Source organism: Pseudomonas sp. LFM046, from assembly GCF_000949385.2.
Taxonomy (GTDB): Bacteria; Pseudomonadota; Gammaproteobacteria; order Pseudomonadales; family Pseudomonadaceae; genus Metapseudomonas.
The window spans coordinates 5502873-5728786 of sequence record NZ_JYKO02000001.1; the positions used below are offsets into that span (position 1 = coordinate 5502873).

Consider the following 225914-nt stretch of genomic DNA (forward strand, 5'->3'; position numbering starts at 1 on the left):
CGAAACCCGCTACGCCGCCGAAATCCTCGACGCCACCCTGGTGCGCCGCATCGGCAAGCAGCACCTGGATGTGGATGCCGCCCACTGGCAGAAGAACCTCACCGTCTCCGCCGCTGACAGCCAGGCCCTCAGCTTCACTACCTCGCGCAAGCAGCTGCCCGAGCCGATCCCGGCTTCCTGGGAAGTGGAAGCCCTGGACAACGGCGACGTGCGCGTCACCATCAACGGCACCTGCGACTTCAAGGTGGACAGCTACCGCGAGCTGCCCGTGAAGTCCGCCGGTCAGCTGCCCACCGGCTTCGAGCCGGGCGAGCTGTACAACTCCCGCTTCCACCCCCGCGGCCTGCAGATGTCCGTGGTCGCCGCCACCGATGCCATCCGCTCCATCGGCCTGCCGTGGAAGGACATCGTCGACCGCGTGCAGCCTGACGAGATCGCCGTGTTCTCCGGCAGCATCATGAGCCAGCTGGACGAGAACGGCTTCGGCGGCATGATGCAATCGCGGCTCAAGGGCGGTCGTGTCACCGCCAAGCAGTGCCCGCTTGGCCTCAACACCATGCCCGCCGACTTCATCAATGCCTACGTGCTGGGCAGCGTCGGCACCACCGGCAGCGTCACTGGCGCCTGCGCCACCTTCCTCTACAACCTGCAGAAGGGCATCGATCTCATCACCTCCGGCCATGCCCGCGTGGCCCTGGTGGGCAACGCCGAGGCGCCGATCAACCAGGAATGCATCGACGGCTACGGCGCCATGGGCGCCCTGGCCACCGAGGAAGGCCTGCGCCAGGTGGGCGGTCGTGAAGACGTGGACTTCAGTCGCGCCAGCCGTCCCTTCGGCGAGAACTGCGGCTTCACCCTCGCCGAATCCAGCCAGTACGTGGTGCTGATGGACGACGAGCTGGCCCTGGAACTGGGTGCCGATATCCACGGCGCGGTGACTGACGTGTTCATCAACGCCGACGGCTTCAAGAAATCCATCTCCGCACCCGGCCCGGGCAACTACCTGACCCTGGCCAAGGCCGTGGCCGCCGCCGCGCAGCTGATCGGTGTCGATGGCGTGCGTGAGCGCAGCTTCGTCCACGCCCACGGCTCCAGCACCCCGGCCAACCGCGTCACCGAATCCGAGCTGCTGGACCGCGTTGCCGGCGCCTTCGGCATCGAGGCGTGGCCGGTCGCCGCTGTGAAGGCCTACGTTGGCCACTCGCTGGCCACCGCCAGCGGCGACCAGGTGATCGCCGCCCTCGGCACCTTCAAGTACGGCATCCTGCCGGGCATCAAGACCATCGACCGGGTGGCCGACGACGTGCACCGCCAGCACCTGTCCATCGAAACCCGCGACCGCGTCCTGGGTGACCGCCACCTGGACGTCTGCTTCATCAACTCCAAGGGCTTCGGCGGCAACAACGCCACCGGCGTGGTGATTTCCCCGCGTCTGGCCGAGAAGATGCTGAAGAAGCGCCACGGCGAAGCCGCCTTCGCCGCCTACAGCGCCAAGCGCGAGCAGACCCGCGCCAATGCCGAGGAATACGACCGCCGCGCTCGCCTGGGCGAGCTCGATATCATCTACAACTTCGGCAACGACCTGATCGACGAGCAGCAGATCGAACTGAGCGAACAAGGCATCCAGGTGCCCGGCTTCGCCCGGACCCTGCGCTACAAGAAGGACGAGCGCTTCGCCGATATGCTGGATTGAGTAGCGCCGCCCAGTCCCGTGGGATCAGGCGGAATCGTAGGGTGCGCCGTGCGCACCAGAGCCTTCGCGCGATGGTTTCGGTGCGCGCAGCGCACCCTACCGAATCAAGCTGAGCCAAAAAAGAAAGGGCCCCTCGGGGCCCTTTTTCGTTGCTCAGTCCAGCGCGCGCGCCAGCTGGATCAGCTCCGCCCGCCACTCGGCGGCCACCGGCAGGGCCAGGAAAGACGGATTGAGGAAGCCCTCGCGGGCCTCGTAGGTCAGCGCCTCACCGGCAAGATTCAACACCTCTCCACCGGCGCCTTCGAGCACGCCCTGGGCCGCTGCGGTGTCCCACTGGGACGTCGGCGCCAGGCGCGGATAGCAATCTGCGCTGCCTTCGGCCAGCAGGCAGAACTTCAGGGAGCTGCCGACATTGGCCAGCTGCAGATCACCAAAGCGCTCGCCCAGGCCGGCCAGCAGACGCTCCTGGGCCGGGCTCGAATGGCGCTTGCTGGCGACCACGGTAAAGGCCTCGTCCGGAGCGATACGCACGCTGATTTCCCGCGCCTCGCCATCGGTCTCGGCGCACCAGGCCCCCAGGCCGGCACCGCCGTAGTAGCAACGCCCGTTCACGGGCATGCCAACCACGCCGAACACCACCCGGCCGTCCTCCACCAGCGCCACATTGACGGTGAACTCTTCGCTGCCGGCGATGAATTCCTTGGTGCCATCCAGCGGGTCCACCAACCACCAGCGCTGCCAGCCGGCGCGCTCGGTCAGGGGGATATCGGCGGCTTCCTCGGAGAGCACCGGGATGCGGGGGTCCAGCGCAGCCAGGCCGGCATCGAGCACCTTGTGGGCGGCCAGGTCGGCGGCAGTGACGGGAGAGGCGTCGGCCTTCTCCATCACGGAGAGCTCGCCGCGCCAGAACGGCAGGATCACCTCGCCCGCCTGGCGCACCAGATCGATCACGGCGGGCAGCAGGGGGTGGCTCACGGCTGGAACTCCCCACGCTGGGTCAGCAGGTCGCGGGCCAGGTAGAGGGCCGCCAGGGCGCGGCCTTCACTGAACTGCTGGTGCTGGGCCAGGCTGGACAGCTCGCGCAGGCTGATGCGGTCGACCCGCAGGGGCTCGGGCTCGTCACCCGGCAGGCTTTCCTCATAGAGATCGCGGGCCAGGACCACCTGGATCTTCTGGCTCATGTAGCCGGGGGACAGCGACAGCTCGGTGAGATGCTCCAACTGGCGCGCGCCGAACCCGGCCTCTTCCTTGAGCTCGCGGTTGGCGGCGGCAAGCACATCCTCGCCCGGCTCGATCAGGCCCTTGGGCAGGGACAGCTGATAATCGTCGGTGCCGGCGCAGTATTCCTCCACCAGCAGCACATGTTCGGCGTCGGCCATGGCCACCACCATCACCGCGCCGTAGCCGGTGCCTTTGCTCACCAAGCGCTCGTAGGTGCGCTCGACGCCATTGGCGAAGCGCAACTGCAGCTCTTCGACACGGAACAGACGGCTGCTGGCGACAATTTCGCGAGCGAGCACCGTGGGCTTCTGACGCATAACGGACTCCTTGGCATGACCGGCGGGTTATCATACCCCGCCTTTGCCCAATGTCCCCGCTGGAGATTGCATGCCAGCGACGGCCAGCAACCCATCGGCGACAGCCCCTCCAGATGACCGATAGCGCCATGCCCCAACTGCCCTGGACCGAGATCGACACCGTGCTGCTCGACATGGACGGCACCCTGCTCGACCTGCATTTCGACAATCACTTCTGGTTGGAATACCTGCCCCAGCGCTATGCCGAGCATCACCGCATCAGCCGCGAAATGGCCGACGCCGAACTGCTGCCGCTGTTCCGCGACAACGCCGGGCAGCTGAACTGGTACTGCACGGACTTCTGGAGCCGTGAGCTGAGCCTGTCGATCCGCGACTTGAAGCGCGAAGTGGCGCACCTGATCGCCCTGCGCCCCGATGCCGACCTCTTCCTCGCCGCCCTGCGCCGATCCGGCAAGCGCGTGGCGCTGATCACCAACGCCCACCGCGACTCGCTGTCCCTGAAGATGGAGCGGGTCCAGCTAGCGCCCTGGTTCGATCGCCTGATCAGCTCCCACGACTATGGTTACCCCAAGGAAGACCAGCAGTTCTGGCAGGCCCTGCAGGACGACTTCGGCTTCGACCCGGCCAGCAGCCTGTTCATCGACGACAGCCTGCCGATCCTGCGCAGCGCCCGGCACTACGGCATCGCCCAATTGCTGGCAGTGCGCGAGCCGGACAGCCGCAAGGGCCCGAAGGACACCGAGGAATTCGCCGCGGTGGACAGCTACCGCACCCTGATCCAGGGACTCTGACCTCCCTCGCAGAGGAACCGGCATGGACATCAAGCAACTCAAGTTCCTCATCGCCCTCGAAGAAACCCGCCACTTCGGCCAGGCCGCCGCGCGCTGCCATGTCACCCAGCCCACCCTGTCCATGCGCCTGCGCAGCCTGGAAGAGGAACTCGGCCTGGAGCTGGTGATCCGTGGCCAGCGCTTCGAGGGGTTCACCGATGCCGGCCTGCGCGTCCTGGCCTGGGCACGCACCCTGCTGGCGGCCCACGATGGCCTCTACGCCGAGGCAGCAGCCTGCCGGGGTCAACTGGTGGGCACCCTGCGCCTGGGCGTGGTGCCTCTGGCGGGCTTCGATCCCATGCGCCTGGTGGAAACCTTTTCCGGCCCGCACCCGAGCCTGCGCTTCCAGCTGTTCTCGATGAGCTCCGAGCAGATCCTCGAAGGCCTGGCCCGCAACCAGCTGGACCTGGGCCTGTCCTACCTGGACCGCCTCGACCGCGAGCACTTCGAAAGCCTCGAATTGGCGCAGACCCGCATGGGGCTGCTGCACGACCGCCGCCACTTCAACTTCGACACCCCGGCGTTGTCCTGGGAACGCCTGATCGACCTGCCTCTGGGTCTGCTGTCCGGCGGCATGCACTTCCGCCAGTCCATCGACCACGGCTTCCGCAGCCGTGGCCTGTCGCCCCAGCCACGGCTGGAAACCGATGCCGTACACCAGCTATTGCAAGCCGTCAGCGCCGGCCTGTGCTGCGCCATCATGCCCCTGGACAGCGGCCTCGACGACTTCACCGAGCACCTGGCACTGACCCCCATCGAGGATGCCCGCACCCTGGCCCCCCTGGGCCTGATCCTGCGCCGGGGCGCACCCCGCTCGGCGCTGGCGGACGCCTGCTTCTCCGAAGCGAGGGCCCTGCTGGGGCTTGATCCAGCGTCTTGATAAACGCGCTCGATCACCGAATCGGGAATAGCGATTAGACGCCCGTGCCAGACGGGCCTAGGATGGCTGAGTCATTCCGTCGCAGGGGCAGATCCATGCCACGCCCAGACGCCAAGCGCCCTCTCACCGCAGTAGATAATCCGCCCGCACCCACCGGCTATCGTTACGCCGAGCTGGACGAAGGCGCGCGCGTCGAAGACGCCGCGCTTGCCGAGGAATGTGCCCTGGCCATTTCCTACAACGGCATCAGCTACGCGGTGATGATGGTTTCCCCCAGCGCCCTGGAGGATTTCGTCGCCGGTTTCAGCCTTAGCAGCGCGGTGGTGCAGTCCATCGACGAGCTCTATGACATCCAGATCGAGGGCGAAGGCATCGCCCTGCATGCCGAAGTGGATATCGGCAACCGCGCCTTCTGGTCGTTCAAGGAACAGCGCCGCAACCTGGCCGGCACCACCGGCTGCGGCCTCTGTGGTGTGGAAGCGCTGGAACAGGCGCTGCCCGAACTGCGCTCGCTGACCCCGGCGCCGCTGCCGCCCGCCGAGCATTTCGTCGACCTGCGCCAGCGCATCAACGAAGCCCAGGAACTGGCCCGGCGCAGCGGCGCGCTGCACGCCGCGCTCTTCGTCGACGACAAGGGCGAACTGCGCCTGTGCCGTGAAGACATCGGCCGGCACAACGCCCTCGACAAGTTGATTGGCGCCCTGCTGCGCCAGGGCCTGAACCCGCGCGAAGGTTTCGCCGTGGTCACCAGCCGCTGCAGCCTGGAACTTATCCACAAGGCGGTTCGCGCCGGCCTGTCCACCCTGGTCAGCCTCTCCGCGCCCACCACCCTGACCGTGGAATGGGCCCGCCGGCACCACCTCAACCTCATCCACCTGCCCCACCACAGCGCCCCAAGGGTCTACAGCCCGGCGCCGAAAAGCGAAGCCCCGAACGAATGAGTCTGCAACCCGTAGAACCCCGCTACAAACCCTACAAAGGCGCCGCGGCTGGCTGGGGTGCGCTGAAGAGCGTCACCCGCTTCTGGCTGGACAGCAAACAGCCGTTCAAGAACCTCCGTGCCCTGCTCAAGACCAACCAGAACGGCGGCTTCGACTGCCCCGGCTGCGCCTGGGGCGATTCCCCCGAGGACGGCCGCATCAAGTTCTGCGAGAACGGCGCCAAGGCGGTGAACTGGGAGGCCACCAAACGCCGGGTGGATGCCACATTCTTCGCCCGCTACAGCGTCAGCCAGCTGCGCGAGCAGAGCGATTACTGGCTCGAGTACCAGGGCCGGCTGACCCAGCCCATGCGCTACGACAGGCAGACCGACCACTACGTACCGATCAGTTGGGACGATGCCTTCGCCCTCGCGGCCCGCCATCTGCAAAACCTGGAAAGCCCCCACCAGGCCGAGTTCTACACGTCCGGCCGGGCCAGCAACGAGGCGGCTTACCTCTACCAGCTATTCGTCCGCGCCTTCGGGACCAACAACTTCCCCGACTGCTCCAACATGTGCCACGAGGCCAGCGGCGTGGCCCTCGGCCAAAGCGTCGGTGTGGGCAAGGGCACCGTCACCTTCCACGACTTCGAGCACGCCGACGCCATTTTCGTGCTGGGCCAGAACCCCGGCACCAACCACCCACGCATGCTCGAACCCCTGCGCGAAGCGGTGAAACGCGGCGCCCAGGTGGTCTGCTTCAACCCGCTGAAAGAGCGGGGCCTGGAACGTTTCCAGCATCCGCAGCATGCCCTGGAGATGCTCAGCAACGGCTCGCGGCCGCTGAACACTGCGTTCTTCCGTCCGGCGCTGGGTGGCGACATGGCCGCCATTCGCGGCATCGCCAAGTTCCTCCTGCAGTGGGAGCGGGAGGCCCAGGCCAAGGGCGAGACGCCCGTGTTCGATCACGCCTTCATCGCCGAACACACCGACGGCGTCGAGGCCTACCTGAAGGCAGTGGACGCCACGCCCTGGGCGCAGATCGAGCAGCAGTCAGGTCTCACCCTGGATGAAATCGAAACGTCGGCGCGCATTTACCGTGACGCCGGCAGCGTGATCATCTGCTGGGCCATGGGCATCACCCAGCACCGCCACTCGGTGCCAACCATCCAGGAAATCGTCAACCTGCAGCTCCTGCGCGGCAACGTCGGCCGCCCCGGCGCCGGCCTCTGCCCGGTGCGCGGTCACAGCAACGTGCAGGGCGACCGCACCATGGGCATCAACGACCGCCCGCCGGCAGCGCTGCTGGATGCGCTGGAGCGACGCTTCGCCTTCAAGGTGCCTCGGGAGAACGGCCACAACACGGTGGAAGCCATCAACGCCATGCTCAATGGCGAGGCCAAGGTCTTCATCGGGCTTGGCGGCAACTTTGCCCAGGCGACGCCGGACAGCGCGCGAACCCATGCGGCACTGCAGAACTGCGAACTGACGGTGCAGATCAGCACCAAGCTCAACCGCAGCCACCTGACCGTGGGCCGCGATGCGTTGATCCTGCCGTGCCTTGGCCGTACCGATATCGATCGCCAGGCCGAAGGGCCCCAGGCGGTGACGGTGGAAGACTCCTTCAGCATGATCCACGCGTCCTACGGTCAGCTGGAGCCTTCCTCCCGCGAGATGCGTTCGGAGCCGGCCATCATCGCCGGCATCGCCAAGGCCACCCTGGGCAACCAGCCGGTGGACTGGGATGCGCTGATCGCTCATTACGACCGCATCCGCGAACTGATCGCCGACACCATTCCCGGCTTCCAGGACTTCAATACTCGCGTCCAGCACCCCGGCGGTTTCTACCTGGGCAATACCGCCAATGCCCGGAGTTGGAGCACCGCCAGCGGCCGCGCCAACTTCAGCGCCACGCCGCTGCCGGCAGACCTGCTCCACGAAAAGATCCGCAGCACCGGCGAAACGCCGCATCTGATCCTCCAGACCCTGCGCTCCCACGACCAGTACAACACCACCATCTACGGCCTGGACGACCGCTATCGCGGCGTGCGCGGCCAGCGCGAGGTGGTGTTCGCCAACGAGGCGGACATCCGTCGCCTGGGCTTCGAGCCGGGGCAGAAGGTGGACATGGTGACGCTCTGGGATGACGGCGTGGAACGCCGGGTGTCCGGCTTCAGCCTGCTGGCCTTCGATATCCCCACCGGCCAGGCCGCCGCCTATTACCCGGAAACCAACCCCCTGGTGCCGTTGGAAAGTTACGGCGACGGCAGCTACACCCCCACCTCCAAGTTCGTGGCGATCCGCCTTGAAGCCTCACGCGACAACGACCGCATCCTCTGAGGGAGCGGCCCGCCGCTGTAGGGTGCGCTGCGCGCACCGGGAATCCTGCGCGGAGTATTTGGTGCGCACAGCGCACCCTACATAGGTGCAATGAAGGCAATTAACTTTTAATGGAAATAAGAGAACTTTGTTTCGAGCAACTTTATTACCACGAAACAATTTGAAACATCGCTTTTAACGCTATATAAAGTGCCAACGAAAACGAAACTTTCACGGCACTTTGCTAGCATGCAAAAAGCCCGAAATGCAGGGCTTGAGAGGGCTGGAACAGAGCTCAGACTGTGAAGCAAAAAAAAAGTTCCGCCTTTAAAGTCGGAAGTGAAAAAAATGTGAAAAGTTGGTGTTTTTCGTCGCCTGACACTTGCGTAAGTAAATTCCCACAGTAAATATCGCCTCACCAAAACCACTGAGGCGATCCTCACCATGAAGTACACCTCGATCCTTCTTCTGTCTCTCGGCCTGGCCAGCGGCAGCGTCTTTGCGGGCGGCAATACCGATGCCGGTATTGGTGGCGCGCTGGGCGGGGTCCTGGGGTCCGCTGTCGGCAACGCAGTTGGCGGCAGCACCGGTGCAGCCATCGGCGCTGGCGTGGGCGGTGCAGCGGGCGGTGCAGTCGCTGCCCCGCGCCATAACCGTACTGAAGCCGCCATCGGCGGTGGCCTGGGCGCTGCTGGCGGCCAAGTCCTCGGCCGGCAGATGGGCGGCACCACGGGCGGCCTGATTGGTGCGGCCCTGGGTGGTGGCGCGGGCGGTGCCCTGGGCAACCACTACGCCAACGAGAGCCGCGAAGACGACTACTACGATGACGGCCACCGCCATTATCGTCGTGCCTACTACGACCACCCCGGTCGCGGCCATGCCTGGGGCCATCGCAAGCACAAGCACCGCTGGCATGACGACGACGACGATTGATCAACGCCATCCACTGAAAAAGCCCGCTCCCAGCGGGCTTTTTCTACAGGCCTGAGGCCTGGTCGAGCGACATCCGCCCCCCTTTCGAATCCATAATCCGACCTGCGTCATGATGCCCCGGAGAAACCGCGGGACCATGGACTTCCTCTTTGAAATGGAGACTTAGCAAGATGCGCAAAGCAGTAACCGCCCTCGCCCTCAGCCTGCTGGCAACCCAGGCCGTAGTGGCCGGCGAGACCACCAACAACGCGATCGGCGGCGGCATTGGCGGCGCTCTGGGCAACGTCGTCGGCAACGCCATCGGCGGCGGCACTGGCGCGGCCATCGGCGCCGGCCTGGGTGGTGCGGCCGGTAGTGCCATGACCGCCAAGAGCGGCCGCAAGACCGAAGCCGCCATCGGCGGTGGTCTGGGTGCCGCAGGCGGCTCGGTAGCCGGCCGCGCACTGGGCGGCTCCACCGGTTCGGCCATCGGCGCCGGCCTGGGCGGCGCGGCTGGTGGTGCCATTGCCACCGAGCTGAGCAAGGACAATGACCACGACGGTCACCACCACAAGCATCGCAAGCATCGCCACGACTAAGCGTGCGCCCATGAAAAAGCCCGGCATCTGCCGGGCTTTTTCATTACAGGCGGAACATCAGACGAGCTGTTCGGCGCGTGCCTCATCCACATCACCGCTGGCCATGCAGGCAGCTGCGGTGAAGAGCACGTCGGTGGAGGAGTTCAGCGCGGTCTCGGCGGCATCCTGGAGGATGCCGATGATGAAGCCCACGGCCACCACCTGCATGGCCACCTCGCTGGGGATGCCGAACAGGCTGCAGGCCAACGGGATCAGCAGCAGCGAGCCACCGGCCACGCCGGACGCGCCGCAGGCGCAGATGGAAGCCACCACGCTGAGGAGGATGGCGGTGGGGATATCCACCGCGATGCCGAGGGTCTTCACCGCCGCCAGGGTCAGCACGGTGATGGTGATGGCCGCACCGGCCATGTTGATGGTGGCACCCAGGGGAATGGAGACCGAGTAGGTGTCCTCATGCAGGCCGAGCTTCTCGGACAGCTGCAGGTTCACCGGGATGTTCGCCGCCGAGCTGCGGGTGAAGAAGGCGGTGATGCCGCTTTCGCGCAGGCAGGTCAGTACCAGCGGATAGGGGTTGCGGCGAATCTTCCAGAACACGATCAGCGGGTTGACCACGAAGGCCACGAACAGCATGCAGCCCAGCAGCACCGCCAGCAGGTGGGCGTAGTCGGCCAGCACACCGATGCCGTTCTCCGCCAGGGTGGACGCCACCAGGCCGAAGATGCCCAGCGGGGCGAAGCTGATCACCACGCGGACGATCAGCGACACGCCATGGGACAGGTCGCTGAACACATTGCGGGTGGTTTCGCTGCCCTGGCGGATGGCGATGCCCAGGCCCACGGCCCAGACCAGGATGCCGATGAAGTTGGCTTCCATCAGCGCAGTCACCGGGTTGGCCACGGCGCTGCCCAGCAGGCTCAGCAAGACCTCGGAGATATTGCCGGGCGGCGCCAGGTCAGCGGCGCCGCTGGACAGGGTGAGGGTGGACGGGAAGATGCTGGAGGCCAGCACCGCCACCACGGCGGCGGAGAAGGTGCCGATCAGGTAGAGGAACAGGATCGGGCGGATATGGGTGCGCTCGCCCGGCTTGTGGTTGGCGATGGCGGCGATCACCAGGACGAACACCAGCACCGGCGCCACGGCCTTCAGGGCCATGACGAAGAGCTTGCCGAGCAGGCCGACGGCGCTGGCGTATTCGGGCGAGGTCAGGGACAGGGCGATGCCGGCGATCAGGCCGATGATGATACGGGTCACCAGGCTGGTGCGTTTCAGGCGTTGCAGGATGGAGCCGTTTGCAGGGGTCATGGCAGGTACCGCTGAACGTCGGGCCGCGCAGGGCAGCCCGGAGTGGACATTGAATCCCGAGGACGTCCCGCATTCACTGCCGCAAATCAAGCGAAAAAGAAAAAGCCGCGCCGCGTGGTGTTCACCTCGCAGCCGGACGGGACGTATCGGGTTTGGCGCGCATTGTGCTGATTCACGCCTGGGATGGGTAGCCCGGACGGCCAAATGATCGACGGGATGTCGCCATTCCGGCCGTTTCGGGTCGATTGGGTGAAAGTTGTCTGTAGGGGCGAATTCATTCGCCATGCAGGCCGCAGGTCTGCCTCTCGGCCTATCAGGGGGCAGCTACGCTGCCCTTGGCGAATGAATTCGCCCCTACAACGAAGGGAGTTCAGCCCTGCACCACCAACTCCGCCAACGACGCGCGCAGGCCGTCGGGAATCGCCACCGGCCGATTGCTCTCGCGGTCGACGAACACATGCACGAAGCGCCCCGCCGCGCAGGCCTCATCCTCGCCCTGCTTGAAGATCGCCAGTTCGTACTGCACCGAGCTGTTGCCCAGCTTGCCCACCCGCAGCCCAACCTCGATACGGTCGGGAAAGGCGATGGAGGCGAAATAATCGCAGGAGGAGCTGACCACGAAGCCCACCACTCCACCCTCGTGGATATCCAGGCCGCCCCGCTCGATCAGGTAGGTGTTCACTGCACTGTCGAAGTAGCCGTAATAGACCACGTTGTTCACATGGCCGTAGAGGTCGTTGTCGTGCCAGCGCGTGGTGATGGGCTGGAAGTGGCGGTAGTCGCCGCGCAAGTGCTGGGGTTCGCTCATCTCGGTTCCTTGTCGTGACCGGCGCCCACTCAATAGGCCGCCTGGTAGATGGCCAGGGCATCGTGCTCGCTGACCTCGCGGGGATTATTCACCAGCAGGCGTTGCTGCAACATGGCGTCGCTGGCCAGTGTCGGCAGCATGGCCTCGGGCACGCCCGCATCACGCAGGCGGGTGGGCAGGCCGCTGCGCTGGCTGAAGTCCGCCAGTTCGACGATCAGTTGCTCGGCGAGGCACGCCTCGCTGCCCGGCTTGAGCTTGTGCCCGAGCACCAGCGGCGCCAGCTCGGCGTAGAGCGGCGCCGCTACCTCGGCGTTGAAGCCCAGCACATGGGGCAGCACCAACGCATTCGACAGGCCATGGGGAATGTGGAAATGCCCACCCAGCGGGTAGGCCAGGGCATGCACCGCCGCCACCGGGGCGTTGGCGAAGGCCTGCCCGGCGAGACAAGCGCCCAGCAACATGGCTTGGCGGGCCTCGCGGTTTTTCCCGTCGTGCACCACCGCGTCCAGATTGCCGGCCAGCAGACGCAGGGCCTCGCGGGCCAGCAGGTCGGACAGCGGATTCTTCTTCAGGCGGCTGGTGTAGGCTTCGATGGCGTGGACCATGGCATCGATACCGGTCGCCGCCGTGACCGCCGCCGGGAGGCCGAGGGTGAGGTCGGCGTCCAGCAGGGCCAGATCCGGCAGCAACAGGGGTGACACCACGCCCATCTTGGAGGTCGCGCCGGTGGTGACGATGGCGATGGGCGTCACCTCGGAGCCGGTGCCAGCGGTGGTCGGCACCTGCACCAGCGACAGTCGCCGGCCTCTGGCATTGCCAACACCGTAGATCTCCGCCATCTCCTGGCGACACTCCGGGTGCGCCAGCAGGGCCACCAGCTTGGCCACGTCCATGGAACTGCCGCCACCGAAGCCCACCACCAGCTCGACCCCCAGGGTCCGCGCCAGTTCCACGGCCTCCAGCACCACGGACTCCGGCGGGTCGGCCTGGACCCGGTCGTAGATCGCCACGGTCAGGCCCGCGCCAGCGAAGCCAGGGAGGATGTCGTCCAGCATGCCGAGACGGGTGATGCCGGGGTCGGTGATCAGCAGCACGCGGCGGGCGCCGCGTTCACGGCAGAGGTCGGCCAGGCGCAGGGCCGAGCCGAACTCGCAGAGGATCTGTGCGGTGGTCGCGAAACTGAAGGGCTGCATCGGGGCGTCCTCCTTTGTTGTTTTCGGGGTGCGCCGCACTGGGGCGGCGCACCGGCTCGCAGCGTCAGAAGGCGAAATGGTCTTCCGGCAGTGCCATCAGGCAATCCGCGCCGCCCAGCAGGGCCTCGCGGTGGCCGCTGGCCCGTGGCAATACGCGGCGCAGGTAGAAACGCGCGCTGTGCAGCTTGGCCTGGTAGAAATCCCCCTCCGAAGTACCGGCCTCCAGGGCGTCCCGTGCCCGTGCCGCCGCCTGCAACCAGAAGCCCGCCAGCAGCACATAGGCCGAGTACTGGAGGAAATCCACCGAGGCGGCGCCGATTTCCTCGGGGTTGTCCCGCACCCGGTCCAACAGGGTGGCGGTCAGGGCACGCCACTCCTGCAGGCGCGCCAGCACCGCACCGGCCAGCTCTGCCAGTTCGGTGCGTCCGGCCTGGGCATCGGCCAGGGCGGCGAACTCGTCCTGCAGGGCGGCCAGCTCGGCGCCGCCATCGCCCATCAGCTTGCGGCGGATCAGGTCCAGGGCCTGGATGCCGTTGGTGCCCTCGTAGATCTGGGTGATGCGGCTGTCGCGCATCAGTTGCTCCATGCCCCACTCGCGGATGAAGCCGTGGCCGCCGTATATCTGCACGCCGAGACTGGCCACTTCCTGCCCCATGTCGGTGAGGAAGGCTTTGACGATGGGAATCAGCAGCGCCGCGCGGCGGCCAGCGGCCTTGCGCTGGGCGGCGTCCGGGTGGCCGTGTTCCAGGTCCAGCTGGCGGGCGCAGTACGCGGCCAGCATGCGGCTACCCTCCACCAGGGTTTTCTGGGTCAGCAGCATGCGCCGTACATCCGGGTGGTGGATGATCGGGTCAGCCGGTTTGTCCGGCGCCGCCGGGCCGCTCAGGGCGCGGGATTGCAGACGCTCGCGGGCGTAGCTCAGCGCCCCCTGGAAAGCCTGCTCACCGATGCCGAGGCCCTGCAGGCCAACCTGGAAGCGCGCGTCGTTCATCATGGTGAACATGCAGGCCAGGCCCTGGTTGGCTTCGCCGATCAGCCAGCCGGTGGCGCCGTCGAAGTTCATCACGCAGGTGGCGGCGCCCTTGATGCCCATCTTGTGCTCGATGGCACCGCAGGACAGGGCGTTCTTCGCCCCCGGCGTGCCGTCAGGATTGGCGACGAACTTGGGCACCAGCAGCAGGCTGATGCCCTTCACCCCGGCCGGGGCATCCGGCAGACGCGCCAGCACCAGGTGGACGATGTTCTCGGAAAGATCCTGCTCACCGCCGCTGATGAAAATCTTGCTGCCGCTGACCCTGTAGCTGCCGTCCGCCTGGGGCTCGGCGCGGGTGCGCAGCAGGGCCAGGTCGGTGCCGGCCTGGGGTTCGGTGAGGCACATGGTGCCGGTCCACTGGCCACTCACCAGCTTGCTCAGGTAGGCCTGTTTCAGTTCGTCGCTGCCGTGCTTGTGCAGCGCCAGCACGGCACCTTCGGTCAGGCCCGAGTAGACGCGGAAGGACAGGCTGGCGCCCATCAGCATCTCGTGGAAGTTGCACGCAACCATCTGCGGGAAGCCCTGGCCGCCGAACTCCAGCGGGCCAGTCATGCTCGCCCAGCCGTTGTCGCAATACTGCCGGTAAGCCTCGCGGAAGCCCCTGGGCGTGGTCACCTCGCCGTTTTCCAGGCGCACGCCCTCCTCGTCGCCATTGCGGTTCAGCGGCGAAACCACTTCCCCGGCGTAACGCGCGCCCTCTTCCAGCACGCCGTCGACCAACTCGCGGTCCAGGCCGTTGCCCAACAGTTCGCAATGGGCGGCAACATCGAAGAGTTCGTGAAGCACGAAGCGCATGTCGCGCAGGGGTGCCTGGTAGGTCATGGAGGGCCCTCTTGTCGTTCTGATGGGGAGACAAAAACGCCAATCACCTTAAGGAAGCCGCTACTATTTTTGAAATTTAGTCTTGTGATAGATGGCATTCCTCGCGTGAATATCTCCAACTTCGACCTCAACCTGCTGCGGGTGCTCGATGCCCTGCTGCGTGAGCGCAACGTTTCCCGCGCGGCGGAGCGCCTGTCCCTCAGCCAGCCAGCGGTGAGCAACGCCCTGAACCGCCTGCGGGAGCTGCTCGGCGATCCCCTGCTGGTGCGGGTGGGCCGCGCCATGCAGCCGACGCCGCGAGCCCTGGCCCTGGAAACGCCGATCCGTTCCGCGCTCAAGCAGATCGAGCAGAGCCTGGTGATCGGCGAAGGCTTCGACCCGGCGCGCAGCCGCCAGCGCTTCACCATCGCCCTCACCGACTATGTGGAACTCATCTGCATGCCGCGCCTGCTGCAGCAACTGGCGGAGGAGGCACCGGGGGTGACGATCGCTATCCGCCACCTGTCCCCCAGCCTGCCCGCCGCCGCACTGGACCAGGGGGAACTGGACCTGGTGCTGGGGCGCTTCGAGAGCATTCCCTCGCGCTTCGCCAGCCGCCGCTGGATGAGCGAGACCCTGCGCCTGGTGGCCCGTCGTGATCACCCGCACCTGCAGGAGGCGCCCGACCTGGCGGCCTTCCTCAGGCTACGCCACCTCTGGGTGCACGGTGGCCAGACCAAAGGCATGGTGGATCAGTGGCTGGGGGAACAAGGGCTGGCGCGGGACATCGTCTACACCACGCCGAACTACCTGCAGGCGGCCCATATCGTGGCCGACACCGACCTGACCGTGGTGCTGCCGACCCGGCTGGCCCACCACTTCGCCAGCCTGCTGCCCTTGCAGGTGCAGCCCCTGCCCTTCGCCCTCGGCAGCTTCCACCTGGACCTGGTGAGCGTGGCGCAACGTGAGGAGGACGAGGCCCTGCAATGGCTGATCGAGCGGTTGATGGCCATCGGGCGCAATTGAAGGGATCGCGTAGGGTGTGCTGTGCGCACCGAAACGTATGCACAAGCCCCTTGGTGCGCACGGTGCACCCTACCCACTGATATCGCAGATATGAAAACGCCGCCGCTGCGCAGAGGCAGCGGCGGCGATTCGTGGGGTTTGTAGGAGCGATTTCATTCGCGATTGAAATCGCACCCACAGCCCGGCGTCAGAACCGGTCGCGGATCACCGCTTCGTCGAAGGCCAGCTTGCCGATGCGCGGCTTGGGTTCGACGGCCTGCTTGCCCACAGCCACCATCAGGCCGATTGCGTGGTTTTCCGGCAGGCGGATCAGGTCGGCCACGGCGTCGAAGTCGAAGCCGTCCATGGGGCAGCTGTCCAGGCCCTTGCCACGGGCAGCGAGCATCAGGGTCTGGGCTACCAGGCCGCAGCTGCGCATCACTTCATCGCGCTGCACCCGGGGCTTGTCGCGGTAGTAGGTGTCGATGGCGCCGGCCATGAAGTCCTGTACCGGCTGCGGCGCTTCAGCCCAGACGCGGGCGGCGTCCTTTTCCCAGGCGTCGAGGCGGGCGCAGACGATCACCAGCATCGAGGCCTCGGTCACCTGGGCCTGGTCCCAGGCCACGTCGCGGATGCGCTGGCGCAGGGCCGGATCGCTGACTTCCACCAGGCGCACGTGCTGCAGGTTGAAGGCGGTGGGCGCCAGCAGGGCCAGTTGCAGGAGTTCGTCCTTCTCCTCGCGGCTCAGGCTGTGGCTGGTGTCGTAGCCCTTGATCGCACGGCGGCTGCGGATGGCTTCATCAATGTGCATGGAAAGCTCCTGGGTTTGGCGAGGTGAAAAGTGGCGCCATCCTAAGTAGCCGACGCCCCTTCTACCAACACTGATTAACGATGGAACCGATCGAAAAATCGGGATGCCGCCCGGACCTCAGCCCAGGTGGCGGTTCACCCAGTCGCGCACCTCGGCGTAGGGGTAGGCTTCCAGCGCGGCGAACCCCGTCAGGCTGCGCGCCTTGAGGCGGGTGAAGAGCGGGGCGGTGATGCCGCAGAGCAGCCGGGTCAGGCACTCGGCGCCGGGCGGAGCACCCTTCAGGTCCTCGAAGCGACGGATGAACGTGCCGCACAGGGCCTGGAAGTCCTGCCCGTCCAGCGATGGTAGTGCCGGCGGCTCCGGCAGGCGCGCCACCCGGCCCTGGCAGACGGAGCAGTGACCACAACGCTCCGGCACGTCGTGGTCACCGAAGTAATGGGCCAGCCGCGCACTCAGGCACTGCTCGCTGGCGAAGAGCTGCAACATCGCCTGGATGCGGGCGATCTCGCTGTCCTCCTGCTGGCGGAAGTAGCGGTGCAGCTCCCCGGCCAGGGACTCGGCCTCGAAGTCGGCCTTCAGCACCGCATAGACCTCGGTCATCTGCTTGCTTTCCAGTTCGATCCAGCCGCGTTCCTGAAAGTAGTCCAGGGCTTTCACCACCCGGGCGCGCTCGGCGCTGTGGTCGCCGTAAAGACGGTCGAAATCCACCGTGCACCAGGTGCGGGCGCGGGTGGAGGTCGTCACCAGGGCTTCGACGAACTGGCGACGCTCACCCTCGAACTGCTGCACCAGGGCTTCGGGTTCCAGCAGGTACTTGAAGCGGTATTCGGCGAAGTAGGCGAACAGCGGCGCAATGATGCCCCGCAGCTCCAACTGCACCAGCAGGGTCTTGAGCGGCAGCTGGCGGATATTGCTCTGGTCGGAGAGCGCGCCCAGCATCAGTTCCCAGCGGTCACCGCCCTGCCCCGCCGCTTTCAGTTCCTCCAGTACCTGACGGATGCCGGCCAACTCCGGGGTATCGCCGTAGACGAAGTTTTCCAGGACGTTGAGGCTGTCGCGGTTGGCCAGCACCAGGCAGTCCGACGGCAAGCCATCGCGGCCGGCGCGGCCGATCTCCTGGCTGTAGTTCTCCACCGATTTGGGCAGGTCGAAATGCACCACCTGGCGGATGTCGCTCTTGTCGATGCCCATGCCGAAGGCGATGGTGGCGACCATCACGTTGACCCCACCGGCCATGAACCGGCGCTGCAGGGCCTCGCGCTCCTCATGGGGCATGCCGGCGTGGTAGGCGCTGGCCGCGATACCGCGCGCGGTGAGGCGTTCGGCGACTGCTTCGGCGGTCTTCTGCAGGGTCACGTAGACGATGGTCGGCCGCCCGTTGCGGGGCGCCAGCCAGTCCACCAGCCGGCTCAGCTTGTCGGCACCGGCCACCGGCTCCACCAGCAGGTTGAGGTTGGGGCGGTAGAAGCCGGTGGTGATCACATCGGCATCGGCGATGACGAACTTGCGCTGCATGTCGGCGATCACGGCCGGGGTTGCGGTGGCGGTCAGCAGCAGCACCTGGGGAATGCCGAACTGGCGCTGGTATTCGGGCAACTTGAGGTAGTCGGGGCGGAAGTTGTGGCCCCACTCGGAGATGCAGTGGGCCTCGTCCACCACCAGCAGGGAGATCGGCACCTGCTGGATGAAGCTGCGGAAGCGCTCGTTCTTCAGGCGCTCCACCGAGATCATCAGGATCTTCAGTTCACCGGAACGCGCCCGGGCCATCACCTCGGCCGCCTCCTCACGGCTCTGCGCCGAGTCGATGCTGGCGGCGGCGATGCCGTGGCGATGGAGAAAGGCCAACTGGTCCTGCATCAGCGCCAGCAGTGGCGACACCACCAGGGTCAGGTGCGGCAGGTGCAGGGCCGGCAACTGGTAGCACAACGACTTGCCGGAACCGGTGGGAAAGATGGCCGCGGCCGAGCGGCCGGCCAGCACGGCAGAGATGGCGGCTTCCTGGCCGGGGCGGAAGTGGTCGTAACCGAAGACCTGGGCGAGGCTGGTTTTGGGCATGGGGCTCACTCCATTGACGGGGCCTTGAGCATGGACCGGGGCGAACCGGATGCGATCCTTAAACCGGGTATGACTTTTCCCAGACTACGGCGAAATCCGGGAGGCGCCGGAAATGAAAAAGCCGCCCGGAGGCGGCTTTTTTCATACAACGGGTCCCTTACAGCTTCGGACCGGCGTTGCGGATGGCATCGGAGACGTCGAACTTCTTGAAGTTCTCGACGAACTGGTTGGCCAGGGCCTTCGCAGCTTCGTCGTAGGCAGCCTTGTCAGCCCAGGTGTTGCGCGGGTTGAGCAGGTTGGTGTCGACGCCCGGAACGGCCTTCGGCACGTCCAGGTTGATGATGTCCAGGTGCTCGGTTTCGGCGCCGATCAGAGCACCGCTCTGGATGGCGGCGATCACGCCACGGGTGGTCGGGATGTTGAAGCGCTTGCCGACGCCGTAGCCACCGCCAGTCCAGCCAGTGTTGACCAGGTACACCTTGGAGCCGAAGCCCTGGATGCGCTTGATCAGCAGTTCAGCGTACTCGCCAGCCGGACGCGGGAAGAACGGCGCGCCGAAGCAGGTGGAGAAGGTGGACTTGATGCCACCGCCGGAACCCATCTCGGTGGAGCCTACCAGCGCGGTGTAGCCGGACAGGAAGTGGTAGGCAGCCTGCTCGTTGTTCAGGATGGACACGGGCGGCAACACGCCGGTCAGGTCGCAGGTCAGGAAGATCACTGCGTTCGGCTCGCCGGCACGGTTGGCCTCGACGCGCTTCTCCACCAGGTGCAGCGGGTAGGCGGCACGGGTGTTCTGGGTCAGGCTGTCGTCGCTGTAGTCGGGCAGGCGGGTTTCCGGGTTCAGCACCACGTTTTCCAGAACGGCGCCGAACTGGATGGCTTTCCAGATCACCGGCTCGTTCTTCTCGGACAGGTCGATGCACTTGGCATAGCAACCGCCTTCGATGTTGAAGACGGTACCCACGCCCCAGCCGTGCTCGTCGTCACCGATCAGGTAACGGGCCGGGTCGGCGGACAGGGTAGTCTTGCCGGTGCCGGACAGGCCGAAGAACAGGGTGGTGTCGCCCTCTTCGCCCACGTTGGCGGCGCAGTGCATCGGCAGCACGTCTTTTTCCGGCAGCAGGAAGTTCTGCACGGAGAACATGGCCTTCTTCATTTCACCGGCGTAGCGCATGCCGGCGATCAGGACTTTCTTGGCGGCGAAGTTGAGGATCACGCAACCGTCGGAGTTGGTGCCATCACGCTCCGGCTCGCAGACGAAGTTCGGTGCGTTGAGGATCTGCCACTCCTGGCGGGCCTGCGGGTTGTACTGTTCCGGGTTGATGAACAGGCAACGGCCGAACAGGTTGTGCCAGGCGGTTTCGGTGGTCATCTTGACGGCCAGGTAGTGCTCGGGATCGGAGCCTACGTGCACGTGGGAGACGAAACGCTCACGTTCGGTCAGATAAGCTTCGACACGGGCCCACAGTGCATCAAATTTGTCCGCCTGGAAGGGGCGGTTGATGTTGCCCCAGGCAATCTTGGCGTCGGTGCTCGACTCTTGAACGATGAAACGATCTGCCGGAGAACGACCGGTGCGGTGGCCGGTTTTCACTACCAACGAACCGTTGGCGGCCAGTTCACCCTCACCACGGCGAATGGCCTCTTCGACCAGTTGCGCGGCGCTGATATCGGTGTACACGGCGTTATTGGCTTGCGTCATGTGGTTCCCCGTCGGCGAAAAGCCGAGTCCTCCAAACGATTTGTAGTGGGTACTGCGACCCCCTACCGCGAAAAAAGTGCGCGCGATTATGCCAGAAAAGCCCGCTTTGGGTAGAAACCTCCTGTCAGCCGGGCATATTCCTGACCGATTATCGCACTACGGTCACGCAGCGACCCTGCGGGCACACTACATACCTCAGTGGCGCGTTTCCGAGGGCGCCGCACTGCCGCCACCGGCGAACAGCTGGGCGATATCCGCCGCGTCGAAGCTGTAGCGCTGGTTGCAGAACTGGCAGTCGATCACCACGGTGCCGCCGCTTTCCTGCAGCAGGGCTTCAGCGTCTTCCTTGCCCAGGCTGACCAGGGCGTTGGCCGAGCGCTGGCGCGAGCAACTGCAACGGAAGTGGATGACCTGGGGATCGAACAGGCGCACGGTCTCTTCATGATAGAGGCGGTGCAGCACGGTTTCGTTGTCCAGGCCGAGCAGTTCTTCGGCGGTCAGGGTGTCGGCCAGTGTGGTCAGGTGCTGCCAGCTGGCCTCGCGGGCCTCGGGGTCCTTCAGGCGGTCGGCCGGCAGGGCCTGGAGCAGCATGCCGCGGGCGTTGCGGCCGTCGGCATTGAGCCAGAACCGGGTGGGCAGCTGCTGGGAGTTGTCGAAGTAGCCGGACAGGCATTCGGCCAGGGTCGTGCCGTCGAGGGCGACGATGCCCTGGTAGCGCTGGCCCTGCTTCGGGTCGACGGTCAGGGTCAGCGAACCTTCGGGCATCAGTTCGCGCAGACCGGCGCCGGGGGTGACCTGGCTCGCGTGATAACGGGCGATGCCACGCACTTCGCGGTCGCTGGAGCATTCCACCATCAGCAGCGGAACCGCGCCGGAGGAACGCGCCTGCAGCACCAGCAGGCCATCGAACTTGAGGGTGCCGACCAGCAGGGAAGCGGCGGCGAGCATTTCACCGAGCAGTTGGGCAACCGGTTCCGGGTAGGGATGCTTGGCCAGGACATGGGCGTAGCTCTCGCCGAGGGAAACCAGTTCGCCGCGCACGTCGGTGTCGTCGAACAGAAAACGTTGGGTGAAATCGGACATGCCGGACTCGCTGCATTTGGGCCAATTTGGCCGAAAGGCTGGCGATTTTATGCGCAAATCCGCTGCGTGACCAAGGGCCGGTTGTCTATCGGCGGCGCGGGCGTTTTCTATCGATCCGGAAGGCCCCTATTCGGAGCCACCCCGGAGGAAATGAATCTGCCGCCGCTGCTTCTTGGTCGGCCGGCCATCGGTCTGAATGCCCAATGCGCCAGCCTTGCGCAGGGCGGCGGCCTCTTCGCGCTTTGCCAGACTCTCGGCGGTTTCCTCATAAAGAAGCTGGGCCTCGGGCGCGCCGCGACGCACCGCACAGAGGGCGCGGACGATCACGGTGCGTTCGTCGAAGCCGGCGCGGATCACGTATTCGTCACCCACTCTCGGCTCCTTTGACGGTTTGCAGCGCTCGCCGTGATGATGGACCTTGCCGCCTTCGATGGCTTCCTTGGCCAGGGCGCGGGTCTTGTAGAAGCGCGCCGCCCACAGCCACTTGTCGAGGCGAACCTTGTCGTCGTCTTTATCGTCTTTTCCACGCATGACTCGTTTCCACTCCGTCCGGACTGCCTCATTCGCCAGCCCGGTCTAAGCTCAGCCAGGGCCTGATGCAGTTGTCACATCGGCCCACTAGAATGCGCCAACTTTACCGGAAAGCCTGTATTGAAGACTTTCGACCATCTCTCCGTGATCGGACTCCGTGAATGGATCGCCCTGCCGGAACTCGGCATGGTCGGACTGCGTGCGAAGATCGATACCGGCGCCAGCACCTCCACCCTGCACGCCAGCGACATCGCCCCCTTCGACAAGAACGGCGAGAGCTGGGTGCGGTTCACCGCGCACCTCGGCACCCTGGTGCAGCGGCGTCACCGGTGTGAGGCGCAGGTGGTTTCGGTGAAAACGATAAGAAGCTCCAACGGCCAGGCACAGGCCCGCTACGTCATCCGCACCCTGGTGGCACTGGGTGACCGGGTCTGGCCCATCGAGTTCACCCTGGCCTGCCGCAAGACCATGCGCTACCGCGTGCTGCTGGGCTCCAAGGCCCTGGTACAGGCGCAGCTGGTGGTCAATCCGGCCCTCACCTACGTTCAGGAAAAACCGACTCTTTCCCTCCCGGGTGCCCAATGAAGATCGCTGTTTTATCGCGCAATCCGCGCCTGTATTCGACCCGCCGACTGGTGGAGGCTGGCCAGCAGCGTGGCCATGAGATGGTGGTGATAGACACCCTGCGTGCCTACATGAACATCGCCAGCCACAAGCCGCAGATCCACTATCGCGGCCGGCCGCTGGAAGGCTTCGACGCGGTGATCCCGCGTATCGGCGCTTCGGTCACCTTCTATGGCTGCGCCGTGTTGCGCCAGTTCGAAATGATGGGGGTGTTCCCGCTCAACGAATCGGTGGCCATCAGCCGTTCGCGGGACAAACTGCGCTCGCTGCAACTGCTGTCGCGCAAGGGCATCGGCCTGCCGGTGACCGGCTTCGCCCACTCCCCGGACGATATCCCCGACCTGATCCGCATGGTCAACGGCGCCCCGCTGGTGATCAAGGTGCTGGAAGGCACCCAGGGCATCGGCGTGGTGCTGTGCGAAACCGAGAAAGCGGCGGAATCGGTGATCGAGGCCTTCATGGGCCTGAAGCAGAACATCATGGTCCAGGAGTACATCCGCGAGGCCGGTGGCGCCGACATCCGCTGCTTCGTCGTAGGTGACAAGGTGATCGCCGCGATGAAGCGCCAGGCCAAGCCCGGCGAATTCCGCTCCAACCTGCACCGTGGAGGCAGCGCCAGCCTGATCAAGATCACCCCCGAAGAGCGCTCCACCGCCATCCGCGCCGCCAAGGTGATGGGCCTGTCGGTGGCCGGTGTGGACATCCTGCGCTCCAACCACGGCCCCCTGGTCATGGAGGTGAACTCCTCTCCCGGCCTGGAAGGCATCGAGACCACCACCGGGCAGGATGTGGCCGGGATCATCATCCAGTACCTGGAGAAGAATGCCTGCCCCAACTCGACCAGGACGAAAGGCAAGGGGTGAGTCTGTAGGGGCGAATTCATTCGCCCCTACAAGGTTGCCGGCCTACACACTCCCCGCTATCAACTGCTGACCTTCGCGCTCGCAGATCCAACGCTGGAAGCCTTCCCGATCCAGCGGCCGACTGAAGAGGTAGCCCTGGCCCAGCTCGCAACCACGCTGGTGCAGCATGGCCCGTTGCTCCTCGCTCTCGATGCCTTCGGCGATGCACTCCAGGCCCAGGTTGCGGCCGATGGCCAGAATGGTTTCCACCAGGGCCAGGTCGCTGGCATCACCGGCCAGGCCATCGACGAAGCTGCGGTCGATTTTCAGGCGATCCAGGGGCAGGCGCTTGAGGTAGGCGAGGGATGAATAGCCGGTACCGAAGTCGTCGATGGCGAATCGCACCCCCAGCGTCTTGAGCGCCTGCATGGCGGAAATGCACTGTTCCACTTCCTCCAGCAGGCTGCCTTCGGTGATCTCCAGCTCCAGGCGACCGGGCGGCACGCCGTGGCGCTGCAGGGCGCTGCTGATGCGTTCGACGAAACCGGGCTTGCGCAGCTCGCGGGGGCTGACGTTGATCGCCAACACCAGCCAGGGCCAGTCGGCCTGCCAGTTGGCCAGGCAAGTGCAGGCAGTTTCCAGCATCCAGTCCGAGAGTTCGAGAATCAGCCCGGTCTCTTCCGCTAGGGGAATGAACTGTGACGGCGGCACCTCGCCCCGGGTGGGGTGACGCCAGCGCATCAGCGCCTCGGCGCCCAGCACCCGGCCGTCGGCCAGGGCCAGCTGCGGTTGGAACTCCAGGCTCAATTGGCCGCGATCGATGGCCTGGCGCAGCTCGCTCTGCAATTGCAGGCGCTGGTCGATGGCCGCCTGCATTTCCGGCGCGAAGAAATGCAGCGCGTTGCGCCCGGACTGCTTGGCCCGGTACATGGCGGTATCGGCCTGCTTGAGCACATCCGACGCAACCTGCGCGGCGAAGGGGTGCAGGGCGATGCCAATGCTCGCGCTCACCACCAGGTCGTGCTCGCCGATGCTGTAGCTGCCGTGCAGGCTCTGCAGCAGCTTTTCGCCCACCTCGGCGGCCAGTTTGGCGGCGTGCTCCGGCGTGTCGGACAGGGCTTCCAGCAGCACCACGAATTCGTCGCCTCCCAGTCGCGCCAGGGTGTCCTCGTTGCGCAGGCAACCTGCCAGGCGTGCGGTGACTTCCCGTAGCAGCGCATCGCCCACCGGATGGCCGAGGCTGTCATTGACCGTCTTGAAGTGGTCCAGGTCGATGAACAGCAGCGCACCGTAGCGGCTGTCGCGCTGCTCGCGGGCCATGGCGTGCTGCAGGCGGTCCAGCAGCAGGCGGCGATTGGGCAGCCCGGTGAGTTCGTCGCTGTAGGCCAGGCGTTCGATTTCGCGCTGATAGCGCTGGCGCTCGGAGATGTCGGTGATGCTCAGGCGGATCAGCGGCCGCCCCTCGCCAGGCAGGCGCACCAGGCGGACCTCGCAGGGTCGCACGCGGCCGTTCACATCGCGCATCAGCCAGTCGAAGGTCGGCGTCTCCCCTTTGAGCGCCGCCCGGGTGTACGCATTGCCCAGCTCCCGCGACGACTGGCCATCAGCCTGCAAGGGCGGGCTGAAGCTGGTGGGAATGTGACCGTGCAGCTTCTGGCGGGACATGCCGAACAGGCGCGCGGCATTTTCGTTGGCTTCGACGATGCCATGCTGCGGGTCGAAGACCAGGATGGCCTCGGGCGCATGCTCCACCAGGGTGCGATAACGCGCCTCCGCCTCGCGCCGGGCGCTGATGTCCTCCACCAGCGCCAGCAGAGCATAGAGCTTGCCATCCAGGTCACGCACGCCACGCACGTTGACCCGCGTGTGCACCGTGCCGCCGGACCCTTTCATGAAGCGCTTGTCCAGCTCGTAGCCATCGCGCTCGCCTTTGCGCACTTCTTCCAGCAGGGCCTCTTCGGCAGCGCGGTCAGAGACCACCGTCATGCTCATCCAGTCGACACCCCGCAGTTGATCACGGGAGCGGCCGAGGATGCTGCACAGCTTGTAGTTCACCTCTTCCCAGCGCTGGTCCGGCGTGCACAGGGCCATGCCGATCAGCGGCGCCTCGAAGAACAGGTGCAGGTGTTTGTCACGCTCGTGCTGCAGGCGCTCGGCGCGCTTCTGGCTGGTCAGATCGAGCATCGCGCCGTAGATGCGGATCACCTGGTCGCCGTCGTGCTCGGCCAGCCCCTTGATCCGCACCCAGCGCGGGGCACCCCGCGCGCCCTGCATGCGCAATTCGACGTCGAAAGGTTCGGCGGTGCGCAGGCATTGCTCCAGGGTGTCTTCCAGCAGGGCGCGGCTGGCCGGATCGAAGAAGCTCAGCATCTGCCCGAGGGTCGGGGCGCCGACGCCGGGGTCCAGCTCATAGATGCGGAAGCTGCCCTCACTCCAGGCCATTTTCAGGGTGGTGACCTCCAGCACCCAGCTGCCGATGTCGGCGATGGCTTCGGTCTGGTTCAGCAGGTGGGTCTGGCGCAGCAGTTCGTCGCGGCGGGTCTCCAGTTCCTCGGCCAGCATCTCGCGGTTGCTGACGTCGTGTTGCAGGGCGACGAAGTGGCTGATGCCTTGGGCATCGTGCATGGGCGCCACGGTGATTTCGTTCCAGAACAGGCTGCCGTCCTTGCGGTAGTTGCGCAGGACCAGGTGGCACTGCTCCCCCCGATCCAGGGCGTCCTGCAGGCGCGGCAGCTCGGACTGGTTGCGGTCGTGGTGCAGCAGGAAGCGCCAGTTGTTGCCCAGGGCTTCCTCCCGCGAGTAGCCGCTCATCTGCTCGAAGGCGGGGTTGCAGTAGATCAGCGGCTGGTCCGGCTGGCGCGCATCAGCGATGGTCACCCCCAGCGGGCTGGCCTGCAGGGCCAGGTTGCTCAGGGCCAGCTCCGTCTGCATCTCGTTGCGGCGGCCAAGGGCCAGGCGCAGGTCGCTGAGGCTGCGCCCCACCAGCAGGGCGGACATGGTCAGCAGCAGGATGCTGAACGAGAGTTCGAGCCCCCACTGGGAATCGAACAGGTGCGTGTCTTCCCCCAGATGGCGCAGCACCGGCAGGACCAGCAGGGTCAGGGCGGTGAGTCCGGCGCCGCACAGGGCTCCCGGGAAGCCCCAGGCCAGTGCCAGGCCGAGCATCATCAGGCCGATGGGCGGCAGGGTGAGGATCAGCGGCACCACGGTCAGCAGCAGGGGAAGCAGCAGTGCCAGGGCCAGCAGCAGTGGCCAGGGCGGCAGGCGGTGCAGGCTGTCCGGCAGCGCATCCACCGGTTCGCGCACCCAGCCGCGGCGGCTGAACAGCGGTGTCAGGTAGGTCAGCAGCGGCAGGCTCACGGCCAGAGTGGCGAGGCAGGCGCCGGGCCAGACGGACAGGGCGGCGGTGCCCCAGTTTTGCGGAGCGGCGCCGCCACTCAGCACCATTGCCGCCTGGTCGCCGTAGATCAGCAGGCTGACCGGCAGCAGCACGCCATAGAACATGAAGCGCAGCAGCTCGGGAAAGTCCCTCAGGTCGGCGTGGCAGCCGGCCCACCTGAGCGTCCAATACCCCGCGGCAACACTGAGGGTGCCCGGCACGGCGTAGAGCGGCGCCCAATACCAGTCGAGCCCCCAGAGAGGCACGCTGAACAGGGCGTTGAGATAGATGACGGGCAGCACCCGCGCGCCCCACCAGAGGCTGAACACCAGGCCCAGGGCGAACGGCAGGTACCAGACAGCGACGCCGCTGGAGGACTGAGTTGCGACGGACACCCAGGTAGCCAGATGCAGCAGCGGCAGCGGCAACCACCATGTCCATTGGGGTAGTCGGAAAAGAGCAGCTGGCATACTGACCTCATGTCGGCGCGCAAGCTGAGGATAGCCCAGCAGCAGTGGAGCGTACCCTGAAAGAGGGCGCCGCGACATCACCGCCGATGGCAGGTCCGAATCAGTGACCAAAGGGCTTGCGGGAGTTTGCGCCCGCAGTCGGGGCGCTTTTGGTATTCCGTTGCGAAAACGGCCTGCGCTTGCAGGCCGCTTTCGCCGGAACGCTATACGGCGTCGCGGGGCAACATCAGTCCCAGTGGCAGACAGACCCGCGCTTCCAGGCCGCCGCCCGAGCGGTTGCGCAACTCCACGCTACCGCCGTGCTGGGCCGCGATGCGCTTGACGATGGCCAGGCCCAGGCCAGTGCCTTTGCCGCCACGGGCGCGGTCGCCACGGATGAAGGGATTGAAGATGTCCTGCAGCTCGGCGGGGTCGATGCCCTGGCCACGGTCGAGCACGCTCAGCACCACGTAGGGCGCCGCATTGTCGCCCGCGAGGAAAGCCGCCACTTCGACGCCGTTACCGCCATATCGCAGCGCATTCTCGATCAGGTTAACCAGCAGGCGCTTGATCGACACCCGCCGCAACGGGAACGGCGGCAGCGGTTCCAGGCACAGGAGAACCCGCTCTTCCTGCTGGTTGTAGGGCGCCGCCACCTCGCGCGCCAGTTCGCTCAAGTCCAGCTCTTCCACCCGCTCGTCGCGGCCATCGCGGATAAAGGCGAGGAACTGGTCGAGGATGGCATCCATGTCCTCGATGTCGCGGATCATGTCGTCGGTCAGCTCGGAGTCGTTGCTCATCAGCTCCAGGGACAGGCGCAGGCGGGTCAGCGGCGTGCGCAGGTCATGGGAAACGCCAGCCAGCATCAGCTCGCGCTCCCGGGCGCCGCGCTCGACGTCCTCGGCCATCTGGTTGAAGGCGCGGTACACCTCGGCCATCTCGCTCGGCGTGTCGCTTACCGGCAGGCGCACGCTGCGGCCCTGGCCCACCTGGCGGGCAGCGAAGACCAGACGCTTCAAAGGCGCGTTGAGCTGGCGCACGAAGATCCAGGCTGCTGCGGTGGAGAGCAGGCCGATACCGAGGAACCAACCCAGCACGCTCCAGATGCGCTGGCCGCGCAGGGGATGTGGATAAAGCGGGATGCGCACCCAGTCCGGGCCCAGCTCCGGGGCGTGGACCCAGAGCGCCGGCGGGCTCTGGGCGCGCAGGCGCACTTCGGTGCCCGGGCCGAGCTCGGACTGCATCTGGCGCTCGAATATCTCGCTGTAGGGCCAGTGTTGCTCACTGGCTGGCACCGCATCGCGGGTGACCCGCTTGAGGCCGGCGGCCTTGGCCAGGTCATGGCGTTCTTCTTCGCTGGCGGCCCAGTAGGCGCGCAGGGTCAGGGCGGCACCGTGGCTGTACTGGCGGTCCACCAGCACGTCCTCGTTCATCATCAGGTAGACCAGGGTCAGCGCCTTGGAAAACAGCACGACGATGAGCACCAGCCAGAGGGTGCGAGAGAAGAAGCTTTGCGGGAACCAGTAGGGGGTACGCATCACCACCCTGGGTTGCCCGGCGGCGGGAATCCCCGCCGCGCGATCACTTGTTGCCATCGGGTACGAACACGTAGCCGACGCCCCAGACGGTCTGGATATAGCGCGGCTTGGAGGGGTCCGGCTCGATCAGCCGGCGCAGGCGGGAAATCTGCACGTCGATGGAGCGCTCCAGGGCGTCCCATTCGCGGCCACGGGCCAGGTTCATCAGCTTGTCCCGGGTCAGCGGCTCGCGGGCGTGCTGGACCAGGGCCTTGAGCACGGCGAACTCACCGGTGGTGAGCATCTGCACGTCGTCGCCCTTCTTCAGCTCGCGGGTGGCCAGGGACAGCTCGTACTCGCCGAAGCTGACGCTCTCGTCCTCGCTGGCCGGGGCCCCCGGGACCTGGGGCGCCTGGCGACGCAGCACGGCCTTGATCCGCGCCAGCAGCTCGCGGGGGTTGAAGGGCTTGGCCAGGTAATCGTCGGCGCCCAGCTCCAGGCCCTGGATGCGGCTGGACTCATCGCCCTTGGCGGTGAGCATGATGATCGGCACCTGGTTGTTGGAGGCACGCAGCCGGCGGCAGGCGGACAGACCGTCCTCACCGGGCAGCATCAGGTCCAGCACCACCAGGTTGAAGAGCTCGCGCGCCAGCAGGCGGTCCATCTGCTCGACATTTTCCACCGCGCGGACACGGAAGCCCTGCTCGTCGAGGAAGCGTTCGAGAAGGCGCCGCAGACGGGCGTCGTCGTCGACAATGAGGATCTTTTCGCCTTCAGCGGTCGGGTTGCTGCTCATGATTTCTCCTGTATGCAAGCCGCGCATTATCGCTTGCTGGCAGTGCGCAGCGGCTTGCCCATTGTTAGCAGATTTTTCCCCGAACGGTTCCCTACCCTTCGGAACTCGATGTTTATAATGCGGCGCCTTTCATCACCGGCGAGCCCTGGCTCGCCGGTCTGTTTTTCCGCGGTAGCCGCTGTGGCACGGCCCGGGCTGCCGCCCTTGCAGGTGTTTTCAATGGATAGCATCAACAACCGCATTGCCGAAGAACTGGGCGTGCGCCCGCAACAGGTCGCCGCCGCCGTGGAACTGCTGGACGAAGGGTCTACCGTGCCTTTCATCGCCCGTTACCGGAAGGAAGTCACCGGCAGCCTCGATGACACCCAGCTGCGCACCCTGGAAGAACGCCTGCGCTACCTCCGCGAGATGGAAGACCGCCGCACCGCGATCCTCGCCAGCATCACCGAACAGGGCAAACTGACCCCGGAGTTGGAGCGCGAAATCAAGCTGGCCGACACCAAGACCCGCCTGGAAGACCTCTACCTCCCCTACAAGCAGAAACGCCGCACCAAGGGCCAGATCGCCCTGGAAGCCGGCCTCGGTGAACTGGCCGACGCGCTGTTCAACGACCCGAGCCTGACTCCGGAAACCGAAGCCGAGCGTTTCATCGACGCCGAGAAAGGCTTCGCCGACGTCAAGGCCGTGCTCGAAGGCGCCAAGTACATCCTCATGGAACGCTTCGCCGAAGACGCCACCCTGCTGGCCAGCCTGCGCGGTTTCCTCAAGGACAACGCCACCCTCTCCGCGCGCCTCGTGGCCGGCAAGGAACAGGAAGGCGCCAAGTTCAGCGACTACTTCGAGCATGACGAAAACCTCAAGGGCGTTCCGTCCCACCGCGCCCTGGCGATCTTCCGTGGCCGCAACGAAGGCGTGCTGAGCATCGCCCTGAAAGTCGGCGAAGAACTGCCGGGCACGATGCACCCGTGCGAACTGATGATCGGCGAGCGCTTCGGCCTCTCCAACCAGGGCCGCGCCGCCGACAAGTGGCTGTCCGAGGTGGTGCGCTGGACCTGGAAGGTCAAGCTCTACACCCACCTGGAAACCGACCTGCTGGGCGAGCTGCGCGAAGCCGCCGAAGGCGAGGCGATCAACGTCTTCGCCCGCAACCTGCACGACCTGCTGCTGGCCGCTCCGGCCGGCCCGCGCGCGACCCTGGGCCTCGACCCGGGCCTGCGTACCGGCTGCAAGGTGGCCGTGGTCGATGCCACCGGCAAGCTGCTGGACACCGCCACCGTCTACCCCCACGTTCCCCACAACAAGTGGGACGAGACCCTGGCGATCCTCGGCAAGCTCTGCGCCAAGCACGGCGTCGACCTGATTGCCATCGGCAACGGCACCGCCAGCCGCGAGACCGACAAGCTCGCCATCGAACTGATCAAGAAATACCCCGCGCTGAAGATGACCAAGATCATGGTCAGCGAGGCCGGCGCTTCGGTGTATTCCGCGTCCGAACTGGCCGCCAAGGAATTCCCTGACCTGGACGTTTCCCTGCGTGGCGCCGTCTCCATCGCCCGCCGCCTGCAGGACCCGCTGGCCGAACTGGTGAAGATCGACCCGAAGTCCATCGGCGTCGGCCAGTACCAGCACGACGTGTCCCAGCTGCAACTGGCCCGCAGCCTGGACGCGGTGGTGGAAGACTGCGTGAACGCCGTGGGCGTGGACGTGAACACCGCTTCCGCGGCCCTGCTGGCACGCATCTCCGGCCTCAACGCCACCCTGGCGCAGAACATCGTCAGCTACCGCGACGCCAACGGCGCCTTCAAGACCCGTGATGAGCTGAAGAAAGTCAGCCGCCTGGGCGAGAAGACCTTCGAGCAGGCCGCCGGCTTCCTCCGCGTGATGAACGGCGACAACCCGCTGGACGCCTCCGCCGTGCACCCGGAAACCTATCCGCTGGTGCAGCGCATCGCCGCCGATACCGGCCGCGATATCCGCACGCTGATCGGCGACTCCGGCTTCCTCAAGCGCCTGGACCCGGCCAAGTTCACCGACGAGACCTTCGGCCTGCCGACCGTCACCGACATCCTCAAGGAACTGGACAAACCCGGCCGCGACCCGCGCCCCGAGTTCAAGACCGCCGAGTTCCAGGAAGGTGTCGAGAGCCTCAAGGACCTCAAGCCCGGCATGGTGCTGGAGGGCGTGGTGACCAACGTCACCAACTTCGGCGCTTTCGTCGACATCGGCGTCCACCAGGACGGCCTGGTGCACATCTCCTCGCTGTCGGAGAAGTTCGTCAAGGACCCGTACGAAGTGGTCAAGGCCGGCGACATCGTCCGCGTAAAGGTCATGGAAGTGGACATCCCGCGTAACCGCGTCGGCCTGTCCATGCGCATGGGCGACACCCCCGGCGAGAAGGTGGATGGCCCGCGCGGCGGCAACCGTCAGAGCGGCCAGCCGCGTCAGCAGCAGAGCGCCCCGCGCCACAGCGCACCGCCGGCTACCGGCGCCATGGCCTCGCTGTTCGCCAACGCCAAGCAGATCAAGAAGAAGTGACCATGGACCTGTCCGACCTGCAGACCGGCAGCAACTACAGCAAGCTGCTCGGCATCGAAGCGGTGAGCCTGGGCGACGGCGTCGCCGAGGCCCGCCTGCCCATGGGCGAGCACCTGCGAAATCGCGGCCAGGTCATGCATGGCGGGGCCATCTTCTCGCTGCTGGACATCGCCATGGGGCTGGCCTGCTCCAGCACCCATGGCTTCGACCGGCGCAGTGCCACCCTGGAATGCAAGATCAACTACATCCGCCCGGTGGCGGAGGGCGAAGTGATCTGCAAGGCGCGGGTGCTGCACGCCGGCAAACGCACCCTGGTGGTGGAAGCGGATGTGCTGCAAGGCGACAAGTTGGTCGCCAAGGGACAAGGCACCTTCGCTCAGCTGTAACAGCGGGGCAGTGACAAAGCTCTATTCTGGACGAAGCGACAACGCGAGCCGCCGGCGGGAAAAGTATTTCTGCCGGTGGCGAAGTCCGCCTCTTGTAGACAGCTTGGTCCACCCCCATATTGGGGCGACCGACGCGTGAAGGATTCCAAATTGAGCGATCTTCTTTCCCGCCGCCTGGCCTTGCTCGGCGAGCGCGCCAACCTGCCCCTGCTCACCCAGTGCCTGCACGGCATCGAGCGTGAATGCCTGCGGGTCGACAGCAATGGCCAACTGGCGCTGACGCCGCACTCCCCTGCCCTGGGCTCGGCCCTGACCCATGCGCAGATCACCACCGACTACTCGGAATCCCTGCTGGAGTTCATCACCCCGGCCGAAACCGACCCGGCGGTAACCCTGGCGGACCTGGAGAAGGTCCATCGTTTCACTCTCGGCAAGCTCGACGGTGAATTCCTCTGGAGTCCGTCCATGCCCGGCCCGCTGCCGGCGGAGGAAGACATCCCGATCGCCCGCTACGGCAGTTCGCCCATCGGCCGCCTGAAGTATGTCTACCGCCTCGGCCTGGCCGTGCGCTACGGCAGGACCATGCAGTGCATCGCCGGGATCCATTACAACTACTCCCTGCCGGAGGCCCTCTGGCCCCTGCTGAAGGAAGTCGAAGGCGATCCGCAGAGCGACCGCGACTACCAGTCGGCGCGCTACATCGCGATGATCCGCAACTTCCGCCGCTACAGCTGGCTGCTGATGTACCTCTTCGGCGCCGCCCCGGCCCTGGACAAGAGCTTCCTGCGTGGCCGTCCCCACGACCTGGAAACCCTGGACGCGGACACCCTCTACCTGCCGTACGCGACCAGCCTGCGGATGAGCGACCTGGGCTACCAGAACAATGCCCAGGCTGGCCTCACGCCCTGTTACAACAGCCTCGACAGCTACCTGGGAAGCCTGCGCCAGGCGGTCTCGACGCCTTACCCGCCCTATGCCGAAATCGGCACCAAGCAGAATGGCGAGTGGGTCCAGCTGAACACCAACGTGATCCAGATCGAAAACGAGTACTACTCGTCGATCCGCCCCAAGCGCATCACCTACACCGGCGAGCGTCCGATCCAGGCGCTGATGGCCCGTGGCGTGCAGTACGTGGAAGTGCGCTGCCTGGACATCAACCCCTTCCTGCCGCTGGGTATCGACCTGACCGAAGCGCGCTTCCTCGATGCCTTCCTGCTGTTCTGCGCAATGCAGGACAGCCCGCCCATGGCCGGCGACGAATGCCGCTGCGCCACCGACAACTTCCAGCGCGTGGTGAAGGAAGGTCGCCGCCCCGGCTTGCAACTGCAGCGCCATGGCCAGGCCGCCAGCCTCACCGAGTGGGCCAACGAGCTGCTCGACCGCATCGCCCGCACCGCCGAGTTGCTCGACGCCGCCCACGGTGGCCAGGAACACGCCCAAGCCCTGGCCGCCCAGCGTGCCAAGGTGGCTGATCCGGCGCTGACCCCGTCGGCGCGGGTGCTGGCCGAGATGCGCGAACGGGGCGAAAGCTTCAGCCAGTTCGCCCTGCGCTACAGCCGCCAGCACGCCGACTACTTCCGCAGCCAGCCGCTCAGCGCAATTGAACAGGCCCGCTTTGAAAATCTGGCCCGTGAATCGCTGGACGAACAGGCCCGGCTGGAAGCCGAGCCGGACGTGGATTTCGACACCTTCGTCGCCGCCTATCAGGCGAGCATCCTGGGCTTGATCAGCAACTGATCACCGAATCGCCCCTGCCCGTTTTTTGTGGGGGGGCGATTTCAATCGCCAAGCAGACCGCAGGTCTGCCCTTCGGCCTTGCAGGGGCGTGGTCACCTCGGCCCCCGTAGGTTGGCGCCGAGCGCAGCGAGGCCCAACACCCCGCACATCGCTGAGCTTGGCAGGCTCAGCGCCAGCCTACGACATGATGTCTTAGAACACGGCGCGGACTTCCGGGCTGGCATGTTCATATTCGATCAAGTGTTTCGACGACATCGCTGGACGCTCCTCGAGTTTTGAGCCAGACCAGTACTGGCACCTGCCCAAACCGCCCCGCCCTCAACCAAGGAGAAGGTCATATGTCGAAGCACCCGCTGGGCCGCCTGGTCCTCGCCCTCCCCCTGTTGCTGCCGCTGCTGGTCCAGGCCGCGCAACCCGGCCTCTGGGATACCTACGCCACCCTCAAGTCCAGGAACTGGGTGGACCTGACCCACACCTACGACGAGCAGATTCCACACTGGAAGGGCTTCGAGAATGCCCAGCGCAAGACGCTCTACACCCACGACAAGGACGGATTCCACGTGGATCTCTACACCCACGTAGGCCAGTGGGGCACTCATATCGACCCACCGGTGCACTTCCACAAGGGCCTGCGCAGCGTCGACCAGATCGACGTCAAGGAGCAGCTGCTACCGCTGGTGGTGCTGGATGTGCATGAGAAGGTGGCGAAGAACCCCGACTACGTGCTCAGCCTGGATGACGTGAAGGCCTGGGAGGCCAAGCATGGCCCGGTCCCGGAAGGGGCATTCGTGGCCATGCGAACCGACTGGTCCAAGCGCTGGCCGAGCCAGGAGAAGATGCAGAACGCAGATGCCCAGGGCGTGGCCCATTATCCGGGCTGGAGCAAGGAGGTGCTGGTCTACCTGTATGAGACCCGCAAGATCACGGCCTCGGGCCACGAAACCACCGATACCGACCCGGGGCTGGCCACCAGCAAGGACGATTACTCGCTGGAGTCCTACATCCTCGGCAAGGACCACTACCAGATCGAGCTGCTGACCAACCTCGACCAGGTACCCGAAGCGGGTGCGCTGGTCGTGGTCAGTTTCCCGAAGATCGCCCGGGGCAGCGGCTTCCCGGCACGGGTGTTCGCCATCCTGCCCTGATCCACCGTCGACGACCCGGGGCAAATCCCGGGTCGCTCGTCAGAGCGCCTTCTCGAACACCTGCGAATTGCGCTGGAAGTTGTACAGCGACGCACGCGCCGCCGGCAGGCGTTCGACACCGCTGGGCTGGAAGCCACGCTCGCGGAACCAGTGGGCGGTACGGGTGGTGAGGACGAAGAGGGTTTTCAGGCCCAGGGCACGGGCGCGCTCCTCGATGCGTTCAAGCAGCTCGTCGCCACGGCCGCCATGGCGGTACTCCGGGTTCACCGCGAGGCACGCCAGTTCGCCGGTGTCGGAATCGGCGATGGGATAGAGCGCGGCGCAGGCGATGATCAGGCCATCGCGCTCGACGATGGTGAACTGCTCGATCTCCCGCTCCAGCACTTCCCGCGAACGGCGCACCAGGATGCCCTGGTCCTCCAGCGGGGTGATCAGGTCGATCAGGCCGCCCACATCGTCGATGGTGGCTTCACGCAGGGACTCGAACTGCTCCTGGTCCACCAGGGTGCCGCCACCGTCGCGGGTGAACAGCTCGGTGAGCAGGCAACCGTTCTCGGCGTAACTGACCATGTGGCTGCGCTTGACCCCGCCACGACAGGCCTGGGCGGCGGCGTCCAGCAGTTCGGCCTGGTAGTTGTTGCCGAGCCGCACCAGGTGCGGCGGCACCTGCTGCGGGCGCAGTTCGCGAACCAGCTTGCCGGATTCATCGATCAGGCCGCGCTCGCTGCCGAAGAGGATCAGCTTGTCCGCCCCCAGGTCGATGGCGACGCGGGTGGCCACGTCCTCGCAAGCGAGGTTGAAGATTTCCCCGGTAGGCGAATAGCCCAGCGGCGAGAGCAGCACCATAGTGCGCTCGTCCAGCAACCGGCCGATGCCCTTGCGGTCCACCCGGCGCACTTCGCCGGTGTGGTGGTAGTCGACGCCGTCGACCACGCCGATGGGCCGCGCGGTGACGAAATTGCCGGTGCTCACCCGCAGCCGCGAACCCTGCATGGGCGAGGCGGCCATGTCCATCGACAAGCGTGCCTCGATGGCGATGCGCAGTTGGCCCACGGCGTCGATCACGCACTCCAGGGTGGGGCCGTCGGTGATCCGCAGGTCACGGTGGAAGTGCGGGGTCAGGCCACGGGCGGCCAGGCGCGCCTCGATCTGCGGGCGCGAGCCGTGCACCAGCACCAGACGAACCCCCAGGCTGTGGAGCAGCACCAGGTCGTGGATGATATTGCCGAAATTCGAGTGGGCGACGCCTTCGCCGGGCAGCATGACCACGAAGGTGCAGTCCCGGTGGGCGTTGATATAGGGAGAAGCGTGACGCAGCCAGTTGACGTAATCGGGCATGGTTCCGTGAGCCTGTTGTTAAGCGAGATGACGAGTGCGGCTCCCAACTGATGTGGGAAGGAAACGAGGCGGCGCTTTATCGTCGTCGCATGAGCATCAACGGAAACCCTCCCGATCAGGACGTGGTGGCGGATTGCAGGCAGTAATGCTGGATGAGCTGGCGCAATAGCGCAACGGTAGGCTCGATCCGTGACAGTTCGAGGTGCTCGTCCGGCTGGTGGGCGCAGGCGATGTCGCCGGGGCCGAGCACCAGCGTCTCGCAACCGAGCTGCTGAAGATAAGGCGCTTCGGTGCCAAACGCCACAGACTGCGCAGCATGGCCGGTAAGACGTTCGGCCAGGCGCACCAGATCACTTTCCGGCGACTGTTCGAAAGGCGGCACCGCCGGGAACAGCGGCTTGAAGTCGATCTTCACCTGATAGTGCTCGGCCACCGGGCGCAGGCGCTGGCGGATCACCGCCCGCAGGGTGTCCGGGTTCATCCCCGGCAGCGGACGCAGATCGAACTCCAGGCTGCACTGGCCGCAGATGCGATTGGGGTTATCGCCACCGTGGATGCAGCCGAGGTTGAGGGTGGGCTGCGGCACGGTGAATTGCGGGTTGCGGAACTCCTGTTGCCACTCCGCGCGCAGAGCGATCAGGTCACTCATCACCGCATGCATGGCTTCCAGGGCGCTGTGGCCCAGGCTGGGATCGGAGGAATGGCCACTCTGCCCGAGGATGTCGATGCGTTCCATCATCACCCCTTTGTGCAGGCGGATCGGCTTCAGCCCCGTCGGCTCACCGATCACCGCCGCGCGCCCCAGGGGCCGCCCTGCTTCGGCCAGGGCGCGGGCGCCGGCCATGGAACTTTCCTCGTCGCAGGTGGCGAGGATGATCAGCGGCTGGCGGAACGGCTGGTCCAGCAGGCCGCGCACGGCTTCGATCGCCAGGGGAAAGAAGCCCTTCATGTCGCAACTGCCCAGGCCGTACCAGCGATTGTCCGCCTCATTGAGCTTCAACGGGTCGGCCTTCCACAGGGCGGCATCGAAGGGCACGGTGTCGCTGTGGCCAGCCAGCACCAGGCCGCCGGGGCCTGTGCCGTAGGTCGCCACCAGATTGGCCTTGCCCGGCCCCACCTGCTGGATTTCGCAGCGGAAGCCGAGGTCGCCAAGCCAGGCGGCCAAGAGTTCGATCACAGCCTGGTTCGACTGATCCCAGCGGGGCTGGGTGCAGCTCACCGAAGGCGTGGCGATCAGCTCGGCAAACTGGGATTTCAGGTCTGGAACGCGCATCGGGGACCTCCACGGACGAGGGCCCATCATAGGCCCAAGGCGTACCCGGCGAAACCGCTGCGGCAAGGCGCCGACCGGTCCTGTAGACTTCACCGCCTTGGCAGCCACCCCCTGGCTGCGTCCGACAGATCCCGGCGATGAACAAAGAGACCGAAATCAAGCTTCGCGCCAGCCGCGAGACCCTGGAAGCCCTGCGCGACCACCCGCTGCTGAAGAAGCGCAACAAGTCCGGCTGGGAACGCCGCGAACTCTTCAACCAGTACTTCGACACCCCCGACCGGGACCTGGCCCAGGCCCGCGTGGCCCTGCGCCTGCGCCGCGACGGCGAGCAGTACATCCAGACCCTCAAGACCCGTGGCCAGAGCGTGGCCGGGCTGTCCGAGCGCAACGAATGGGACTGGTTCCTGGACAAGGCCAAGCTGGACCCGAAGAAACTCACCGACGACTGCTGGCCCGCCAGCCTCGCCGAGCTGGACAAGAAGCAGCTCAAGCCCATCTTCACCACCGACTTCCACCGCGACCGCGCCGAGATCGCCTGGGGCCGCGGCAAGTCCAAGGTCGTCATCGAAGCCGCCCTGGACCTGGGCAAGGTGATCGTCGGCAAGCAGGAAGAAGAGATCTGCGAGCTGGAGCTGGAACTGCGCCAGGGCGAGCCCGAAGCCCTGCTGGAACTGGCCGCCGAACTGGCCGCCGACCTGCCGCTGATGCCCTGCGACATCAGCAAGGCCGAGCGCGGTTACCGCCTCTACGACGCCAACAGCTACCACCTCAGCCTGCCAGCCCCGGCCCTGTCGGCGGAACTCCCGCTGGACGACGCCTTCACCGCCCTCGCCTGGCACCTGCTGGGCGCCAGCCAGCGCCTGGCCGAGCAATACCGCTTCAACGGCCACTGGAAGCTGCTGGTGGACTGGCTGCAGCAGCTGGTCGACCTGCGCGCCCTGATCGGCAGCCTCGGCCAGGCCGCGCCGCGTGCCAGCAGCCATGACCTGCGCGAAGCGCTGGACGCCCTGCTCAATGACTGGCGCCCGCGCGTCCAGGCCGGTGAGCTGGACGAGACCGTGCGCCATGCCGCGCCGCAGCAGTTCGCCGGCGAACTCCAGGGCACCCGCTGGGGCCTGTTCTCCCTCAACGCCTCCCGCTGGCTGCTCGCCCGCGCCTGGACCGTCGAACGCAACGCCCGTGGCACCCGCCAGGGCCAGGCGACCCTCGGCAACTGGCTGTCGCGCCTGCTGGGCGAAGAAGGCGTGGCGCTGAAGCCGGAGCTCTACAAGCGCCAGCCGGAAGACCTGGCCGAGCAGCTGCCGCGCCTGGAGCGCCTGCTGGTCTGGCTGCGCCTGGCACGCCAGGTGCTGGAAGTGGTGGAGATCGACCGCTGCTACGGCGAGCTGGCCAAGTTCGCCGAACTGGCCGTCCAGCCGCTGGACGCGGAAGTACTGGCCGCCCGCAGCGAACAGGCGCAGACCCTGATCAGCCTGCGTAGCTGGAAGGCGCTGACCCGCTGATGCGCCGGAGCCGAGGAGCCACGCGATGATCAGGCAAAGCTTCCGCTCGGTGGTCACCACCTGGCTGACTGGCCTGCTGGCTCTGTTGCCGCTGGTCCTGACCCTGGCCCTGATGGCCTGGCTGGTCAGCCTGCTGAACCGGCTGGTGGGGCCTTCCACCGTGATCGGCCAACTCCTCGGCGCCCTCGGCCAACCCTTTGCCAGCAACCCGGTGCTGGCCTATGTCGTCGGCACCCTGGTCCTGCTGGCTAGCCTCTATCCCCTGGGCCTGGCGGTGCAGCTCGGCCTGCGCCGGCCCCTGGCCTGGCTGCTGGACATGACCCTGCGCCGCGCGCCGCTGGTGGGCAGCCTGTACAGCCTCGCGGACCGCTTCGTCGGCCTGCTGGACCGCAGCCAGAACGCCGACATCGCCGCCATGAGCCCGGTCTGGTGCCTGTTCGGCGGCAACGGCGCGGCGGTGCTGGCCCTGCAGCCGAACCCGGAAACCTTCGAGCTGGACGGCCGCCAGTACTGCGCCATCCTGGTCCCGACTGCGCCCATTCCGGTGGGTGGCGGACTGATCTACGTCCCCGTGGAATGGCTGCGCCCGGCGGAGATGGGCGTGGACGGGCTCACCAGCGTCTACCTGTCCATGGGCCTTACGCCCCCGCATCAGGCGGGCAGGATGGCGAAGGAGCCGGTGGCACTTCCCGCAGCGGACGGCAAAACGTCGTAGGTTGGTGCTGAGCGAAGCGAAGCCCAACATGGCGCGCGTAGCGGGCCCCGCCTCGTTGGGCCTCGCAGGCCCGGCACCCACCTACTCGACGGGCAGGCAGGTGGTGGACTTGATCTCCGACAGCGCCACGATGGAGTTCACCTCCTGAATCCCCGGCACCAGCGACAGCTTCTCGAAGAAGAAGCGCTCGTAGGCCTCGATGTCCCGGGTGACGATGCGCAGCATGAAATCCACCGCGCCCATCAGCACATGGCACTCCAGCACCTCGGGGAACTGGCGCATGGCCTCGGCGAACTCGGTGAGGTTGGAACGGCCGTGGGCGTTCAGCTTCACCTGGGCGAAGATCTGCGCGTTGAGACCCACCTTGCGGCGGTCCAGCAGGGTCACCTGGCGACGGATCACGCCTTCGTCCTTGAGGCGCTGGATGCGCCGCCAGCAGGGCGACTGGGACAGCCCTACCCGTTCGGCGATTTCGGCGGTGGGCAGGCTGGCGTCCTCCTGCAGCAGTTCGAGGATGCGCTTGTCGTAACTATCCAGGGTGACGGGCATAAAAAATCCGGATTTGGCTGATCACCAGAAAAGTCTATCCAAAGAATTCGCCATTACCCGCAATTCAGGCAGAAAAATCCTCCGCCAGACTGGAAAACTATCGGCATTCCCACCGAGGATTTTCCAATGCTCAGCCTCCAGCAAGCCCCCGCCTTCCGCGAAGACCACTGGCACCCCCGCAACGTCCAGCTCAAGGCCTGCGAGATGCAGTTCGCCATCGTCGCCGAGGCCGATGCGGACGTGCTCGGCCGGCTGCTCGCCTTCTTCGCCCAATTGCAGCTGGTGCCGCGCTGGCTGGAGGTCAACCGCCTGGGGGACGACCTGCTGGTGCAGCTCCGCCAGCCGGGCCTGACGCCGCACCGGGCGCAGGTCATCGCGGAGAAGATGCGTTCGCTGGTCAGCGTGTCGTCGGTGGAGCTGGAGCCCTCCGCCGCCTGAAGCCGGTTCCTTGAACCGGCTCTTAGCTGAATGCTGGCATTTCGGGCATGCTTGCCGTCCCCCGGGAAGAGCGATTGACTACTCTTCCAGACTGAGCAGCGTGACCGAGGAGCTTGCATGTCCGCCTTTGCCTCACCGGCCCAGGATCGTTGGCTGGACCTCAACGATCTGATGCGTGAACTGGTGGCCCAGGGCCGTCTGAGCCAGGACCAGGCCGAGCACTGCCTGGCCATTCGCCGCAGCGCGGTGAACAACCAGCAGCACCCCCTGGAATTTCTCGCCAGCCAGCAGGTGGACGACCTCCAGCGCCCCGGCAAAAAGCTCGACCTGGAAACCCTCAGCCACTGGCTGGCCGAATTCGCCGGCCAGCCCTACCTGCGCATCGACCCGCTGAAGATCGACGTTGCCGCCATCACCCCGCTGATGTCCTACGCCTTCGCCCAGCGCCACAAGATCCTCGCCGTGGCGGTCAACAGCGAGGCGGTGACCATCGCCAGCGCCCAGCCCTTCGTGCAGAGTTGGGAAAGCAACCTGACCCACGTGCTCAAGCGGCCGATCAAGCGGGTGGTGGCCAACCCGGTCGATATCCAGAAGTTCACCCTGGAGTTCTACCGGCTGGCCAAGTCGGTCAGCGGCGCCAGCGCGACGGACCAGAAGATCAGCGGCGTCGGCAACTTCGAGCAGTTGCTCAAGCTCGGCTCCAACGACCAGGAGCCGGATGCCAACGACGCCCACATCGTCAACATCGTCGACTGGCTGTTCCAGTACGCCTACCAGCAGCGCGCCAGCGACATCCACATCGAACCCCGGCGCGAGCAGGGCACGGTGCGCTTCCGCATCGACGGCGTGCTGCACACCGTCTACCAATTCCCGCCCCAGGTCACCATGGCCGTGGTCAGCCGCCTGAAGAGCCTCGGCCGGATGAACGTGGCGGAGAAGCGCAAGCCCCAGGACGGCCGGGTCAAGACCAAGACCCCGGACGGCGGCGAAGTGGAACTGCGTCTGTCCACCTTGCCCACCGCCTTCGGCGAGAAGATGGTGATGCGGATCTTCGACCCCGAGGTGCTGCTGAAAAGCTTCGACCAGTTGGGCTTCTCCCAGGACGACCTGCGTCGCTGGCAGAGCATGACCAACCAGCCCAACGGCATCATCCTGGTCACCGGCCCCACCGGCTCGGGCAAGACCACGACGCTGTACACCACGCTCAAGCAGCTGGCCACCAGCGAAGTGAACGTCTGCACCATCGAGGACCCCATCGAGATGATCGAGGGCGCCTTCAACCAGATGCAGGTGCAGCACAACATCGACCTGACCTTCGCCAGCGGCGTGCGCGCGCTGATGCGGCAGGACCCGGACATCATCATGGTGGGCGAGATCCGCGACCTGGAAACCGCCGAGATGGCCATCCAGGCGGCGCTCACCGGCCACCTGGTGCTCTCCACCCTGCACACCAACGACGCCCCCAGCGCCATCACCCGCCTGCTGGAACTGGGCGTGCCCTACTACCTGCTGCGCGCCACCCTTCTCGGGGTCATGGCCCAACGCCTGGTGCGCACCCTCTGCCCACACTGCAAGGCGCCCATGGAGCTGCGCGAGGACGACTGGAGCAACCTCACCAAGCCCTGGAGCGCGCCGCTGCCCACCAACGCCCACCGCGCCGTCGGCTGCCTGGAATGCCGCGACACCGGCTACCGGGGCCGCGCCGGGGTGTACGAGATCATGCTGCTTTCCGACGGCATCAAGCCGCTGATCACCGCCGACACCGACCTGATCGCCCTGCGCCGCGCCGCCTTCAAGGAAGGCATGCGCAGCCTGCGCCTGTCCGGGGCGCAGAAGGTCGCGTCCGGCATGACAACCATCGAAGAAGTGCTACGGGTCACGCCACAGAGCGAACAGAAATGAAATGCTAGGCGGCTAGCTTCAACAGCCGCGAGACAGACCGTCAACAAATGGAGTCTTCCCCATGGAAATCGGCAGTGTTGTCATCCTCTTCGTCGCCCTGGCGATCGCCCTCGTCTTCATGGGCTTCAAGGTGGTGCCCCAGGGCTTCGAGTGGACGGTGGAGCGCTTCGGCCGCTACACCAACACGCTGAAACCGGGCCTGAACATCATCGTCCCGGTGATGGACCGCATCGGCCGCAAGCTCAGCGTCATGGAAAGCGTGCTGGACATCCCGCCGCAGGAAGCCATCAGCGCCGACAACGCCATCGTCACCATCGACGCCGTGTGCTTCTTCCAGGTGGTGAATGCGGCCCAGGCGGCCTATGAGGTCAACGACCTGGAGCACGCCATCCGCAACCTGGTGATGACCAATATCCGCACCGTGCTCGGTTCCATGGAACTGGACGCCATGCTCAGCCAGCGCGACGCCATCAACGAGCGCCTGCTGCGCACCGTGGACGAAGCCACCGCCCCCTGGGGCATCAAGGTCACCCGCATCGAGATCAAGGACATCACCCCGCCCGCCGACCTGGTGGAAGCCATGGCCAGCCAGATGAAGGCCGAGCGTCTGAAGCGCGCGCAGATCCTCGAAGCCGAAGGCCGCCGCCAGGCCGAAATCCTCACCGCCGAGGGCGAGAAGCAGGCGCAGATCCTCAAGGCCGAAGGCCAGCGCCAGGCCGCCTTCCTCGAAGCCGAAGCCCGCGAGCGCGCCGCCCAGGCCGAAGCCCAGGCGACCCGCGTGGTGTCCGAGGCCATCGCCCAGGGCAACGTCCAGGCGGTGAACTACTTCGTCGCGCAGAAGTACGTGGAAGCGCTGGGCCAGCTGGCCAGCGCCAACAACAGCAAGGTGGTGCTGATGCCCCTGGAAGCCAGCCAGGTGATCGGCGCCGTGGGCGGCATCGGCGAGATCGTCCGCGCCACCTTCGACGGCAAGAAGGGCTGAGGCCATGTGGAACTATCTACAGCACCTGACCTACTGGGACTGGCTGGCCCTCGGCACCCTGCTGCTGATCCTGGAAGTCTTCGGCGCCGGTGGCTACCTGCTGTGGATAGGCCTGGCCGCCGCCTGCGTCGGCGTGATCACCTTCATCGCCCCGGAGCTGCACTGGGCCCTCCAGTTCCTGCTCTTCGGGGTGCTCTCCATCCTCACCGCCGTGTACTGGTGGCGTCGCCAGCGCAGCGCCGCCAGCCCGTCGGACCAGCCCGGCCTGAACCAGCGCGGACAGGAATTCGTCGGACGCCAGTTCGCCCTGCATGAAGCCATCAGCGGCGGCCGGGGCAAGATTCGCGCCGGCGACACCCTCTGGCTGGTGTCGGGCCCCGACCTGCCCGTCGGCAGCCAGGTCCGCGTCGTCGGGCGGGACGGCGTCCTGCTCAAGGTCGAGCCGGCCTGAGGCCGCGCCTCTCCGCGATCCCCGGCCAGCCTTGCCGGGTCGAGACCGGCACTGTCGCTGGACACCGGATCGCCCTGCAGCCTTGACGGCCTCCGGGGCATTCACGGAACCTGCACGCCACCGTGAAGCACGCTTGCCCGTACAGCGGACGTCTGCATGTCGAAGCACCCGAAGATCGCCCCGTCCCGGCCCACCCGGCGCCCCGTCTATCCCGTCCTGGCGGGGCTCCTGCTGCTGGCCGGCCTGGGCATCTGGCTGTTCCTCAAGGGCGGTGGCCTGCCCGGCCGGCAACCACACGCCCCCGCCGTCGCCCAGGTCGCCAGCCTGGTCGACGAGGGCCAATGCGCCGGCTGCCATGCCGGGCAGGTCAAGGACTGGCAAGGCAGCCACCATCGGCTGGCGATGCAGGAAGCCAGCGATACCAGCGTGCTCGGCGACTTCAATGACGCCAGCTTCCAGGGCGAGACGGAAGTCACCCGCTTCTTCCGCAAGGACGGCGGCTTCTGGGTCAACACCCCCGGCGCCGATGGCAAGCCGGCCGACTTCCGCGTGGCCTACGCCTTCGGCGTCGCGCCGCTGCAGCAGTACCTGATCGAAGTCGGCGGCGGCCGCCTGCAGGCCCTGGGTGTGGCCTGGGATGTGGAGAAACGCGCCTGGTTCCACCTCTACCCGGGCCAGGGTGTGGACTTCAGGAATCCGCTGCACTGGAGCCGTCCGCAGCAGAACGCCAACGCCATGTGCATGGAATGCCACACCACCGGCTTCACGCGTAACTACGACCCCGCCGAAGACCGCTTCGCCAGCCACTGGAACAACCTCGGCGTCGGCTGCCAGGCCTGCCATGGCCCGGCTTCGCGGCATCTGGAATGGACAGACAAGAAACGGGGCGCCGAGAACGCCGGTTTCGCCTTCGACCTGGCCAAGGCGGACCGGATCAAGGACGTGGAAACCTGCGGCCGCTGCCATTCCCGCCGCGTACCACTGGACGACGGCTACCACAGCGACCAGCGGCTGATGGACGACTACCTGCCCAGCGCCCTGACCCGCGAGCTCTACGAGCTGGACGGCAAGATCAAGGACGAAGTCTTCGAGTACGGCGCCTTCACCCAGAGCACGATGTTCGCCAAGGGCGTGCGCTGCAGCACCTGCCACAACCCCCACAGCACGACCCTCAGGGCGCCGGGCAACGGCGTCTGCCTGCAGTGCCACAACCCTTCCGGCAAGGCCGGGGTGGAAGGCATCGACGACAAGGGGCTCAAGGCGGCGAACTATGACAGCCCCGAGCACCATCACCATACTCAGGGCCAGGCGGGCTCCCAGTGCGTGGACTGCCACATGCCCGGCAAATTCTTCCGGGGCAACGACTACCGCCACGACCACGGTTTCAGCCTGCCCAACCCGGCCCGCGCCCTGCGCCTGGGCACGTCGGATGCCTGCCTCGGCTGCCACCGCGATCAGCCGGGAGACAAGGTGGCCGAGCAGTTCCGCCTCTGGTACGGCGACAGCAAGGCCGACGCCCCTCGTTACGACGAGAGCCTGTGGCTGGTCCGCAACGGTCGACCCGGTGCCTCGCGGGCGCTGTTCCAGCAGTTGGAATCCCGTGAGCTGCCGGCCATCCGCCGTGCCACGCTGCTGGCCGAGCTGCCCACCTACCCCAGCGAGCGAGCCCTCAAGGCCGCCGCCCGCGACCTGAACCACCCCGCGCCACAGGTACGCGAAGCGGCAGTGAAGGCCGTGGCCGCGCTGGTCCCGCCTGAGCAGCGCCGTAACCTGTTGGCGCCCCTGCTCAACGACCCGGTACGGGCCGTACGCATCGCCGCCGCCCACGCGCTCCTGAGCCTGCGCGCCACAGGTCTCGGCAACTACGAAAAGAGCTGGGACAAGGCCATCAGCGAATACGAAGCCACGCAGCTCAGCCAGCAGGATCGCGCCGAGGCCAACCTCAACCTGGCGCTGCTCTACCAGGCCAACGGCCGCGCCGACGCCGTGGAGCCGCACCTGCGCACCGCCATGCAGCGTGACCCAGACTACCTGCCGGCGCTGGTTGGCCTGGTGCAGTGGCTGGATAGCAACTTCCGCTGGGAAGAAGGCCGCGCCTTGCTGGACCAGGGCCTGATGGATCACCCGCAGTCGGCCCGGCTGCACCATGCCAACGGCTTGCTGCTGGTGCGCAAGGGGGACCTGCCAGCCGCCCTCAAGGCCTTCGCCGAGTCGGTGCGGCTGGAGCCGCAGAACGACGTCTACGACTACGCCTATGCCGTGGCCCTCCACGACAGTGGGCAACTGGAAGCGGCCTGCCACCGGCTGGAGAACCTGCTGGAACGCGACCCCACCCATCGCGAAGCCCGCCTGGCGCTGATCGACTACTGGCGCGAGGCCGGGCAGATCCAGAAGGTCCAGGCGCTGCTGGCCGAACTCGAACAACAGAACCCGGACGATCCCGCGCTGCGGCGCGAATGACTGGCCGTGGCCAGCCAGCGGGCAGGAGGAACTCCGCCCTGAGCGGCTGAATCTGATGTTTCAGATCCACCCGCGAAACGGAGTATCCCTATGCGTATTCGTCCGTATGCACTCGTGATTGCCGTCTTCTTCCTGCCCGTCGGGTCGGCCATGGCAGACAGTGATTTCTGGCGCGACATCATTTCCTCCGGCGCCACCACTGCTTCCACCTACCTCACCTTCAAGGACGACAAGCTGATCGTCGCGGCCCGCGACGACGCCAGCGCCTTCGTCGCCAGCGGCGGTGAGATCCGTGGCCCGTACCTGGAAGCCGCACTGCAGCGCATCCGCGGCGAACACCCGGACCTCAAGGCCAGCGACGCCGAACTGGCCAGGGCCATCCTCACCAGCAACCCGTGATGCCCCACGACGCCCCGCCCGGCCCAACGCCGTGCGGGGCATTCCCGTCAGATCCGTATCTGCGCCCGCGATTGCATCACCGCCCGGGGTTTGGGCTGGCACTCACTGACCAACGCACGCAAAATACATAGCACTGTTAACTAATTGCCCCAGGCGCAGGTGCGATGGCCAAGCGTGAACAATCTCCGGCAGCGGAACTGATCGACTCCCCCTCCGAAACGGTACTGGACACTTCCCTCGATGAACTGATCGGCTATGCCCTGCGCCGGGCGCAGCTGAAGGTGTTCCAGCACCTGATCAACAGGCTGTCGGCCCATGACCTGCGGCCGGCGCAGTTTTCCGCCATGGCCATCATCGACCAGAACCCCGGCCTGATGCAGGCGGACCTGGCCCGTGCCCTGGCCATCGAGCCGCCGCAACTGGTGCCTCTGCTGAACAAACTGGAAGCCCGGGCACTGGCGGTGCGGGTGCGCTGCAAGCCGGACAAGCGCTCCTACGGCATCTTCCTCAGCAAGACCGGGGAACAACTGCTCAAGGAGCTGAAAGCCGTGGCTTTCGAGAGTGACAACGAATCCACCGGCGCGCTTACCGACGCCGAGCGCGGCGAATTGCTGCGGCTGCTGCGCAAGGTCTATCGCGACGCTTGATGCGTCCGATGGAGACGGCTGCGATGCCGTATCGGGCGCCACGGGCTTCCACCTGGCCGCTCATGCCTCCACCTCGGCCTGCACGCAGAGGGGATGCGTCTGGTGGTACAGGGCATCGATCAAGGCGTCACGCCGCGTCAGCACCGCACGCTGGTTGAGCGAACCCTTGTCGGTGATCTCGCCGACATCCAGGCTTGGCGCCTCGGCCATCAGGCAGGCCCAGGCAATGTGTGAGGCCAGGCCGGTGGCTTCACGATTGAGGTCATGCAGCAATCCGCGCAGCCAGTTCAGCACCGCCGGGGCGGCCAGCACCTCTTCCACCGTCGCGGACGTCGGCAGCCGTGCCAGCTCGCGGCAGGCAGCCACGTTGGGGAACACCAGAAGCCCGATGCGCTGGCGGTCCGGGCCGGTGATGACCACGTCCTGCACATAGGGCGCGCCTTGCAGGATCACCCGCGTGCGCAGCGGACCCACGCTGACGAAGACGCCGGTGCTGAGCTTGAAGTCCTCGGCAATGCGGCCGTCGAACATCAGCCCCCATTCGGGGTGCTCCGGGTCAGCGAAGCGCAGGGCGTCGCCGGAGCGGTAGAAGCCCTCGTCGTCGAAGGCCTGCCCATTGAGGTCCGCCTGGCGCCAGTAGCCGGGCATCACGTGCGGCCCACGGAAACGCGCCTCCAGCTTGCCGTCCACGGGCGCCAGCCTGACCTCGCAGCCAGGCGCCGGCAGCCCGACGTAGCCGGCCATGGACAAGGGCCCGGTGGTGAAAGTGCAGGACGGCGCGGTCTCGGTCATGCCCAGGCCCGCCATCATGCGGATGCGTTCGCCGCAATGCTGTTCGGCCACCCGGTCCAGGCGGTCCCAGATGGCCTGGCCAAGGCCTGCGCCGGCGAAGAAGAACAATTTGATGCGGGCAAAGAAGGTCTCGCGCAGCTCCGCGTCCTGCTCCAGCGCCTCGACCAGTTCCTCCCAACCCTTGGGTACGGTGAGGTAGGCCGTGGGGGAGATTTCCTTCAGGTTGCGCAGGGTTTCATGGAACATCTGCGGGGTCGGCCGGCCGTCATCCAGGTACAGGGTGCCGCCGTTGTACAGGACGATGCCGACGTTGTGGCTGCCACCAAAGGTGTGGTTCCAGGGCAGCCAGTCCACCAGCACCGGCACCTCCCGGCCGAACTCGGGAAAGGTCTGCAGGAGCATCTGCTGGTTGGCGCAGAGCATGCGCTGGGTGGTGACCACCGCCTTGGGCAAGCGGGTGGAGCCGCTGGTGAAGAGGAACTTGGCGATGGTGTCCGGCCCGGTTCGGCGGAACGCGGCGTCGGCGGCGGCACAGTCCATGGGTTCCAGCAAACGGGCGAAACGCCGGCTCGCGCGGCCCTCGACCTCCCCCTGCAGCAACAGCAACGGCGTCTCGGCCGGCACCACGGCCCGGATGGCGCGGGTGAAGGCGTTGCCATCAGCCGCCATCACCAGTCCCGGCTGCAGCAGGTCGAAGATGTGCCGCAACTTGCCGTAGTCCTTCGCCACCAGCGAATAGGCCGGCGACACCGGGCAATAAGGCACGCCGATGTAGAGCGCGGCAAGGGCCAGTTGCAGATGTTCCAGATCGTTGCCGGAAAGGATCACCAACGGCCGTTCCGGACTCAGGTCGTAGTGCAGCAGGTGCGCGGCCAGCAGGCGCACGCGGTGCAGCATCTCGCGGTAGCTGATGCGCTGCCACTGGCCATCGGCGCCACGACGAGCAACAAAGGTCTGCTCGCCTCGCGCGCGAGCCCAATGCAGCAGGCGGTCCAGCAACCGTGCCGGCAACGGCGCCAGTGGCTCCCGGGCCTCCAGGTAGAAACTGCCATCGCGCTCACTGATGCGCACATCCGGCATGCCCAGGGCCACCTCGCGGTAGGCCATGCCGGCAGGTCGAATGGAGGATTCGTTGTTCACTGATATCACCTCCGGCCGCGCCACCGATAAGGCCGGGCGCGGCACTGCGCCGGGTCCGTGGCCCGGCCTCTCATGGTTTTGGGTAGCCGCTCGGACGGTTCAGATCGGATAGTGCCGGGGACCGTTCTGCACCGTGACCCACCGCAGCTGGGTGAAGTGGTCGATGCTGGCGCTGGAGCCGAAGCTGCCGTAGCCGCTGGACTTCACCCCGCCGAACGGCATGGGCGCCTCGTCGTGCACGGTCGGGCCGTTGATATGACAGATGCCCGACTCCACGCGCTGGGCCAGGGCCAGGGCGCGGGAGACATCGCGACTGAAGATGGCCGATGACAGGCCGAACTCGGAGTCGTTGGCGAGATTCAGCAGCGCCCCATCGCCCTGCCCGCGCAACAGCACCGCCACCGGGCCGAAGGACTCTTCCCGGTACAAGCGCATCGCCGGAGTTACCCGGTCCAGCAGCACCGGCTGCATCACGCTGCCGTCGATCTCGCCACCGGCCAGCAGGACCGCCCCCTTGTCCAGCGCGTCCTGCACCAAGGTCATGATGCGCTCGCCGGCACGGGCGTCGATCAGCGAACCCAGCACCGCCTCGCCCGGCAGGCCGGCGCGCAGGGTGGACACCTTCCGCGCCAGGCGCGCGGCGAAGTCGTCGGCGATGCGCTCGTCGACGATCAGCCGCTCGGTGGACATGCAGATCTGCCCCTGGTTGAAGTAGGCGCCGAAGGCGGAGGCCGCCACGGCCTGGTCCAGGTCGGCGTCGTCCAGCACCAGCAGCGGGGCCTTGCCGCCCAGCTCGAGGATCGCCGGTTTCAGGTGGCGCGCGGCGAGCTGGCCGATGATGCGGCCGACATGGGTGGAGCCGGTGAAGTTGACGCGACGCACCGCCGGATTGGCGATCAGCCGCTCGACGATGGCCGGCGCGTCGTCCGGTGCGTTGCTGATGACGTTGACCACGCCGTCGCCGAGGCCGGACTCCTGCAGCACTTCGCCGATCAGCGCATGCACCGCCGGGCTGTTCTCCGACGCCTTGAGCACCACGGTGTTGCCGCAGGCGAGCGGCATCGCCAGGGCGCGGGTGGCGAGGATGATCGGCGCGTTCCAGGGGGCGATGCCCAGCACCACGCCGCAAGGCTGCCGCAGCGCCATGGCGAAGCTGCCCGGCACGTCCGAGGGGATCACCTCGCCCTTGATCTGCGTGGTCATGCCGGCGGCATCGCGCAGCATGTTCGCCGCCAGCTTCACGTTGAAGCCATACCAGTCGGCCGTAGCGCCGGTTTCCGCCGCCATGGCCATGAAGCGGTCGCTGCGTGCCTCCATCAGCCGCGCGGCTTCCAGCAGGCGCGAACGGCGCTCGGCCGGGCCCAGGGCGGCCCAGGCCGGGAAGGCCCGCTGCGCGGCGGCCACGGCGGCATCGGCGTCTTCCAGGGTGGCGGCGGCTACGCGAGTGACGGTCTCACCGGTGAAAGGGCTGTGGCGCTCGAACACCGCGCCGTTGGAGGCGGGGCGGGTGACGCCGCCGATCAGCAGAGGCACTTCAAACATTCCGGCATTCCTCATTCTTGTTCTGGGTTCGGCACCGGGGCCGGGCAGGTCCGGCCGCCGGTATCCGGTGGTTCAGCGGCGGTAGGCTTGCAGACCCGGCTTGATGCTCTTGTCATCGAGGAACTGTTTCAAGCCCTGGGCGCGGCCGCCTTCGGGGTCGCGCAGCTGGGCCTGGTCGAGCTTGGCGTAGAGGTAGTCTTCGCCCTGCTCCCAGGTCAGTTCACGGGCGCGCTTGAAGCCGTGCTTCGCCGCACGCAGGACCACGGGGTTCTTGTCCAGCAGGTTGTTCGCCAGCTCGATGACCGCATCGCGCAATTCCGCCAACGGCACGCTGCTGTTGACCAGGCCCATCTGCGCAGCCTTGGGGCCGTCGAAGGTCTTGCCGGTCATGATGTAGTACAGCGACTCGCGATGACCCACGGTGTCGGCCATGGCCTTGCTCACCAGATTGCCCGGCGGAATGCCCCAGTTGATCTCGGACAGGCCGAAGGTGGCCTCATCGGCGCAGATGGCCAGGTCGCACGCCACCAGCGGGCTGAAGCCGCCGCCGAAGCACCAGCCGTTGACCATGGCGATGGTGGGCTTGCTGTACATGCGCAGGCGCTTCCACTGCCATTCGGAGGCCTCGCGGCGAATCTTCTCCTGGAAGACTTCCGGTGCTGCGTCCACTTCACGGAAGTATTCCTTCAGGTCCATGCCGGCGGTCCAGGCGGTGCCGGCACCGGTCAGCACCAGTACACCGGCCTCCGGGTCCTGCTCGACCACGTCGAGGATCTCGATCATCTCGCGGTTGAGCGTGGGGCTCATGGCGTTGCGCTTTTCCGGGCGGTTGAGGGTGACCCAGGCGATGCCCTGCTCGACGTTGAGGGTTACGGTCTGCCAGCGGTTTTCGTACTTGTTCATGTCACACACCTGCTTGTTGTGGTTGGGCTCAACGGTATGCGGCCCATATAGTTATGTCAATTAACTAATAATCCGTAATGTTCGCTAATCGGACCTTTATTTCTGGCCATGACGATTAGAACGGTTACTCGGGATAAGTTGATGGGGCAGCGGCCAGGGAGCGGTTGGCCCCTGCATTCAGGGCCAGGATGACCGCTGTCGCCACCAGCAGCCCCGGAGCCGCCGCCGTGAGCACGCCAGCCGTACCGGCCCCGGCGGCGAGGATCTTGCCAGCCACCAGCGGGCCGCTCACCGAGCCCAGGCGACCGATGGCCACCGCCGCGCCGACGCCCGTGACACGCACCACCGTGGGGTAGAAAGCCGGTGCCAGCGCATAGAGCACCAGTTGCGCGGCCATGACGAAGCCACCGGCGGCAAAGCCCGCGCCAATCATGGCCGGCAGGTTCCCGGCCAGACCGATGCCCGCCAGCGCCAGCAGCAGGCCGCCGTAGATGGACAGCACCACGGGCCGGCGGCTGTAACGGTCCAGGAGCACACCGCCCGCCAGCGAGCCGATCGCCCCGCCAATGTTGAACGCCATCTGCACCACGCCGGCCTGGGGTTTGCTGAAGCCCAGGTCCAGCAGCAGCGACGGCAGCCAGTTGAGCAGCATGTACATCACCGTCAGGGTGAAGAAGTAGCTGACCCAGAGGGACAGGGTGACGCGGGTGCGCCCTTCCCCGCACAAGGCGGTCAAGGTGGAGGGGCGCGCGACGGCGACGTCTTCCTGCTGGCGGCTGAAGGCGGTGGATTCCGGGAGCATGCCGAGCATCAGCGGCACGATGGCCAGGGGCGCTACACCGCCGACGATGAACACCCACTGCCAGGCTTCACCGGCAGCCATGGCCACCAGGGCCGCGGTAGCCCCGCCCAGGGGTACACCGCAATACATGATGCTGATGGCGGTGCTGCGCTGGCGCTCTTCCACGGCCTCGGCGCACAGCGCAATCAGGTTGGGCAGCGCCGCACCAAGCCCGAGCCCGGTGAGAAAGCGCGCCATCAGCAGGCTGTTCAGGCTGCTTGCGTATGCCGTCCACAGGGAGAAGAGGCCGAACAGGATCACCGCCGCCACCAGCACCTTCTTGCGGCCAATGCGGTCGGCGAGGCAGCCGCCGAGGAAGGCGCCAGGCAGGAGGCCGATGATGCTGGCACTGAACATCCAGCCCATCATCGCCGGGTCAAGGTTGAAGGCAGCGCGGATGCCGGCGGCGGCGATGCCGGCGGATTGCAGGTCGAGACCTTCGATCAGGGCGACGATGAAGCACAGCAGGATGGTGCGCCGCGATCGGGAGGAAGCAGTCTCCATGGGGAACCTCGCGTTTATTGTTGTTGTACCGGGCGCCTGCACATGAAGGCTGCGCTCGGGCAAAAGATTAACAAACACAACTAAAAACGCATCCACCAATACGCATCGCCACGCCTAATATATTGTCTTTAATTATCAACAACTTATTTTTGTTTACCGTCAAAAACCAGCAACTTGCCAATGTTTTAGTGTTCGTTTATCGGCCACCTTTATTGATAAAAGAGATAATCAGTCCAGAACGACCGGTGTCCGGGCCCTGGGTTGCTTCGAGGACAGCCTCGGCACGTTGCCCCGGCGCAACGACTACCTGAACGCCAGGGAACGGGAGCTGCAATGGGAAATGGGCTACGTGATCCAGAGTGGCCCGCTGCGCAAGGTGGGCCTGCGGGTGCGCCAGTCGTTCTACCGCAATGACTTCCCCACCGGCGCCGCCTTCAGGGACGAGAACCAGACGCGGGTGCTGGTCACCTACAACCTGCCGATCTGGCAGGAAAGACGCGGCCCGGGATTCCGGGCCGCTTCGTGGACGAACTGACTCGCTCTTGCGGACAGTCGGTGACTACTCCCGGTAGTCCTCGATCGGCACACAGGCGCAGAACAGGTTGCGATCGCCGAAGACGTTGTCCACCCGGTTCACCGTTGGCCAGTACTTGTGGGCGCGGGTGTGGTCGGTGGGGGTCACCGCCTCCTCGATGCTGTAGGGCCGCTCCCAGTGGCCGGTCACATCCGCCAGGGTATGGGGGGCGCGCTTGAGCGGGTTGTCCTCGGCCGGCCAGTCACCGGCCTGCACCTTGGCGATTTCCGCGCGGATGCTCAGCATCGCCTCGATGAAGCGATCCAGCTCGTGCTTGTTCTCGCTCTCGGTGGGTTCCACCATCAGCGTGCCCGGCACCGGGAAGCTCATGGTCGGGGCATGGAAGCCGTAATCCATCAGGCGCTTGGCCACGTCCTCCTCGGTGATGCCGGTTTCCGCCTTGATCGGCCGCAGGTCGAGGATGCACTCGTGGGCCACGTGGCCGTTGCGACCGCTGTAGAGCACCGGGTAGGCGTCGCCCAGCTGCCGGGCCAGGTAGTTGGCGCTGAGGATGGCCACTTCAGTGGCGTCCGCCAGGTCCGGGCCCATCATGGCGATGTACATCCAGCTGATCGGGAGAATGCTCGCGCTACCCCAGGGCGCCGCACTGACGGCACCGTTCTCCGGGTTCGGCCCCTTGAGTTCGATCACCGGGTGGTTGGCGACGAAGGGCGCCAGGTGGGCGCGCACGCCAATGGGCCCCATGCCCGGCCCGCCGCCACCGTGGGGGATGCAGAAGGTCTTGTGCAGGTTCATGTGGGAGACGTCGGCGCCGATGTCCGCCGGCCGCGCCAGTCCCACCTGGGCATTGAGGTTGGCGCCGTCCATGTAGACCTGGCCGCCGTGGCTGTGGATAACCTCGCAGATCTCGCGGATACCTTCCTCGTACACGCCGTGGGTCGAGGGATAGGTGGCCATCAGGCAGGACAGTTGGCTGCCGGCTTCGGCGGCCTTGCGCTTGAGGTCCTCCAGGTCGACGTTGCCATCCTGGTCGCACTCGACGATGACCACGCGCATGCTCGCCATCTGCGCCGACGCCGGGTTGGTGCCGTGGGCTGACGCAGGGATCAGGCAGATATTGCGGTGCCCCTCGCCGCGGCTTTCGTGATAGCGGCGGATGGCGAGCAGGCCGGCGTATTCGCCCTGGGCGCCGGAATTGGGCTGCATGCAGATGGCGTCGAAACCGGTAATGGCGCAGAGCCAGGCTTCCAGCTCGTCGATCATCAGCTTGTAGCCGAGGGCCTGCTCACGGGGCGCGAAGGGATGCAGATTGGCGAATTCCGGCCAGGTGATGGGGATCATCTCGCTGGTGGCGTTGAGCTTCATGGTGCAGGAGCCGAGGGGGATCATCGCCTGGTTCAGGGCCAGGTCCTTGTTCTCCAGCTGCTTGAGGTAACGCAGCATCTCGGTTTCGCTGTGGTGCGCATTGAACACCGGGTGGCTGAGGTAGCCGCTGCTGCGCAAGAGCTCCGCCGGAATCCCCGGAAGCAGTACCGACTGATCCAGTTCATCGACGGACAGACCGTGGTCGGCGCCGAGGAAGATGCAGAACAACTGGTCCACGGTTTCCGCCGTGCAGGTCTCGTCGAGGCTGACCCCCAGCTTGCCGCGGCCGAGGATGCGCAGGTTGATGCGCGCCGCCTTGGCCGATTCGATCACGGCGGTCTGGCTGCCCCCCACATCCAGGGTCAGGGTGTCGAAGAAGTATTGGTTGTCTCGCTGGATGCCCCGCCGTGCCAGCCCTTCGGCGAGGATGGCGGTGAGCCGGTGGACCCGTTGGGCAATGCGCCGCAATCCCTCGGGACCGTGGTAGACGGCGTAGCAGCTGGCGATGTTGGCCAGCAGCACCTGGGCCGTGCAGATGTTGGAGTTGGCCTTCTCGCGGCGGATGTGTTGCTCACGGGTCTGCAGGGCCATGCGCAGGGCGACGTTGCCACGGGCGTCCTTGGAGACACCGATGATCCGCCCCGGCATGGCGCGCTTGAAGTCGTCACGGGTGGCGAAGAAGGCCGCATGGGGGCCGCCGTAGCCCATGGGCACGCCGAAGCGCTGGGCCGAGCCGAACACCACGTCCGCGCCCAGCTCGCCGGGCGGGGTGAGCAACAGCAGGCTGAGCAGGTCGGCGCCGACGCAGGCCAGGGCCTGCTGGCCGTGCAGGTGCTCGATCAGGGGGCGCAGGTCGCGGATTTCGCCGTGGGTGTCGGGGTACTGCAGCACGGCGCCGAAGACCTGGTGCTGCGCCAGGTTATCCACATGGTCCACCACCACGTCGAAGCCGAAGGCCTGGGCGCGGGTCTGCACCACGGAGATGGTCTGCGGGTGGCAGTCCTCGTCGACGAAGAACAGGTTGCTCTTCGACTTGGCCACGCGCTTGGCAAGGGCCATGGCTTCGGCGGCGGCTGTGGCCTCGTCCAGCAGGGAAGCACTCGCGAGGTCGAGGCCGGTGAGGTCGATGGTCAACTGCTGGAAATTCAGCAGCGCCTCCAGCCGGCCCTGGGCGATTTCCGGCTGGTAGGGGGTGTAGGCGGTGTACCAGCCAGGGTTTTCCAGCACGTTGCGCAGGATCACCGTGGGCGTGAGGGTGCCGTAGTAGCCCATGCCGATCAGGCTCGTCCACAGCTGGTTCTGCTCGGCGTAGCCACGCAGCTTCGCCAGGGCCTGCTGCTCATCCAGCGCCGCCGGCAGGTCCAGCGGCCGGTTGAGACGGATCGCCGGAGGCACCGTCTGCACGATCAGCTCGTCGCGGCTGGCGAGCCCCAGGGTTTCCAACATGGCCTGTTGCTCGGTGTCGTCCGGCCCCAGGTGGCGGCGGAGGAAGGCGTCGGGCTGTTGGAGCTGGGACAGCGAGGGCATCTGGGACATGGGCAGAACCTCGTTTGGCCTCATCGAAAAACAAAAAGCCTCGACTAGCGAGGCTTTTTGAAAGGATAGCGGGTGAATCAGCTATCGGCGTCGGCGGCTGCCTTGTAGGCGGCGGCATCGAGCAGTTTTTCCAGCTCGGCCACATCGCTGGGCTTGAGCTTGAAGAACCAGGAGCCGTACGGATCGCTGTTGACGCTTTCGGGGGCATCGCTGACGGCTTCGTTTACCGCGACCACTTCGCCGCTGATCGGCGAGTAGATGTCGGAGGCGGCCTTCACCGACTCCACCACGCCGGCTTCCTGACCTGCGGCCAGGGTCTTGCCGACTTCCGGCAGTTCGACGAAGACCACGTCACCCAGGGCTTCCTGGGCATGGTCGGTGATGCCCACGGTAACGGTGCCATCGGCTTCCAGACGGGCCCACTCGTGGCTGGGGGCGTAACGCAGTTCAGCGGGGATGTTGCTCATGTCGAGTTCCTCAGAGACTGTGGCGGATGGCCCGCCTGCAAATTTAGATCAAGGCTTTGCCATTGCGCACGAAGTTCGGTCGGACGACGCGAACCGGGAACCACTTGCCGCGGATTTCCACTTCGGCGCGCTCGCCCGTCGCCATGGGCACGCGGGCCATGGCGATGGATTTGTTCAGGGTCGGCGAGAAACTGCCGCTGGTGATCTCGCCTTCACCCACGCCTTCCACCCGCACCACCTGGTGGGCACGCAGCACACCACGTTCTTCCAGCACCAGGCCGACCAGCTTGCTGGCCACGCCGGCAGACCGTTCAGCTTCGAGGGCCTTGCGACCGATGAAGTCACGCGACTCCGGTTCCCAGGCCACGGTCCAGGCCATGTTGGACACCAGCGGGGAGGCGTCTTCGGTCATGTCCTGGCCGTAGAGGTTCATCCCGGCTTCCAGGCGCAGGGTGTCGCGGGCGCCGAGGCCGATGGGGGCGATGCCGGCACCGACCAGCTCGTTGAAGAAGCCGGCGGCCTGGTCGGCGGGGAGCATGATTTCCAGGCCGTCTTCACCGGTGTAGCCGGTGCGGGCGATGAACCAGTCATCGTCGGGCAGGCCCTGGAAAGGCTTGAGTTCGTGGATCAGCGCGGCGCGCTCGGTGCTCACCAGCTCGGCCACCTTGGCGCGGGCGCTGGGGCCCTGGATGGCGAGGATGGCGAGGTCGGAGCGCTCGGTCATCTGGACGTCGAAGCCCTGGCTGCGCACCAGCATCCAGGCGAGGTCCTTGTCACGGGTGGCGGCATTGACCACCAGGCGGTAGCCGGTGGCGGTAAGGTAGACGATCAGATCGTCGACCACCCCGCCGCGCTCGTTGAGCATGGCGCTATAGAGCGCCTTGCCGGGGGATTGCAGGCGCTCGACGTCGTTGGCCAGGAGTTGCTGGAGCCAGGCCTTGGCCTGGGTGCCGGCGATGTCCACCACCGTCATGTGGGAAACGTCGAAGACGCCGCAGTCGCGGCGCACCTGGTGATGTTCCTCGACCTGGGAGCCGTAGTGCAGCGGCATGTCCCAGCCGCCGAAATCGACCATCTTGGCTCCCAGTGCCAGGTGCTGGTCATGCAGTGGAGTGCGCTGTCCCATGGGTTTCTCCTTCCGGGCTTGGCGTAGGTGCGACGGGCCGGCGGTGCGGGATCATCCGCTGCCGCTGCGGGACGCGCCGCAACGAATGGCGCGCATTGTAGCTGCAAGGTAGGAGACTGGACACTCCGGCTGGCAACCAATGCTGCGGCGGCGAAAAGCCCTGTCCAGTCGGCCCGCGAGTCCCTCGGTCGGCGCCGCTAGTGGCCGATTCGCCGTGCCGAACGGCGGATCAGGCCGATGACCGGCAGCAGGCCGGCCAGCACCAGAGTGAGGGCGGGCAGCGCCGCGCGGGCCCATTCGCCTTCACTGGTCATTTCGAAGATGCGCACCGCCAGGGTGTCCCAGCCGAAGGGACGCATCAGCAGGGTGGCGGGCATTTCCTTGAGCACATCGACGAACACCAGCAACGCGGCGCTGAGGGTGCCGGGCACCAGCAGCGGCAGGTAGACCCGGAAGAACAACGCCGGGCCACCCACGCCCAGGCTGCGGGAGGCTTCAGGCAACGACGGGCGGATGCGCGACAGGCCGTTTTCCAGCGGCCCGTAGGCCACCGCCATGAAGCGCACCAGATAGGCCAGCAGCAAGGCGCCGAGGCTGCCCAGCAGCAGCGGCTTGCCGGCGCCGCCGAGCCAGCCGGAAAGCGGGATCACCAGGCGGCTGTCGAGGTAGCTGAAGGCGAGCATGATCGACACCGCCAGCACCGAGCCCGGCAGCGCGTAGCCCAGGTTGGCCAGGGCCACCGCGGCGCGCACTGGCCGGGTCGGCGCCAGTCGCCGGGAGAACGCCAGGAGCAGGGCCACGCAGACGGTGAGCAGCGCAGCCATGCCGCCGAGGTACAGCGTGTGCAGGATCATGCCGGCGTAGCGCTCGTCCAGATCGAAGCGGCCCCGCTGCCAGAACCAGACCAGCAGCTGCAGCATGGGAATGACGAAGGCACAGGCGAACACCAGCGAGCACCAGAACGTGGCGGCCAGCGCCTTGATGCCGTGCAGGTGATAGAGCGCCTTGCCCCTCGGCCGCTCGCTGACCGGGCGGCTCGCACCACGGGCACGGCGTTCGCCGTAGAGCACCAGGCAGACGCCGAGCAGCAGCAGGCTGGCCAGCTGGGCCGCGCTGGAAAGGCTGAAGAAGCCGTACCAGGTCTTGTAGATGGCGGTGGTGAAGGTGTCGAAGTTGAACACCGCCACTGCGCCGAAGTCCGCCAGGGTTTCCATGACCGCCAGGGCCAGGCCGGCGCCAATGGCCGGTCGCGCCATGGGCAGGGCGACGTGCCAGAAGGCGCGCCAGGGCGACTGGCCAAGCACCCGCGCGGCTTCCATCAGCCCTTTGCCCTGGGCCAGGAAGGCTGCGCGCGCCAGCAGGTAGACGTAGGGGTAGAACACCAGCACCAGTACGAGGATCACCCCGCCGGTGGAGCGCACCCGGGGTAGCCTCAGGCCGCTGCCGAACCATTCGCGGAGCAGGGTCTGCACGGGGCCGGAGAAATCGAACAAGCCGATGAAAACGAAGGCCAGCACATAGGCCGGAACGGCGAAGGGCAGCATCAGCGCCCAGTCCAGCCAGCGCCGCCCGGGGAATTCACAGAGGCTGGTGAGCCACGCCAGGCTGACGCCGATCAGGGTCACCCCCACCGAGACGCCGGACACCAGCACCAGCGTATTGCCCAGCAACCGCGGCATCTGGGTCGCCCACAGGTGGGACCAGATTTCGCCATCCACCTCGCCCCAGGACAGCAGCAGCACGCTGAGGGGCAGCAGGACCAGGACGGCGACGGCAAAGCTGATGGGGTACCAACGGCGCTGGGCGGGATGGGCCACGCAAACCTCTCGGGGATCGAAATGGAACGCCCCGGACTGGCCGGGGCGTCGAGTATAGCGGCAGAGCGGCGGATCAGTTCCAGCCGACCCGGTCCATCATCTTGATGGCTTCGGCCTGGCGCTTGCCGGCCACTTCCACCGGGATGGTATCGGCCTTGAAGCTGCCCCAGGCCGCCACTTCGGCAGACGGCTTGACCTTCGGGTTGGCCGGGAATTCCTGGTTGATGTCGGCGAACAGGCTCTGCGCTTCGTCGGTGGTCATCCACTCCACCAGGGCCTTGGCGGCCTCGGGGTGCGGCGCGTGCCTGGTCAGGCCAACGCCCGAGAGGTTGACGTGGACACCACGGTCGGCCTGGTTCGGCCAGAAGATCTTCACCCGCAGCTCCGGGTTCTGCTTGTGCAGGCGGCCGTAGTAGTAGGTGTTGACGATGCCCACGTCGCACTGGCCGGCGTCCACGGCCAGGATCACGGCGTTGTCGTCAGCGAACACGTCGGTGGCGAGGTTGTTCACCCAACCCTTGAGGATTTCCTCGGCCTTGGCGGCGCCGTGGGTCTCGATCAGGGTGGCGGTCAGGGACTGGTTGTAGACCTTCTTCGCGGTACGCAGGCAGAGGCGGCCTTCCCAGTTCTTGTCCGCCAGGGCTTCGTAGGTGGACAGCTCTTGCGGCTTCACCCGCTCGGTGGAGTAGACGATGGTCCGGGCGCGCAGGGACAGGCCGGTCCAGGCGTGGCTGCTGGAGCGGTACTGGGACGGAATGTTGGCGTCGATCAGCGGCGAGGTGAAAGGCTGGAGGATGCCCATCTGCTCGGCCTGCCAGAGGTTGCCGGCATCAACGGTGAGCAGCAGGTCGGCCACGCCGTTCTCGCCCTCGGCCTTGATCCGCTGCATCAGCGGCGCTTCCTTGTCGGTGATGAACTTGATCGGCACACCGGTCTTGGCGGTGTAGGCGTCGAATACCGGCTTGATCAGCTCATCGATACGCGAGGAATAGACCACCACTTCATCGGCGGCCTGGACCGAAGTGGTGACTGCGGACAGCGCAAGGAGCGCGAAAAGGGACTTGCGTACCCACATTGCTGGAGCCTCTTGATGGGAACAAAGGCTGAATGATAGTCAACCTCAGTTGTGATCTGTAGCGCTATTTATGTCGGGGTATGTAACGGCGCCGTCAGGGATTCAGTCGCGCGCAGGGTGGGCGTGGGCCCACCCCGAATGTGGAACGTCACGCGCGCGCCAGGTCCGGCAGATCCCCGGAAAGCCCGAGGGCCTGGCGCACGAACAGCGCCTTGGCTTCGGGCATGCCGTCCACCCACTTCAGGCCGCTGTTGCGCAGCCAGCGCAGGGGCAGCGGGTTGGCCTGGAACAGCCGCTCGAAGCCTTCCATAGCGGCCATCATCGCCAGGTTGTGGGGCATGCGCCGGCGCTCGAAGCGGCCCAGCACGCGCTCGTCGGCCAGGCGCTCGCCGCGGCCGAGGGCGTGGAGCAGCACTTCGGCCAGCACCGCCGCGTCGAGGAAGCCGAGGTTGACCCCCTGCCCCGCCAGCGGGTGGATGGTGTGGGCGGCATCGCCGATCAGCGCCAGCCCCTCTTCGACATAGCGCTTGGCGTGGCGCTGGCGCAGCGGGATGCACAGGCGCGGGTCGGCGGCCAGCACCTCGCCCAGGCGCCACTCGAAGGCTCGGCCGAGCTCGCTGCAGAAGCCGGCATCGTCCAGGGCCATCAGGCGTTCGGCCTCGGCCGGGGTCACCGACCAGACGATGGAGCACCAGTGCTCGCCGTCACGCTCCAGGGGCAGGAAGGCCAGCGGGCCGTCGTCGGTGAAGCGTTGCCAGGCGGTGCGCTGGTGCGGCTCGGTGCAACGCACGCTGGTGACGATGGCGTGGTGCAGGTAATCCCATTCGCGGGTGGCGCAGCCGGCGAGGCGGCGCACTGCGGAGTTGGCGCCATCGGCGGCCACCACCAGAGGAGCGCGCAACTCGCGGCCGTCCACCAGGGTCAGCAGCCAGTCGTCGCCGGAGCGGCGCAGGCGCTCCAGGCGCGCGCCGGGCATCAGGCCGATGCCGCTGTCATGCAGGGGCTCCATCAGCGCATCCTGCACCACGCGGTTCTCAACGATGTGGCCGAGCACGTCGGCATGCACGCTGGATGCGGAGAAGTGAATCTGTCCGGTGCCGGAGCCATCCCAGACGTGCATGTCGGAATAAGGACTGCTGCGCCGCGCGACGACGCCCGGCCAGGCGCCGAGGCGCAGGAGGATGCGCTGGCTGGCGGCCGAGAGGGCACTGACCCGCGGCTCGAAGGCCGCCGCCGGGTCGAAGGGTTTGACGCTGAGAGGGCTGCCGTCGATCAGCAGGATATCCAGGCCACTGTCCTTCAGTGCCAGGGCCAGGGCACTGCCGACCATGCCGGCACCCACGATGATCAGATCCGCGCGCAATTCCATATCAGGCCTTGAGGCTCCCTGTGTTCGAGTGAGGCGCGCCCGGTCAGTCCGGGCGAGTCCCCAGGCCCATGGCCTGGCGGGCGAACCAGCGCTTGGCGGGCGGCAGCAGGTCGAGGCCGAGCAGGCCCAGGTTGCGCCCGGCGGCCAGCAGCGGCTCGGCGTTGGAGAAGAGGCGGGTCACCTGGTCGGAGAAGCCCACCGTGAGGTTCTGGTCCATTCGCTGGCGCTGCAGGTAGCCCTGCAGGGTGGCGAAGTCGCCCGGTGTCTTGTCGCTGGCCAACAGTGCCTCGGCCAGGGCCTGGGCATCCCGCAGGGAAAGGTTGTAACCCTGCCCGGCGATGGGGTGCAGGCTGTGGGCGGCGTTGCCCAGCACCACCAGGTTGGAACGCACCTGCTCTTCAGCCTCCACCAGCTCCAGCGGGTAGAGGTGTCGCGCACCCACTTGCTGGAAGGCGCCGAGGCGGTAGCCGAAGGTTTGCTGAAGTTCGTCGAGGAAGCGCCGCTCGTCGAGCCGGGCAAGGCGCTCGGCGTCGTCTCCCGGACGGCTCCAGACCAGTGCGCAACGGTTATCCGGCAGCGGCAGCAGGGCCATCGGGCCGTCGTCGGTGAAGCGCTCGAACGCCTGGCCGCGATGGGCTTCCAAAGGGCTGACGTTGGCGATCAGCGCGGTCTGCCGGTAAGCGGTGCGGTGCACGCCGATGCCCAGCATTTCGCGCAAGCCGGAACGTCCGCCGTCGGCCAGCACAGCCAGGTCGCAGTCGAGCTGGGTCTCGTCATTGAGGGTCAGGCGGTAGCCGCCTTCCAGCGCCTGCATGCTCGCCACTTCGGCCGGGCAATGCCAGATCACCACGTCCTCGTCCAGGGCCTGCCACAGGCACTGGCCGAGCCAGGCGTTCTCCACTACGTAGCCCAGGGCCGGTACACCCTCTTCCATGGCGGCGAGGCGAGCGGCGCCGAAGCGACCACGGTCGGACACGTGGATCTGCAGGATGGGCTCGGCGCGCTGGGAAATGGTCTGCCAGATGCCGAGGCGTTCGTAGATCTGCCGGCTGCCAAAGGACAGCGCGGAGGAGCGTGCGTCGTAGCTGGGCTGGAAGCTATTGCCGGGGGCGAAGGGCTCGATCATGACGATCTTCCAGCCCCGCGCCCTGGCACCTTCCTGCAGCGCCAGGGCAAGGCTGGCGCCGACGAGGCCACCGCCGATGATCGCGACTTGGCTGTGATGCATGTCAGGCGGCCTGGGTCCGCGCGGCAGCCATCAGCGCCTCGATTTCGTCCACCGTCTTGGGCACGCCGCCGGTGAGGATTTCGCAGCCGGTCTTGGTCACCACCACGTCGTCTTCGATCCGCACGCCGATGCCGCGCCACTTCTTCGGCACGTCCTGGTTGTCGGCGCCAATGTAGATGCCGGGCTCGACAGTCATTGCCATGCCCGGCTCCAGCACGCGCCATTCGCCGCCGACCTTGTAATCGCCGACGTCGTGCACATCCATGCCCAGCCAGTGGCCGGCGCGGTGCATGTAGAAGGCCTTGTAGGCTTCGGATGCGATCAGTTCATCCACATCGCCCTTGAGCAGGCCGAGTTCCACCAGGCCGGCGGTGATGACCTGCACGGTGGCTTCGTGGGCTTCGTTCCAGTGCTTGCCGGGGGCGATCTGCAGGAAGGCGGCTTCCTGGGATTTCAGCACCAGTTCGTAGATGGCCTTCTGCTCGGGGCTGAAACGGCCGCTGACGGGGAAGGTGCGGGTGATGTCGCTGGCGTAGCAGTCCAGCTCGCACGCGGCGTCGATCAGCACCAGGTCGCCGTCCTTCAGCGGGGCGTCGTTCTCCCGGTAGTGCAGGATGCAGGCGTTCTTGCCCGCTGCGACGATGGAGCCGTAGGCCGGCATCTTCGCGCCGCCCTTGCGGAATTCGTATTCCAGTTCGGCTTCCAGGTGGTACTCGTAGAGCCCGGCGCGGGAGGCCTGCATGGCGCGGACGTGGGCGCGGGCGGAGACCTCGGCGGCCTCGCGCATGACCTTCACTTCCGCCGCCGACTTGTACAGGCGCATGTCGTGCAGCAGGTGGTCCAGGGCGACGAACTCGTTCGGCGGCTGGGCGCCCTGGCGGGCCTTGGAGCGGATCACATTGATCCACTCCATCAGGTGCTGGTCGAACTCGGTGTTGGTGCCGATGGAGTAGTAGACGCGGCTGCGTCCCTCGATCAGGCCCGGGAGGATGTCGTCGATATCGCCGATGGGGAACGCGTCGTCCGCGCCGAAGTCGCGGATGGCGCCATCCTGGCCGGCGCGCAGGCCGTCCCAGAGTTCACGCTCCGGATCGCGCTCGCGGCAGAACAGTACGTACTCGCCATGCTCGCGGCCGGGGATCAGCACCAGCACCGCTTCCGGCTCGGGGAAGCCGCTGAGGTACTGGAAGTCGCTGTCCTGGCGATAGACGTGCTCGACATCGCGGTTGCGGATGTGCACAGGCGCGGCGGGCAGGATGGCGATGCTGTTGGCTTCCATCTGCGCCATCAGCGCCTTGCGCCGGCGGGCGTATTCGGCCTTCGGGATACGGGTCATGCGCGCTCCTACTGGGCGGGCATCAGCGCCCGCCACTCGGGTTCAATGCAACGAGGGTTTGGCGGCCGGCGCGGCGGGCTTGGCGCACTCGGCGAAAAGCAGCAGAGGCGCGACGCGCAGGTACTCCATCACTTCCATATAGTCGCTCTCGCCATCGTCGGAATCTTCCAGGGCGCTCTGCACCTGGGCGATGGAGGCGAGGTCCTGGAGCACTTCGACCGCGTCGCTGGACAGCGCGCCCTCGCGCGCGGTCAGGCCGAAGCCGCCGAGGAAGCCCTGGCACCACTGGCCGAGGGCGGCGGCGCGTTCGCCCAGCGGCGCTTCGTCGCTGGGCAGCAGCAGGACCACGGCCATTTCACTGCCGGTCAGCTCGTTCTTGACCATTTCCTGCAGGCCGATCAGGGCCTGGCGCAAGTTGTCCTGGGGCGCACTGCCGAGCAGCTCGGCGGCATCTTCCAGCCAGGGCTCGGGCTCGAAACCGGCGCCGGCGCAGCTACGGCCCAGCAGCAGGCCGTGCAATTCGGCAGGAGAAACCGGCTGGCCGGTGGTGGCGAGGAGCGCGGCGAACGCGTTGTACGGGGAATTCGGACTGGACATAAGGGTGGCTAGGCGCCAGAGGGCGCAATCACTAGAATGACGGCCTCGTATCCTAGCAGCCTGGCGCGGTGAAGGCAGCATGGGCCGCCGGTCACCAGACCACCGAGGGCGTGCGACGAATCGTCCCGACGCCTGTGGGTTTGACCCTTGCACGCGCCGGTCCTATATAGTCCCGGTCACTCCCTACCAAGTGGACAGCCCATGGAAGATGCCGAACTGCATGCACTGACAGCCAAGCTGGAACTGTTGATCCAGCGTGTCGAGCAGCTCAAGGCCCAGAACCGGCTCCTGCTTGCCAGCGAGAAGGCCTGGCGCGAAGAACGCGCTCATCTGATTGAAAAGAACGAAATGGCCCGGCTCAAGGTCGAAGCGATGATTTCGCGCCTGAAAGCCCTGGAGCAGGATTCATGACCCAGTCCAACACCGTCACCGTCCAAATCCTCGATAAGGAATACTGCATCGCTTGCCCTGCGGACGAGCGCGCCAATCTGGAAAGCGCCGCCCGTTACCTGGACGGCAAGATGCGCGAGATACGTTCCAGCGGGAAAGTCATCGGCGCCGACCGTATCGCCGTGATGGCCGCCCTGAACATCACCCACGACCTGCTGCACAAGCAGGAGCGCCTGGACAAGGAAGCCAATTCCACCCGCGAGCGGGTACGCGATCTGCTGGAGCGTGTCGACCACGCCCTGGCCGCCGACCCGGACGCCCAGCAGGCCTGAACCACGCACGGCTGCGGCCAACTGACGCTTCGCGGCGATTTTTGACGCAGCCGGGCCGACACACAGCAGTTTCCACAGCGGTTCTTGGGGTATACTCGCCGCCAGCTCCCTGGTGTGTTGGCCAGTCGGTGATGTCCCTGAGCCGATATATGCAACCACGGGGGTTGCAAGTTGGGGCCGGTGTGCATGTCCGCCTGACGGAAAGCCTTAACGCCTCCTGCATCCTCCACCTTGAACTTTCGGGTTCAAGGGCTAACCCGACAGCGGCACGACCGGGGAGTCTACTTTCTTCATGATCTGCGCCGGTTCCCACTCCCGCCAGACTCTGCGCCGCCTGCTACGCCAGGCCCGCCGCGCCCTTACCCCCCTCCAGCAGAAAAAAGCCGCCAGGGCCCTCTACCGCCAGCTTGCGCAGGATCCGCTGTTCCGCCGCGCGCGGCATGTTGCGCTCTACTTGCCGACCAACGGCGAGATCGACCCGCGCCCGCTGCTGCGCGAGGCCCAGAGCCGGGGCAAGCGCGCCTACCTGCCGGTGCTCAATGCGTGGCCACGGGAGAAGATGGTGTTCCAGCGCCTGCTGCCGGGCGAGAAGCTGCTCAAGAATCGCTTTCGGATTCTCGAACCGCGCGCCAATCCGGCGCAGCAGCGCAAGGTCTGGGCACTGGATCTGGTCATGCTGCCGCTTGTCGGCTTCGATGAATCCGGTGGCCGCCTGGGAATGGGCGGCGGCTTCTACGACCGCAGCCTGGCCTACCTCGCGCGCCGCCGCCAATGGCGCAAGCCAACGTTGCTGGGCCTGGCGCACGAATGCCAGAAGGTGGACAGGCTGGAACTGGCCGACTGGGACGTTGCCTTGCAGGCGACGGTAACGGACAGGGGCTGGTACGTGGGACGCTGACGACGGCACCGCGATCCTTGCGGTGCCAGCCGGATCGGGGTCAGGGCTGTTGAGTCAGGTTTGTGGGCGCACCGCTCTGGCGTTCCCAAAGGCTTTGGGTGTAACCGGTGGTAACCACACCCAGACCGAAAATAATGACCAATACCCAGAGGATGTCTGGCTTGCGTTTCATCGATTGCCTCCCCCTTGCAGGCAAACTTCGCGCGATGACCGATGGCGAGTTGTTGTTTTGATTGGACCGTACGGCGGCGTGCAGCTTAAAGCGCGGCATTTTCCGGCAACGTGAGCGAACACGCAATTTATGACGCCAACCGGCTGTCGGCCCGCCCCAAGGCTTCGATGCCCCGATTTAGGACGAACGCACAGGAGCAAAGTTCATGCCTTTCTGGCTGATGAAATCCGAACCCGACGAGCTTTCCATTCTCGACCTGAAACGGCTGGGCAAGGCCCGCTGGGACGGCGTTCGCAATTACCAGGCGCGCAACTTCATGCGCGCGATGCGTCCCGGCGAGCTGTTCTTCTTCTATCACTCCAGCTGCCCCGAGCCGGGCATCGCCGGCATCGCGCGGATCGCCGGCGAGACCTACCCGGACCCCACCGCGCTGGACCCGCAAAGCCACTACCACGACCCCAAGGCCAGTCCCGAGAAGAATCCCTGGAGCGCACTGGACGTGGAGTTCGTCGAGGCCTTCCCCCAGGTCATCCCCCTTGCCGACTTGCGGCAGCAGGCCGTGCTTTCGGGCATGCCCCTCGTGCAGAAAGGCAGCCGCCTGTCGGTGATGCCCGTGACCGAGGAAGAATGGGCCGGCGTACTCGCCCTGCGTTGAGTCGCAGATGGCCCTGTGCTATGACGGAGGAGAATCTCCCGGGGCGCACCCATGCCGCACTCTCATCCCGCCTGGCTGGTCCGTACGACACTCGCCCTGCTGCTGTTGGCGCTGTGTGGCACCAGCCTGTTGCTCTGGAGCCAGTTGGAAGATGCCCAGCAGGAGCGCATTCGCGACCGTGTTGGCTACCAGGCGCGGGCCCTGGCCACCAAGCTGGAAAGCAACCTGATCGATGAGGTCGAGGACCTGCGCCGCATAAGCGTGCTGTGGAACCATCGCGGCCGGCTCCCTCAGGATGAGTGGGCCCTGGAAGCCAACTTCGCCCTGGAACACTTCCCCGGCTACCAGTCCATCCAGTGGATGGGCGCCGACCTGCGCATGCGCTGGGTGCTGCCGGAAAAAGGCAACGAGGCCGCACACAGCTTCCGCCTGACCCGCAATCACCCCAACTTCAACCTCGCCATGCAGGCCAAGGCCAGCGGCGAGGCGCAGATGTCCAACAGCTTCGCCCTGGTCCAGGGCGGGCGCGGTTTCATCCTCTATACCCCGCTCTACATCAGGGACGAGCAGAGCGACCGGACCTTCGACGGCTTCCTCCAGGGCGTGTTTCGCGTCGAGCCCCTGATGGACAAACTCCTGGCCGATCTCGACAACCAGGACTTCAGCGTATTGCTGCTGGAGTCCGACCGGCCCATCTACCGCCAGCGGCAGCCGGAAAGCCTGGACAACCTGAGCCAGCGCGTGCCCCTGCACCTGCTCAACAACAGCAACTTCGCCCTGCAGCTCTCCCCCACCCGCAAGCTGGTGGAAGAACTCAGCTCGCCGCTACCCCAGGTGGTCCTCGGCGCCAGCCTGCTCTCCAGCCTGTTGCTGGTGGCGGCCCTGGCCCTGGCCCTGGACAACGCACGCCGGGCCAGCGCCCTGCACGCCGGCTATCAACGCCTGAACGAAGAAGTCAGCCAGCGCGAGCATGCCGAACAGGACCTGCGCGAGAGCCGCGAACGCCTGCAGCTGGTGCTCGACCTGACTGATTCCAGCGAAGACGGCCTGTTCATCTTCGACCTCGCCAGCCGCGAGGTCCTGCACATGAACCAGGCCACCTACGCCGGCCTGGGCTACAGCGCCGAAACCTTCCGCCAACTGCTGAAGGAAGATCCGGAGCAGTTGCTGCCCGGCTTCCACACCTGGCTGGAACTGGTGCGCCAGGCACACCGGGACGGTGAATCGAGCATCTTCCAGCGCGAAATGCGCCGGGCCGACGACAGCCTCCAGGCGGCGGAGATCAGCGCCCAACTGGTGCGCCTGAACGACCGCGACTACCTGATCGGCGTCTCCCGCGACAATCGCGAGCGGCTGGAACTGGAGGCGCGCCTGCAGCGACTCTCCCAGCAGGACGGGCTGACCGGGCTCTACAACCGGCGCTACTTCGACCGCCAGCTCACGGGTGAATGGCGGCGCCTGCGCCGGCTCGGCGCGCCCCTGGCGCTGCTGATGCTGGACGTGGATCACTTCAAGGCGTTCAACGACAGGCTCGGCCACCAGGCCGGTGACGATGCGCTGCGCCGGGTTGCGCAAGCACTGCAGCGGAGCCTGCAGCGGGAAGGCGATGTGGCGTGCCGCTACGGCGGAGAGGAATTCGCCATCATCCTCGCCAACACCGCAGAGGACGGTGCGCGGCACGTGGCGGACCGGGTGATGGCGGAAATCGCGGCACTCGACATCGACCATCCGACCAGCCCCGAGGGGCGCCTGACCCTCAGCATCGGCATCGCCATTTCCGACCCGGCCCGCGAGGACCAGCCCGACAGCCTGGTATCACGCAGCGATGCCGCGCTCTACCGGGCCAAGCACGAGGGGCGCAATCGCACCTGCCTGTGGGAGAAGGCTCAGGGCTGAACGATCAGGTTGTTGAATAGCAGATCGTCCACCAGGGGCTGCCCTTCTTCGGTGTTCAACACCTGCTGCACCTGCTTGAGGGCTTCCTGGCGGAGCTTTTCCTTGGCGTCGGAAGAGTTCAGGGTGTCGTCGGTCTGCTGGGAGAAGAGCATCACCAGCTGATTGCGGATCAGCGGCTCATGGCGGGTGACCTTCTCTTCGGCCTCAGGACCGGTGACCCGCAGCGAAATGTCGGCCTTGTAGTACTTCAGACGCGGGCCGGCGCCGTAGTTGCCCACCAGGGCAGGCACCAGATCGATATAGGCCACCTTGGGCGCCTCACCTTCCTTGGCTTCCTCCTCCTGGGCCATGGCCAGCAGGGGAAGGGTCAGGGCCAGCAGCAACGCAGTCAGTCTTTTCACCAGGGTCATCCTCAGCACGAATGGCGCCTAGCATAGCTACAGCCGAAGCCGGCCCCAAGACCTCCGTTTATGCAGGTCCATCAGGCTCAGCCATGCTGATTGACCGCCCCTGCCCCCCACCTACACTGCAAGGCCACATGCCCGGGGCCAGCGCCCCACGCCTAGGAGCTCCGTGATGAAAGCCGTCCTGTGCAAAGCCTTCGGTCCCGCCGATACCCTGGTGCTGGAGGAAGTCGCCAGCCCCGAACCCAAGAAGAATGAGGTGCTGATCGATGTACACGCCGCGGCGGTCAATTTCCCCGACACCCTGATCATCGAGGGCAAGTACCAGTTCAAACCGCCCTTCCCGTTCTCCCCGGGCGGTGAAGCGGCCGGCGTGGTCGCCGCGGTGGGCGAGAAGATCAGCCACCTCAAGCCCGGTGACCGGGTGATGGCACTGACCGGCTGGGGCAGCTTCGCCGAACAGGTGGCGGTGCCGTCCTACAACGTGATGCCGATTCCGAAAGGCATCGACTTCAATTCCGCCGCCGCCTTCGGCATGACCTATGGCACCTCGATGCACGCCCTGAAGCAGCGGGCCCATCTGCAGCCCGGCGAAACCCTGCTGGTGCTCGGTGCCTCCGGCGGCGTCGGCCTGGCAGCGGTGGAGATCGGCAAGGCCATGGGCGCGCGGGTTATCGCCGCCGCCAGCAGCGCGGAAAAGCTGGAAGTGGCCAAGGCCGCCGGCGCCGACGCGCTGATCAATTACAGCGAGGAGAACCTCAAGGACCGGGTCAAGGAACTCACCGGCGGCCAGGGTGCCGACGTGATCTACGACCCGGTGGGTGGCGACCTGTTCGACGCCGCGGTGCGCGCGATCAACTGGAACGGCCGTCTGCTGGTGGTGGGTTTCGCCAGCGGTCGCATCCCGGAGCTGCCGGTGAACCTCGCCCTGCTCAAGGGTGCCTCGGTGGTCGGCGTCTTCTGGGGCTCCTTCGCCCAGCGCCAGCCGCAGGACAACCTGGCCAACTTCCAGCAGCTGTTCGCCTGGTACGCCGAAGGCAAGCTGAAGCCGCTGGTGTCCCAGACTTTCCCCCTGGAGCGCGCAGCCGATGCCATCAACGCCCTGGCCACGCGTCAAGCGGTGGGCAAGGTGGTGGTCGAAGTCCGCTGATTGCCTGGCGGCTACCGAAGCGCAAAAAAAGCCCCGCTCTGGCGGGGCTTTTCTGTGCGCGTACGCTGGCGGCTCAGATGCTCAAGCCGACCGCATGGGTTTCGCTCCGCTCGCGGAGCGCCGCCCGACCCACCCTACGAATCGGCGCAATATTTCGGAATGGCGTGATCCTTACTTTTCGACGTTTCCGGCGAGCGCCTATCGCCCACCTGACTCGGAACAGTCCCCTCTCCCTTCAGGGAGAGGGAACGGATTCGCGCCTCAGCTGTAAAGCGACTTGAACCGCTCCCGCAGCACATTCTTCTGCACCTTGCCCATCACATTGCGCGGCAGGGCGTCGACCACCACCACGCGCTTGGGCTGCTTGAAGCGCGCCAGCTTGCCGTCGAGGCCGGCGAGGATTTCCGCCTCGCTCGGGGTGTGGTCCTTGGTCGCCACCAGCACAGCGGTGACACCCTCGCCGAAGTCCGGGTGCGGCACGCCGATCACCGCCGATTCGGCCACGCCCGGCAGGGTGTCGAGGATCTGCTCCAGCTCCTTCGGGTACACGTTGTAGCCGCCGCTGATGATCATGTCCTTGCTGCGGCCGACGATCTGCACGTAGCCCTTGTCGTCGATGAAGCCGATGTCACCGGTCATGAAGTAGCCGTCCGCGCGCAGCTCCTCGGCGGTCTTCTCCGGCATCCGCCAGTAGCCCTGGAACACGTTGGGCCCACGTACTTCGATCATCCCCGGCTCGCCCTTGGGCAGCAGGGTCGGCTCGGCCACGCCGGGGTCGGTGATGCGCAGCTCGACGCCCGGCAGCGGAAAGCCGACGGTGCCGGCGATGCGCTCGCCATCCAGCGGGTTGGAGGTGTTCATGCCGGTCTCGGTCATGCCGTAGCGTTCGAGGATGTCCATGCCGGTGCGCTCGAAGAAGGCCTTGTGGGTCTCGGCGGTCAGCGGCGCGGAGCCGGAGATGAACAGGCGCATGTGCGCCACCGCCTCGTGGGTCAGGCCGGCCTGGTCGAGCAGGCGGGTATAGAACGTCGGCACGCCCATCAGCAGGTTCACCTGCGGCAACAGGCGGAGGATTTCCGCGGCGTCGAATTTGCTCAGGAACAGCATCGAACCGCCGGCCATCAGCAGGCTGTTGCAGGCCACGAACAGGCCGTGGATATGGAAGATCGGCAGCGCGTGGAGCAGCCAGTCGCTGGGGCTGATCTTCCAGTAGTCCACCAGCGCGCGGGCGTTGGAAACCAGGTTGCCGTGACTGATCATCGCGCCCTTGGAGCGCCCGGTGGTGCCGGAGGTGTAGAGGATCGCGGCGAGGTCGGAGGCGGCGCGCGGCACGTCGGCGAAGCGCCCCGGCTTGCCCTCCACCGCGTCCATCAGCGAGCCGTCACCGGCATCCCCCAGGGTCGCCACCTTCGCTACGCCACTGGCCTGCGCCAGCTCGCGGGCCTGGGCTTCGAAGGCCGGCGCGCAGACGAACAGCGAGGGCTCGGCATCGTCGAGGAAGTAGCGCAGCTCCTCGCCGGTGTAGCCGCTGTTGAGCGGCAGGTAGACCGCGCCGACGCGCAGGACGGCGAGGTAGAGCATCACCGTCTCGGGGCTCTTGTCGACCTGCACGGCGACGCGGTCGCCCGGCTGCACGCCGAGTTCCACCAGCGCGTGGGCGAACTGCGAGGTGCTGCGCAGCATCTCGGCGTAGCTGTAACCGCCGCCGTCCGGGATACGGATAAAGGGTTTGGAAAGGTCGCTGGGCAGGTGATTGCTGACTTCGGCGAAAAGGCTCTGGTTCATGGGTGAGTCCTAGCGTTTTGTTTTGGCCGACAGGGTCGCCAGCTTGCGGACTTCCGCAGAGGCCGTGACCGCGCCCTGGTTGGCGTAGGCTTCGTGGTTCTTTTCGATCTGGCGCAGCTCGTAGCGGTAATTGACCATCAGCCCGGCAGCCTGGCGCAGGCCGCTGGCCGAGAGATCGCCGCGCCAGTTGAGGCGTTCCAGGCGGGCACCGTTGCCGAGGTGGAAGCGCGCCACCGGGTCCAGCGGCTGGCCGGCGCCGTTCTTCGCATGCAGGAAGTACTCGGCGGCCAACGCCAGCAGCGGCTCTTCCAGACGCGGCGGTGGCGGTGCGTCCGGCTTGAGCGCTTTCAGGCATTCGGCGGCGGCCGCGCCCAGTTGCGCGTCGTCACCCAGGCCATTGATCCAGCGCCGGAAGCCGGGCACCGGTGAGAGGGTGACGAACTGGCGCAGGCCCGGGACTTCCCGCGCCAGCTCCTCCACCACCTGCTTGATCAGGAAGTTGCCGAACGAGATGCCGCGCAGGCCGTCCTGGCAGTTGCTGATGGAATAGAACACCGCCGTGTCCGGTGCCTCGGCGGGCTGCGCCTCCGGGGGCTGCTCCAGAATGTCGGCAATGGCGCCGGGCATGCTTCGGGTCAGCGCCACCTCGACGAAGATCAGCGGCTCGTCGGCCAGCGCCGGGTGGAAGAAGGCGAAACAGCGGCGGTCGGCCGGCTGCAGGCGGCTGCGCAGGTCGTCCCAGTCCTTGATCGCGTGGACCGCCTCGTAGCGGATGATCTTTTCCAGGATCGACGCCGGGGTCGACCAGTCGATCCGCCGCAGCACCAGGAAGCCCCGATTGAACCAGGAGGCCAGCAGGTGCTGCAGGTCGTGGTCCACCGCTGCCAGTTCGGGCCGGCCCTTGAGTTCCTGCAGCAGCAGGCGGCGCATGGCGATCAGCTCGGCGGTACCGCCCGGCGCCTGGTTGAGGCGGCGGAACAGCTCCTGGCGCGGTGGTTCGCTGGCCTGGAACAGCGCGGTGGTGTTGCTCGCGGATGGATCGTCGAGATAGCGCTGGCAGGCTTCGGCCAGCGTCTCGTGGGGCGGTGCGAAGTCACTCAGCAGGGTGTCGAAGAAAGCCTTCTGCACCGCCTCCGGGCAGTCGCGGTAGGCGCACAGTACCTGCCGCGCCAGCGCCACGCCCGAGGCCTCGCCATGGCTGGAGATCAGCTTGCGGCTGGCCTCGGCCAGCGCCTGGGCGTTGCCCGGCGCCGGGTCGCGCGATTCCAGCAATTGCCGGCCGCGCTCGGTGATGCTTTGCAGCAGTTCCTGGAAGAAGCTGATGTTCATGCGTCCCCCTTTCTAGCGAATGTTCAGCCCCGCGCCAGCAGCGGCGGCGGGCAGCGCTGGTACCAGCGACTGGCCTGTTCGTAGGCGTGCGCCAATTGCAGCACGGCGAGGTCAGCCTGGTGCCGGCCGATGATCTGCACGCCCATGGGCAGGCCTTGTTCATTGAAGCCGACCGGCACATTGGCCACCGGGCAACCCGACAGCGTGGCGGGAATCACCACCTCCATCCAGCGGTGGTAGGTGTCCATCGATTTACCGGCGATTTCCTTCGGCCAGTCCCAGGTCTTGTCGAACGGGAACACCTGGGCGCTGGGCAACAGCAGGTAATCGTAGCGCTCGAACAGCTGGCTGATCGCACGGTACCAGTCGCTACGCGCCACCGAAGCGCGGAACACGTCCATGGCCGACAGCTTCAGGCCGTTCTCCACTTCCCAGATGGCTTCGGGCTTGAGCAGCTCGCGTTTGGCCGAGTCGGAGTACGTCGCACCCAGCGAACCGGCGACCATCCAGTGGCGCAGCGTGCGCCAGGTGTCCCAGAGACGCTCGGCGGAAAAGCCCAGCGCAGTGTCTTCGACCTGGCAGCCGATGGCCTCGAAGTCGGCGAAGGATTTGCGGCACAGCTCCAGCACGCCGCGCTCCATCGGCAGGTGACCGCCAAGATCGCCCAGCCAGCCGAGGCGCGCGCCCTTGAAGTCGCGCTCCAGGTTGCCGGCAAACTGTTCGCCGGTTTCAGCAATGGACAGCGGCGCACGGGCATCGCCACCGGCTTGCACCGACAACAGCAGCGCCACATCGCGCACGCTGCGGCCCATGGGGCCTTCGTAGCCGAGCTGGTCGATGAACAGGTCGGCGCTGTCGTCGAACGGCACCCGGCCCTGGGACGGACGGAAGCCGACGATGTTGTTGTAGGCGGCCGGGTTGCGCAGCGAGCCCATCATGTCGCTGCCGTCGGCCACCGGGACCATCTGCAGCGCCAGGGCCGCCGCCGCCCCGCCACTGCTGCCACCGGCGGTGCGCTCCGGCGCGTAGGCGCAGCCGGTGACACCGAAGATCGGGTTGTAGCTGTGGGAGCCGAGGCCGAATTCGGGGGTATTGGTCTTGCCGATCAGGATCGCGCCGGCGGCGCGAATGCGCTCGACCATGATGCCATCGCGCTCAGGCACGTAGTCGCGGTACAGCGGTGAGCCAAGGGTGGTGCGGATGCCCTTGGTCAGCGAGAGGTCCTTGATCGCGTGCGGCAGGCCATGCATCCAGCCTCGGTATTGGCCGCGCGCCAGCTCGGCGTCGCGCTGGTCCGCCTCGGCCAGCAGGGTTTCCGCCGGCTGCAGGCTGACGATGGCGTTGACCGCCGGGTTGTAGCGCTCGATCTGCTCAAGATGCGCCTGCATCACTTCGCGGCAGGACACCTGGCGCCGGCGGATGCGCTCGGCCAGTTCGTGGGCCTGGAGCTGGACGAGTTCGCGGTTGTGGTTGTTCTGGCTCATGGAACGAGGCCTTTTTCATCAGGGCTTCCCGCAGGCGGGAAGATTCGGTCGGGTTCAGCGGCCCCACCTGCGTGGCGGGGCTTTTCTGCAGTCGGTCCGGCTTTCCCCGGGCCGAGCGATGCCACCGCGCCTGTGTGCGGACGCGTGCATCGCTGGTCCCTGGGGTCCCCTGGGCGGGGATCAGCGCATCAGGTTGGTCCAGATCCGGTCGGCCAGGCGGATCGCGCCTTCGCCGCAGGTCTTGCTGAACACCACTTTGGTGCCTTCGGGGATGTGCAGTTCCGGCGCATCCTTCAGGCTGGCATCGAGGAAAGGCTCCACACCCTTGATCGGGCTCTGGTGCTTGAGGAAGTTCTGGGTCATCGCCGCGTTTTCCGGCTGGCTGAGGAAGGCGATGAACTTCTTGGCGTTCTCCGGGTTCTTTGCGCCGGCGGGGATCACCAGGTTGTCCACCCAGGCCATCACGCCCTCTTTCGGGTAGAGGTACTTCAGGCTCGGCTTCATCTCACGCGCACGCATCGACGAGCCGCCCCAGAACATCGACATGTCGATCTCGCCCGAGGCCAGGTTCTCGCGGATCGAGCCGGCCTTGGAGCTGTAGGTCTTCACAAAGGGCTTCTGGTTCTTCAGCAGGGTCAGGACCTGTTGCATCTGCTTGGGGTCCTCGCTGCACAGCGGGATGCCCAGGTAGAGGCTGGCGGTGTCGATCACCTCGCTGGCCGAGTCGAACATGTTGATCCGGCCCTGCAGTTCCGACGACGGAGTGAACAGCACCGAGTAGCTGTCCGCCGGTCCGCTGTATTTGGCGCTATCGAGCACCACGCTGGTGGTGCCCCAGATGAAGGGCACCGAGTAGGCGCCTTCCGGGTCCCAGGTGGGCTTCTTCAGGTTGTCTTCGACATTGGCGTAGTAGGGCTGGCTGACCGGATCGAAGCGCTCCAGCAGTTTTTCCTGCACCAGGATCGGCACGAACTGGTGCGAGGGGATGGCCACGTCGTAGCCGGTGCCGCCCTGTTTCAACTTGGCCAGCAGGGTCTCGTTGGAATCGTAGGAATCCACCGTGACCGTGATGCCGGTTTCCTTCTGGAACTTCTCCAGGATCTGCGGCGAGAAGTAGCCGCTCCAGCTCACCACGTTCAGTTGTTCGGCGGCGTGCGCGTTAGCCACCAGGCCCAGCGTCAGTGTGGCCCCTACAGCAGCGATCAGTTTGCTCATCTTATTCTCCGGAAGTGGCTCAGGCTTTCTTCTTGCCAAGCAGGTAGGACAGCGTTACGAACAGCACGGAAACACCGAGGATCAAGGTCGAGACCGCATTCACGTCGGGCGTCACGCCCATCCGCAGCAGACCGAAGATGAAGATCGGCAAGGTGGTGGTGCCGGCCTGGGAGACCATCATCGAGATCACGAAGTTATCCAGCGACACGATGAAGGCCAGCATCAGCCCGGAAACGATCCCCGGCGTCAGCAGCGGCAGGGTGACCTTGCGGAAGGTCCGCCAGGGGCCGGCGTAGAGGTCAGAGGCGGCCTGTTCCAGGGACAGGTCCATGTCGTTCAGCCGGGCACGGATCGGCAGGTAGGCGAACGGGATGCAGAACACCGTGTGGGCGATGATCAAGTTGCCGTAGCCCAGCGACAGGCCGAGGGTGGAGAACAGCGCCAGGGTGGCGACGCCGACCACGATCTCCGGCAGCACCAGCGGCAGCATGATCGCCCCCATGGACAGGCGCAGGCCCTTGAACTTGGCCCCACGCGAGGTGCCGAGCGCGGCCAGGGTGGCGATCGCGGTGGCGACCACGCTGGCGCACACGGCGATCAGCAGGCTGTTGCCGGCGGCCTGGCGCAGCGCCTGGTTGGCGAAGGCGGCGCGGTACCAGTCGAGGCTGAAGCCGGTCCACACGGTGGCGGACTGGTTGGCGTTGAACGAGAGCACCACCAGCACCACGATGGGCGCGTAGAGGTACAGGTAGAACAGGAAGCTCAGCCCGCCGAAGCCGGGGAAGTCCTGCACGCCGAGACGGCGGTTGCGCAGCAGCGAAAGCATCATTCACCTCCCCGGGCGATACGCAGGCGCTCGGCGCGCATCGCATAGAACATCAGCACCAGCATCACCGCAGCCATCAGCACCAGCGACAGGGCGGCGCCGAAGGGCCAGTTCCGCGCATCGCTGAACTGCCGGAAGATCAGGTTGCCGAGCATCATCTTGGTGCCGCCGCCGAGCAGCTCGGGGGCGATCATCGCGCCCAGGCAGGGCACGAAGGTGAGGATGGCGCCGGCCAGAATCCCCGGTCGGGCGATCGGCAGGACCACCTTGCGCAGGGTGCGCAGGCGCCCGGCGTAGAGGTCCTGGGCGGCTTCGAGCAGGCGCATGTCCATCTTCTCCAGGGTGGAGTAGATCGGCAGCACCACGAAGGGCGCATAGGTGTAGACCAGCCCGAGCAGCACCGCGCCGTCGGTGTACAGCAGATTCAGCGGCTGATGGATCAACCCCAGGCTCATCAGCGTGCCGTTGACGACACCGGTGCCGCGCAGCAACAGGATCCAGGCGTAGGTGCGGATCAGCAGGTTGGCCCAGAACGGCACGGTGATCAGGAAGATCAGCAGGCCACGGCGGTGCGCCGGCTGCATCGCCAGCCAGACCGCCACCGGAAAGCCGACCAGCAAGGTGATGAGCGTGGTCGCGGCGGCGATGCCGATGGAGCGCAGGGCGATCACCAGGTAGGAATCGGCGAAGGCCAGGCTGTCGTCCAGTTGGCGCTCGAACAGCAATGAGATGTAGGCGTCGATGCTGAAGTGTTGGTTCACTCCACCGTAAGGGTTGGCCTGCATCAGCGAGTAGGCGATCACGATGAAGATCGGCACGATCAGGAACAGCCCGATGGAGACCAGCGCGGGCGACACGCCGAGGAAGCTCCTCAGCGCCTTGCGCCGCTCCAGCGAGCCGGCGGCAATGTGGGTCATCTGGTTCATGCTCACCCCCGCTCAGTCCAGCAGGACGCTGGCGCTGCCTTGCTCGAACAGCAGACCGGCCCGCTGCCCGGGCACCAGGCGCTGCCGCTGGCCCGCGCTGTTGGGTGCGCGCACGGTAAGGCGGGTGCCGTCGGCCAGGATCACCTGATACTGCAGGTCGGTGCCCAGGTAGATCTGCGCGGCGACGCTGCACGGCGTGGCGGCCGGCGTGCCTTCGGCCACCAGTTGCAGGCGCTCCGGACGGATCGACAGGGTCACCTCGGCGCCGGCAGTCAGGCCTTCGCGGATGCCGGCATCGATCAACTGGCCGCCGGGGATGCGGTACTGCGCCTGCTCGCCCGTGAGGGTCTCGACGCGGGCCGGGAGGAAGTTGGTCTCGCCGATGAAGTCCGCGACGAAGCGGTTGCGCGGATGCTCGTAGATGTCATCCGGCCGGCCGACCTGCTGCACCTCGCCGTCGGAGAGCACGGCGATGCGGTCGGACATGGTCAGGGCTTCTTCCTGGTCGTGGGTGACGAAGATGAAAGTGATGCCGGTCTTCGCCTGGATCGCCTTCAGCTCCTCGCGCATGGCCTGGCGCAGCTTGAGGTCGAGCGCCGACAGCGGCTCGTCGAGCAGCAGCACCTTGGGATGCGGCGCCAGCGCACGGGCCAGGGCGACGCGCTGCTGCTGACCGCCAGACAACTGGGTCGGCTTGCGCTGGGCGAAGCGCTCCATCTGCACCAGGGCGAGCATCTCGCGGACGCGCTCGGCGACTTCCGCCTTGCCCATGCGCTTGCCCATCGGATGGGATTCCAGGCCGAAGGCCAGGTTCTCGGCGATGGTCATGTGCGGGAACAGCGCATAGTGCTGGAACACGGTGTTCACCGGACGCTCGAAGGGCGGGCGATCGGCGATGTTCTCGCCGTACAGCCGGATCTCCCCGGAGGTGGGAAATTCGAAGCCGGCGATCATGCGCAGGAGGGTGGTCTTGCCGCAGCCGGACGGGCCGAGCAGGGTGAAGAATTCGTTGTCGCGGATGTCCAGGTCGACGCATTTCAGCGCAACGGGACCGCTGGCCGGATCGCCGTAGACCTTGCGCACGGAGCGGATCGAGACCGCTACCGTCTGCAGGCTGTGCAGGGCACTCATGTGAAACCTCCGGTTCCTTCCCCACTGATGGGTGGGGGGTCTTGTATTTGTTCTGGCAGGACTAGAGAAACGCCGGATGCAGCGTTGGCCGTGTTATCGGCCCCGATTGTCGTGGTGCTGCTGGGAGGGATATTCGAAGAAAGGCAGTTGAGCGAAAAGCTCAATTTTCTTACATTCGGTATTAAAAAAACTAACAGCTCTCACCGAGGTTCCGGCCCATGTCCATCCAGCGCCTTCCCCCGCTCAATGCCGTCCGCGCCTTCGAGGCGGCCGCCCGGCTGGGCAGTTATGTCGCGGCCTCCAAGGTGCTGCATGTGACACAGCCGGCCATCGGCCGCCACGTGAAGCTGCTGGAGGACTGGCTGGGCGTTCAGCTGTTCGAGCGCACCCCGCGCGGCGTCAGCCTGACCCCGGCCGGGCAGCGTTACTACGCGAAGATATCCACAGCCCTGCAGCAGATCGCCGACGCCGGCCACGAGCTCGCCCCCGGCGGCACGGCGCGCTGGCTGAAGATCATGGTGGTGCCGGCCTTCGCCAAGCGCTGGCTGATGCCGCGCCTGGAAAGCCTGCGTCAGCAGCGGCCGGGGCTGAAGGTCGCGGTCGAGCCCAACCCGACCTTCACCGAGGTGGACGGCAAGATTGCCGACCTGGGCATCGTCTACGGGCTGCCGGGGGTCTATCCGCAGTGCCACAGCACCCTGGTGCGCCCGGCGGTGTTCCCGGTCTGCTCACCGTCCTACCTGGCCGAGCACGGCGCGCTCGCCAGCGTGGGCGACCTGGCACGGCACAAGCTGATCCACGTGGACGACGGCGAATGGTGGAACCTCTGGTTGTCCACCGTCGGCCTCGCGCTTCGGGTGAGTTCGGATGTGCTCTACGTCAGCAATGACCACGCCCTGTCGATGGCCGAGTCCGGCCACGGCATCGCCCTGGCCAACGCGGTGCTGGTGAAGCACCAGTTGGCAGCCGGCACCCTGGTGCGCCCCCTGGCAGAGGAAGTGCAGCTGGAGAGCTATCAGCTGCTGCTGCCCCCGGGACCGGTGAGCGCCGACGTGGAGTGGTTCGAAGGCTGGATTCGCGCGGCGCTGCAGGAGGAGTTTTCAACCAGCACGGGCCGCGTGACCGAGTCGACTGAATAACTAGGCGAGGCGTCCCAACAACTTTCCGCGGTTGAATCAGCCGCGCGGGGCGTAGGCGAAGACGTCGGCGCGCATCTGATGGGAGTCCATCCCGGCTGCCACCAGGGCATCCAGAGTGGCGTAGACCATGGCGGGCGAACCGCTGGCGTAGACGTGCAGGTTGCGCAGGTCGGGGAAGTCTTCACACACCACTTCGTGCAGCATCCCGCAACGGCCCTGCCATCCGCACTGGTCGCTGACCACCTTGTGCAAGACCAGGTTGTCCAGGCGCTGCCAGTCCTCCCAGTGGGCCAGCTGGTAGAAGTCTTCCGGCTGGCGCACGCCCCAGTAGAGGTGAACCGGGTGCTTGAAGCCGGTAGCGCGGCAGTGCTCGATCAGGCTGTGCATCTGGCCCATGCCGGTGCCGGCGGCGATCAGCACCAGCGGGCCGTCGGGCAGCTCCGCCAGGTGGGTATCACCGAAGGGCATCTTCACCCGCGCGAAGCGGGTGCGCTGCAGTTGTTCCAGCAAGGCGACGGCGCTGTTCTCGCGGCCGAGGATGTGCAGTTCGATGTCGCGTCCGGCGCTGGGCGCCGAGGCCATGGAGAAGGCCGAAGACTCGCCGTCCTCACGTTCGATCAGCAGGTACTGCCCGGCGTGGTAGCGCAGCGGTTTGCCGGCCGGGGCACGCAGGCGCACGCGCCAGACATCGCCCCCCACCGGCACGCATTCGCTGAGCTGGCAGCTCAGCGAGCGCACCGGCAGTTCGCCCAGGGCCAGCACGCCGTCCCAGTGCAGCACGCAGTCTTCCAGGGGTTCGGCCAGGCAGGTGAAGAGTTCGCCCTGGGTCAGCTCGGCGCCGTTCTGGCGCACCCGCCCCTCCACCAGCAGGGCCGCGCAGATATGGCAGTTGCCATTGCGGCAGCTTTGCGGGCAGTCGTAGCCGAGCCGGCGCGCCGCATCCAGGATGCGCTCGTTGGGAGCGGTCTGGATGACCGCGCCGGAGGGTTGCAGGGTGACGCGCATCAATCGATTCCCAGAGAAGACCACAGCTCATCGACGCGGCGCTTGACCGCTTCGTCCTGGACGATCACCCGGCCCCATTCGCGATTGGTCTCGCCGGGCCACTTGTGGGTGGCGTCCAGTCCCATCTTCGAACCGAGGCCGGAGATGGGCGAGGCGAAGTCCAGGTAATCGATCGGTGTGTTGTCGATCATCACCGTGTCGCGCTTGGGGTCCATTCGCGTGGTGATGGCCCAGATCACGTCGTTCCAGTCCCGCGCATTGACGTCGTCGTCGGTGACTATGACGAACTTGGTGTACATGAACTGTCGCAGGAACGACCAGACACCCAGCATTACGCGCTTGGCGTGGCCCGGGTACTGCTTCTTCATGGTCACCACCGCCATGCGGTAGGAGCAGCCTTCCGGCGGCAGGTAGAAGTCGACAATCTCGGGGAACTGCTTCTGCAGTATGGGCACGAAGACTTCATTCAGCGCCACGCCGAGGATGGCCGGCTCATCCGGCGGCCGACCGGTATAGGTGCTGTGGTAGATCGGCTTCTGTCGACGGGTGATGCGCTCGACGGTGAACACCGGGAAGCTGTCCACCTCGTTGTAGTAGCCGGTGTGGTCGCCATAGGGCCCCTCGTCAGCCATCTCGCCGGGATGGATCACCCCTTCGAGGACGATCTCGGCACTGGCCGGCACCTGCAGGTCGCTGCCACGGCATTTCACCAGTTCGGTGCGGTTGTCCCGCAGCAGGCCGGCGAAGGCGTATTCGGAAAGGGTGTCCGGCACCGGGGTGACGGCACCGAGGATGGTGGCCGGGTCGGCACCCAGCGCCACGGCGACGGGGAATGGCTGGCCGGGGTGCTTCGCGCACCACTCGCGGTAATCCAGCGCGCCGCCCCGGTGGCTCAGCCAGCGCATGATCACCTTGTTGCGGCCGATCACTTGCTGGCGGTAGATGCCGAGGTTCTGCCGCTCCTTGTTCGGGCCACGGGTGACGGTCAGGCCCCAGGTGATCAGCGGCGCGACGTCGCCGGGCCAGCAGGTCTGCACCGGCAGCTTCGAGAGGTCGACGTCATCGCCCTCCTCCACCACTTCCTGGCAGGGGCCATCCTTCAGCACCTTGGGCGCCATGGCGATGACCTTCTTGAAGATCGGCAGCTTGGACCAGGCGTCCTTCAGCCCCTTGGGCGGCTCGGGCTCCTTGAGGAACGCCAGCAACTTGCCGATTTCCCGCAGCTCACCGACGTCCTCGGCACCCATGCCGAGCGCCACGCGGCCAGGCGTACCGAACAGGTTGCCGAGCACCGGGATATCGAAACCGGTGGGCTTTTCGAAGAGCAGCGCCGGGCCTTGCTTGCGCAGGGTGCGGTCGCAGATTTCGGTCATTTCGAGGACCGGGGAAACCGGGGTAGCGATGCGTTTGAGCTCGCCACGCTGTTCCAGGCCGCTGATGAATTCGCGCAGATCGCGATACTGCATGCTTGAGCCTCTTGGGGCGTGCAGGTCGGGGCGCAAAGTTTAGCGCCGAACAAGGTTATTCAGAAGGACGAATGGCCAGTACAGAAACGCAAAGGCCGGGTTTCCCCGGCCCTTGTGGCACATCCAAGACTTACTTGCGCTTCATCGACAGGAAGAATTCGTCGTTGGTCTTGGTGTCTTTCAGCTTGTCGATCAGGAACTCGATGGCGGCGATCTCGTCCATCGGGTGCAGCAGCTTGCGCAGGATCCACATGCGCTGCAGTTCGTCCTCGGCAGTCAACAGCTCTTCGCGGCGGGTACCGGACTTGTTGATGTTGATGGCCGGGAACACGCGCTTCTCGGCGATGCGGCGGTCCAGCGGCAGTTCCATGTTGCCGGTGCCCTTGAACTCTTCGTAGATGACTTCATCCATCTTCGAGCCGGTTTCGACCAGCGCGGTGGCGAGGATGGTCAGCGAGCCGCCTTCCTCGATGTTGCGCGCGGCGCCGAAGAAACGCTTGGGCTTCTCCAGGGCGTGGGCGTCGACACCACCGGTGAGCACCTTGCCGGAGCTCGGGATCACGGTGTTGTAGGCACGGGCCAGACGGGTGATGGAGTCCAGCAGGATGACCACGTCCTTCTTGTGCTCGACCAGGCGCTTGGCCTTCTCGATCACCATCTCGGCAACCTGCACGTGGCGGGTCGGCGGCTCGTCGAAGGTGGAGGCGACCACTTCGCCGCGCACAGTGCGCTGCATCTCGGTCACTTCTTCCGGACGCTCGTCGATCAGCAGGACGATCAGGTGGCACTCGGGGTTGTTGCGGGTGATGTTGGCCGCGATGTTCTGCAGCATGATGGTCTTGCCCGCTTTCGGCGGTGCCACGATCAAGCCGCGCTGGCCTTTGCCGATCGGAGCGCAGAGATCGATCACGCGGCCGGTGATGTCTTCGGTGGAGCCGTTGCCGGCTTCCATCTTCAGACGCTCATTGGGGAACAGGGGCGTGAGGTTCTCGAACAGAATCTTGTTCTTGGCGTTCTCGGGGCGGTCGTAGTTGATGGAATCGACCTTGAGCAACGCGAAGTAACGCTCGCCTTCCTTCGGAGGACGAATCTTGCCGACTATGGTGTCGCCGGTACGCAGGTTGAAGCGACGGATCTGGCTCGGGGAAACATAGATGTCGTCCGGGCCGGCCAGATAGGAAGAGTCGGCGGAGCGCAGGAAGCCGAAGCCGTCCTGCAGAATCTCCAGCACGCCGTCACCGGAGATCTCCTCGCCGCTTTTTGCGTGCTTTTTCAGCAGGGCGAAGATGATGTCCTGCTTGCGCGAACGGGCCATGTTCTCGAGGCCCATGGCTTCGGACATTTCCAGAAGTTCGCCAATCGGCTTTTGCTTGAGTTCGGTCAGATTCATAGGAATGACGTAGATAGAAATGGGGAAGGGAAAGCGTTGAGCTTTTTAGGCCGCGCCGCAGAGAAGGCGACAGGATCGCTGTGCTTATTCGAATTTGGAGTGCGTCGGCGACGGCGTGGAGGGCTGCGTAGAAAAAGCAGCGGTCCGAATTTAACACCGGGAATTCGGAGAGTCCAGTACCGCCCAATGAAAAAGCCCCGCATTTAGCGGGGCTTCTCCGGGACGCTTCTGATGGGCTTCCGGCACTGCCGGAAACCGCGCTGGATCAGATGTTGGCGTCGAGGAAGGCAGCCAGTTGGGACTTGGACAGGGCGCCTACCTTGGTGGCTTCGACGTTGCCGTTCTTGAACAGCATCAGGGTCGGGATGCCACGCACGCCGTACTTCGGCGGGGTGTCCTGGTTCTCATCGATGTTCAGCTTGCAGACTTTCAGCTTGCCCTGATAGTCCTTGGCGATTTCGTCGAGGACAGGGGCAATCATCTTGCACGGACCGCACCACTCGGCCCAGTAGTCAACCAGCACCGCGCCATCGGCCTTGAGCACATCTTGCTCGAAGCTGGCATCGCTGACATTGGTGATGAATTCGCTCATGGAAGTTTCTCCGTGGTTCGGAAGCGGAAAAGTGGAGCAATCATATCCCGGCTTCTCCGGGACCGAAAGCAGCGGCCGATTGAGCTTTGCTATGGCGTGATCGGGTAAAACTGATGAATGCGGTCCGCCGCGTCATTTCGTCACCCCGACGATTGCCCTTCCGGCGATTCCCCGGCCCGGACAGCGCGCGACTGTCATATCCCACCTATATTGTGGTCAGCCAGCCATTTGCCAGATGAAACCGCGACCCGCACCGCCCTACCCGGCCCGCGCGTGACTGGTACGCCAGTACCTCGATTCGCGTTGGCTCGACCGGGCAACCATGGCAGGATTGCGCGGTTCAGCCTCGAGACCCGAAACCATGCCGCAAAAGCCCGCCGAAATTCCCTCCCTGATCGCCGCCATCGACCTCGGTTCGAACAGCTTCCACATGGTGGTGGCCAAGGTCGATCACGGCGAGATCCGCATCCTGGAACGACTCGGCGACAAGGTGCAGCTGGCAGCGGGACTGGACGAGCAACGCAACCTCAGCGAAGAGTCCATGCTACGCGGCCTCGAATGCCTGCGCCGCTTCGCCCAGATGATTGCCGGCCTGCCGGAAGGCGCGGTCCGCATCGTCGGCACCAACGCCCTGCGCGAAGCCCACAACCGTGCCGAGTTCATCCGCCGTGCCGAGGAAGTCCTCGGGCATCCGGTGGAAGTCATCTCCGGCCGTGAAGAAGCGCGCCTCATCTACCTGGGCGTTTCCCACACCCTGCCGGACGCCCCCGGTCGCCGCCTGGTGGTGGACATCGGCGGCGGCAGTACCGAATTCATCGTCGGCCAGCGTTTCGAATCGCAGCTGCGGGAAAGCCTGCAGATGGGCTGCGTCAGCTACACCCAGCGCTATTTCCGTGACGGCAAGATCACGCCGGCACGTTATGCACAGGCCTACACCGCCGCACGCCTGGAGTTGATGGGCATCGAGTACAGCCTGCGCCGCCTCGGCTGGCAGGAAGCCGTGGGCGCCTCCGGCACCATCCGTGCGGTGGGGCTCGCCATCCAGGCCGCGGGCCTGGGCAGCGGCGAGATCAACCCGGAAGGCCTGGCCTGGCTCAAGCGCAAGCTGTTCAAGATCGGCGATGTGGAGAAGCTCGACCTGGACGGCATCAAGCCCGATCGCCGCCCCATCTTCCCCGCCGGCCTGGCGATCACCGAGGCCCTGTTCGAGGCCCTCGAACTCAAGCGCATGACCCACTCCGAAGGCGCCCTGCGCGAAGGCGTGCTCTACGACCTGCTGGGCCGCCACCACCATGAGGACGTGCGTGAACGCACCCTGAGCGCGCTGATGGAGCGCTGCCACGTGGACCTGGAGCAGGCCGCACGCGTCGAAGCCAAGGCCCTGTCCGCCCTGGAACAGGTCGCCGACAGCTGGGGGCTGGACGATGACTGGCACCGCGACCTGCTGCTGTGGGGGGCGCGCATCCACGAAATCGGCATGGACATCGCCCATTACCACTACCACAAGCACGGCGCTTACCTGATCGAGCACTCGGACCTTGCCGGTTTCTCCCGCCAGGACCAACTGATGCTGGCCCTGCTGGTGCGCGGCCACCGCCGCAACATCCCCAAGGACCGCTTCGCCGAGTTCGGCGAGGAAGGCGTGAAGCTGCTGCGCCTCTGCGTGCTGCTGCGCTTCGCCATCCTCTTCCACCACATCCGTGGTACTTCGGCCATGCCCAGGGTGAAGTTGCACGCCTCGAACAACACGCTCGAGGTGCAGTTCCCCGAAGGCTGGCTGGAAGCCAACCCGCTGACCCAGGCGGACTTCGAGCAGGAAGCCGCGTGGCTGAAGCGCATCGAGTTCGAGCTGAAGGTCAGCTGATCACTCGCCAGGCGGAGGAGGTCCACGCAGCGGACGTCCTCCAGGCCGAGTTATCCACAGCATGAAAAACGGGGCCCGAAGGCCCCGTTTTCATTTCCGCGATCAGCGAGCGCTGATGGGCGGGTTGGTCAGCTTGTCCAGCAGCGTGGCCTGGGCATTGCGCGAGTTCTGATTGCCGCTCGGGCTGTTGCGCAGGTAGCGGCCGTCCGGCTGCAGCACCCAGCTCTGGGTGTTGTCGGTGATATAGGCCTCCAGCTCCTTCTTCACACGCGTGAGCAACTTCTTGCCCTCCACCGGGAAGCAGGTCTCGACGCGCATGTCGAGGTTGCGCTCCATCCAGTCGGCACTGGAGAGGTACATCTTCTCGTCGCCGTCGTTGAGGAAGTAGTAGATGCGGCTGTGTTCGAGGAAGCGGCCGATGATCGAGCGCACCTGAATGTTGTGGGACACGCCGGGAATACCCGGACGCAGGCAGCACATGCCACGCACCACCAGGTCGATACGCACGCCACTCTGGCTGGCTTTGTACAGCGCGCGGATGACCTTGGGATCGGTCAGCGCGTTGACCTTGACCATGATGTGCGCCGGTTTGCCTTCGCTGGCGTGCTGGGCCTCGCGAGCGATCATGTCGAGCAGCGTCTTCTTCAGGGTGAAGGGCGCGTGCAGCAGCTTCTTCATGCGCAGGGTCTTGCCCATGCCGATCAACTGGTTGAACAGCTTGTGCAGGTCCTCGCAGAGCGCATCGTCGGCGGTGAGCAGGCTGTAGTCGGTGTACAGGCGCGCGTTGCCGGCGTGGTAGTTGCCGGTGCCGAGGTGGGCGTAGCGGCGCAGTTCACCATTCTCGCGACGCAGGATCAGCATCATCTTGGCGTGGGTCTTGAAGCCCACCACGCCGTAGATCACCACGGCGCCCGCCTGCTGCAGGCGGCTCGCCAGCTGCAGGTTGGATTCCTCGTCGAAGCGCGCGCGCAGCTCGATCACCGCGGTGACTTCCTTGCCGTTGCGCGCCGCTTCCACCAGGGAGTCGACGATCTCGGAGTTGGCGCCGGCGCGGTACAGCGTCTGCTTGATGGCCAGGACGTTAGGGTCCTTGGCGGCCTGGCGCAGGAAGTCCACCACCGGGGTGAACGACTCGAAGGGGTGCAGCAGCAGGATGTCCTGCTTGCCCACCACGTTGAACAGGTTCTCGGCCTTCTGCAGCAACTTGGGAATCAGCGGCGTGAAGGACGCGTGCTGCAGTTCCGGGTGGCTTTCCAGACCGGTGATGCTGAACAGGCGGGTCAGGTTCACCGGGCCGTTGACCTGGTACAGCTCGCTCTCGGCGAGACCGAACTGCTTGAGCAGGTAGTCCGAGAGATGTTTCGGGCAGGTATCGGCCACTTCCAGGCGCACGGCGTCACCGTAGCGGCGCGAGAACAGTTCGCCGCGCAGGGCGCGCGCCAGGTCGTCGACGTCTTCGGTGTCCACCGAGAGGTCGGCGTTACGGGTCAGGCGGAACTGGTAGCAACCTTTCACCTTCATGCCGGGGAACAGGTCATCGGCGTGGGCGTGGATCATCGAGGACAGGAAGACGAAGTTGTCCCCCGGCCCGCCGATATCCTCGGGAACACGGATCACCCGCGGCAGCAGGCGCGGCGCCGGGATGATGGCGAGGCCCGAGTCGCGACCGAAGGCGTCCACGCCTTCCAGCTCGACGATGAAGTTGAGGCTCTTGTTCACCAGCAGCGGGAAGGGGTGCGTCGGGTCCAGGCCGATGGGGGTGATGATCGGCGCGATCTCGTCGCGGAAGTAGCGGCGCACCCAGCTCTTCAGCTTGGTGGTCCAGTAGCGGCGGCGGATGAAGTTGACCTGATGCTTGGCCAACTCCGGCAACAGGATGTCGTTGAGGATGCTGTACTGGCGAGCGACCTGCTCGTGTACCAGCTCGCCGATGCGCGCCATGGCCTGATGCGGCAGCAGGCCGTCAGCACCCGCCTGCTCGCGGGCGAAGGTGATCTGCTTCTTCAGGCCGGCGACGCGGATCTCGAAGAACTCGTCGAGGTTGCTGGAGAAGATCAGCAGGAACTTCAGACGTTCCAGCAGGGGATAGGACTCATCCAGCGCCTGTTCCAGCACGCGAATGTTGAACTGCAGCTGGGACAGTTCACGGTGGATGTACAGGCTGGTGTCATCCAGGCTCGGTATCACCAGGGGAGCCGGTGCGGGCGCCGGGACCGGCACCGCGTCGACGACGGGTACCTCCGGAGCCGACGGCGCCACCGGGAGTTCGGTGGCTTCCGTCAAGGGTTCGAGCAATGCGCTGGGGTTGAGTCCTTCGGTGTTCATCTGCAGTTCCTGGGGGGAGTTCAGGCTCCCGTCTTGAGCATTTCTGCGGCGCGAATGGCGAAATAGGTGAGGATGCCATCAGCGCCGGCGCGTTTGAAAGCCACGAGGGATTCGAGGATCACCGCCTCGCTCAACCAGCCGTTCTGGATGGCCGCCATGTGCATGGCGTACTCGCCGCTGACCTGATAGACAAACGTCGGCACGCGGAATTCATCCTTTACCCGACGAACGATGTCCAGGTACGGCATGCCCGGCTTGACCATCACCATGTCGGCGCCTTCGGCCAGGTCCGCCGCCACTTCGTGCAGGGCCTCGTCGCCGTTGGCCGGGTCCATCTGGTAGCTGGCCTTGTTGCCCTTGCCCAGGTTGGCGGCGGAGCCGACCGCATCACGGAAGGGGCCGTAGTAGGCGCTGGCGTACTTGGCCGAGTAGGCCATGATCCGCACGTTGGGGAAGTCGGCCAGTTCCAGGGCCTCGCGGATGGCCTGGATGCGGCCGTCCATCATGTCCGAGGGGGCCACCACCTGGGCGCCGGCTTCCGCGTGGGACAGCGCCTGTTTGACCAGCGCATCGACGGTCACGTCGTTCTGCACGTAGCCGTTCTCGTCGAGGATGCCGTCCTGGCCATGGGTGGTGAAGGGGTCCAGGGCCACGTCGCTGATCACCCCGAGCTCCGGGAAGCGGTCACGCAGGGCACGGATGGCGCGCTGGGCGATACCGTCCGGGTTCCACGCCTCGGCGCCGTCGAGGGACTTCTTCTCCAGCGGGGTCACCGGGAACAGCGCCAGCGCCGGAATGCCCAGTTCAACCCAGGTCTCGGCTTCTTTCAGCAGCAGGTCGATGGACAGGCGCTCGACGCCGGGCATCGAGGGCACCGCTTCGCGGCGGTTTTCGCCGTCCAGCACGAACACGGGGAGGATCAGGTCGTCTACGGTCAGGACGTTCTCGCGCACCAGGCGGCGGGAGAAATCGTCACGACGATTGCGGCGCAGGCGGGTTGCGGGGAACAGTCGGTTGGCGGGGGTAAAGCTCACAGCAGACTCCAGGGCCCGGAACGGACGCAGTGTGACAAATATAAGGGTCGATTATGACCGAATGGTAACAATCGGGGACAGCGACCCGTGGTCGCGTCGACAGGCGCAATGCGCATTGCAGATGATTTGGGGGTTGTCCGGGGTCAACGTGACATCGTTCGGCGAGGCCCGGAGCTTTTCCCGGGGCGCCATCCCGGTTAGGCTTCGCGTTCATTTCGCTGCGCAACCCAACCATGCTGCAACAATTTCTCCAGGATTTCGGCTACTTCGCCCTCTTCCTCGGTACCTTCTTCGAGGGTGAGACGATCCTGGTCCTGGCCGGCTTTCTCGCCTTCCGGGGCTACATGGACATCAACGCCGTCGTGGCTACGGCGTTCTTTGGCAGCTATGCCGGCGACCAGCTCTGGTACTACCTTGGCCGTCACAAGGGCCGCCAGATCCTCTCCCGTAAACCGCGCTGGCAGGCGATGGGTGACCGCGCCCTGGCCCACATCCGCCGCCACCCTGACATCTGGGTCCTGAGTTTCCGCTTCGTCTATGGCCTGCGCACGGTGATGCCGGTGGCCATCGGCCTGTCCGGCTACCCGCCCCTGCGCTACCTGATCCTCAACGGCATCGGCGCTCTGATCTGGGCCCTGGCCCTGGGCTTCGCCGCCTTCCATTTCGGCGCTGTGCTCGAAGGCATGCTGGGCAACCTCAAGCGCTACGAGCTGATGGTCCTCGGCGGCCTGCTGGCCATCGGCGGCCTCCTCTGGCTGCGGCGCCGCCTGCGCAACAACGGCAAGACCACCTGATCACACGGCCAGCGCCGCCTCGCGGCGCGGCAGCCCGGTCAACGCGCCCAGGCTGAGCAGGCTGTAGAGCGCCAGCAGTCCCCACCCCAAGCCGCCCGTCGGCACCATCCCCAGCGCCGCGCCCGCCCAGAGCGCCGGCCAGTTCAACGCCAGTCTCGAAAGCTCCAGCCTGCGGGCCGAGGCGCGATTCTCCAGCCAGGCGCCAATCGCGTAGAGCCCGAAGGCCATCCACACACAGGCCAGCCAGAGCCCCGTCAGCGACGCTTCGCCGCCAGTGCCCAGCAACAAGGTGCCAGCCACCACGTAGAGCGCGAACTGCAGCCCGGCGTACCACTTGTGCCCCAGGCCCAGGGGCACCTCGAATTTGACGAAGCGGGACAGGTCCGGCTTGGCCAACGGGAAACGCTCGGCCACATCCGCCGGACGCCAGCCGGTGCGCATGAACCAGATGCGCAGCTTGTCCCACCAGGATTCGGCACGTACCGCGTCGCGCCACAGTTGCACGTAGAACTGCAGGTTGGCCCAGAGCGGATTCCAGCTGGCCAGTGGCGTGGTCACGCCGAAGATCACCGGTTCCTCGTCCAGCTCCTCCTGGAAGCTGCCGAACAGTCGGTCCCAGAGGATGAACACCCCACCGTAGTTGCGATCCATGTACACCGAATTCTGCGCATGGTGAACACGGTGGTTCGACGGGGTAATGAAGATCCACTCCAGCCAGCCCAGCTTCGGCACATGGCGGGTGTGCACCCAGAACTGGTAGAGCAGGTTCATCGCGCCCACGCTGAGAAACACCAGCGGCGGCACGCCAGCCGCGGCCATGGGCAGGTAGAAGATCCAGCCGAAAATGAAGCCCGTGCTGGTCTGACGCAGGGCGGTGGAGAGGTTGTACTCCTCGCTCTGGTGATGCACCGAGTGGGCCGCCCAGAGCACATTGCGCTCATGGCCCAGGCGGTGGTTCCAGTAATAGCAGACGTCGTAGAAGACGAACGCCAGCAGCCACACCCAGAGGTCCGACGCCACCAGCTCGAAGAGCGCCAGGTGCTGCCAGGCGAACGTATAGGTCAGCACGCCCACCGCCTTGGTCAGCAGGCCGCTGGTGGTGGACAGCACCCCGGCGCTCAGGCTGTTCAGGGCGTCGGCCGTGCGGTAGTTGCTCATCCCGCGCCAGCGATCGGCGATGAGCTCGATGCCGATCAGCAGAAAGAAGAAGGGCACTGCATAGAGGACGTAATTCATGGGGCAGCCTTATCGTCGTTCTTGTCCGGTGACCCACAGGCGGCGAAGAGGGGTGGCGCAGTGCTCGCGGCCCGTTTCCCCAGCCTGCTAGGATTGCTCGTCAGTCTCTGCACGAAACGCCGGCTCGCGCTGGCAGTCGTCATCCAGAGTCTGGAATGCTACCTCCGCAACCGGCCTGCCCCCTCGGCATGGCGTGCCAACCCAAGCGGCATATGACGACAGCATGCGCAAACTCCTGAAACCCGCCCTGATCGCCCTGCTCCTCCTGGCCTGTGTGGCCCTGCTCGGTCTCTATCCCTATCGCGACGCCCTGCTGCCGCAGACCGCCGACCTGCCGGCAGCGGAGAAGCGCCTGGCGCCCCATGTCAGCCTGTTCACGCCGGAGGGGCCCGGCCCCTTCCCCACCGTGCTGGTCTTCCATGGCTGCAGTGGCCAGAGTCCCCTGTTCATGCGCAACGTGAAGTCCTGGCTGCTGCCCGCCGGCTACGCCGTGATGTTCGTCGACAGCCACGCCGCCCGGGGCATCACGAATTGGCGGCCGGTCTGCGACGGCAAACTGCTGTGGGGTAACGAGCGCGCCATCGACGTTTACGCCGCCCTGGCCCTGGCGCGGAAGAATCCGGCCATCGACAACGGTCGCCTGGCGCTGCTCGGCTACTCCCACGGCGGCTGGACCATCCTCGACGCCCTCTCCTACGACGGCAGCGCCGGCCATGGTTTCCCCGCCACCGGCAAGGGTGCGCTGGACGGTGTACGCGGCGTGATCGCCTACTACCCCTACTGCGGCTTCCCCGCCCACCTGCGCGATGGCCTCGGCCACAGCGCCCCTGTGCTGATGTTCCTCGCCGGCAAGGACCACGTCACCGATCACCAGCAATGCCTCTCGGCCCTCGACAGCGTGGCCGGCGAGCGTCTGGAGCTGGTGCAGTACGGAAACGTCGACCACGTCTTCGACCAGCGCAGCGATATGAATACCTACCAACCCGGCCCGGCCCAGGATGCCCAGAGACGCGCCCTGGCGTTCCTGCGCGAGAACCTCGGACCGGCCCAATGACCTGGAGATGTCCATGAACAAGAAAGTTGCCGTGATCCTGTCCGGCTGCGGCGTGTACGACGGTGCGGAGATCCACGAGAGCGTGATCACCCTGCTGCGCCTGGACCAGCGCGGCGCCAGGGTCCAGTGCTTCGCCCCGAACATCGCGCAGCACCATGTGATCAACCACACCAACGGCGAAGTGATGCCGGAAAGCCGCAACGTCCTCGTGGAATCCGCGCGCATCGCCCGTGGCGAAATCAAGGACGTGCGTGAACTGGTCGCGGCCGACTTCGACGCCCTGATCGTCCCCGGCGGTTTCGGCGCGGCGAAAAACCTCTCCGACTTCGCCACCAGTGGCGCCAACTGCATCGTCCAGCCCGACGTGCTGGCCGCTGCCCGTGGGTTCGCCGAGACCGGCAAGCCGGTGGGCCTGATCTGCATCGCCCCCCACCTGGCGGCGAAGATCTACGGGGAAGGCGTGAGCTGCACCATCGGCAACGACGCTGGCACCGCCGCCGCCCTGGCGGAAATGGGTGCCCAGCACGTGGATTGCGTGGTCAGCGAAATCGTCGTGGACGAAAAGCGCAAGCTGGTGACCACCCCTGCCTACATGCTGGCGCAATCCATCGCCGACGCCGCCTCCGGCATCAACAAACTGGTGGACCGAGTCCTGGAACTCGCCCACTGAGCCCCACGAGCGGGCGGCACCGGCCGCCCGCTGCGTGTCTTTCCGGTCAATCCGCCCGCCTTTCCCGCCGCCCCTCTTGGCACACAGGCCGCCGGTAAGGCAGCGTCGAACCCTCGACGTACGCAGGAGGCGCCATGAACCAGACCGATTTCGTCCTCACCCCCGAACTGCAGCAGGCCGTCGCCGGCTTTTTCGAGCGCATTCCCTTCAATCAGGTGCTGGGCATCCAACTGGGTGAGATGAGCACCGACAAGGTGGTGATGCACCTGCCGATGAAGGACGAACTGATCGGCAACTTCGTCCACGGCATTCTTCACGGTGGCGTGATCTCCAGCCTGCTGGACGTGGTGGGCGGTGCCATGGCCCTGATCGGCGCCTTCGAGCGGCACCAGCACTTATCCACAGCGGAACGCATGGCGCGGCTTTCAAAGCTCGGCACCATCGACCTGCGCATCGACTACCTGCGCCCCGGCCGGGGCAAGCACTTCACCGCCACGGCAGTGCTGCTGCGTTCGGGAAACAAGGTAGCGGTGGTACGCTCGGAGCTGCACGCCGACGACGGAACCCTGGTGGCGGTCGGCACCGGCACTTACCTCTGCGGCTGAGCCGCCGGCACGGCCCAGATCGGTAGGGTGCGCCGCGCGCACCGTGGCGGAGCCGGGACAGTGACCCAGCCGCAAATGCCGGTGCGCACGGCGCACCCTACGACTAGCATCCGTGCGATGCGGCCGAAGGAAGGGTCAACCCCGGCTCAACCGGGTCAGTAACCTGTCCAGGGAATTGGCGAATGCCTGCCGATCCTTCTCGCCATAGGCCGCCTGGCCACCGCCCATCTGACCCTGATCGCGCAGGTCCGTGAGCAGGTTGCGCACGGCGAGGCGCTCGCCCATGTTGCGCTCGTCGAATTCGCGGCCACGGGGATCGAGGGCCACCACACCCTTTTTCACCAGGCGATCCGCCAGCGGCACATCGCTGCAGATCACCAGTTCGCCGGGCACGGCGTTCTCCACCAGGTAGTCGTCGGCCGCATCCGGCCCACTGGGCACCACCACCAGGCGCACGCAGGAAAAGGTCGGTTTGACCTGGCTCTGCCCGGCCACCAGCACCACCTCGAACTTGCGCTTCAGGGCGAACTTGATCACCTGGTCCTTCGCCGCCCGAGGGCAGGCATCGGCATCGATCCAGACGCGCATGACACTTCCTTTCAGAAAAGAAAAAGGGCGAGGAGTTTAAACCCTCGCCCCGGATTCACGCCTGGGCCACGCTGCGTTCCCGCAGCCAGCTGCGGCCGTAGAAGGCCGCAATGGCGAGCAATGCCAGCCCCTGCGCCGACAGGCTGTAGGCATCGGGATGGATGCCCAGCCAGTCGAACTCGAAGAACGGCACCGGGCGGGTGCCCAGCACGCCGGCCTCCTGCAGGGCGGCCACGCCATGACCGGCGAACACCACCGACAGGGCGCAGAGCAGGATGGCGTTGGCGCTGAAGAAGGTCCCCAGCGGGAGCTTCGCCGAGCCGCGCAGGATCACCCAGGCCAGGCCCACCAGCAGGAGCAGCGCTGCTACCGCACCGGCGATGACCATGCCATGACCGGTGGGGCCCGCCTGCAGCCAGAGGGTTTCGTAGAAGAGGATGACTTCGAACAGCTCGCGGTACACGGAGAAGAACGCCAGGGTGGCGAATCCGAAGCGGCCGCTGCTGCTCAGCAGATGCTCCTTGATGTAGCTCTGCCAGGCGGCGGCGTGGCGGCGGTCATGCATCCAGACACCGAGCCAGAGCACCATGACGCTGGCGAACAGCGCGGTGAAGCCTTCCATCAGCTCGCGCTGGGCGCCGCCGACATCGATCAGGAAGGCCGCCACGGCCCAGGTCGCGAAGCCGGCGACAATGGCCACGCCCCAGCCGATGTGGACACTGCGAACCGCGTGTTCCTGGCCGGTCTTGCGCAGGAAGGCGAGGATCGCGGCCAGCACCAGGATGGCCTCCAGGCCTTCCCGCAGGAGGATCAACAGGCTGGAGAGGAAGGTCAGCGAGCCGTTCAGGCCGTCGCCTTCCAACAGGCGACCGGACTTGTCCAGCTCGGCCTTGGCTTGCTCCAGCAACTGCGCCGCCTGGGCCACCGGCTGGCGGTCCTGCAGCGCCTGCCGGTAAGCCATCAGCGCGCGCTCGGTGGTCTTGCGCTGCACGGCGTCGAGGTTGTCGAGGGAGCTTTCCACCAGCTCGAAACCTTCCAGATACGCCGCCACCGAGAGGTCGTAGGCCTGGTCGGCTTCGCCGTCGCGGTAAGCCTTGAAGCTCTCCTCCAGGGTGTTGCGGGTATGCCCGATCAGCTCCTTGGGCCCACGCTGCTGCATGGGCGGCTGGGCACGCTGGGCGCGGAACAGCGCCTGGGCGGCAGCGCCCTGGCTGGCGCCGACTTCCTCCGGCGTGCGACCGGCCAGTTCGCCCAGCGGCATGGCATCGCCCTTCACCGACGGATCAGCGCTGAAGCCAGCGATGTAGCTCGCCAGATCCCAGCGCTGGCGATCATCCAGCTGGTCGGCGAAGGCCGGCATGTCGGTACCTTCGACGCCCAGGCCGAGGGTGTTATAGAGGTCGTAGAGGCTCATCCGGTCCATCCGCGCCTGGTCGCGCAGATTGGCCGGCGGCGGTTCCAGCCCCATGCCCGCCGGGCCGTCACCGGCACCGGCATCGCCGTGGCAGACGCTGCAATGCTGGGCATACAGCGGCGCGGCGCGGGCAGGATCGGGAGTGATGACCGGCGCCTGGCTGACCTCGTAGGCCGCGGCGAGGCGCGTGGCCAACTGGCGGGCCTGACGGGTGACGGCGGCACTGTCCTGATGAGACTCGACGGCCTGGCGCAGGCTGGCAACGCCCTGCTCCAGGTCCTTCTGGCCGTCGCGGGCCGGCAGGGCAATGATCAGGCCCTGCAACGCGCCGAGGAATTCGATCTGTTCGCGGTATTCGCTGGCGTCGATGACCTTGCCATCGACAACCGTGGCCGGGTAGTCGGCCCCGATGTAACTGAGCAGGTGCAGCGCCTGGGCGGCACCGTCGGCCGGGTCGGCCAAGAGACTGAAGCTGCAGAGCGCCATCAGCGGCATCAGCAACCAGCCGAGAATTCTCGGAGTGGGGAACATTATTCAATCTCAAATGAGAATGGGGAGTGGAATTGTTACCCTCCAAACCATTCAGCTCAACCCCGATTAGTCGGCCGCATTGCGGCGTTTTGCCGCAGCAGCGACCTGAAAGCCGCGCCACATCTGCTCTGGAAGGAATTCAGCGATGCTGGAGGTCGGAGGATTTCCGACAGGAAGGCATCCGGCGGGTATGACCCGCCGGAGGGGAGGCGCCTCAGACCGGCGCGCGACGCACGCTGGCCAGCAGGGCCGCAGCGCCCACGAACAGGGCGGCGAAGCTGCGATTCATCACCCGCTGCTGGCGCGGGGTGCGCAGCATGCGCAGGACACGGGCGGCGAGACCGGTGTAGCCAGCCATGACGATCAGGTCGACGGTGATCATGGTCACGCCCATCACCAAGTACTGCTCCACGAGCGGCGCGTGGGGGTCGATGAACTGCGGCAGCACGGCGAGCATGAAGACGATCGCCTTGGGGTTGCTGAAGTTCACCAGGAAGCCACGCAGTACCAGGGTGAGCGGGCGTCCGATGGGGCGCTCGCCGGAGCCGCTGGCCATGTCGCTGGGCAGCGCTCTCCACTGCTTCACGGCCAGGTAGACCAGGTAGACCACGCCAAACCACTTGATCAGGCTGAAGGCCAGCGCGGAGGTAGCGAGGATGGCGCCGACGCCAGCGGCGACGATGGCGATCTGCAGGGCAAGGCCAATCTGCAGGCCGAGGGCATTCCAGTAACCGCGCAGGAAGCCGTACTGCAGGCCGGAAGACATGGAGGCGATGGCACCGGCACCCGGTGACAGGCTGATCACCCAACAGGCAACCAGGAAAGCGAGCCAGGTCTGGAGCGCCATGGCAGGTACCTCTAAAGCAAAAAAGGGGAAGGCCGCTCAGCCTACCCCTTCGGAAAACCGCTGCACAGTAGCATCAGCGCCAACGGCGCACCGCCTTCTGGAAGAACAGGCTGTTGGGCACCTGCACCTGCGCACCCTGGTTGTCTTCACTGAGGTCTTCGAGGGTGGTGTAGAAGAGGTTGATGGCAATCACCCTGCCCTTCACGCCCTGCTTGTCCGCACTCTCCACCACTTCCACGCGGTCACCCATGCGGAAGGGGCCGAGGGAAAAGATCAGCACCGCGCAGAACATGTTCGACAACACGCTCCAGATCGCGAAGAAGGCCACCGCCGCCACGGCGGTGAAGCCGGTAAGGGCGGCCCAGAGCACCTCGGCGGATACACCGAAGCGTTCCAGCACCATCATGAAGGCGCTGCCGAGGATCATCCAGCGCAGCAGCCCGCGAAGCGGCAACAGCAATTCCTGGGGCAGCTGTGGATAACGCGCCCCGAGGCGGGAGATGCCCCGGGTGACGATGCGCTGCACCAGCCAGGCCAGCAGGATGATGAGGAGCACCTGGGCGGCGCGGATCAGCGGTTCGCTCCAGGCGGTGAGGAGAAGCAGGTCGTCCATCAATCCGCGGCCTCCAGTTGCCGCTGCAGCTCCTCCAGGGTTTCCAGAGCCAGGAGCCAGGCTTCTTCCAGTTCGGCCTCGCGGGCCTTGAGGCGCGCCTGCTCGGCCAGCAGGTCACGCAGTTCATCCTTGCGCGCCGCCTCGTAGAGGGCGGAGTCGCCCAGGCGCTCCTCGACGGTGGCCAGCTGCTCATGGACCTTGCCCAGGTCCTTCTCCAGCTTGTCGGCCTCCTTCTTGTGAGGTGCCAGTTGCTGGCGCAGGGCTGCGGCGGCCTGGCGCTGGGCGCGCTTGTCGGTCTTGTCCGGGTTCACCGGCGCGCTGACCACAGGCGCCTGGCGGGCGCGGTAATCCACCAACCAGCGGGCATAGTCATCCAGGTCGCCGTCGAACGACTGCACGCGACCGTCGGCCACCAACAGGAATTCGTCCGTGGTGCTCTTCAGCAGGTGGCGGTCGTGGGACACCACCAGCACGGCGCCGGCGAAATCCTGCAGGGCCATGGTCAGCGCGAGGCGCATTTCCAGGTCGAGGTGGTTGGTCGGTTCGTCGAGCAGCAGCAGGTTGGGCTTCTGCCAGGCGATCAACGCCAGGGCCAGACGCGCCTTCTCGCCGCCGGAGAAATTGGCCACGGCCTCGTCGCAACGATCGCCACGGAAATCGAAGCCGCCGAGGAAATCGCGCAGGGTCTGCTCACGCTCGCTGGGCGCGAGGCGCTGCAGGTGCAGCAGCGGGCTGGCCTTGGGGTCGAGCGCGTCCAACTGATGCTGGGCGAAGTAGCCGATGGCCAGGTTCTCGCCACATGCCAGTCGCCCGCCGAGGGGCGAGAGGTCACCGGAAAGGGTCTTGATCAGGGTGGACTTGCCCGCACCGTTGGGGCCCAGCAGGCCGATGCGCGCACCGGGCGCCAGCTGCAGTTTGACCTGCTGCAACACAGCCTTCTCGCCATAGCCGAGGCGGCCTTCGGAGAGATCCAGCAGCGGGCTGGAAATCTTGTCGGCTTCACGGAAGCTGAAGTCGAAGGGCGAATCCACATGGGCCGGTGCCAGTTCTTCCAGCCGTTCCAGGGCCTTGATCCGGCTCTGGGCCTGGCGGGCCTTGGTGGCCTTGGCCTTGAAGCGAGCGATGAAGCTTTCCATGTGCGCACGCTGCGCCTGCTGCTTCTCGTAAGCCTGCTGCTGCTGCGCCAGACGTTCGGCACGGGTGCGCTCGAAGGCCGAGTAGCCGCCACGGTAGAGGGTCAGCTTGCGCTGCTCCAGGTGGGCCACGTTATCCACCACGGAATCGAGGAAGTCACGATCGTGGGAGATCAGCAGCAGCGTGCCCGGGTAGCCCTTGAGCCACTCTTCGAGCCAGAGGATGGCGTCGAGGTCGAGGTGGTTGGTGGGTTCGTCCAGCAGCAGCAATTCGGACGGGCACATCAGCGCCTGGGCGAGGTTCAGGCGCATCCGCCAGCCGCCGGAGAAGTCACCGACGCGGCGGTCCATCTGCTCCGCCGTGAAGCCGAGGCCGGCCAGCAACTTGCGGGCACGCGCGTCGGCCGTGTAGCCGTCGGCGCTGTCGAGCTCGATGTGCAGCCGGGCGATGGCGGTGCCGTCATGGCCCGCTTCAGCCGCGGCAAGATCACGCTGCACCTGGCGCAGGTGCTGGTCGCCGTCGAGCACGTAGTCCACGGCCAGGCGCTCGAGGTTGTCCACTTCCTGACGCATGTGGGCGATGCGCCAATCCGCGGGCAACTGGCAGTCGCCGGCGTCCGGACCCAACTCGCCACGCAGCAGGGCAAAGAGGCTGGATTTGCCGGCACCGTTGGCGCCGATGAGGCCGACCTTCTGGCCGGCGTGCAGGGTCAACTCGGCGCCTTCTAGCAGGCGCTGAGGACCACGCTGTAGAGTGAGATTTTGCAGTCGGATCATGATGGCGGCGGAGTTTATCAGCTTCGCCGCGGAGTCGCCCGAGGACAGACATGCCTTCAGACCTGTGGACGTTCGCCCTGCGCCTCTACACCGAACCGGGTGTCGAGCAAGCCTGCCTGCGCCTGCAGGATCGCGGCATCGATGTCTGCCTGCTGCTCACGGCCTGCTGGCTGGGACGCTGTGGCGCGACGTTCGACACCTCACGCCTGGACGCCCTGAAGCAGGTGTGCGAGCCCTGGCAGGAACAGGTGGTCAAGCCGCTGCGCTCGTTGCGTCAGGCATGGCGCGCCCAGGCCCAGGATGATCCGGCGCTGGCGGGATTGCGGGAGCAGGTCAAGGCACTGGAACTGGAGGCCGAACGCAAATTGCTGGCACGGCTGGAAGTGGCCGCGGATGGCTGGGGGGAACGGGGTTCAGAACAGGTCGAAGCCTGGCTTCTGGGGAGCCACCCAGGACTGGAAGGAGCGGACCGCGACGCGCTTGATCTACTGCGCGTCGCGGCCCAGGCGCTTTAGTTCGACGGCGAGGTCGGGGAAGCGCCGTTGCTGCTGGCGGGCGACACGCTGGCAACCGGAGCGGCGGCCGGCGCCGGCGCGGCCGGAGCAACGGTAGCGGGCTTGGCGGCCGGAGCCGGGGCAGGGGCCGGAGCAGCGGGTTTCGCGGCAGCGGGCTTGGCCGGGGCAGCGGGCTTCTTCACCGCCGGCTTGGCGGCAACTTTCTTCGCGGCAGGCTTGGCGGCCGGCTTCGCAGCAGCAGGCTTGGCTGCAGCAGCCGCTGCCGGTTTGGCGGCGGGTTTTGCTGCGGGCTTGGCCGCTGCAGCGGGTTTCGCAGCGCTGGCAGCCGGCTTCGCGGCAGGCTTGGCGGCGGGCTTCGCAGCAGGTTTCGCAGCCGCTTTGGCCGCAGGCTTGGCGGCCGGTTTGGCAGCGGGCTTGGCGGCGGCGGTCTTCGCGGCCGGCTTGGCTGCAGGCTTCGCAGCGGCAGTCTTCGCGGCCGGCTTGGCTGCGGGCTTGGCAGCGGAAGCCTTGGCAACCGGTTTGGCTGCAGGCTTGGCAGCGGCAGCCTTGGCAACCGGTTTGGCTGCAGGCTTGGCAGCGGCGGTCTTCGCAACCGGCTTGGCTGCAGGCTTGGCAGCGGCAGCCTTGGCAACCGGTTTAGCGGCGGGCTTGGCAGCCGGCTTCGCGGCAGCGGTCCTCGCGGCAGGCTTGGCGGCGGCAACCTTGGCAGCCGGTTTCGCAGCAGGCTTGGCTGCGGCTTTGGCAGCAGGTTTGGCTGCCGGCTTGGCAGCAGCTTTTGCAGCAGGTTTAGCCGCGGCTTTGGCAGCAGGCTTGGCCGCCGCCGACTTGGCTTCGCGGCTGCCCAGCGCCTTGCTGGCGGCCTCGCGTACCTTGCCGACGCCCTGGGCGAGCTTCAGGCTCTCCTGGGAGTCACGCTTGAGCTGAGCGATGTAGGCGCGGGTTTCGGACTGACGATTCTTCAAGGTGTCCAGCAGGGCTTCGAGCTCGCCGATGCTGTCCTTGGCCTTGGCTTGTGCCTTGGCCTTGCCGGCCTTGGCCGCATCCTGCAGCTTGGTGCGCGCAGCGTGGAGTTTTTCCTGGGCCTTGCCGCGCTGCTTCTCCAACTTGGTCAGCAGCTGTTCAGCATCGACCGATGCCTGGGCGCAGGCTTTTTCGAGGTGTTCGAGCAGACTGTGGGACAGTTGATGCAACAGGTGCAGCGGGGTGCTAACAGGCTTCTTCTTGGCCGACATGGTATGCCTCCTGGCGGGCGTTATTTGGCCCATACTAGTCGCCTGTTTCGCGAGTCGCCAGAGGCCGCGCCATTCCGCCCGCCGTGGCTTTGCGACTGATTGCCGGCACACGGTTTCTCGCTTGCGATGGGGACATGGAAATGCAAGGCCGGAAACCGGTATTGCGCCAACCGCTGCGAGACGCCAGGAAGGCTCTGGAATCAGGGGTGCAGAGGTTCTCTCGCACCCCAGCTCCGGTGCCGGGCAGGACGGTTATCAGGCCGGTTGCGAGGCCTGACCCTGGTGGGCGTTGTGCAGCACTTCGATCAGGCAGTCTTCCAGCTCGAAGCGTTCATGAAGCAACTGCCCGAGATTGCTCAGCTCGGTCGTCAGGCAGAGGTCACGGCAATCGCCGTTGTCGCAACGGTCGTTGAAGGCCAGGGCGACTTCGGTGATGACTTCGATGCGGGGATAGATTTGCTTGGCGAGGTCAAGGCCGCGCTGGTCACCGAAGGCTTTCGCCTCGTTGAGCAGTTGCTCGTAGACCTCGAAGTGCCCTGCGGAAACATAGTCCAGCAGGACCTCACAAAACCTTTGCAGCGCTTCTGCGTTGGCGCTGGGTGCCTGTGGTTTTTCGCTCAGCGAGCTGTACACGCGGATCAGCTCATGGCGCTCCTGCAGCCAGCGGTCGATCAGCTGGTGCACGCCACCCCAACGTTCCTGAGCGTTCTGGCAACTTTCGAGCATGGTGACGACCTCACTTCCCTAATTCGGTAATGCCGTTATACGTCTGCTCCGAGACGGTTTTTTGTCGACCGGTGCAAGATCCTGGGAAGACACCGCCAAAACGGCAATATTCCGGCGGCGCGTGCGGGCCAGATTATGCCCGCCGGGCAGTGCCATCAAGGCGCTGACGGGAAAAAATTCATACGGGCGTTTAAACGACAGGCCGCGGCCCGTCTGGCCGGAGACCTTGAAGGACTCGCAGGGGACGAGGGCAGAGGAAGAGGCGGGGAAACAGCGCGTTGAGGGACACGACAAAGGGCGCGCGGAGCAGCCACGCGCCCTGGATTTTCACGCGCGGCGCAGCAGCTGATAGAGGGAGAAAAGGATGCAGCCGGCGAAGGCCAGCAGGCTCCACTCGGGGATGCTCATGCCGAAGAGGGTCCAGGTCACTTCCGCACAATCGGCCGTGCCATGGAGCATGGTTTTGACGATCTCCAGGAAGGGCCACGCTTCGATCATGTAGTCGAAGCTCGGCAGGCAGGCGGGCAGTTGGTCCGCCGGCACGCTCTGCAACCAGATCTGGCGCCCGGCCGCAGCCGTACCACCCACGGAGAACAGCAGCGCAAAGGCCGCATAGACACGACGGCCGACACGCTCCGGACCATGCAGGGAGGCGATCATGCACACCACGCCGAAGGCGATGATGAAGACGCGCTGGACGATGCACAGCGGGCAGGGTTCGAGGCCGAGCGCATGCTCGAGATAAAGCGCACCGCCCATGATGGCGACGCAAGCGAGAAAGGCGAGGAAGAAGAGCGAACGCGGGCTTGCCAGAGACATGGCGGCTCCGTTGGGTTATCGGGAAGGGCGTTACGGTAGTGGAAAGGGCCTCTGGCTTTCAAGGCGACCGTCTAGGCTGGGAAGGGTTGCCTGTCCGGAGAACACCGCCATGCGTCGGCTGCTCATTCTCTCGCTGCTCCTGCTGCCCTGGCTGGCCAACGCCGCACTGCCCCTGGACCGCATCCGGCTGCCCGAGGGCTTTCGTATCAGCCTCGTGAGCGACCAGTTGCCCAACGCCCGGGAGATGACCTGGGGCGCGCGGGGCACCCTGTTCGTCGGCAGCAATGCCGCCGGCAAGGTCTATGCGTTGGACCCTGCCAGCGGCAAGGTCCGCATCGTCGCCGACGACCTACAGCTGCCGGTGGGCGTGGCCTACAAGGACGGTGATCTGTACATCTCTGCGGTCAGCCGCATCCTGCGGCTGCGCGGCATAGAGTCGCGGCTCGACTCGCCGCCGAAACCCGAAGTGGTCTTCGCGGGCTTTCCGAAGGAAACCCACCACGGCTGGAAATTCATCGCCTTCGGCCCCGACGGCAAGCTCTATGTGCCGGTCGGCGCGCCCTGCAACATCTGCGCACGAGACCCGGACGTTTATGCCGCCATCCACCGCATGAACCCTGACGGCAGCGGCCTGGAACTGGTAGCTCGTGGCGTGCGCAACTCTGTGGGCTTCGACTGGCACCCGCAGACGGGCGAGCTCTGGTTCAGCGACAACGGTCGCGACCTGATGGGCGACGACGTGCCGGACTGCGAATTGAACCGCCTGGAAAAAACCGGCCAGCACTTCGGCTTCCCCTATTGCCACGGCGGCGACGTGGCCGACCCCGAATTCTCCCAGCGCCCCTGCAGCGACTTCGTCGCCCCGGTGGCGAAGCTGGGCCCTCATGTGGCGCCGCTGGGCCTGCGCTTCTACACCGGCCAGCAGTTTCCCGAGGCGTACCGGAATAACCTGTTCATCGCCGAGCACGGCTCCTGGAACCGCAGCGAGAAGATCGGATACCGGATCAAGCGGGTGGAGCTCAATGAGGATGGCAGCCTGAAACGCCAGAGCGTGTTCGCCGAAGGCTGGCTGGAGGATGGCGAAGTCTGGGGGCGGCCGGCGGATGTGCTGGTAACGCCCGACGGCGCGCTGCTGGTCAGCGATGACTACGCCGGGGCCATCTACCGCATCGACTACGTGGGTCGTTAGACGGTGACCAGCCCGTAGGATGGGTAGAGCGGAGCGAAACCCATGCTGTCGGATCGATGGGGTGAGACCTCCACTGTGCGAGAAGTCATTCGAGAACCGGACCGCAGGCCCCACCGCTGACTGTAGCCACCGCGCAAGACGGTAACGAAAAAGGCCCGGGGATTTCCCGGGCCTTCTTGTCTCAGGCGATCTTCTCCGCCGGCAGCGGCAGGGCCGGCAGGCGCTGGTCCAACAGGCCGAGGCCTTCCTGGAACAGTTGGTTGCTGCGCTCCACTTCACCCAGCTGCGCCAGCAGGCGGGCCAGTTCGGCACAGGTCTCGGGGTCGCGGCGGGAGCTCAGGCTGCTTTCGAAATACTCCCGTGCCTTGCCCCAGAGGCGGTTGCGCAGACACAGGCGGCCCAGGGTGAGGAGCAGCGTGGCGTCGCTGGCGTGTTCCTTCAGCCAGCCCTCGGCGGTCTGCAACTGGCGCGACGGATCGCGGCCGCGCAGCAGGCCATAGAGCCGCACCAGACCGTCATCGTGACCGCGCTTGATGGCGGTACGGACCGATTCCTCGGCCTCTTCCTCGGCCCCCAGGCGACGCAGTTGCTCGGCGAACGCCAGCACCAGGCGAGGCTCGTTCCGCTGCGCAGCGGTGAGCTGCTGCCAGGCGCGCGTCAGGGGCTGCAGGGCAGTCTCCCCTTCGTTCAGGCCTTCTTCGCCAGCCTGGTACAGGCGGGCACTCCAGGCACGCAGTTCCAGCTCCGCCAGCTGGTTTTCCGGCAGCGCTTTTTCCTTGCGCAACGTCGGCAGCAAGCCCACCACCGACGCCCAGTCGTCACGCACTTCGTGCAGGTGCAGCAACTGACGCAGCACCTGGTGGTGGCGGGGATGGCGCTCGTGAACGGCGTTGAGGGTCTCCAGGGAGGCCGCCGAATCGCCACGATCCAGTTGCAGTTCCGCGTGGGCCAGGGCAATGGCCAGTTCGGCCTGCGGCTGTCGCTCGAGGGCACGCTCCAGCAGGCGCTCGGCTTCATCGCTCTGGCCGATCTTCTGCGCGGCGCGGGCAGCGCCCAGGTAGTAGATCAGCGGCTGCGGGTCATTTTCCGCGGCGCGCTTGAGGTGGCGCAGGGCACGGGCCCAGCGACCTTCGGCCAGGTCCAGCAGGCCTTGCTCGGAGGCCAGCCGGGCGCGGCGGCGGGCATTGCGCCGGGACCAGGGATTGACCACGCCACCCGACACCACCACCAGCCGAAGCAGGTAGCGCAGGCCGGTGAACAGCAGCCAGAGCGCCGTCAGCAGGGCCAGGGTTGCCCAGAGGGTGGACTCGTAGCGGAAGCCTTTGTACGCGATCAGCACGTAGCCCTTGTGCTGGGCCACCGCCATGCCGATGAGGGTGACGGCCGCGCCGATCACCAGGAGGATCAGCAGGACCTTGAGCAAGCGTTTCATTGGCCGGTCTCCTGGGCCGGCTCGGCCGCTTTCGGCTCCCCGGATTCGGCTGCCGCCCCCGGGGTGCGTTGCAGGTAGGCCTGCAGCGCAGTCAGCGCCGGAGTCAGGTCGGGCGCCTGCACTTCCACCGGCTGGCCCGCGAGTTCATCGAGGCGCGCCAGCAGGGCGCGGCTGTCGGGGTTCTCTTCGTTGAAGTGCCCCTTCAGCACCTCGCGCGCCTGGCGCAGGGAATGCTGGTAGACCTGGGTCTGGCCATGCAGGGCGCCCCACTGGGCCTGCTCCAGGGCCAGAGACAGGGCCAGGCGGACCTGGGACAGGTTCTGCCCGGACAGCAGCGGCTTGATGTCCTGGTCAGCGTTCAGTTGGATACGGAAGTAGTGGGAAAGCTTTTCCAGCCACTCGGACCAGCGACTGCCGCCATCGCCTTCGGCGGCCATGTCCAGCAGCACGCCACCCTTGTCTTCGAAGGCGGGCACCAGCGGGTTGAGCTGGGCGGCCTGATCACGCAGGGCGCCCAGTTGCAGGAAGAGGCCGGTGCGATCCGGCTGCTGGGTGCTGCGCAGGGCCACCAGGCTCTTCGCCAGCTGTTCGCGGGCGGCGTAGGCGGCGGGGTCGTCCTGCTCGCGGAGGATGTCGTCGGCGGCCTGCACCAGCGCGGTGGCGCTGTAGATGTCCTGCAGCGCCGAGAGACGCAGGCTGGCCAGGCGCAACAGGTGCTCTGCCTCAGTGAGGCGCCAGTCCTTGCGGCTGGCGCCGAGGATGGTTTCCAGACGCTGACGCAGCTGCTGCTGATCACCCTGGAGGTCCACCAGCAGGCGACGACGCTCGTCCAGCTCTGCTGCGCTGGGCAGCTCGGCCAGACGCTCGGTGAGCTGCTGCTCGCGCTGGGCCAGAGCTCGGGTCTGGCCACGGGCATCCTCGACCATGTTGAGCTGCTGCTGGTCACGGGCTTCCAGGCTGCGCACCTGCCAGAGGCCCCAGCCGCCCACGGCGATGCCGGCGGCGCCCAGCAGCAGGGCGAACAGGGCCAGGCCATTGCCTCGTGGGGCGGACGCAGCGCTGGTGGTGACGGGCTCGGTGGCTACGGTGTGTTGCTCTTGTTTCGGGGCTTCTGCTTCGCTCACGTATCCATCCTTCGCATCAAAGGGTCGGCGCTGGATGCTGCCTGAGCGCCGCCAGCAAGGCCGCGGCACTGGCGCCACGGCAATCCACAACGTTATGGGCACCCGCTTCGACGGCCTGCTCGGCCACGCGCGGGCTGGGTACGAACAAGGTGAGGCGGGCCAGGTCGGCCCAGGCATCACCGGCCAGACGCTGGAGGTTTTCCAGGCCCTGGCCACTGCTGACCACCAGGCCGTTCAGGCGTTCCGCCGCGACCCGCTGTGCCAGGGTGCCCGCCGGGTAGTCCGGCAGGCAGCGCCGGTAGAGTTCCAGATAGTCGACCGCGACGCCTTGGCCGCGCAAGCGATCGGCGAGGAATTCTCGGCCACCCTCGCCGCGCATGATAAGGACCTTTGGATCGTGGACAGCCAACGCATCCGAAAACGCTGACAACGACAGTAGAGCCTCGCTGTCATCCCCGCTGGCCGGCCAGGAAGTGGGCAAGCCGTAGTCTTCGAGAATGGCCCCGGTGGCCGCGCCAACGCTGAACCAGTGCTGTTCCGCAGGCGGCTGCGGCCAGTAGCGATCGAGCAGTTCGATGCCCAGGCGCGCCGCCGGCTTGCTCACCACCACCACCGCGCAATAGCGGTCCAGGTCGAAGATGGTGCTGCGTTGTTCCGGCGTCTCTTCCAGGGGTTCGATGGCCAACAGCGGCAAGCTGCTGCTGAAGACCTGCTGTTCGGCCAGGGACGCGGCCAGGGCTTCGCACTCCTCGCTGGGGCGCGTCAGCAGCAACCGCCAGCCCGTCACGGGTGACCGGCCTCGCCATAGATGGCCTTGAGGATGTCCCCGGCGCCCTGTTCCAGCAGCTCATCCGCCACCTTGACCCCCAGGGCTTCGGCGTCGGCGAGCGCGGCACGGGCCTCGGCGCGCAGCAACGCGCCGCCGTCGGGTTGGCCCACCAGACCACGCAGCCAGAGCTGGTCGCCCTCGATCACCGCATAGCAGGCGATGGGCACCTGGCAGCCGCCGTTGAGGTGCTTGTTCAGGGCACGCTCGGCGGTGACGCGCAGGGCGGTGGCCTCGTGGTGCAGCGGCGCCAGCAGGGCATGGATCTCGCTGTCGGCGGTGCGGCACTCGATGCCCACGGCACCCTGGCCGCCCGCTGGCAGGCTGTCTTCGACGCTGATGGAAGAGCGGATGCGGTCTTCGAAACCGAGGCGGATCAGGCCGGCGGCAGCCAGGATGATGGCGTCGTACTCACCGGCATCCAGCTTGGCCAGGCGGGTGTTCACGTTGCCCCGCAGGAACTGGATCTTCAGGTCCGGCCGGCGGGCCAGCAACTGGGCCTGGCGGCGCAGGCTGGAGGTGCCGACCACGCTGCCGGCAGGCAGGGCGTCGAGGCTGTCGAAGCGGTTGGAGACGAAGGCGTCGCGCGGGTCTTCGCGCTCGCAGATGCAATAAAGGCCAAGGCCTTCGGGGAAGTCCATCGGCACGTCCTTCATGGAGTGCACGGCGATATCGGCCTCGTTCTCCAGCAGGGCGGTTTCCAGTTCCTTCACGAACAGACCCTTGCCACCGATCTTCGCCAGGGGCGCGTCGAGCAGCTTGTCACCCTTGCTGACCATGGGCACCAGGCTGACCTTGATGCCGGGGTGAGCGTCCTCCAGACGGGCTTTGACGTGTTCGGCCTGCCACAGGGCCAGGGCACTCTTTCGGGTGGCGATGCGGATCTCGCGGGACATGGTCACTTCCGGAAACGGTGATGACCGAAATCATAACAGGCCCGCGCTCTGGCCGGGCGCGGGCGGATGTCGCGGAGCGACACTCGTTTGCGAAGAAACGCTATGGGTGGGGAGCGGGCCGACTGGCGGCAGCCCGCTAGAGGTTGTTCATCAGTTTGCGCACGCCGGCGACATGGCGGCGGCTGACGGTCAGGGCGTCGCCATTGAGGCCCTTCAAGTAGAGCTGGAAATGGCCGAGGGGGGTGCGTTGCAGACGCTCGATGCGCTCTCGGGCCACCAGGGCGTTGCGATGGATGCGCACGAAGCGGTCGCCGAACTCGTCTTCCAGCGCCTTCAGCGGCTCGTCCAGCAGGACTTCGCCGTGCTCATGGCGCAGGGTCACGTACTTGTGGTCGGCGATGAAATAGACCACCTGATCCAGGGGGATCAGCTCGATGCCTTTCCGGGTTCGCGCGCTGATGTGGCTTCGGGGACCGCTCCCGCTGACCGCGGCGGGACGGGTCAGCGCAGCGAGTTGCACGCGGTTCGGTCGCTCGGCCTTCTTCAGTGCCTCGGCGAGTGACTCGGACCGTACGGGTTTGACCAGATAGCCCACGGCGCTGACCTGGAAGGCCTCCAGGGCGAATTCGTCATGGGCGGTGCAGAAGATCACGGCCGGCGGCGCCTCTCGCTCGCACAGTCGGGCGGCTACCTGCAACCCGTCCAGGCCGGGCATGCGAATGTCGAGCAGAACGACATCCGGCTTGAGGCTGTCGATCAGGGTGAGCGCCTCCTCGCCATTGCTGGCGGCAGGCTCCAGGACACGGTACCCCTCGAGGTCGCCGACAAGACGGCTGAGGCGCTCGCGGGCCAGGGGTTCATCGTCGACGATCAGGACATTCATATCGCACGGGCTTCCTGCGTGAGTCTCGCACAAGGATAGCGTAGACAGGTGAAGTGGCGGCCGTCACGGCGCTCCACGCTGAGACTTGCCCGCGGTCCGAAAAGTGCCGTCAGACGCGCGTCGATATTGCGTAGAGCCTGCTGGGTTCCACGCGATGGCGACTGCCCCTGGACCTCTTCGTAAGGGTTGCTCACGCAGAGGCGGAACATGCCATCGCGGTAATTCGCTTCGATCCGTACCAGCCCCCCTTCGATGCGTGGCTGGATGCCATGGATCAGGGCGTTCTCCAGCAAAGGTTGCAGCGTCAACTGAGGGATGGGCAGATCGTCCGGAACTTCATCCACCTGCCAATCCAACTGTAGCCGTTCTCCGAGACGATATTGTTCGATCGAGAGATATCGTTTCGCCAGCTCCAGTTCCTCGCCCCAGTCGATCAGCGTGCCGGGCTTGGCCAGGCTGGCACGGAAGATGTCGGATAGGTCGAGCACAGCCTGCTCCGCCTTGTCCGGATCGATCACCACCAGGCTGGCGATGCTGTTCAGGCTGTTGAAGAGAAAGTGCGGGCGGATGCGCGCCTGCAAGGATTCGATGCGCGCCCTGAGCTCGGCCTGCTGCTGCTTGCGCCACTGGCTCTGCAGGTAGAAGTAGCGCAACAGCAGAGCCGACATGATCAGGCTGATGAGCCCGTGCCGCAGATAGAGATTGACCTCGCCGCTGCGCGGCAGCGGTCCACCGAGATCGAAGTAGTCCGCCACCGCGGTGCCGGCCAGGGTCAGGCCCACCACCAGGGCGCAGCACAAACCGCCCGCCAATGCCGCCCGCAGCCGCGCCAGCAGCGGACGCAACTGGCAGAGCACGGCGGCGGACAGCAGCACAATCCACTGAACGAAGAGGGAGGTCAGGGCCAGGCGCACCCAGTTGAAATTGGGCAGCATGGGCTCGGCGAGCACCAGCACCAGCACCAGCAGCTCCGCCAGCAGCACCAGGCCGAGCAGGGCCTCGGGCAGGCACAGCTCCGGCAGAAAGAAGTCGTCGTTGGCGATTTTGGAGCGCGCTTTGTGCTTCAGGCGATCTGGCATCCCGGACATTTCCCCAATGGCCCGGCAGGCGACTGGCCAGGGTCGCCGGGCAAAAGCCTGTACTGAACCATCAAATCCTCGGCGCGTCCGTGAAGGCCCCGGCATTCTGCCCTGGCTCCAACCGGACAGGCCGCGCCGGTTTTGCCGGCAACACTGTTATTATCGACGGTATTTTCCGGCCCATCGGCTTTCTTTCACCTTCCTCACCGAGTGAACCCATGAGCACCGACAAGACCAACCAGTCCTGGGGTGGCCGCTTCAGCGAGCCCGTCGACGCCTTCGTCGCCCGTTTCACCGCGTCCGTTGACTTCGACAAGCGCCTGTACCGCCACGACATCATGGGCTCCATTGCCCACGCCACCATGCTGGCACAGGTCGGCGTGCTCAGCGAAACGGAGCGCGATGCCATCATCGACGGCCTGAAGCAGATCCAGGGCGAGATCGAGGCCGGCAGCTTCGAATGGCGCGTGGACCTGGAAGACGTGCACATGAACATCGAGGCGCGTCTGACCGACCGCATCGGTGTCACCGGCAAGAAACTGCACACCGGTCGCTCGCGCAACGACCAGGTGGCCACTGACATCCGCCTGTGGCTGCGGGACGAAATCGACACCATCCTCGGTGAAATCACCCGCCTGCAGCAGGGCCTGCTCGGCCTGGCCGAAGCGGAAGCCGGCACCATCATGCCGGGCTTCACCCACCTGCAGACCGCCCAGCCGGTGACCTTCGGCCACCACCTGCTGGCCTGGTTCGAAATGCTCAGCCGCGACTACGAGCGCCTGGTGGATTGCCGCAAGCGGGTCAACCGCATGCCCCTGGGTTCCGCTGCCCTGGCCGGCACCACCTACCCCATCCAGCGCGAGATCACCTGCCAGCTGCTGGGCTTCGATGCCGTCGGCGGCAACTCCCTGGACGGCGTGTCCGACCGTGACTTCGCCATCGAATTCTGCGCCGCCGCGAGCCTGGCGATGATGCACCTGTCGCGCTTCTCCGAAGAACTGGTGCTCTGGACCAGCGCCCAGTTCCAGTTCATCGACCTGCCCGACCGCTTCTGCACTGGCTCCTCGATCATGCCGCAGAAGAAGAACCCCGACGTGCCCGAACTGGTACGCGGCAAGTCCGGCCGGGTGTTCGGTGCCCTCACCGGCCTGCTGACCCTGATGAAGGGCCAGCCGCTGGCGTACAACAAGGACAACCAGGAAGACAAGGAACCGCTGTTCGACGCCGCCGATACCCTGCGCGATTCCCTGCGCGCCTTCGCCGACATGGTCCCGGCCATCAAGCCCAAGCGCGAGATCATGCGCGAAGCGGCCCGCCGCGGCTTCTCTACCGCAACTGACCTGGCCGACTACCTGGTGCGCAAGGGCCTGCCCTTCCGCGACTGCCACGAGATCGTCGGCCACGCGGTGAAATACGGCGTGGACACCGGCAAGGACCTGGCCGAGATGAGCCTGGACGAGCTGCGCAAGTTCAGCGACCAGATCGGTGACGACGTCTTCGCCGTGCTGACCCTGGAAGGCTCGGTCAACGCCCGCGACCACATCGGCGGCACCGCGCCGAACCAGGTGCGCGCCGCTGTCCAGCGCGGCAAGGACCTGCTGGCCGCACGCTGATCGCCGTTTCGCCTCGCACCACTGGCCGGGTTCGCCCGGCCAGCTCCCCTCCTCCGGCATGAGTCAGCGGCAAACCTGCCGGGATCATCGAGGACTCACCGCAATCACGCGGCGAACCCTGCAACACCTCCGCCCCGCCTCCCGCCATCCCGCAATCACAGGGCGCCCCGCCGCGCGAGCAGGCATGGCACACTCCCGCCATCGCAACCCGGGAACCCGCCATGACCGACGATATTGATGACGGCGACGAAGCCTTCGCCGAGGCCACCCTGATCCAGGCCATCGAGAACCAGATCGAAGCCGGCGAACCGCCCGCCGCCCGCGCCACCTTCAACAAACTGACCCTGGTGGGCTACGAGCGCGAGGAAATCCTCGAGCTGATGGCCCTGGTGCTGGCCCACGAGATCAACGCCATGCTCGCGGCCGACCGCCCCTTCGACGGCGAATGGTACGAAAGGGCCTTGCGGGCACTGCCCGACCTGCCGGAAGATCAGGCCTGACCTCGCCTACACGCCAAAGACTCCAGACTCCCAGCCGGCAGCCGCCGGCCTTTGCGGTACAACAAGAACTAGGAGCGACCATGGTCTTCACCCCCGAACTCATCGCTGAATTCGAATTGCTGGCGCTGTTCAACCTGGACAACACCCAGGAGGGACTGAAAGTTCACAACAACGCCAACCCCAGAGCCCAGGCCGCCGTCATGCGACTGCATCAGAAAGGCCTGATCACCCAACCCGACGGCGGCTACCTGACCAGCCTCGGCCTCGATGCGGCCGAACACGTCCAGGCCCTGCGCACCATCCTCCTGCCCCAACCCGCCTGACGGGGTTGCCGCTCAAGTCGGCAACACTGCGGGCGATACAATGCGGACGCCTGCCGGCAGTGAAGGCTGCCGGTCGGGCTTCCAGCATCGGGACAAGAAAACAGCATGACGCGCACCCAGGAAATTCGCCCGGACATCGAAGACGGTATCGACCGTAAGGTTCTCGCGCAGCTGCGCGCCCGCTTCCTCAAGGTCAACAGTGGCCGCCTGGACCGTGCCATGCACGCGCTGTCCACCCGCCAGCAGTTGGTGCTGAAGCTGTTGCCGCTGCTGTTCCACGTCAATCACCCACTGCTGCCCGGCTATGTCTCCGGCACCACACCCGCCGGCGTGGCGGCCTTCGAGCCCGACGACGAACTGCTGGCCGAAGCCCAGCGCCTCACCCGTTCCTTCGCCTACAAGGCACGCCGCGGTCCGCAACCGACGCCCATCCACGGCCTGTTCCTGATGGGCAGCCTCGGCACCGTGGCCCAGGCGGAGCAGAGCGACATGGATATCTGGGTCTGCCACGACCCGGAGCTGGATGCCGCCGCCACCGCCGAGCTCCAGCGCAAGTGCACCGCCCTGGAGGAGTGGGCTGCCACCCAGGGGGCCGAGGCGCATTTCTTCCTGGTCGACCCGGCTCGCTTCACCCAGGGTGATCGCGAGGCGAAGCTGACCTCCGACGACTGCGGCACCACCCAGCATTACCTGCTGCTGGACGAGTTCTACCGCACCGCCATCTGGCTGGCCGGGCGCACACCGCTCTGGTGGCTGGTGCCGGTCTACGAGGAGGCGCGCTACGACGAGTACGCCCGCACCCTGCTGTCCAAGCGCTTCATCCGCGCCGACGATGTGCTGGACCTCGGCCACCTGGCGCAAATCCCGCCAGGCGAGTTCATCGGCGCCAGCATGTGGCAGCTGTATAAAGGGATCGAGTCACCCTACAAGTCGGTGCTCAAGCTGCTCCTCACCGAGGTCTACGCCAGCGAACACCCCCAGGTGGCGTGCCTGTCCCTGCGCTTCAAGGAAGCGGTCTACGCCAACCGCCTCGACCTCGACGAACTGGACCCCTACATGGTGGTGTACCGCCGCCTTGAGGAGTACCTGCGCGGGCGCAACGAACCCGAGCGCCTGGAGTTGATCCGTCGCTGCCTCTATCTGAAGGTCAACAAGAAACTCAGCCGCCCGCCGGGCAACCGCAGCAAGAGCTGGCAACGCCTGCTGCTGGAACGCCTGACCGCCGAGTGGCACTGGCAGCCGCGCCAGTTGGCGATGCTCGACAGCCGCAGCCAGTGGAAGGTACGCCAGGTGATGGCCGAACGCCGCGCCCTGGTCAACGAACTGACCTACAGCTACCGCTTCCTGTCCCAGTTCGCCCGCAACGAGCAGGCCATCGGCACCCTCAGCAGCCGCGACCTGGGCGTGCTCGGCCGGCGTCTCTACGCCGCGTTCGAACGCAAGGCCGGCAAGGTGGAATTCATTAACCCCGGAATCGCCCCGGACATCGCCGAAGACACCCTCACCCTGGTGCAGGCCCCCAGCCCGGAGGCCGAAGGCGAAACCCAGTGGGCGCTCTACCCGGGCAGTTTGAACGCCCTGGAATGGCGGGATTTCGCGCCCATCAAGCGCAGCCGGGAGCTCATCGCCCTGCTCGCCTGGTGCCACCGCAACGGCGTGATCGACGCCGGCACCCGTCTCTCCCTGCATCCGGGCACCAGCGACCTGACCGAATTCGAGCTGTCCAACCTGCTGACCAGTCTGCAGCAGGCCTTCCCCCTGCCCCTGGCCCCGGTGGATGAGAACGCCCTGCTGCGTGCCGGCGTGCCATCGGAAGTGCTGTTGCTGGTGAACGTCGGCGTCGACCCGCTGAAGCACCACAGCCAGAAAAACCTCCACCTGACCACCGAACGCACCGACGCCCTGGGCTATTCCGGGGTGCGCGAGAACCTGGTGCTGACCATCGACCAGGTGACCCTGAACAGCTGGAATGAAATGCTGGTGACCCGCTACGACGGCCCCGACGCCCTGGTCGCCTGCCTGCGGGACTACCTCAACAGCCTGCCTGCCGGTGGCGGCCAGGCGGCTCTGCGGGTGCGCTGCTTCTGCCGCAACCGCGCCCAGGCGATCAGCCAGCGGGTGGAGGAATTGTTCGGCGATGCCCAGGCGCTGCTCAACGTCGCCGGTGTGCCGCGCTTCCTGTTGCAGATCCAGCAGCGTTTCCATGTGTTGCAACTGGAGCCGGGACAGGTCGCCCACGCCAGCCTGGCGGACCTGCCGGCACTGGTGGAACACCTGGGACGCGACCTGCCGGGTTACAGCCCGCTGCAACTGGACCGCCATGCCCTGACAGACCACGACCTGGCGGTGATTCTGCCGCTGGGCCGCGCCAACTGCATCCAGGTGTTCTACCGCCAGGACGGTGACAGCGCCGAGATCAGCCTGCTCGACGAGCACAACGCCCTGTGGCGCCAGCGCCTGCCCTTCCGCGACGAACAGAGCCTGCTGACCCCGCTGCATCGTTTCCTGCAGTCCTTGCTCTACCGCCGCAACGCCCTGCTGCCGCTGGACAGCCCCCAGCCAGCACCGTCGCCGGAAATCGCCTACTACGAGGTGGTGCGTCAGGGCCGCCAGCTTGAACGCCGCGCGCCGCCTTCCGCCGGGGTGACCCATCCCTTCTACGACGTGCAGGCCATCGTCGAGCCGGCCGAGCCGGGCACCGTGCACGTCACGCTGTACTGCAACCACCGGGAATTCTCCGAACTGGAGTACGGCAGCGGACTGTTCGCCGCCGTGGCCCGGCACATCCTCGCCCAGCGCCGCTCGCCGGAGCGCTACCCCTGCTACATCACCGACCTCGACTTGTCGCGGGTGCAGGGCAAGGGCCACGCGCAGACGGTCCACTACCTGCGCTACAAGGTGGAGCTGGAGGAAAGGTTGAACAGGGCATTGCGGGATAGCTGATTCAGCTCTGCAGGCCCCGTAGGATGGGTGGAGCGGAGCGATACCCATGCGGACAGGGCTGATGGGTATCGCAAGCTCCACCCATCCTACGAACTACCCATCCTACGAACTGCCGCAGGGCGGATCAGCGGGCGTATTCGCCAGCCGCCTCGGGCTGGTACTCGACGTCCAGCAGGGTCAGCTTGAGGGTCTTGCCACCCGGCACAAGCCAGTCGATGTGCTGGCCGACGGACAGGCCGAGCAGCGCGCAGCCCACCGGGGCGAGGACGGATACCTTGCCCTCGCCACCCGCTTCGTCCGGATAGACCAGGGTCAGGTGGTAGTCCTTGCCGCTACCTTCCTCACGGCAATGCACCCGCGAATTCATGGTGACGACGCCCGGCGGAACCTCCTCATGGCCGACCACCTGGGCGCGAGCCAGCTCGCGTTCCAGCGCCTCGGCGGCGGGGCCGAACTCCTCCAGGCTGTCGAGCAGGCGCTCCAGGCGTTGCAGGTCGAGACGGGTGATGGTGATGGACGGCTGGGTGTTCATGGCGAACGCGCGACTCCTTGTTCTGGTTGCGAAAAAAGCGAAACCCCGCCCGAAGGCGGGGTTTCAGATTCTGTCTGCCCGGACAAATTGCCCGGAGTCCCGACAGTACGTCAGCGTGGCGGCGATTGGCAAGACCGCTCGGTCAACCCGGCGTCGGGCGCCGTCGCTGCTGGGCCGCAGCGCAGATTTCACGGCGGCGCGGGTCGCTGGCCTGGCCCCATTCGCAGATTTCCGCCAGGGTCCGGCCGCATCCTACGCAGACGTCGGTATCGTCCAGACAACAGCGTCGGACGCACGGCGACGGGTGCCGTGCCGGTGGCGCGGTGTCAGAGTTCGTCGAACTCAAGGTCTTCGCCCGCCTGCTCGCGGGTCACACGGCTGAGCAGCTCGCCCAGGGGCTCGTCGCTGCTGTCACAGATCCAGCGTCCGCTGGCTTCGTCGTAATCGAAGTGGAAGCCCCCCGAACGCGCCGCCACCCAGAGCTGACGGAGCGGCTCCTGGCGGCTGAGGATCACCTGGCTGCCGTTCTCGAAACGCACGGTGAGCACACCGCCGCTGTTTTCCAGGTCCAGATCCAGGTCGCTGTCATCGAATGCGTCTTCCACGCGTTCCTGGGTTTCGTCGACCAGGTCGTGGAATCGGGCTTCGCTCAAACTCATCAGGGTTTACCTCAGGGCATTTGGGGGTAAAGGGCGACGGTACTCGCCGAGGCTTTGTCCGGTCCAGCGGCGGAAGGCACGCCCCAGGGAACCGGGCTCGCTGAAACCGACCAGGAAGGCGATATCGGCCAGCGCCAGGGCCGGATCGCGCAGATAGTGCAGCACCAGCTGCTGGCGCGTCTCGTCCACCAACTGGCTGAAGGATAACCCGGCCTCGCGCAGACGGCGCTGCAGGGTGCGCGGGCTGAGAGTCAGGGCCTCGGCCAGGCGCTCCAGGTCCGGCCCATCGGTGGCCAGCTGGGTAGCCAGCTGCTCGCGGGCGCGGTCCAGCACGCTGTGGCCCTGGCGCAATTCGGCCAGCAGGCGTTCGGCGTACTCATCGAACAGGCGGCGCACGTCGGCGTCGGCCTGGCCCAGGGGTGTCGCCAGCAGACGCGTGGGAAAGACCAGGGCATTGTCCGCCTGGCCGAACAGCACCGGGCAACGGAAGATCCGCTGGTGCTCCGAGGTGTCCGCCGGTGCCGGGTGCTGGAAGCGCACTTCGGTGGGCGGGATATCCAGCCCGGTGATCCAGCGGCCGAAGGTCACCCAGCCGGCCAGGGTCTCCTCCGCCAGCAGGGCGCGCTGTTGCGGCATCAGGGATTCCCAGCTGTGGGCTACCTGGGGCTCCAGGCCCTCGCGTGCCGGCTCGTCGGCCAGCTCGACCCGCCCCAGGTTACCCACCAGCGCCGCATAGCGCGCCTGGCGGTGCAAGGCGTCGGCCAGGGTGGCGCAGCTCATCAGCAGGTAGCCCAGCACGCCGTAGTGGCCGGGTCGCACCGCTTCGCCCAGGTGCAGACCCAGATACGGATCGCCGGACAAGCGCGCGGCCTGGCCCAGCAGCTCCAGATAGGCGCTGGCGGCGATGCGCTGGTCACGCTGGGCGAGGATGGCGGGCGTCAGCTGCACGTGCCCCAGCAGCTCGGCGGGGGCCACACCGGACTGGCCAAGACGCTCCACCAGGCCCTGCAGATAGGCGACCGAGACCGAGCCGGCAAGGGATGCGGCGTTGTCCATGGGATCTCCTTTTTCAGCCGCCAATGCTAGCCCCGCACAGGCCCGCAGGCCACGCCGGACGGGAATTTCACTGAATAGGCAAGGCGTCGGGGGGTCGGTATACTCCGGAACAATTCACGTTTTCTGCAAGGACTCCGTCATGAAGCGACTCCACGCCCCTTTCGTCGCCCTGCTCGCTGTCGCCTGCCTGCTGGCCGGCTGTGGCCAGAAAGGCCCGCTGTACATGCCTGACGACGAAAAAGCAGCGAAAGAACACCAGAAAGACGTGTACATCCGCTGATCGGGGGAACAGCCATGGACGCTTTCACTTACCGCGACGGAGAGCTGTTCGCGGAAGGCGTAGCGCTGTCCGACATCGCCGCCCGCTTCGGTACGCCCACCTACGTCTATTCCCGCGCCGCCATCGAGGCAGGCTACAAGGCCTATGCCGATGCACTGGCCGGTACCCCGGGCATGATCTGCTACGCGGTCAAGGCCAATTCGAACCTCGGCGTGCTGAACCTGCTGGCGCGCCTCGGTGCGGGCTTCGACATCGTCTCCAGCGGCGAGCTGGAGCGGGTCCTGGCCGCCGGTGGTGCCGCCGAGCGCATCGTCTTCTCCGGCGTCGGCAAGACCCGTGACGACATGCGCCGCGCCCTGGAGGCCGGCGTGCACTGCTTCAACGTGGAGTCGCGCAACGAGCTGGAACGCCTGCAGAACGTGGCCGCTGCCATGGAAGTGAAGGCCCCGGTTTCCCTGCGGGTGAACCCGGACGTGGATGCCGGCACCCACCCCTACATCGCCACCGGGCTCAAGGAAAACAAGTTCGGCATCTCCATCGACGAAGCGGAAGCGGTCTACGCCCAGGCGGCCAGCCTGCCGAATCTCGATGTGATCGGCGTCGACTGCCACATCGGCTCGCAGCTCACCAGCCTGGAGCCCTTCCTCGACGCCCTCGACCGCCTGCTCGCGCTGATCGACCGCCTGACCGCACGCGGCATCGCCATCCGTCACCTGGACCTCGGCGGCGGCCTCGGCGTGCGCTATCGCGACGAACAGCCGCCCCTGCCCGGCGAATACCTCCAGGCCGTGCGCCAGCGCCTGGCGGGCCGCAACCTGGAGCTGCTGTTTGAACCCGGCCGCTCCATCGTGGCCAACGCCGGTGTCCTGCTCACCCAGGTGGAATACCTCAAGCACACTGAACACAAGGATTTCGCGGTGATCGACGCGGCCATGAACGACCTGATCCGCCCGGCGCTTTACGACGCCTGGATGGACGTGGTGCCGGTGCAGCCCCATGCCGGCATCGAGCGGACCTACGACCTGGTCGGCCCGATCTGCGAAACCGGCGACTTCCTCGCCCGCGAACGCAGTCTGGTGCTCGCCGAGGGCGACCTGCTGGCGGTACGTTCCGCCGGCGCCTACGGTTTTGTGATGAGCTCGAACTACAACACCCGCGGCCGCGCCGCCGAGGTGCTGGTGGATGACGAGCAGGCCTACGAAGTGCGCCGCCGCGAAACCATCGAAGACCTTTACGCCGGCGAAAGCCTGCTGCCGCAGTGAGGGCGCATCCATGCTATTGCGCTTCACCAAGATGCACGGCCTCGGCAACGACTTCATGGTCCTCGACCTGGTCAGCCAGCACGCCCACATCCAACCCAAGCACGCCAAGCAGTGGGGCGACCGCCACACCGGCATTGGCTTCGACCAGTTGCTGATCGTCGAAGCGCCGACCAACCCGGACGTCGACTTCCGCTACCGCATCTTCAACTCCGACGGCTCGGAAGTGGAACAGTGCGGCAATGGCGCCCGCTGCTTCGCCCGCTTCGTCCTCGACAAGCGCCTGACCGTGAAGAAGCGCATCCGCGTCGAGACCAAGTGCGGCATCATCGAACTGGATGTGCGCCCCGATGGCCAGGTCACCGTGGACATGGGCCCGCCGCGCCTGGTCCCACAGCAGATCCCCTTCGTCGCCGATGCCGAAGCCCTGAACTACCCGGTCGAAGTGGACGGCCAGACCGTCGAACTGGCCGCCGTCTCCATGGGCAACCCCCATGCGGTGCTGCGGGTCGATGACGTGGCCAGCGCGCCGGTCCACAGCCTGGGGCCGAAGCTGGAGCACCATCCGCGCTTCCCGCAGCGGGTGAACGTCGGCTTCCTGCAGATCGTCGACCGCAAGCAGGCCAAGCTGCGCGTCTGGGAACGTGGCGCCGGGGAAACCCAGGCCTGCGGCACCGGCGCCTGCGCCGCTGCGGTGGCGGCGATCCGCCAGGGCTGGATGGATTCCCCGGTGCAGCTCGACCTGCCGGGCGGCCGCCTCTCCATCGAGTGGGCCGGCCCGGGGCACCCCGTAATGATGACCGGACCCGCCGTCCGCGTATTCGAAGGACAGGTTCGCCTATGACCGACCAGCACCAGGACCAGCCGCATCACCTCGACTCCGAGACGGTGGCCGCTTATCTGCGCCTCCATCCGGAGTTCTTCGTCCAGCATGAAGAACTGATTCCGGAAATGCGCATCCCGCACCAACCGGGTGATGCCGTTTCCCTGGTGGAACGTCAGATCAAGCTGCTGCGCGAGCGCAACATCGAGATGCGCCATCGCCTGTCGCAATTGATGGACGTGGCCCGGGAAAACGATCGGCTGTTCGACAAGACCCGCCGCCTGGTGCTCGACCTGCTCGACGCCTCCAGCCTGGAGGAAATCGTCGGCGCGGTGGAGGACAGCCTGCGACACGAGTTCCAGGTGCCCTTCGTCAGCCTCATCCTGTTCAGCGAAAACACCCTGCCGGTGGGTCGCAGCGTCAGCGCCGCCGAAGCGCACCAGAGCATCGGCGGCCTGCTGGCCGGCGGCAAGACCATCTGCGGCGTGCTGCGCGGCCATGAGCTGGAATTCCTCTTCGGCGCCGAAGATCGCGACCAGGTCGGCTCCGCCGCCGTGGTCAGCCTGGTCCACCAGGGCCTGCACGGCGTACTGGCCATTGGCAGCCCGGACCCGCAGCACTACAAGAGCTCGCTGGGCACGCTGTTCCTCGGCTATGTGGCCGAGGTCCTGGCCCGGGTGCTGCCGCGCTTCGCAACACCGCTGCGCTCGGTGAGATAGTCCGCCGCGGCGCATTCCAAGGAAGTCCCATGCACGCCGACCTGGATGCCTACCTGAACCACCTGCGCAGCGAGCGCCAGGTCTCGGCCCACACCCTGGACGGCTACCACCGGGACCTGCTGAAGGTCCGCGCGCTCTGCGAGAAAGCCGGCATCGCCGACTGGACGGACCTCGACGTCCGTACCCTGCGCAGCTTCGTCGCCCGGCTGCACCAGGACGGACTCTCCAGCCGCAGCCTGGCCCGCCTGCTGTCAGCGGTGCGCGGCCTCTACCACTACCTGATCCGCGAAGGACGCTGCCGCCACGACCCGGCCAACGGCCTCGCCGCGCCCAAGGGCGCCCGCCGCCTGCCCAGGGCACTGGACGCCGACCGCACCCAGCAACTCCTGGACGGCGCCGTGGAAGACGACTTCATCGCCCGCCGCGACCAGGCCATGCTGGAGCTTTTCTATTCCTCCGGCCTGCGCCTGTCCGAACTGGTGGGCCTGGACCTCGACGGGCTCGACCTCTCCGACGGCCTGGTGCGCGTCCGCGGCAAGGGCAACAAGACCCGCGAACTGCCGGTCGGCCGCAAGGCCCGCGAGGCACTGGAAGCCTGGCTGCCCCTGCGCGCCGCAGCCAACCCCGGCGACGGCGCTGTGTTCATCAGCCAACAGGGCCGTCGCCTGACGTCACGGGCCATTCAGCTGCGGGTGCGCCAGGCGGGGGTTCGTGAATTGGGCCAACATTTGCACCCGCACATGCTGCGGCATTCCTTCGCCAGCCATATGCTGGAGTCATCCCAGGACCTGCGGGCGGTACAGGAACTGCTCGGCCACGCCGACATCTCCACCACCCAGATCTATACCCACCTGGACTTCCAGCACCTGGCCTCGGTCTACGACAAGGCCCACCCCAGAGCCAAGCGACGCGGAGCGGACGAATGAGCATCCAGCTGATCACCTTCGACCTGGACGACACCCTCTGGGACAACCGCCCCGTCATCGAGGGCGCGGAAGCAGCCATGCGCGACTGGCTGCTGGAGCACACACCGGCCCTCGGTGCGCTGCCGGTGGAACATCTCTGGGCCATCCGGGCTGACGTCCTGGCTGCAGAGCCCGGCCTCAAGCACCGCCTGAGCGAGCTGCGTCGCCGCACCCTGCGCCGGGCGCTGGAAGGCGTCGGCTACTCCGCCGATGACGCCGTGGACCTGGCCGAAGGCGCCTTCCAGGCCATGCTCCAGGCACGCCACCGCATCACCTTCTACCCCGACACCGTGCCCACCCTGGAGCGCCTGGCCAATCGCTACAGCCTGGGCGTCATCACCAACGGCAACGCCGACGTGCGCCGCCTCGGCCTGGCGGACTTTTTCAAGTTCGCCCTCTGCGCCGAGGAACTGGGCATCGGCAAGCCGGACCCGACGCCCTTCCTCGAAGCCCTCAAGCGTGGCGGCGTGAACGCAGGGGAAGCCGTGCACATCGGCGACCACCCGGCTGACGATATCGAAGGCGCGCGCCGCGCCGGCCTGCGCGCCATCTGGTTCAACCCGCTGGGCAAAACCTGGGACGGCGAGCAATTGCCGGACGCCGAGATCGCCAGCCTGCGCGAGCTGCCCGACGTGCTGGCGCGCTGGGCCAGGTGGCATTGATAGATGCGCCTCACCCGTAGGGTGGATCACGCTTCACCGATCCACCGTCGACATTCGGCATGACTGCTAGCGGCGCCTCATGGGGCTGCTTCGCAGCCCCTGGCGATTGAGATCGCCCCTACGCCAGAACGAGCCGCCCCAACCTTTCCCTCACATTCCATCGCCCATGAAAAAGCCCGCCAATAGCGGGCTTTTTCCACGGGGGCCGACCTCAGATGGGGCGGCTGCCGTACTTGCTGTCAGGCTTCTTTGGCGGGTCGGCCACTACGTTGGGCTCAACCTCCTGCACCTTGCCGCCACGGGCCAGGAACTCTTCCATCGCCCTGGCCAGTGCATCACGCTCTTTCTGCTTGGCTTCGATACTAGGCATTTCCTCGACTTCAACAGCGGCCTTGGACTTGCCCTTCCCGGAGGGGGCAGCGACCTCGCCTTCGTCGTCGCCTTCGCCTTCATCGGCTGCAGCCAGCTCCTCGCCGTCTTCCTCGTCGGCCGCTTCCAGCTCGTCTTGTTCCAGATCTTCGTCGCTCATGTTCTACCTCATGCCTTGCCGAAGCAGGTTAGTTATAGCCCAGCTGCGCCAGCTTTCTAACGCTGCCAGAAAAAATTCAGGACACCTCGCCATGGAGGGTCGCCAGCACCCGGCGCGCACCACCCTGATCACGGTGCTCTCCCAGGTAGACACCCTGCCAGGTGCCGATTGCCAGTTGCCCGTCCCGGACGGGCAGACTCAGTTGGCAGCCAAGCAGGCTGCCCTTGAAGTGCGCGGGCAAATCGTCCGGCCCTTCATAGTCATGTTCATAGCCGCTTTCACCCTGAGGCACCAGGCGATTGAAGAATCGCTCGAAGTCCCGCCGCACCGCGGGATCCGCATTCTCGTTGACCGTCAGGGACGCCGACGTATGTTGCAGCCAGAGGTGCAACAGACCGACGCGATAGCGCCTCAGTTCCGGCAGTGCCGCCAGGATTTCCTCAGTGACCAGATGGAAGCCACGAGGTCTTGGGCGCAAGGTGATCAGGGTCTGCTGCCACATCCGCAAATGCCTGTCTCGGCTCGTACGGGCGGCATTCTAGCGCGGCGGATGAAAAAGCAAAGGGCGCCTTGCGGCGCCCTTTTTGGCGTTGCTGCCAAGTCCCCCCGCCGGCATCCGCCAAGCGGGGAAATCTGTGGGATCAGAGGTTGTAGCCACGCTCGTTATGCTGAGCCAGATCGAGGCCGACGGTCTCTTCCTCTTCGTTCACGCGCAGCCCCATGACCACGTCCAGCACCTTCAGGATCACGAAGGTCACGATACCGGTGTAGACCACGGTGAAGGCCACGCCCTGGAACTGGGTGAACAGCTGGGCGCCGATGTCTTCCACGGTGCCGAAACCACCCAGGGAAGGCGCCGCGAACACGCCGGTCAGCAGGGCACCGATGATGCCGCCGATACCGTGCACGCCGAAGGCGTCCAGGGAGTCGTCGTAGCCCACCTTGCGCTTCAGGCTGGTGGCGCAGAAGTAGCACAGCACGCCGGCAACCAGGCCGATGATCAGGGCACCCATCGGGCCGACGGTGCCGGCAGCCGGGGTGATGGCAACCAGGCCGGCGACCACGCCGGACGCAATGCCCAGGGCGCTCGGCTTACCGTGGGTCAGCCACTCGGCGAACATCCAGCCCAGGGCGGCGGCGGCGGTGGCGATCTGGGTGACCAGCATGGCCATGCCGGCGGTGCCGTTGGCGGCCACGGCGGAACCGGCGTTGAAGCCGAACCAGCCGATCCACAGCATGGCGGCGCCCATCAGGGTGTAGCCCAGGTTGTGCGGGGCCATCGCGGTGTGCGGGTAGCCCTTGCGCTTGCCCAGCACCAGGCACGCCACCAGGCCAGCCACACCGGCGTTGATGTGCACCACGGTGCCGCCGGCGAAGTCCAGCACGCCCCAGTCCCACAGCAGGCCGCCGTTGCCGCTCCACACCATGTGGGCGATCGGCGCGTAGACCAGGGTGAACCAGACGCCCATGAAGATCAGCATGGCGGAGAACTTCATGCGCTCGGCGAAGGCGCCGACGATCAGGGCCGGGGTGATGATCGCGAAGGTCATCTGGAAGGTGATGAACACGCTCTCGGGCACCGCATACACCAGGCTGCTGGTGTTCAGGCCACTGAGGAAGGCTTTGCTCAGGCCACCCACGAAGGAATTGAAGTTGATCACCCCCTGCTCCATGCCGGTGGTGTCGAAGGCCATGCTGTAGCCGTAGACCACCCAGAGGATGCTGATCAGGCCGGTGATGGCGAAGCACTGCATCATCACCGAAAGGACGTTCTTGGAGCGCACCATGCCGCTGTAGAACAGCGCCAGGCCGGGAATGGTCATGAACAGGACCAGCGCGGTGGAGACCATCATCCAAGCCGTGTCACCGCTGTTCAGCACCACCTCGTCAGCGGCCAGGGCCAGGCCGGGGGAAACGAGGGACAAAAGGGCTCCTAGCCCTGCGATCTTACGCAGAGTCATGTTGTTTTCTCCTGGGGCTTTGGGGGTTCGGCGGCTGGGTTAGATCGCGTCTGTGCCGGTTTCGCCGGTACGGATACGAATGGCCTGTTCCAGATTGACGACGAAGATCTTGCCGTCGCCGATCTTGCCGGTGTTGGCTGCCTTGGTGATGGCCTCGATGACACGATCCAGCTGGTCGTCGGCAATGGCCACGTCGATCTTCACCTTGGGCAGGAAATCGACAACGTATTCAGCGCCACGGTACAGCTCCGTGTGGCCTTTCTGCCGTCCGAAGCCCTTGACCTCGGTGACAGTGATGCCCTGCACGCCGATTTCCGACAACGACTCGCGCACGTCGTCGAGCTTGAAAGGCTTGATGATGGCGGTGACTAGCTTCATGAAACTCACTCCCGTGTTTGGTTGACTTGCCCCAGGAAAAACACGAACCCGGCCCAAGTCTAAGCGCAGTGTCTGGCTTTTGTAACGCGTCGGACCGCCCTGGCTCGGCACTCCGACTCAAACCAACCGCTTCTGGCGAGACGCTCCCCCGTCTCGCCTGGTGCACCGGAACTGCATCGGTGCATGCGTCGATGTCCTCCAAGCAGAATTCTTGCCAGCTCTACACAAAGTGCGATTTTTCAAGCAGATACCGGCCGGATGCCGGCTGCGGGCCGCATCATGCACCTCGGAGTCGCACCAAAGGAGTGCGCTGCGCCCCGGGTCATTGCTCAAAAAGTGTGCGCCGCCCGTTACCGGCTTGGTGCGCCGGCCCCGTGGTAGACTCCCGCCCATTCACCTACGGATACCCCACCATGCTGCCGCCCAAAGCCCTGCTCGACACTCTCGCCGCCACTGCCTCGCGCCTGTTCAGCAGCGACAGTCCGCTGCCCCGCGCCGAGGTCGAGGCCCAGTTCAAGGCCCTGCTGCAGAGCGCATTCGGCAAGCTCGACCTGGTCAGCCGGGACGAGTTCGATAGCCAGATGGTGGTGCTCTCCCGCACCCGCTCACGCCTGGAGGCCCTGGAAGCCAAGGTCGCCGAGCTGGAAGCCAAGCTGAACCCGCCGCCCACGGAGTGATCCCGCTCCGGCCCGGCGGACCGATCAAGGAGTGATCAATGTCCCTGGCCATCGTCCACAGCCGCGCGCAGGTCGGCGTCGAAGCCCCTGCCGTGACCGTCGAAGCCCACCTCGCCAACGGCCTCCCCTCCCTCGCCCTGGTAGGCCTGCCGGAAACGGCCGTGAAGGAAAGCAAGGACCGCGTGCGCAGCGCGATCCAGAACAGCGGCTTCGACTTCCCACCGCGCAGAATCACCCTCAACCTGGCACCCGCCGACCTCCCCAAGGATGGCGGCCGCTTCGACCTGGCCATCGCCCTGGGCGTGCTCGCCGCCAGTGGCCAGTTGCCCGGCGCGGCGCTGGAAGACGTCGAGTGCCTGGGCGAACTCGCCCTCTCCGGTGCCCTGCGCCCAGTACAAGGTGTGCTGCCGGCGGCGCTGGCCGCCCGCGCCGCCGGACGCACCCTGGTGGTGCCTCGGGAAAATGCCGAAGAAGCCAGCCTGGCCAGTGGCCTGAAGGTTCTCGCAGCCGGACATCTGCTGGAGCTCACCGCGCACTTCGCCGGCCATACCCCACTCGCCCCCTACGAACCCCAGGGCCTCCTGCAGGACCGCCCGCCCTACCCCGACCTCGCCGAGGTCCAGGGTCAGGTCGCCGCCAAGCGCGCCCTCCTGGTGGCCGCGGCCGGCTCCCATAACCTGCTGTTCTGTGGCCCGCCCGGCACCGGCAAGACGCTGCTCGCCAGCCGCCTGCCCGGCCTGCTGCCGCCCCTGGAAGAAGACGAGGCGCTGGAAGTGGCGGCGATTCACTCGGTCGCCAGCCACGCGCCGCTGCGAACCTGGCCCCCGCGCCCCTTCCGCCATCCGCACCACAGCGCGTCCGGCGCGGCTCTGGTGGGCGGCGGCAGCCGCCCGAAACCCGGCGAAATCACTCTCGCGCACCAGGGCGTGCTGTTCCTCGACGAGCTTCCGGAGTTCGATCGCAAGGTGCTCGAAGTGCTGCGCGAGCCGCTGGAAAGCGGCGAAATCGTCATCGCCCGCGCCAACGACAAAGTGCGCTTTCCCGCTCGCTTCCAACTGGTCGCCGCGATGAACCCCTGCCCCTGTGGATATCTCGGCGACCCCGGCGGGCGCTGCCGCTGCACCCCGGAACAGATCCAGCGCTATCGCAACAAACTCTCCGGCCCGCTGCTGGATCGCATCGACCTGCACCTGACCGTCGCCCGCGAAGCCACCGCCCTGGCGCCGCCCACCAGCAGTGGCCCCAGCAGCGCCGAAGCCGCCATCGAAGTCGCCCGGGCGCGGCGTCTGCAGCTCCAGCGCCAGGGCTGCGCGAATGCCTTTCTCGACCTCAATGGCCTGCGCCAGCACTGCGCCCTGGACAGCGCCGACCGCACCTGGCTGGAAGACGCCTGCGAGCGCCTCAACCTCTCCCTGCGCGCGGCCCACCGCATTCTGAAAGTCGCCCGCACCCTGGCCGACCTCGAATGCACGGAGCGAATCGCCCGCCATCACCTGGGAGAAGCCCTGCAATACCGACCGTCAACCCAGGCGTGAGCCGGAAATCAACAACCAAAACTATCAGACATATCTTATTCAAAAGTCTGGCTCTATTGATCGTGCTAGGATTGCGCGCCTTCCGCCCTTGGCGGCCATCCGATTAAAAGGAGAGCTAGCTCAATGGAGGCAATCAAGTCTTCGCCATCCACCCTCAACCCGCCGGTCTTTTTCGGCTCCGCAATCCTCATTATCGCCCTGGTGCTGTTCAGCACCCTCGCCCGTGACAAGGCGCAAGCACTGTTCGGTGAAATCCAGAACTGGATCGTGCTGAACGCCAGCTGGTTCTACGTGCTCAGCGTGGCGCTGATCCTCATCACCGTGCTCTTCCTCGCCGTCAGCCGTCTCGGCGACATCAAGCTGGGACCCGACCACAGCCAGCCCGACTACACCAACGGCACCTGGTTCGCCATGCTGTTCGCCGCCGGCATGGGCATCGGCCTGATGTTCTTCGGCGTCGCCGAACCCCTGATGCATTACATCAACCCGCCAGTGGGCGACCCCAACACTGTGGCCGCGGCGAAGGAAGCGATGAAGCTCACCTTCTTCCACTGGGGCCTGCATGCCTGGTCGATCTACGCCATCGTCGCGCTGATCCTGGCCTACTTCTGCTACCGCCACGACCTGCCCCTCACGCTGCGCTCGGCGCTCTACCCACTGATCGGCGATCGCATCTTCGGCCCCATCGGCCACGCTGTGGATATCTTCGCCATCCTCGGCACCGTGTTCGGCATCGCCACCTCGCTCGGCTACGGCGTGCTGCAGATCAACAGCGGCCTGCATCACCTGTTCGGCCTGCCGGTGGGCGTGCCGGTGCAGTTGGTGCTGATCGCCGTCACCTGCGCCCTCGCCACCCTTTCGGCGGCCAGCGGGCTGAACAAGGGCATCCGCGTGCTCTCCGAACTCAACCTCGCCCTGGCGGCGCTGCTGATGCTGCTGGTCCTGATCCTCGGCCCCACCGTGTTCCTGCTGCAGACTTTCGTGCAGAACACCGGCGGCTATCTCTCCGAGATCGTCAGCAAGACCTTCAACCTCTACGCCTACGAACCCACCGACTGGATCGGCGGCTGGACCCTGCTCTACTGGGGCTGGTGGCTGTCCTGGTCGCCGTTCGTGGGGCTGTTCTTCGCGCGCATCTCCCGTGGGCGCACCATCCGCGAATTCGTCTGCGGCGTACTCTTCGTCCCGGCCGGCTTCACCCTGCTGTGGATGACCATCTTCGGTGACACGGCCATCCACATGGTGCTGCAGCAGGGCGTGACCAGCCTGGTGGATACCGTCCGCGAGGACAGTTCGCTGGCCCTCTTCGCCTTCCTCGAACAATTCCCCTTCTCCACCCTGCTGTCGCTGATGGCGGTGATGATGGTGGTGGTGTTCTTCGTCACCTCCGCCGACTCCGGCGCCCTGGTGCTCGACATGCTGGCCTCCGGCGGGAAAGAGAACACGCCGCTCTGGCAGCGGCTGTTCTGGTCGATCCTCACAGGCGTGGTAGCCATGGCCCTGCTCCTGGCCGACGGACTCAAGGCCCTGCAGACCGCCACCATCGCCAGCGCCCTGCCCTTCGCCGTGGTGCTGCTGGCCGCCACCTGGGGACTGCTCAAGGCCCTGCGCCTGGACGCCACCAAGCGCGACATCCGCTACCAGGCGCTCAACCTCTCGCGCCCGGCCCAGCGCCAGGAAGGCGGCTGGCAGCGGCGCCTGCGCACCATCCTGATGTTCCCCCGCCGCGCCCACGTCACCCGCTTCATCGACGACGTGGTGCGCCCGGCCTGCGAGGAAGTAGCCGAGGAACTGCGCAAGCAGGGCTGCGAGGTGGAGCTGCAGAACGGCGAAGACGGCCGCTGCAAGCTGAGCGTCAGCCACGGCAATGAAGTGGACTTCTCCTATGAAGTGCGCCCCCGCGCCCTGCTCCTGCCCCGCTTCGCCGCCCGTGACAGCAGCGAGGAAAATGGCGACGCCCGCAAATACTTCCGCGCCGAAGTCCACCTGCGCGAAGGCGGTCAGGACTACGACGTGATGGGCTGGAGCCGCGACGAAGTCATCGGCGACCTCCTCGACCAGTACGAGAAGCACCTGCACTTTTTGCATGTGGTGCGCTGAGAAGCGCCCTGCCTGCTGTGGTCTCCCTCACCCCAACCCTCTCCCAAAGGGAGAGGAGCCGGGGCGGGCCGCGTTCGGAAGAGGGAAGCGTTGCCCCCGCACCGATCATCCCGAAACATTTATCCACAGCCCGGCGCTGCCTCACCGGCGCCGGGCTGCGATACTCGCCGCCTCGTTCACCGGAACCCGGCATGACCAGCCTCAACCTTGGCCCCCTCGCCATCCCGATGCAGCATGCGCTGCTCTATCTCGGCTTCTTCACCGCGCTGCTCGCCGGCTGGTTGGCTGGCCGCAAGCGCGGGGCCAACCCCGAGGGGGCGCTGTTCGCCATGCTGCTGGGCGGCCTGCTGGTCGCGCGATTGGCGTTCGTCGGCCAGTACGGGGAACAGTACGCCTCGGCACCACTCGCCCTGGTGGATATCCGCGACGGCGGCTTCCTGCTCTGGCCTGGCATCGTCACAGCCGCAGGGGTGGGATGCTTGCTCGCCAGGCGCAGGCCGATGCTGCGCCAGCCACTGGCGATCGCCCTACTGGTAGGAGGCAGCTTCTGGGGCGGCGGGCAGGCGATGGTCTCGGCGCTGGAACAGGGCCGCCAGCTACCGGAACTGAGCCTGATGGACCTGCAAGGTCGCAAAGTGGAGCTCCGCGAACTGGACGGCCGACCGCTGGTCATCAATCTCTGGGCCACGTGGTGCCCGCCCTGCCGCCGCGAGTTGCCGGTGCTGGAGGCCGCGCAAAAGGCCCATCCGGAGGTGCGTTTCCTGTTGGTGAACCAGGGCGAGCACGCCGAAGCCGTAACCCGCTACCTGTCCGAACAAGGGCTGGCTCCCAGCGGCGTTCTGCTGGACAGCGGCAATCGCCTGGGCCAGGCCACCGGCTCCTTCGGCCTGCCCACAACCCTCTTCTATGACGCGAATGGCCGGCAGCAGCGCAGCCATATGGGCGAGCTTTCCAGTGCGAGCCTGGTCCATGGCCTGCGCCAACTGGGTGAATCCGGCGAGCCTTGATCGATATCCGGCCCATTGGCGCCATCCGGCCAGAGCGCAGAGATTTTCAGCGACCTCCCCCTCCAGAACTCCCCACATTGACTCCACAAGAACTTCTCCAACTTCCGAACATCGACACTAGGAGTTTGCGAAGATCATTGTAGGAAATTACTTGCAAAGATTAATTCCCCCTTAATCTTTAATATTTCCCGTCCCTATTGATATCAGACAAGGCAAATAATCCTACAAGCCATCTTGTAGGAAAAACCCTACAGCCCTGGAGGAAGCATCTTTCCCGGCTAGCCGGACTGTCTTTATTGATACCCCTGCTGATTTCCTTAAAACTTTTCTGGCTCTTATGGAGTTCAATCCCGCAATACTCAATTAGCAAAAAGGAAGTCCAATCGTGTCTATCCAAATCAAAGGCATTCTCGCCGCCGCCGTAGCCGGCCTCATCGCCAGCGCCAATACCGCCATGGCTGCCGACGGCACCATCAACTTCACCGGTGATATCGTCGCCGCCTCCTGCAACATTACCGGCGGTGCCGGCACCAACGTCGGTGGCAGCAAGGGCAACCAGACCATCGACGTCAACCTCGGCAAGGTCTCCATCGACGCCCTGGGCAGCACCGCTGGCGGCGGCATCGCGGGCGGTACCAACATCAACATGAACCTGGACTGCGGCAGCACCGGTACCGGCCTGACCACCGTCAAGGTCAAGTTCGACCCGAAATCCGGCTCCGGCATTGACACCACCAACGTCAGCCTGCTGAAAACCACCGGTACCGCCACGGGCGTCGGCATCGGCATCTACGACGACAGCGGCAAGCTGCTGAACCTGTCGGCCAACGAAACCTTCGATGCGCCGCTGATCAAGGAAGGCACCGACCCGGACTTCACCTACAAGGCCGAGCTGAACCTGCGCGCCGGTTACGTGAAGTCCGGCACCGCCAAGCCTACAGCAGGTACTGCCAACGGCACCCTGCCCTTCACCCTGACTTACAACTAAGTCCTGCCAAGGCGGAGGGGTATTTCATACCCCTCCCTTCCAGACGCGAGCTCATCATGAAACCTGTACTGTCTTCCAGAATTCTCTGGGCCGGCATCCTGTTGCTGTCTTCCGGCCTGGCCAGCGCCGGGATCACCCTCGGCGGCACCCGGGTAGTTCTGCAGGCCCCCGCGAAGGAGGCGTCGATCCTGGTGAAGAACCAGGCGCCACAGGACGTCATGGTTCAGTCCTGGATGGAGGCCGAAAATGGCAACGGCACCCAGGATGTTCCCTTCGCCATTACCCCGCCCCTCAGCCGGCTGGGGGCCAACAAGCAGCAGACGCTGCGCGTCCTCTTTCAAGGCCAGGGCCTGCCCACCGACCGGGAGTCCGTGTTCCGCCTGAGCGTCCAGGAGATCCCGCAGAGGGCCAAGTCGGACAACAGCCTGCAGATCGCACTGCGCCAGCGCATCAAGGTCTTCTACCGCCCGGCCGACCTGCCGGGAACCGCAGCGGATGCACCCAAGGAACTGAAGTGGCGCCTGCTCCGCCAGGGCGGCAAGGCCGTCATGGAAGTGACCAACAACTCCGCATTCCATGTGTCCCTGGCCGATGTGAAGTTGCAGAACGGCAGCAAGTCCTACGCCGTATCGGCCGATATGGTTCCGCCAAAGTCGAGCCGTCAATTCGATATCAAGGGACTTTCCGCCGATGCCGCAAGTAGCGGCATGAAAATCGAGTTTGAAAACGTCAACGATTTCGGCGGACTCGATAAGAACTCCAGCCCCCTGATCAACTGATCAATACCCACACGAGGCAGTCGACTCAAGACTGCCTTCACCAAGGACAGGTCTCTTTCCAAGCAACGCTGGGAAACTAACCCAAGGAACAAACTCGTGGCCATTTTCCGGAAAAAGTTCAACTTCAAAATTGCCGCTTATTCCGGGCCATCCTGTTTCATGGCTCTGGGACTGGCACTTCCCCATATTGCCCACGCCGTGGAATTCAACGACGAATTCCTGATCAAGAATGGCGACGGCCCGGTCGAACTCAAGTATTTCGAGCAGGGCAGCGCGGTACCGCCTGGCTCATACAACGTCGACATCTACCTGAACCAGTCGATGATCCGCCGCCAGGACGTCAACTTCAGCGCCAGCCCCGAGACCGGCGAAGTCCGCGCGGTAATCCAGGTCGGCCTGCTCAGGGACCTGGGCGTCGATGTACCCCGGCTGATGCGGGACAACCTCATCCCGGCCAACCTGGACAACAACACGCCACTGAACATCACCGAGCTGATTCCCGGCGCCTCGGTGGAGTTCGACGTCAACAACCTGGCCCTGCTGGTCAGCGTGCCGCAGATGTACGTCAAGCGGCATGCCCAGGGCTATGTCGACCCGTCCCTCTGGGACGATGGCGTCACCGCCCTCTTCACCAACTACCAGGCCAACTTCAACCGCAACACCAACCGGGGCCAGACCAGCGACTACCGCTACCTCGGCTTGCGCAACGGCTTCAACCTGCTGGGCTGGCGCCTGCGCAACGACTCGTCCCTCAGCGGCGGAACCGGCATGCGCAACAAATTCACCAGCAGCCGCACCTACGTCGAGCGCGATATCCGTCGCCTGAAGGGCACCCTGGCCCTGGGCGAGCTCTACACCCAAGGCGAGATCTTCGACAGCGTGCGCATGCGCGGCGTGCAACTGCAGTCTGACATCGGCATGCAACCCGACAACGAGATCGGCTACGCGCCGGTGGTGCGCGGCATCGCCGAAACCAACGCAACGGTGGAAGTGAGCCAGAACGGCTACGTGATCTACTCCACCAGCGTCTCGCCGGGCGCCTTCGAGATCACCGACATCTACCCCAGCGGCTCCAATGGTGACCTGGAGATCAAGATCATCGAGGCCGACGGGCGCCAGCGCACCTTCAAGCAGTCCTACTCCTACCTGCCGGTGATGACCCGCAAAGGCAGCCTGCGCTACAGCATGTCCGCCGGCGAGTACCGCACCGACGGCCAGCCCTCCCCCAAGTTGGTGCAGGGCACGGCGGTCTACGGCATGACCGACAACGTCACCGGCTACGGCGGCCTGCTCGCGGCGGAGAAGTACAACGCGGTCAACGCCGGCGTGGGCCTCAACACACCCATTGGCGGCATGTCGGGGGATATCACCCACAGCCAGTCCGATACCCGGCGGGACGGCAGGAACCAGGGGCAGAGCGTGCGCTTCCTCTACTCCAAGACCATCAACGCCACCGACACCAACTTCACCATGGTGGGTTACCGCTACTCCACCGAGGGCTACCGCACCCTCAGCCAGCATGTGGAGGACCTGTCCAGCCAGGACTTCCTCAACAGCCTCAGCCTCGGACGGCAGAAAAGCCGCCTCGACCTGACGGTGAACCAGACCCTGTTCCGCCGCAGCTCGGTCTACCTCAGCGCTGGCGAAACCACTTACTGGAACCGCCAGGGCAGCACCCGCCGCTGGCAGTTCGGCTACAGCAGCAGCGTCAAGGACGCCAGCTACAGCCTGGCCGTTTCCCGCACCCAGGACACCGGCCCGATCGGCCAGTCGGATACCCAGTTCACCGCGTCCATCAGCATCCCCCTGGGCAGCAGCAGCCGCTCCCACCGGGTCTATGCCAACGCCATTTCCTCCCAGCATGGCGACTCCAGCCTGCAGAGCGGCGTGTCCGGGTATCTGGACGAGCAGAACACGGTCAACTACTCCGCCCAGGCCGGCCACAGCAAGGACAACGGCAGCTCCGGCAGCGTCGGCCTGGGCTGGGATACCGCCACCGCCAAGCTGAGCGCCAACTACAGCCAGGGACGGGACAACAAGCACGTGGACCTGGGCGCCTCCGGTGCCATGGTGCTGCACAGCGGCGGCGTCACGTTCGGCCAGCCGGTGGGGGAGACCTTCGCCCTGGTGGAAGTGCCCGACGTCGGAGGAGTGGGCATCGAAGGCTACGGCTCGGTCCGCACCGACGGCCGCGGCTACGCCGTGGTGCCCTACATGCAACCCTACCGCTATAACTGGGTGAACCTGGATACCGCTACCTTCGGCACCGACACCGAGATCAGCGAAAGCTCACAAATGCTGGTGCCCACCCGCGGCGCCGTAGTCCGCAAGCGCTTCACCGCTGAAACCGGCCGCCGCGTTCAGTTCGACCTGAACCTGGACGCTGGCGAAAAAGTCCCCTTCGGCGCCCAAGCCTACGACGACAAGGAGAAGGTCGTCGGCATGGTGGACAACCTCTCCCGCCTGCTGGTGTTCGGTATCGCCGACCAGGGCCGCCTCCTCATCCGCTGGAGCGAAGGCAGCTGCGTGGCCAATTACCAACTGCCTCCGAAGAACAAGGACCTCGCCTATGAACGCGTCGCACTCGCCTGTCGCAAGCCCTCCGCCTGAGCGGTTCGGCCCCAACCCGCACCTTCAGAGCCATCGGCATACCCCCACGTACAGACACCAGATTGCCAGCCGCAAAGTCTCTCCACGACTGATCCTTGCCGCGTTGGCACTCTTCTGCGGCGCCGGGCAAGCCCTGGCTGGCGATTGCACGCTTGCTTCCGGTAAGCCGACCGAGCAGTTCCTGGGAGCATTTCCCGCCAGTGTCACGCTGAAAGCGGCGAACATAGGCCAAGTCATGGCAGAGTTCACTCAACCCTTCGGCACGAGCCACAGCTGGGAGTGCTGGGTAGCCACTTTTGGCATGAAGGCAATCACCTCAACACTTGCACTCGATGGCACATCCGAGAACATCTTCCAGACAGGGATACCCGGGGTGGGTATCCGCTTTAGATTCAACTCCACCAGCTCCTATTGGGGGATCAACAGGTATCCGCCATTCAGCACGAGGCTACTTCCGGGAGCTACTGTCCAAATATGGAGCCCCTCCACAGTAACCGTCCAATTCATTCGGATCGCCATGGAGGTGGGGCGGGGGGATATCACGGCTTTCGACATCAACTCCGAGATCTACTGGGGATCCAATAAGCCCGTCAAGGTCACAGGTACAGGCCTGAAGACCAAGATTGTGAACAATATCTACTACACCAGCTGCTACAACCCTTCCCCCGATCCCACGGTGAACATGGGCAGGCCCGCCGCCGCCCACATCAAGCGTGGCGAGGTGACCGAGCATCCCTTCGCGCTGAGCATCCGATGCGACGGCTTGAATCCCACCACCAAGCCGCCGGTGAAGATCTACTTCGAAGGTGACTCCCCAAGTGATGGGCGACTGAAACTCACGGGGCAGGCCCAACCCGGCGTGGCCAACGGCGTAGGCATTTCGCTGAAGGACGACAAGGGCACCCCCCTGCCATTTGCCAAGGATCGGGCCTTGTCGCTGACCTGGCAGCGCAGCGCCGTTAACGCCGAGTTCTACCGTTTCTCCGGCAAGGCCAAGTACATCGCCACCGGCGGCAATATCAAGCCCGGCAGCGCGAACGCCACCATGACCTACATCCTGGAATACAACTAGGCACTGTGGGGGCGAATTCATTCGCTGGGTCTTTGCGTAGTAGAGAACGATCCAGGAGACCTCCGCTTAGGGCCGTCGCCTCAATCCCGGCAGTTCAAAGCCGCTTGGGTATATGTTTGACACGAGCCCTTCAGCAGCGGCTGACGGATCAGGAAGACAACGGACCATATGAAACATATTCCTTCCCGCAAGAGGCAGCTTATCGCTCTAGCCTTTCTCATGCTCTCACCCATACCGGCGTTTGCCGCATGCCAGTCGATCGAGGCCATGTCGATCACGATGAAACCTTATTCCACTTCTGGCCCTGCCGACGGCAACTGGATTGGCCAGCAGATAGGCGACTGGGGCGGTGCGCAGACGAACTACAAGGTATTCGACTTCACCGGCGGGGCATGCAAGTACGGGGCTATAAGTTGGGCGACTCCTACGACACAACCGTTGGCTGGGGTCACGCATGTCGACGCAGGTGTTTCATATCCGGTCTACCCATCGGGCATCCCCGGCATTGGTTACGTGATAGGCATTCGGGATCCCAAAGGAAGCCAATGGACCAGCGTCCGGCCGCCGGATGTCACGGTATATCCTGGACCGGGGACCGCAACGACTCCCCAGAGCAGTCTGGGTTTTACCTTTCAGGTAAAACTGATTGCCACCGGACGGCTCCAGGCGGGGAGCCATACCCTGCCGAGCAAAACAGTCGCGACTCTGCAGGTCGCGGACTCGGATGGCCTGGCAATTCCCGGCGCCCTTACTGTCGACCTTAGAATTCTTGGCACGACCATCAACGTGAGCGCCACCGGTTGCACGGTAACGCAAGGGGCCAAGCAAACGGTTACCCTGCCGCCCGCCTATACGGGAGAGTTCAAGGGGGGGATGGGCTCGATCCTGCCGCAATCCGCCAGCTTTTCCGTCGGCGTGACCTGCGATCCGAATATCGCGCTGTACGCGACCATGTCAGATGCCTCGACACCCGGTAATACAAGCGATGTACTCAGCCTGGCCCGATCCTCCACCGCAGCCGGTATCGGCTTGAAACTGTTCAAGTTCGGTGAATCGACGCCGCTGAAGTTCGGCCCTGACTCTTCCGCCAGAGGAAATACCAACCAGTGGTATGTCGGCAAGAGCTCCTCCGCTGTCAGGAACTTCACGGTCCCCTTCCGGGTCAATTACGTCCAGACAGCGCCTGAGGTAAAGGCCGGCAAGGTTAATGCGCAGAGCACCATCACCTTCTCCTATCAGTAGTCGACGCTGCATCCGGGAAGGAGGTTCCATTGGCCCCTTCCGCGCCTTCCCAGCAACTTTCGCGAGGGGCAGACCTGCGGTCTGCTTGGCGATTGAAGTTCGCCCATCCGCAATGCCCTGAACTCTGGCCCCCATCCGCTGCACGGCTCCGCTATTCCAGCAACTCCACCGCCGGCAGTTGCATGGCAGCCATTTCGTCCTGGAGGAAGTCGCGCAGTCTGCGTAGGCGATCCTGGCCGCTGCGGGCGCGGGGCCAGACCAGGTAGTAACTGTCTCCACTCGCCACGGCGGTTGGCCAGGGCAAGCCGATGCGGCCCTGGGTGACATCTTCGGCCACCATCACTAGGTCGCCGATGGATACCCCGTAGCCACGGGAGGCGGCGACGATGCCCAGCTCCAGGGTGTCGAACACCTGGCCACCCTTGAGGGACACCTCTTCCCCGAGCCCCATGTGTTGCAACCAGCGGCGCCAGTCACGGCGATCCGGCGTGGGGTGCAGCAGTTCGGTGGCCTGCAGGCGCTCCAGCGTCCAGGGCTGGGCCGCCGCCGAAGGCTCGCAAACCGGGATCAGCCATTCGCTGAACAGCAGGGTCACCTCCCAGTCCTGGCTGAAGTGGCCATCGCTGAGCAGCACCGCGCAGTCGAAGGGTTCGTGCTGGAAGTCCACCTTATCCACATCCATCCAGGCGCTGGTGAGCTGCACCTCGATGTCGGGATTGAGGTGGCGGAAGCGGCTCACGCGCGACAGCAGCCAGCGCATGGTGAGGGTGGAAGGTCCCTTCAGGCGCAGGGTGGCGTCGTCGACCCGCAGGGTGGTGCAGGCACGCTCCAGCGCATCGAAGCCATCGCGCAGGCCGGGCAACAGCATGCGCGCCGGCTCGGTGAGCTGCAGGCTGCGTCCCTGGCGTTCGAACAGGCGGCAGGAGAAGTGTTCTTCAAGGGTGCGGATATGCCGGCTCACCGCGCTCTGGGTGATGGCCAGTTCCTCAGCGGCGCGAGTGAAGGAGGCATGGCGTGCGGCGGCCTCGAAGGCGCGCAGGGCGTAGAGCGGGGGCAGGCGGCGGGACATGAGGCGATCCATGAGTAAAGGTCATGCGAGGCATCATTTTTTTCCTTTTGTGCCGCCGCTTCAAGGCTCGGAAAATTGCCAATTCTCCAGCCGGCCAAAGGGATTGGCCGGCGTAGCAGAATAGTGAGCCTTACTCATGCCGCAACGCATTCGCAATGAACTGGTGGCCATCCTACGCCTGGCCGGCCCGCTGATCGCAGCCCAACTGGCCCACGTGCTGATGGTGTTCACCGATACCGTGATGATGGGCCTGATCGGCCCGGACGCCCTGGCCGGCGGCGGACTCGGTGCGTCCAGCTATTCCTTCGTGTCGATCTTCTGCGTCGGGGTGATCGCCGCCGTAGGCAACCTGGTCGCGATCCGCCACGGAGCAAACGACGTCTTGGGCGCCACGCGGCTGACCCAGAGTGGTCTCTGGCTCGCCCTTGGCATGGCACTGGCGGCGGGCCTGCTGCTGTGGAACCTGAAGCCCATCCTGCTCGCCTTCGGCCAGGCACCGGAGAGCGTGGAAGGTGCCATGCAGTTCCTGTCTACCCTGGTCTTCGCCCTGCCCGGCTACCTGGGTTTCATGGCCTTGCGCGGCTTCACCAGCGCCATTGGCCGGCCGGGGCCGGTGATGGCCATCAGCATTGGCGGCGCCCTGGCCAACTTCCTGCTCAACTACGCGCTGATCCACGGCCTGTTCGGCCTGCCGCGCCTGGGCCTGGCGGGTATCGGCCTGGTCACCGCCCTGGTGATGAACGCCATGGCGCTGCTGCTCACCTGGCATATCGTGCGCAACCCGGCCTATGCCGCCTACCCGCTGCTCAAGGGCCTGCTGCGGCCGTCCCGCGAGGCCTTGACCGAGCTGCTGCGCCTGGGCCTGCCCATCGGCGGCACCTATGCGGTGGAATCCGGCCTGTTCGCCTTCGCCACCCTGTGCATGGGCGCGCTGGGCAGCACCCAGTTGGCGGCGCACCAGATCGCCATCCAGTCGGTGTACGTGGCCTTCATGGTGCCGGTGGGGATTTCCTACGCGGTGACCTTCCGCATCGGCCAGCACTATGGCGCCGGCCGCCTGGAAGACGCGCGCCGCGCCGGGCGCCTGGGCATCGGCTTCGGCGCGGCGTGCATGCTGGCCTTTGCCATGCTGTTCTGGGTCGCGCCGGAGCTGGTGGTGGGGCTGTTCGTCGACCACGAGGCGAAGGAATTCCAGGACATCGTGCAACTGGCTGTGAGCCTGCTGGCGGTGGCGGCCTGGTTCGAGCTGTTCGACGGCACCCAGACCATCGCCATGGGCGCCATCCGTGGCCTCAAGGACGCCAAGACCACCTTCCTGGTGGGCCTCGTCTGCTACTGGCTGGTGGGCGCGCCCGCGGCCTGGCTGCTGGCCTTCTCGATGGGCTGGGGCGCCGTGGGCGTCTGGTGGGGCCTGGCCTTGGGCCTGGCGTGCGCGGCGCTGGGGCTGACCTTGGGGTTCGAGTGGAAGACGGCGCGGTTGTTGCGGCCGGACGTGGAGGCAGCATCAGGCCGGACGATCGGGATTCATTTGTAGGGGCCAATTCGTAGGATGGGTCGGGCGGCGTTCCGCGAGCGGAGCGATGCCCATGCGGAAAGAGCTGATGGGTATCGCAAGCTCCACCCATCCTACGGAAACGAATTCAATCGGGAGTTGGCGCGCCCAACGGAGAGCCTCCGCCGTCAGGAATCCTGGCTGACGAACAGCGACTGGCGGGTGCCGAATACCAGGAAACGCGCCAGTTCGGCCAGGGGCAGGGGGCGGCTGATCCAGTAGCCCTGGGCCTGGTCGCAGCCGAACTGGCGCAAGAGCGCCAGGTGCTCGGCGCTTTCCACGCCCTCGGCCACCACGCCCAGCTTGAGGTTCTGCGCCAGGTTAATCATCGCCTTCACCAACTGGCGGTTTTCCGGCCGGTCGTGCATGCCGCCGACGAAGCTCTTGTCGATCTTCAGCAGGGCGATGGGCAGGCTGTTGAGGTGGACGAAGGACGAGAATCCGGTTCCGAAGTCGTCCAGGGAAAAGCTCACCCCCAGCCGGCCCAGGGCCTCCATGGTCTGGCGCACTTGTTCACTGCGGCGCATGACGGCGGTTTCGGTGAGTTCGAATTCCAGCCAGCTGGCGTCGACGCCGCGCTCGTGGATCAGCCGGCTCAGGGTGGAAAGCAGCTGGCTGTCCTGGAACTGGCGGAACGACAGGTTCACCGCCATGTGCAGCGGCGGTAGGCCGCGTCCACGCAACCACTGCATGTCCCGCAGGGCGCGGGAGATCACCCAGTAGCCGAGCGGCACGATCAGGCCGCTCTCTTCGGCCAGGGGCACGAATTCATTGGGGGTCAGCAGGCCGCGCTCAGGGTGGCGCCAGCGCACCAGGGCTTCCAGGCCGAGGATGTTGCCGGTCTTCAGGCACAGGCGCGGCTGGTAGTGGAGTTCCAGTTCATCGCGACGCAGGGCGCGGCGCAGCTCGCCTTCCAGGTCGGCCAGGCTGCGCGCGCTGCGGTTGATGCGTTCGTCGAAGATGTGGAAGGTGCAGCCCTGGCTGGCCTTGGCCTGCTGCATGGCGATGTGGGCGTGCCACATCAGCGGGTCGGCGCTCTCGCTGGCTCGGCAATGGGCGATGCCGAGGCTGCAACCCAGCAGCAGGCTTTCGCCGTCCACCTGGTAGGGCTCGCCCAGGGCTTCGACGATGGCTTCGGCCACGCGCTCGGCGCGGGCCGGGTCGCGACGGGTGTCCAGCAGGAGGGCGAATTCGTCGCTGCCCAGGCGCGCCAGCTGGTCGCCGGCACGCAATTGTCCCTTGAGCCGCGCCACCACCTGCATGATCAGGCGGTCCCCGGCCTGGTAGCCGAGGGCATCGTTGGCATGGCGGAAGTTGTCCAGGTCCAGGTGACCCAGGGCCAGGCCGCGCCCCTGGTACTCCACCAGGCGGGCGGCCAGCAGGGTCTGGAAGCCCTGCCGGTTGGCGATGCCGGTAAGCGGGTCCTGTTCGGCGAGGTGTTCCAGCGCGCTCTGCAGATTCCGCCGCTCGCGGACGTGGCGCAGGGTGCGGCGCAGGACGTCAACGCCCAGGTGTTCGCGAACGAGCCAGTCGCTGACGCCCTGGGGCGCTTCGTCAGGCTCTTCTTCCAGCAGCAGGATGATCGGCAGCGGGCAGCGTCCGGCGGACGGGAGCAGGCGTGGGGTGCAGAGAACCAGGGCGCAGCCCAGGTCGTCCACCAGACCGGCGGCGGCATCCCAGGAGCCGGCGGTAATCAGGGAGGCAGCGCTGCCCATCGCGGTCAGGAGTTCGCGAAGCAACTCGGCCCAGGCCGGCGTTTCGGCCAGCAGGAGCATGCGCAAGGGCTCGACGAGCGCTGACAAATGACCTCCCCGGGGTCACAGATTCTGCGGTGCATCGGCGCCTGGCTGCGCCTTTTCGGCGTTGTTCTTTCCAGGCGTCGCTGCGTGGCCATCCCAGACTCATGGTAGACGGCGGGACCATCGTACCGGCTGTCAGGAATTTTCCAAGGAAAACCCGCTGGCAACAGGGGCTGCGTCACAGTTGCCCAGAGGTACTTCGGTACAGCCCGGCCGGCCTGCTAGAATGCGCGGCCATTCGCCTCTATCCAACCCAGCATGTCCCGACTCAATCCCCGGCAACAGGAAGCCGTGAACTACGTCGGTGGTCCCCTATTGGTGCTCGCCGGCGCAGGCTCCGGCAAGACCAGCGTGATCACCCGCAAGATCGCCTACCTGGTGCAACAGTGCGGGATCCGCGCGCAGCACATCGTCGCGGTGACCTTCACCAACAAGGCGGCGCGCGAAATGAAGGAGCGCGTCAGCTCGCTCCTGCGCGGCGGCGAGGGCAAGGGCCTGACGGTGTCCACCTTCCACAACCTCGGCCTGAACATCATCCGCAAGGAGCACTCGCGCCTGGGCTACAAGCCGGGGTTCTCGATCTTCGACGAGTCGGACATCAAGGCGCTGCTCACCGACATCATGCAGAAGGAATATGCCGGGGATGATGGCGTCGACGAGATCAAGGGCTACATCGGCAACTGGAAGAACGACCTGATCCTGCCGGAAGAAGCGCTGGCCAAGGCGCGCAATCCGAAGGAGCAGACCGCCGCCGTGGTCTACATGCACTACCAGCGCACGCTCAAGGCGTACAACGCGGTGGACTTCGATGACCTGATCCTGCTGCCGGTGAAGCTGTTCCAGGACAACCCGGACATCCTGGAAAAGTGGCAGCACCGCGTGCGCTACATGCTGGTGGACGAATACCAGGACACCAACGCCAGCCAGTACCTGCTGGTGAAGCTGCTGGTGCAGCACCGCGCCCAGTTCACCGTGGTGGGCGACGATGACCAGTCGATCTACGCCTGGCGCGGCGCCCGGCCGGAAAACCTGATGCAGCTCAAGGAGGACTTCCCCTCCCTGAAGGTGGTGATGCTGGAGCAGAACTACCGCTCCACCAGCCGCATCCTCAAGTGCGCCAACATCCTCATCGCCAACAACCCCCACGTGTTCGAGAAGCAGCTGTGGAGCGAGATGGGCGTGGGCGATCCGATCCGGGTGATCCGCTGCCGCAACGAGGATGCCGAGGCCGAGCGCATCGCCATGGAAATCCTCACCCTGCACCTGCGCACCCAGCGGCCGTACAGCGAGTTCGCCATCCTCTACCGGGGCAACCACCAGGCCAAGCTGATGGAGCTGAAGCTGCAGCACCATCAGATCCCCTACCGGCTTTCCGGCGGCACCAGCTTCTTCGGCCGCCAGGAAGTGAAGGACCTGATGTCCTACTTCCGCCTGCTGGTGAATCCGGACGACGACAACGCCTTCCTCCGGGTCATCAACGTCCCGCGCCGGGAGATCGGCTCCACCACCCTGGAGAAGCTCGGCAACTATGCCACCGAGCGTGGCATTTCGATGTATGCCGCCAGTGACGAGATGGGCCTGGCCGAGCACCTGGACAGCCGTTATTCCGATCGCTTGCAGCGCTTCAAGCGCTTCATGGACGGGGTGCGCCAGCAGTGCGCACAGACCGATCCCATCGCCGCCCTGCGCAGCATGGTGATGGACATCGACTACGAGAACTGGCTCCGCCAGAACGCCTCCAGCGACAAGGTCGCCGACTTCCGCATGGGCAACGTCTGGTTCCTCATCGACGCCCTGAAGAACACCCTGGAGCGCGATGAAGAAGGTGGCATGACCATCGAGGAAGCCATCGCCAAGCTGGTGCTGCGGGACATGCTGGAGCGCCAGCAGGAGGAAGAGGAAGGCGCCGACGGTGTGCAGATGATGACCCTGCACGCCTCCAAGGGCCTGGAATTCCCCTATGTGTTCATCATGGGCGTGGAGGAGGAAATCCTCCCCCACCGCTCCAGCATCGAAGCCGACACCATCGAAGAAGAACGCCGCCTGGCCTACGTGGGCATCACCCGCGCGCGGCAGAACCTGGCCATGACCTTCGCCGCCAAGCGCAAGCAGTACGGCGAAATCATCGATTGCTCCCCCAGCCGCTTCCTCGAGGAACTGCCGCAGGAAGACCTGGAATGGGAAGGCATGGAAGACGCCCCCGTGGAAGTGAAGGCCGCGCGCGGCAACACGGCCCTGGCGGACATCCGTGCCATGCTGAAGAAGTCGTAACTAAAGCACCCCGGCGCAGACCGGGCTATCAACGAGGGTAAGGGCGTGGAAGCGCTGAAACAGAAGATTCGTGAAGAAGGCATCGTACTGTCCGAGCAGGTATTGAAGGTCGACGCCTTTCTCAACCACCAGATCGATCCACGCCTGATGCAGCAGGTGGGTCATGAGTTCGCCGAGCGCTTCAAGGGCCAGGGCGTTACCAAGATCGTGACCATCGAAGCCTCCGGCATCGCTCCGGCGGTCATGGCGGGCCTGGAGCTGGGCGTGCCGGTGATCTTCGCCCGCAAGTTCCAGTCGCTGACCCTGAAGACCGACCTGCTGATCTCCAAGGTGTTTTCCTTCACCAAGCAGACCGAAAGCACCATCGCCATCTCGGCCCGGCACCTGACCGCTGCCGACAATGTGCTGGTGATCGACGACTTCCTCGCCAACGGCCATGCGGCCAAGGCGCTGATCGACCTGATCCGCCAGGCGGGCGCCAGCGTCGCCGGCATCGGCATCGTGATCGAGAAGTCCTTCCAGGAAGGCCGGAGCCTGCTGGAAAGCGAAGGTTATCGCATCGAGTCCCTGGCGCGCGTGGCCTCGCTGGCCGATGGTCAGGTGAGCTTCGTCGACTGAGTTCGGACCGGTCGTTCCGTCGTTTGCGGATGGACCGGGTGATGGGTATCGCAAGGAAATGAATTCAATCGGGAGATGGCGCGCACCGCGCATGGCCAATGCCCCCGCGCCAATGTCATCGGTGCGCACAGCACACCCTACGGTCCAGTTTCGTAGGATGGGTGGAGCGGAGCGATACCCATCGATGGCGGTCGACCATGGCGCTCACTGCGACACCAGGTCGCAGCGAGCAAGCATAAAAAAAGCCGCCCGAGGGCGGCTTTCTTGTCGATGGCGGCGTGATTACAGGCCGGACATCTTCTTGATGGTGGCTTTCAGCTCATCATCGGTGCAGTCAGCGCAGGTGCCTTTCGGCGGCATGGCGTTGAGGCCGGAAATGGCCTTTTTCAGCAGACCGTCGACACCGCCATCACGGCCGGCGCGCTCTTTCCAGGCAGCGCTGTCGCCGATCTTCGGAGCGCCTAGCACTCCAGCGGTGTGGCAAGCGCCACAGTGTTTGGCAATGATGTCGTCCGGCGTGCGAGCACCGCCGCCAGCGGCAGCAGCGATGGCGCCGACACCTTTGCATTCCTGACCCTGTACACAGACCTCGCCTACCGGCTTGATGCGCTCGGCGATCGCGTCGTCGGTCGCGGCCTGGGCGCTAACAGCCCACAGAGCCAATACGGCAGCGTGAGCCGCCAGCATCTTCTTGATTAGGTTCACCCTTACACCCTCATCGTGGCTAGTTTCGCCCGCGGCCACGGTTTCGCGAGCGGGGGCAAAGTATATACGGTTACTCCGTCGCGCTGAAACAACCCAACTTGCCGCAGGGATATGGGCGGGACGGGGTAGGAATTCAGAAATTGGCCGGCGTGGTGGCGCTGATCAGGCGTGCCGGGGCATCGAACGGATTGCGGAAGCGGTGCGGCTTGCTGCTTTCGAAGTAGTAGCTGTCGCCTGGTTCGAGGATGTAGACCTCGCTGCCGATGGTCAGCTCCAGTCGGCCTTCCACCAGCATGCCGGCTTCTTCGCCGTCATGGGCGTACATCTCGTCACCGGTGTCGGAGCCCGGTGGATAAGTCTCGTCGAGGAAGGCCAGAGCGCGGCTGGGATGGGCCTTGCCCACCAGCTTCATGGTGATGGCGCCACTGCAGATATCGGTGAGTTCGGAAGCCCGGTAGACCACCTGGACCTGGTTTTCCTGTTCCAGGTCGAGGGAGAAGAACTCCACGAGCGACATGGGGATACCCCCAAGCACCTTCTTCAGCGAGCTGATGGAAGGGCTGACGCTGTTCTTCTCGATCATGGAAATCGTGCTGTTGGTGACACCCGCGCGCTTGGCGAGCTCACGCTGGGACAGGCCTTTCAGCTTACGGATGGCTTGCAGTCGAACACCGACGTCCAATGGCGGGATCCTCCTCGGGATCAGGGGTGGTCACGGTCGCCGTATCATGGCAACAGCGTTCAGTATTTACAACACTTCGGCTGTCGATACCGCGCGAACTTTACCCTTCCCGGGAGAAAACCGGAAATCATTGGAAAACGTGCCTGAAACATCGGCGAAATGATCATTTTCCTGATCATTTCGCCGTGAAATTCGGGATCAGCTGTAGACGAGCGGCACCCGGCGCAGGTTGCAGAATATCTGGTACGGAATGGTGCCCGCATGAGTGGCCACGTCGCTGGCCAGGACTTGATTGCCCCAGAGCTCCACTCGACTGCCCAGGCCCGCATTCGGCAGGTCGGTGAGGTCGACGGTGAGCATGTCCATGGAGACGCGGCCAATCAGCCGGCTCGGCTGGCCGTCGATGGTCACCGGAGTACCGGTGGGGGCATGGCGCGGGTAGCCGTCGGCATAACCCATGGCCACCACGCCGACGCGGGTCGGGCGCTCGGTGACGAACTTCGCGCCGTAGCCAACCGGCTGGCCGGCGGGCAGTTCGCGCACGCTGATGATCTTCGATTCGAGGGTCATCACCGGCTTCAGGCGTTCGGCCAGGGGGTGGGCCACTTCGAAAGGCGTGGCGCCGTAGAGCATGATGCCCGGGCGTACCCAGTCGCTGGGCACCTGCGGCCAGCCCAGCACAGCCGGCGAATTGCGCAGGCTGACCTCGGCCTCGAGACCGGCGCGCGCCTGTTCGAATACCGCCACTTGCTCGGTGCTGCTGTCGCAGTCCAGCTCATCGGCACGGGCGAAGTGGCTCATCAACACGATCTTCTCCACCTTGTCGCTGGCCGAGAGGCGCTGCCAGGCGTCGCGGTACTCGGCCGGGTGCAGGCCGACGCGGTGCATGCCGGAGTCCAGCTTGAGCCAGACGGTCAACGGCTTGCGCACAGTGGCGCGCTCGATGGCCTCCAACTGCCAGGTGGCGTGCACCACGGTCCAGAAGTCGTGTTCCTGGATCAGTTCCAGTTCTTCAGCTTCGAAAAAGCCCTCCAGCAACAGCACCGGCTTGCGGATGCCTGCCGCGCGCAGCTGCAGCGCTTCCTCGATGCAGGCCACGGCGAAGCCATTGGCCTCATCTTCCAGGGCCTGGGCGCAGCGCACCGCACCGTGTCCGTAGGCATCCGCCTTGACCACGGCCAAGGCCTTGGCGCCGCTGATTTCGCGGGCGAGGCGGTAGTTGTGGCGCAGGGCTTCGAGATCGATCAGGGCACGGGCGGGACGCATGGCGAGGACTTCTTCTAATTGATCGGGTGGAAAAAACCCGGCACGAGGGCCGGGCTGAGCAAGAAACTTAGGGAAGCGCGGCGACCACCGTCATCTCCACCAGGACGTCGGGCGAATACAGCTTCGCCTCGACACAGGCACGGGCCGGGGCGGCGCCCTTCGGTACCCAGGCGTCCCACACCGCGTTCATCGCGGCGTAGTCGGCCTCCATGTCCTTCAGGTAGATGGTCACCGACAGGATGCGGCTCTTGTCGGTGCCTGCCTCGGCCAGCATCGCGTCGATCGCGGCGAGGGTTTCACGGGTCTGCTGGCCGACGCCCGCACTGTGCTTTTCGTCCAACTGGCCGGCCAGGTAGACCGTGCCGTTGTGGATGACGATTTCGCTGTAGCGGGTTTCAGTGCGCAGGCGCTGGATTGACATTGTTCGGGCTCTCCTTGGAATTGCCATAACGGAAGATGTCCAGACCTTCGGCGCTGATCTGCGGACGCTTGCGCGCCATCAGGTCGGCCAGCAGGCGGCCGGAGCCGCAGGCCATGGTCCAGCCAAGGGTACCGTGTCCGGTGTTGAGGAACAGGTTGCGGAACGGAGTGGCGCCCACGATCGGGGTGCCGTCCGGAGTCGCCGGACGCAGGCCGGTCCAGAACACGGCCTGGGACAGGTCGCCACCTTCCGGGTAGAGGTCGGCGGTGATCATTTCCAGGGTGTCGCGGCGCGCCGGGTTCAGGTCCAGGTTGAAGCCGGTGATCTCGGCCATGCCGCCCACGCGGATGCGCTTGTCGAAGCGGGTGATGGCGACCTTGTAGGTCTCGTCGAGAATCGTCGAGGTCGGAGCCATGTCCGGATTGGTGATCGGCACGGTCAGCGAATAGCCCTTGAGCGGATAGACCGGCGCCTTGATGCCCAGCGGTTTGATCATCTGCGGGGTGTAGCTGCCGAGGGCGAGCACGTAGCGGTCTGCGGTTTCCAGCTTGCCGTTGATCCACACGCCGTTGATGCGGTCGCCGGCGAAGTCCAGACGCTCGATGTTCTGGCCAAAGCGGAATTCCACGCCCAGCTTCTCAGCCATCTCGGCGAGGCGGGTGGTGAACAGCTGGCAGTCGCCGGTCTGGTCGTTGGGCAGGCGCAGGGCGCCAGCCAGCTTGTGCTTGACGCTGGCCAGGGCCGGTTCGACGCGGGCGATGCCGTCGCGGTCGAGCAGCTCGTACGGGACGCCGGAACGCTCGAGGACGGCGATGTCCTTGGCGGCGGCGTCTACCTGGGCCTGGGTGCGGAACAACTGGGTGGTGCCGAGGGCGCGGCCTTCATAGCTGATGCCGGTTTCAGCGCGGAGCTCGTCGAGGCAGTCGCGGCTGTACTCGGACAGACGCACCATGCGCTCCTTGTTCACCGCATAGCGGGCGGCGGTGCAGTTGCGCAGCATCTGCGTCATCCACAGGTACTGGTCGATGTCGCTGGTGGTGCGGATGGCCAGCGGTGCGTGCTGCTGCAGCATCCATTTGACGGCCTTCAGCGGCACGCCGGGCGCCGCCCAGGGCGATGCATAACCGGGGGAAACCTGACCAGCGTTGGCAAAGCTGGTTTCCATGGCCACGGCGTTCTGGCGGTCGACCACGACCACCTCGAACCCCGCCTGGGCCAGGTAATAGGCGCTGGTCGTACCGATCACACCACTGCCAAGGACCATCACTCGCATGTCTGTCTCCATTCGCAGCGGGGAATTCGCTGCGTTTGTTATTTTGAGCGTCAATGGCGCGCAGTATAGGAAGACAGCCCCAGTGATATTCACTATATAGATAGCTATATTTGGCGATAAATCTCGGCTGAATGGGCTTCAACGGAGGGGCATCCACCATGCGTACGCAGCATCAATCCCGTCGTGAATTAGACAAGATAGACCGGAATATTTTACGAATCCTGCAGGAAGACGGCCGGATATCCTTTACCGAGCTGGGAGAGCGCGTAGGCCTGTCCACCACGCCCTGCACCGAGCGCGTCCGCCGCCTGGAGCGCGAGGGCATCATCCTCGGCTACAACGCCCGGCTGAATCCGCAGCACCTGAAGGCCAGCCTGCTGGTGTTCGTGGAAATCAGCCTGGACTACAAGTCCGGCGACACCTTCGAGGATTTCCGCCGCGCCGTGCTCAAGCTGCCCCATGTACTGGAATGCCACCTGGTGTCGGGTGACTTCGACTACCTGGTGAAGGCGCGGATCAACGAGATGGCCTCCTACCGCAAGCTGCTTGGCGACATCCTGCTGAAGCTGCCCCACGTGCGCGAATCCAAGTCCTACATCGTCATGGAAGAGGTGAAGGAATCGCTGAATCTCCCGATTCCTGACTGATTTGTTACGCGCGTCCCGCCCCCCTTGGCAGGCCATGGGGTTCGTCTTATTCTGCCCGGGCGTTGAATTTTCCACACAATAAAATCAGGATTTCGCACATGAACGCCCGCGTTCGCATCCCGGTGCATACCGATCAGCACGCCCCCTCCTACTACGCGGCGACGGCCAACCGTCGCATCGACTACCCGCCCCTGGCGGGAGAGGAGCTGGCCGATGTGTGCATTGTCGGTGGCGGATTCTCCGGGCTGAACACGGCGATCGAACTGGCCCGGCGCGGCCGCAAGGTGGTGCTGCTGGAAGCCCGGAAGATCGGCTGGGGCGCCAGCGGGCGCAATGGCGGGCAGTTGATCCGTGGCGTCGGCCACGGCGTCGAGCAGTTCGAGCCGGTGATCGGCGCCGAAGGCGTGCGCGCCCTGAAGCTGATGGGCCTGGAAGCGGTGGAGATCGTCCGCCAGCGCGTCGAGGAATTCTCCATCGCCTGCGATCTGACCTGGGGCTACTGCGACCTGGCCAACCGCCCGCGCGACCTGGCCGGCTTCGCCGAAGATATGGAAGAACTCAAAGGCCTCGGCTATCGCCACGAACTGCGCCTGGTACAGCCCCACGAGATGCGCACTGTGGTGGGCTCGGACCGTTATGTCGGCGGCCTGATCGACATGGGTTCCGGCCACCTGCATCCGCTCAATCTGGTGCTGGGTGAAGCCGCTGCAGCCGAGTCCCTCGGCGTTCGCCTGTTCGAAAACTCCGCAGTGACCCGCATCGACTACGGTCCCGAGGTGAAGGTGCACACCGCCCGTGGACACGTGCGGGCAAAGACCCTGGTGCTGGGCTGCAACGCCTACATGAACAACCTGAACGCCACCCTCGGCGGCAAGGTGCTGCCCGCCGGCAGCTACGTGATCGCCACCGAGCCGCTGCCCGCCGACCTCGCCCACGAACTGCTACCGCAGAACATGGCGGTCTGTGACCAGCGCGTGGCCCTGGACTATTACCGGCTCTCCGCTGACAACCGCCTGCTGTTCGGCGGCGCCTGCCACTATTCCGGGCGCGACCCGGCGGATATCGGCGACTACATGCGGCCGAAGATGCTCAAGGTCTTCCCGCACCTGGCGAATGTCCGCATCGACTACCAGTGGGGCGGCATGATCGGCATCGGCGCCAACCGCCTGCCGCAGATCGGCAAGCTGCCGGATCAACCCAATGTCTACTTCGCCCAGGCCTATTCCGGCCACGGGGTGAACGCCACTCACCTGGCGGGCAAGCTGCTGGCCGAGGCCATCTGTGGTGAGCAGAGCACCGGCTTCGATGTCTTCTCCAAAGTGCCCCACATCACCTTCCCCGGCGGCCGCCACCTGCGCTCGCCGCTGCTGGCCCTGGGCATGCTGTGGTACCGGATGAAGGAAGCGGTGGGGATCGTCTGATCCCCGCTAGGTTGGCCGTTCCGCTGCGATGGGTTTCGCTTCGCTCGCGGAACGCCGCCCGACCCATCCTACGAAGAGCCGGTGAACGGTGTGCTCAATCGGGGACAGTCTCGGCATCGTCCTCGAACAGCTCGCGGCTCCAGGCCAGCCAGACGAATCCGGCGGCGCCAATGGCCATGATCAGCGGCAGGGCGTGACCGCTGATCCACTGGCTCGCGGCGCCGGTGAGCAGCGGCCCGATCAGGCAGCCAATACCCCAGAGCTGGGCGACATGGGCATTGGCCCGCACCAGTTCGTCGTCCCGATAACGCTCGCCGATCAGGATCAGCGCCAGGGTGAAAAGCCCGCCGGCGCTGGCGCCGAACAGCACCCAGAGCGGCCAGATCAGCGGTGTGTGCAGCAACAGCGGCACGCCGAGACTGCTGAGCAGCAAGGTCAGGCCACAGGCGCGGAACAAGTTGCGCCGGGACATGCGGTCGGCCAGCCAGCCAATGGGCAATTGCAATGCGGCGTCGCCCACGACCACCACGCTGGCCATCAGCAGGGCCACTTCCTGACTGAAGCCCTGACGCAATCCATAGATCGGCAGCAGGGTCAGCATCATGGCCTCGAAGGCGGCAAACAGCGCCACGGCCCAGGCAATGGTGGGCAGACGCGAGCAGAATGACCAGAGCCCGCGACCCGAGGCGCTGTGGGCATCGACGCTGGGCGCGCCGGTGCGACCCAGGAGCATCAGCGAACCACCCACCAACAGGCCGGTGCCGGTCCAGAAGCCGAGGTCATTACCGGTGCCCAGGGCACTCAACAGCAGCGGACCGGACAACTGGCTCAGGGCGTAACCCGTGCCATAGAGGGCCACCAGGCGGCCGCGCCACTCCTCCACCGCCAGTTGGTTGATCCAGCTTTCACCGAGGATGAACACCACCGTCAGCGCGACGCCGATCAGCAGCCGCAGCACCAGCCAGATCGGGTAGACCTGCACCAACGCCAAAAGCGCCACCGACACCGCCCCCACCAACATGCACAGCTGCATCGAGGCCGTGGTGCCCAGCCGCGCCGCCAGGCGCCCCGCCACGACGGCGCCCAGCAACACCCCCACTGCCGGAGTCGCCGCCATCACGCCAATGGCGAAGCTGTCGTAGCCCCAGCTTTCCAGCCGCAGCGACACCAACGGCATGGTCACGCCCAGGGCGAGGCCGATGCTGATGACTGCGCCACAGACGGCGAAATAGGTTCCCCAACGCATCGCCCATGTCCTCCCTTTCCGTGTGGGGCAAAGCAAAAAAGGCCGGGCTCCATAACTGGAAACCCGGCCGCAGGCGTGGCTCGCAGAGCCGGCCCCTCGAACCGCGAGGGGCGGACCTCAATGTGGGATCAGAGCTTGATCCAGGTGGACTTCAGCTCGGTGTACTTGTCGAACGCGTGCAGCGACTTGTCGCGGCCGTTGCCGGACTGCTTGAAGCCGCCGAAGGGCGCGGTCATGTCGCCGCCGTCGTACTGGTTGATCCAGACGCTGCCGGCACGCAGGGCCTTGCCGACCAGGTGGGCGCGGGACAGGTTGTTGGTCCAGACCGCAGCAGCCAGGCCGTAGATAGTGTCGTTGGCGATGGCGACGGCTTCTTCTTCGCTGTCGAAGGCGATGACCGAGAGCACCGGGCCAAAGATTTCTTCCTTGGCGATGCGCATGGCGTTGCTCACGCCGTCGAAGATGGTCGGCTCGACGTAGGTGCCGCCGGTTTCTTCCATCACGCGCTTGCCGCCGGCCACCAGTTTGGCGCCGTCGTCATGGCCGGCCTGGATGTAGGACAGCACGTTGTTCATCTGGGTAGTGTCCACCAGGGCGCCGACGTTGGTGGCCGGGTCCAGCGGGTTGCCCGGTTTCCAGGCCTTGATGGCCTCGACCACCATGGGCACGAATTTTTCCTTGATGGAGCGCTCTACCAACAGGCGCGAACCGGCGGTGCAGACTTCGCCCTGGTTGAAGGCGATGGCGCCGGCAGCGGCTTCGGCAGCAGCCTGCAGGTCCGGGGCGTCGGCGAACACGATGTTCGGGCTCTTGCCACCGGCTTCCAGCCAGACGCGCTTCATGTTGGATTCGCCAGCGTAGACCATCAATTGCTTGGCGATCTTGGTGGAACCGGTGAACACCAGGGTGTCCACGTCCATGTGCAGGGCCAGGGCCTTGCCCACGGTGTGGCCAAAGCCCGGCAGCACGTTGAACACGCCAGCCGGGATGCCGGCCTCGATGGCCAGTTGGGCGATGCGGATACCGGTCAGCGGCGACTTTTCAGACGGCTTGAGGACGATGGAGTTGCCGGTGGACAGCGCCGGGCCGAGCTTCCAGCAGGTCATCAGCAGGGGGAAATTCCACGGCACGATGGCGGCGACTACGCCCACCGGCTCGCGGGTCACCAGGCCCAGTTCGTTGTGCGGGGTGGCGGCGACTTCGTCGTAAATCTTGTCGATGGCCTCACCGCTCCAGCGGATGGCGCGGGACGCGGACGGCACGTCGACGCTCAGCGAGTCGCTGATCGGCTTGCCCATGTCCAGGGTTTCCAGCAGGGCGAGCTCTTCGGCGTGGGCATCGATCAGGTTGGCGAAGCGAATCATCACTTCCTTGCGCTTGACCGGAGCCATGCGCGACCAGACGCCAGACTCGAACGTGGCGCGGGCATCTTTCACGGCCAGCTCGGCGTCGGCCAGGTCACAGCTGGCAACCTTGCCCAGCAGGCGGCCGTCGATCGGGCTGATGCAGTCGAAGGTCTCGCCGGAAACGGAACCGGTGTACTCGCCATGGATGAAGGCGCGGGTCTCGATCTGCACGGACTTGGCGCGCTGTTCCCAATCTGCTCGGGTCAGGGTGGTCATTGGAGCTTTCCTCTTATTAGAAGAGTGCCGCCAGCTCAGGCATGCACTGTCAAAAATTCTGCAAGGCCGACCTATGAATGGCCATCCTCGCAACCCTAAACCAGACGGGCTAGCCTTTTCAATATATTTGACAGATTTCCGTCAAACGCCCTTGTCATGTTCAATTTATTAAACATAGACTGCGCCAAAATCACTACAACACCTCACCTTGCCTCTTTGGGTGGTCACAATGACAAACGCCAATGCGCCGCAACCGGGCAGAATATCCAACAGTCTTGACGATTTTTGGATGCCCTTTACCGCCAACCGCCAGTTCAAGGCCAAGCCGCGACTGCTGGAAAGCGCCGAAGGGATGTACTTCACCAGCACCGACGGTCGCCAGGTCCTCGACGGTACCGCTGGCCTCTGGTGCTGCAACGCCGGCCACGGTCGCCGCGAGATCACCGAGGCAGTGAGCCGTCAGATCGCGAAGCTGGACTTCGCCCCCACCTTCCAGATGGGCCACCCGCTGCCCTTCGAACTGGCCGAGCGCCTGGCCGATGTGGCCCCCAAGGGCCTGAACAAGGTGTTCTTCACCAACTCCGGCTCTGAATCGGCGGACACCGCCCTGAAGATCGCCCTCGCCTTCCAGCGCGCCATCGGCCAAGGCACCCGCACCCGCCTGATCGGCCGCGAACTGGGCTACCACGGCGTGGGCTTCGGCGGCATTTCGGTGGGTGGCATGGTCAACAACCGCAAGGCCTTCCCCGCCTTGCTGCCGAATGTGGATCACCTGCCGCACACGCTGGATATCCAGCGCAACGCCTTCAGCCGTGGTCTGCCGGAGTTCGGCATCGAGAAAGCCGACGAGCTGGAGCGCCTGGTCACCCTGCACGGCGCGGAGAACATTGCCGCCGTGATCGTCGAGCCCATGTCCGGTTCGGCCGGCGTGATCCTGCCGCCGGTGGGCTACCTGCAGCGCCTGCGGGACATCACCCGCAAGCACGGCATCCTGCTGATCTTCGACGAGGTGATCACCGGTTTCGGCCGCGTCGGCGAAGCCTTCGCCGCCCAGCGCTGGGGCGTCACCCCGGATATCATTACTTGTGCCAAGGGCCTGACAAACGGCGCCATTCCCATGGGCGCGGTGTTCGTCGCCGAAGAGATCTACCAGGCCTTCATGCAGGGCCCGGAAAGCGCCATCGAGTTCTTCCACGGTTATACCTATTCCGGTCACCCGGTGGCGTGCGCCGCTGCGCTGGCGACCCTTGACATCTACCAGGGCGAGCGCCTGTTCGAGCGCACCATCGAGCTGGAAAGCCACTGGCAAGACGCCCTGCTCAGCCTGCGCGACCTGCCCAATGTGATCGACATCCGCGCAGTGGGCCTGGTGGGCGGCGTGCAACTGGCACCCAGTGCCGAAGGCGTGGGCAAGCGCGGCTTCCAGGTCTTCGAACAATGCTTCCACGACGGCGTGATGGTCCGCGTCACCGGCGACACCATCGCCATGTCGCCGCCGCTGATCGTGGAGAAGGAACAGATCGACATTCTCGTCGGCACGCTCGCCGACTCCATCCGCAAGGCCGCCTGAACAGGGACCGCACCATGAACATCCAGCAGATCGTCGACTTCGCCCAGGCCACCACAGCCCCGGAACATTACCGCCCGGCGCCCGAGAAGATCCTCAAGGGCGATCCCGAGCAGAGCGTTCGCAACCATTACGGCAGCCCCTGCGGGCAGTTCAACGTGGGCATCTGGGAAGGTGCGGTGGGCCACTGGACGGTGAGCTACACCGAGCACGAGTACTGCGAGATTCTCCAGGGCGTATCGGTGATTCGCGACCAGGACGGCAACGCCAAGACCGTCCGCGTCGGCGACCGCTTCGTGATTCCCGCCGGCTTCTCCGGCACCTGGGAAGTGCTGGAACCCTGCCGCAAGGTCTACGTCATCTTTGAACAGGCCGCCCGCTGAGCCTGTTCGTCTCCCATGCTTGTCACCCTTCAGCCCGCCTCTGGCGGGTTTTTTTATGGGTGCAGCGAAAGGTCCCGCAGGATGGGGCGGGCGGCGCTCCCCGAGCGGAGCCCGTGCGAGGATCGATGGGTATCGCAAGCTCCACCCATCCTACGGTTCCGCCACGGGGCTCAAGGCAAATCGCAGGCATGAAAAAGCCCGCACTGGGCGGGCTTCTTCGCAAGGGCCGGATCAATTACTTGATCTTGGCTTCCTTGTAGATCACGTGCTTGCGCACAACCGGATCGAATTTCTTGATCTCGATCTTGTCGGGAGTGGTGCGCTTGTTCTTGTCGGTGGTGTAGAAGTGGCCGGTACCGGCACTGGACACCAGACGGATCAGTTCACGCATGATTAGCTCCTTAAACCTTTTCGCCGCGAGCGCGCAGTTCAGACAGAACTACGTCGATGCCGCGCTTGTCGATGATACGCATGCCCTTGGCGGAAACGCGCAGACGCACAAAGCGCTTCTCGGACTCGACCCAGAAGCGATGGTGCTGCAGGTTCGGCAGGAAACGACGACGGGTTTTGTTGTTTGCGTGGGAAATGTTGTTCCCAGTAGCCGGACCCTTACCGGTTACTTGACAGACTCTCGACATACCTCAGCCCTCTAAACCACATGCCCAACCCGGCATGGGTTGGCCGCTTGAACTCTCAGATATTGGGCGCTGAACGCCCGTCTCGTCAGGGTCTTACCGGCCGCACAATGACTGCGAAAGACCGGGCCCCCAGAAAAGAGCGCTGCTTTATATCAGAAAGACCCTAGTGCAGCAAGGGCGGGAGCGATTTACCCACAGGCCCGCCCACCCCGCGATTGTACCCGCACCGGCGCTGCAAGGCCGCCCGAGCACAGCGACCGCTCGTCGCCCGCCGCGCATTGTTCGGCGACCGGGCTTGGTCTAGGGTAAGGCCTCTGGGCCACCACGGGCCCGTTCGCCATTGCAAAGGAGCCTGCCATGCGTTTTGCCGTCCTCCCGCTGCTGTTTGCCCCGCTGCTCGCCCAGGCCGCGACCCTAAGCGTCTGCACCGAGGCCAGCCCCGAGGGCTTCGACGTCGTGCAGTACAACTCCCTGACCACCACCAACGCGTCGGCCGACGTGCTGATGAACCGCCTGGTGGAGTTCGACGCCCAGCAGGGCAAGCTGGTGCCCGGCCTGGCCGAGCGCTGGGAGGTCTCCCCCGACGGCCTGACCTACAGCTTCCACCTGCGCAAGGGCGTGGCCTTCCACAGCACCGACTATTTCAAGCCGAGCCGCGCGCTGAACGCCGAGGACGTGGTTTTCAGCTTCCAGCGCATGCTCGATCCGGCCAATCCCTGGCACAAGGTCGCCCAGAGCGGCTTCCCCCACGCTCAATCCATGCAGTTGCCGGCACTGATCAAGAGCATCGACCGCGTCGACGACCAGCAGGTCCGCTTCACCCTGAACAAGCCCGACGCCACCTTCCTCGCCACCCTCAGCATGGGCTTCGCTTCTATCTATTCCGCCGAGTACGCCGAGCAACTGATGAAGGCCGGCACACCGGAAAAACTCAACGCGCAGCCCATCGGCTCCGGCCCCTTCGTGTTCCGGCGTTTCCAGAAGGACGCCACGGTCCGTTACGCCGCCAATCCGGACTACTTCGCCGGCAAGCCCGCAGTGGACGGCCTGGTCTTCGCCATCACCCCCGACGCCAACGTGCGCCTGCAGAAGCTGCGCCGCGGCGAATGCCAGATTGCCCTGTCGCCCAAACCGCTGGACGTGAAGTCCGCCGCTGGCGACAAGGACATCAAGGTGATCGAGACGCCGGCCTTCATGACCGCCTTCGTCGGCATCAACAGCCAGCACCCGCCGCTGGACAAACCCCAGGTGCGCCAGGCCATCAACCTTGCCTTCGACAAGGCGAGCTACCTGAAGGCGGTGTTCGAAGGCAGCGCCAGCGCCGCCGACGGCCCCTATCCGCCGAACACCTGGAGCTACGCCAAGGACATCCCCGCCTACTCCCATGACCCGCAGAAGGCCAAGGCACTGCTGACCGAGGCCGGCCTCGCGGACGGCTTCAAGACCACCATCTGGACCCGCCCCTCAGGCAGCCTGCTCAACCCCAACCCCAGCCTTGGCGCCCAGCTGCTCCAGGCGGACTTGGCGAAAGTGGGCATCCAGGCCGAAATCCGCGTGATCGAATGGGGCGAGCTGATTCGCCGTGCCAAGGCCGGTGAGCACGACCTGCTGTTCATGGGCTGGGCCGGCGACAACGGCGACCCGGACAACTTCCTCACCCCGCAGTTTTCCTGCGCCTCCGTGCAATCGGGCCTCAACTTCGCCCGCTACTGCAACGCCGAGTTGGACAAGCTGATCGCCGACGGCAAGACCCGGGCCGACACGGCCGAGCGCACCACCCTCTATGAAAAGGCCCAGCGGATCATCCGCGAACAGGCCCTCTGGCTGCCCCTCGCCCACCCCACCGCCTTCGCCCTGACCCGGACCAATGTCGAGGGCTACCAGGTGAGCCCCTTCGGCCGGCAGGACTTCTCGCGGGTGAAGCTGGACTAGACCCAGCCAAATTCCGCCATGGACAGCGGCTCGCCATCGCCCACGATGAAGTGATCCAGCACTCGCACATCGATCAGCGCCAGCGCCTCCTTCAGGCGCTGGGTCAGCTGGCGATCCGCCGCGCTGGGCTCGGAATTGCCCGAGGGGTGGTTGTGGCTGAGGATGATGGCGGCCGCGTTGTGGGCCAGCGCCCGCTTGACCACCTGGCGCGGATAGACGCTGGCACCGTCGATGGTGCCCTGGAAAAGCACCTCGAAAGCCAGCACCCGGTGCTTGGAGTCGAGGAACAGGCAGGCGAATTGTTCGTGATGGGAATGGCGCAGCTGCGCTTTCAGAAAATCCCGCACCGCCTGAGGGCTTTCCAACGCGGAGTCGCGGCGCAGTCCTTCAGCCAGGTGACGGCGGGCCATCTCCAGCACCGCCTGCAACTGGGCGTACTTGGCCGGCCCCAGCCCCAGGTGCTGGCTGAACTCATTCAATTCGGCCTCCAGCAGCGCGCGCAGGCTACCGAAGTCGTTGAGCAGGTGACGGGCGAGGTCCACGGCGCTGCGGCCGGCGACCCCGGTGCGAAGGAAGATGGCGAGGAGCTCGGCGTCACTCAGGGCCGCCGCGCCCAGTTCAAGAAGCTTCTCCCGCGGGCGTTCCGCCGCGGGCCAATTGCGGATGCTCATCACACCTCCATGGTTGAGCGGCGCCGCTGTTCCAGTGCGGGCGCTGTGCTATCTTAACCCACCTTTTTTGCGCGGCGATCGGCCTGGGGAGGCGCCTTCGCCGCAGCGCATCGTCAACCTCCATAAAAGGCAGGCCTATGCAGCGGCTCTATCGGAAACGCATCCTCTTGGGCGTGGGCGGCGGTATTGCCGCCTACAAGAGCGCTGAGCTGGTTCGCCGCCTGCGCGACCAGGGCGCCGAGGTCCGCGTAGTGATGACCCAGGGCGGCCGCGAGTTCATCACCCCGCTGACCCTCCAGGCCCTCTCCGGGCACCCCGTCCACCTCGACCTGCTGGACCCCGCCGCCGAAGCGGCCATGGGGCATATCGAACTGGCCCGCTGGGCCGACCTGGTGCTGATTGCGCCGGCCACTGCCGACCTGATGGCGCGTCTGGCCCAGGGTGTTGCGGACGACCTGCTGACCACCCTGGTGCTGGCCACCGATGCCCCCGTGGCCCTGGCCCCGGCCATGAACCAGGCCATGTGGCGCGACCCGGCCACCCAAGCCAACCTCGAACTGCTCGCCAAGCGCGGCCTGCGCCTGTTCGGCCCCGCCGCCGGCAGCCAGGCCTGTGGCGACGTCGGTCTCGGCCGCATGCTGGAAGCCGAAGAACTGGCCCAGCTCGCCGCCGACTGCTTCGAGCACCGCGCCCTCACCGGCCGCCATGTCCTGATCACCGCCGGCCCGACCCAGGAAAACATCGACCCGGTGCGCTACATCACCAACCACAGCTCCGGGAAGATGGGCTTCGCCCTGGCCGAAGCTGCGGTGGAAGCGGGCGCCAAGGTGACCCTGATCACCGGCCCGGTACACCTGCCGACCCCGGACCGGGTCAACCGCATCGACGTAGTCAGCGCCCGCGACATGTTGGCGGCCTGCGAAGCGGCCATGCCTTGCGACCTGCTGATCGCCGCCGCTGCCGTGGCCGACTACCGTCCGGAAGTGGTTGCACAGCACAAAATGAAGAAAGACCCGACCAGCGGCGAAGGCCTGCTGCTGCAGCTGGTACGCAACCCCGATATTCTCGCGACCCTCGCCGGCCGGCCCGATCGCCCCTTCAGCGTGGGCTTCGCCGCCGAAACCGAGAACCTGCTCGAGTACGCCTCGCGCAAGCTCAAGGACAAGAACCTCGACCTGATCGTCGCCAATGACGTGGCCAACCCCACCATCGGCTTCAACAGCGAGGAAAACGCCATCACCGTCATTGACCGTGACCTGGCCCAGACCAGCTTCGCCCAGACCAGCAAGGGCAAGATCGCCCGCCAGCTGGTTGCCTTCATCGCCGACCGCCTCAACCAGGCCTGAGATTTCATGCACTCACTGCAAGCCAAGATCCTCGACTCCCGCATCGGCAGCGAATTCCCGCTGCCGCAATACGCCACCCCGGGTTCCGCAGGCCTCGACCTGCGCGCCATGCTCAAGGAAGAAGTCGTCCTCGAGCCGGGCCAGACCCTCCTTATCCCCACCGGCCTGTCGATCCACATCGCCGATCCGGGTCTGGCGGCCCTGATCCTGCCGCGCTCGGGCCTCGGCCATAAGCACGGCGTGGTGCTGGGGAACCTGGTGGGCCTGATCGACTCCGACTACCAGGGCGAGCTGATGGTCTCCTGCTGGAACCGTGGCCAGACCGCCTTCCGCATCGCCATCGGCGAGCGCATCGCCCAGCTGGTGCTGGTGCCCGTCGTCCAGGCACATTTCGAACTGGTCGACGAATTCCACGAAAGCCAGCGCGGTGCCGGTGGTTTCGGACACACTGGCAGCCACTGACCGCCTAGTATCAGGACGACCCGCCCAGGAGACGTTCAGTGAAACTCTTCAAGCGCAGCAGCAAGGAAGCCGCCACCAACGGTTCGGGCAGCCGGCCGGGTAATGGCCAGCCGCGCCGCAAGGCTTCCAGCGACCTGGCTCCCGGAACACTGGCCGCCCTGGCCGGCATCGCCGCCGCCGGCGCCCTGGTCTGGTTCGGCCTGATCCAGCCGGCTGAGCAGAGCCGGATCAACCAGCTCAGCCAGGCCTGGGGTGACAGCCAGGCCGCCACCCTGCGCCAGGCCATCGCCCAGGTGAAGGCCGAAACCGTCGCCGCCTCCCACGACCCCAGCCTGATCGACGCCGTGAACAGCGGCGATGCCAGCACGCTGCAAGCTGCCGAACGCGGCCTGGGCTATCGCGATGGCGTGGTCGACGCGCACCTCAACCTGCCCGGCCAGGCCCAGCAGAACTCCCAGCGCGCAGCGCCGATGAATTTCGCCGCGCTGGACATGTTGCGTCGCCTGGAAATCGGCCAGCAGCGCAGCCCGGAGGCCTACAAGGTCGGTCAGCGCTGGCTGGTGTACAGCGCCGCGCCGCTGCGCCTGAACGACCAGAGTGCACCCCAGGGTACGCTGCTGATGGTGTTCGATCTGGAGCGCCTGCTGCGCAGCCTGCCGCCGTTGCCGGCCGAGGTTGGCCAGCTTCAGCTGATCCAGCAGTTCAAGAACGCCCCCGCCCAGGTCCTGGCCCAGCGCGGACAGGCCGCCGACGCCGCGCCCATCGCCCTGGAAAGCGGCAATCCGAACTGGAAGCTCAGCTTCACCCCCGGCGCGGGCCTGACCCAACCGACCTTCTCGCCGCTACCGCTGGTCTTGGCCGCCCTGCTCGCGCTGATCGGCTCGATCCTGGGCCTGAGGCTCAGCCTGAACATCGTGCAACGCAAGCTGCGGGACGACGTCCGGCAGCTCGATCAACTGCTGCAAGAACTCTCGAACGGCAAGAGCGTCAAAGGATTCAGTCTGCGCCTGCCGGCGCTGGACAGCCTGGCGCAGGCGCTTGCCCGCCAGCTCAGGCGTACACCCGAGCCGGTGCCGGATAGCGGCCAGGCCGTAGCGGCTGCCAGCAACCCGGTTGCCCCGGCTCCCGCCCAGCCAGCCGAATCGGCTGACCCACTTTTCCAAGATACCGACATTCTCGATATCGACATCCTCGACGAAGACCAGGACCTCCTGGGATTGGAGCAAGCCCCCGCCATGACCAGCATCGAACAGATCGCCCCCAACCTGCCCGCCAGCATTTTCCGCGCGTATGACATTCGCGGCGTGGTCGGCGATACCCTCACCGCCGAGACCGCCTACTGGGTGGGTCGTGCCATTGGCTCGGAGAGCCTGGCTCGCGGCGAATCCTGCGTATCCGTCGGCCGCGACGGTCGCCTGTCCGGCCCCGAGCTGGTCCAGGCACTGATCCAGGGCCTGATGGATTGCGGCTGCCAGGTGACCGACGTCGGCATGGTGCCGACCCCGGCGCTCTACTACGCCGCCAACGTGCTGGCCGGCAAATCCGGCGTGATGCTCACCGGCAGCCACAACCCGCCGGACTACAACGGCTTCAAGATCATGGTGGCCGGCGAGACCCTGGCCAACGAACAGATCACCGCCCTGCACACCCGCATTCAGAACAACGATCTGGCCAGCGGCGTTGGCAGCGCTGAAGCGGTGGACGTACTGGACCGCTACTTCCAGGAAATCCGCAACGACATCGCCATGGCCAAGCGCATGAAAGTGGTGGTGGATTGCGGCAACGGCGTGGCCGGCGTGATCGCCCCGCAGCTGATCGAAGCCCTGGGCTGCACCGTGATTCCGCTGTTCTGCGACGTCGACGGCACCTTCCCCAACCACCATCCGGACCCGGGCAAGCCCGAGAACCTGGAAGACCTGATCGCCAAGGTGAAGGAAGAGCAGGCCGACCTGGGCCTGGCCTTCGACGGCGACGGCGACCGCGTCGGCGTGGTGACCAACAAAGGCACCATCATCTACCCCGACCGCTTGCTGATGCTCTTCGCCAAGGACGTGGTCTCCCGCAATCCGGGCGCCGACATCATCTTCGACGTGAAGTGCACCCGCCGCCTGACCTCCCTCATCAGCGGCTACGGTGGCCGCCCGGTGATGTGGAAGACCGGCCACTCCCTGATCAAGAAGAAGATGAAGGAAACCGGCGCCCTGCTGGCCGGCGAAATGAGCGGCCACATCTTCTTCAAGGAGCGCTGGTACGGCTTCGACGACGGCATCTACAGCGCCGCCCGCCTGCTGGAAATCCTCAGCCAGGAAAAGAACGACGCTGAAACTGTGTTCTCGGCCTTCCCGAAAGACGTCTCCACTCCGGAGATCAACATCACCGTCACCGACGAGAGCAAGTTCCGCCTGATCGAGCGCCTGCAGCGCGAGGCCAGCTGGGGCGAAGCCAACCTCACCACCCTCGATGGCGTGCGTGTCGATTATCCGAAGGGCTGGGGCCTGGTCCGCGCGTCCAACACGACTCCCGTGCTGGTGCTGCGCTTCGAGGCCGACACCGAGGAAGAGCTGGAGCGCATCAAGCAGGTGTTCCGCAGCCAGCTCAACCTGATCGCCCCTGAACTCAAACTGCCGTTCTGATCCGTGTCACTGGAGCCCAGCATGACCCTCAGCCTCGACGCTGCTTCCCAAGTCGCCCAGGTCCTGTCCGAAGCGCTGCCCTATATTCGCCGCTTCGTCGGCAAGACCCTGGTGGTCAAGTACGGCGGCAACGCCATGGAAAGCGATGAGCTGAAGGCCAGCTTCGCCCGCGACGTGGTGCTGATGAAGGCCGTCGGCATCAATCCGGTGGTGGTGCACGGCGGCGGCCCGCAGATCGGCGACCTGCTCAAGCGCCTGTCCATCGAGAGCCACTTCGTCGACGGCATGCGCGTCACCGACGCGCAGACCATGGACGTGGTGGAGATGGTCCTGGGCGGCCAGGTGAACAAGGACATCGTCAACCTGATCAACCGCCACGGCGGCAGCGCCATCGGCCTGACCGGCAAGGACGCCGAGCTGATCCGCGCGAAGAAGCTCACCGTCACCCGCCAGACCCCGGAGATGACCCAGCCGGAGATCATCGACATCGGCCACGTGGGCGAGGTTGCCAGCGTCAACACCGACCTGCTGAACATGCTGGTCAAGGGCGACTTCATCCCGGTGATCGCCCCCATCGGTGTGGGTGCCAATGGCGAGTCCTACAACATCAACGCCGACCTCGTGGCCGGCAAGGTGGCCGAGGCGCTGAAGGCCGAGAAGCTGATGCTGCTCACCAACATCGCCGGCCTGATGGACAAGCAGGGCCAGGTGCTGACCGGCCTGTCCACCGAGCAGGTGAATGACCTGATCGCCGACGGCACCATCTACGGCGGCATGCTGCCGAAGATCCGCTGTGCCCTGGATGCGGTGCAGGGTGGCGTCAATGCCGCGCACATCATCGACGGCCGCGTACCCCACGCGGTGCTGCTGGAGATCTTCACCGACAGTGGCGTCGGCACGCTGATCACCAACCGCAAGCGTCAGTGAGCTGAGCGATACCCAGACAGGCCGGAGCGATCCGGCCTGTTCTTTTTCAGGAGCCGGAAATGGCCAGACTGTCCCGAGAGGATTTCAGCTTCTTCCACACCCTGCGCGTGCGCTGGGCCGAGGTGGACCCGCAAGGCATTGTCTTCAACGGCAATTACCTGACCTACGCCGACGTCGCCATCACCGAGTATTTCCGCGCCCTCGAGGTGGCCTACCCGGCCGACCTGCAGAAGGATGGCGGCGACTTCTTCGCGGTGAAGACCCTGTTGGAGTACCTGGCGCCGGCGTGCTTCGACGACCTGCTGGACATCGGCGTGCGGGTCAGCCGCCTCGGCGGTGCGAGCATTGCCTTCGAAGTGGGCATCTGGCGTGGTGAGGAGCAGCTGACGTCGGGTGAAGTGGTCAACGTGCATGCCGACCCCGCCAGCCGCAAGAGTCTGCGGCTGCCGGATTGGCTGAGGGACAGGGTGCGGTGCTTCGAGCGGGTCGCCCCGGCTGACTGACGCTAGCGAGCCAGGAGTTCGGCCAGCCGCGCGCGGTCAGCGGCGTAGCTGGCCTTGGCCGCATCGCGGTCCTTGGTGTAGCGGGCGATATCCTGGTCCAGGCGCTTCTGCTGCTCGCGCAGGCTGTCGATCTGCGTCACCAGGGGAGCCGGGACTTCACGCCCGGCCCGCTCGCTTTCCGCCGCCTGGCTTTGCAGGTTGGCCTGTTGGGCATGCAGGGACTGCTGGTTGCCACGAGCGACGCCAATCAAGCTATCCAGCTCAGCCAGCTTGCGCTCCAGGGCGCGGTCGACATCCTCAACGCTGGTGTAGAGCCGCAGCAACTGGGCGTCGGAACTGGCGCGGGCCTTCTCGTCCAACTGGCGCTGCATCTCCTCGCGGCTGGGTGCGGGCGGGACTTTGCGCACGACGCGGCCATGCTCGTTGAGCACCTCGTAGCCCTTGCCGACGTACTCCGGCGGAACGCCCTGGCGATCCAGCACGGTCACGCCCTTGTCATTGACGTAGCGATACAGTTCCGTCGCCCCGGACAGCGCGGGTAGCAGCAGGCCCAACAACAGGCCGTAGCGGAATGCAGGCGGCTTGAGCATGAGGACTCCCCAACCCCGAACGGTCAGATGCCGAAGTTGGCGCGATAGGTTTCCACGGCGGGCAGGTGCTTTTTCAGCTCAGCGTCACCGGCCAGATACTCCAATACCTGCTCCAGGGACACGATGCTCACCACCGGCATACCGAAATCACGCTCCACTTCCTGTATAGCCGAAAGCTCGCCCTGACCACGCTCCTGGCGGTTCAGCGCGATGAGCACGCCGGCGGCCTGGGCGCCCTGGGCCTGGATGATCTGCATCACTTCGCGGATGGCGGTGCCGGCGGTGATCACGTCATCGATGATCAGCACACGGCCTTCGAGCGGTGAGCCCACCAGAGTGCCGCCTTCGCCGTGGTCCTTGGCTTCCTTGCGATTGAAGCACCACGGGATGTCGATCTGATGATGCTCGGCCAGCGCAACGGCAGTCGCGGCGGCCAGCGGAATGCCCTTGTAGGCCGGGCCGAACAGCACATCGAAAGGAATGCCGCTGTCCACCACGGCGGCCGCATAGAATCGGCCGAGCTGGGCGAGGGCCAAGCCACTGTTGAACAGGCCGGCATTGAAGAAATAGGGGCTGGTACGCCCGGACTTGAGAGTGAACTCACCGAAGCGCAGTACTCCGCGCTCGATGGCAAAGCGAATGAATTCGCGTTGGTACGCCTGCATGAAAAGCCTCGGACGGCACGGATTTAGCTAAAAAGAAAGAGCTCGGGTATCATACACGCACGTGTTTTTGGGGGCCATTTATGCGGATCATCAGTGTGAACGTGAATGGTATTCAAGCGGCAGCCGAGCGGGGTCTCCTCAGCTGGCTGCAGGCTCAGAATGCCGACGTGATCTGCCTGCAAGACACACGTGCCTCCGCCTTCGACCTGGACGACCCTGCCTTCCAACTGGATGGTTATTTCCTCTACGCCGGCGATGCCGAAGTGCCCTCCCAAGGTGGTGTGGCGCTCTATTCCCGGTTGCAACCCAAGGCGGTGATCTGGGGACTCGGCTTCGAGTCCTGCGATCGGTACGGACGCTACCTGCAGGCAGATTTCGACAAAGTGAGCATCGCCACCCTGCTGCTGCCCTCCGGGCAAGGCGGGGACGAGAACCTGAACCACAAGTTCAAGTTCATGGACGACCTCACCCATTATCTGAACAAGCAGCGTCGCAAGCGCCGCGAGTACATCTACTGCGGCTCGCTCTACGTCGCGCACCAGAAGCTGGACGTGAAGAACTGGCGCGACTGCCAGCAAATCCCCGGCTTTCTCGCGCCCGAGCGCGCGTGGATGGACGAGGTGTTCGGCAACATGGGCTATGTGGATGCCCTGCGCGAAGTCAGCCGCGAAGGCGACCAGTACAGCTGGTGGCCGGACAGCGAGCAGGCCGAGATGCTCAACCTCGGCTGGCGCTTCGACTACCAGGTGCTCACGCCCGGCCTGCGTCGCTTCGTGCGCAGTGCCCGTCTGCCGCGTCAGCCGCGCTTCTCCCAGCATGCGCCGCTGATCGTCGACTACGACTGGCTGCTGAGCGTGTGACCCGGGCAGAAAAAAGCCGGCTTGCGAGCCGGCTTTTTCTTGTCCGCGATTCGGCCTATCTCACCAGCCGCCAGCAGAAGGGGTAGCGGTAGGCCTGGCCTTCATTGGCCTTGATCCCGGCGATGATGGTCAGCACCAGCGCGCCGATGCTCACCAGGCCCAGCAGCGGGAAACCGATCACCACCAGCATCAGCAGGAAGCACAGCACCACCGCCATCGCGACGGTGATCTGGAAGTTCAGCGCTTCCTTGCCTTGGGCGTCGACGAAGGGGTCCATGTCCTTCTTGATCTGCCAGACAATCAACGGGCCCAGCAGGTTGCCGAAGGGGAACACCAATCCGAGGAAAGCGGAAAAGTGGCAGAACATCGCCCATTGCCGTACTTCCCGGCTCGGCTCCTGATACTCAGTAGGTTCGTCCATTCCCACCTCCTCGATTGGTATGCGTGTCAGTCCGCCAGGGCGGCCCGCTGCAGTTCGAACAGTTCGTTCAGGCCCTTGCGCGCCAGGTCCAGCATGGCAGTCAGCTCTTCCGGCTGGAAGGGCACGCCCTCAGCGGTGCCCTGGACCTCGATGAAGCCGCCGGCATCGGTCATGACCACGTTCAGGTCGGTCTCGGCGGCGGCGTCTTCCAGGTAGTCCAGATCCAGCACTGGCTCGCCCTGGTAGATGCCCACGGAAACGGCGGCCACCATCTGCTTCAGCGGCTCGCCCTTCAGCGCGCCACGCTTCTTCAGCACCTTGAGTGCATCCACCAGGGCCACCATGGCGCCAGTGATGGACGCGGTGCGGGTGCCACCGTCGGCCTGGATCACATCGCAGTCCAGGTAGATGGTGTTCTCGCCCAGCTTGGTCATGTCCAGCGCGGCGCGCAGGGAGCGGCCGATCAAGCGCTGGATCTCCAGGGTACGACCACCCTGCTTGCCGCGGCTGGCTTCACGCTGGTTACGCTCGCCGGTGGCGCGGGGCAGCATGCCGTATTCGGCAGTCAGCCAACCCTGGCCCTGCCCCTTGAGGAAGCGCGGAACGCCGGCTTCGACGCTGGCCGTGCAGATCACTTTGGTATCCCCGAACTCCACCAGCACCGAGCCTTCGGCGTGCTTGGTGTAGTTGCGGGTGATGCGGATCGGGCGCAGCTGATCGGCCGCGCGGCCACTGGGACGTTTCATCGGGGCTTACCTGTTCGGGAGAAATCTGCCCGCCATTATAGAGGGCCGACGCCAAGGGGGACATCGCCGCGTTGGGAGGCACAGGCCGCCTGGGCTACAATCCCCACCTTTGATCGTCGAAACCGAGAGGAATCCCCATGGTGCACAGCATGACCGCCTTCGCCCGCGTGGAACGGGCCGGCCCCTATGGCACCCTGAGCTGGGAACTGCGCTCGGTCAACCACCGTTACCTGGAGCCCCACCTGCGTCTCCCGGAGTCCTTCCGCGACCTCGAAGGCCCGGTGCGTGACGCCCTGCGCCAGGGCCTCTCCCGTGGCAAGGTGGAAATCACCCTGCGCCTGGCCGAAGAAACCGCCGGCAAGCCGCTGCAGGTGGACCGCGAGCGCGCCGCGCAGCTGATCCAGGCCGCTGAGAGTGTCGCCGCACTAATCAAGCAACCGGCACCGCTGAACCCCCTTGAAGTCCTCGCCTGGCCCGGCGTGCTGGTCGCCGATGCCGCCGATCCGCAAGCCCTCAACGCCGCCGCCCTGGAAGCCTTCGCCCAGGCCCTGGACGAGCTGAAGAAAGGCCGCGCCCGGGAAGGCGCCGAACTGGCCCGCCTGCTCAATGAGCGCCTGGACGGCATGCAGGAAGAAGTCACCGCCCTGCGCGCCCTGGTACCACAGATGCTCGCCGCCCAGCGGCAGAAGATCCTCGACCGCTTCAACGAGCTGAAGGCTGAGCTGGACCCCCAGCGCCTGGAGCAGGAGATGGTCCTGCTGGCGCAGAAGAGCGACGTGGCCGAGGAACTGGACCGCCTCGGCACCCACATCGGTGAAGTCCGCCGGGTGCTCAAGGCCGGCGGTGCCGCCGGTCGCCGCCTGGACTTCCTGATGCAGGAGCTCAACCGCGAGGCCAACACCCTGGGCTCCAAGGCCTTCGACCCGCGCAGCACTCAGGCCGCCGTCAACCTCAAGGTCCTGATCGAGCAGATGCGCGAACAAGTCCAGAACATCGAGTAAGAGATCGCCCCCATGACCGCCACTCCCGGCACCCTGTACATCGTTTCCGCCCCTTCCGGCGCCGGCAAGACCAGCCTGGTCAAGGCGCTGATCGACGCCGAACCCAACATTCGCGTCTCCGTGTCCCACACCACCCGCGGCATGCGCCCGGGCGAGATGGACGGCGTCAACTACAACTTCGTGACCCGCGAACAGTTCGTGCAGATGCTCGAGCACGGCGACTTCCTCGAACACGCCGAAGTCTTCGGCAACCTCTACGGCACCTCCCAGCGCTGGGTGCAGCAGACCCTGGCCGAAGGCCATGACCTGATCCTCGAGATCGACTGGCAGGGCGCCCAGCAGGTGCGGCACCTGATGCCCCAGGCCAAATCCATCTTCATCCTGCCGCCGAGCCAGGAAGCCCTGCGCCAGCGCCTCGACAACCGTGGCCAGGACAGCGAAGAAATCATCGAGCGCCGCATGCAGGAAGCCGTCAGCGAGATGAGCCACTACGTCGAGTACGACTACCTGGTGATCAACGACGACTTCGCCACCGCCCTGGACGACCTCAAGGCCATTTTCCGCGCCAACCAGCTGCGCCAGGGTGCCCAGCAGGTCCGCCACGGTGCCCTGCTGGCCCGCCTGCTCGCCTGATCACGGCAGTTCCTATCGCCCCGATAGCTGGCCTTCGGGCCAGCCATGCCCCAGACTCCAGGCAGGAAAGCGCCAAAAATCGGCGCTTCCCTAATTGGTGGCGATTTTTTAGACTATTCAGTCCGCTCGCCCATCCGGGCTCAGCATCCGCCATAACATTTCGTGCTACGAGGAACACCATGGCCCGCGTTACCGTTGAAGACTGCCTGGACAACGTCGATAACCGCTTCGAGCTGGTCATGCTCGCCACCAAGCGTTCCCGTCAGCTGGCCACCGGCGGCAAGGAGCCGAAGGTAGCCTGGGAAAACGACAAGCCGACCGTAGTCGCCCTGCGCGAAATCGCTGCCGGCCTGGTCGACCACGAAGTCGTCGCCCAGGAAGACATCGTTGAAGAAGAGCCGCTGTTCGCCGCATTCGAGGACGAGGCCAACGAGGCCCTCTGAATCCATGCCTGGTCGACGTCGCACGGCACAGGGTCATGAAGGTCGGCAAGGAGTGAAATCTTGCCGAGCATAGACGTCCTTGCCGAACGACTTTCGACCTACCTCGGCGCAGACCAGGTCAACCTGGTGCGCCGAGCCTACTTCTATGCCGAGCAGGCCCATGACGGCCAGCGCCGCCGCAGTGGTGAAGCCTACGTCACCCACCCGCTCGCCGTAGCCTGCATCCTCGCCGACATGCACATGGACCATCAGAGCCTGATGGCCGCGATGCTGCATGACGTGATCGAGGACACGGGCATCGCCAAGGAAGCCCTCAGCGCCCAATTCGGTGAAACCGTCGCCGAGTTGGTGGACGGGGTCAGCAAGCTGACCCAGATGAACTTCGAGTCCAAGGCCGAGGCCCAGGCGGAAAACTTCCAGAAGATGGCCATGGCCATGGCGCGCGACATCCGCGTGATCCTGGTCAAGCTGGCCGACCGCCTGCACAACATGCGCACCCTGGAAGTCCTGTCCGGCGAGAAACGCCGCCGCATCGCCAAGGAAACCCTGGAAATCTACGCCCCCATCGCCAACCGGCTGGGCATGCACAGCATGCGCGTGGAATTCGAGGACCTGGGCTTCAAGGCCATGCACCCGATGCGCTCCGAGCGCATCCGTGCCGCAGTCCGGCGCGCCCGGGGCAACCGCAAGGAAATCGTCAACAAGATCGAGGAATCGCTGACCAACTGCCTGCGCCGCGAAGGCATGGAAGGCGAGGTCATCGGCCGCGAGAAGCACCTCTTCAGCATCTACAAGAAGATGCGTGGCAAGCGCCGGGCGTTCAACGAGATCATGGACGTCTACGCATTCCGCATCATCGTCGACAAGGTCGATACCTGCTACCGCGTGCTCGGCGCCGTGCACAACCTGTACAAGCCGCTGCCCGGCCGCTTCAAGGACTACATCGCGATTCCCAAGGCCAACGGCTACCAGTCGCTGCACACCACCCTGTTCGGCATGCACGGCGTGCCCATCGAGATCCAGATCCGCACCCGTGAGATGGAAGAGATGGCCAACAACGGCATCGCCGCGCACTGGCTGTACAAGTCCAGCGAGGACGATCAGCCCAAGGGCACCCACGCCCGCGCCCGCCAATGGGTCAAGGGCATCTTGGAACTGCAGCAGCGTGCCGGCAACTCCCTCGAATTCATCGAGAGCGTGAAGATCGACCTCTTCCCCGACGAGGTCTACGTGTTCACGCCCAAGGGCCGCATCATGGAGCTGCCGAAAGGCTCCACCGCGGTCGACTTCGCCTACGCCGTGCACACCGACGTCGGCAACACCTGCATCGCCTGCCGTATCAACCGCCGCCTGGCGCCGCTGTCCGAGCCGCTGCAAAGCGGCGAGACCGTGGAAATCGTCACCGCGCCGGGCGCCCGGCCGAATCCGGCCTGGCTCAACTTCGTGGTCACCGGCAAGGCCCGCACCCACATCCGCCATGCCCTCAAGCAGCAGCGCCGTTCTGAATCCATCAGCCTCGGCGAGCGCCTGCTGAACAAGGCCCTGGCCGGCTTCGAGAGCCACCTGGACAAGATCAGCCCCGAGCGCATCCAGGCCGTCCTCGGCGAATACCGCCTGGACGTGATCGAAGACCTGCTGGAAGACGTTGGCCTCGGCAACCGCATGGCCTACGTGGTGGCGCGACGCCTGCTGGCCAGCGACGGCGAACAGCTGCCCAGCCCCGAGGGCCCGCTGGCGATCCGCGGTACCGAAGGTCTGGTGCTGAGCTACGCCAAGTGCTGCACCCCGATTCCGGGGGACCCCATCGTCGGCCACCTCTCCGCCGGCAAGGGCATGGTGGTGCACCTGGAAAGCTGCAAGAACATCGGCGAAATCCGCCACAACCCGGAGAAATGCATCCAGCTCTCCTGGGCCAAGGATGTCGCCGGCGAGTTCAACGTCGAACTGCGCGTCGAACTGGAACACCAGCGCGGCCTCATCGCCCTGCTGGCCAGCAGCGTCAACGCCGCCGACGGCAATATCGAGAAAATCAGCATGGACGAGCGCGATGGCCGCATCAGCGTGGTCCAGCTGGTGGTCAGCGTGCATGACCGCGTGCACCTGGCCCGTGTGATCAAGAAGCTGCGCGCGCTCAAGGGGGTGATCCGCATCACCCGCGTGCGGGCGTAGCCGACCCCTGGAAACCAAGGAGTTCCCATGACCAAGACCGTCATCACCAGCGACAAGGCCCCCGCCGCCATCGGCACCTACTCCCAGGCCATCAAGGCCGGCAACACCATCTACATGTCCGGCCAGATCCCGCTGGACCCCAAGACCATGGAACTGGTGGAAGGCTTCGAAGCCCAGACCGTGCAGGTGTTCGAGAACCTGAAGGCCGTGGCTGAAGCCGCCGGCGGCTCCTTCAAGGACATCGTCAAGCTGAACATCTTCCTCACCGACCTGTCCCACTTCGCCAAGGTCAACGAGATCATGGGCCGCTACTTCCAGCAGCCCTACCCGGCCCGTGCTGCCATCGGCGTCGCTGCCCTGCCGCGCGGCTCCCAGGTTGAAATGGACGCCATCCTGGTTCTCGAATAAGCCAGTCCCCCGCTACGGGCCGTCCGGCCCGTGGCACCATTCCGGAAGGAATCGCCCCCATGCGTCACACCCTCCCCCTGCTGCTCACCGCGGCCATTCTCGGCGGCTGCTCCAGCGCACCCTCGGACCCCAGCGGCATCTGGATCAACCAGGCGGCCATCAATGCTGCGGCGAAGGAGGGCAAGCTGCGCGAATCCCTGCTCGCCTATGGTCCGAACCTGGAGTGGCAGATCGACCAGAAGACCGGCGAGGCCCACTACAGCAACGGATTCGAGCTGGGTGAAGGCAAACTGGCAGCCCAGCAAGACGGCAACTGGCGCGTGGACTTCTACGGCGACTACCACGAAGTGCTGGAAGTCGACGGCAAGGAACTGGTCCAGCAGGCCAGCGAAAACCTTCCCGAACAGCGATTCGTCCACCCGGAAACGGCTCCCGCCGATGGCGCTCCACCGGGCAGCGCCTTCGAGCACGCACTCTATTCCGCCTACCTCGGCGGCACATGGACGATCGTCGAAGGCCAGGGCCAGGGTGGCGTGGTCAAGTTCAACCCCGATGGCAGCCTGGAAGGCCTGCCCGGTGCCGACCGCTACGCCCTGTGTCTTGCAGGGGATTGCGCAGCGATGAGCGGCGAAAGCGACAGCATCTGGCTGCAACAGGGTAATCAGGGCGCCGCCTGGATCTTCGTCCACGATGGCGATGAGTTGGAAATCCTCGAAGCCAAGAACCGCGCACAGATCGACGAGATGCCGGAATACTTCCCCGGCAAGCGCGCCTGGTTGCTCGAGCGCGACTAAGTTTCTCCCGCACGCACGGACGTAGGAGCGAGCTCTGCTCGCGAAGCTCCGTGCCGTGTCGATCGCGAGCAGAGCTCGCTCCTACACACAGGCCAATTCCCCAAGCACCAGCCATCCCCCCAATGCCAACAACAGCGCGCCACAAAGCCTATCCAGCGCCCTGACCCGCAACTTCAACCAAGCGCGCCAGCGCGGGTGGCCCAGCAACCTCACCAGCGCCATATCCCAGAACAGCACTACCGCTGTCATCCAGGTCATGCTCATGGCCAGCCCCCAACCCGGCATCGCCGCATTGCGCAACACACCAAACAGGCCCGCGTAGAAAATCGGCAGCTTTGGGTTCAGGCTGCTGGCCAGCAAACCCTCAGTGAATCCATGGCGCCATGAGCCGCGCTGGCCGGTCGCGGCTTCCGGCAGCACCAGCTCTCGCCGGGCCAGCAGTGCCTGGCCACCGATCCAGACGAAATAGCCGCCTCCCGCCAACTGCAGCAACTGCCATACCGGCCCACCCGATTCGGGCAACAGGCTCAGCGCCAGCAGTACCACCAGCATCGACAGCAGGTTGGCCAGGGCGATTCCGGCGGCGCAGCCATTGGCATGGCGCAGGCCCTTCACCAGGCCGGCGCGCAACAGGAGGAAGAAATCCGGCCCCGGCGACAGCAGGGCGGCAAAGTGGGTGCTGGCGACCAGCAGGAACAGCGCAAGCATGGCATCTAGCCTCCGGGAAACACGGCGGCCAGTGTCGAAGCGTGGCGGCTTGGCGGTCTTGGAAAAAACTCAGGCCTGCGCGGCGCGGCGGAACTGCCCCGGCGTCACGCCGGTAAAGCGCTTGAAGGTGCCGGAGAAATGCGCCTGGTCGTAGAAGCCAAGGTTCAGGGCAACCTCCAGCGGCGGCTGGCCGCCCAAGAGCAGACGCTTGGCCTCGCGCACCCTGCGCTGCAGCAGATAGGTGTGGGGCGGCACGCCGTAGGCACGGCGGAAGGCCTCGATCAAGTGGCGCGGATGGCGCTGCACCAGGGCCGCCAGCTGCTCCAGGCTGACCGCCTCGGCGTAGTGGGACTCCAGGTAGTCACGGAGGAAGGCGGTCACCCCGCCATCCCGTGCAGCAGGGGCCGCCGCGCGCAAACCGCCATGGCGGACGAAGACCCGCTCCAGTACATCCAGCAGCTCGCTTTCCAGGGCCAGCGCATCGCCCCGCTCGAATTCCACCGCGAGCCGCGCCAGGCCCGCCGCCACGCGACCGTCGTCGGCTGGATTCAACTCGCGGAATCCACTGGGCAGGCGCTTGCGCCCTAGCAGTGCGGGCAAGCGCGACTCCTCGACATAGAGCATCCGATAGACCAACCGGTCCGATTCGGCGTGGCCGGTGTGAGGCTCTTCCGGGTTCATCAGCGACAGGGTGCCAGCCGGCAACGCATGGCGCGCGCCCCGGCACTGGTAACCGCCCACACCCTGGAGGATGGCGCCGATGGCGAAGGCGTCGTGGCTGTGACGGCCGAAGGGCTGCCCGGAGAAGTCCGCATGAAACAGCTCCACCCCCGGCAGCCAGGGGCGCGCCAGCATGCGGTTGGCATCCATGCTCAGGACTCGTCCAGGATCGCCGCGTAGCCTTCGCGGTAGCTGGGGTAGCGCGGCGCCCAGCCCAGGGCGCGGGCGCGGGCATTGCTGCAACGCTTGCTGCCGGAGCGGCGCACGGTGGACTCCTCGGCCCACTCGGTCACGCCCATGCGCTCACGCAGCCAGCCCACCACCTCATGCAGCGGCGCCGGCGCGTCGTCGACGCCGATATAGCAATCGTCCAGTGCCGCACCGGCGGCATCGGCCTGCAGCAGATGGGCCAGCAGTCCGGCGCAGTCATCGACATGGATGCGGTTGGCATACAGCGGTGGTTCGCTGACCACCCGGTAGCCCATGCGCACCTGTTTCAGCAGCCATTCACGGCCCGGCCCGTAGATGCCGGTCAGGCGGACCCGGGTAGCCGGGATGCCGCTGGCCAGGGCCAGGCGCTCGGCTTCCAGCATCACCTGCCCGGAGAAGCCCTCGGCTTCGCTGGGAGAGGTCTCGTCAATCCATTCGCCGTCACGCTGGCCATAAACGCCACTGCTGGAGACGAACAGCAGGCGACGCGGCGTCTGCCCGTGCTGCGCCAACCAGGCCAGCACATGGCGCAATCCCTCGACATAGGCCGCGCGGTAACCGGCCTCGTCGGACCGGCTGGCCGCGGCGCTGTAGACCAGGTAATCCAGCGGGCCGCTCGGCCAGGCGGCCGGGCAGGCGGGCTGCTCCAGATCACCCGCCACCGGCAGGACGCCGCTGGGCAGCGCTGCGACCTGTCGCCGCAGACCGTGCACGGTCCAGCCGGCCGACAGCATTCGCTGCGCCAGACGGCTGCCGACATCACCACAGCCGGCGATCAGGAGGGAAGCGGTATCGGACATCGGGGGAGCTCCGGGAAAAGCCACAGGATAGGGGCACCGCCGACTATCGCCAAATCATCCTGAGACGAGGGCGAGTCGTCGGGCTAGGGCGCTATCGTAAAATAGTCACTTTTACAAACAAGAATTACTTGCAATAATGCTTTGCCTTCGGTCCAGCCCCAATGGACGAAACCGCTTCCTTGCCTTGAGGTCCGGCCAGCATGAATTCCAACGCCCGCAACACCCAGCCAATCACCGCCCGCCCGCCACGCCTGCTGGCAGCCCTGCTGATCAGCATGATGTTGGTGCCCAACGCCTCCTTCGCCGAAGAGCCGACTGCCCAGGCCGTTCCGGCAGCCGCCACCCAGGCCGCTGCAACCGGTGATGCCGCCGAAGGGGCTGCCACTCCGGTCGCCTCCCAGGACCCGAACGCCCTGCCCGCCGACCCGCTGGCCGCCGAGGCCGAAGGCGAGCAGCTGCTGGCCCACGACCTGTCGCCCTGGGGCATGTACCAGAACGCCGACATCGTGGTGAAGGGCGTGATGATCGGCCTGGCCCTGGCGTCGGTCCTGACCTGGACGGTCTGGATCGCCAAGGGCTTCGAGCTGATGGCCGCCAAGCGCCGCCTGCGCCGTGAACTGGCGACCCTGAAGGGCGCCCGCAGCCTGAACGAGGCCGGCGAGAAGGTCAGCGGCGGCAACTGCGTCTCCCACCTGCTGGTGCAGGACGCCCAGGAAGAGCTGAAGCTCTCCACCAACCTGCGGGAAAAGGACGGCATCAAGGAGCGCGTCAGCTTCCGCCTGGAGCGCCTGGTAGCCGCCAGCGGCCGGCAGATGAGCCAGGGCACCGGCGTGCTCGCCACCATCGGCTCCACCGCGCCCTTCGTAGGCCTGTTCGGTACCGTCTGGGGCATCATGAACAGCTTCATCGGCATCGCCAAATCCCAGACCACCAACCTCGCCGTGGTCGCCCCCGGCATCGCGGAAGCCCTGCTGGCCACCGCCCTGGGCCTGGTGGCGGCGATTCCGGCCGTGGTCATCTACAACGTCTTCGCCCGTTCCATCGCCGGCTACAAGGCCCAGGTGGCCGACGCCTCCGCCCAGGTGCTGCTGCTGGTCAGCCGCGACCTGGACCACCTGCCGGCCGAGCGCGGCCAGTCTACGCACATGGCGAAAGTGGGCTGATCCATGGGAATCCATCTGAACGACGGTGGCGATGATCTCCAGGAAACCCACGAGATCAACGTCACCCCCTTCATCGACGTGATGCTGGTGCTGCTGATCATCTTCATGGTCGCGGCGCCCCTGGCCACGGTCGACATCAAGGTCGACCTGCCCGCTTCCACCGCCAAGCCCGCTCCCAGGCCGGACAAGCCGATCTACCTGAGCATCAAGGAAGACAAGAGCTTGTACCTGGACAACGAGCAGGTCACCGAGGAGCAGTTGGCCAGCGTGCTCGACAAGCTGACCAACTCCGACAAGGAGAAGACCATCTTCGTCCGTGGCGACAAGGTGGTGGAGTACGGCCGCCTGATGGAAGTGATGGATGCCCTGCGCGGCGCCGGCTACCTGAAGATTGGCCTGGTCGGACTCGAGACGGTCGGCACTAAATGAGTCAAGGCAAACGCAAGCTGTCGCATTGGGGCGTCAGCCTGGTCGTGGTGCTCGGCCTGCACGTCGGCCTCGGCCTCTGGGCGCTCTACTGGCGCCCCCACGCCGAGCCCATTGAGTTGCCGCCAGCCGCCATGGTGGTGGAGCTGGAGCCACTGCCGGCTCCCGCCCCCAAACCGGCGCCGCCACCGCCGCCCCAGGTGGAGCCGGAGCCCGAGCCGCTGCCCAAGCTGGTGGAAGCACCCAAGCCGAAGATCGCCATCGCGCCCAAGCCGAAACCCAAGCCCAAGCCGCCGAAACCCAAGCCGCCCGAGCCAAAGCCTGAAAAGCCGACGGAAACCGAGAGCGTGAAGGAAAGCGTTGCCGCGCCGACCACACCGGCGCCCAGCGATGCCAAGCCCGCCGCCCAGCAGCAGGCCGCCTCCAGCGCTCCGTCGGACGCCAAACCCACCTGGCAGAGCAAGCTGCTCAGCCACCTGGCGCGCTACAAGCGTTACCCGGAAGATGCTCGCCGCCGTGGCTTCGAAGGGGTCAATCGGCTGCGCTTCGTGGTCGATGGCGAAGGCAAGGTGATCTCCTATTCCCTGGTGGGCAAATCCGGCAGCGCTTCGCTGGACCGCGCCACCCTGGAAATGATCCGCCGCGCCCAGCCGCTGCCGCCGCCCCCGCCGGAACTGCTGAACAACGGCTCCCTGGAAGTGGTCGCACCGTTCGTCTACTCCCTGGACCGCCGCTGACCTCCCAAGCGCCTGCACCGCCCCGGCGCAGGCGCTTGGTTCCATTGATTCCAGCCGCTATGCTTGCCGGACCTCAATGGAAATTCGCTATGACCCTCACCGAACTGCGCTACATCGTCACCCTCGCCCAGGAACAGCATTTCGGCCGAGCCGCCGAGCGTTGCCACGTGAGCCAGCCGACCCTGTCGGTGGGGGTGAAGAAGCTGGAAGACGAGCTTGGCGTGCTTATCTTCGAACGCAGCAAGAGCGCGGTTCGCCTGACCCCGGTCGGTGAGGGCATCGTCACCCAGGCGCAGAAGGTGCTGGAGCAGGCCCAGGGCATCCGCGAGATGGCCCAGGCCGGCAAAAACCAGCTGGCGGCCCCGCTCAAGGTCGGCGCCATCTATACCGTCGGCCCCTATCTGTTCCCGCACCTGATTCCGCAGCTGCACCGGGTCGCCCCGCAGATGCCGCTGTACATCGAAGAGAACTTCACCCACGTCCTGCGCGACAAACTGCGCACCGGCGAGCTGGACGCCATCATCATCGCCCTGCCCTTCGCCGAAGCCGACGTGCTGACCAAGCCGCTCTACGACGAACCCTTCTACGTGCTGCTGCCCACCGGGCACCCCTGGACCGCCCGCAAAACCATCGACAGCGAGATGCTCAACGACAAGAGCCTGCTGCTGCTGGGCGAAGGCCACTGCTTCCGCGACCAGGTGCTGGAAGCCTGCCCCAGCCTGCGCAAAGGCGGAGAAGACAGTGCCAAGCACACCACGGTGGAATCCAGTTCGCTGGAAACCATCCGCCACATGGTCGCCTCCGGCCTCGGCGTTTCGATCCTGCCGTTCTCGGCGGTGGACAGCCACCATTACGCCCCTGGCGTGATCGAGATCCGTCCGCTGACCCCGCCCGTGCCCTTCCGCACCGTGGCCATCGCCTGGCGCGCCAGCTTCCCGCGTCCGCGCGCCATCGAAGTGCTGGCAGACTCCATCCGCCTCTGCTCGGTGGCTCACCCGCAGACCCAGGGCGAACCGCAGCCGGCATGACCGAGCTGTCCCAAGTTCCGGTCACCGCGCTCAAGGGCGTGGGTGCCGCCCTGGCTGAAAAGCTCGCCAAGGTCGGCCTGGAGAATCTCCAGGACATCCTCTTCCACCTGCCCACCCGCTACCAGGACCGCACCCGCATCACCCCCATCGGTGAGCTGCGCCCCGGCGGGGACGCCGTGGTCGAGGGCATCGTCGCCGGTGCCGACGTGGTCATGGGCCGCCGCCGCAGCCTGCTGGTGCGCCTGCAGGACGGTACCGGCACCCTCAGCCTGCGCTTCTTCCACTTCAGCCAGGCGCAGAAGGACGGCCTAAAGCGCGGCACCCAGCTGCGATGCTACGGCGAAGTCCGTCCCGGTGCCACGGGCCTTGAGATCTACCACCCGGAATACCGCGCCCTCTCGGGCGACGAGCCGCCGCCGGTGGAGCAGACCCTGACGCCCATCTACCCCACCACCGAAGGCCTCACCCAGCAGCGCCTGCGCTCGCTCAGCCAGCTCGCCCTGGCGCGCCTCGGCCCTCAGAGCCTGCCGGACTGGCTGCCGAAGGAATTGGCCCGCGACTACCACCTGGGTTCCCTCGACGAAGCCATCCGCTACCTGCACCGACCGCCGCCGGATGCCGATCTGGAAGAACTCGCCGAAGGCCAGCACTGGGCCCAGCAACGCCTGGCCTTCGAAGAACTGCTGACCCACCAGCTGTCCCTGCAGCGCCTGCGGGAAAGCCTGCGGGCCCAGCACGCGCCGCAGCTGCCGCCCGCTCGCAAGCTTCCCGCGCAGTACCTGGCCAATCTTGGCTTCCAGCCCACCGGTGCCCAGCAACGGGTCGGCGCCGAAATCGCCTATGACCTCGCCCAGCCGGAGCCCATGCTGCGTCTGGTGCAGGGTGATGTGGGCGCCGGCAAGACCGTGGTCGCCGCACTCGCCGCGCTCCAGGCCCTGGAGGCTGGCTATCAGGTGGCCCTGATGGCGCCCACGGAAATCCTCGCCGAGCAGCACTACCTCAACTTCAGCAAATGGCTGCAGCCGCTCGGCCTCGAAGTGGCCTGGCTGGCCGGCAAGCTCAAGGGCAAGGCTCGCGCCGCCGCCCTGGAGCAGATCGCCGGCGGCGCGCCCATGGTGGTGGGCACCCATGCGCTGTTCCAGGACGAAGTGCAGTTCAAGCGCCTGGCCCTGGTGATCATCGACGAGCAGCATCGCTTCGGCGTCCAGCAGCGCCTGGCCCTGCGAAAGAAAGGCGTGGAAGGCCGTCTCTGCCCGCACCAGCTGATCATGACCGCCACCCCGATCCCGCGCACCCTGGCCATGAGCGCCTACGCCGACCTGGACACCTCCATCCTCGACGAGCTGCCCCCCGGCCGTACGCCGGTGAACACCGTGCTGGTGGCCGACAGCCGTCGCATCGAGGTGATCGAGCGGGTCCGCGCCGCCTGCCACGAAGGCCGCCAGGCCTACTGGGTCTGCACCCTGATCGAGGAATCCGAGGAGCTGACCTGCCAGGCGGCGGAAACCACCTTCGAGGAACTCTCCTCGGCCCTCGGCGAATTACGCGTTGGCCTGATCCACGGGCGTATGAAGCCTGCCGAAAAGGCCGCAGTGATGGCCGAGTTCAAGGAAGGCCGCCTGCAGCTGCTGGTGGCCACCACCGTGATCGAGGTGGGCGTGGACGTGCCCAACGCCAGCCTGATGATCATCGAGAACCCCGAGCGCCTCGGCCTGGCCCAGTTGCACCAGCTGCGCGGCCGCGTCGGCCGGGGCAGCGCCGCCAGCCACTGCGTGCTGCTCTACCACGCGCCGCTGTCCCAGCTCGGCCGCGAGCGCCTGGCCATCATGCGCGAGACCTGCGATGGCTTCGTCATCGCCGAAAAGGACCTGGAACTGCGCGGCCCCGGCGAAATGCTCGGCACCCGCCAGACCGGCCTGCTGCAATTCAAGGTCGCCGACCTGATGCGCGATGCCGACCTGCTGCCCGCCGTGCGCGATGCCGCGCAGGCCCTGCTGGCCCACTGGCCGCAGCACGTCAGCCCGCTGCTGGAGCGCTGGTTGCGCCACGGCCAGCAGTACGGACAAGTGTGATGCAGTTCACAGCTCAACCGTCGGCTCGCCCCGCCCCCTTCCGAGCTGCTCGTTATACTCCGGGCAGAAAAAACCAAAGCTGGATGCTGCCATGACCGAAGTCGCGCTCGCCCCGGATTCCTCGCCCCAACCGCCCGCAGTGATCGTCCAGCTGCTGGAGAAGCTCGGCGTGCCCTTCAATGTCCGCCTGGAGCATAGAGGCCTGCCGGCTTCGCAGCGGGTCCAGGCCGTGCTGCTGGAAGATGCCGTCGGCGCCCTCCTGGTCCTCTTTCCGCGCAGCCAGCTGCTCGACCTCAACCGCCTCGCCGAACTGACCGGCCGCAAGCTGGTGGCGGTCAAGCCGGAGCGCCTGGAGCGCATGCTGGGCAAGCACGATCTGGGCACCCTGCCCGGCCTGCCGACACTGACCAGCTCCCCCAGCCTGTACGACGAGCGCCTGCTGCAGGAGCCGCGTCTGCTGGTGGAATCGGGCCAGCCCGGCGTACTCCTGGAACTCTCCAGCGAGGACTACCGCGGCATGCTGAGCAAGGCCAGCGCCGCGCGCTTCGGCGAGCCGCTGTCGGCCATTCGCCTGAACCTCGACCGCCCGGCCGACGACCGCGCCGAAATCACCCAGGCGGTGCAGGCCTTCACCGCCCGCCGCATCCAGCAGCGCCTGGAAGAAACCATCGAGATCCCGCCGCTGGCGGAGTCGGCGCAAAGGATCATCAAGCTGCGGGTCGACCCCAACGCCACCGTCGAAGACATCACCGGCGTGGTGGAAACCGACCCGGCCCTGGCCGCCCAGGTGGTCAGCTGGGCCGCCTCGCCCTATTACGCCGCCCCCGGCAAGATCCGCTCGGTGGAAGATGCCATCGTCCGCGTGCTGGGCTTCGACCTGGTGATCAACCTCGCCCTCGGCCTGGCCCTGGGCAAATCCCTGAGCCTGCCCAAGGATCAGCCGCAGCACGCCACGCCCTACTGGCAGCAGGCGATCTACACCGCTGCGGTGATCGAAGGCCTGACCCGCGCAATGCCGCGCGCCCAACGTCCGGAAACCGGCCTGACCTACCTCGCCGGCCTGCTGCACAACTTCGGTTACCTGGTACTGGCCCACGTCTTCCCGCCGCATTTCTCGCTGATCTGCCGCCATCTGGAGGTCAACCCGCACCTGCCCCACAGCTTCATCGAGCAGCACCTGCTGGGGATCACCCGCGAGCAGATCGGCAGCTGGCTGATGCGTCACTGGGACATGCCGGAAGAGCTTTCCGATGCGCTGCGCTTCCAGCACGACCCGGATTACCAGGGCGACAACGCCGCCTACCCCAACCTGGTGTGCCTGGCGGTCAGCCTGCTGCGCAACCGGGGCATCGGCGCCGGCCCGCAAGTGGAGATTCCGAATGACCTGTTCGAGGCCCTGGGCCTGAGCCGGGAGAAAGCCGACGACGCCGTGAGCAAGGTGCTCCAGGCAGAAGCGGCACTGCGCGAACTGGCTTCCCAGTTCAATGCGCCGCACTGATCGACGGGCATGAAAAAGGAGCGCCAATGGCGCCCCTTTTTCATGGGCTCTTGTAGGAGCGAATTCATTCGCGAAGGGCTGCGAAGCAGCCGACCTGGCATCGATAGGGAGGGCCTTCGGCCCGCTTCGCGATTGAAATCGCTCCTACCGGGAAGACCGCGCCGATCAGGCCGCCTTCTTCTCGGCGAACTTCTTCTTCGGCACCAGGTGCTTGGTCAGGCCCTGGAACCAGATCACCAGGCCCGGATTGCCCTGGATCTGGATGTCCTTGTTCTGGATGCCCTGCATGAAGGCCAGCTGCTTGTTCTTGGCGCTCATGGTGGCGAAACCGTAGGCGCCGTCCTTGAAGCCAATGGCGAAGGCAGGCGCGCTGGCGGTACCGCGCTTGCTGGTCACGCGCTGGTCCTTGACGATGAAGTGACGGGCGATCTTGCCGTCCAGGGTATGCAGCTGGAACACCAGGTCCTTGCCCGCCAGCTGCTGCTGGAACTCGGCATTGTCACGACTGGCCTTGGCCATCAAGCGACCCAGCATCCAGAGAAGAAAGCGGAATTTCATGCGCGCACGGCCTCAAAGGGTTAAGAAAGCGGCGCATTGTAGCGGTTTGCCGGCTGGACTACAGCCAGCCAAAGGTGGGGGCGGCGAAATGGCGAGGGAACTGCCCGGAACCTCCCCGGTTCCGGGCAGAAGAAGCTTAGTTCACAGCTTCTTTCAGGGATTTGCCCGGTTTGAAGGCGACAGTATTGCTGGCCTTGATCTTTACCGGCTGGCCAGTCTGCGGGTTCTTCCCGGTGCGGGCACCACGGTGACGTTGCAGGAAGGTGCCGAAGCCCACCAGCGTCACACTGTCCTTGCGGTTCAGCGCGTTGGTGATTTCTTCGAGCACCGCATTGAGTACGCGATTGGCCTGGTCCTTGGTGAGATCGGCCTTCTCGGCAATGGCGGCGGCGAGTTCCGGTTTACGCATAGATGCCTCTTTGACGGTTTGTTGTTTTTGTGTCCGTGCTGTTCGTCCAGAACAGCGCCCAAGGCGCCGCAACGGCTCTGCGCTGCGGCAGACCACGGGGAGGATGGCACGCCTGTTGGCACTCCGCCAGTGTCGCCCGCGGGAATTCCGAAAGAACCGAAGGATTAATCCGACAGAAGGGCTGACATTTACGCCAAAAGCGGCGGCAGTTCGCGGTTCAGAGCCAGCTTCTCCTGCACTGCGGCCCCAGTCAGGGCGTAGCCCAGCAGGCGCCCGGCCTCATCGCGGTAGAGCACCTTGATGTCGCTGCCCTCGCCTTCGACTGTCCAGCTGCCGTCCAGGCCACGGGGAGGCGGCGAGACGACCAGCGGGCAGACAGGCGTCTTCACCGTCACCGGCATGGGGCCGTAGTTCACCGCCGTCGCGTTGCCGGCCAGCGTCTGGGCCAGGGCGCGGGCGCAGGCCATCAGCGGCATCACGAAGAGCAGGTTGAGGCCATCCACCTCGGCGCAATCCCCCAGGGCGTAGATATGGGCGTCGGAGCTGCGCAGCTGGCGGTCCACCACCACGCCTCGATTCACTGCCAGACCGGCAGCGGCGGCCAGTTCGGTACGCGGACGCAGGCCCACGGCGGACACCACCAGGTCACAGTGGACGCGGGTGCCGTCGGACAGCTGGGCGTCGAGCCCGTCCTCACCCCGATCCAGGCGCGCAAGCACCGGTCCAAGATGGAAGCGTGCCCCCAGGCTTTCCAGGCCAGCCTGCACGGCAGCCGCAGCGGCCGGATGCAGCAGGCCCGGCATCACCTGCTCGCAGGGCGCCACCAGTTCCACCTTCAGGCCACCCAGGCTGAGGTCGTTGGCGAATTCGCAGCCGATCAGGCCGGCACCGAGGATCAGCACCCGGCGCTTGCCGGCAGCCGCGGCGCGGAAGCGTGCGTAGTCCTCCAGGTCGTTGATCGGGAAGATCGCATCCTGAGCGTCGCCCTCAACCGGCACGCGGATGGTGTCCGCACCCCAGGCCAGCACCAGGTCGCGGTAGGACACCGCCTCTTCGCCTATCCACAGGCGTTTGTGAGCCGGGTCGATGCCGGTGATGCGGGTATGGGTGCGGATCTCCGCCTTGAGCTGTTCGGCCATGGCGCCGGGCTCGGCCATGGCCAGGCCGTCGGCGTCCTTGTTCTTGCCGAAACCCGTGGAAAGCATGGGCTTGGAGTAGGAGCGGCCATCGTCGGCGCTGATCAGCAGCAGCGGGGTTTCGCTGTCCAGCTTGCGAAACTCCTTGGCCAGGTTGTAACCGGCCAGGCCGGTGCCGACTATCACCACGGGTGCACTCATTGCTCACTCCTGCTCGTGAAACGACGCGACGGCCCATGGGCCGTCGCTTGAATGGGGGCGGATGTGGGTGGATCAGGTGATTTCAATCATCTCGAAATCGATCTTGCCGGTGCCGCAGTCGGGGCAGACCCAGTCCGGAGGGATATCTTCCCAGGGGGTACCGGGCGCTATGCCCTCTTCGGGCAGCCCTTCGGCTTCGTCGTAGATGAAACCGCAAACGATGCATTGCCACTTGCGCATGACCACCTCCGCCGGCGCGGAAATCCGTACTGAACCTACTCCAATTGGCCAGCGACCGCCAAGGTCCGCCAATGCCTTCCAGACAGAGGATAGGCTTTTATTTCGGGCACGAATAAGCCGGCACTTGGCCGGCTTGTTCAGTGCGGGGATCAGTTGATCTCGATCATCTCGAAATCCAGCTTGCCCACGCCGCAATCGGGGCACAGCCAGTCTGCCGGCACATCTTCCCAGCGGGTGCCGGCGGCGATGCCCTCATCCGGCCAGCCCAGGGATTCGTCGTAGACCAGGCCACACACCACGCATTGCCATTTTTTCATCACTCGTACCTCGTCGATCACGCGTTCTTGGACCAAAGCCTCTGAAGGGTTTTCCGGTCACTTCAAGGGCGCTTTGTACTGGTTTATCCCGCTGCCGGGCAAGAGGCAGCCGACGGGCACCGACCGTGCTAATCTGCGCCGTCTTCCACCGCCCAAGCCCCCGTCCGTGCCTCACGCCGCCCTCGTCCATCCGCCTCGCTGGCTGACCGCTGGCCAACTCCACCCCGCTCCCGCCGCCAACGTCCGTGACTGGCTGTTCGACCAGGGGTCCCTGACCCGCCGGCTCACCGCCCTTTCGGACAACGCCTTCAGCGTCACCCCGATCGAAGAAGGCTGGCAGACGCTGCGTGCCGACGAGTGCATCGCCCTCGGCGTTCCGACTGGCAGCCAGGGCTGGGTGCGCGAGGTCTACCTGCGCGGCCATGGCGAGATCTGGGTGTTCGCCCGCAGCGTGGCGGCACGTGGCGCACTGGAAGGTTCGGGGTTGGACCTGCACCAACTCGGCAGCCGCTCCCTCGGCGAGCTGCTGTTCAGCGACCGGGCCTTCGACCGGGGCGCCATTGAAGTCACCCGCTATCCGGCGCCGCTGCTGCCGGCCGGCGTGCGCGAGGAACGCCTGTGGGGCCGCCGCTCCTGTTTCTCGCGAGGGGAACTGGGCGTGCTGGTGGCGGAGATCTTCCTCCCCGCGCTGTGGCGTCACGCGGGCGTCGAGGCCGTATAATCCCGGCCTTCAACGGGAGAGCCGCCGATGTACCTCACGCTGTTGCAATCGCTGAACCGCCTGCATCCCCGCGCCATGGACTTCATCCAGCTGACCCGGCTGGACAAACCCATCGGCATCTATCTGCTGCTCTGGCCCACGCTCTGGGCCCTGTGGATAGCCGGTGAAGGCAGCCCCAGCCTGAAGAACCTGCTGATCTTCGTCCTCGGCGTGAACCTGATGCGCGCCGCCGGCTGCGTGATCAACGATTACGCCGATCGCAACTTCGACGGCCACGTCACCCGCACCCGCGCCCGCCCCCTGGCCAGCGGCCGGATCACGCCGCGCGAAGCGCTGGTGTTCTTCTTCATCCTGGTGGCCATCAGCTTCGTCCTGGTGCTCTTCACCAACGCCACGACCATCTGGCTGTCCTTTGGCGGCCTGGCGCTGGCCGCCAGCTACCCCTTCATGAAGCGCTACACCTACTACCCGCAGGTGGTGCTGGGTGCGGCCTTTTCCTGGGGCATGCCGATGGCATTCACCGCCGAGACCGGCGAGCTGCCGGCGGCGGCCTGGTTGCTGTACATCGCCAACCTGTTGTGGACGGTGGCCTACGACACCTACTACGCGATGACCGACCGCGAAGACGATCTGAAGATCGGGGTGAAATCCACGGCCATCCTCTTCGGCGACGCCGACCGCCTGATCATCGCCCTGCTTCAGGGCGCGGCGCTGTTCTGCCTGCTTCTGGCGGGGAACCGTTTCGAACTGGGGCTGTATTTCTACCTGGGCCTGGCGGTCGCCGCCGCCTGCTTCGCCTGGGAATACCACAGCACCCGCACGCGGGATCCCCAGGCCTGCTTCAAGGCCTTCCTGCACAACCATTGGGCCGGTCTGGCGATCCTCGCCGGCATCGCCACCGACTACGCGCTGCGCTGAGGCGCAGCGCGTAGCCAGACGCGAACTACGGGACCTCAGTAAGCTTCGGGTTTGGCAACGTGCCAGACCCCCATCTTGCCGTCACCGGTCACGTCACCCGCCTTCTTGTCCATGACAAACGTGTACAGCGGCTTGCCGTCGTAGGCCCACTGCATGGAGCCGTCGTCGCGCTTGATCACGCTCCATTCGTCATCACCCTTGGCACCCGCCTCGGCCATCAGCGGCGGCCAGTTCTGGGCGCACTGACCGTTGCAGGCGGACTTGCCGTCAGAGTCCTTGTCGTAGGTGTAGAGCGTCATGCCCTTGGCATCCACCAACATGCCGTTCTTCTCCATCGCCGGCTCGGCCGCCAGGCCCAACAGGGGCCAGCTCAGCAATGCGCCGGCAAACAGCGGAACGAATCGGGGGGAAATTCTTCTCATTTTCTGGCCTCTCCTCGGATTGAACAGCGACAGCCTGGCGGCAGCTGAGATCACGGCTTGAGGTCACAGCGGTGCAGGACGAAAGGAGCCACGAACACCATCTGGCCGATGGAGTCCTGTGCCAGGCTCCGGGCCGCCCAGGGTTTGCGGCAGCCTCATTGAGCATAGACGAGGCCAATCCTTATGAGTTCCGTGACGAATTGCCCGGTATCGGAAGGCGAGTCGCCGCTTGGCAGCCCTAACATTGCCATGTCACATCCCTGCAATAATTCCGTTATCTAATGCGGCGCAATCAGACAAACACGCGACCTTTTTGAGGTTTGAACATGGTTGGCAAGAACATCCTGATCGTCGACGACGAAGCACCGATCCGCGAGATGATCGCCGTCGCCCTCGAGATGGCCGGCTACGACTGCCTGGAAGCCGAGAACACCCAGCAGGCCCACGCCATCATCGTCGACCGCAAACCCGATCTGATCCTCCTCGATTGGATGCTGCCCGGCACCTCCGGCATTGAGTTGGCCCGCCGCCTCAAGCGCGACGACCTCACCAACGACATCCCGATCATCATGCTCACCGCCAAGGGTGAAGAGGACAACAAGATCCAGGGCCTGGAAGTGGGCGCGGACGACTACATCACCAAACCCTTCTCCCCCCGCGAGCTGGTGGCCCGCCTCAAGGCCGTGCTGCGCCGCGCCGGCCCGAGCGACGGCGAAGCGCCGATCGCCATCGGCGGCCTGCTGCTGGACCCGATCAGCCATCGCGTGACCATCGACGGCAAGCCGGCCGAGATGGGCCCCACCGAATACCGTCTGCTGCAGTTCTTCATGACCCACCAGGAGCGCGCCTATACTCGCGGCCAGCTGCTGGACCAGGTCTGGGGCGGCAACGTCTATGTCGAAGAGCGCACTGTGGACGTGCACATCCGCCGTCTGCGCAAGGCGCTCGGCGAGGTATACGAAAATCTGGTTCAGACCGTTCGCGGCACCGGCTATCGTTTCTCCACCAAAAGCTGAACCAGGCCCTGTCGGGCCGAGCACAAGGACGCGATAGGTGAATCAAGACTGGCGCGGCGCTGTCATCCGCCGCCTGCTTCTGCTGATCGGTGCCTGCCTGCTGGCGGGCCTGATTACCGGCCACTATGCCTGGGCACTGGTGATCGGCCTCGGCGCCTACCTGGGCTGGACCCTCGCCCAGCTGCTCCGCCTCTACAAATGGCTCAAGGAACACCAGCCCGATGAACCGCCGCCCGATGGCTACGGTCTCTGGGGCGAAGTGTTCGACAGCATCTATCACCTCCAGCGTCGCGACCAGCGCGTGCGTGGCCGCCTCCAGGCCGTGATCGATCGCGTGCAGGAGTCCACCGCCGCCCTCAAGGACGCCGTGGTAATGCTCGACAGCGACGGCAACCTGGACTGGTGGAACCGCGCCGCGGAAACCCTGCTGGGCCTGAAGACGCCCCAGGACAGCGGCCAGCCGGTGACCAACCTGATCCGCCACCCGCGCTTCAAGGAATACTTCGAGCAGGGCAATTACAACGAACCCCTGGACCTGCCCTCGCCGGTGAACGACCGCCTGCGCCTGCAGTTCCACATCACCAAATACGGCAACAGCGAGCACCTGATGCTGGTGCGCGACGTCACTCGCCTCCACCAGCTGGAGCAGATGCGCAAGGACTTCGTCGCCAACGTCTCCCACGAGCTGCGCACCCCGCTGACCGTGATCGCCGGCTACCTGGAAACCCTGCTGGATAACGTCGAAGACGTGAACCCGCGCTGGACCCGCGCCCTGCAGCAGATGAGCCAGCAGGGCAAGCGCATGCAGAACCTGCTCAACGACCTGCTGCTGCTGGCCAAGCTGGAAGCCACCGACTACCCCTCGGACAACCAGCCGGTGGCCGTGGACCTGCTGCTTTTGCAGATCAAGGCCGACGCCATCGCCCTGTCCGGCAATCGCCACCACCGAATCAGCCTGGAAGCCGACCACAACTTCAAGCTCCGTGGCAGCGAGGCGGAACTGCGCAGCGCCTTCTCCAACCTGGTGTTCAACGCGGTGAAATACACCCCGGACGAAGGCGAGGTCCGCATCCGCTGGTGGGGCGACGATACCGGCGCCCACCTCAGCGTGCAGGACAGCGGCATCGGCATCGAAGCCAAGCATGTGCCGCGCCTGACCGAGCGCTTCTACCGGGTGGATTCCAGCCGCAACAGCAGCACCGGCGGCACCGGCCTCGGTCTGGCGATCGTCAAGCATGTGCTGATCCGCCATCGCGGGCGTCTGGACATCAGCTCGGTGCTCAACCACGGCAGCACCTTCACCTGCCATTTCCAGACCACCCAGGTGGTCCGCCGCACCTGATCCAGGGCGCACCCCGACTTGCAAACTCGGGGTGCAGCCTTCACCCTTAGCCGGTCATTTCTCATCAAAAACCCTCCATGGACCCTTCCCCTAGTTCCAACTTCCTGACCTATTTCGCCGACTTCGGCCTGATTCTCTTCGCCCTGTTCCTCGTGCTGCTCAACGGATTCTTCGTGGCCGCCGAGTTCGCCATGGTCAAGCTGCGCTCCACGCGCGTCGAGGCCATCGCCGACCAGCACGGCTGGCGCGGCCGCATCCTGCGCACCGTACACAACCAACTGGACGCCTACCTCTCGGCCTGCCAGTTGGGCATCACCCTGGCCTCCCTGGGCCTGGGCTGGGTCGGTGAACCGGCCTTCGCCCATCTGCTGCAACCGCTGCTGGAATACGTCGGCATCGTTTCACCGAAACTGATCCACGGCATCGCCTTCTTCACCGCCTTCTTCATCATTTCCTACCTGCACATCGTGGTCGGCGAGCTGGCGCCCAAGTCCTGGGCCATCCGCAAGCCGGAGCTGCTGTCGCTGTGGACAGCTGTGCCGCTGTACCTCTTCTACTGGTTGATGTACCCGGCCATCTGGCTGCTCAACGCCAGCGCCAACACCATCCTGCGCATCGCCGGCCAGGGCGAGCCGGGGCCGCATCACGAGCACCACTACAGCCGCGACGAGCTGAAGCTGATCCTCCACTCCAGCCGCGCCCGCGACCCCAGCGACCAGGACATGCGCGTGCTGGCCTCGGCCGTGGAAATGGGCGAGCTGGAAGTCGTGGACTGGGCCAACTCCCGGGAAGACCTGATCTACCTGGAGCATGACGCTCCCCTGGCGGACATCCTCAGTGTGATTCGCCGCCACAAGTACAGCCGCTATCCGGTGCATGACGACCAGAAAGGCGAGTTCATCGGCGTGCTGCACATCAAGGACCTGCTGCTGGCCCTGTCCGCGCTGGACAGCCTGCCGGAATCCTTCGACCTGGCCGAACTCACCCACCCCCTGGAGCGCGTGACCAAGCACATGCCGCTGTCGCGCCTGCTGGAGCAATTCCGCCAGGGCGGCGCGCATTTCGCCGTGGTGGAAGAGGCCGACGGCAAGGTGGTGGGCTTCCTCACCATGGAAGACGTGCTGGAAGTGTTGGTGGGCGATATCCAGGACGAACACCGCAAGACCGAACGCGGCGTGCTGGCCTACCAGCCGGGCAAACTGCTGGTGCGCGGCGACACCCCGCTGTTCAAGGTGGAGCGTCTGCTGGGCATCGACCTCGACCACGTGGAAGCCGACACCCTCGCCGGCCTGGTCTACGAGACCCTCAACCGCGTGCCGGAAGAGGAAGAAGTGCTGGAGACCGACGGCCTGCGCATCATCGTGAAGAAGATGAAGGGCCCGAAGATCGTCCTGGCCAAGGTGCTCAGGCAGGAGTGACGGGTAAGGCGGCTGGGTGACGCCTCTCCGCCGGTGGGCTGAAGCCCACCCTACCTGGGGCAGGCTGTTCCTGAAGGGGCGATTTAAATCGCCAGGCAGGACGCAGTCCTGCCCACCCGCTACTCCCCGCCCACCGCAAAGTTCGGCAGTGTGTCCACCGGTTGGGCGAAGTCGAACGGGATGGATTCCAGCGCCAGGCCCACATTGCGCTGGATGACGAAGTGCAGGTGCGGGCCGGTGCTGTTGCCGGTGTTGCCGGAACGCGCGAGGCGTTCGCCAATGGCCACTTCCTGACCCTCGCGCACCTGCACCGAGCCACGCATCAGGTGAAGGTAGACGCCCATGGTGCCGTCGTCATGCAGGATGCGGACGAAGTTGCCGGAGGGGTTGTTGCCCCGGCCGCTCTGGTCGTTCTCCACCTTCACCACCACACCGGGACGCGCCGCGACGATGGGCGTGCCTTCGGGCATGGCGATGTCCAGGGCGTAGCGGCCCTTGGGGGTGAAGTGGCTGTAGCGGCCGTTGGCGCCCTGGGTCAGGCGGAAGGGGCCGCCCAGCCAAGGCAACGGATAGCGGTAGACCAGCGGCTGCGGGCGCGGATCGCCCATGGCATAGCGCAGCTTCGGCTTGTAGCGCATGGGGCGCCTGGGATCGGTCGGGGCCAGGGTGGCCATGCGCATGCTGCTGCGTGGCGCCAGCACCCAGCGGATGGGCTGGTCGGGGGCGCCGGAGACGTTCTCGGCATCCTGGATGCGCAGCTCCACCTCGACCGGTGCGAACAGATCATTGCGCAGAACCAGGGTCTCGCCGGCGTCGTGCTTCTTCGTCTCCAGCTTCACCGACAGATCCAGCCGCTCCACCATCCGGTCGCGGAAGACAAATACCTGGGCGCCCGAGACCGCCTGGTCGGTGTAGGTGACTACGCCGTTGGCGTCGGTGTACTTGTAGATGGTCAGTGCCATTGTCGGCAGGCTCAGGCCGGACAACAGCAACAGAGAAAGGACTCGCCCCAGCATATCGGCCCGTTGTTTTTCTGTGCTCCGTGAAGCCAGAGACTAGCAGCGAGACTACCGGCCGGCGAGATGTCCCCCGTCGGGCTGTGACGGGGTTGGCTGGACGATCAGGCGCCGGGGACGAAATGCTTCTGCGCGGTACCGCGGGCGATCAGGCGCGACAGGTAGTCGAGCTTCTGCGGGTCGCGGTCGACGAAGCGGAAGGTCAGCTGCAGCCACTCGCTGTCGGGCTTGGGCTCCAGGGCGGCAACCGAATGCAGGTAGCCGTTGAGGCGCGCCACTTCGCCACCCTCACCCTGCTCCAGGTCGAGCACGGCGCTTTCCAGGACCTGCGGCAGCGGTTCGCCACGGCGCACCACCAGCTGCGCGTCCTTCAGGCTCAGGGCCTTGATCACGCAGGCCAGTACGCCCGAAGGCAGGCGCAGCTGGGCCTGGCCACGACCGCCGGGGGCCTGGGACGCGGACTTGGCGGATGGCGTCGCTGCGGCAGGCTTGGCGGCAGGTGCCACGGCAGCGGCCGGCGCGGGCGCCGCAGGGCGCACCACCTCGGCCTTGCCGCCGGTGAGGGCCGCCAGGGAATCATTGGCGAAACCGCCGGCATTGGGCAGCCGGACCGGTGCGCTGGCCATCAGGGCCTCGAGTTTGCCGGTACGGGCCAGGGCCTTCTTCACCTTGGTGACCAGTTGATCGTTGGAGAACGGTTTACCGATGTAATCGGTGACGCCGGCCTGGATGGCCTGGATGACGTTTTCCTTGTCGCCACGGCTGGTGACCATGATGAAAGGCGTGGTCTTGAGGTGCTCCTGCTCACGACACCAGGTGAGCAGTTCCAGACCCGACATTTCCGGCATTTCCCAGTCGCAGAGAATCAGGTCGATACTGGCGCGGGCGAGCATCTGCTGGGCCTTGCGCCCGTTGATCGCCTCTTCGATCTGGATGCCGGGGAAATGGTCGCGCAGCCCCTTCTTCACCAGATCGCGGATAAAGGACGCATCGTCCACCACCAGCACATTGACCTTGCCCATCGACTACTCCTTGGAAATCGCGGCTAAGAATAGCCTTGGCTGATAGCCATTTGCCAAGTCCGATTTACGACCAGGTAGCTGTCCGCGACCGACGGGTCATGGTCATGGGCCGGATGCCCTGAAAGCAGAACGCCCGGCACGGGGCCGGGCGTTTCTGGGAGCGCAGGGGGAAATCAGTTCTGGCCGGCGTCCTTGCTGGAACCGTTGCCCTTCACTTCTTCGGTCATGCGCGCCAGGCCCATGTGGCGAACGTCGGTGCCGCGCACCAGGTAGATCACCAGTTCGGAGATGTTGCGCGCGTGGTCGCCGATACGCTCCAGGGAACGCAGGGCCCAGATGACGTTGAGCACGCGGCTGATCGCACGCGGGTCTTCCATCATGTAGGTGACCAGTTCGCGCAGGGCGGTCTTGTATTCGCGGTCGATGGTCTTGTCGTACTGGGCCACGGACAGGGCCAGGTCGGCATCGAAGCGGGCGAAGGCGTCCAGGGCTTCCTGGACCATCTTGCGCACCTGGTCGCCGATGTGGCGAACCTCGACGTAGCCGCGCGGGGCCACGCCTTCCTCGCAGAGCTGGATGGCACGGCGGGCGATCTTCGAGGCTTCGTCACCGATGCGCTCCAGGTCGATCACCGACTTGGAGATGCTGATGATCAGGCGCAGGTCGGAGGCGGCCGGCTGGCGACGGGCCAGGATGCGCACGCACTCTTCGTCGATGTTGCGCTCCATCTGGTTGATCTGGTCGTCGATCTCGCGCACCTGCTGGGCCAGGCCCGAGTCGGCGTCGATCAGCGCGGTGACCGCGTCGTTGACCTGCTTCTCGACCAGGCCACCCATCGCCAGGAGGTGGCTGCGCACTTCCTCCAGTTCGGCGTTGAACTGCTGGGAGATGTGATGGGTAAGGCTGTCTTTGTCGATCATTTTCTAACCCTTGTTGAGCAGAATGCTTTTCCTGGTGGTAGTGGCCTTCAACCAATCGTGCTGGGCAAGGAGGCGAAGTGAAGACAGTACGAGTAGTACGGCAAGCTTCGCCGACACAGTCCAGCGCGATTGGGTGTAGCCACTAGCCGTAGCGACCGGTGATGTAGTCTTCGGTCTGCTTCTTGGCCGGGTTGGTGAACAGGGTGTCGGTGTCGCCGAACTCGATCAGCTTGCCCATGTACATGAAGGCGGTGTAGTCGGAAACGCGAGCCGCCTGCTGCATGTTGTGGGTCACGATGACGATGGTGTACTTGCTCTTCAGCTCATAGATCAGCTCTTCCACCTTCAGGGTGGAGATCGGGTCCAGGGCCGAGCAAGGCTCGTCGAGCAGCAGCACTTCCGGCTCAACGGCGATGGTACGGGCGATCACCAGACGCTGTTGCTGACCGCCGGACAGGCCGAGGGCGGATTCGTGCAGGCGGTCCTTCACCTCGTCCCACAGGGCGGCACCTTTGAGCGCCCATTCCACGGCTTCGTCCAGCACGCGCTTCTTGTTGATGCCCTGGATACGCAGGCCGTACACCACGTTCTCGTAGATGCTCTTCGGGAAGGGGTTCGGCTTCTGGAACACCATGCCCACACGGCGGCGCAGCTCGGCCACGTCTTCTCCCTTGCGGTAGATGTTGGTGCCGTCGAGGCGGATCTCGCCGTCGACGCGACAGCCGTCAACCAGGTCGTTCATGCGGTTGAAGCAGCGCAGCAGCGTGGACTTGCCGCAGCCGGACGGGCCGATGAAGGCGGTCACGCGCTGCTTCGGGATGTTCATGCTGACATTGTGCAGCGCCTGCTTCTCGCCGTAGAACAGGGAGAGGCCGGGCACTTCGAGGGCAACGGTTTCGTCGGCCAGGCGCAGGTTCTGCTTGTCGCGGCCGAGGGCGGAAATGTTGACGCCGTGGCTATGGGTTTCGTGTTGCATATTCACTCCGTTCGTAGCTCCGAGCTACAAGCTGTGTGCTTCAGGCAAATCGGTTCGCAGTGGACGGATCAGCTGTCCAGCGCCTTGTATTTCTCGCGCAGGTGGTTACGGATGGCGACGGCCGAGAAATTCAGCAGTGCGATCACCATCACCAGCAGCAGCGCAGTGGCGTAAACCAGCGGGCGGGCGGCCTCGACGTTGGGGCTCTGGAACCCGACGTCATAGATGTGGAAGCCCAGGTGCATGATCTTCTGGTCCAGGTGCAGGTACGGGTAGTTGCCGTCCACCGGCAGGCTCGGCGCCAGCTTCACCACACCCACCAGCATCAGCGGCGCCACTTCGCCAGCGGCGCGGGCCACGGCAAGGATCAGGCCGGTCATCATGGCCGGGCTGGCCATGGGCAGGACCACTTTCCACAGGGTTTCCGCCTTGGTGGCGCCCAGGGCCAGGGAGCCCTCACGCACGGCACGCGGGATACGGGCCAGGCCTTCCTCGGTGGCGACGATCACCACCGGTACGGCGAGGATGGCCAGGGTCAGGGACGCCCAGAGCAGGCCCGGGGTGCCGAAGGTCGGCGCCGGGGCGGACTCGGGGAAGAACAGGCGGTCCAGGGAACCGCCCAGCACGTAGACGAAGAAGCCCAGGCCGAACACGCCGTAGACGATGGCCGGAACGCCCGCCAGGTTGTTCACCGCGATGCGGATCACGCGGGTCAGCGGGCCCTGCTTGGCGTATTCGCGCAGGTAGATGGCGGCGATCACACCGAAGGGGGTGACGATCACGGCCATGATCAGGGTCATCATCACGGTACCGAAGATGGCCGGGAAGATACCGCCCTCGGTGTTGGCCTCGCGCGGGTCGTCGGCGAGGAATTCCCAGAGCTTGGCGAAGTAGAAGCCGAGCTTGTCGAACAGGCCCATGGCGTTCGGCTGGTAGGCATGAACCACCTTGCCGAGGCTGATTTCCTGCTCTTTGCCACCCGCTTCGCGAACCACGACGCTGTCGCGGTTGAACTGCTGGTGCAGGGCAAGCAGCTGCTCTTCCAGGCCCTTGTAACGACCTTCCAGTTCGGCACGCTCGGCGGCGATGTCGGCCTGGGCCTCGGGCGTCAGGGCGTTGTTCAGTTCCAGCTTGCGGGTCTTCAGGCGCAGGCGCTCGAGACCGTGGTTGATGCCGCCGATGTCCTTCTTCTCCAGCTGGTAGAGCTGGTCGTAAAGGCCGTTCACGCGCTCCAGGCGCTTCTGCAGCTCGGCCATGGCGGCGTCGCCTTCGGCGACTACCTGGCCGTTTTCCTTCACGCTCACCAGACGGCCGTAGAAGTTGCCCCACTCGCGGCGCTCCAGCGCCACCAGCTCGGCCGGATACTGCTGATCCTGCAGCCAGTCGCCCACCACCCAACTGAAGTCGTTGCCGTAGAGGTCACGGTTGCCCAGCTTGAGCAGTTCGCGGGTCATGAACTCCGGGCCGTCCTCAGGCACCGGCAGGCCGGCACCCTTGAGGCGCGTGCGGGACACTTCCTCGATCTGTACGGCTTCGCCGATCAGCGCATGGGCTTCCTGGCCGGGCACCGCATAGCGTGCCTCCACCAGGTCCGCCGGCCAGAAGTGGGCCAGGCCGCGAACGGCGATCACCGACAGCAGGCCGATGGTCATGATCACGGCGATGGACACTGCCCCGCCGCTCATCCAGACGCCGGGTGCGCCGCTGTTGAACCAGTTTTTCAGGGAAACCTTTTTCACGGATTTCTCCAACGCTTGAGTCTTCCAGTTCCTCCCGCCCTGGGGGCCGGAGGTTTCCTATTTCTGGGGTGGGGCTGCGGCACTGGGCCACACATCCCTCACCCTGTCCTTCGGACCACCCTCTCCCAGGGAGAGGGGGTCGGATGCAACGCCCGGAGCGTTGCGCTTACAGAGACGCGTACTTCTTGCGCAGGCGCTGACGAATCACCTCGGCCAGGGTGTTCATGATGAAGGTGAACGTCAGCAGCACCAGGGCCGAGAGGAACAGCACACGGTAGTGGGTACCGCCGACCTCGGACTCCGGCATTTCCACCGCCACGTTGGCGGCCAGAGTGCGCATGCCTTCGAAGATGTTCACTTCCATCACCGGCGTGTTACCGGTGGCCATCAGCACGATCATGGTCTCGCCCACGGCACGGCCGAGGCCGATCATCAGGGCGGAGAAGATGCCCGGGCTGGCGGTGAGCAGGACCACGCGGGTCATGGTCTGCCAGGGCGTGGCACCCAGGGCCAGGGAACCGTAGGTGAGGCTCCTCGGCACGCTGAACACGGCGTCTTCGGCGATGGAGAAGATGTTCGGGATCACCGCGAAGCCCATGGCCAGGCCGACGATCAGGGCGTTGCGCTGGTCGTAGGTGATGCCCAGGTCGTTGCTGATCCACAGGCGCATGTCGCCGCCGAAGAACCAGCTTTCCATCAGCGGGCTCATGCCCAGCGCGAACCAGGCGGTGAGGCCCACCACCGGGATCAGGATGGCCGCTTCCCAGCCGTCCGGCACGCGCAGGCGGATGGACTCCGGCAGGCGGCTCCAGATGAAGCCGGCCAGCAGGATGCCGAAGGGCGTCAGCAGCAGCAGGCTGAAGATGCCGGGCAGGTGGCCTTCCACGTAGGGCGCCAGGAACAGACCGGCGAAGAAGCCGAGGATCACGGTGGGCAGGGCTTCCATCAGCTCGATCACCGGCTTCACCTTGCGGCGCATGGACGGGGCCATGAAGTAAGCGGTGTAGATGGCCGCGGCGACAGCCAGCGGAGCTGCCAGCAGCATGGCGTAGAAGGCAGCCTTCAGGGTGCCGAAGGTCATCGGCGCCAGGCTCAGCTTGGGCTCGAAGTCGGTGTTGGCGGCGGTGGATTGCCAGACATACTTGGGTTCGTCATAGCTCTCGTACCAGACCTTGCCCCACAGCGCGCTCCAGGAAACTTCCGGGTGCGGGTTGTGCAGGCGGAACGGCAGCAGTTGACCCCCCTCCTCCACCACGATGCGGTTGGCACGGGGGGACAGGGCCAGCAGACCGGAGCCGTCGGTGACTTCTTCAACCAGGAGGGTGCGGTTGGCGGTGCTGTGGAACACGCCGAGGTGGCCGGTGGAATCCAGGGCGACGAAGCCCTTGCGGCGCTCTTCCGGCGCGATCTCCACCACCGGGGCGGCGCCCAGCTGGAAGTCGCGGATGTGCTTGAGGCGCGAGGAGCCATCCTGATCGCGCGCCATGAACCACTGGGTGATGCCACCCTTGGAGTCGCCCACCATCAGGGAGATACCGCCCAGCAGCATGGTGCTGGCGGTGACCTCGCGCTCGCCGTCTTCCAGCAGCTTGTAGCGGCCGTTGAGGGCTTTCTCGCGCAGGCTGAAGACGTCGGCCTGGGCACGGCCATTGAGGACGTAGAGCCACTGGTGGCGCGGATCGATGTAGATGGCCTTGATCGGCTCGACCATCTGCGGCAGCTCGATGCTGCTCTGCTCCTGGGTGGTCTCGCCGGTCAGCATGTTCTCTTCGCTGACCACCTGCTGCACGAGCAATTGGCTACCGGTGGAGCCGGCCAGCATCAGGGTCTCGTCATTGATGCTGAGGGCGATGTGCTCCAGGGGGCGGCCCTGGGCATCCAGCACCATGGGCTGTTCGCCATAGGGGAAGCTGACCTGGGGCTGGATGGTTTTCTTGTTGTCCGGGTAGGTGACCTTGTAGCTGTGCTTGAAGATCAGCGCCTGACCGTTGGACAGGCCCAGTACCACCAGCGGACTGCCGGGCTGGTCCTGGCCGATGGAGACAACGCTGACGCCGGCCGGCAGCGGCAGCTGCTTGCGGTCCAGCAGGCTGCCGTCCTTGTAGGCGAAGAACTGCACTTCGCCCTTGTCGGCGACGCGCATGCCCACCATGTTCTGTTCTTCCAGGGCCAGCAGCAGCGGCTTGCCGGCGTCCTGCTGCAACCAGGCCGGGCTCTGCGCTTTCTTCGCCGTCAGTTCGGCGCCCTGGAACAGCGGCACCACCACGTAGGCCAGGTAAAAGAAGATGAGGGTGATGGCGCCAAGAACGGCAAGACCGCCGACCAGCACGTACCAGCGGGTCAGGCGGTCCATCAGCGCTCGCATCTTGCGCTTGCGCACCAGCGCAGGCGTATTGAAGTCGATGCGGGCGGGCGGATTCTTCGAAGTTGTCAGGGAATTGGCCAGGTCAGTCATGGGTTCGGGCTCTTGCCACAGTCAGCGCGCGCGGGCTTTTACGATGGGCGCACAGCCTACGGACATCGTGTGACAGAAAGATTACAGCGAGTTGACGTGGCGAAGCCCACCCAGAGGAGGCCTCGGGGCGGGCTTCTGCGACAGGGGTCTCCCGTCGCCCTTGCGTCCTTGCGGAGCGGCGCGCGTTGGGCCGCCGCTCCCTTATCCGGCCTGGATTACAGGCCCAGATCCTTCAGTGCTTTTTCGGCGACCTTGGCCGGAACCGGGATGTAACCGTCCTTGACGACGATTTCCTGGCCCTGCTTGGACAGCACCATCTTCACGAACTCGGCTTCCAGGGGAGCCAGCGGCTTGTTCGGCGCCTTGTTCACGTAGACGTACAGGAAGCGGGACAGCGGATACTTGCCGTTCAGGGCGTTCTGCTCGTTGTCTTCAACGAATTCGCCGCCTTCCTTCTTGGCCAGGGCCACGGTCTTCACGCTGGAGGTCTTGTAGCCGATACCAGAGTAGCCGATGCCGTTGAGGGACTGGCTGATGGACTGCACAACGGAAGCCGAACCCGGCTGCTCGTTGACGTTGCCCTTGAAGTCGCCTTTGCACAGGGCTTCTTCTTTGAAGTAGCCGTAGGTGCCGGATACGGAGTTACGGCCGAACAGCTGGATGGGCTGGTTGGCCAGGTCGCCGGTCACACCCAGCTCACCCCAGGTCTTGATGTTGGAGGTGCCACCGCACAGGCGGTTGGCGGAGAAGATCGCGTCAACCTGCTGCATGGTCAGACCCTTGATGGGGTTGTCCTTGTGCACGAAGATCGCCAGGGCGTCGACGGCCACCGGAACGGCGGTCGGCTTGTAGCCGTACTTCTCTTCGAAGGCCTGCAGCTCGACGTCCTTCATCTTGCGGCTCATCGGGCCCAGGTTGGCGGTGCCTTCGGTCAGAGCCGGCGGCGCGGTGGAAGAACCGGCGGCCTGGATCTGGATGTTCACGTTCGGGTATTCGCGCTTGTACGCCTCGGCCCACAGGGTCATCAGGTTGGCCAGGGTGTCGGAGCCAACGCTGGACAGGTTGCCGGAAACACCAGTGGTCTTCTGGTAGGCCGGAATGGACGGGTCGACAGCGGCCACCGCGCTGGCGGTAGCGACGCCGGCGGCGACGAAGGTCAGGGCCGCCATCAAACGCTTCAGTTTCATGCCTTGCTCCTAAGCAGGACGAGGGGGTTGAATGCAACGGGGGCCAGTATCGAGAGGCCGTATGACCACTCTATGAATTGATTGTGACAATTGGATGAATGGCCAGCATCGCTTGTCCAATCGTAGATAGAGCTCGGAAAACCTCGAGGAGACCACCCCATATGAAGCGTCATCCCTTGCTGCCCATCGCCGCCCTGGCGCTGTGCACGGCGTGCAGTCAACAGGCCCTGCTCGACATAGCGGACGGCTTCAGACCCGAACCGAAAGCGGCCATCGGCTGGCCCCAGGGCGCCACGCCGCAGGCCACCGATGGCGCCCGGGTGAATGCCTTCGCCGAGGGCCTGCAACACCCCCGCTGGCTCTACGTGCTGCCCAATGGCGATGTGCTGGTGGCCGAAAGTGCCGCGCCGGACACCGGCAAGCCCGCCGGCATCGAGAGTTGGTTTTCCGGCCTGTCCAAGAAGCAGAGCGACGCCCGGGAAAGAAGCGCCAACCGCATTTCCCTGCTGCGGGATATCAATGGCGACGGCGTTGCCGATCTGCGCAGCACCTTCCTCAAGGGCCTCAACTCACCCTTCGGCATGGTGCTGGTCGGCAAGGACCTCTACGTCGCCAACGCCGACGCCCTGGTGCGCTTCCCCTATGAGAAGGGGGCGACCGAGATCAGCGAGCCGCCCACCCGGGTCACCGACCTGCCCGCCGGCCTGAACCGTCACTGGACCAAGAACGTCATCGCCAGCCGCGACGGCCGCAAGCTCTATGTCACGGTCGGTTCCAACAGCAATGTCGGTGAGAACGGAATGGAGGCCGAGGAAGGCCGCGCGGCGATCTGGGAAGTGGATCGCGCCAGCGGCAACAAGCGCCTCTTCGCCACCGGCCTGCGCAACCCCCATGGCCTGGCCTGGGAGCCGCAGACCGGCAAGCTGTGGACCGCAGTCATCGAACGTGGCGAACTTGGCAACGATCTGGTGCCCGACTACATCACGTCGGTGAAGGACGGCGGTTTCTATGGCTGGCCCTACAGCCATTTCGGCCAGCATGTCGACGAACGCGTGCAGCCACAGCGGCCGGACCTGGTGGCCAAGGCCCTGGTGCCCGACTACGCCCTCGGCCCGCATACCGCCTCGATGGGCATCGCCTTCGCCAAGGGCAGCAAACTGCCGAAGTTCCGCAACGGCCTGTTCGTGAGCCAGCGCGGCTCCTGGGTTCGCAATGCCGACAATGGCTACAAGGTGATCTTCGTGCCCTTCAGGAACGGCAAACCCCACGGCCAGCCGGTGGACGTGCTGACCGGATTCCTCGACGGAAAAGGCGACGTCCAGGGCCGCCCCGTGGACGTGAAGCTCGACAGCAAGGGCGCCCTGCTGGTGACGGACGACGTGGGCGGTACGGTGTGGCGGGTGAGTGCGGGGAAGAAGTGAGGACCGCGTGGGCTGGGGCTCCCCTCACCCCCGGCCCTCTCCCCCCGGAGAGGGCCGGGGGTGAGGGAACGTGACGAATGCGCAGATCAGCGCTTCTTCGCGATCAGGAACAGCCCAATCAGCACCGCCACCCCACACAGGGAAGCGACGTAATAAGCCGGCCCCAGGGTGTCCCACTTCATCAGCAGCGAGACCACCATCGGGGTCAGGCCGCCGAAGATGGCGTAGGCCAGGTTGTAGGAGAACGACAGCCCGGAGAAACGCACCACCGGCGGGAAGGCCTTGACCATCACATAGGGCACGGCGCCGATGGTGCCGACGAACAGGCCGGTCACCGCGTAGAGCGGGAACAGCCAGTCCGGGTGAGTCTTGAGGCCGGTGTAGAGGGTCCAGGAACTGATGGCCAGCAGCGCGCCGCCCACCAGGAAGGTACGCCCGGCACCGACGCGGTCGGCAATCGCGCCAGCCGCGACGCAGCCGATGGACAGCAGCACGATGGCCAGGCTGTTGGCCTTGAGCGCGGTGGCGGCGTCGAAGCCGTAGACGGTCTGCAGCAGCGTCGGGGTCATCAGGATCACGACCACGATGGCGGCCGACAGCACCCAGGTCAGCAGCATGGACAGCACGATGGCGCCACGGTGCTCGCGCAGTACCGCCTTCAGCGGCACTTCCTCGGCCAGCGCCTTGCGCTGCTGCATTTCGGCGAAAACCGGCGTCTCGTGCAGCCACTGACGCAGGTAGACGGAGAACAGGCCGAACACGCCGCCCACCAGGAACGGCAGGCGCCAGGCCCAGTCCAGCACCTCGGCCGGGGTATAGATGCTGTTGATCAGGGTCGCCATCAGCGAACCCAGCAGGATGCCGGCGGTCAGGCCCGACGTCAGGGTGCCGCAGGCGTAGCCGATGTGGCGCGGCGGCACGTGCTCGGCGACGAAGACCCAGGCGCCCGGCACCTCTCCGCCGATGGCCGCGCCCTGCACCACGCGCATCAGCAGCAGCGACAGCGGCGCCCAGATGCCGATCTGTTCATAGGTGGGCAGCAGGCCCATCACCAGGGTGGGCACCGCCATCAGGAAGATGCTCAGGGTGAACATGCGCTTGCGCCCCAGCAGGTCGCCGAAGTGCGCCATGATGATCCCGCCCAGGGGCCGTGCCAGGTAGCCGGCGGCGAAGATGCCGAAGGTCTGCAGCTGGCGCAGCCAGTCCGGCATCTCGGCGGGGAAGAACAGCTTGCCCACCACGGCGGCGAAGAACACGAAGATGATGAAGTCGTAGAACTCCAGGGCGCCGCCGAGGGCGGAAAGCGACAGGGTCTTGTAGTCGCTGCGGGTCAGCGGACGCGAGGCGGGCGCCTCGGAGGCGAGCACGGAAGACATGGGGCGGGATTCTCGTCAGAGGGTGCAGGGCGTTTCCCGCTACTTCGGCGGGAAAATCGCCTGGCAACATATCAAAAACGACCACATGTACACAGTCTCGGTCACAATTCCGCCACCAGCGCACTGCGGCGGTCGTCCGGGACGGCCTCCTGGCGATATACTGCGCGCTGTTCAGCGCGGGTCGGCAAGCAGTGGGTCGGCTGGCGCATCGGGAAGGAAGGGGCACGCCCCCTTTCCAGGCATTGGCGCCACACACACGAAACAGGCAGTCCCCGCATGATCGAAATCGAAGAAGAAGAGAACCTCACCCCGCAAGGCGACCTCGCCCTGCAGATCACCGCGCTCCCACGGGAAACCAACGGCTTCGGCGACATCTATGGCGGCTGGCTGGTTTCCCAGATGGACCTGGCCGGCACCGCCATGGCCAGCAAGGTGGCCGCGGGCCGCGTGGCCACGGTGGCCATCGACCGCATGGCGTTCCTGGTGCCGGTAGCCGTGGGCGCCCAGCTCTCCTTCTATACCCAGACCCTGGAGATCGGCCGCAGCTCGATCCAGATGCTGGTGGAAGTCTGGAGCGACGACCCGCTCTCCAGCGAATGGCGCAAGGTCACCGAAGCGGTCTTCGTCTTCGTCGCCATTGACGGCAGCGGCCGCACCCGCCCGGTTCCGCCACGTCGCGGCTGACCACAAGAACGCCAAGGGCCGCTCAAGCGGCCCTTCTCGTTTTCGGGCTTTGCCCCTACAGACGCAGCGCATCCACCGGATGCAGCTTCGCCGCACGCCGCGCCGGCGCCAGCCCCGCCCCGATGCCCACCAGGGCCGACAGCAGCAGGGCGAGCAGGACCAGCGACAGGTCCAGGCGCAGGGGCAATTCCGGCACCAGCATGTGCAGCCCGCCCACCAGGACGAAGACCATCACCAGCCCCAGCAGGCCGCCCAGCAGGGAAAGCAGGGTCGCCTCGGCGAGGAACAGCGCCAGCACCTGGCGCGGTGCGGCGCCCACCGCCCGCAGCAGGCCGATCTCGGCGGTCCGCTCGCCCACGGTGGTGGTCATGATGGTGAGGATGCCCACCGCCCCCACCAGCAGCGATATCCCGCCCAGGGCGGCGATGCCCAGGGTCAGGGTGGCGAGGATACGGTTCAGGCTGCCCAGCAGGTCGCTCTGGGAGGTCATGCGAAAATCCTCACGGCCATGACGCTCCACCAGCAGCCGACGCACCGCATCGGCGAAGGGCTCGGCCGGGGTGCGGGTGTCGAAGAGTACATGGACCTTCACCAGGCCCTCGCGATTGAACAGGTTCTCCGCCCAATCCACCGGGATGTAGGCGATATCGTCCAGGTCGAACCCCAGCAGGTTGCCTTTGCTGGCCATCACCCCGATCACCCGGAAACTCATGCCGCCGACCCGTACCCGCTGGCCCACGGGGCTGGCGGTGCCGAACAGTTCCCCCCCCAGCTTCGCACCCAGCACCACATAAGGCGGCGTGCGGCCGTCCCGTGAGGGCGGCAGGAACTGCCCCCGGGCCATGTGCACGCGCCAGGCAGCGGCCAGTTGGGAACCGGTGCCCAGGATGTCCACCCGCCGCTGCCGTCGATCTGCCTGGATATCGCCGTTGCCCTGGATGATGGGCACCACGGCTTCGGCATGGGGCAGGCGCCCGAGGGCGTCGGCATCGGCGATGGTCAGCGGCCGCGCGCTGGCGAGAATCCCGCCGATGCCGCCGGTAGGCAGGGTGCCGGGGCGCACCGTGACCACCCGCGTGCCGAACTGGGCGAAGCTGTCCAGCACCCGGCCGCGCAGGCCCTCGCCCATGGCGGTGAGCAGCGCCACCGCCGCGATGCCGATCGCCACCCCGAGCAAGGTCAGCAGGCTGCGCAGCGGCTGGCTGGACAGCGCCGAGCCGCAGAGTCCGAGGCCATCACGCCAGCGCATCAGTGGCTGCCCTGCGGACGCAGCGCCTGCACCGGCGCCTGGGCTGCGGCATGACTGGCCGGCAGCCAGGCGAACAGCAGCGCCGCTGCCAGGGCCAGGGCCGGTGCACCCAGGCGCGCCCACCAGGGCGCGTATAGCGGCAGGTCGCTGGCCAATCGCGCCACCCAAAGCAGCAGCTCGCCCAGGGCCAGGCCACAGCCGGCACCGAGCAGCGCCAGCAGGGCCGCTTCACCGAGGAACAGCAGGCGCACCTGGAACGCGCTGGCGCCCACGGCCTTGAGCAGGCCGATCTCGGCGGTGCGCTGGAGCACGGTGATCCAGGTGACGTTCATGATCAGGATGCCGGCCACCACCAGGCTGATGGCGGCAACGCCTGCGAGTGCCAGGGTCATGCCACGCAGGATGCCGTCGAAGGCGGCGAGCATGGAGTCCTGGCTGAGCAGGGTGACGTCCTCCTCGCCCTGGTGGCGCGCGGTGAGGGCCGCCAGCACTTGGCGGCGGGCACTGTCCAGATAGCCAGGCCCTCGCACCTCGACGAACACGCGGAACAGCCCCTCGCGGTTGAACAGGGCCTCGGCGCTGGCCACCGGGACGATCAGGGCTTCGGAGAAGTCCATCCCCAGCGACTCGCCGCGCTCGTCCAGCACCCCCACCACCCGGAAACGCCGGTCGCCGGCGCGCAGCCATTGGCCCAGGGCCGGAGCGCTGCCGAACAGCTCGTGGCGCAGGCGACTGCCGATCACACAGACATCGGCCGCCTGCCCGGGCTCCAGTTCCGGCAATGGCTGGCCCTGGGCGAGGTGCAATTGCCGGATGGCGAAAAAGGCACGGGTGGTGCCCAGGGTCAGGGCCTCACGGTTGCGGTTATCACGGCTGACCTCCGCCTGCCCGGCGTGCAACGGTGCCACCCGGCGTACCGCCGGCAGGCGGCCGAGGGCGGCGGCGTCAGCCTGGGTCAGGGGACGCGGCGCCATGCCGGTGATGGGCGGCATGCCGCCGGTGGTCTCATTGCGCCCGGGCAGGACGATGAGAATGTCGCGCCCGAGCAGGGAGAATTCCTCGAGCACGTAAGCCCTCGCGCCCTCCCCCAGCCCGCCCAGCAGGGTCACGAAGAACACCCCGATGGCCATGGCGAGTAACAGCATGGCGCTGCGCGAACGGTGTCCGCGCAAGGCGCCGAGCCAGAAGCGGCAGGCGTCCAGCAGGTCCATCACACGGCTCCCTGGCGCCTGTCGCTGAGAATGCGCCCATCGCGCATCTGGATCTGACGATGGGCGCGGGCGGCGTGCTGGGCGTCGTGGGTGACCAGGATCAGGGTCAGGCCCTCGGCGTTCAGCTCCTCCAGCAACGCCACCACTTCGGCGCCGGACTGGCTGTCGAGGTTGCCCGTGGGCTCATCGGCCAGCAGCAATCGCGGGTGCATCACCATCGCGCGGGCGATGGCCACCCGTTGGCGCTGGCCGCCGGAGAGTTCGGCCGGATGGTGCCCCAGCCGCTCCAGCAACCCCAGGCGCTCAGCCAGGTGGAGGCTGCGCCGACGGCGCTCACCGTGCTCGATGCCGGCCAGCAGCATGGGCAGCTCGATGTTCTCCAGCGCGGTCAGGCGCGGGATCAGGTGGAACGACTGGAAGACGAAACCGATCAGTTGGCTGCGCAAAGTCGCGCGACGGTCCTCGCCCAGGCAGGCGGTGGGCTCCTCGGCCAGCCAGAACTCGCCGCTGTCCGGCGCGTCCAGCAGGCCGAGGATGTTCAACAGGGTGGACTTGCCGGAACCGGACGCGCCGGTAATCGCCAGGTACTCACCGTCCTGCACGTCCAGGTCGAGGTGGTCGAGGCCACGCACCCGCTGCTCGCCCAGCTGGAAGCAGCGGCTGACTTCGTGCATGAGGATCACGGCGCGGCGTCCCGCTTCTTGGCGCTGGGACTGACCACGCTGCCGTCAGCCAGCCCTTCGTGTTGCAGGCTGGGCAGGATGCGGTCACCGGCCGCCAGCCCACCTTTCACTTCGCTCCAGCGCCAGTTGGCCAGGCCGATTTCCACCTTCTGCTCCCGCAGGTGACCGTTGCTGGGGTCGTAACGGAGCACCTTGCTGCCATCCAGCAGGCTTTCGGTGGGTACCCGCAGGGTCTGTTCGCGCTGCGCCAGGAGGATTTCCACGTCGGCGCTGTAGCCACTGAGCAGCATCAGGTCCGGCGGCACGCCCTCGAACTTCACCTCCACATCGACAGTACGCGCCTGCTTTTCCAGCTCACGCACAAAGGGGGCGATGCGGCTGACGCGGCCCTCGAAGGTACGCCCACGGAAGGCATCGAGGGTGATGCGCACCGGCATGCCGGGCCGCACCAGGGCGGCGTCCACTTCATCGATGGGCGCCTCGACGTAGAGGCATTGGTCATCGATCAGGTCCACCGCCGGGGGCGTCGGGATGCCCGGCGGCGACGGGGTAACCACTTCGCCCAGTTCGCCATTGATTTCGGCGACGATGCCGGCAAAGGGCGCACGCAGGGTGGCCTGGTCCAGGTGCGCCAGCTGCAGGGCGAGACTGGCCTCGGCCTCGCGGATCTTCGCCTCGCCACCGCTACACAGCAGCTCGGACAGCCGCGCCCGGGTGGCGCTCTGGTCCAGCAGGTCCTCGGAGGTCAGCTTGCGCTCAGCGAGGTGGCCGAGGCGCTGCAGGTCGCGCTGGTCCTGGCTGGCCTGGCGGCAGCTCTGCTCGCGCAGATTGCGCTGGGCATCGAGCCGCGCGCGGGCCTCGTCCACCCGTGCCTGCAAATCGTCCTGGCGCAGCCGCATCAGCACATCACCGGCCTGCACGCGCTGCCCGGCGTGGATCAGCAGCTCACTGACCTGCCCGCCCGTCTTGAACGACAAGTGCGCGCGGCGACAGGCTTTCACGGTTCCCGCCCGGGTATTGGACACCAGGGTTTCCACTTCACCCTTGGCCACCTCCACCAGCTCCACGGAAACGGGTTCGGGACGCGCCCAAAACCCCACAAGCGAAGCCAGGGAGATGAAAATAGGAATAATTATCAACAGCTTGCGCATGGCATCGACTCCACTTGCGAGCGGGTAAGTTGAGTCTAGGTCCGCCGCTGGCGGCCCTTTCCGGCACCTCCGTCCCGCTGTGTCTGGCGCTCCGACAAGGAGCGTCGAGAAATCACAGCCTTAGCACCGGGCCATGACCCTCCGCCGCCAACGGGCCTCTGACCATCCATGTCAAATAGCCGACAAGTGGCCCGTCACTTGCGAGCGCCAAATGAGAACTCGTCAAAATAAGATCATTCGCAACCTGAGCGACCGCCCTCCGGTCAAAAGCCGAGAAAGCCCTTGCCGCCTCTGCCATGCTGATTCGAAATAGCCAATGGCGCTGTGGCGGCCCAACAGCACAGTAAGCGGAGAATGCGATGTACGACGAAACCCTGCCCACCGTGGAACAGCTGGAGGTGGATGATCTGGTCTGCTGGCGGGTCCATACCCGTCACGCGGAATTGCTGGTGGCCCAGCAAGGCGCGCAGGTGCTGAGCTATCAGCCCCATGGCGAGGAGCCGGTGATCTGGCTCAGCGACCAGGCGGAGCACAGCAAGGGCAAGTCCGTGCGCGGCGGCGTGCCCGTGTGCTGGCCCTGGTTCGGCGACCTGCGGCGCAACCCGCCGGAAGTCCAGGGCATGCATCAGGGCGGCCCCATCAGCCCGGCCCACGGCCTGGTGCGCGAGCTCGACTGGCAACTGCTGGGCATTGACAGCGAAGGCGACTCGGTGCGCCTGGAGTTCGCCCTGGACACCAGCAGCGAACCCCTGCCCGGCTGGCCCCATGCCGCACAACTGAAGCTGTCCATCCTGCTGGACGAGCACCTGCAGATGAGCCTTTCCAGCCGCAACCTCGGCGACCGCCCCCTGGCCCTGAGCCAGGCGCTGCACAGCTATTTCGCCGTCAGCGATATCCGTGAGGTGGAAGTGGAGGGCCTGGACGGCTGCCGCTATTTCGAGACCCTGGAAGACTGGCAGCAACGCCAGCAGCGCGGCGAAATCAGATTCAGCGGCGAAACCGACCGCATCTACCAGGAAACGCCCCATCGCATGGCCATCGTCGACCGCGCGTGGAATCGCCGCATCCTGCTGGAAGTGGAAGGTTCATCCTCCGCCGTGGTGTGGAACCCCTGGATCGACAAATCCCGACGCCTGTCCCAGTTTGCCGAGGACGCCTGGCAAGGGATGCTCTGCATCGAGACGGCGCGGGTGATGGACGACTTCCTGGTGATCAAGCCCGGCGAAGAGCACCTGATGGCGCTCAGGATCACCAGCAAGCCACTGTGATTGCGTTGCTGAGTGAGCGAATGCATTCGCGAAAACACTCCGTAGGGTGGATCGCGCCTTTCTGATTCACCAGCGGAGCCCAGCCGAGCCGCGACGGTGGGCCGATGGAGCGTGGTCCACCCTACAATGCTTTGCCGTGGGGCGAACCCTACAGGTCGCTTTCCTCCACCAGGCGCACCTGCGCCGCATCCATGGCGTAGGCGGCCTCGGCCAGGTCGTTGCTGACCTGCTCGACCTTCAGCGTGCCGTCCACCCAGAGGGGGGCATAGATGTCGTCGAGGGCGATGCCCTTGGGGTAGCGCACCAGCACGATCTGGTTCGGCGGGGGCGGCGGGACGTGGATGCAGGCGCCGGGATAAGGCACCAGGAAGAACAGGGTGCTGCGTCCCTTGTCGTCGCTTTCCAGCGGCACCGGATAGCCGCCGATGTGGATCTGCTTGCCATCCAGTGCGGCCACGGTCTTCGCCGAATACATCACGTCCGGCAGGTTCTTGTCCTGCTGCTTGAGGCCGCCCTTCTGCTCGAAGGTGCCATCGGCTTCGGGGGTGTCGTGGCTGATTTCAGGCATCTCCTCCAGGGCCTTGCGGTCCTCGGGCGGCATCAGTTCCAGCCAGTCGGTTTCGGGGAGTTCAGCACGGGCGAGGGTGCAGCAGAACAACAGGAGCAGGCAGGCGAAACGGCGCATGGAAGGACTCTTCAACGCAGGGGGCGGGAACATCAGGCGCCAAGATTAACCGCGCGGGAAGGCGGTTCCCAGCCCCACCGAAGAGCGGTCAGCTAACTCTTCTTGACCAGTCCGTAGATCACCAACAGCACCACCGCGCCAACCACCGCGCCGATGAAGCCCGCTGTCTGTCCGGCCTGATAGATGCCCACAGCCTGGCCGCCGTAGGTGGCCAGCAGCGAACCGCCCACGCCGAGCAGGATGGTCATGATCCAGCCCATGCTGTCGTCGCCAGGTTTGATGAAACGTGCGATCAGGCCAACGATCAGCCCGATGATGATGGTACCGATGATGCCCATGGCAGGCCCTCCGCAGGTTGGGACATGCGTGAGCCTAGTTGCACGTGAGAATGCTTGCCATCGGCCGCCCCGGAGGGGCGGCCGGACGGGCGTCAGGGCTTGACGATCAGCGCTTCGACCGCCGCGATCTGGCGATCGAGGGTGGCGCGGTCGGCGCTGCGCAGGGTGGCGTGGCCCACCTTGCGACCGGCCTTGAAGGCCTTGCCGTAGTGGTGCAGGTGGCAGTCGGCGATCGCGACGACCTTATCCACAGCCGGTACTTCGCCAATGAAGTTGAGCATGGCGCTCTCACCCAGCTTGGCGGTGGAGCCCAGGGGCAGGCCGGCCACGGCACGCAGGTGGTTCTCGAACTGGCTGCACTCGGCGCCTTCGATGGTCCAGTGCCCGGAGTTGTGTACGCGCGGGGCGATTTCGTTGGCCTTCAGGCCGCCGTCCACCTCGAAGAACTCGAAGGCCAGCACGCCGACGTAGTCCAGCTTCTCCAGCACGCGGCCGACGTAGTCCTCGGCCAGCGCCTGCAGCGGGTGGTCGGTGCTGGCGATGGACAGGCGCAGGATGCCGTTCTCGTGGGTGTTGTGCACCAGCGGGTAGAAGCGGGTCTCACCATTACGGGCGCGTACCGCCACCAGCGAGACTTCGCCGGTAAAGGGCACGAAGCCTTCGAGGAGGCAGGGCACGCTGCCCAGCTCGGCGAAGGCGCCGGCCACGTCTTCGGGCTTGCGCAGGACCTTCTGGCCCTTGCCGTCGTAGCCCAGGGTGCGGGTCTTGAGCACCGTCGGCAGGCCGATGGCGGCAGCAGCGGCGTCCAGGTCGGCCTGGGACTGGATATCGGCGAACGCCGGGGTGGGAATGCCGAGGTCCTTGAACATGGACTTCTCGAACCAGCGGTCACGGGCGATGCGCAGGGATTCGGCGCTCGGGTAGACCGGCACGAACTGCGAGAGGAAGGCCACCGTCTCGGCAGGCACGCTCTCGAACTCGAAGGTCACCAGGTCCACTTCGTCAGCCAGCTGGCGCAGGTGGTCCTGGTCGCCGTAGTCGGCGCGGATGTGCTCACCCAGCGCGGCGGAGCAGGCGTCCGGTGCCGGGTCGAGGAAAGCGAAGTTCATGCCCAGCGGGGTGCCCGCCAGGGCCAGCATGCGGCCCAGCTGGCCGCCACCGATTACGCCGATCTTCATGGGTCAGGCCTCACGCGGGTCCGGGTTGTCCAGGACCATGTCGGTCTGCTCGCGACGGAAGTCCTTCAGCGCGACGTGGTATTTCGGGTACTTGCCGCCAAGGATGCTGGCGGCCATCAGTGCGGCGTTGATCGCACCGGCCTTGCCGATGGCCAGGGTGCCAACCGGGATGCCGGCGGGCATCTGCACGATGGACAGCAGGGAGTCGACGCCCGAGAGCATGGACGACTGCACCGGCACGCCCAGCACCGGCAGGTGGGTCTTGGCGGCGCACATGCCCGGCAGGTGAGCAGCACCGCCGGCACCGGCGATGATCACCTCGATGCCACGGCCTTCGGCCTCTTCGGCGTACTGGAACAGCAGGTCCGGGGTGCGGTGGGCGGAAACCACCTTCACTTCATAGGGGATGCCCAGCTTTTCCAGCATGTCGGCGGTGTGGCTGAGGGTGCTCCAGTCGGACTTGGAGCCCATGATCACGCCTACCAGTGCGCTCATCGTCGTGCCTCTCTTGGTGCGCCTGGCGGCGCGTCAAAAACCAACAAGCCACGCAATGGCGTGGCTTGTCTGCGATAGGGACCGGGCTGCGGGGTGCGCTGCCGGCCGAAGGCCGCGCAGTATAACGCAAAGCCGCGCGCGGCGTGCAGTTGCCCTTACCGCTCGTCCTGTGCCCGGCATCAGGGCCGTCGGATGCGGCGAAACAGCCTCGACAGCCACTACAAGCAGCCGCAGCGCCAGGCGGTGCTCAGGCCTCGCCGCTACCCGCCCGGCCTTCCAGCTTGCGCCAGAGCAGGCGCACCGCCGCCTTGCGCACCAGGGCGCAGCGGTACATGCGGATTTCCAGCGGCACATGCCACTGGCTGCCGCCACACACCACCAGGTCACCGCGCGCCAGTTCGGCCTGGGCGCTGAAACGTGGCACCCAGGCCACCCCCAGGCCTTGCAGGGCCATGCTCTTCAGGCTGTCGGCCATGGCCGTCTCGTAGATGGTGGTGGAGCGCAGGGCACGTTGGCGCAGCAGGAGGTTTACCGACCGGCCGAGGAAGGCGCCGGCGCTGTAGGCCAGCAGCGGCACGCTCTGCCCGCTGTCCAACTCGTAGAGCGGCTTGCCATCCGGGCCCACGGCGCAGACCGGCAGCATCTCGGTGCGGCCCAGGTGCATCGACGGGAAGATTTCCGGGTCCATCTGCAGGGCCGCGTCCGGGTCGTAGAAGGCCAGGATCAGGTCGCAACCGCCTTCGCGCAGGGAGTGCACCGCCTCACCGACGTTGGTGGCGATCAGTCGACTGGCAATGTTCAGCCCATCGGCGCGCAACTGTGCGATCCACTGCGGAAAGAACCCCAGCGCCAGGGAGTGAGCGGCGGCGAACTGGAGCACCTCGCCCTGCTGGCCTTCCAGGTGATGCAGGTGGCGCACCACCTCACCGAGCTGTTCCACCATGCTGCGCGCGGTGACCAGGAACAGCTGGCCCGACTCGGTCAGTTCGATCGGCGTGCGCGAGCGGTTCACCAGGGTCAGACCGAGCGCCGCCTCCAGGCTGCGGATGCGCCGGCTGAAGGCCGGCTGGGTGACGAAGCGCCGCTCGGCGGCCTGGGAAAAGCTGCGGGTATTGGCCAGGGCGACGAAGTCTTCCAGCCATTTGGTTTCCAGGTTCATGGGAAATTTCCGGACTGCTCGATTTTGGTGCACACGCTCACAGGCGAACCCGCGTCACTTGGGCATTATGCCGATTGTGCATAGGGCAGTGAATAACAGCATTGGCCTACGAGAGGCTACATCCCTAGATTATTGGGCATCGCGGCAGTTGCCGTGCTCCCCCAGAGATGAATCGCATCATGTCCTCCGCTGCATCCTTCCGCATCGAAAAAGACCTGCTCGGCACCCTCGAAGTCCCCTCCGAGGCCTACTACGGCATCCAGACCCTGCGCGCAGTGCACAACTTCCGCCTGTCCGGCGTGCCGCTGTCGCACTACCCGAAGCTGGTCGTTGCCCTGGCCATGGTCAAGCAGGCTGCAGCCGATGCCAACAAGCAGCTCGGCCACCTCTCCGCCGAAAAGCATGCCGCCATCAGCGAAGCCTGTGCCCGCCTGATCCGCGGTGACTTCCACGACCAGTTCGTGGTGGACATGATCCAGGGTGGTGCCGGTACGTCCACCAACATGAACGCCAACGAGGTGATTGCCAACATCGCCCTCGAGGCCATGGGCAAGCAGAAGGGTGAGTACAAGTACCTGCACCCGAACAATGACGTGAACATGGCGCAGTCCACCAACGACGCCTACCCCACCGCCATTCGCCTCGGTCTGCTGCTGGGCCACGACGCCCTGCTGGCCAGCCTCGACAGCCTGATCCAAGCCTTCGCCGCCAAGGGCAAGGAGTTCGCCGGTGTACTGAAGATGGGCCGTACCCAGCTGCAGGACGCGGTTCCCATGACCCTCGGCCAGGAATTCCACGCCTTCGCCACCACCCTGGGCGAAGACCTCGACCGCCTGCGCCGCCTGGCACCCGAGCTGCTGACCGAAGTGAACCTGGGCGGCACCGCCATCGGCACCGGCATCAACGCCGACCCGGGCTACCAGCACCTGGCCGTTGAGCGCCTCGCCGCCATCAGCGGTCAGCCGGTCGTACCGGCCGCCGACCTGATCGAAGCCACCTCCGACATGGGCGCCTTCGTGCTGTTCTCCGGCATGCTCAAGCGCACTGCGGTCAAGCTGTCGAAGATCTGCAACGACCTGCGCCTGCTCTCCAGTGGCCCGCGTACCGGCATCAACGAGATCAACCTGCCGCCGCGCCAGCCGGGCAGCTCGATCATGCCGGGCAAGGTCAACCCGGTGATCCCGGAAGCGGTCAACCAGGTGGCGTTCGAAGTCATCGGCAACGACCTGGCCCTGACCCTGGCAGCCGAAGGCGGCCAACTGCAGCTGAACGTGATGGAGCCGCTGATCGCCTACAAGATCTTCGACTCGATCCGCCTGCTGCAACGCGCCATGGACATGCTGCGTGAGCATTGCATCGTCGGCATCACCGCCAACGAAGAGCACTGCCGCCGCCTGATGGAAAACTCCATCGGCCTGATCACCGCGCTGAACCCCTACATCGGTTACGAGAACGCCACCCGCATCGCCAAGCAGGCCCTGGATACCGGCCGCGGCGTGCTGGAACTGGTGCGCGAGGAGAAGCTGCTGGACGAGTCCATGCTGGCCGACATCCTCCGCCCGGAAAACATGATCGCCCCGCGCCTCGTGCCGCTGAAAGGCTGATCACACCCGTCTCACCAGGAGGGGCGCAGCCCCTCATTCCAAAGGATGGTCGCCTGACCATCCTTTTTTTTGCCTGTGGAAAAGTGTTCCCTCGGCGCGCCCCGCTCGTAGGGTGCGCGCGCGCACCAATACCTACGCACGTTCAAGCACATCGTCAGCCCCAGACGCCGCCCGGTGCGCATGGCGCACCCTACAAAAGCCATGCCTTCCTTAACGTCCGGATCGCCTCGGCAATCTGCGCCTCGGGCACGGCAGCAAACCCCAACACCAGCCCCGCGCGGTTATCCACAGGCTCGGCGCTGTTCTCCAGCCAGTATTCGCTGAGCCCGTTCATTTCCACACCGGCAGCACGGGCGCTGTTCACCAGCTCCTGCTCGCGGGCCAGGCTGTCCACCCGCACGCAGAGGTGCAGGCCGGCGTCCACCGGCGGCATCGGTGCGCAGCCGGGGATCGCTTCCGGCCAGTCTCGCAGAAGGGCATCGCGCCGGGCCCGGGCGGCCTGGCGCATGCGGCGCACATGGCGCTGGAAGTGGCCGGCGGCGATGAACTCGGCCATCACCGCCTGGGTGCCGATCTCCGAATGACGCATGTCCAGAGCGCGGCGCTGGGCGAAGGCTTCGGCCAGCGCCGGCGGCAGCACCAGGTAGCCCAGACGCAGCGCCGGGAAGGTGATCTTGCAGAAGGTCCCCACGTAGATGACCCGCCCCTGCCGATCCAGCGCCGCCAGGGGCGCCAGCGGGGTGCCGCTGTAGCGGTACTCGCCGTCGTAGTCGTCCTCGACTATCCAGCCATCGCGCCGTTCGGCCCATTCCAGCAGCTCCAGGCGCCGCGCCAGGGACAGGGTCACGCCCGTGGGGTACTGGTGCGACGGCGTGACATAGACCAGCCGGCAATCTTCCACCTGCGCCAGCGCGGCACTGTCCAGGCCATCGTTATCCACAGGCACGCCGCACAGTTCGGCACCCGCCACGGCGAAGGCATGGCCGGCGGCGCGGTAGCCGGGGTCCTCGATGGCCACCCGGTCGCCGGGCTGCACCAGCAATTGCGCACAGAGGCTGATGGCCTGCTGGGCGCCACAGGTGATCACCACCTGTGCCGGGTCACAGGCCAGCCCCCGGCTGCTGCGCAGGTACGCGGCCACCAGTTCTCGCAGGTTCCAGTCCCCCGCCGGGTCCCCATAGCCCAGGCGCGCTGGCGAGGGTCTGCGCCAGAAACGCGCGTGCAGCCGCGCCCAGGTTTCGAAGGGGAACAGGTCGAAGGCCGGCACGCCGATGCGGAAGGCCCTGGGCGCGCCCGTCAGCGGCGGCGGCAGGTGATGACGGTGCAGGCGCTGCAACGCCGGCCCCGGCTCAGGGCCTTCCGGTAGCGGTCGCGGCACCGGACGAGCTGTGGATAAGTCGGCCACATAGGTACCGTCGCCCACCCGGCCTTCCACATAACCCTCGGCGTAGAGCTGGTCGAAGGCACGGGTCACGGTGTTGCGGGAGATCCCCAGCAGCGCCGCGAGGTCGCGGGTTGCCGGCAGGCGCGTGCGACTGGCCAGGCGGCCATCGAGGATGCGTTCGCGCAGGGCTTGGTAGAGCTGGCGCGCCAGCCCCTGTTGCGGGTCCAGGCGGATGCCGGAAAGGTCGACGGGTAGGGGCGGCGTGGCAGGCATCTTCTGACCCTGATTGGCTCTATCGAACTGACGGGAAATGGATCTTACGGAAGTCCAATATCCTGCCTAGCATGGAGCCATTCCGCCAGGAGAACCACCATGTACCTCCCCTCCTCCTTCCGCCAGGACGACCTCGCCCAGCTCCATGCCCAGATGCAGGCCACGGGCCTCGCGGTGCTGACCAGCGCCGGCGCCCAGGGTCTCATGGCCAGCCACCTGCCCCTGCTGCTGGAACCCGGCGAGGGCGAGTTCGGCACGCTTTACGGCCACTTCGCCCGCGCCAATCCGCACTGGCGCGACCTGGCCGAGGGCGCCGAGACCCTGGTGGTGTTTGCCGGCCCGGACGCCTACGTCACCCCCACCTGGTACCCGGCCAAGGCCGAACACGGCAAGGTGGTGCCCACCTGGAACTACATCGCCGTTCATGCCTATGGCCAGGCCGAGGTGTTCGACGAGCCGGAGCGCCTGCTGCGCCTGGTGAGCCGCCTCAGCACTCGCCACGAAGCCGGCCGGCCCCAACCCTGGTCGGTGGACGAGGCACCCCGCGACTACCTGGACACCATGCTCCGCGCCATCGTCGGCTTCGCCTTGCCGATCCGCCGCCTGGAGGGCAAGTGGAAGCTCGGCCAGAACCGCTCCGCTGCCGACCAGGCCGGGGTACGCGAGGGGCTCGCCACCTCCGCCAACCCGCGCGACCGCGAGCTGGCCGCCCGGATGACCGTCATCGAATGACTCACACAAGGAAGGAATCCATGTCCGCCGCACCCTTTGAAATCCGCCCGGTCAGCGCCGCCGACCATGCCGCCTGGCTGCCCCTGTGGCAGGGCTACCAGCGCTTCTACAAGACAGAAATTGCCGTCGAGACCAGCGCCATCACCTGGCAGCGCTTCCTCGACCCCGCCGAACCCATGCACGCGGCGTTGGCCTGGCAGGACGGCAAAGCCGTGGGTCTGGTGCACTTCATCTATCACCGCAGTTGCTGGACCACGGGCGATTACTGTTACTTGCAGGACCTGTACGTGGCCGAAGGCCTGCGCGGCGGCGGCGTCGGTCGCCGGCTGATCGAGCACGTCTACGAACAGGCCCGCGCCGCCGGCGCCTCGCGGGTGCACTGGTTGACTCACGAGACCAATGAGGTCGCCATGCAGCTCTACGACCGCATCGCCGACCGTCCCGGCTTCGTCCAATACCGCAAGATCCTCTGACCGGAGAGCCGCATGACGCCCCATGACCTGAACGACTGGCAACCCCGCCCTGCCCCCGCCCGCGCGCCGTTGCCCGGCCGCTTCGTGCGTCTGGAACCGCTGGATGCGGCGTGCCACGGCGATGACCTCTGGCATGCCCTGCAGGGGCCGGACCCGGCGCTCTGGGACTACCTGGCCTACGGCCCTTTCGCCAGCCGGGAACCCTTCGACGCCTGGCTGGCCGGCAATGCCGCCAGCGCCGACCCGCTGTTCTATACGGTGATCGACCTCGCCAGCGGCCGGGCCGTTGGCGTCCTCAGCTACCTGCGCATCGCGCCGAAGGACGGCGTTATCGAGATCGGCCATATCGCCTTCGGCAAGGCCATGCAGCGCACGCCGTGCTCCACCGAGGCGGTCTGGCTGTTGGCCCGCTACGCGTTCGATGACCTCGGCTACCGCCGCCTGGAGTGGAAGTGCAACGCGCAGAACGCCCGCTCCATGCGCGCCGCCGAGCGCCTGGGCTTCAGCTACGAAGGGCTGTTCCGCCAGCACATGATCGTCAAGGGTGCGAACCGCGACACCGCCTGGTTCTCCATCATCGATGGCGATTGGCCGGCGTGCCGGGAAGCCTTCGAGCGCTGGCTGGCTGTGGATAACTTCGATGGCCAAGGGCGGCAGAAGCGGCGGCTGGAGGAGATCAGGGGGTAAGGGGTGTGGGGACCGCTGCGCGGTCCTTGGCAAATGAATTCGCCCCTACAGGGTCGTAGTGGGTAGGGTGGATGGCGCTTTTCCATCCACCAACGAAGTCCAGCCGAACCCCGATGGTGGAGCGGTGGAGCGTGGTCCACCCCACACAGGCAGCGGGCCCCTTCACTCGATCTCGAACAACCCATTCTTCAGCGGCGCCACGTTCAAGCGCTGGCGCACGTCGTCGTCGATGCGGGGATCGTCGGGCCGGTAGAGCTTCACCTGACGGTAGGCCGCCACGCGGTTGATCTCGGGCCCCAGGTATTCCCACACCACCCGCGTGCAGGCCGGGTTGCGCCGGTCGCCGCTGGAGACGCCCGTCTTCAGGCCATTGAGGCGGGTGATGCGGCTCTTGTAGCTGGGAATGAGGATGGTCTGGCTCATCTCGTTGAGCGTGAGCGATTCGTAGTCCACCAGGAACAAGCGGTCCTGCAGCTGGAAGGCCATTCCCCGGTAGCAGCAGCGCACCCAGTCCTCGGCCTGCTTGTCGATGCCGCTCGAACGCTCCTGGCGTTCCTGGCGCTCCAGCAGGAAATTGCCGTCCTCTTCCCACAGGTGCACCAGGGACAGCAGCACCGTGCCCGGTACCGACATGCAGTTGGAGTATTCGAAGTAGTAGCCGCAATAACGCGACAGGTTGCCGGCATGTTCGCGCAGCGGCTGAAACATCTTCAGCATCGGGTCGCTGGTGCGGGCGATGTTTTCCGCCTGACGAACACCGATCAGTCGGGCGAACTGCTCGGTCGGCAGGCTCAGCTCGTAATCCTCGACGCCGAAGAAATCGCCGATGCGCTTGAGGTTGTAGGCCGTGGGCTGACTCTGTCCGCTGAGGTACTTGTTGAACTGGGCGCGATTGATCGCCAGCTTCCGGCAAACCTCCGAGATAGAGCGGTAGTGACTGCACAACAGCTTGAGGTTTTCGCCCAGATTGTCCGACACGGCTAAGCGCTCCCCTGACTCGAGTGGCGCGACTATAGCATCAACTCGCGCCATGTCGAATAAAGCCGCGAAATTGTCTGATATGTCGCATTCCCCCACCCTGCGCGACCACGGCCGAGCCCTGCCCGCTCGAAGCCGTTCGTCCATCACGCGAACAAAATAAGAATCGAGGTCTCACTCATGCTTGAAGTGATCAACGATTTCCTCTCGGGGAAAGTGCTCATTGTCCTGATCGTTGGGCTCGGCACGTATTTCACCCTCCGCTCCCGCTTCGTCCAGTTCCGCCATTTCCGCCACATGTTCAGCGTGTTCAAGGAATCCATCCGCGGCCAGGCAGGCCAGCTGAGCTCCTTCCAGGCCCTGATGCTGAGCCTCGCCGGCCGCGTCGGTGCCGGCAACATCGCAGGCGTGGGCCTCGCTGTGACCCTCGGTGGTCCGGGCGCGGTGTTCTGGATGTGGGTCACCGCGCTGGTCGGCATGTCCAGCAGCTTCTTCGAGTGCACCCTGGCCCAGGTCTACAAGCGCGCCGACGGTGACGGCCTGTACCGTGGCGGTCCGGCCTACTACATCCAGTACGGCCTGAAACTGCGCTGGATGGCGATCGTCTTCGCCGTGCTGCTGCTGGTGACCTACGGCTTCGCCTTCAACGGCCTGCAGGCCTTCACCGTGACCCACTCCCTGGAAAACGCCTTCGGCATGCCCGTGCAGTACACCGGCATCGGCCTGGCCGTACTCCTGGGCCTGGTGTTCGTCGGCGGCATCAAGCGCATCGCTTCGGTGTCCGACCTGCTGGTACCGGTCAAGACCCTGGCCTACATCGCCGTCACCTGCTACGTGATCATCTCCCAGATCGAACTGGTGCCGGACATGCTGGCCACCATCGTGAAGAGCGCCTTCGGCCTTGAGCCGGCCTTCGCGGGCCTGCTGGGCAGCGCCATCGTCATGGGCGTGAAGCGTGGCGTGTTCGCCAACGAAGCGGGTCTGGGCAGCGCGCCGAACGTCGCCGCCGTGGCCGCCGTTAAGCACCCGGCCGCCCAGGGCGTGGTTCAGGCCTTCAGCGTGTTCCTCGACACCTTCGTGATCTGCACCTGCACCGCGCTGCTGATCCTGCTGTCCGGTTTCTACACTCCGGGCTTCGAAGGCGATGGCATCGTGCTGACCCAGAACTCCCTGGCCGCCGTGGTCGGTGAGTGGGGCCGCGTGTTCATCAGCGTCGCGCTGAGCCTCTTCGTCTTCACCTGCATCCTCTACAACTACTACCTCGGCGAGAACGCCCTGCAGTTCCTGGCCGGCCGCCGCCGCGCCGTCCTGCTGGGCTACCGTGGCCTGGTGCTGGCCCTGATCTGCTGGGGCTCGATGCAGAACCTGGGCACCGTGTTCGCCTTCGCCGACATCACCATGACCTGCCTGGCCTTCGTCAACCTGGTGGCCCTGGCCATGCTGATCAAGGTCGGCCTGCGAGTCATGCGCGACTACGACGAGCAGCGCGAAGCCGGCATCGACCACCCGGTGTTCGACGCCTCCAAGTTCGCTGACCTGAACCTGGACCGCGACGCCTGGCCGGCCAATCCGGCAGCCGATGCGCCCACCGTCAACCTGGGTCACGGCCTGGCGCACAGCCACCGCTGATCAAGGGTTCCAGCTGTACCTGGTGCCGCTCCTCCGCTGATGCGGGGGGCGGCACCGTCGTTTCCGCCCCTCCGAAATTCCGAGCTACCCGCACCATGAATGCTGTGAAGAACCTTTTCGTGCTCTACACCGGCGGCACCATCGGCATGCTGCAGACTCCCGAAGGCCTGGCCCCGGCCAGTGGTTTCGAGGCCCGCATGCGCGAGCAACTGGACGGTCAGGGCGTCGCATTGGACTGGCACTTCCAGGAACTCCTGCCGCTGATCGACAGCGCCAACATGCGCCAGGCCAACTGGCTGGCCATGCGCGATGCCATCGTCGAAGCGGTGGAACGCGGTCATGACGGCGTGCTGGTGCTGCATGGCACCGACACCCTGGCCTACAGCGCGGCGACCCTTGGCTTCCTGCTGCTGGGCCTGCCGGTACCGGTGGTGCTGACTGGCGCCATGCTGCCCGCCGGCAGCGAGGGCAGCGATGCCTGGCCAAACCTGATGGGCGCCGTCAGTGCACTGCAGGCGGGCGTCGCGTCCGGTGTGCACCTCTTCTTCAATGGCCAGCTGCTGCATGGCGCCCGCGCCAGCAAGCTGCGCTCGGAAGCCTTCGACGCCTTCGTCGAGCTGCCACGTCCCCGCGAGGGCGAGCGCGCCGAGATCATCCCCGCCGGCCTCGACTACCGCACCCCGCGCCAGCCGGTGAACCTCGCCGTGCTGCCGCTGTTCCCCGGAATTCAGGCCAGCCATGTCGAAGCCCTGCTCGACAGCGGCGTGCAGGCGCTGGTGCTGGAATGCTACGGCAGCGGCACCGGTCCATCGGACGACAAGGCCCTGCTGGACGCCCTGCGCACCGCCCACCAGCGCGGCGTGGTGCTGGCCGCCACCAGCCAGTGCCCGGCCGGCCATGTGCAGGCCGGTGTCTATGCTGCCGGCAGCCAGCTGTTGGCGACCGGCCTGGTGCCTGCTGGCGGCATGACCCGCGAAGCAGCCCTGGGCAAGGTGTTCGCCCTGCTCGGTGCCGGGTTGCGGCAGGAAGAGGTGGAGCAGTGGTTTGCGGTGGATCTGTGCGGGGAAATGGCGGACTGACGCCAGCCCACACCGTAAGGTGGATGGCGCTTTTCCATCCACCGGCGAAGCCTGGCCGAACCCCGGTGGTGGACCGGTGAAGCGTGGTCCACCCTACGAATCTCCGCGCCACCCATCCGAAGACTCCGCAGGCCTCACCGTAGGGTGGATGGCGCTTTTCCATCCACCGGCGAAGCCTGGCCGAACCCCGGTGGTGGACCGGTGAAGCGTGGTCCACCCTACAAAGGCAGCTCGGCCCACCCTGCGGACGGTTGGTTCAGGCTCAGAACGGCCACCAGCTTCCCCCTTCCTCCAGTTCTTCGCGGCACTGGCCCAGTTGCTGGCCATAGGCCTGCGACTGCTGGTCAACCTTGCGCGCCACCTGCATCAACCAGGGCTTCTGGCGGTAGCTGCCACGGCTGAAGCCGCCTCGCCCCTCGTGGTAGGCCAGGTACTGGTTGTACGCGTCCCACTTCGAGATGCCGAGCTGCCGCTGGGTCGCATCGGTGTACCAGCCGATGAAGTCCAGCGAATCGTCGAAGTCGGTTCGTGAGCCGCCTCCACCATTGGCCTGCTGATAGTC

209 protein-coding genes, 1 other RNA gene and 1 pseudogene (2 of these 211 cut by a window edge) are annotated in these 225914 nt (G+C 65.8%); 98 read left to right on the plus strand and 113 right to left on the minus strand.

What is annotated here, in order from left to right:
* Positions 1-1693: the 3' portion of a beta-ketoacyl synthase gene (locus TQ98_RS25315; RefSeq protein ID WP_044873085.1), read on the plus strand. 215 nt of this gene lie to the left of the window's left edge; only the last 1693 of its 1908 coding nucleotides appear in the window; its start codon lies off the left edge, out of view; it ends in the stop codon at positions 1691-1693.
* Between the two features lie 153 nt (positions 1694-1846).
* On the opposite strand, the gene cysQ is transcribed toward TQ98_RS25315, so the two are convergent.
* Together cysQ and nudE are read right to left on the minus strand one after the other, a co-directional pair.
* Positions 1847-2668 (minus strand): 3'(2'),5'-bisphosphate nucleotidase CysQ, encoded by an 822-nt coding sequence (gene cysQ, locus TQ98_RS25320; protein ID WP_044873086.1) that lies wholly within the window; start codon positions 2666-2668, stop codon positions 1847-1849.
* Positions 2665-3231, minus strand: a complete 567-nt coding sequence (nudE, locus tag TQ98_RS25325; protein WP_044873087.1) for an ADP compounds hydrolase NudE — start codon at positions 3229-3231, stop codon at positions 2665-2667. The genes cysQ and nudE overlap by 4 nt, the downstream gene beginning before the upstream one ends.
* Before the next feature lie 128 nt (positions 3232-3359).
* Between nudE and yrfG the strand changes: the two genes are divergently transcribed.
* From yrfG to TQ98_RS27825, 6 genes are all read left to right on the plus strand, one after another.
* The gene (yrfG, locus tag TQ98_RS25330) at positions 3360-4022 is read left to right on the plus strand and encodes a GMP/IMP nucleotidase (protein ID WP_044873088.1); all 663 of its coding nucleotides are present in this window, start codon (positions 3360-3362) and stop codon (positions 4020-4022) included.
* Between the two features lie 22 nt (positions 4023-4044).
* Positions 4045-4941 (plus strand): LysR family transcriptional regulator, encoded by an 897-nt coding sequence (locus tag TQ98_RS25335; protein WP_044873089.1) that lies wholly within the window; start codon positions 4045-4047, stop codon positions 4939-4941.
* A 95-nt stretch (positions 4942-5036) separates the two neighbouring features.
* Positions 5037-5882 (plus strand): formate dehydrogenase accessory sulfurtransferase FdhD, encoded by an 846-nt coding sequence (fdhD, locus tag TQ98_RS25340; RefSeq protein WP_044873090.1) that lies wholly within the window; start codon positions 5037-5039, stop codon positions 5880-5882.
* Complete coding sequence (locus TQ98_RS25345) at positions 5879-8200, plus strand: FdhF/YdeP family oxidoreductase (protein WP_103103091.1); 2322 nt, start codon at positions 5879-5881, stop codon at positions 8198-8200. Before fdhD ends, TQ98_RS25345 begins: the two co-directional genes overlap by 4 nt.
* Positions 8201-8623: 423 nt before the next feature.
* Complete coding sequence (locus tag TQ98_RS25350; RefSeq protein ID WP_044873093.1) at positions 8624-9112, plus strand: hypothetical protein; 489 nt, start codon at positions 8624-8626, stop codon at positions 9110-9112.
* Between the two features lie 170 nt (positions 9113-9282).
* Positions 9283-9690: a glycine zipper domain-containing protein gene (locus tag TQ98_RS27825; protein WP_044873094.1), complete on the plus strand. Its 408-nt coding sequence runs from the start codon at positions 9283-9285 to the stop codon at positions 9688-9690.
* Positions 9691-9747: 57 nt separating this feature from the next.
* On the opposite strand, the gene sstT is transcribed toward TQ98_RS27825, so the two are convergent.
* The 4 genes from sstT to TQ98_RS25375 all read right to left on the minus strand — a co-directional run bounded on the left by sstT (position 9748) and on the right by TQ98_RS25375 (position 14848).
* The gene (sstT, locus tag TQ98_RS25360) at positions 9748-10992 is read right to left on the minus strand and encodes a serine/threonine transporter SstT (protein WP_044873095.1); all 1245 of its coding nucleotides are present in this window, start codon (positions 10990-10992) and stop codon (positions 9748-9750) included.
* Positions 10993-11362: 370 nt separating this feature from the next.
* Positions 11363-11800, minus strand: coding sequence for a thioesterase family protein (locus TQ98_RS25365; protein WP_044873096.1), 438 nt, complete (start codon positions 11798-11800; stop codon positions 11363-11365).
* Positions 11801-11829: 29 nt separating this feature from the next.
* Positions 11830-12993 (minus strand): iron-containing alcohol dehydrogenase, encoded by a 1164-nt coding sequence (locus TQ98_RS25370; RefSeq protein ID WP_103103092.1) that lies wholly within the window; start codon positions 12991-12993, stop codon positions 11830-11832.
* 64 nt (positions 12994-13057) lie between these two features.
* A complete protein-coding gene (locus tag TQ98_RS25375; protein WP_103103093.1) occupies positions 13058-14848 on the minus strand; it encodes an acyl-CoA dehydrogenase C-terminal domain-containing protein in 1791 nt (596 codons plus the stop codon).
* Positions 14849-14953: 105 nt separating this feature from the next.
* On the opposite strand from TQ98_RS25375, the gene TQ98_RS25380 reads away from it, so the two are divergent.
* Complete coding sequence (locus TQ98_RS25380; protein WP_044873098.1) at positions 14954-15853, plus strand: LysR family transcriptional regulator; 900 nt, start codon at positions 14954-14956, stop codon at positions 15851-15853.
* A gap of 187 nt (positions 15854-16040) precedes the next feature.
* On the opposite strand, the gene TQ98_RS25385 is transcribed toward TQ98_RS25380, so the two are convergent.
* The 5 genes from TQ98_RS25385 to TQ98_RS25405 all read right to left on the minus strand — a co-directional run bounded on the left by TQ98_RS25385 (position 16041) and on the right by TQ98_RS25405 (position 22014).
* Positions 16041-16643 (minus strand): nitroreductase family protein, encoded by a 603-nt coding sequence (locus TQ98_RS25385; RefSeq protein WP_044873099.1) that lies wholly within the window; start codon positions 16641-16643, stop codon positions 16041-16043.
* A 117-nt stretch (positions 16644-16760) separates the two neighbouring features.
* Positions 16761-18698, minus strand: coding sequence for an ATP-dependent DNA helicase RecQ (locus tag TQ98_RS25390; protein ID WP_044873100.1), 1938 nt, complete (start codon positions 18696-18698; stop codon positions 16761-16763).
* 157 nt (positions 18699-18855) lie between these two features.
* Positions 18856-20400, minus strand: coding sequence for a phosphoenolpyruvate carboxykinase (locus tag TQ98_RS25395; RefSeq protein WP_044873101.1), 1545 nt, complete (start codon positions 20398-20400; stop codon positions 18856-18858).
* A gap of 195 nt (positions 20401-20595) precedes the next feature.
* Positions 20596-21483: an Hsp33 family molecular chaperone HslO gene (gene hslO / locus TQ98_RS25400; protein ID WP_044873102.1), complete on the minus strand. Its 888-nt coding sequence runs from the start codon at positions 21481-21483 to the stop codon at positions 20596-20598.
* A 126-nt stretch (positions 21484-21609) separates the two neighbouring features.
* On the minus strand, positions 21610-22014 hold the full coding sequence (locus tag TQ98_RS25405; protein WP_044873103.1) for a S4 domain-containing protein: 405 nt from the start codon (positions 22012-22014) through the stop codon (positions 21610-21612).
* Positions 22015-22161: 147 nt separating this feature from the next.
* On the opposite strand from TQ98_RS25405, the gene TQ98_RS25410 reads away from it, so the two are divergent.
* Together TQ98_RS25410 and rimK are read left to right on the plus strand one after the other, a co-directional pair.
* Complete coding sequence (locus TQ98_RS25410) at positions 22162-22599, plus strand: ATP-dependent zinc protease (RefSeq protein ID WP_277949306.1); 438 nt, start codon at positions 22162-22164, stop codon at positions 22597-22599.
* Positions 22596-23501 carry a 30S ribosomal protein S6--L-glutamate ligase gene (gene rimK, locus TQ98_RS25415; protein ID WP_044873105.1) on the plus strand — a complete coding sequence of 302 codons (906 nt, stop codon included), beginning with the start codon at positions 22596-22598 and terminating at the stop codon, positions 23499-23501. Before TQ98_RS25410 ends, rimK begins: the two co-directional genes overlap by 4 nt.
* A gap of 42 nt (positions 23502-23543) precedes the next feature.
* Here rimK and TQ98_RS25420 read toward each other — a convergent pair whose 3' ends face one another.
* The 3 genes from TQ98_RS25420 to ompR form a co-directional block, all read right to left on the minus strand.
* A complete protein-coding gene (locus TQ98_RS25420; RefSeq protein WP_044873106.1) occupies positions 23544-27329 on the minus strand; it encodes an EAL domain-containing protein in 3786 nt (1261 codons plus the stop codon).
* Between the two features lie 203 nt (positions 27330-27532).
* Positions 27533-28846 carry an ATP-binding protein gene (locus tag TQ98_RS25425; protein WP_044873107.1) on the minus strand — a complete coding sequence of 438 codons (1314 nt, stop codon included), beginning with the start codon at positions 28844-28846 and terminating at the stop codon, positions 27533-27535.
* A gap of 43 nt (positions 28847-28889) precedes the next feature.
* Complete coding sequence (gene ompR, locus TQ98_RS25430; protein WP_044873108.1) at positions 28890-29621, minus strand: two-component system response regulator OmpR; 732 nt, start codon at positions 29619-29621, stop codon at positions 28890-28892.
* 219 nt (positions 29622-29840) lie between these two features.
* Here ompR and TQ98_RS25435 point away from each other — a divergent pair, with 219 nt between their 5' ends.
* The 4 genes from TQ98_RS25435 (at position 29841) to TQ98_RS25450 (ending at position 35424) form a co-directional block, all read left to right on the plus strand.
* A complete protein-coding gene (locus tag TQ98_RS25435; protein ID WP_103103094.1) occupies positions 29841-32156 on the plus strand; it encodes a Tex family protein in 2316 nt (771 codons plus the stop codon).
* Positions 32157-32158: 2 nt separating this feature from the next.
* On the plus strand, positions 32159-32542 hold the full coding sequence (locus TQ98_RS25440; protein WP_044873111.1) for a PaaI family thioesterase: 384 nt from the start codon (positions 32159-32161) through the stop codon (positions 32540-32542).
* Positions 32543-32692: 150 nt separating this feature from the next.
* Positions 32693-34279 (plus strand): glutamate--cysteine ligase, encoded by a 1587-nt coding sequence (gene gshA, locus TQ98_RS25445; RefSeq protein WP_044873112.1) that lies wholly within the window; start codon positions 32693-32695, stop codon positions 34277-34279.
* A gap of 338 nt (positions 34280-34617) precedes the next feature.
* The gene (locus tag TQ98_RS25450; RefSeq protein WP_052659220.1) at positions 34618-35424 is read left to right on the plus strand and encodes a cyclase family protein; all 807 of its coding nucleotides are present in this window, start codon (positions 34618-34620) and stop codon (positions 35422-35424) included.
* Positions 35425-35463: 39 nt separating this feature from the next.
* Here TQ98_RS25450 and argA read toward each other — a convergent pair whose 3' ends face one another.
* Positions 35464-36762, minus strand: coding sequence for an amino-acid N-acetyltransferase (argA, locus tag TQ98_RS25455; protein ID WP_044873113.1), 1299 nt, complete (start codon positions 36760-36762; stop codon positions 35464-35466).
* A gap of 115 nt (positions 36763-36877) precedes the next feature.
* Positions 36878-38035, minus strand: a complete 1158-nt coding sequence (gene argE / locus TQ98_RS25460; protein WP_044873114.1) for an acetylornithine deacetylase — start codon at positions 38033-38035, stop codon at positions 36878-36880.
* Between the two features lie 137 nt (positions 38036-38172).
* On the opposite strand from argE, the gene TQ98_RS25465 reads away from it, so the two are divergent.
* A complete protein-coding gene (locus tag TQ98_RS25465) occupies positions 38173-39537 on the plus strand; it encodes a CYTH domain-containing protein (protein ID WP_044873115.1) in 1365 nt (454 codons plus the stop codon).
* A gap of 25 nt (positions 39538-39562) precedes the next feature.
* The gene (locus TQ98_RS25470) at positions 39563-40252 is read left to right on the plus strand and encodes a DUF502 domain-containing protein (protein WP_044873116.1); all 690 of its coding nucleotides are present in this window, start codon (positions 39563-39565) and stop codon (positions 40250-40252) included.
* 81 nt (positions 40253-40333) lie between these two features.
* Here TQ98_RS25470 and TQ98_RS25475 read toward each other — a convergent pair whose 3' ends face one another.
* Positions 40334-40801 (minus strand): Lrp/AsnC family transcriptional regulator, encoded by a 468-nt coding sequence (locus tag TQ98_RS25475; RefSeq protein WP_044873117.1) that lies wholly within the window; start codon positions 40799-40801, stop codon positions 40334-40336.
* Between the two features lie 126 nt (positions 40802-40927).
* Between TQ98_RS25475 and TQ98_RS25480 the strand changes: the two genes are divergently transcribed.
* From TQ98_RS25480 to TQ98_RS25510, 7 genes are all read left to right on the plus strand, one after another.
* Positions 40928-41239, plus strand: coding sequence for a hypothetical protein (locus TQ98_RS25480; protein ID WP_044873118.1), 312 nt, complete (start codon positions 40928-40930; stop codon positions 41237-41239).
* A gap of 117 nt (positions 41240-41356) precedes the next feature.
* Complete coding sequence (locus tag TQ98_RS25485) at positions 41357-43141, plus strand: GspE/PulE family protein (RefSeq protein ID WP_044873119.1); 1785 nt, start codon at positions 41357-41359, stop codon at positions 43139-43141.
* Positions 43142-43202: 61 nt separating this feature from the next.
* Complete coding sequence (locus TQ98_RS25490) at positions 43203-44123, plus strand: SPFH domain-containing protein (protein WP_044873120.1); 921 nt, start codon at positions 43203-43205, stop codon at positions 44121-44123.
* A 4-nt stretch (positions 44124-44127) separates the two neighbouring features.
* Positions 44128-44574, plus strand: a complete 447-nt coding sequence (locus TQ98_RS25495) for an NfeD family protein (RefSeq protein WP_044873121.1) — start codon at positions 44128-44130, stop codon at positions 44572-44574.
* A 156-nt stretch (positions 44575-44730) separates the two neighbouring features.
* Entirely contained in the window at positions 44731-47034 is a 2304-nt protein-coding gene (locus TQ98_RS25500; RefSeq protein ID WP_044873122.1) for a tetratricopeptide repeat protein, read from the plus strand.
* A gap of 90 nt (positions 47035-47124) precedes the next feature.
* Complete coding sequence (locus TQ98_RS25505; RefSeq protein WP_044873123.1) at positions 47125-47433, plus strand: DUF2388 domain-containing protein; 309 nt, start codon at positions 47125-47127, stop codon at positions 47431-47433.
* Positions 47434-47597: 164 nt separating this feature from the next.
* Positions 47598-48080: a MarR family transcriptional regulator gene (locus TQ98_RS25510; protein ID WP_044873124.1), complete on the plus strand. Its 483-nt coding sequence runs from the start codon at positions 47598-47600 to the stop codon at positions 48078-48080.
* A gap of 60 nt (positions 48081-48140) precedes the next feature.
* Here the strand turns inward: TQ98_RS25510 and TQ98_RS25515 are convergent, their stop codons facing one another.
* The 4 genes from TQ98_RS25515 to mhpT form a co-directional block, all read right to left on the minus strand.
* Positions 48141-49952 carry a feruloyl-CoA synthase gene (locus TQ98_RS25515; RefSeq protein WP_242443224.1) on the minus strand — a complete coding sequence of 604 codons (1812 nt, stop codon included), beginning with the start codon at positions 49950-49952 and terminating at the stop codon, positions 48141-48143.
* A gap of 159 nt (positions 49953-50111) precedes the next feature.
* On the minus strand, positions 50112-51554 hold the full coding sequence (locus TQ98_RS25520) for an aldehyde dehydrogenase (RefSeq protein WP_044873126.1): 1443 nt from the start codon (positions 51552-51554) through the stop codon (positions 50112-50114).
* Between the two features lie 72 nt (positions 51555-51626).
* Entirely contained in the window at positions 51627-52457 is an 831-nt protein-coding gene (locus tag TQ98_RS25525; protein WP_044873127.1) for a p-hydroxycinnamoyl CoA hydratase/lyase, read from the minus strand.
* Between the two features lie 124 nt (positions 52458-52581).
* Positions 52582-53802 (minus strand): 3-(3-hydroxy-phenyl)propionate transporter MhpT, encoded by a 1221-nt coding sequence (mhpT, locus tag TQ98_RS25530; RefSeq protein WP_044873128.1) that lies wholly within the window; start codon positions 53800-53802, stop codon positions 52582-52584.
* A gap of 310 nt (positions 53803-54112) precedes the next feature.
* Between mhpT and TQ98_RS25535 the strand changes: the two are divergent.
* Positions 54113-54337, plus strand: a pseudogene (locus tag TQ98_RS25535) (OprD family outer membrane porin); the annotation flags it as partial.
* 24 nt (positions 54338-54361) lie between these two features.
* Here the strand turns inward: TQ98_RS25535 and gcvP are convergent.
* From gcvP to TQ98_RS25580, 9 genes are all read right to left on the minus strand, one after another.
* Positions 54362-57238, minus strand: a complete 2877-nt coding sequence (gene gcvP, locus TQ98_RS25540; protein WP_044873130.1) for an aminomethyl-transferring glycine dehydrogenase — start codon at positions 57236-57238, stop codon at positions 54362-54364.
* Between the two features lie 77 nt (positions 57239-57315).
* Positions 57316-57705: a glycine cleavage system protein GcvH gene (gcvH, locus tag TQ98_RS25545; RefSeq protein ID WP_044873131.1), complete on the minus strand. Its 390-nt coding sequence runs from the start codon at positions 57703-57705 to the stop codon at positions 57316-57318.
* 43 nt (positions 57706-57748) lie between these two features.
* Positions 57749-58831: a glycine cleavage system aminomethyltransferase GcvT gene (gcvT, locus tag TQ98_RS25550; protein WP_044873132.1), complete on the minus strand. Its 1083-nt coding sequence runs from the start codon at positions 58829-58831 to the stop codon at positions 57749-57751.
* Between the two features lie 197 nt (positions 58832-59028).
* The gene (locus tag TQ98_RS25555) at positions 59029-60648 is read right to left on the minus strand and encodes an iron ABC transporter permease (protein ID WP_103103096.1); all 1620 of its coding nucleotides are present in this window, start codon (positions 60646-60648) and stop codon (positions 59029-59031) included.
* 73 nt (positions 60649-60721) lie between these two features.
* The gene (locus TQ98_RS25560; protein ID WP_044873135.1) at positions 60722-61723 is read right to left on the minus strand and encodes an extracellular solute-binding protein; all 1002 of its coding nucleotides are present in this window, start codon (positions 61721-61723) and stop codon (positions 60722-60724) included.
* 148 nt (positions 61724-61871) lie between these two features.
* Positions 61872-63086, minus strand: coding sequence for a 2-octaprenyl-3-methyl-6-methoxy-1,4-benzoquinol hydroxylase (locus tag TQ98_RS25565; protein ID WP_177410228.1), 1215 nt, complete (start codon positions 63084-63086; stop codon positions 61872-61874).
* Positions 63087-63135: 49 nt separating this feature from the next.
* Positions 63136-64320, minus strand: coding sequence for a 2-octaprenyl-6-methoxyphenyl hydroxylase (gene ubiH / locus TQ98_RS25570; RefSeq protein WP_044873137.1), 1185 nt, complete (start codon positions 64318-64320; stop codon positions 63136-63138).
* A gap of 1 nt (position 64321) precedes the next feature.
* Positions 64322-65656, minus strand: coding sequence for a Xaa-Pro aminopeptidase (gene pepP / locus TQ98_RS25575; RefSeq protein ID WP_044873138.1), 1335 nt, complete (start codon positions 65654-65656; stop codon positions 64322-64324).
* A 42-nt stretch (positions 65657-65698) separates the two neighbouring features.
* Positions 65699-66253: a YecA family protein gene (locus TQ98_RS25580; RefSeq protein ID WP_044873139.1), complete on the minus strand. Its 555-nt coding sequence runs from the start codon at positions 66251-66253 to the stop codon at positions 65699-65701.
* 201 nt (positions 66254-66454) lie between these two features.
* Here TQ98_RS25580 and TQ98_RS25585 point away from each other — a divergent pair, with 201 nt between their 5' ends.
* The 4 genes from TQ98_RS25585 (at position 66455) to TQ98_RS25600 (ending at position 67873) form a co-directional block, all read left to right on the plus strand.
* Positions 66455-66664, plus strand: a complete 210-nt coding sequence (locus tag TQ98_RS25585) for a TIGR02449 family protein (RefSeq protein ID WP_028626819.1) — start codon at positions 66455-66457, stop codon at positions 66662-66664.
* Positions 66661-66975, plus strand: coding sequence for a cell division protein ZapA (locus tag TQ98_RS25590; protein ID WP_044873140.1), 315 nt, complete (start codon positions 66661-66663; stop codon positions 66973-66975). Before TQ98_RS25585 ends, TQ98_RS25590 begins: the two co-directional genes overlap by 4 nt.
* A 103-nt stretch (positions 66976-67078) precedes the next feature.
* A non-coding RNA gene (ssrS, locus tag TQ98_RS25595) (6S RNA) lies at positions 67079-67258 on the plus strand.
* A gap of 9 nt (positions 67259-67267) precedes the next feature.
* The gene (locus TQ98_RS25600) at positions 67268-67873 is read left to right on the plus strand and encodes a 5-formyltetrahydrofolate cyclo-ligase (RefSeq protein WP_044873141.1); all 606 of its coding nucleotides are present in this window, start codon (positions 67268-67270) and stop codon (positions 67871-67873) included.
* A 40-nt stretch (positions 67874-67913) separates the two neighbouring features.
* Here the strand turns inward: TQ98_RS25600 and TQ98_RS28295 are convergent, their stop codons facing one another.
* On the minus strand, positions 67914-68045 hold the full coding sequence (locus tag TQ98_RS28295) for a hypothetical protein (RefSeq protein ID WP_277949298.1): 132 nt from the start codon (positions 68043-68045) through the stop codon (positions 67914-67916).
* 205 nt (positions 68046-68250) lie between these two features.
* Here TQ98_RS28295 and TQ98_RS25605 point away from each other — a divergent pair, with 205 nt between their 5' ends.
* Together TQ98_RS25605 and TQ98_RS25610 are read left to right on the plus strand one after the other, a co-directional pair.
* Complete coding sequence (locus TQ98_RS25605; protein WP_044873142.1) at positions 68251-68700, plus strand: EVE domain-containing protein; 450 nt, start codon at positions 68251-68253, stop codon at positions 68698-68700.
* A 51-nt stretch (positions 68701-68751) separates the two neighbouring features.
* Positions 68752-70596: a diguanylate cyclase gene (locus tag TQ98_RS25610; protein ID WP_044873143.1), complete on the plus strand. Its 1845-nt coding sequence runs from the start codon at positions 68752-68754 to the stop codon at positions 70594-70596.
* Here the strand turns inward: TQ98_RS25610 and TQ98_RS25615 are convergent.
* Positions 70587-70997, minus strand: a complete 411-nt coding sequence (locus TQ98_RS25615; protein WP_044873458.1) for a flagellar basal body-associated protein FliL — start codon at positions 70995-70997, stop codon at positions 70587-70589. The two genes, TQ98_RS25610 and TQ98_RS25615, sit on opposite strands and share 10 nt — an antisense overlap.
* A 175-nt stretch (positions 70998-71172) precedes the next feature.
* Between TQ98_RS25615 and TQ98_RS25620 the strand changes: the two genes are divergently transcribed.
* Positions 71173-72150: an NADPH:quinone oxidoreductase family protein gene (locus TQ98_RS25620; protein WP_044873144.1), complete on the plus strand. Its 978-nt coding sequence runs from the start codon at positions 71173-71175 to the stop codon at positions 72148-72150.
* A gap of 261 nt (positions 72151-72411) precedes the next feature.
* Here the strand turns inward: TQ98_RS25620 and TQ98_RS25625 are convergent, their stop codons facing one another.
* The 7 genes from TQ98_RS25625 to TQ98_RS25655 form a co-directional block, all read right to left on the minus strand.
* On the minus strand, positions 72412-73935 hold the full coding sequence (locus TQ98_RS25625; RefSeq protein WP_044873145.1) for a malonyl-CoA synthase: 1524 nt from the start codon (positions 73933-73935) through the stop codon (positions 72412-72414).
* A gap of 9 nt (positions 73936-73944) precedes the next feature.
* Positions 73945-75264 (minus strand): malonyl-CoA decarboxylase, encoded by a 1320-nt coding sequence (locus TQ98_RS25630; protein WP_044873146.1) that lies wholly within the window; start codon positions 75262-75264, stop codon positions 73945-73947.
* Positions 75265-75287: 23 nt separating this feature from the next.
* A complete protein-coding gene (locus TQ98_RS25635) occupies positions 75288-76748 on the minus strand; it encodes an amidase (RefSeq protein WP_044873147.1) in 1461 nt (486 codons plus the stop codon).
* A gap of 180 nt (positions 76749-76928) precedes the next feature.
* Positions 76929-77963 carry an extracellular solute-binding protein gene (locus tag TQ98_RS25640; protein ID WP_044873148.1) on the minus strand — a complete coding sequence of 345 codons (1035 nt, stop codon included), beginning with the start codon at positions 77961-77963 and terminating at the stop codon, positions 76929-76931.
* 19 nt (positions 77964-77982) lie between these two features.
* Positions 77983-78789: an ABC transporter permease gene (locus tag TQ98_RS25645; RefSeq protein ID WP_044873149.1), complete on the minus strand. Its 807-nt coding sequence runs from the start codon at positions 78787-78789 to the stop codon at positions 77983-77985.
* Positions 78789-79706 (minus strand): ABC transporter permease, encoded by a 918-nt coding sequence (locus TQ98_RS25650; RefSeq protein ID WP_103103180.1) that lies wholly within the window; start codon positions 79704-79706, stop codon positions 78789-78791. Before TQ98_RS25650 ends, TQ98_RS25645 begins: the two co-directional genes overlap by 1 nt.
* Before the next feature lie 21 nt (positions 79707-79727).
* A complete protein-coding gene (locus TQ98_RS25655; RefSeq protein ID WP_044873151.1) occupies positions 79728-80846 on the minus strand; it encodes an ABC transporter ATP-binding protein in 1119 nt (372 codons plus the stop codon).
* Between the two features lie 218 nt (positions 80847-81064).
* Between TQ98_RS25655 and TQ98_RS25660 the strand changes: the two genes are divergently transcribed.
* The gene (locus TQ98_RS25660; protein ID WP_044873152.1) at positions 81065-81985 is read left to right on the plus strand and encodes a LysR substrate-binding domain-containing protein; all 921 of its coding nucleotides are present in this window, start codon (positions 81065-81067) and stop codon (positions 81983-81985) included.
* A gap of 36 nt (positions 81986-82021) precedes the next feature.
* On the opposite strand, the gene TQ98_RS25665 is transcribed toward TQ98_RS25660, so the two are convergent.
* The 4 genes from TQ98_RS25665 to trxA all read right to left on the minus strand — a co-directional run bounded on the left by TQ98_RS25665 (position 82022) and on the right by trxA (position 86438).
* Positions 82022-82990, minus strand: coding sequence for a CDP-6-deoxy-delta-3,4-glucoseen reductase (locus TQ98_RS25665; RefSeq protein WP_044873153.1), 969 nt, complete (start codon positions 82988-82990; stop codon positions 82022-82024).
* Positions 82990-84456 carry a 4-hydroxy-3-polyprenylbenzoate decarboxylase gene (ubiD, locus tag TQ98_RS25670; RefSeq protein WP_044873154.1) on the minus strand — a complete coding sequence of 489 codons (1467 nt, stop codon included), beginning with the start codon at positions 84454-84456 and terminating at the stop codon, positions 82990-82992. The genes TQ98_RS25665 and ubiD overlap by 1 nt, the downstream gene beginning before the upstream one ends.
* Positions 84457-84586: 130 nt before the next feature.
* Positions 84587-85846 (minus strand): transcription termination factor Rho, encoded by a 1260-nt coding sequence (rho, locus tag TQ98_RS25675; protein ID WP_044873155.1) that lies wholly within the window; start codon positions 85844-85846, stop codon positions 84587-84589.
* Between the two features lie 265 nt (positions 85847-86111).
* Positions 86112-86438, minus strand: coding sequence for a thioredoxin TrxA (trxA, locus tag TQ98_RS25680; protein ID WP_044873156.1), 327 nt, complete (start codon positions 86436-86438; stop codon positions 86112-86114).
* A gap of 361 nt (positions 86439-86799) precedes the next feature.
* On the opposite strand from trxA, the gene ppx reads away from it, so the two are divergent.
* Positions 86800-88302, plus strand: a complete 1503-nt coding sequence (gene ppx, locus TQ98_RS25685) for an exopolyphosphatase (protein WP_044873157.1) — start codon at positions 86800-86802, stop codon at positions 88300-88302.
* Between the two features lie 102 nt (positions 88303-88404).
* Here the strand turns inward: ppx and ppk1 are convergent, their stop codons facing one another.
* Positions 88405-90627, minus strand: a complete 2223-nt coding sequence (gene ppk1, locus TQ98_RS25690; RefSeq protein WP_044873158.1) for a polyphosphate kinase 1 — start codon at positions 90625-90627, stop codon at positions 88405-88407.
* 20 nt (positions 90628-90647) lie between these two features.
* Positions 90648-91661, minus strand: coding sequence for a porphobilinogen synthase (gene hemB, locus TQ98_RS25695; RefSeq protein ID WP_044873159.1), 1014 nt, complete (start codon positions 91659-91661; stop codon positions 90648-90650).
* Positions 91662-91894: 233 nt separating this feature from the next.
* Between hemB and TQ98_RS25700 the strand changes: the two genes are divergently transcribed.
* Positions 91895-92455: a DedA family protein gene (locus TQ98_RS25700; protein ID WP_044873160.1), complete on the plus strand. Its 561-nt coding sequence runs from the start codon at positions 91895-91897 to the stop codon at positions 92453-92455.
* Here TQ98_RS25700 and TQ98_RS25705 read toward each other — a convergent pair whose 3' ends face one another.
* Positions 92456-93691, minus strand: coding sequence for a sterol desaturase family protein (locus tag TQ98_RS25705; protein ID WP_044873161.1), 1236 nt, complete (start codon positions 93689-93691; stop codon positions 92456-92458).
* Between the two features lie 223 nt (positions 93692-93914).
* Between TQ98_RS25705 and TQ98_RS25710 the strand changes: the two genes are divergently transcribed.
* The 3 genes from TQ98_RS25710 to TQ98_RS25720 all read left to right on the plus strand — a co-directional run bounded on the left by TQ98_RS25710 (position 93915) and on the right by TQ98_RS25720 (position 96020).
* Positions 93915-94745, plus strand: coding sequence for a dienelactone hydrolase family protein (locus TQ98_RS25710; RefSeq protein WP_044873162.1), 831 nt, complete (start codon positions 93915-93917; stop codon positions 94743-94745).
* Between the two features lie 13 nt (positions 94746-94758).
* Positions 94759-95415 carry an isoprenoid biosynthesis glyoxalase ElbB gene (gene elbB / locus TQ98_RS25715; RefSeq protein WP_044873163.1) on the plus strand — a complete coding sequence of 219 codons (657 nt, stop codon included), beginning with the start codon at positions 94759-94761 and terminating at the stop codon, positions 95413-95415.
* Positions 95416-95549: 134 nt separating this feature from the next.
* Positions 95550-96020 (plus strand): thioesterase family protein, encoded by a 471-nt coding sequence (locus TQ98_RS25720; protein ID WP_044873164.1) that lies wholly within the window; start codon positions 95550-95552, stop codon positions 96018-96020.
* 135 nt (positions 96021-96155) lie between these two features.
* On the opposite strand, the gene TQ98_RS25725 is transcribed toward TQ98_RS25720, so the two are convergent.
* From TQ98_RS25725 to TQ98_RS25745, 5 genes are all read right to left on the minus strand, one after another.
* Positions 96156-96608 carry a YaiI/YqxD family protein gene (locus tag TQ98_RS25725; RefSeq protein WP_044873165.1) on the minus strand — a complete coding sequence of 151 codons (453 nt, stop codon included), beginning with the start codon at positions 96606-96608 and terminating at the stop codon, positions 96156-96158.
* A 55-nt stretch (positions 96609-96663) separates the two neighbouring features.
* The gene (locus TQ98_RS25730; RefSeq protein WP_044873166.1) at positions 96664-98553 is read right to left on the minus strand and encodes an FTR1 family protein; all 1890 of its coding nucleotides are present in this window, start codon (positions 98551-98553) and stop codon (positions 96664-96666) included.
* Positions 98554-98767: 214 nt separating this feature from the next.
* Positions 98768-99400: a homoserine/homoserine lactone efflux protein gene (gene rhtB, locus TQ98_RS25735; RefSeq protein ID WP_044873167.1), complete on the minus strand. Its 633-nt coding sequence runs from the start codon at positions 99398-99400 to the stop codon at positions 98768-98770.
* A gap of 73 nt (positions 99401-99473) precedes the next feature.
* A complete protein-coding gene (locus TQ98_RS25740; protein ID WP_044873168.1) occupies positions 99474-100013 on the minus strand; it encodes a mechanosensitive ion channel family protein in 540 nt (179 codons plus the stop codon).
* Positions 100013-101923, minus strand: coding sequence for an ATP-binding cassette domain-containing protein (locus tag TQ98_RS25745; RefSeq protein ID WP_044873169.1), 1911 nt, complete (start codon positions 101921-101923; stop codon positions 100013-100015). The genes TQ98_RS25740 and TQ98_RS25745 overlap by 1 nt, the downstream gene beginning before the upstream one ends.
* Positions 101924-101973: 50 nt before the next feature.
* On the opposite strand from TQ98_RS25745, the gene TQ98_RS25750 reads away from it, so the two are divergent.
* Positions 101974-102438, plus strand: coding sequence for a TIGR02444 family protein (locus TQ98_RS25750; RefSeq protein ID WP_044873170.1), 465 nt, complete (start codon positions 101974-101976; stop codon positions 102436-102438).
* On the opposite strand, the gene TQ98_RS25755 is transcribed toward TQ98_RS25750, so the two are convergent.
* The 3 genes from TQ98_RS25755 to TQ98_RS25765 all read right to left on the minus strand — a co-directional run bounded on the left by TQ98_RS25755 (position 102435) and on the right by TQ98_RS25765 (position 105215).
* The gene (locus TQ98_RS25755) at positions 102435-103670 is read right to left on the minus strand and encodes an AlgP family protein (RefSeq protein WP_044873171.1); all 1236 of its coding nucleotides are present in this window, start codon (positions 103668-103670) and stop codon (positions 102435-102437) included. The two genes, TQ98_RS25750 and TQ98_RS25755, sit on opposite strands and share 4 nt — an antisense overlap.
* Positions 103671-103925: 255 nt before the next feature.
* Positions 103926-104396 (minus strand): Rsd/AlgQ family anti-sigma factor, encoded by a 471-nt coding sequence (locus tag TQ98_RS25760; RefSeq protein ID WP_044873172.1) that lies wholly within the window; start codon positions 104394-104396, stop codon positions 103926-103928.
* Between the two features lie 327 nt (positions 104397-104723).
* Entirely contained in the window at positions 104724-105215 is a 492-nt protein-coding gene (locus tag TQ98_RS25765) for a disulfide bond formation protein B (protein WP_044873173.1), read from the minus strand.
* A 109-nt stretch (positions 105216-105324) separates the two neighbouring features.
* On the opposite strand from TQ98_RS25765, the gene TQ98_RS25770 reads away from it, so the two are divergent.
* Positions 105325-106404 (plus strand): sorbosone dehydrogenase family protein, encoded by a 1080-nt coding sequence (locus tag TQ98_RS25770; RefSeq protein WP_044873174.1) that lies wholly within the window; start codon positions 105325-105327, stop codon positions 106402-106404.
* A gap of 181 nt (positions 106405-106585) precedes the next feature.
* Here the strand turns inward: TQ98_RS25770 and TQ98_RS25775 are convergent, their stop codons facing one another.
* The 6 genes from TQ98_RS25775 to TQ98_RS25800 all read right to left on the minus strand — a co-directional run bounded on the left by TQ98_RS25775 (position 106586) and on the right by TQ98_RS25800 (position 112644).
* Positions 106586-107836, minus strand: a complete 1251-nt coding sequence (locus TQ98_RS25775) for a heme biosynthesis HemY N-terminal domain-containing protein (RefSeq protein WP_103103097.1) — start codon at positions 107834-107836, stop codon at positions 106586-106588.
* A complete protein-coding gene (locus TQ98_RS25780) occupies positions 107833-108960 on the minus strand; it encodes a uroporphyrinogen-III C-methyltransferase (protein WP_044873177.1) in 1128 nt (375 codons plus the stop codon). Before TQ98_RS25780 ends, TQ98_RS25775 begins: the two co-directional genes overlap by 4 nt.
* A gap of 16 nt (positions 108961-108976) precedes the next feature.
* On the minus strand, positions 108977-109747 hold the full coding sequence (locus tag TQ98_RS25785; protein ID WP_044873178.1) for a uroporphyrinogen-III synthase: 771 nt from the start codon (positions 109745-109747) through the stop codon (positions 108977-108979).
* Complete coding sequence (gene hemC / locus TQ98_RS25790) at positions 109744-110682, minus strand: hydroxymethylbilane synthase (protein ID WP_044873179.1); 939 nt, start codon at positions 110680-110682, stop codon at positions 109744-109746. Before hemC ends, TQ98_RS25785 begins: the two co-directional genes overlap by 4 nt.
* 136 nt (positions 110683-110818) lie before the next feature.
* Positions 110819-111565: a LytTR family DNA-binding domain-containing protein gene (locus TQ98_RS25795; RefSeq protein WP_044873180.1), complete on the minus strand. Its 747-nt coding sequence runs from the start codon at positions 111563-111565 to the stop codon at positions 110819-110821.
* Positions 111562-112644, minus strand: coding sequence for a sensor histidine kinase (locus tag TQ98_RS25800; protein ID WP_044873181.1), 1083 nt, complete (start codon positions 112642-112644; stop codon positions 111562-111564). Before TQ98_RS25800 ends, TQ98_RS25795 begins: the two co-directional genes overlap by 4 nt.
* Before the next feature lie 218 nt (positions 112645-112862).
* Here TQ98_RS25800 and argH point away from each other — a divergent pair, with 218 nt between their 5' ends.
* From argH to TQ98_RS25820, 4 genes are all read left to right on the plus strand, one after another.
* Positions 112863-114257, plus strand: a complete 1395-nt coding sequence (argH, locus tag TQ98_RS25805; RefSeq protein WP_044873182.1) for an argininosuccinate lyase — start codon at positions 112863-112865, stop codon at positions 114255-114257.
* Positions 114258-114478: 221 nt separating this feature from the next.
* Positions 114479-114757, plus strand: a complete 279-nt coding sequence (locus TQ98_RS25810) for a hypothetical protein (protein WP_044873183.1) — start codon at positions 114479-114481, stop codon at positions 114755-114757.
* 80 nt (positions 114758-114837) lie between these two features.
* On the plus strand, positions 114838-115080 hold the full coding sequence (locus tag TQ98_RS25815) for a TIGR02647 family protein (RefSeq protein ID WP_044873184.1): 243 nt from the start codon (positions 114838-114840) through the stop codon (positions 115078-115080).
* 105 nt (positions 115081-115185) lie between these two features.
* Positions 115186-118023, plus strand: a complete 2838-nt coding sequence (locus tag TQ98_RS25820; RefSeq protein ID WP_044873185.1) for a class I adenylate cyclase — start codon at positions 115186-115188, stop codon at positions 118021-118023.
* Between the two features lie 124 nt (positions 118024-118147).
* Here TQ98_RS25820 and rnk read toward each other — a convergent pair whose 3' ends face one another.
* From rnk to TQ98_RS25840, 4 genes are all read right to left on the minus strand, one after another.
* Positions 118148-118555, minus strand: a complete 408-nt coding sequence (gene rnk / locus TQ98_RS25825) for a nucleoside diphosphate kinase regulator (protein WP_044873186.1) — start codon at positions 118553-118555, stop codon at positions 118148-118150.
* A 142-nt stretch (positions 118556-118697) separates the two neighbouring features.
* Positions 118698-118901 (minus strand): DUF1289 domain-containing protein, encoded by a 204-nt coding sequence (locus TQ98_RS25830; protein ID WP_082073251.1) that lies wholly within the window; start codon positions 118899-118901, stop codon positions 118698-118700.
* Entirely contained in the window at positions 118882-119217 is a 336-nt protein-coding gene (gene cyaY, locus TQ98_RS25835) for an iron donor protein CyaY (RefSeq protein WP_177410229.1), read from the minus strand. The genes TQ98_RS25830 and cyaY overlap by 20 nt, the downstream gene beginning before the upstream one ends.
* A gap of 3 nt (positions 119218-119220) precedes the next feature.
* Positions 119221-120270, minus strand: a complete 1050-nt coding sequence (locus tag TQ98_RS25840; protein WP_044873188.1) for an AraC family transcriptional regulator — start codon at positions 120268-120270, stop codon at positions 119221-119223.
* Between the two features lie 139 nt (positions 120271-120409).
* On the opposite strand from TQ98_RS25840, the gene TQ98_RS25845 reads away from it, so the two are divergent.
* From TQ98_RS25845 to TQ98_RS25870, 6 genes are read left to right on the plus strand one after another with little or no spacing between them, the layout of a single operon-like run.
* Entirely contained in the window at positions 120410-120550 is a 141-nt protein-coding gene (locus tag TQ98_RS25845) for a lipoprotein (protein WP_003457568.1), read from the plus strand.
* A gap of 14 nt (positions 120551-120564) precedes the next feature.
* Entirely contained in the window at positions 120565-121812 is a 1248-nt protein-coding gene (gene lysA / locus TQ98_RS25850) for a diaminopimelate decarboxylase (RefSeq protein ID WP_044873189.1), read from the plus strand.
* Between the two features lie 10 nt (positions 121813-121822).
* Complete coding sequence (gene dapF / locus TQ98_RS25855; protein WP_044873190.1) at positions 121823-122653, plus strand: diaminopimelate epimerase; 831 nt, start codon at positions 121823-121825, stop codon at positions 122651-122653.
* The gene (locus TQ98_RS25860; protein ID WP_044873191.1) at positions 122650-123351 is read left to right on the plus strand and encodes a DUF484 family protein; all 702 of its coding nucleotides are present in this window, start codon (positions 122650-122652) and stop codon (positions 123349-123351) included. Before dapF ends, TQ98_RS25860 begins: the two co-directional genes overlap by 4 nt.
* A 29-nt stretch (positions 123352-123380) precedes the next feature.
* Complete coding sequence (gene xerC, locus TQ98_RS25865; protein WP_044873192.1) at positions 123381-124277, plus strand: tyrosine recombinase XerC; 897 nt, start codon at positions 123381-123383, stop codon at positions 124275-124277.
* Positions 124274-124978 carry an HAD family hydrolase gene (locus tag TQ98_RS25870; RefSeq protein WP_044873193.1) on the plus strand — a complete coding sequence of 235 codons (705 nt, stop codon included), beginning with the start codon at positions 124274-124276 and terminating at the stop codon, positions 124976-124978. The genes xerC and TQ98_RS25870 overlap by 4 nt, the downstream gene beginning before the upstream one ends.
* 211 nt (positions 124979-125189) lie before the next feature.
* Here the strand turns inward: TQ98_RS25870 and sutA are convergent, their stop codons facing one another.
* The 4 genes from sutA to glnK form a co-directional block, all read right to left on the minus strand.
* On the minus strand, positions 125190-125507 hold the full coding sequence (gene sutA / locus TQ98_RS25875) for a transcriptional regulator SutA (protein WP_044873194.1): 318 nt from the start codon (positions 125505-125507) through the stop codon (positions 125190-125192).
* 76 nt (positions 125508-125583) lie between these two features.
* Positions 125584-126009: a secondary thiamine-phosphate synthase enzyme YjbQ gene (locus TQ98_RS25880; protein ID WP_044873195.1), complete on the minus strand. Its 426-nt coding sequence runs from the start codon at positions 126007-126009 to the stop codon at positions 125584-125586.
* Positions 126010-126148: 139 nt separating this feature from the next.
* Positions 126149-127468 (minus strand): ammonium transporter, encoded by a 1320-nt coding sequence (locus tag TQ98_RS25885; protein WP_044873196.1) that lies wholly within the window; start codon positions 127466-127468, stop codon positions 126149-126151.
* A 39-nt stretch (positions 127469-127507) separates the two neighbouring features.
* The gene (gene glnK / locus TQ98_RS25890) at positions 127508-127846 is read right to left on the minus strand and encodes a P-II family nitrogen regulator (RefSeq protein ID WP_003457590.1); all 339 of its coding nucleotides are present in this window, start codon (positions 127844-127846) and stop codon (positions 127508-127510) included.
* Positions 127847-128259: 413 nt separating this feature from the next.
* Here glnK and TQ98_RS25895 point away from each other — a divergent pair, with 413 nt between their 5' ends.
* From TQ98_RS25895 to TQ98_RS25935, 9 genes are all read left to right on the plus strand, one after another.
* Positions 128260-128523, plus strand: coding sequence for an accessory factor UbiK family protein (locus TQ98_RS25895; RefSeq protein ID WP_044873197.1), 264 nt, complete (start codon positions 128260-128262; stop codon positions 128521-128523).
* 38 nt (positions 128524-128561) lie between these two features.
* The gene (locus TQ98_RS25900; RefSeq protein WP_044873198.1) at positions 128562-130058 is read left to right on the plus strand and encodes a YifB family Mg chelatase-like AAA ATPase; all 1497 of its coding nucleotides are present in this window, start codon (positions 128562-128564) and stop codon (positions 130056-130058) included.
* 123 nt (positions 130059-130181) lie between these two features.
* Positions 130182-132158, plus strand: coding sequence for a choline BCCT transporter BetT (gene betT / locus TQ98_RS25905; protein WP_044873199.1), 1977 nt, complete (start codon positions 130182-130184; stop codon positions 132156-132158).
* Between the two features lie 191 nt (positions 132159-132349).
* The gene (locus TQ98_RS25910) at positions 132350-133165 is read left to right on the plus strand and encodes a TlpA disulfide reductase family protein (RefSeq protein ID WP_044873200.1); all 816 of its coding nucleotides are present in this window, start codon (positions 132350-132352) and stop codon (positions 133163-133165) included.
* A 385-nt stretch (positions 133166-133550) separates the two neighbouring features.
* Positions 133551-134153, plus strand: coding sequence for a fimbrial protein (locus tag TQ98_RS25915; protein WP_044873201.1), 603 nt, complete (start codon positions 133551-133553; stop codon positions 134151-134153).
* A 56-nt stretch (positions 134154-134209) separates the two neighbouring features.
* Positions 134210-134932 (plus strand): molecular chaperone, encoded by a 723-nt coding sequence (locus tag TQ98_RS25920; RefSeq protein ID WP_044873202.1) that lies wholly within the window; start codon positions 134210-134212, stop codon positions 134930-134932.
* Positions 134933-135028: 96 nt separating this feature from the next.
* The gene (locus TQ98_RS25925; RefSeq protein ID WP_044873203.1) at positions 135029-137542 is read left to right on the plus strand and encodes a fimbria/pilus outer membrane usher protein; all 2514 of its coding nucleotides are present in this window, start codon (positions 135029-135031) and stop codon (positions 137540-137542) included.
* The gene (locus TQ98_RS27965) at positions 137502-138614 is read left to right on the plus strand and encodes a fimbrial protein (RefSeq protein WP_146036041.1); all 1113 of its coding nucleotides are present in this window, start codon (positions 137502-137504) and stop codon (positions 138612-138614) included. The genes TQ98_RS25925 and TQ98_RS27965 overlap by 41 nt, the downstream gene beginning before the upstream one ends.
* A gap of 168 nt (positions 138615-138782) precedes the next feature.
* The gene (locus tag TQ98_RS25935; protein ID WP_044873204.1) at positions 138783-139856 is read left to right on the plus strand and encodes a fimbrial protein; all 1074 of its coding nucleotides are present in this window, start codon (positions 138783-138785) and stop codon (positions 139854-139856) included.
* Positions 139857-140007: 151 nt separating this feature from the next.
* Here TQ98_RS25935 and TQ98_RS25940 read toward each other — a convergent pair whose 3' ends face one another.
* Positions 140008-140925 carry a LysR substrate-binding domain-containing protein gene (locus TQ98_RS25940; RefSeq protein WP_044873460.1) on the minus strand — a complete coding sequence of 306 codons (918 nt, stop codon included), beginning with the start codon at positions 140923-140925 and terminating at the stop codon, positions 140008-140010.
* 136 nt (positions 140926-141061) lie between these two features.
* Between TQ98_RS25940 and TQ98_RS25945 the strand changes: the two genes are divergently transcribed.
* Positions 141062-142459 carry a NorM family multidrug efflux MATE transporter gene (locus TQ98_RS25945; RefSeq protein ID WP_044873205.1) on the plus strand — a complete coding sequence of 466 codons (1398 nt, stop codon included), beginning with the start codon at positions 141062-141064 and terminating at the stop codon, positions 142457-142459.
* Between the two features lie 146 nt (positions 142460-142605).
* Here TQ98_RS25945 and TQ98_RS25950 read toward each other — a convergent pair whose 3' ends face one another.
* Positions 142606-144279 (minus strand): EAL domain-containing protein, encoded by a 1674-nt coding sequence (locus TQ98_RS25950; protein WP_044873206.1) that lies wholly within the window; start codon positions 144277-144279, stop codon positions 142606-142608.
* Between the two features lie 255 nt (positions 144280-144534).
* On the opposite strand from TQ98_RS25950, the gene rep reads away from it, so the two are divergent.
* Positions 144535-146547, plus strand: coding sequence for a DNA helicase Rep (gene rep, locus TQ98_RS25955; protein ID WP_044873207.1), 2013 nt, complete (start codon positions 144535-144537; stop codon positions 146545-146547).
* A 45-nt stretch (positions 146548-146592) separates the two neighbouring features.
* Positions 146593-147165, plus strand: coding sequence for a xanthine phosphoribosyltransferase (locus TQ98_RS25960; RefSeq protein WP_044873208.1), 573 nt, complete (start codon positions 146593-146595; stop codon positions 147163-147165).
* Between the two features lie 282 nt (positions 147166-147447).
* Here the strand turns inward: TQ98_RS25960 and TQ98_RS25965 are convergent, their stop codons facing one another.
* From TQ98_RS25965 to dadA, 5 genes are all read right to left on the minus strand, one after another.
* Positions 147448-147870: a c-type cytochrome gene (locus TQ98_RS25965; RefSeq protein ID WP_103103098.1), complete on the minus strand. Its 423-nt coding sequence runs from the start codon at positions 147868-147870 to the stop codon at positions 147448-147450.
* Between the two features lie 133 nt (positions 147871-148003).
* Positions 148004-148552: a cupin domain-containing protein gene (locus tag TQ98_RS25970; RefSeq protein ID WP_044873211.1), complete on the minus strand. Its 549-nt coding sequence runs from the start codon at positions 148550-148552 to the stop codon at positions 148004-148006.
* Positions 148553-148750: 198 nt separating this feature from the next.
* Positions 148751-149818, minus strand: coding sequence for an alanine racemase (gene alr / locus TQ98_RS25975; RefSeq protein WP_103103099.1), 1068 nt, complete (start codon positions 149816-149818; stop codon positions 148751-148753).
* Between the two features lie 67 nt (positions 149819-149885).
* Positions 149886-150239: a RidA family protein gene (locus tag TQ98_RS25980; RefSeq protein WP_103103100.1), complete on the minus strand. Its 354-nt coding sequence runs from the start codon at positions 150237-150239 to the stop codon at positions 149886-149888.
* The gene (gene dadA, locus TQ98_RS25985) at positions 150214-151512 is read right to left on the minus strand and encodes a D-amino acid dehydrogenase (protein ID WP_044873213.1); all 1299 of its coding nucleotides are present in this window, start codon (positions 151510-151512) and stop codon (positions 150214-150216) included. Before dadA ends, TQ98_RS25980 begins: the two co-directional genes overlap by 26 nt.
* 158 nt (positions 151513-151670) lie before the next feature.
* Here dadA and TQ98_RS25990 point away from each other — a divergent pair, with 158 nt between their 5' ends.
* Together TQ98_RS25990 and TQ98_RS25995 are read left to right on the plus strand one after the other, a co-directional pair.
* On the plus strand, positions 151671-152159 hold the full coding sequence (locus TQ98_RS25990; protein WP_016495366.1) for an Lrp/AsnC ligand binding domain-containing protein: 489 nt from the start codon (positions 151671-151673) through the stop codon (positions 152157-152159).
* A gap of 98 nt (positions 152160-152257) precedes the next feature.
* Complete coding sequence (locus TQ98_RS25995) at positions 152258-153580, plus strand: FAD-binding oxidoreductase (protein WP_044873214.1); 1323 nt, start codon at positions 152258-152260, stop codon at positions 153578-153580.
* Positions 153581-153674: 94 nt separating this feature from the next.
* On the opposite strand, the gene TQ98_RS26000 is transcribed toward TQ98_RS25995, so the two are convergent.
* The gene (locus tag TQ98_RS26000; RefSeq protein ID WP_044873215.1) at positions 153675-154826 is read right to left on the minus strand and encodes an MFS transporter; all 1152 of its coding nucleotides are present in this window, start codon (positions 154824-154826) and stop codon (positions 153675-153677) included.
* A gap of 128 nt (positions 154827-154954) precedes the next feature.
* Positions 154955-156448, minus strand: a complete 1494-nt coding sequence (locus TQ98_RS26005) for an aldehyde dehydrogenase (protein ID WP_044873216.1) — start codon at positions 156446-156448, stop codon at positions 154955-154957.
* A gap of 229 nt (positions 156449-156677) precedes the next feature.
* On the opposite strand from TQ98_RS26005, the gene TQ98_RS26010 reads away from it, so the two are divergent.
* Together TQ98_RS26010 and TQ98_RS26015 are read left to right on the plus strand one after the other, a co-directional pair.
* The gene (locus tag TQ98_RS26010; protein WP_044873217.1) at positions 156678-158018 is read left to right on the plus strand and encodes an aspartate aminotransferase family protein; all 1341 of its coding nucleotides are present in this window, start codon (positions 156678-156680) and stop codon (positions 158016-158018) included.
* Between the two features lie 14 nt (positions 158019-158032).
* A complete protein-coding gene (locus TQ98_RS26015) occupies positions 158033-158398 on the plus strand; it encodes a cupin domain-containing protein (RefSeq protein WP_044873218.1) in 366 nt (121 codons plus the stop codon).
* A gap of 235 nt (positions 158399-158633) precedes the next feature.
* Here TQ98_RS26015 and rpmG read toward each other — a convergent pair whose 3' ends face one another.
* Both rpmG and rpmB read right to left on the minus strand, forming a co-directional pair.
* The gene (gene rpmG, locus TQ98_RS26020) at positions 158634-158789 is read right to left on the minus strand and encodes a 50S ribosomal protein L33 (protein ID WP_003457707.1); all 156 of its coding nucleotides are present in this window, start codon (positions 158787-158789) and stop codon (positions 158634-158636) included.
* Between the two features lie 10 nt (positions 158790-158799).
* Positions 158800-159036: a 50S ribosomal protein L28 gene (gene rpmB / locus TQ98_RS26025; RefSeq protein WP_044400708.1), complete on the minus strand. Its 237-nt coding sequence runs from the start codon at positions 159034-159036 to the stop codon at positions 158800-158802.
* Between the two features lie 357 nt (positions 159037-159393).
* Between rpmB and TQ98_RS26030 the strand changes: the two genes are divergently transcribed.
* A complete protein-coding gene (locus tag TQ98_RS26030) occupies positions 159394-160968 on the plus strand; it encodes an ABC transporter substrate-binding protein (RefSeq protein WP_103103101.1) in 1575 nt (524 codons plus the stop codon).
* Here TQ98_RS26030 and radC read toward each other — a convergent pair.
* The gene (gene radC / locus TQ98_RS26035) at positions 160965-161639 is read right to left on the minus strand and encodes a DNA repair protein RadC (protein ID WP_044873221.1); all 675 of its coding nucleotides are present in this window, start codon (positions 161637-161639) and stop codon (positions 160965-160967) included. The two genes, TQ98_RS26030 and radC, sit on opposite strands and share 4 nt — an antisense overlap.
* Positions 161640-161776: 137 nt before the next feature.
* On the opposite strand from radC, the gene coaBC reads away from it, so the two are divergent.
* From coaBC to TQ98_RS26060, 5 genes are all read left to right on the plus strand, one after another.
* The gene (gene coaBC, locus TQ98_RS26040) at positions 161777-162985 is read left to right on the plus strand and encodes a bifunctional phosphopantothenoylcysteine decarboxylase/phosphopantothenate--cysteine ligase CoaBC (protein ID WP_044873222.1); all 1209 of its coding nucleotides are present in this window, start codon (positions 161777-161779) and stop codon (positions 162983-162985) included.
* Positions 162986-162991: 6 nt separating this feature from the next.
* Entirely contained in the window at positions 162992-163447 is a 456-nt protein-coding gene (dut, locus tag TQ98_RS26045; RefSeq protein WP_044873223.1) for a dUTP diphosphatase, read from the plus strand.
* 1235 nt (positions 163448-164682) lie between these two features.
* Entirely contained in the window at positions 164683-166080 is a 1398-nt protein-coding gene (gene algC / locus TQ98_RS27995; RefSeq protein WP_197708621.1) for a phosphomannomutase/phosphoglucomutase, read from the plus strand.
* Between the two features lie 21 nt (positions 166081-166101).
* Positions 166102-167007: an acetylglutamate kinase gene (argB, locus tag TQ98_RS26055; RefSeq protein ID WP_044873225.1), complete on the plus strand. Its 906-nt coding sequence runs from the start codon at positions 166102-166104 to the stop codon at positions 167005-167007.
* 59 nt (positions 167008-167066) lie between these two features.
* Positions 167067-167510 carry a thioesterase family protein gene (locus tag TQ98_RS26060; RefSeq protein ID WP_044873226.1) on the plus strand — a complete coding sequence of 148 codons (444 nt, stop codon included), beginning with the start codon at positions 167067-167069 and terminating at the stop codon, positions 167508-167510.
* 2 nt (positions 167511-167512) lie between these two features.
* Here TQ98_RS26060 and TQ98_RS26065 read toward each other — a convergent pair whose 3' ends face one another.
* Positions 167513-168100, minus strand: coding sequence for a DUF4124 domain-containing protein (locus TQ98_RS26065; RefSeq protein WP_044873227.1), 588 nt, complete (start codon positions 168098-168100; stop codon positions 167513-167515).
* A gap of 23 nt (positions 168101-168123) precedes the next feature.
* On the minus strand, positions 168124-168765 hold the full coding sequence (pyrE, locus tag TQ98_RS26070) for an orotate phosphoribosyltransferase (protein WP_044873228.1): 642 nt from the start codon (positions 168763-168765) through the stop codon (positions 168124-168126).
* A gap of 80 nt (positions 168766-168845) precedes the next feature.
* On the opposite strand from pyrE, the gene TQ98_RS26075 reads away from it, so the two are divergent.
* Complete coding sequence (locus tag TQ98_RS26075) at positions 168846-169625, plus strand: exodeoxyribonuclease III (RefSeq protein ID WP_044873229.1); 780 nt, start codon at positions 168846-168848, stop codon at positions 169623-169625.
* A gap of 55 nt (positions 169626-169680) precedes the next feature.
* Here TQ98_RS26075 and TQ98_RS26080 read toward each other — a convergent pair whose 3' ends face one another.
* Both TQ98_RS26080 and rph read right to left on the minus strand, forming a co-directional pair.
* Positions 169681-170046 (minus strand): DUF4870 domain-containing protein, encoded by a 366-nt coding sequence (locus tag TQ98_RS26080; protein ID WP_044873230.1) that lies wholly within the window; start codon positions 170044-170046, stop codon positions 169681-169683.
* 26 nt (positions 170047-170072) lie between these two features.
* The gene (rph, locus tag TQ98_RS26085; RefSeq protein WP_044873231.1) at positions 170073-170792 is read right to left on the minus strand and encodes a ribonuclease PH; all 720 of its coding nucleotides are present in this window, start codon (positions 170790-170792) and stop codon (positions 170073-170075) included.
* A 137-nt stretch (positions 170793-170929) separates the two neighbouring features.
* On the opposite strand from rph, the gene TQ98_RS26090 reads away from it, so the two are divergent.
* From TQ98_RS26090 to TQ98_RS26115, 6 genes are all read left to right on the plus strand, one after another.
* Positions 170930-171793, plus strand: coding sequence for a YicC/YloC family endoribonuclease (locus TQ98_RS26090; RefSeq protein ID WP_044873232.1), 864 nt, complete (start codon positions 170930-170932; stop codon positions 171791-171793).
* A gap of 12 nt (positions 171794-171805) precedes the next feature.
* Complete coding sequence (gene gmk, locus TQ98_RS26095) at positions 171806-172426, plus strand: guanylate kinase (protein ID WP_044873233.1); 621 nt, start codon at positions 171806-171808, stop codon at positions 172424-172426.
* Positions 172427-172605: 179 nt separating this feature from the next.
* Positions 172606-172869: a DNA-directed RNA polymerase subunit omega gene (gene rpoZ, locus TQ98_RS26100; RefSeq protein WP_044873234.1), complete on the plus strand. Its 264-nt coding sequence runs from the start codon at positions 172606-172608 to the stop codon at positions 172867-172869.
* A 60-nt stretch (positions 172870-172929) separates the two neighbouring features.
* A complete protein-coding gene (gene spoT, locus TQ98_RS26105; RefSeq protein WP_044873235.1) occupies positions 172930-175038 on the plus strand; it encodes a bifunctional GTP diphosphokinase/guanosine-3',5'-bis pyrophosphate 3'-pyrophosphohydrolase in 2109 nt (702 codons plus the stop codon).
* A 27-nt stretch (positions 175039-175065) separates the two neighbouring features.
* The gene (locus TQ98_RS26110) at positions 175066-175446 is read left to right on the plus strand and encodes a RidA family protein (RefSeq protein WP_044873236.1); all 381 of its coding nucleotides are present in this window, start codon (positions 175066-175068) and stop codon (positions 175444-175446) included.
* Between the two features lie 59 nt (positions 175447-175505).
* Entirely contained in the window at positions 175506-176240 is a 735-nt protein-coding gene (locus TQ98_RS26115; protein ID WP_044873237.1) for a hypothetical protein, read from the plus strand.
* 81 nt (positions 176241-176321) lie between these two features.
* Here the strand turns inward: TQ98_RS26115 and TQ98_RS26120 are convergent, their stop codons facing one another.
* From TQ98_RS26120 to TQ98_RS26130, 3 genes are all read right to left on the minus strand, one after another.
* Positions 176322-176948 carry a LysE family translocator gene (locus TQ98_RS26120; RefSeq protein ID WP_044873238.1) on the minus strand — a complete coding sequence of 209 codons (627 nt, stop codon included), beginning with the start codon at positions 176946-176948 and terminating at the stop codon, positions 176322-176324.
* A gap of 69 nt (positions 176949-177017) precedes the next feature.
* Positions 177018-177818, minus strand: a complete 801-nt coding sequence (locus TQ98_RS26125) for an AraC family transcriptional regulator (protein ID WP_044873239.1) — start codon at positions 177816-177818, stop codon at positions 177018-177020.
* Positions 177819-177820: 2 nt separating this feature from the next.
* Entirely contained in the window at positions 177821-178678 is an 858-nt protein-coding gene (locus TQ98_RS26130; protein WP_044873240.1) for an NAD-dependent epimerase/dehydratase family protein, read from the minus strand.
* Positions 178679-178878: 200 nt separating this feature from the next.
* Here TQ98_RS26130 and exbB point away from each other — a divergent pair, with 200 nt between their 5' ends.
* The 6 genes from exbB to TQ98_RS26160 all read left to right on the plus strand — a co-directional run bounded on the left by exbB (position 178879) and on the right by TQ98_RS26160 (position 185602).
* Positions 178879-179841, plus strand: a complete 963-nt coding sequence (gene exbB, locus TQ98_RS26135; protein ID WP_044873241.1) for a tonB-system energizer ExbB — start codon at positions 178879-178881, stop codon at positions 179839-179841.
* A 3-nt stretch (positions 179842-179844) separates the two neighbouring features.
* Entirely contained in the window at positions 179845-180270 is a 426-nt protein-coding gene (exbD, locus tag TQ98_RS26140) for a TonB system transport protein ExbD (RefSeq protein WP_044873242.1), read from the plus strand.
* The gene (locus tag TQ98_RS26145; protein WP_044873243.1) at positions 180267-181004 is read left to right on the plus strand and encodes an energy transducer TonB; all 738 of its coding nucleotides are present in this window, start codon (positions 180267-180269) and stop codon (positions 181002-181004) included. Before exbD ends, TQ98_RS26145 begins: the two co-directional genes overlap by 4 nt.
* 89 nt (positions 181005-181093) lie before the next feature.
* On the plus strand, positions 181094-182032 hold the full coding sequence (locus tag TQ98_RS26150) for a hydrogen peroxide-inducible genes activator (RefSeq protein WP_044873244.1): 939 nt from the start codon (positions 181094-181096) through the stop codon (positions 182030-182032).
* The gene (recG, locus tag TQ98_RS26155; protein ID WP_044873245.1) at positions 182029-184104 is read left to right on the plus strand and encodes an ATP-dependent DNA helicase RecG; all 2076 of its coding nucleotides are present in this window, start codon (positions 182029-182031) and stop codon (positions 184102-184104) included. Before TQ98_RS26150 ends, recG begins: the two co-directional genes overlap by 4 nt.
* 91 nt (positions 184105-184195) lie before the next feature.
* Complete coding sequence (locus tag TQ98_RS26160) at positions 184196-185602, plus strand: aminoacyl-tRNA deacylase and HDOD domain-containing protein (RefSeq protein ID WP_044873246.1); 1407 nt, start codon at positions 184196-184198, stop codon at positions 185600-185602.
* A 165-nt stretch (positions 185603-185767) separates the two neighbouring features.
* Here the strand turns inward: TQ98_RS26160 and TQ98_RS26165 are convergent, their stop codons facing one another.
* From TQ98_RS26165 to TQ98_RS26185, 5 genes are all read right to left on the minus strand, one after another.
* Positions 185768-186160, minus strand: a complete 393-nt coding sequence (locus tag TQ98_RS26165; RefSeq protein WP_044873247.1) for a hypothetical protein — start codon at positions 186158-186160, stop codon at positions 185768-185770.
* A 136-nt stretch (positions 186161-186296) separates the two neighbouring features.
* The gene (locus TQ98_RS26170) at positions 186297-186569 is read right to left on the minus strand and encodes an HU family DNA-binding protein (protein ID WP_016495401.1); all 273 of its coding nucleotides are present in this window, start codon (positions 186567-186569) and stop codon (positions 186297-186299) included.
* A 188-nt stretch (positions 186570-186757) separates the two neighbouring features.
* Positions 186758-187906 (minus strand): FAD-dependent oxidoreductase, encoded by a 1149-nt coding sequence (locus TQ98_RS26175; RefSeq protein WP_044873248.1) that lies wholly within the window; start codon positions 187904-187906, stop codon positions 186758-186760.
* Positions 187907-187978: 72 nt separating this feature from the next.
* Positions 187979-188146, minus strand: coding sequence for a rubredoxin (locus TQ98_RS26180; RefSeq protein ID WP_044873249.1), 168 nt, complete (start codon positions 188144-188146; stop codon positions 187979-187981).
* 149 nt (positions 188147-188295) lie between these two features.
* A complete protein-coding gene (locus TQ98_RS26185) occupies positions 188296-188463 on the minus strand; it encodes a rubredoxin (protein ID WP_044873250.1) in 168 nt (55 codons plus the stop codon).
* A gap of 166 nt (positions 188464-188629) precedes the next feature.
* Between TQ98_RS26185 and TQ98_RS26190 the strand changes: the two genes are divergently transcribed.
* Both TQ98_RS26190 and ubiA read left to right on the plus strand, forming a co-directional pair.
* Positions 188630-189184: a chorismate lyase gene (locus TQ98_RS26190; RefSeq protein ID WP_044873251.1), complete on the plus strand. Its 555-nt coding sequence runs from the start codon at positions 188630-188632 to the stop codon at positions 189182-189184.
* 27 nt (positions 189185-189211) lie between these two features.
* Entirely contained in the window at positions 189212-190102 is an 891-nt protein-coding gene (ubiA, locus tag TQ98_RS26195; protein WP_044873252.1) for a 4-hydroxybenzoate octaprenyltransferase, read from the plus strand.
* 35 nt (positions 190103-190137) lie between these two features.
* On the opposite strand, the gene TQ98_RS26200 is transcribed toward ubiA, so the two are convergent.
* On the minus strand, positions 190138-190524 hold the full coding sequence (locus TQ98_RS26200; RefSeq protein WP_044873253.1) for a hypothetical protein: 387 nt from the start codon (positions 190522-190524) through the stop codon (positions 190138-190140).
* A gap of 326 nt (positions 190525-190850) precedes the next feature.
* Between TQ98_RS26200 and phoB the strand changes: the two genes are divergently transcribed.
* The 3 genes from phoB to TQ98_RS26215 all read left to right on the plus strand — a co-directional run bounded on the left by phoB (position 190851) and on the right by TQ98_RS26215 (position 194300).
* Complete coding sequence (gene phoB, locus TQ98_RS26205; RefSeq protein WP_016495408.1) at positions 190851-191540, plus strand: phosphate regulon transcriptional regulator PhoB; 690 nt, start codon at positions 190851-190853, stop codon at positions 191538-191540.
* Positions 191541-191577: 37 nt separating this feature from the next.
* Positions 191578-192882 carry a phosphate regulon sensor histidine kinase PhoR gene (gene phoR / locus TQ98_RS26210; RefSeq protein WP_044873254.1) on the plus strand — a complete coding sequence of 435 codons (1305 nt, stop codon included), beginning with the start codon at positions 191578-191580 and terminating at the stop codon, positions 192880-192882.
* Between the two features lie 77 nt (positions 192883-192959).
* Positions 192960-194300, plus strand: a complete 1341-nt coding sequence (locus TQ98_RS26215; RefSeq protein WP_044873255.1) for a hemolysin family protein — start codon at positions 192960-192962, stop codon at positions 194298-194300.
* A gap of 119 nt (positions 194301-194419) precedes the next feature.
* Here TQ98_RS26215 and TQ98_RS26220 read toward each other — a convergent pair whose 3' ends face one another.
* From TQ98_RS26220 to TQ98_RS26250, 7 genes are all read right to left on the minus strand, one after another.
* Positions 194420-195316, minus strand: a complete 897-nt coding sequence (locus TQ98_RS26220) for a peptidoglycan DD-metalloendopeptidase family protein (protein ID WP_044873256.1) — start codon at positions 195314-195316, stop codon at positions 194420-194422.
* A gap of 104 nt (positions 195317-195420) precedes the next feature.
* A complete protein-coding gene (locus tag TQ98_RS26225; RefSeq protein ID WP_044873257.1) occupies positions 195421-196338 on the minus strand; it encodes a response regulator in 918 nt (305 codons plus the stop codon).
* Between the two features lie 173 nt (positions 196339-196511).
* Positions 196512-197258: a phosphate signaling complex protein PhoU gene (gene phoU / locus TQ98_RS26230; protein WP_044873258.1), complete on the minus strand. Its 747-nt coding sequence runs from the start codon at positions 197256-197258 to the stop codon at positions 196512-196514.
* A 142-nt stretch (positions 197259-197400) separates the two neighbouring features.
* Positions 197401-198234: a phosphate ABC transporter ATP-binding protein PstB gene (gene pstB / locus TQ98_RS26235; RefSeq protein ID WP_044873259.1), complete on the minus strand. Its 834-nt coding sequence runs from the start codon at positions 198232-198234 to the stop codon at positions 197401-197403.
* 68 nt (positions 198235-198302) lie between these two features.
* Entirely contained in the window at positions 198303-199919 is a 1617-nt protein-coding gene (gene pstA / locus TQ98_RS26240; RefSeq protein WP_177410230.1) for a phosphate ABC transporter permease PstA, read from the minus strand.
* A gap of 220 nt (positions 199920-200139) precedes the next feature.
* Positions 200140-202125 (minus strand): ABC transporter permease subunit, encoded by a 1986-nt coding sequence (locus TQ98_RS26245; protein ID WP_177410231.1) that lies wholly within the window; start codon positions 202123-202125, stop codon positions 200140-200142.
* A 518-nt stretch (positions 202126-202643) separates the two neighbouring features.
* Complete coding sequence (locus tag TQ98_RS26250) at positions 202644-203615, minus strand: phosphate ABC transporter substrate-binding protein PstS family protein (protein ID WP_044873261.1); 972 nt, start codon at positions 203613-203615, stop codon at positions 202644-202646.
* 161 nt (positions 203616-203776) lie between these two features.
* On the opposite strand from TQ98_RS26250, the gene TQ98_RS26255 reads away from it, so the two are divergent.
* On the plus strand, positions 203777-205036 hold the full coding sequence (locus TQ98_RS26255) for a sorbosone dehydrogenase family protein (RefSeq protein ID WP_044873262.1): 1260 nt from the start codon (positions 203777-203779) through the stop codon (positions 205034-205036).
* Between the two features lie 86 nt (positions 205037-205122).
* Here the strand turns inward: TQ98_RS26255 and TQ98_RS26260 are convergent, their stop codons facing one another.
* Positions 205123-206412: an MFS transporter gene (locus TQ98_RS26260; RefSeq protein WP_103103102.1), complete on the minus strand. Its 1290-nt coding sequence runs from the start codon at positions 206410-206412 to the stop codon at positions 205123-205125.
* Positions 206413-206688: 276 nt separating this feature from the next.
* Here TQ98_RS26260 and TQ98_RS26265 point away from each other — a divergent pair, with 276 nt between their 5' ends.
* A complete protein-coding gene (locus tag TQ98_RS26265; protein WP_003457836.1) occupies positions 206689-207096 on the plus strand; it encodes an acyl-CoA thioesterase in 408 nt (135 codons plus the stop codon).
* A gap of 55 nt (positions 207097-207151) precedes the next feature.
* Here TQ98_RS26265 and TQ98_RS26270 read toward each other — a convergent pair whose 3' ends face one another.
* Genes TQ98_RS26270 through TQ98_RS26285 form a run of 4 tightly spaced genes read right to left on the minus strand, consistent with a single transcriptional unit; the run spans position 207152 to position 211390 of the window.
* A complete protein-coding gene (locus TQ98_RS26270; RefSeq protein ID WP_103103103.1) occupies positions 207152-208345 on the minus strand; it encodes an ABC transporter permease in 1194 nt (397 codons plus the stop codon).
* Positions 208345-209556, minus strand: coding sequence for an ABC transporter permease (locus tag TQ98_RS26275; protein WP_044873267.1), 1212 nt, complete (start codon positions 209554-209556; stop codon positions 208345-208347). The genes TQ98_RS26270 and TQ98_RS26275 overlap by 1 nt, the downstream gene beginning before the upstream one ends.
* The gene (locus TQ98_RS26280) at positions 209556-210230 is read right to left on the minus strand and encodes an ABC transporter ATP-binding protein (RefSeq protein ID WP_103103181.1); all 675 of its coding nucleotides are present in this window, start codon (positions 210228-210230) and stop codon (positions 209556-209558) included. The genes TQ98_RS26275 and TQ98_RS26280 overlap by 1 nt, the downstream gene beginning before the upstream one ends.
* Positions 210231-210235: 5 nt before the next feature.
* Entirely contained in the window at positions 210236-211390 is a 1155-nt protein-coding gene (locus TQ98_RS26285; RefSeq protein ID WP_044873269.1) for an efflux RND transporter periplasmic adaptor subunit, read from the minus strand.
* A gap of 359 nt (positions 211391-211749) precedes the next feature.
* Here TQ98_RS26285 and TQ98_RS26290 point away from each other — a divergent pair, with 359 nt between their 5' ends.
* Positions 211750-212658: a D-hexose-6-phosphate mutarotase gene (locus TQ98_RS26290; protein WP_044873270.1), complete on the plus strand. Its 909-nt coding sequence runs from the start codon at positions 211750-211752 to the stop codon at positions 212656-212658.
* Between the two features lie 148 nt (positions 212659-212806).
* Here TQ98_RS26290 and TQ98_RS26295 read toward each other — a convergent pair whose 3' ends face one another.
* The 5 genes from TQ98_RS26295 to TQ98_RS26315 all read right to left on the minus strand — a co-directional run bounded on the left by TQ98_RS26295 (position 212807) and on the right by TQ98_RS26315 (position 216513).
* Positions 212807-213343 carry a DUF3299 domain-containing protein gene (locus TQ98_RS26295; protein WP_044873271.1) on the minus strand — a complete coding sequence of 179 codons (537 nt, stop codon included), beginning with the start codon at positions 213341-213343 and terminating at the stop codon, positions 212807-212809.
* Between the two features lie 92 nt (positions 213344-213435).
* Positions 213436-213681, minus strand: coding sequence for a GlsB/YeaQ/YmgE family stress response membrane protein (locus TQ98_RS26300; RefSeq protein WP_044873272.1), 246 nt, complete (start codon positions 213679-213681; stop codon positions 213436-213438).
* Positions 213682-213773: 92 nt separating this feature from the next.
* Positions 213774-214859: a 5-(carboxyamino)imidazole ribonucleotide synthase gene (locus tag TQ98_RS26305; protein WP_044873273.1), complete on the minus strand. Its 1086-nt coding sequence runs from the start codon at positions 214857-214859 to the stop codon at positions 213774-213776.
* A 3-nt stretch (positions 214860-214862) separates the two neighbouring features.
* Positions 214863-215354: a 5-(carboxyamino)imidazole ribonucleotide mutase gene (purE, locus tag TQ98_RS26310; protein WP_044873274.1), complete on the minus strand. Its 492-nt coding sequence runs from the start codon at positions 215352-215354 to the stop codon at positions 214863-214865.
* Positions 215355-215601: 247 nt separating this feature from the next.
* Complete coding sequence (locus tag TQ98_RS26315) at positions 215602-216513, minus strand: LysR substrate-binding domain-containing protein (RefSeq protein WP_044873275.1); 912 nt, start codon at positions 216511-216513, stop codon at positions 215602-215604.
* A gap of 179 nt (positions 216514-216692) precedes the next feature.
* Here TQ98_RS26315 and aspA point away from each other — a divergent pair, with 179 nt between their 5' ends.
* Positions 216693-218117 (plus strand): aspartate ammonia-lyase, encoded by a 1425-nt coding sequence (gene aspA / locus TQ98_RS26320; RefSeq protein WP_044873276.1) that lies wholly within the window; start codon positions 216693-216695, stop codon positions 218115-218117.
* Between the two features lie 190 nt (positions 218118-218307).
* On the opposite strand, the gene TQ98_RS26325 is transcribed toward aspA, so the two are convergent.
* Positions 218308-219774, minus strand: coding sequence for a PLP-dependent aminotransferase family protein (locus TQ98_RS26325; RefSeq protein ID WP_044873277.1), 1467 nt, complete (start codon positions 219772-219774; stop codon positions 218308-218310).
* Between the two features lie 99 nt (positions 219775-219873).
* On the opposite strand from TQ98_RS26325, the gene TQ98_RS26330 reads away from it, so the two are divergent.
* From TQ98_RS26330 to TQ98_RS26340, 3 genes are read left to right on the plus strand one after another with little or no spacing between them, the layout of a single operon-like run.
* Complete coding sequence (locus tag TQ98_RS26330; RefSeq protein WP_044873278.1) at positions 219874-220506, plus strand: FMN-binding negative transcriptional regulator; 633 nt, start codon at positions 219874-219876, stop codon at positions 220504-220506.
* 20 nt (positions 220507-220526) lie between these two features.
* Positions 220527-220979 (plus strand): GNAT family N-acetyltransferase, encoded by a 453-nt coding sequence (locus TQ98_RS26335; protein ID WP_044873279.1) that lies wholly within the window; start codon positions 220527-220529, stop codon positions 220977-220979.
* Between the two features lie 12 nt (positions 220980-220991).
* Entirely contained in the window at positions 220992-221666 is a 675-nt protein-coding gene (locus TQ98_RS26340) for a GNAT family protein (protein ID WP_044873280.1), read from the plus strand.
* A 162-nt stretch (positions 221667-221828) separates the two neighbouring features.
* On the opposite strand, the gene TQ98_RS26345 is transcribed toward TQ98_RS26340, so the two are convergent.
* Positions 221829-222644, minus strand: coding sequence for a helix-turn-helix transcriptional regulator (locus tag TQ98_RS26345; RefSeq protein ID WP_044873281.1), 816 nt, complete (start codon positions 222642-222644; stop codon positions 221829-221831).
* A 180-nt stretch (positions 222645-222824) separates the two neighbouring features.
* Here TQ98_RS26345 and TQ98_RS26350 point away from each other — a divergent pair, with 180 nt between their 5' ends.
* Positions 222825-224273, plus strand: a complete 1449-nt coding sequence (locus tag TQ98_RS26350) for an alanine/glycine:cation symporter family protein (protein ID WP_044873282.1) — start codon at positions 222825-222827, stop codon at positions 224271-224273.
* 95 nt (positions 224274-224368) lie between these two features.
* On the plus strand, positions 224369-225352 hold the full coding sequence (locus tag TQ98_RS26355) for an asparaginase (RefSeq protein WP_044873283.1): 984 nt from the start codon (positions 224369-224371) through the stop codon (positions 225350-225352).
* A gap of 262 nt (positions 225353-225614) precedes the next feature.
* Here TQ98_RS26355 and TQ98_RS26360 read toward each other — a convergent pair whose 3' ends face one another.
* Positions 225615-225914, minus strand: partial view of a hypothetical protein gene (locus tag TQ98_RS26360; protein ID WP_044873284.1) — the 3' portion only. 333 nt of this gene lie beyond the right edge of the window; only the last 300 of its 633 coding nucleotides appear in the window; its start codon lies beyond the right edge, outside the window; it ends in the stop codon at positions 225615-225617.

Bases quoted from the DNA above. Each gene is read 5' to 3' on its own strand.
- nudE (WP_044873087.1), bottom strand. From the start codon at position 3,231: ATGCGTCAGAAGCCCACGGTGCTCGCTCGCGAAATTGTCGCCAGCAGC.
- yrfG (WP_044873088.1), top strand. From the start codon at position 3,360: ATGCCCCAACTGCCCTGGACCGAGATCGACACCGTGCTGCTCGACATG.
- TQ98_RS25335 (WP_044873089.1), top strand. From the start codon at position 4,045: ATGGACATCAAGCAACTCAAGTTCCTCATCGCCCTCGAAGAAACCCGC.
- fdhD (WP_044873090.1), top strand. From the start codon at position 5,037: ATGCCACGCCCAGACGCCAAGCGCCCTCTCACCGCAGTAGATAATCCG.
- TQ98_RS25345 (WP_103103091.1), top strand. From the start codon at position 5,879: ATGAGTCTGCAACCCGTAGAACCCCGCTACAAACCCTACAAAGGCGCC.
- TQ98_RS25350 (WP_044873093.1), top strand. From the start codon at position 8,624: ATGAAGTACACCTCGATCCTTCTTCTGTCTCTCGGCCTGGCCAGCGGC.
- TQ98_RS27825 (WP_044873094.1), top strand. From the start codon at position 9,283: ATGCGCAAAGCAGTAACCGCCCTCGCCCTCAGCCTGCTGGCAACCCAG.
- sstT (WP_044873095.1), bottom strand. From the start codon at position 10,992: ATGACCCCTGCAAACGGCTCCATCCTGCAACGCCTGAAACGCACCAGC.
- TQ98_RS25365 (WP_044873096.1), bottom strand. From the start codon at position 11,800: ATGAGCGAACCCCAGCACTTGCGCGGCGACTACCGCCACTTCCAGCCC.
- TQ98_RS25370 (WP_103103092.1), bottom strand. From the start codon at position 12,993: ATGCAGCCCTTCAGTTTCGCGACCACCGCACAGATCCTCTGCGAGTTC.
- TQ98_RS25375 (WP_103103093.1), bottom strand. From the start codon at position 14,848: ATGACCTACCAGGCACCCCTGCGCGACATGCGCTTCGTGCTTCACGAA.
- TQ98_RS25385 (WP_044873099.1), bottom strand. From the start codon at position 16,643: ATGCACATTGATGAAGCCATCCGCAGCCGCCGTGCGATCAAGGGCTAC.
- TQ98_RS25390 (WP_044873100.1), bottom strand. From the start codon at position 18,698: ATGCCCAAAACCAGCCTCGCCCAGGTCTTCGGTTACGACCACTTCCGC.
- TQ98_RS25395 (WP_044873101.1), bottom strand. From the start codon at position 20,400: ATGACGCAAGCCAATAACGCCGTGTACACCGATATCAGCGCCGCGCAA.
- hslO (WP_044873102.1), bottom strand. From the start codon at position 21,483: ATGTCCGATTTCACCCAACGTTTTCTGTTCGACGACACCGACGTGCGC.
- TQ98_RS25405 (WP_044873103.1), bottom strand. From the start codon at position 22,014: ATGCGTGGAAAAGACGATAAAGACGACGACAAGGTTCGCCTCGACAAG.
- rimK (WP_044873105.1), top strand. From the start codon at position 22,596: ATGAAGATCGCTGTTTTATCGCGCAATCCGCGCCTGTATTCGACCCGC.
- TQ98_RS25420 (WP_044873106.1), bottom strand. From the start codon at position 27,329: ATGCCAGCTGCTCTTTTCCGACTACCCCAATGGACATGGTGGTTGCCG.
- TQ98_RS25425 (WP_044873107.1), bottom strand. From the start codon at position 28,846: ATGCGTACCCCCTACTGGTTCCCGCAAAGCTTCTTCTCTCGCACCCTC.
- ompR (WP_044873108.1), bottom strand. From the start codon at position 29,621: ATGAGCAGCAACCCGACCGCTGAAGGCGAAAAGATCCTCATTGTCGAC.
- TQ98_RS25435 (WP_103103094.1), top strand. From the start codon at position 29,841: ATGGATAGCATCAACAACCGCATTGCCGAAGAACTGGGCGTGCGCCCG.
- TQ98_RS25440 (WP_044873111.1), top strand. From the start codon at position 32,159: ATGGACCTGTCCGACCTGCAGACCGGCAGCAACTACAGCAAGCTGCTC.
- TQ98_RS25450 (WP_052659220.1), top strand. From the start codon at position 34,618: ATGTCGAAGCACCCGCTGGGCCGCCTGGTCCTCGCCCTCCCCCTGTTG.
- argA (WP_044873113.1), bottom strand. From the start codon at position 36,762: ATGCCCGATTACGTCAACTGGCTGCGTCACGCTTCTCCCTATATCAAC.
- argE (WP_044873114.1), bottom strand. From the start codon at position 38,035: ATGCGCGTTCCAGACCTGAAATCCCAGTTTGCCGAGCTGATCGCCACG.
- TQ98_RS25465 (WP_044873115.1), top strand. From the start codon at position 38,173: ATGAACAAAGAGACCGAAATCAAGCTTCGCGCCAGCCGCGAGACCCTG.
- TQ98_RS25470 (WP_044873116.1), top strand. From the start codon at position 39,563: ATGATCAGGCAAAGCTTCCGCTCGGTGGTCACCACCTGGCTGACTGGC.
- TQ98_RS25475 (WP_044873117.1), bottom strand. From the start codon at position 40,801: ATGCCCGTCACCCTGGATAGTTACGACAAGCGCATCCTCGAACTGCTG.
- TQ98_RS25480 (WP_044873118.1), top strand. From the start codon at position 40,928: ATGCTCAGCCTCCAGCAAGCCCCCGCCTTCCGCGAAGACCACTGGCAC.
- TQ98_RS25485 (WP_044873119.1), top strand. From the start codon at position 41,357: ATGTCCGCCTTTGCCTCACCGGCCCAGGATCGTTGGCTGGACCTCAAC.
- TQ98_RS25490 (WP_044873120.1), top strand. From the start codon at position 43,203: ATGGAAATCGGCAGTGTTGTCATCCTCTTCGTCGCCCTGGCGATCGCC.
- TQ98_RS25495 (WP_044873121.1), top strand. From the start codon at position 44,128: ATGTGGAACTATCTACAGCACCTGACCTACTGGGACTGGCTGGCCCTC.
- TQ98_RS25500 (WP_044873122.1), top strand. From the start codon at position 44,731: ATGTCGAAGCACCCGAAGATCGCCCCGTCCCGGCCCACCCGGCGCCCC.
- TQ98_RS25505 (WP_044873123.1), top strand. From the start codon at position 47,125: ATGCGTATTCGTCCGTATGCACTCGTGATTGCCGTCTTCTTCCTGCCC.
- TQ98_RS25510 (WP_044873124.1), top strand. From the start codon at position 47,598: ATGGCCAAGCGTGAACAATCTCCGGCAGCGGAACTGATCGACTCCCCC.
- TQ98_RS25515 (WP_242443224.1), bottom strand. From the start codon at position 49,952: ATGCCGGATGTGCGCATCAGTGAGCGCGATGGCAGTTTCTACCTGGAG.
- TQ98_RS25520 (WP_044873126.1), bottom strand. From the start codon at position 51,554: ATGTTTGAAGTGCCTCTGCTGATCGGCGGCGTCACCCGCCCCGCCTCC.
- TQ98_RS25525 (WP_044873127.1), bottom strand. From the start codon at position 52,457: ATGAACAAGTACGAAAACCGCTGGCAGACCGTAACCCTCAACGTCGAG.
- mhpT (WP_044873128.1), bottom strand. From the start codon at position 53,802: ATGGAGACTGCTTCCTCCCGATCGCGGCGCACCATCCTGCTGTGCTTC.
- gcvP (WP_044873130.1), bottom strand. From the start codon at position 57,238: ATGTCCCAGATGCCCTCGCTGTCCCAGCTCCAACAGCCCGACGCCTTC.
- gcvH (WP_044873131.1), bottom strand. From the start codon at position 57,705: ATGAGCAACATCCCCGCTGAACTGCGTTACGCCCCCAGCCACGAGTGG.
- gcvT (WP_044873132.1), bottom strand. From the start codon at position 58,831: ATGGGACAGCGCACTCCACTGCATGACCAGCACCTGGCACTGGGAGCC.
- TQ98_RS25560 (WP_044873135.1), bottom strand. From the start codon at position 61,723: ATGTGGGTACGCAAGTCCCTTTTCGCGCTCCTTGCGCTGTCCGCAGTC.
- ubiH (WP_044873137.1), bottom strand. From the start codon at position 64,320: ATGCATCACAGCCAAGTCGCGATCATCGGCGGTGGCCTCGTCGGCGCC.
- pepP (WP_044873138.1), bottom strand. From the start codon at position 65,656: ATGACCCGTATCCCGAAGGCCGAATACGCCCGCCGGCGCAAGGCGCTG.
- TQ98_RS25580 (WP_044873139.1), bottom strand. From the start codon at position 66,253: ATGTCCAGTCCGAATTCCCCGTACAACGCGTTCGCCGCGCTCCTCGCC.
- TQ98_RS25585 (WP_028626819.1), top strand. From the start codon at position 66,455: ATGGAAGATGCCGAACTGCATGCACTGACAGCCAAGCTGGAACTGTTG.
- TQ98_RS25590 (WP_044873140.1), top strand. From the start codon at position 66,661: ATGACCCAGTCCAACACCGTCACCGTCCAAATCCTCGATAAGGAATAC.
- TQ98_RS25600 (WP_044873141.1), top strand. From the start codon at position 67,268: ATGATCTGCGCCGGTTCCCACTCCCGCCAGACTCTGCGCCGCCTGCTA.
- TQ98_RS28295 (WP_277949298.1), bottom strand. From the start codon at position 68,045: ATGAAACGCAAGCCAGACATCCTCTGGGTATTGGTCATTATTTTCGGT.
- TQ98_RS25605 (WP_044873142.1), top strand. From the start codon at position 68,251: ATGCCTTTCTGGCTGATGAAATCCGAACCCGACGAGCTTTCCATTCTC.
- TQ98_RS25610 (WP_044873143.1), top strand. From the start codon at position 68,752: ATGCCGCACTCTCATCCCGCCTGGCTGGTCCGTACGACACTCGCCCTG.
- TQ98_RS25620 (WP_044873144.1), top strand. From the start codon at position 71,173: ATGAAAGCCGTCCTGTGCAAAGCCTTCGGTCCCGCCGATACCCTGGTG.
- TQ98_RS25625 (WP_044873145.1), bottom strand. From the start codon at position 73,935: ATGAACCAGAGCCTTTTCGCCGAAGTCAGCAATCACCTGCCCAGCGAC.
- TQ98_RS25630 (WP_044873146.1), bottom strand. From the start codon at position 75,264: ATGAACATCAGCTTCTTCCAGGAACTGCTGCAAAGCATCACCGAGCGC.
- TQ98_RS25635 (WP_044873147.1), bottom strand. From the start codon at position 76,748: ATGAGCCAGAACAACCACAACCGCGAACTCGTCCAGCTCCAGGCCCAC.
- TQ98_RS25640 (WP_044873148.1), bottom strand. From the start codon at position 77,963: ATGAGCAAACTGATCGCTGCTGTAGGGGCCACACTGACGCTGGGCCTG.
- TQ98_RS25645 (WP_044873149.1), bottom strand. From the start codon at position 78,789: ATGCTTTCGCTGCTGCGCAACCGCCGTCTCGGCGTGCAGGACTTCCCC.
- TQ98_RS25650 (WP_103103180.1), bottom strand. From the start codon at position 79,706: ATGACCCACATTGCCGCCGGCTCGCTGGAGCGGCGCAAGGCGCTGAGG.
- TQ98_RS25655 (WP_044873151.1), bottom strand. From the start codon at position 80,846: ATGAGTGCCCTGCACAGCCTGCAGACGGTAGCGGTCTCGATCCGCTCC.
- TQ98_RS25660 (WP_044873152.1), top strand. From the start codon at position 81,065: ATGTCCATCCAGCGCCTTCCCCCGCTCAATGCCGTCCGCGCCTTCGAG.
- TQ98_RS25665 (WP_044873153.1), bottom strand. From the start codon at position 82,990: ATGCGCGTCACCCTGCAACCCTCCGGCGCGGTCATCCAGACCGCTCCC.
- ubiD (WP_044873154.1), bottom strand. From the start codon at position 84,456: ATGCAGTATCGCGATCTGCGCGAATTCATCAGCGGCCTGGAACAGCGT.
- rho (WP_044873155.1), bottom strand. From the start codon at position 85,846: ATGAATCTGACCGAACTCAAGCAAAAGCCGATTGGCGAACTTCTGGAA.
- trxA (WP_044873156.1), bottom strand. From the start codon at position 86,438: ATGAGCGAATTCATCACCAATGTCAGCGATGCCAGCTTCGAGCAAGAT.
- ppx (WP_044873157.1), top strand. From the start codon at position 86,800: ATGCCGCAAAAGCCCGCCGAAATTCCCTCCCTGATCGCCGCCATCGAC.
- ppk1 (WP_044873158.1), bottom strand. From the start codon at position 90,627: ATGAACACCGAAGGACTCAACCCCAGCGCATTGCTCGAACCCTTGACG.
- TQ98_RS25700 (WP_044873160.1), top strand. From the start codon at position 91,895: ATGCTGCAACAATTTCTCCAGGATTTCGGCTACTTCGCCCTCTTCCTC.
- TQ98_RS25705 (WP_044873161.1), bottom strand. From the start codon at position 93,691: ATGAATTACGTCCTCTATGCAGTGCCCTTCTTCTTTCTGCTGATCGGC.
- TQ98_RS25710 (WP_044873162.1), top strand. From the start codon at position 93,915: ATGCGCAAACTCCTGAAACCCGCCCTGATCGCCCTGCTCCTCCTGGCC.
- elbB (WP_044873163.1), top strand. From the start codon at position 94,759: ATGAACAAGAAAGTTGCCGTGATCCTGTCCGGCTGCGGCGTGTACGAC.
- TQ98_RS25720 (WP_044873164.1), top strand. From the start codon at position 95,550: ATGAACCAGACCGATTTCGTCCTCACCCCCGAACTGCAGCAGGCCGTC.
- TQ98_RS25725 (WP_044873165.1), bottom strand. From the start codon at position 96,608: ATGCGCGTCTGGATCGATGCCGATGCCTGCCCTCGGGCGGCGAAGGAC.
- TQ98_RS25730 (WP_044873166.1), bottom strand. From the start codon at position 98,553: ATGTTCCCCACTCCGAGAATTCTCGGCTGGTTGCTGATGCCGCTGATG.
- rhtB (WP_044873167.1), bottom strand. From the start codon at position 99,400: ATGGCGCTCCAGACCTGGCTCGCTTTCCTGGTTGCCTGTTGGGTGATC.
- TQ98_RS25740 (WP_044873168.1), bottom strand. From the start codon at position 100,013: ATGGACGACCTGCTTCTCCTCACCGCCTGGAGCGAACCGCTGATCCGC.
- TQ98_RS25745 (WP_044873169.1), bottom strand. From the start codon at position 101,923: ATGATCCGACTGCAAAATCTCACTCTACAGCGTGGTCCTCAGCGCCTG.
- TQ98_RS25750 (WP_044873170.1), top strand. From the start codon at position 101,974: ATGCCTTCAGACCTGTGGACGTTCGCCCTGCGCCTCTACACCGAACCG.
- TQ98_RS25755 (WP_044873171.1), bottom strand. From the start codon at position 103,670: ATGTCGGCCAAGAAGAAGCCTGTTAGCACCCCGCTGCACCTGTTGCAT.
- TQ98_RS25760 (WP_044873172.1), bottom strand. From the start codon at position 104,396: ATGCTCGAAAGTTGCCAGAACGCTCAGGAACGTTGGGGTGGCGTGCAC.
- TQ98_RS25765 (WP_044873173.1), bottom strand. From the start codon at position 105,215: ATGTCTCTGGCAAGCCCGCGTTCGCTCTTCTTCCTCGCCTTTCTCGCT.
- TQ98_RS25770 (WP_044873174.1), top strand. From the start codon at position 105,325: ATGCGTCGGCTGCTCATTCTCTCGCTGCTCCTGCTGCCCTGGCTGGCC.
- TQ98_RS25775 (WP_103103097.1), bottom strand. From the start codon at position 107,836: ATGAAACGCTTGCTCAAGGTCCTGCTGATCCTCCTGGTGATCGGCGCG.
- hemC (WP_044873179.1), bottom strand. From the start codon at position 110,682: ATGTCCCGCGAGATCCGCATCGCCACCCGAAAGAGTGCCCTGGCCCTG.
- TQ98_RS25795 (WP_044873180.1), bottom strand. From the start codon at position 111,565: ATGAATGTCCTGATCGTCGACGATGAACCCCTGGCCCGCGAGCGCCTC.
- TQ98_RS25800 (WP_044873181.1), bottom strand. From the start codon at position 112,644: ATGCCAGATCGCCTGAAGCACAAAGCGCGCTCCAAAATCGCCAACGAC.
- argH (WP_044873182.1), top strand. From the start codon at position 112,863: ATGAGCACCGACAAGACCAACCAGTCCTGGGGTGGCCGCTTCAGCGAG.
- TQ98_RS25810 (WP_044873183.1), top strand. From the start codon at position 114,479: ATGACCGACGATATTGATGACGGCGACGAAGCCTTCGCCGAGGCCACC.
- TQ98_RS25815 (WP_044873184.1), top strand. From the start codon at position 114,838: ATGGTCTTCACCCCCGAACTCATCGCTGAATTCGAATTGCTGGCGCTG.
- TQ98_RS25820 (WP_044873185.1), top strand. From the start codon at position 115,186: ATGACGCGCACCCAGGAAATTCGCCCGGACATCGAAGACGGTATCGAC.
- rnk (WP_044873186.1), bottom strand. From the start codon at position 118,555: ATGAACACCCAGCCGTCCATCACCATCACCCGTCTCGACCTGCAACGC.
- TQ98_RS25840 (WP_044873188.1), bottom strand. From the start codon at position 120,270: ATGGACAACGCCGCATCCCTTGCCGGCTCGGTCTCGGTCGCCTATCTG.
- TQ98_RS25845 (WP_003457568.1), top strand. From the start codon at position 120,410: ATGAAGCGACTCCACGCCCCTTTCGTCGCCCTGCTCGCTGTCGCCTGC.
- lysA (WP_044873189.1), top strand. From the start codon at position 120,565: ATGGACGCTTTCACTTACCGCGACGGAGAGCTGTTCGCGGAAGGCGTA.
- dapF (WP_044873190.1), top strand. From the start codon at position 121,823: ATGCTATTGCGCTTCACCAAGATGCACGGCCTCGGCAACGACTTCATG.
- TQ98_RS25860 (WP_044873191.1), top strand. From the start codon at position 122,650: ATGACCGACCAGCACCAGGACCAGCCGCATCACCTCGACTCCGAGACG.
- xerC (WP_044873192.1), top strand. From the start codon at position 123,381: ATGCACGCCGACCTGGATGCCTACCTGAACCACCTGCGCAGCGAGCGC.
- TQ98_RS25870 (WP_044873193.1), top strand. From the start codon at position 124,274: ATGAGCATCCAGCTGATCACCTTCGACCTGGACGACACCCTCTGGGAC.
- sutA (WP_044873194.1), bottom strand. From the start codon at position 125,507: ATGAGCGACGAAGATCTGGAACAAGACGAGCTGGAAGCGGCCGACGAG.
- TQ98_RS25880 (WP_044873195.1), bottom strand. From the start codon at position 126,009: ATGTGGCAGCAGACCCTGATCACCTTGCGCCCAAGACCTCGTGGCTTC.
- TQ98_RS25885 (WP_044873196.1), bottom strand. From the start codon at position 127,468: ATGACTCTGCGTAAGATCGCAGGGCTAGGAGCCCTTTTGTCCCTCGTT.
- glnK (WP_003457590.1), bottom strand. From the start codon at position 127,846: ATGAAGCTAGTCACCGCCATCATCAAGCCTTTCAAGCTCGACGACGTG.
- TQ98_RS25895 (WP_044873197.1), top strand. From the start codon at position 128,260: ATGCTGCCGCCCAAAGCCCTGCTCGACACTCTCGCCGCCACTGCCTCG.
- TQ98_RS25900 (WP_044873198.1), top strand. From the start codon at position 128,562: ATGTCCCTGGCCATCGTCCACAGCCGCGCGCAGGTCGGCGTCGAAGCC.
- betT (WP_044873199.1), top strand. From the start codon at position 130,182: ATGGAGGCAATCAAGTCTTCGCCATCCACCCTCAACCCGCCGGTCTTT.
- TQ98_RS25910 (WP_044873200.1), top strand. From the start codon at position 132,350: ATGACCAGCCTCAACCTTGGCCCCCTCGCCATCCCGATGCAGCATGCG.
- TQ98_RS25920 (WP_044873202.1), top strand. From the start codon at position 134,210: ATGAAACCTGTACTGTCTTCCAGAATTCTCTGGGCCGGCATCCTGTTG.
- TQ98_RS27965 (WP_146036041.1), top strand. From the start codon at position 137,502: ATGAACGCGTCGCACTCGCCTGTCGCAAGCCCTCCGCCTGAGCGGTTC.
- TQ98_RS25935 (WP_044873204.1), top strand. From the start codon at position 138,783: ATGAAACATATTCCTTCCCGCAAGAGGCAGCTTATCGCTCTAGCCTTT.
- TQ98_RS25940 (WP_044873460.1), bottom strand. From the start codon at position 140,925: ATGTCCCGCCGCCTGCCCCCGCTCTACGCCCTGCGCGCCTTCGAGGCC.
- TQ98_RS25945 (WP_044873205.1), top strand. From the start codon at position 141,062: ATGCCGCAACGCATTCGCAATGAACTGGTGGCCATCCTACGCCTGGCC.
- rep (WP_044873207.1), top strand. From the start codon at position 144,535: ATGTCCCGACTCAATCCCCGGCAACAGGAAGCCGTGAACTACGTCGGT.
- alr (WP_103103099.1), bottom strand. From the start codon at position 149,818: ATGCGTCCCGCCCGTGCCCTGATCGATCTCGAAGCCCTGCGCCACAAC.
- TQ98_RS25980 (WP_103103100.1), bottom strand. From the start codon at position 150,239: ATGTCAATCCAGCGCCTGCGCACTGAAACCCGCTACAGCGAAATCGTC.
- dadA (WP_044873213.1), bottom strand. From the start codon at position 151,512: ATGCGAGTGATGGTCCTTGGCAGTGGTGTGATCGGTACGACCAGCGCC.
- TQ98_RS25990 (WP_016495366.1), top strand. From the start codon at position 151,671: ATGCGTACGCAGCATCAATCCCGTCGTGAATTAGACAAGATAGACCGG.
- TQ98_RS25995 (WP_044873214.1), top strand. From the start codon at position 152,258: ATGAACGCCCGCGTTCGCATCCCGGTGCATACCGATCAGCACGCCCCC.
- TQ98_RS26000 (WP_044873215.1), bottom strand. From the start codon at position 154,826: ATGCGTTGGGGAACCTATTTCGCCGTCTGTGGCGCAGTCATCAGCATC.
- TQ98_RS26005 (WP_044873216.1), bottom strand. From the start codon at position 156,448: ATGACCACCCTGACCCGAGCAGATTGGGAACAGCGCGCCAAGTCCGTG.
- TQ98_RS26010 (WP_044873217.1), top strand. From the start codon at position 156,678: ATGACAAACGCCAATGCGCCGCAACCGGGCAGAATATCCAACAGTCTT.
- TQ98_RS26015 (WP_044873218.1), top strand. From the start codon at position 158,033: ATGAACATCCAGCAGATCGTCGACTTCGCCCAGGCCACCACAGCCCCG.
- rpmG (WP_003457707.1), bottom strand. From the start codon at position 158,789: ATGCGTGAACTGATCCGTCTGGTGTCCAGTGCCGGTACCGGCCACTTC.
- rpmB (WP_044400708.1), bottom strand. From the start codon at position 159,036: ATGTCGAGAGTCTGTCAAGTAACCGGTAAGGGTCCGGCTACTGGGAAC.
- TQ98_RS26030 (WP_103103101.1), top strand. From the start codon at position 159,394: ATGCGTTTTGCCGTCCTCCCGCTGCTGTTTGCCCCGCTGCTCGCCCAG.
- radC (WP_044873221.1), bottom strand. From the start codon at position 161,639: ATGAGCATCCGCAATTGGCCCGCGGCGGAACGCCCGCGGGAGAAGCTT.
- coaBC (WP_044873222.1), top strand. From the start codon at position 161,777: ATGCAGCGGCTCTATCGGAAACGCATCCTCTTGGGCGTGGGCGGCGGT.
- dut (WP_044873223.1), top strand. From the start codon at position 162,992: ATGCACTCACTGCAAGCCAAGATCCTCGACTCCCGCATCGGCAGCGAA.
- algC (WP_197708621.1), top strand. From the start codon at position 164,683: ATGACCAGCATCGAACAGATCGCCCCCAACCTGCCCGCCAGCATTTTC.
- argB (WP_044873225.1), top strand. From the start codon at position 166,102: ATGACCCTCAGCCTCGACGCTGCTTCCCAAGTCGCCCAGGTCCTGTCC.
- TQ98_RS26060 (WP_044873226.1), top strand. From the start codon at position 167,067: ATGGCCAGACTGTCCCGAGAGGATTTCAGCTTCTTCCACACCCTGCGC.
- TQ98_RS26065 (WP_044873227.1), bottom strand. From the start codon at position 168,100: ATGCTCAAGCCGCCTGCATTCCGCTACGGCCTGTTGTTGGGCCTGCTG.
- pyrE (WP_044873228.1), bottom strand. From the start codon at position 168,765: ATGCAGGCGTACCAACGCGAATTCATTCGCTTTGCCATCGAGCGCGGA.
- TQ98_RS26075 (WP_044873229.1), top strand. From the start codon at position 168,846: ATGCGGATCATCAGTGTGAACGTGAATGGTATTCAAGCGGCAGCCGAG.
- TQ98_RS26080 (WP_044873230.1), bottom strand. From the start codon at position 170,046: ATGGACGAACCTACTGAGTATCAGGAGCCGAGCCGGGAAGTACGGCAA.
- rph (WP_044873231.1), bottom strand. From the start codon at position 170,792: ATGAAACGTCCCAGTGGCCGCGCGGCCGATCAGCTGCGCCCGATCCGC.
- TQ98_RS26090 (WP_044873232.1), top strand. From the start codon at position 170,930: ATGGTGCACAGCATGACCGCCTTCGCCCGCGTGGAACGGGCCGGCCCC.
- gmk (WP_044873233.1), top strand. From the start codon at position 171,806: ATGACCGCCACTCCCGGCACCCTGTACATCGTTTCCGCCCCTTCCGGC.
- rpoZ (WP_044873234.1), top strand. From the start codon at position 172,606: ATGGCCCGCGTTACCGTTGAAGACTGCCTGGACAACGTCGATAACCGC.
- TQ98_RS26110 (WP_044873236.1), top strand. From the start codon at position 175,066: ATGACCAAGACCGTCATCACCAGCGACAAGGCCCCCGCCGCCATCGGC.
- TQ98_RS26115 (WP_044873237.1), top strand. From the start codon at position 175,506: ATGCGTCACACCCTCCCCCTGCTGCTCACCGCGGCCATTCTCGGCGGC.
- TQ98_RS26120 (WP_044873238.1), bottom strand. From the start codon at position 176,948: ATGCTTGCGCTGTTCCTGCTGGTCGCCAGCACCCACTTTGCCGCCCTG.
- TQ98_RS26125 (WP_044873239.1), bottom strand. From the start codon at position 177,818: ATGGATGCCAACCGCATGCTGGCGCGCCCCTGGCTGCCGGGGGTGGAG.
- TQ98_RS26130 (WP_044873240.1), bottom strand. From the start codon at position 178,678: ATGTCCGATACCGCTTCCCTCCTGATCGCCGGCTGTGGTGATGTCGGC.
- exbB (WP_044873241.1), top strand. From the start codon at position 178,879: ATGAATTCCAACGCCCGCAACACCCAGCCAATCACCGCCCGCCCGCCA.
- exbD (WP_044873242.1), top strand. From the start codon at position 179,845: ATGGGAATCCATCTGAACGACGGTGGCGATGATCTCCAGGAAACCCAC.
- TQ98_RS26145 (WP_044873243.1), top strand. From the start codon at position 180,267: ATGAGTCAAGGCAAACGCAAGCTGTCGCATTGGGGCGTCAGCCTGGTC.
- TQ98_RS26150 (WP_044873244.1), top strand. From the start codon at position 181,094: ATGACCCTCACCGAACTGCGCTACATCGTCACCCTCGCCCAGGAACAG.
- recG (WP_044873245.1), top strand. From the start codon at position 182,029: ATGACCGAGCTGTCCCAAGTTCCGGTCACCGCGCTCAAGGGCGTGGGT.
- TQ98_RS26160 (WP_044873246.1), top strand. From the start codon at position 184,196: ATGACCGAAGTCGCGCTCGCCCCGGATTCCTCGCCCCAACCGCCCGCA.
- TQ98_RS26165 (WP_044873247.1), bottom strand. From the start codon at position 186,160: ATGAAATTCCGCTTTCTTCTCTGGATGCTGGGTCGCTTGATGGCCAAG.
- TQ98_RS26170 (WP_016495401.1), bottom strand. From the start codon at position 186,569: ATGCGTAAACCGGAACTCGCCGCCGCCATTGCCGAGAAGGCCGATCTC.
- TQ98_RS26175 (WP_044873248.1), bottom strand. From the start codon at position 187,906: ATGAGTGCACCCGTGGTGATAGTCGGCACCGGCCTGGCCGGTTACAAC.
- TQ98_RS26180 (WP_044873249.1), bottom strand. From the start codon at position 188,146: ATGCGCAAGTGGCAATGCATCGTTTGCGGTTTCATCTACGACGAAGCC.
- TQ98_RS26185 (WP_044873250.1), bottom strand. From the start codon at position 188,463: ATGAAAAAATGGCAATGCGTGGTGTGTGGCCTGGTCTACGACGAATCC.
- ubiA (WP_044873252.1), top strand. From the start codon at position 189,212: ATGTACCTCACGCTGTTGCAATCGCTGAACCGCCTGCATCCCCGCGCC.
- TQ98_RS26200 (WP_044873253.1), bottom strand. From the start codon at position 190,524: ATGAGAAGAATTTCCCCCCGATTCGTTCCGCTGTTTGCCGGCGCATTG.
- phoB (WP_016495408.1), top strand. From the start codon at position 190,851: ATGGTTGGCAAGAACATCCTGATCGTCGACGACGAAGCACCGATCCGC.
- TQ98_RS26215 (WP_044873255.1), top strand. From the start codon at position 192,960: ATGGACCCTTCCCCTAGTTCCAACTTCCTGACCTATTTCGCCGACTTC.
- TQ98_RS26220 (WP_044873256.1), bottom strand. From the start codon at position 195,316: ATGCTGGGGCGAGTCCTTTCTCTGTTGCTGTTGTCCGGCCTGAGCCTG.
- TQ98_RS26225 (WP_044873257.1), bottom strand. From the start codon at position 196,338: ATGGGCAAGGTCAATGTGCTGGTGGTGGACGATGCGTCCTTTATCCGC.
- phoU (WP_044873258.1), bottom strand. From the start codon at position 197,258: ATGATCGACAAAGACAGCCTTACCCATCACATCTCCCAGCAGTTCAAC.
- pstB (WP_044873259.1), bottom strand. From the start codon at position 198,234: ATGCAACACGAAACCCATAGCCACGGCGTCAACATTTCCGCCCTCGGC.
- pstA (WP_177410230.1), bottom strand. From the start codon at position 199,919: ATGAGCGGCGGGGCAGTGTCCATCGCCGTGATCATGACCATCGGCCTG.
- TQ98_RS26245 (WP_177410231.1), bottom strand. From the start codon at position 202,125: ATGGTGGGCATGCGCGTCGCCGACAAGGGCGAAGTGCAGTTCTTCGCC.
- TQ98_RS26250 (WP_044873261.1), bottom strand. From the start codon at position 203,615: ATGAAACTGAAGCGTTTGATGGCGGCCCTGACCTTCGTCGCCGCCGGC.
- TQ98_RS26255 (WP_044873262.1), top strand. From the start codon at position 203,777: ATGAAGCGTCATCCCTTGCTGCCCATCGCCGCCCTGGCGCTGTGCACG.
- TQ98_RS26260 (WP_103103102.1), bottom strand. From the start codon at position 206,412: ATGTCTTCCGTGCTCGCCTCCGAGGCGCCCGCCTCGCGTCCGCTGACC.
- TQ98_RS26265 (WP_003457836.1), top strand. From the start codon at position 206,689: ATGATCGAAATCGAAGAAGAAGAGAACCTCACCCCGCAAGGCGACCTC.
- TQ98_RS26270 (WP_103103103.1), bottom strand. From the start codon at position 208,345: ATGCGCTGGCGTGATGGCCTCGGACTCTGCGGCTCGGCGCTGTCCAGC.
- TQ98_RS26275 (WP_044873267.1), bottom strand. From the start codon at position 209,556: ATGGACCTGCTGGACGCCTGCCGCTTCTGGCTCGGCGCCTTGCGCGGA.
- TQ98_RS26280 (WP_103103181.1), bottom strand. From the start codon at position 210,230: ATGCACGAAGTCAGCCGCTGCTTCCAGCTGGGCGAGCAGCGGGTGCGT.
- TQ98_RS26285 (WP_044873269.1), bottom strand. From the start codon at position 211,390: ATGCGCAAGCTGTTGATAATTATTCCTATTTTCATCTCCCTGGCTTCG.
- TQ98_RS26290 (WP_044873270.1), top strand. From the start codon at position 211,750: ATGTACGACGAAACCCTGCCCACCGTGGAACAGCTGGAGGTGGATGAT.
- TQ98_RS26295 (WP_044873271.1), bottom strand. From the start codon at position 213,343: ATGCGCCGTTTCGCCTGCCTGCTCCTGTTGTTCTGCTGCACCCTCGCC.
- TQ98_RS26300 (WP_044873272.1), bottom strand. From the start codon at position 213,681: ATGGGCATCATCGGTACCATCATCATCGGGCTGATCGTTGGCCTGATC.
- TQ98_RS26305 (WP_044873273.1), bottom strand. From the start codon at position 214,859: ATGAAGATCGGCGTAATCGGTGGCGGCCAGCTGGGCCGCATGCTGGCC.
- purE (WP_044873274.1), bottom strand. From the start codon at position 215,354: ATGAGCGCACTGGTAGGCGTGATCATGGGCTCCAAGTCCGACTGGAGC.
- TQ98_RS26315 (WP_044873275.1), bottom strand. From the start codon at position 216,513: ATGAACCTGGAAACCAAATGGCTGGAAGACTTCGTCGCCCTGGCCAAT.
- aspA (WP_044873276.1), top strand. From the start codon at position 216,693: ATGTCCTCCGCTGCATCCTTCCGCATCGAAAAAGACCTGCTCGGCACC.
- TQ98_RS26325 (WP_044873277.1), bottom strand. From the start codon at position 219,774: ATGCCTGCCACGCCGCCCCTACCCGTCGACCTTTCCGGCATCCGCCTG.
- TQ98_RS26330 (WP_044873278.1), top strand. From the start codon at position 219,874: ATGTACCTCCCCTCCTCCTTCCGCCAGGACGACCTCGCCCAGCTCCAT.
- TQ98_RS26335 (WP_044873279.1), top strand. From the start codon at position 220,527: ATGTCCGCCGCACCCTTTGAAATCCGCCCGGTCAGCGCCGCCGACCAT.
- TQ98_RS26340 (WP_044873280.1), top strand. From the start codon at position 220,992: ATGACGCCCCATGACCTGAACGACTGGCAACCCCGCCCTGCCCCCGCC.
- TQ98_RS26350 (WP_044873282.1), top strand. From the start codon at position 222,825: ATGCTTGAAGTGATCAACGATTTCCTCTCGGGGAAAGTGCTCATTGTC.
- TQ98_RS26355 (WP_044873283.1), top strand. From the start codon at position 224,369: ATGAATGCTGTGAAGAACCTTTTCGTGCTCTACACCGGCGGCACCATC.